General features: G+C 58.9%; 207 protein-coding genes, 2 tRNA genes and 7 pseudogenes (1 of these 216 running past the window's edge). 81 read left to right on the top strand and 135 right to left on the bottom strand.

Features of this window, described 5'->3' with window-relative positions; translation table 11 throughout:
* From V7787_RS03040 to csrA, 6 genes are all read left to right on the top strand, one after another.
* Positions 1-720 (top strand): NAD(P)H-dependent flavin oxidoreductase (locus V7787_RS03040; protein ID WP_336085494.1); only part of this gene is annotated, 720 nt, incomplete at its 5' end.
* Positions 721-802: 82 nt separating this feature from the next.
* Entirely contained in the window at positions 803-1,561 is a 759-nt protein-coding gene (modA, locus tag V7787_RS03035; RefSeq protein WP_064492598.1) for a molybdate ABC transporter substrate-binding protein, read from the top strand.
* Positions 1,561-2,241, top strand: a complete 681-nt coding sequence (gene modB, locus V7787_RS03030) for a molybdate ABC transporter permease subunit (RefSeq protein ID WP_010954656.1) — start codon at positions 1,561-1,563, stop codon at positions 2,239-2,241. The genes modA and modB overlap by 1 nt, the downstream gene beginning before the upstream one ends.
* Position 2,242: 1 nt before the next feature.
* The gene (gene modC / locus V7787_RS03025; RefSeq protein WP_064492599.1) at positions 2,243-3,334 is read left to right on the top strand and encodes a molybdenum ABC transporter ATP-binding protein; all 1,092 of its coding nucleotides are present in this window, start codon (positions 2,243-2,245) and stop codon (positions 3,332-3,334) included.
* 57 nt (positions 3,335-3,391) lie between these two features.
* Positions 3,392-4,414 (top strand): DNA topoisomerase IB, encoded by a 1,023-nt coding sequence (locus V7787_RS03020; RefSeq protein WP_064492600.1) that lies wholly within the window; start codon positions 3,392-3,394, stop codon positions 4,412-4,414.
* Between the two features lie 253 nt (positions 4,415-4,667).
* Positions 4,668-4,865, top strand: a complete 198-nt coding sequence (csrA, locus tag V7787_RS03015; protein WP_012051904.1) for a carbon storage regulator CsrA — start codon at positions 4,668-4,670, stop codon at positions 4,863-4,865.
* Between the two features lie 39 nt (positions 4,866-4,904).
* Here the strand turns inward: csrA and V7787_RS03010 are convergent, their stop codons facing one another.
* The 4 genes from V7787_RS03010 to V7787_RS02995 form a co-directional block, all read right to left on the bottom strand.
* Positions 4,905-5,258: a response regulator gene (locus V7787_RS03010; RefSeq protein WP_010954660.1), complete on the bottom strand. Its 354-nt coding sequence runs from the start codon at positions 5,256-5,258 to the stop codon at positions 4,905-4,907.
* Between the two features lie 11 nt (positions 5,259-5,269).
* Positions 5,270-6,715, bottom strand: a complete 1,446-nt coding sequence (locus V7787_RS03005) for an ATPase domain-containing protein (RefSeq protein WP_064492601.1) — start codon at positions 6,713-6,715, stop codon at positions 5,270-5,272.
* A gap of 5 nt (positions 6,716-6,720) precedes the next feature.
* Positions 6,721-7,881 (bottom strand): two-component system sensor histidine kinase NtrB, encoded by a 1,161-nt coding sequence (locus V7787_RS03000; protein WP_064492602.1) that lies wholly within the window; start codon positions 7,879-7,881, stop codon positions 6,721-6,723.
* Positions 7,882-7,965: 84 nt separating this feature from the next.
* Positions 7,966-8,241, bottom strand: coding sequence for a hypothetical protein (locus V7787_RS02995; protein ID WP_064492603.1), 276 nt, complete (start codon positions 8,239-8,241; stop codon positions 7,966-7,968).
* Positions 8,242-8,440: 199 nt separating this feature from the next.
* On the opposite strand from V7787_RS02995, the gene V7787_RS02990 reads away from it, so the two are divergent.
* Together V7787_RS02990 and V7787_RS02985 are read left to right on the top strand one after the other, a co-directional pair.
* Positions 8,441-8,525, top strand: a tRNA-Leu gene (locus V7787_RS02990).
* Between the two features lie 104 nt (positions 8,526-8,629).
* Positions 8,630-9,043 (top strand): DoxX family protein, encoded by a 414-nt coding sequence (locus V7787_RS02985; RefSeq protein ID WP_010954664.1) that lies wholly within the window; start codon positions 8,630-8,632, stop codon positions 9,041-9,043.
* 1 nt (position 9,044) lies between these two features.
* On the opposite strand, the gene V7787_RS02980 is transcribed toward V7787_RS02985, so the two are convergent.
* On the bottom strand, positions 9,045-9,239 hold the full coding sequence (locus V7787_RS02980) for a hypothetical protein (RefSeq protein WP_020191346.1): 195 nt from the start codon (positions 9,237-9,239) through the stop codon (positions 9,045-9,047).
* Between the two features lie 435 nt (positions 9,240-9,674).
* On the opposite strand from V7787_RS02980, the gene adhP reads away from it, so the two are divergent.
* From adhP to V7787_RS02965, 3 genes are all read left to right on the top strand, one after another.
* On the top strand, positions 9,675-10,685 hold the full coding sequence (gene adhP / locus V7787_RS02975; RefSeq protein WP_064492604.1) for an alcohol dehydrogenase AdhP: 1,011 nt from the start codon (positions 9,675-9,677) through the stop codon (positions 10,683-10,685).
* A 91-nt stretch (positions 10,686-10,776) separates the two neighbouring features.
* Complete coding sequence (locus V7787_RS02970; protein ID WP_019438758.1) at positions 10,777-10,983, top strand: DUF6434 domain-containing protein; 207 nt, start codon at positions 10,777-10,779, stop codon at positions 10,981-10,983.
* A 276-nt stretch (positions 10,984-11,259) separates the two neighbouring features.
* A complete protein-coding gene (locus tag V7787_RS02965) occupies positions 11,260-11,496 on the top strand; it encodes a hypothetical protein (RefSeq protein ID WP_003250935.1) in 237 nt (78 codons plus the stop codon).
* A gap of 31 nt (positions 11,497-11,527) precedes the next feature.
* Here V7787_RS02965 and V7787_RS02960 read toward each other — a convergent pair whose 3' ends face one another.
* The gene (locus V7787_RS02960) at positions 11,528-11,899 is read right to left on the bottom strand and encodes a MerR family transcriptional regulator (RefSeq protein WP_064492605.1); all 372 of its coding nucleotides are present in this window, start codon (positions 11,897-11,899) and stop codon (positions 11,528-11,530) included.
* A gap of 72 nt (positions 11,900-11,971) precedes the next feature.
* Between V7787_RS02960 and V7787_RS02955 the strand changes: the two genes are divergently transcribed.
* Positions 11,972-13,069, top strand: coding sequence for an SDR family oxidoreductase (locus V7787_RS02955; protein ID WP_064492606.1), 1,098 nt, complete (start codon positions 11,972-11,974; stop codon positions 13,067-13,069).
* Between the two features lie 110 nt (positions 13,070-13,179).
* Here V7787_RS02955 and V7787_RS02950 read toward each other — a convergent pair whose 3' ends face one another.
* From V7787_RS02950 to V7787_RS02935, 4 genes are all read right to left on the bottom strand, one after another.
* Positions 13,180-13,479 carry a hypothetical protein gene (locus V7787_RS02950; RefSeq protein WP_064492607.1) on the bottom strand — a complete coding sequence of 100 codons (300 nt, stop codon included), beginning with the start codon at positions 13,477-13,479 and terminating at the stop codon, positions 13,180-13,182.
* Between the two features lie 179 nt (positions 13,480-13,658).
* On the bottom strand, positions 13,659-14,780 hold the full coding sequence (locus tag V7787_RS02945) for a DmpA family aminopeptidase (RefSeq protein ID WP_049587969.1): 1,122 nt from the start codon (positions 14,778-14,780) through the stop codon (positions 13,659-13,661).
* A gap of 85 nt (positions 14,781-14,865) precedes the next feature.
* The gene (locus tag V7787_RS02940; RefSeq protein ID WP_064492608.1) at positions 14,866-15,975 is read right to left on the bottom strand and encodes a polyamine ABC transporter substrate-binding protein; all 1,110 of its coding nucleotides are present in this window, start codon (positions 15,973-15,975) and stop codon (positions 14,866-14,868) included.
* Positions 15,976-16,115: 140 nt separating this feature from the next.
* Positions 16,116-16,931 (bottom strand): carbon-nitrogen hydrolase family protein, encoded by an 816-nt coding sequence (locus V7787_RS02935; protein WP_064492609.1) that lies wholly within the window; start codon positions 16,929-16,931, stop codon positions 16,116-16,118.
* Between the two features lie 120 nt (positions 16,932-17,051).
* Here V7787_RS02935 and V7787_RS02930 point away from each other — a divergent pair, with 120 nt between their 5' ends.
* Complete coding sequence (locus V7787_RS02930) at positions 17,052-17,849, top strand: helix-turn-helix transcriptional regulator (protein WP_064492610.1); 798 nt, start codon at positions 17,052-17,054, stop codon at positions 17,847-17,849.
* Between the two features lie 306 nt (positions 17,850-18,155).
* Positions 18,156-18,299, top strand: a pseudogene (locus V7787_RS53015) (integrase); the annotation flags it as partial.
* Between the two features lie 1,198 nt (positions 18,300-19,497).
* Here V7787_RS53015 and V7787_RS02925 read toward each other — a convergent pair.
* From V7787_RS02925 to V7787_RS02905, 5 genes are all read right to left on the bottom strand, one after another.
* Positions 19,498-19,998: a DUF4468 domain-containing protein gene (locus tag V7787_RS02925; protein WP_336085472.1), complete on the bottom strand. Its 501-nt coding sequence runs from the start codon at positions 19,996-19,998 to the stop codon at positions 19,498-19,500.
* 301 nt (positions 19,999-20,299) lie between these two features.
* Positions 20,300-20,602: a hypothetical protein gene (locus V7787_RS02920; protein ID WP_336085503.1), complete on the bottom strand. Its 303-nt coding sequence runs from the start codon at positions 20,600-20,602 to the stop codon at positions 20,300-20,302.
* Positions 20,599-20,892: a hypothetical protein gene (locus tag V7787_RS02915; protein WP_336085471.1), complete on the bottom strand. Its 294-nt coding sequence runs from the start codon at positions 20,890-20,892 to the stop codon at positions 20,599-20,601. The genes V7787_RS02920 and V7787_RS02915 overlap by 4 nt, the downstream gene beginning before the upstream one ends.
* Before the next feature lie 73 nt (positions 20,893-20,965).
* Positions 20,966-21,190 (bottom strand): hypothetical protein, encoded by a 225-nt coding sequence (locus tag V7787_RS02910; RefSeq protein WP_336085469.1) that lies wholly within the window; start codon positions 21,188-21,190, stop codon positions 20,966-20,968.
* Between the two features lie 13 nt (positions 21,191-21,203).
* Positions 21,204-21,455 (bottom strand): DUF2514 family protein, encoded by a 252-nt coding sequence (locus V7787_RS02905; RefSeq protein ID WP_336085467.1) that lies wholly within the window; start codon positions 21,453-21,455, stop codon positions 21,204-21,206.
* 301 nt (positions 21,456-21,756) lie between these two features.
* On the opposite strand from V7787_RS02905, the gene V7787_RS02900 reads away from it, so the two are divergent.
* The 5 genes from V7787_RS02900 (at position 21,757) to V7787_RS02880 (ending at position 26,511) form a co-directional block, all read left to right on the top strand.
* Positions 21,757-23,454: a hypothetical protein gene (locus V7787_RS02900; protein WP_336085464.1), complete on the top strand. Its 1,698-nt coding sequence runs from the start codon at positions 21,757-21,759 to the stop codon at positions 23,452-23,454.
* Positions 23,451-23,828 carry an HAD-IIIC family phosphatase gene (locus tag V7787_RS02895; RefSeq protein ID WP_336085462.1) on the top strand — a complete coding sequence of 126 codons (378 nt, stop codon included), beginning with the start codon at positions 23,451-23,453 and terminating at the stop codon, positions 23,826-23,828. The genes V7787_RS02900 and V7787_RS02895 overlap by 4 nt, the downstream gene beginning before the upstream one ends.
* Entirely contained in the window at positions 23,825-25,384 is a 1,560-nt protein-coding gene (locus V7787_RS02890) for a hypothetical protein (RefSeq protein ID WP_336085461.1), read from the top strand. The genes V7787_RS02895 and V7787_RS02890 overlap by 4 nt, the downstream gene beginning before the upstream one ends.
* Positions 25,385-26,107, top strand: coding sequence for a glycosyltransferase family 2 protein (locus V7787_RS02885; protein WP_336085459.1), 723 nt, complete (start codon positions 25,385-25,387; stop codon positions 26,105-26,107).
* 77 nt (positions 26,108-26,184) lie between these two features.
* Positions 26,185-26,511 carry a hypothetical protein gene (locus V7787_RS02880; RefSeq protein ID WP_336085457.1) on the top strand — a complete coding sequence of 109 codons (327 nt, stop codon included), beginning with the start codon at positions 26,185-26,187 and terminating at the stop codon, positions 26,509-26,511.
* Between the two features lie 238 nt (positions 26,512-26,749).
* Here the strand turns inward: V7787_RS02880 and V7787_RS02875 are convergent, their stop codons facing one another.
* The 41 genes from V7787_RS02875 to V7787_RS02675 all read right to left on the bottom strand — a co-directional run bounded on the left by V7787_RS02875 (position 26,750) and on the right by V7787_RS02675 (position 58,203).
* Positions 26,750-27,322, bottom strand: a complete 573-nt coding sequence (locus tag V7787_RS02875; RefSeq protein WP_336085455.1) for a lysis system i-spanin subunit Rz — start codon at positions 27,320-27,322, stop codon at positions 26,750-26,752.
* On the bottom strand, positions 27,319-27,771 hold the full coding sequence (locus V7787_RS02870) for a structural protein P5 (RefSeq protein WP_336085501.1): 453 nt from the start codon (positions 27,769-27,771) through the stop codon (positions 27,319-27,321). The genes V7787_RS02875 and V7787_RS02870 overlap by 4 nt, the downstream gene beginning before the upstream one ends.
* A gap of 67 nt (positions 27,772-27,838) precedes the next feature.
* Positions 27,839-28,606, bottom strand: a complete 768-nt coding sequence (locus V7787_RS02865; protein ID WP_336085453.1) for a hypothetical protein — start codon at positions 28,604-28,606, stop codon at positions 27,839-27,841.
* Positions 28,603-29,643, bottom strand: a complete 1,041-nt coding sequence (locus V7787_RS02860; RefSeq protein WP_336085451.1) for a glycerophosphodiester phosphodiesterase — start codon at positions 29,641-29,643, stop codon at positions 28,603-28,605. The genes V7787_RS02865 and V7787_RS02860 overlap by 4 nt, the downstream gene beginning before the upstream one ends.
* Positions 29,644-29,698: 55 nt before the next feature.
* Positions 29,699-30,607: a phage tail protein gene (locus V7787_RS02855; protein WP_336085449.1), complete on the bottom strand. Its 909-nt coding sequence runs from the start codon at positions 30,605-30,607 to the stop codon at positions 29,699-29,701.
* 1 nt (position 30,608) lies between these two features.
* Positions 30,609-31,256: a putative phage tail protein gene (locus V7787_RS02850; protein ID WP_336085447.1), complete on the bottom strand. Its 648-nt coding sequence runs from the start codon at positions 31,254-31,256 to the stop codon at positions 30,609-30,611.
* 5 nt (positions 31,257-31,261) lie between these two features.
* Positions 31,262-31,672 (bottom strand): hypothetical protein, encoded by a 411-nt coding sequence (locus tag V7787_RS02845; protein ID WP_336085445.1) that lies wholly within the window; start codon positions 31,670-31,672, stop codon positions 31,262-31,264.
* Positions 31,673-31,674: 2 nt separating this feature from the next.
* Positions 31,675-34,572, bottom strand: a complete 2,898-nt coding sequence (locus V7787_RS02840) for a hypothetical protein (protein WP_336085443.1) — start codon at positions 34,570-34,572, stop codon at positions 31,675-31,677.
* A gap of 2 nt (positions 34,573-34,574) precedes the next feature.
* Positions 34,575-35,684, bottom strand: coding sequence for a baseplate J/gp47 family protein (locus V7787_RS02835; protein WP_336085441.1), 1,110 nt, complete (start codon positions 35,682-35,684; stop codon positions 34,575-34,577).
* Positions 35,674-36,060: a phage GP46 family protein gene (locus tag V7787_RS02830; protein ID WP_336085439.1), complete on the bottom strand. Its 387-nt coding sequence runs from the start codon at positions 36,058-36,060 to the stop codon at positions 35,674-35,676. Before V7787_RS02830 ends, V7787_RS02835 begins: the two co-directional genes overlap by 11 nt.
* A complete protein-coding gene (locus tag V7787_RS02825; RefSeq protein ID WP_336085437.1) occupies positions 36,057-36,569 on the bottom strand; it encodes a phage baseplate assembly protein V in 513 nt (170 codons plus the stop codon). The genes V7787_RS02830 and V7787_RS02825 overlap by 4 nt, the downstream gene beginning before the upstream one ends.
* The gene (locus tag V7787_RS02820; protein WP_336085435.1) at positions 36,566-37,675 is read right to left on the bottom strand and encodes a phage baseplate assembly protein; all 1,110 of its coding nucleotides are present in this window, start codon (positions 37,673-37,675) and stop codon (positions 36,566-36,568) included. The genes V7787_RS02825 and V7787_RS02820 overlap by 4 nt, the downstream gene beginning before the upstream one ends.
* A gap of 3 nt (positions 37,676-37,678) precedes the next feature.
* Positions 37,679-38,938: a DNA circularization protein gene (locus V7787_RS02815; protein ID WP_336085433.1), complete on the bottom strand. Its 1,260-nt coding sequence runs from the start codon at positions 38,936-38,938 to the stop codon at positions 37,679-37,681.
* On the bottom strand, positions 38,931-40,856 hold the full coding sequence (locus V7787_RS02810; protein WP_336085431.1) for a phage tail tape measure protein: 1,926 nt from the start codon (positions 40,854-40,856) through the stop codon (positions 38,931-38,933). The genes V7787_RS02815 and V7787_RS02810 overlap by 8 nt, the downstream gene beginning before the upstream one ends.
* Positions 40,857-40,931: 75 nt before the next feature.
* Complete coding sequence (locus V7787_RS02805) at positions 40,932-41,282, bottom strand: phage tail assembly protein (protein WP_336085429.1); 351 nt, start codon at positions 41,280-41,282, stop codon at positions 40,932-40,934.
* The gene (locus V7787_RS02800) at positions 41,279-41,626 is read right to left on the bottom strand and encodes a phage tail tube protein (protein WP_336085427.1); all 348 of its coding nucleotides are present in this window, start codon (positions 41,624-41,626) and stop codon (positions 41,279-41,281) included. Before V7787_RS02800 ends, V7787_RS02805 begins: the two co-directional genes overlap by 4 nt.
* A 56-nt stretch (positions 41,627-41,682) precedes the next feature.
* Entirely contained in the window at positions 41,683-43,167 is a 1,485-nt protein-coding gene (locus V7787_RS02795; protein ID WP_336085424.1) for a phage tail sheath subtilisin-like domain-containing protein, read from the bottom strand.
* Positions 43,167-43,358 (bottom strand): DUF2635 domain-containing protein, encoded by a 192-nt coding sequence (locus V7787_RS02790; protein ID WP_336085422.1) that lies wholly within the window; start codon positions 43,356-43,358, stop codon positions 43,167-43,169. Before V7787_RS02790 ends, V7787_RS02795 begins: the two co-directional genes overlap by 1 nt.
* A gap of 4 nt (positions 43,359-43,362) precedes the next feature.
* Positions 43,363-43,956 carry a phage tail terminator protein gene (locus V7787_RS02785; RefSeq protein ID WP_186680411.1) on the bottom strand — a complete coding sequence of 198 codons (594 nt, stop codon included), beginning with the start codon at positions 43,954-43,956 and terminating at the stop codon, positions 43,363-43,365.
* Positions 43,957-43,986: 30 nt separating this feature from the next.
* Positions 43,987-44,490 (bottom strand): hypothetical protein, encoded by a 504-nt coding sequence (locus V7787_RS02780; protein ID WP_336085420.1) that lies wholly within the window; start codon positions 44,488-44,490, stop codon positions 43,987-43,989.
* Positions 44,483-44,857, bottom strand: a complete 375-nt coding sequence (locus V7787_RS02775) for a head-tail adaptor protein (RefSeq protein WP_336085419.1) — start codon at positions 44,855-44,857, stop codon at positions 44,483-44,485. The genes V7787_RS02780 and V7787_RS02775 overlap by 8 nt, the downstream gene beginning before the upstream one ends.
* 2 nt (positions 44,858-44,859) lie before the next feature.
* Positions 44,860-45,411, bottom strand: coding sequence for a hypothetical protein (locus V7787_RS02770; protein WP_336085418.1), 552 nt, complete (start codon positions 45,409-45,411; stop codon positions 44,860-44,862).
* A 2-nt stretch (positions 45,412-45,413) separates the two neighbouring features.
* Entirely contained in the window at positions 45,414-45,662 is a 249-nt protein-coding gene (locus tag V7787_RS02765; protein ID WP_336085417.1) for a hypothetical protein, read from the bottom strand.
* A gap of 52 nt (positions 45,663-45,714) precedes the next feature.
* Positions 45,715-47,028 (bottom strand): phage major capsid protein, encoded by a 1,314-nt coding sequence (locus V7787_RS02760; protein WP_336085416.1) that lies wholly within the window; start codon positions 47,026-47,028, stop codon positions 45,715-45,717.
* A 61-nt stretch (positions 47,029-47,089) separates the two neighbouring features.
* Positions 47,090-48,049: a S49 family peptidase gene (locus V7787_RS02755; protein WP_336085415.1), complete on the bottom strand. Its 960-nt coding sequence runs from the start codon at positions 48,047-48,049 to the stop codon at positions 47,090-47,092.
* Between the two features lie 8 nt (positions 48,050-48,057).
* The gene (locus V7787_RS02750) at positions 48,058-49,329 is read right to left on the bottom strand and encodes a phage portal protein (RefSeq protein WP_336085413.1); all 1,272 of its coding nucleotides are present in this window, start codon (positions 49,327-49,329) and stop codon (positions 48,058-48,060) included.
* Positions 49,330-49,331: 2 nt separating this feature from the next.
* Positions 49,332-49,520, bottom strand: coding sequence for a hypothetical protein (locus tag V7787_RS02745; protein ID WP_186680393.1), 189 nt, complete (start codon positions 49,518-49,520; stop codon positions 49,332-49,334).
* Positions 49,517-51,325: a terminase large subunit gene (locus V7787_RS02740; protein WP_336085409.1), complete on the bottom strand. Its 1,809-nt coding sequence runs from the start codon at positions 51,323-51,325 to the stop codon at positions 49,517-49,519. The genes V7787_RS02745 and V7787_RS02740 overlap by 4 nt, the downstream gene beginning before the upstream one ends.
* The gene (locus V7787_RS02735; protein ID WP_336085407.1) at positions 51,285-51,593 is read right to left on the bottom strand and encodes a phage terminase small subunit P27 family; all 309 of its coding nucleotides are present in this window, start codon (positions 51,591-51,593) and stop codon (positions 51,285-51,287) included. The genes V7787_RS02740 and V7787_RS02735 overlap by 41 nt, the downstream gene beginning before the upstream one ends.
* Positions 51,594-51,889: 296 nt before the next feature.
* On the bottom strand, positions 51,890-52,210 hold the full coding sequence (locus V7787_RS02730) for an HNH endonuclease (protein ID WP_336085405.1): 321 nt from the start codon (positions 52,208-52,210) through the stop codon (positions 51,890-51,892).
* A gap of 3 nt (positions 52,211-52,213) precedes the next feature.
* Positions 52,214-52,528, bottom strand: coding sequence for a phage holin, lambda family (locus V7787_RS02725; RefSeq protein ID WP_442965306.1), 315 nt, complete (start codon positions 52,526-52,528; stop codon positions 52,214-52,216).
* 165 nt (positions 52,529-52,693) lie between these two features.
* Positions 52,694-53,041: a hypothetical protein gene (locus V7787_RS02720; RefSeq protein WP_336085403.1), complete on the bottom strand. Its 348-nt coding sequence runs from the start codon at positions 53,039-53,041 to the stop codon at positions 52,694-52,696.
* Positions 53,042-53,258: 217 nt separating this feature from the next.
* Positions 53,259-53,648 carry an antiterminator Q family protein gene (locus tag V7787_RS02715; protein ID WP_336085401.1) on the bottom strand — a complete coding sequence of 130 codons (390 nt, stop codon included), beginning with the start codon at positions 53,646-53,648 and terminating at the stop codon, positions 53,259-53,261.
* An 11-nt stretch (positions 53,649-53,659) separates the two neighbouring features.
* Positions 53,660-53,977: a hypothetical protein gene (locus tag V7787_RS02710; RefSeq protein WP_336085499.1), complete on the bottom strand. Its 318-nt coding sequence runs from the start codon at positions 53,975-53,977 to the stop codon at positions 53,660-53,662.
* Complete coding sequence (locus V7787_RS02705) at positions 53,974-54,258, bottom strand: hypothetical protein (protein ID WP_336085399.1); 285 nt, start codon at positions 54,256-54,258, stop codon at positions 53,974-53,976. Before V7787_RS02705 ends, V7787_RS02710 begins: the two co-directional genes overlap by 4 nt.
* Positions 54,255-55,553 carry a tyrosine-type recombinase/integrase gene (locus V7787_RS02700; RefSeq protein ID WP_336085398.1) on the bottom strand — a complete coding sequence of 433 codons (1,299 nt, stop codon included), beginning with the start codon at positions 55,551-55,553 and terminating at the stop codon, positions 54,255-54,257. The genes V7787_RS02705 and V7787_RS02700 overlap by 4 nt, the downstream gene beginning before the upstream one ends.
* The gene (locus tag V7787_RS02695) at positions 55,550-55,978 is read right to left on the bottom strand and encodes a VRR-NUC domain-containing protein (RefSeq protein ID WP_336085397.1); all 429 of its coding nucleotides are present in this window, start codon (positions 55,976-55,978) and stop codon (positions 55,550-55,552) included. The genes V7787_RS02700 and V7787_RS02695 overlap by 4 nt, the downstream gene beginning before the upstream one ends.
* Positions 55,975-56,271 carry a DUF1364 domain-containing protein gene (locus V7787_RS02690; RefSeq protein WP_013971297.1) on the bottom strand — a complete coding sequence of 99 codons (297 nt, stop codon included), beginning with the start codon at positions 56,269-56,271 and terminating at the stop codon, positions 55,975-55,977. Before V7787_RS02690 ends, V7787_RS02695 begins: the two co-directional genes overlap by 4 nt.
* A 26-nt stretch (positions 56,272-56,297) precedes the next feature.
* A complete protein-coding gene (locus tag V7787_RS02685; protein WP_336085392.1) occupies positions 56,298-56,981 on the bottom strand; it encodes a replication protein P in 684 nt (227 codons plus the stop codon).
* Positions 56,978-57,706 carry a DnaT-like ssDNA-binding domain-containing protein gene (locus V7787_RS02680; RefSeq protein WP_336085390.1) on the bottom strand — a complete coding sequence of 243 codons (729 nt, stop codon included), beginning with the start codon at positions 57,704-57,706 and terminating at the stop codon, positions 56,978-56,980. The genes V7787_RS02685 and V7787_RS02680 overlap by 4 nt, the downstream gene beginning before the upstream one ends.
* A 275-nt stretch (positions 57,707-57,981) precedes the next feature.
* A complete protein-coding gene (locus tag V7787_RS02675; RefSeq protein WP_336085388.1) occupies positions 57,982-58,203 on the bottom strand; it encodes a hypothetical protein in 222 nt (73 codons plus the stop codon).
* 102 nt (positions 58,204-58,305) lie between these two features.
* Here V7787_RS02675 and V7787_RS02670 point away from each other — a divergent pair, with 102 nt between their 5' ends.
* From V7787_RS02670 to V7787_RS02655, 4 genes are all read left to right on the top strand, one after another.
* On the top strand, positions 58,306-59,148 hold the full coding sequence (locus V7787_RS02670; RefSeq protein ID WP_336085498.1) for a LexA family transcriptional regulator: 843 nt from the start codon (positions 58,306-58,308) through the stop codon (positions 59,146-59,148).
* A gap of 2 nt (positions 59,149-59,150) precedes the next feature.
* Positions 59,151-59,375, top strand: a complete 225-nt coding sequence (locus tag V7787_RS02665; RefSeq protein ID WP_336085386.1) for a hypothetical protein — start codon at positions 59,151-59,153, stop codon at positions 59,373-59,375.
* Between the two features lie 81 nt (positions 59,376-59,456).
* Positions 59,457-60,404: a hypothetical protein gene (locus V7787_RS02660; RefSeq protein WP_336085384.1), complete on the top strand. Its 948-nt coding sequence runs from the start codon at positions 59,457-59,459 to the stop codon at positions 60,402-60,404.
* Between the two features lie 181 nt (positions 60,405-60,585).
* Positions 60,586-61,086: a hypothetical protein gene (locus V7787_RS02655; RefSeq protein WP_336085382.1), complete on the top strand. Its 501-nt coding sequence runs from the start codon at positions 60,586-60,588 to the stop codon at positions 61,084-61,086.
* Between the two features lie 47 nt (positions 61,087-61,133).
* Here V7787_RS02655 and V7787_RS02650 read toward each other — a convergent pair whose 3' ends face one another.
* Positions 61,134-61,454, bottom strand: coding sequence for a DUF1654 domain-containing protein (locus tag V7787_RS02650; protein ID WP_336085379.1), 321 nt, complete (start codon positions 61,452-61,454; stop codon positions 61,134-61,136).
* 678 nt (positions 61,455-62,132) lie between these two features.
* Complete coding sequence (locus V7787_RS02645; protein WP_336085377.1) at positions 62,133-62,285, bottom strand: hypothetical protein; 153 nt, start codon at positions 62,283-62,285, stop codon at positions 62,133-62,135.
* On the opposite strand from V7787_RS02645, the gene V7787_RS02640 reads away from it, so the two are divergent.
* From V7787_RS02640 to ssb, 3 genes and pseudogenes are all read left to right on the top strand, one after another.
* Positions 62,284-62,667 carry a response regulator transcription factor gene (locus V7787_RS02640; RefSeq protein ID WP_336085375.1) on the top strand — a complete coding sequence of 128 codons (384 nt, stop codon included), beginning with the start codon at positions 62,284-62,286 and terminating at the stop codon, positions 62,665-62,667. The two genes, V7787_RS02645 and V7787_RS02640, sit on opposite strands and share 2 nt — an antisense overlap.
* A gap of 18 nt (positions 62,668-62,685) precedes the next feature.
* On the top strand, positions 62,686-63,024 hold the full coding sequence (locus V7787_RS02635; protein WP_336085373.1) for a hypothetical protein: 339 nt from the start codon (positions 62,686-62,688) through the stop codon (positions 63,022-63,024).
* Positions 63,021-63,294, top strand: a pseudogene (gene ssb / locus V7787_RS02630) (single-stranded DNA-binding protein); the annotation flags it as partial. The gene V7787_RS02635 and the pseudogene ssb, both read left to right, overlap by 4 nt.
* 78 nt (positions 63,295-63,372) lie before the next feature.
* Here ssb and V7787_RS02625 read toward each other — a convergent pair.
* From V7787_RS02625 to V7787_RS02615, 3 genes are all read right to left on the bottom strand, one after another.
* Positions 63,373-64,494, bottom strand: a complete 1,122-nt coding sequence (locus V7787_RS02625; RefSeq protein WP_336085371.1) for a GTPase family protein — start codon at positions 64,492-64,494, stop codon at positions 63,373-63,375.
* Between the two features lie 328 nt (positions 64,495-64,822).
* On the bottom strand, positions 64,823-65,044 hold the full coding sequence (locus V7787_RS02620; RefSeq protein ID WP_336085369.1) for a hypothetical protein: 222 nt from the start codon (positions 65,042-65,044) through the stop codon (positions 64,823-64,825).
* A 162-nt stretch (positions 65,045-65,206) separates the two neighbouring features.
* Positions 65,207-65,506 carry a hypothetical protein gene (locus V7787_RS02615; RefSeq protein WP_336085367.1) on the bottom strand — a complete coding sequence of 100 codons (300 nt, stop codon included), beginning with the start codon at positions 65,504-65,506 and terminating at the stop codon, positions 65,207-65,209.
* 14 nt (positions 65,507-65,520) lie between these two features.
* On the opposite strand from V7787_RS02615, the pseudogene V7787_RS02610 reads away from it, so the two are divergent.
* Positions 65,521-65,904: pseudogene (locus V7787_RS02610) on the top strand (hypothetical protein).
* Between the two features lie 55 nt (positions 65,905-65,959).
* Here V7787_RS02610 and V7787_RS02605 read toward each other — a convergent pair.
* Together V7787_RS02605 and V7787_RS02600 are read right to left on the bottom strand one after the other, a co-directional pair.
* Positions 65,960-66,367, bottom strand: a complete 408-nt coding sequence (locus V7787_RS02605; RefSeq protein WP_336085366.1) for a hypothetical protein — start codon at positions 66,365-66,367, stop codon at positions 65,960-65,962.
* Between the two features lie 113 nt (positions 66,368-66,480).
* Positions 66,481-66,660 carry a hypothetical protein gene (locus tag V7787_RS02600; protein WP_336085364.1) on the bottom strand — a complete coding sequence of 60 codons (180 nt, stop codon included), beginning with the start codon at positions 66,658-66,660 and terminating at the stop codon, positions 66,481-66,483.
* Positions 66,661-66,792: 132 nt separating this feature from the next.
* Between V7787_RS02600 and V7787_RS02595 the strand changes: the two genes are divergently transcribed.
* On the top strand, positions 66,793-67,743 hold the full coding sequence (locus V7787_RS02595; RefSeq protein WP_336085362.1) for a phosphoadenosine phosphosulfate reductase family protein: 951 nt from the start codon (positions 66,793-66,795) through the stop codon (positions 67,741-67,743).
* Between the two features lie 37 nt (positions 67,744-67,780).
* Here V7787_RS02595 and V7787_RS02590 read toward each other — a convergent pair whose 3' ends face one another.
* Positions 67,781-68,077 carry a hypothetical protein gene (locus V7787_RS02590; RefSeq protein WP_336085360.1) on the bottom strand — a complete coding sequence of 99 codons (297 nt, stop codon included), beginning with the start codon at positions 68,075-68,077 and terminating at the stop codon, positions 67,781-67,783.
* A 31-nt stretch (positions 68,078-68,108) separates the two neighbouring features.
* On the opposite strand from V7787_RS02590, the pseudogene V7787_RS02585 reads away from it, so the two are divergent.
* From V7787_RS02585 to V7787_RS02540, 10 genes and pseudogenes are all read left to right on the top strand, one after another.
* Positions 68,109-69,451 (top strand): annotated as a pseudogene (locus V7787_RS02585) (DNA cytosine methyltransferase).
* An 8-nt stretch (positions 69,452-69,459) separates the two neighbouring features.
* Entirely contained in the window at positions 69,460-70,284 is an 825-nt protein-coding gene (locus V7787_RS02580) for a hypothetical protein (RefSeq protein WP_336085358.1), read from the top strand.
* A gap of 78 nt (positions 70,285-70,362) precedes the next feature.
* Positions 70,363-70,737, top strand: a complete 375-nt coding sequence (locus tag V7787_RS02575; RefSeq protein ID WP_336085356.1) for a hypothetical protein — start codon at positions 70,363-70,365, stop codon at positions 70,735-70,737.
* A complete protein-coding gene (locus tag V7787_RS02570; RefSeq protein ID WP_336085355.1) occupies positions 70,734-71,003 on the top strand; it encodes a hypothetical protein in 270 nt (89 codons plus the stop codon). Before V7787_RS02575 ends, V7787_RS02570 begins: the two co-directional genes overlap by 4 nt.
* The gene (locus tag V7787_RS02565; protein ID WP_336085353.1) at positions 71,000-71,281 is read left to right on the top strand and encodes a hypothetical protein; all 282 of its coding nucleotides are present in this window, start codon (positions 71,000-71,002) and stop codon (positions 71,279-71,281) included. Before V7787_RS02570 ends, V7787_RS02565 begins: the two co-directional genes overlap by 4 nt.
* Positions 71,278-71,670 (top strand): phage protein NinX family protein, encoded by a 393-nt coding sequence (locus V7787_RS02560; RefSeq protein WP_336085351.1) that lies wholly within the window; start codon positions 71,278-71,280, stop codon positions 71,668-71,670. Before V7787_RS02565 ends, V7787_RS02560 begins: the two co-directional genes overlap by 4 nt.
* Before the next feature lie 162 nt (positions 71,671-71,832).
* Entirely contained in the window at positions 71,833-72,192 is a 360-nt protein-coding gene (locus V7787_RS02555) for a hypothetical protein (RefSeq protein ID WP_336085350.1), read from the top strand.
* Between the two features lie 56 nt (positions 72,193-72,248).
* Positions 72,249-72,893, top strand: coding sequence for a hypothetical protein (locus V7787_RS02550; RefSeq protein ID WP_336085348.1), 645 nt, complete (start codon positions 72,249-72,251; stop codon positions 72,891-72,893).
* A 36-nt stretch (positions 72,894-72,929) separates the two neighbouring features.
* Positions 72,930-73,175 (top strand): DUF4224 domain-containing protein, encoded by a 246-nt coding sequence (locus V7787_RS02545; RefSeq protein ID WP_070096468.1) that lies wholly within the window; start codon positions 72,930-72,932, stop codon positions 73,173-73,175.
* A 1-nt stretch (position 73,176) separates the two neighbouring features.
* Complete coding sequence (locus tag V7787_RS02540) at positions 73,177-74,226, top strand: site-specific integrase (RefSeq protein ID WP_070096467.1); 1,050 nt, start codon at positions 73,177-73,179, stop codon at positions 74,224-74,226.
* Positions 74,227-74,326: 100 nt separating this feature from the next.
* On the opposite strand, the gene V7787_RS02535 is transcribed toward V7787_RS02540, so the two are convergent.
* A tRNA-Cys gene (locus V7787_RS02535) sits at positions 74,327-74,400 on the bottom strand.
* Positions 74,401-74,554: 154 nt separating this feature from the next.
* Positions 74,555-75,574, bottom strand: a complete 1,020-nt coding sequence (sohB, locus tag V7787_RS02530) for a protease SohB (RefSeq protein WP_064492611.1) — start codon at positions 75,572-75,574, stop codon at positions 74,555-74,557.
* Between the two features lie 197 nt (positions 75,575-75,771).
* Here sohB and V7787_RS02525 point away from each other — a divergent pair, with 197 nt between their 5' ends.
* From V7787_RS02525 to V7787_RS02510, 4 genes are all read left to right on the top strand, one after another.
* A complete protein-coding gene (locus tag V7787_RS02525) occupies positions 75,772-76,482 on the top strand; it encodes a histidine phosphatase family protein (RefSeq protein ID WP_064492612.1) in 711 nt (236 codons plus the stop codon).
* Between the two features lie 56 nt (positions 76,483-76,538).
* Positions 76,539-76,856 carry an SCP2 sterol-binding domain-containing protein gene (locus V7787_RS02520; RefSeq protein WP_003251077.1) on the top strand — a complete coding sequence of 106 codons (318 nt, stop codon included), beginning with the start codon at positions 76,539-76,541 and terminating at the stop codon, positions 76,854-76,856.
* A gap of 183 nt (positions 76,857-77,039) precedes the next feature.
* A complete protein-coding gene (locus V7787_RS02515) occupies positions 77,040-78,107 on the top strand; it encodes a phosphotransferase family protein (RefSeq protein ID WP_064492613.1) in 1,068 nt (355 codons plus the stop codon).
* Positions 78,108-78,143: 36 nt separating this feature from the next.
* Positions 78,144-78,911: an SDR family oxidoreductase gene (locus V7787_RS02510; protein ID WP_003251082.1), complete on the top strand. Its 768-nt coding sequence runs from the start codon at positions 78,144-78,146 to the stop codon at positions 78,909-78,911.
* On the opposite strand, the gene V7787_RS02505 is transcribed toward V7787_RS02510, so the two are convergent.
* Positions 78,912-79,733 carry a class I SAM-dependent methyltransferase gene (locus V7787_RS02505; RefSeq protein ID WP_064492614.1) on the bottom strand — a complete coding sequence of 274 codons (822 nt, stop codon included), beginning with the start codon at positions 79,731-79,733 and terminating at the stop codon, positions 78,912-78,914. It lies immediately after the preceding gene.
* Between the two features lie 169 nt (positions 79,734-79,902).
* A complete protein-coding gene (locus tag V7787_RS02500) occupies positions 79,903-80,253 on the bottom strand; it encodes a hypothetical protein (protein WP_003251087.1) in 351 nt (116 codons plus the stop codon).
* A gap of 117 nt (positions 80,254-80,370) precedes the next feature.
* Between V7787_RS02500 and V7787_RS02495 the strand changes: the two genes are divergently transcribed.
* The 5 genes from V7787_RS02495 (at position 80,371) to V7787_RS02475 (ending at position 85,074) form a co-directional block, all read left to right on the top strand.
* On the top strand, positions 80,371-80,661 hold the full coding sequence (locus V7787_RS02495; protein WP_010954750.1) for an RcnB family protein: 291 nt from the start codon (positions 80,371-80,373) through the stop codon (positions 80,659-80,661).
* Positions 80,662-80,904: 243 nt separating this feature from the next.
* Positions 80,905-81,090 carry a hypothetical protein gene (locus V7787_RS02490; protein WP_004577263.1) on the top strand — a complete coding sequence of 62 codons (186 nt, stop codon included), beginning with the start codon at positions 80,905-80,907 and terminating at the stop codon, positions 81,088-81,090.
* 73 nt (positions 81,091-81,163) lie between these two features.
* On the top strand, positions 81,164-81,556 hold the full coding sequence (locus V7787_RS02485; protein ID WP_010954752.1) for a glycine zipper domain-containing protein: 393 nt from the start codon (positions 81,164-81,166) through the stop codon (positions 81,554-81,556).
* 126 nt (positions 81,557-81,682) lie between these two features.
* A complete protein-coding gene (locus tag V7787_RS02480) occupies positions 81,683-83,512 on the top strand; it encodes an SLC13 family permease (protein WP_104961333.1) in 1,830 nt (609 codons plus the stop codon).
* A 137-nt stretch (positions 83,513-83,649) separates the two neighbouring features.
* Positions 83,650-85,074, top strand: coding sequence for a GGDEF domain-containing protein (locus V7787_RS02475; RefSeq protein ID WP_104886331.1), 1,425 nt, complete (start codon positions 83,650-83,652; stop codon positions 85,072-85,074).
* A gap of 1 nt (position 85,075) precedes the next feature.
* Here the strand turns inward: V7787_RS02475 and V7787_RS02470 are convergent, their stop codons facing one another.
* Positions 85,076-85,837, bottom strand: a complete 762-nt coding sequence (locus V7787_RS02470; protein WP_010954755.1) for a sulfite exporter TauE/SafE family protein — start codon at positions 85,835-85,837, stop codon at positions 85,076-85,078.
* A 98-nt stretch (positions 85,838-85,935) separates the two neighbouring features.
* Here V7787_RS02470 and V7787_RS02465 point away from each other — a divergent pair, with 98 nt between their 5' ends.
* Both V7787_RS02465 and V7787_RS02460 read left to right on the top strand, forming a co-directional pair.
* Positions 85,936-86,841, top strand: coding sequence for a LysR substrate-binding domain-containing protein (locus V7787_RS02465; protein WP_198748030.1), 906 nt, complete (start codon positions 85,936-85,938; stop codon positions 86,839-86,841).
* Positions 86,842-87,689: 848 nt separating this feature from the next.
* On the top strand, positions 87,690-87,875 hold the full coding sequence (locus tag V7787_RS02460) for a hypothetical protein (RefSeq protein WP_104886334.1): 186 nt from the start codon (positions 87,690-87,692) through the stop codon (positions 87,873-87,875).
* Between the two features lie 171 nt (positions 87,876-88,046).
* Here V7787_RS02460 and V7787_RS02455 read toward each other — a convergent pair whose 3' ends face one another.
* From V7787_RS02455 to nicC, 6 genes are all read right to left on the bottom strand, one after another.
* Entirely contained in the window at positions 88,047-89,339 is a 1,293-nt protein-coding gene (locus V7787_RS02455; RefSeq protein WP_104886335.1) for an OprD family porin, read from the bottom strand.
* Between the two features lie 137 nt (positions 89,340-89,476).
* Complete coding sequence (locus V7787_RS02450; protein WP_003251108.1) at positions 89,477-90,790, bottom strand: MFS transporter; 1,314 nt, start codon at positions 90,788-90,790, stop codon at positions 89,477-89,479.
* A 208-nt stretch (positions 90,791-90,998) separates the two neighbouring features.
* Positions 90,999-91,640 carry an N-carbamoylsarcosine amidohydrolase gene (locus V7787_RS02445; RefSeq protein ID WP_104886336.1) on the bottom strand — a complete coding sequence of 214 codons (642 nt, stop codon included), beginning with the start codon at positions 91,638-91,640 and terminating at the stop codon, positions 90,999-91,001.
* 15 nt (positions 91,641-91,655) lie between these two features.
* Entirely contained in the window at positions 91,656-92,408 is a 753-nt protein-coding gene (locus tag V7787_RS02440; RefSeq protein WP_003251112.1) for a maleate isomerase, read from the bottom strand.
* A 13-nt stretch (positions 92,409-92,421) separates the two neighbouring features.
* Entirely contained in the window at positions 92,422-93,228 is an 807-nt protein-coding gene (gene nicD, locus V7787_RS02435) for an N-formylmaleamate deformylase (protein ID WP_198747821.1), read from the bottom strand.
* Complete coding sequence (gene nicC / locus V7787_RS02430) at positions 93,225-94,373, bottom strand: 6-hydroxynicotinate 3-monooxygenase (RefSeq protein WP_064492619.1); 1,149 nt, start codon at positions 94,371-94,373, stop codon at positions 93,225-93,227. The genes nicD and nicC overlap by 4 nt, the downstream gene beginning before the upstream one ends.
* 321 nt (positions 94,374-94,694) lie before the next feature.
* Here nicC and V7787_RS02425 point away from each other — a divergent pair, with 321 nt between their 5' ends.
* The 4 genes from V7787_RS02425 (at position 94,695) to V7787_RS02410 (ending at position 101,083) form a co-directional block, all read left to right on the top strand.
* The gene (locus tag V7787_RS02425) at positions 94,695-95,747 is read left to right on the top strand and encodes a 2,5-dihydroxypyridine 5,6-dioxygenase (protein WP_064492620.1); all 1,053 of its coding nucleotides are present in this window, start codon (positions 94,695-94,697) and stop codon (positions 95,745-95,747) included.
* A gap of 70 nt (positions 95,748-95,817) precedes the next feature.
* Complete coding sequence (locus tag V7787_RS02420; protein ID WP_003251120.1) at positions 95,818-96,294, top strand: MarR family winged helix-turn-helix transcriptional regulator; 477 nt, start codon at positions 95,818-95,820, stop codon at positions 96,292-96,294.
* 755 nt (positions 96,295-97,049) lie between these two features.
* A complete protein-coding gene (locus V7787_RS02415; RefSeq protein ID WP_064491887.1) occupies positions 97,050-97,523 on the top strand; it encodes a (2Fe-2S)-binding protein in 474 nt (157 codons plus the stop codon).
* Positions 97,520-101,083, top strand: coding sequence for a molybdopterin cofactor-binding domain-containing protein (locus tag V7787_RS02410; RefSeq protein ID WP_336085326.1), 3,564 nt, complete (start codon positions 97,520-97,522; stop codon positions 101,081-101,083). The genes V7787_RS02415 and V7787_RS02410 overlap by 4 nt, the downstream gene beginning before the upstream one ends.
* A 3-nt stretch (positions 101,084-101,086) precedes the next feature.
* On the opposite strand, the gene V7787_RS02405 is transcribed toward V7787_RS02410, so the two are convergent.
* On the bottom strand, positions 101,087-101,725 hold the full coding sequence (locus tag V7787_RS02405) for a TetR family transcriptional regulator (RefSeq protein ID WP_064491889.1): 639 nt from the start codon (positions 101,723-101,725) through the stop codon (positions 101,087-101,089).
* A gap of 277 nt (positions 101,726-102,002) precedes the next feature.
* Positions 102,003-102,653: a methyl-accepting chemotaxis protein gene (locus V7787_RS53010; protein ID WP_370626975.1), complete on the bottom strand. Its 651-nt coding sequence runs from the start codon at positions 102,651-102,653 to the stop codon at positions 102,003-102,005.
* Between the two features lie 1,905 nt (positions 102,654-104,558).
* Here V7787_RS53010 and V7787_RS02395 point away from each other — a divergent pair.
* The 5 genes from V7787_RS02395 (at position 104,559) to V7787_RS02370 (ending at position 111,130) form a co-directional block, all read left to right on the top strand.
* Positions 104,559-105,254, top strand: coding sequence for a 3-oxoacid CoA-transferase subunit A (locus V7787_RS02395; protein ID WP_064491891.1), 696 nt, complete (start codon positions 104,559-104,561; stop codon positions 105,252-105,254).
* Between the two features lie 8 nt (positions 105,255-105,262).
* Entirely contained in the window at positions 105,263-105,904 is a 642-nt protein-coding gene (locus V7787_RS02390) for a 3-oxoacid CoA-transferase subunit B (RefSeq protein WP_003251131.1), read from the top strand.
* Between the two features lie 367 nt (positions 105,905-106,271).
* Entirely contained in the window at positions 106,272-107,726 is a 1,455-nt protein-coding gene (locus V7787_RS02385) for a TrkH family potassium uptake protein (protein WP_003251133.1), read from the top strand.
* 542 nt (positions 107,727-108,268) lie between these two features.
* The gene (nhaA, locus tag V7787_RS02375; RefSeq protein ID WP_010954774.1) at positions 108,269-109,630 is read left to right on the top strand and encodes a Na+/H+ antiporter NhaA; all 1,362 of its coding nucleotides are present in this window, start codon (positions 108,269-108,271) and stop codon (positions 109,628-109,630) included.
* A gap of 138 nt (positions 109,631-109,768) precedes the next feature.
* On the top strand, positions 109,769-111,130 hold the full coding sequence (locus V7787_RS02370) for a chloride channel protein (protein WP_064491892.1): 1,362 nt from the start codon (positions 109,769-109,771) through the stop codon (positions 111,128-111,130).
* Between the two features lie 101 nt (positions 111,131-111,231).
* Here V7787_RS02370 and V7787_RS02365 read toward each other — a convergent pair whose 3' ends face one another.
* Both V7787_RS02365 and V7787_RS02360 read right to left on the bottom strand, forming a co-directional pair.
* The gene (locus V7787_RS02365) at positions 111,232-111,837 is read right to left on the bottom strand and encodes a TetR/AcrR family transcriptional regulator (RefSeq protein WP_010954776.1); all 606 of its coding nucleotides are present in this window, start codon (positions 111,835-111,837) and stop codon (positions 111,232-111,234) included.
* 156 nt (positions 111,838-111,993) lie between these two features.
* Complete coding sequence (locus V7787_RS02360) at positions 111,994-113,202, bottom strand: MFS transporter (RefSeq protein WP_064491893.1); 1,209 nt, start codon at positions 113,200-113,202, stop codon at positions 111,994-111,996.
* Positions 113,203-113,472: 270 nt separating this feature from the next.
* Here V7787_RS02360 and V7787_RS02355 point away from each other — a divergent pair.
* From V7787_RS02355 to V7787_RS02345, 3 genes and pseudogenes are all read left to right on the top strand, one after another.
* Positions 113,473-113,583, top strand: a pseudogene (locus V7787_RS02355) (transposase domain-containing protein); the annotation flags it as partial.
* Between the two features lie 431 nt (positions 113,584-114,014).
* Positions 114,015-114,809: an OBAP family protein gene (locus V7787_RS02350; RefSeq protein ID WP_336085312.1), complete on the top strand. Its 795-nt coding sequence runs from the start codon at positions 114,015-114,017 to the stop codon at positions 114,807-114,809.
* A gap of 730 nt (positions 114,810-115,539) precedes the next feature.
* On the top strand, positions 115,540-115,866 hold the full coding sequence (locus V7787_RS02345; protein WP_081273210.1) for a KGG domain-containing protein: 327 nt from the start codon (positions 115,540-115,542) through the stop codon (positions 115,864-115,866).
* A gap of 170 nt (positions 115,867-116,036) precedes the next feature.
* Here V7787_RS02345 and V7787_RS02340 read toward each other — a convergent pair whose 3' ends face one another.
* A complete protein-coding gene (locus tag V7787_RS02340; RefSeq protein WP_064491896.1) occupies positions 116,037-116,309 on the bottom strand; it encodes a PepSY domain-containing protein in 273 nt (90 codons plus the stop codon).
* Between the two features lie 290 nt (positions 116,310-116,599).
* On the opposite strand from V7787_RS02340, the gene V7787_RS02335 reads away from it, so the two are divergent.
* The gene (locus V7787_RS02335) at positions 116,600-117,586 is read left to right on the top strand and encodes a LysR family transcriptional regulator (protein WP_012051848.1); all 987 of its coding nucleotides are present in this window, start codon (positions 116,600-116,602) and stop codon (positions 117,584-117,586) included.
* 18 nt (positions 117,587-117,604) lie between these two features.
* Here V7787_RS02335 and V7787_RS02330 read toward each other — a convergent pair whose 3' ends face one another.
* Entirely contained in the window at positions 117,605-118,066 is a 462-nt protein-coding gene (locus V7787_RS02330; RefSeq protein ID WP_003256717.1) for a RidA family protein, read from the bottom strand.
* A gap of 207 nt (positions 118,067-118,273) precedes the next feature.
* Here V7787_RS02330 and V7787_RS02325 point away from each other — a divergent pair, with 207 nt between their 5' ends.
* From V7787_RS02325 to V7787_RS02315, 3 genes and pseudogenes are all read left to right on the top strand, one after another.
* Positions 118,274-118,960: a hydrolase gene (locus tag V7787_RS02325; protein ID WP_064491897.1), complete on the top strand. Its 687-nt coding sequence runs from the start codon at positions 118,274-118,276 to the stop codon at positions 118,958-118,960.
* A gap of 164 nt (positions 118,961-119,124) precedes the next feature.
* Entirely contained in the window at positions 119,125-119,505 is a 381-nt protein-coding gene (locus V7787_RS02320) for a helix-turn-helix domain-containing protein (protein WP_064491898.1), read from the top strand.
* Positions 119,506-119,589: 84 nt separating this feature from the next.
* Positions 119,590-119,760, top strand: a pseudogene (locus tag V7787_RS02315) (IS5/IS1182 family transposase); the annotation flags it as partial.
* A 220-nt stretch (positions 119,761-119,980) separates the two neighbouring features.
* Here the strand turns inward: V7787_RS02315 and V7787_RS02310 are convergent.
* From V7787_RS02310 to V7787_RS02300, 3 genes and pseudogenes are all read right to left on the bottom strand, one after another.
* A pseudogene (locus tag V7787_RS02310) lies at positions 119,981-120,730 on the bottom strand (YkgJ family cysteine cluster protein).
* A 76-nt stretch (positions 120,731-120,806) separates the two neighbouring features.
* Positions 120,807-121,490, bottom strand: a complete 684-nt coding sequence (locus V7787_RS02305) for a glutathione S-transferase family protein (RefSeq protein WP_012051843.1) — start codon at positions 121,488-121,490, stop codon at positions 120,807-120,809.
* 103 nt (positions 121,491-121,593) lie between these two features.
* Positions 121,594-122,340, bottom strand: a complete 747-nt coding sequence (locus V7787_RS02300; RefSeq protein ID WP_064491899.1) for an SDR family oxidoreductase — start codon at positions 122,338-122,340, stop codon at positions 121,594-121,596.
* Positions 122,341-122,470: 130 nt separating this feature from the next.
* Here V7787_RS02300 and V7787_RS02295 point away from each other — a divergent pair, with 130 nt between their 5' ends.
* Positions 122,471-123,373, top strand: a complete 903-nt coding sequence (locus tag V7787_RS02295; protein ID WP_081273212.1) for a LysR family transcriptional regulator — start codon at positions 122,471-122,473, stop codon at positions 123,371-123,373.
* A 126-nt stretch (positions 123,374-123,499) separates the two neighbouring features.
* Here V7787_RS02295 and gpmI read toward each other — a convergent pair whose 3' ends face one another.
* From gpmI to V7787_RS02260, 7 genes are all read right to left on the bottom strand, one after another.
* Positions 123,500-125,035, bottom strand: a complete 1,536-nt coding sequence (gene gpmI / locus V7787_RS02290) for a 2,3-bisphosphoglycerate-independent phosphoglycerate mutase (protein ID WP_064491900.1) — start codon at positions 125,033-125,035, stop codon at positions 123,500-123,502.
* Between the two features lie 108 nt (positions 125,036-125,143).
* On the bottom strand, positions 125,144-126,412 hold the full coding sequence (gene eno, locus V7787_RS02285) for a phosphopyruvate hydratase (RefSeq protein ID WP_064491960.1): 1,269 nt from the start codon (positions 126,410-126,412) through the stop codon (positions 125,144-125,146).
* Positions 126,405-126,578 (bottom strand): hypothetical protein, encoded by a 174-nt coding sequence (locus tag V7787_RS02280; RefSeq protein ID WP_196766205.1) that lies wholly within the window; start codon positions 126,576-126,578, stop codon positions 126,405-126,407. The genes eno and V7787_RS02280 overlap by 8 nt, the downstream gene beginning before the upstream one ends.
* A gap of 161 nt (positions 126,579-126,739) precedes the next feature.
* Complete coding sequence (pyk, locus tag V7787_RS02275) at positions 126,740-128,176, bottom strand: pyruvate kinase (protein WP_064491901.1); 1,437 nt, start codon at positions 128,174-128,176, stop codon at positions 126,740-126,742.
* Positions 128,177-128,316: 140 nt separating this feature from the next.
* The gene (locus tag V7787_RS02270) at positions 128,317-129,660 is read right to left on the bottom strand and encodes an MFS transporter (RefSeq protein ID WP_064491902.1); all 1,344 of its coding nucleotides are present in this window, start codon (positions 129,658-129,660) and stop codon (positions 128,317-128,319) included.
* 60 nt (positions 129,661-129,720) lie between these two features.
* Positions 129,721-131,112: a four-carbon acid sugar kinase family protein gene (locus tag V7787_RS02265; RefSeq protein ID WP_064491903.1), complete on the bottom strand. Its 1,392-nt coding sequence runs from the start codon at positions 131,110-131,112 to the stop codon at positions 129,721-129,723.
* 3 nt (positions 131,113-131,115) lie between these two features.
* Positions 131,116-132,393: a ribulose-bisphosphate carboxylase large subunit family protein gene (locus V7787_RS02260; protein WP_064491904.1), complete on the bottom strand. Its 1,278-nt coding sequence runs from the start codon at positions 132,391-132,393 to the stop codon at positions 131,116-131,118.
* A gap of 178 nt (positions 132,394-132,571) precedes the next feature.
* Between V7787_RS02260 and V7787_RS02255 the strand changes: the two genes are divergently transcribed.
* Positions 132,572-133,450, top strand: coding sequence for a LysR substrate-binding domain-containing protein (locus V7787_RS02255; RefSeq protein WP_064491905.1), 879 nt, complete (start codon positions 132,572-132,574; stop codon positions 133,448-133,450).
* 35 nt (positions 133,451-133,485) lie between these two features.
* Here the strand turns inward: V7787_RS02255 and V7787_RS02250 are convergent, their stop codons facing one another.
* On the bottom strand, positions 133,486-134,253 hold the full coding sequence (locus V7787_RS02250) for an SDR family NAD(P)-dependent oxidoreductase (RefSeq protein ID WP_012051834.1): 768 nt from the start codon (positions 134,251-134,253) through the stop codon (positions 133,486-133,488).
* A gap of 483 nt (positions 134,254-134,736) precedes the next feature.
* Between V7787_RS02250 and V7787_RS02245 the strand changes: the two genes are divergently transcribed.
* Positions 134,737-134,847, top strand: coding sequence for a 2-hydroxycarboxylate transporter family protein (locus V7787_RS02245; protein ID WP_155741792.1), 111 nt, complete (start codon positions 134,737-134,739; stop codon positions 134,845-134,847).
* 502 nt (positions 134,848-135,349) lie between these two features.
* A complete protein-coding gene (locus V7787_RS02240) occupies positions 135,350-135,952 on the top strand; it encodes a hypothetical protein (RefSeq protein WP_064491906.1) in 603 nt (200 codons plus the stop codon).
* Between the two features lie 240 nt (positions 135,953-136,192).
* Here V7787_RS02240 and V7787_RS02235 read toward each other — a convergent pair whose 3' ends face one another.
* Positions 136,193-136,429 (bottom strand): hypothetical protein, encoded by a 237-nt coding sequence (locus tag V7787_RS02235; RefSeq protein ID WP_064491907.1) that lies wholly within the window; start codon positions 136,427-136,429, stop codon positions 136,193-136,195.
* A gap of 279 nt (positions 136,430-136,708) precedes the next feature.
* Between V7787_RS02235 and V7787_RS02230 the strand changes: the two genes are divergently transcribed.
* Positions 136,709-138,247 (top strand): nucleoside deaminase, encoded by a 1,539-nt coding sequence (locus tag V7787_RS02230; protein ID WP_081273213.1) that lies wholly within the window; start codon positions 136,709-136,711, stop codon positions 138,245-138,247.
* 395 nt (positions 138,248-138,642) lie between these two features.
* Here the strand turns inward: V7787_RS02230 and V7787_RS02225 are convergent, their stop codons facing one another.
* The 4 genes from V7787_RS02225 to V7787_RS02210 form a co-directional block, all read right to left on the bottom strand.
* Positions 138,643-139,203 carry a hypothetical protein gene (locus tag V7787_RS02225; RefSeq protein WP_064491909.1) on the bottom strand — a complete coding sequence of 187 codons (561 nt, stop codon included), beginning with the start codon at positions 139,201-139,203 and terminating at the stop codon, positions 138,643-138,645.
* Positions 139,204-139,843: 640 nt separating this feature from the next.
* Positions 139,844-140,233, bottom strand: coding sequence for a hypothetical protein (locus V7787_RS02220; protein ID WP_081273214.1), 390 nt, complete (start codon positions 140,231-140,233; stop codon positions 139,844-139,846).
* A 5-nt stretch (positions 140,234-140,238) separates the two neighbouring features.
* Positions 140,239-140,703, bottom strand: coding sequence for a hypothetical protein (locus V7787_RS02215; protein WP_064491910.1), 465 nt, complete (start codon positions 140,701-140,703; stop codon positions 140,239-140,241).
* 48 nt (positions 140,704-140,751) lie between these two features.
* Positions 140,752-141,147, bottom strand: a complete 396-nt coding sequence (locus V7787_RS02210) for a DUF6957 family protein (RefSeq protein WP_063422634.1) — start codon at positions 141,145-141,147, stop codon at positions 140,752-140,754.
* Positions 141,148-141,275: 128 nt separating this feature from the next.
* Here V7787_RS02210 and V7787_RS02205 point away from each other — a divergent pair, with 128 nt between their 5' ends.
* The 4 genes from V7787_RS02205 (at position 141,276) to V7787_RS02190 (ending at position 145,263) form a co-directional block, all read left to right on the top strand.
* Complete coding sequence (locus V7787_RS02205) at positions 141,276-141,737, top strand: helix-turn-helix domain-containing protein (protein ID WP_063422633.1); 462 nt, start codon at positions 141,276-141,278, stop codon at positions 141,735-141,737.
* Between the two features lie 736 nt (positions 141,738-142,473).
* A complete protein-coding gene (locus V7787_RS02200; RefSeq protein WP_336085285.1) occupies positions 142,474-142,680 on the top strand; it encodes a hypothetical protein in 207 nt (68 codons plus the stop codon).
* Positions 142,681-142,956: 276 nt separating this feature from the next.
* Positions 142,957-144,477 carry a DUF262 domain-containing protein gene (locus V7787_RS02195; RefSeq protein WP_336085283.1) on the top strand — a complete coding sequence of 507 codons (1,521 nt, stop codon included), beginning with the start codon at positions 142,957-142,959 and terminating at the stop codon, positions 144,475-144,477.
* Positions 144,478-144,480: 3 nt separating this feature from the next.
* Positions 144,481-145,263, top strand: coding sequence for a hypothetical protein (locus V7787_RS02190; protein ID WP_336085281.1), 783 nt, complete (start codon positions 144,481-144,483; stop codon positions 145,261-145,263).
* A gap of 632 nt (positions 145,264-145,895) precedes the next feature.
* On the opposite strand, the gene V7787_RS02185 is transcribed toward V7787_RS02190, so the two are convergent.
* The 37 genes from V7787_RS02185 to V7787_RS02005 all read right to left on the bottom strand — a co-directional run bounded on the left by V7787_RS02185 (position 145,896) and on the right by V7787_RS02005 (position 177,624).
* Positions 145,896-146,141 (bottom strand): hypothetical protein, encoded by a 246-nt coding sequence (locus V7787_RS02185; protein WP_336085279.1) that lies wholly within the window; start codon positions 146,139-146,141, stop codon positions 145,896-145,898.
* 206 nt (positions 146,142-146,347) lie between these two features.
* Complete coding sequence (locus V7787_RS02180; protein WP_336085277.1) at positions 146,348-147,142, bottom strand: DNA adenine methylase; 795 nt, start codon at positions 147,140-147,142, stop codon at positions 146,348-146,350.
* A gap of 151 nt (positions 147,143-147,293) precedes the next feature.
* Positions 147,294-147,848: a lysis system i-spanin subunit Rz gene (locus V7787_RS02175; protein WP_336085275.1), complete on the bottom strand. Its 555-nt coding sequence runs from the start codon at positions 147,846-147,848 to the stop codon at positions 147,294-147,296.
* Positions 147,848-148,417 (bottom strand): glycoside hydrolase family 19 protein, encoded by a 570-nt coding sequence (locus tag V7787_RS02170; protein WP_274094489.1) that lies wholly within the window; start codon positions 148,415-148,417, stop codon positions 147,848-147,850. The genes V7787_RS02175 and V7787_RS02170 overlap by 1 nt, the downstream gene beginning before the upstream one ends.
* Positions 148,418-148,452: 35 nt before the next feature.
* Positions 148,453-149,496, bottom strand: coding sequence for a phage late control D family protein (locus tag V7787_RS02165; RefSeq protein ID WP_336085271.1), 1,044 nt, complete (start codon positions 149,494-149,496; stop codon positions 148,453-148,455).
* Between the two features lie 24 nt (positions 149,497-149,520).
* Positions 149,521-149,727, bottom strand: a complete 207-nt coding sequence (locus V7787_RS02160; protein WP_029615568.1) for a tail protein X — start codon at positions 149,725-149,727, stop codon at positions 149,521-149,523.
* Positions 149,702-150,580 carry a phage tail protein gene (locus V7787_RS02155; RefSeq protein WP_020192589.1) on the bottom strand — a complete coding sequence of 293 codons (879 nt, stop codon included), beginning with the start codon at positions 150,578-150,580 and terminating at the stop codon, positions 149,702-149,704. The genes V7787_RS02160 and V7787_RS02155 overlap by 26 nt, the downstream gene beginning before the upstream one ends.
* Before the next feature lie 12 nt (positions 150,581-150,592).
* Positions 150,593-153,172, bottom strand: a complete 2,580-nt coding sequence (locus V7787_RS02150; protein WP_336085267.1) for a phage tail tape measure protein — start codon at positions 153,170-153,172, stop codon at positions 150,593-150,595.
* Positions 153,173-153,535: 363 nt separating this feature from the next.
* The gene (locus V7787_RS02145; protein ID WP_336085265.1) at positions 153,536-154,123 is read right to left on the bottom strand and encodes a phage tail assembly protein; all 588 of its coding nucleotides are present in this window, start codon (positions 154,121-154,123) and stop codon (positions 153,536-153,538) included.
* A gap of 11 nt (positions 154,124-154,134) precedes the next feature.
* On the bottom strand, positions 154,135-154,644 hold the full coding sequence (locus V7787_RS02140; protein ID WP_039613455.1) for a phage major tail tube protein: 510 nt from the start codon (positions 154,642-154,644) through the stop codon (positions 154,135-154,137).
* An 11-nt stretch (positions 154,645-154,655) separates the two neighbouring features.
* On the bottom strand, positions 154,656-155,816 hold the full coding sequence (locus V7787_RS02135) for a phage tail sheath subtilisin-like domain-containing protein (RefSeq protein ID WP_239607352.1): 1,161 nt from the start codon (positions 155,814-155,816) through the stop codon (positions 154,656-154,658).
* 71 nt (positions 155,817-155,887) lie between these two features.
* Positions 155,888-157,462, bottom strand: a complete 1,575-nt coding sequence (locus tag V7787_RS02130; RefSeq protein WP_336085260.1) for a phage tail protein — start codon at positions 157,460-157,462, stop codon at positions 155,888-155,890.
* A gap of 50 nt (positions 157,463-157,512) precedes the next feature.
* Positions 157,513-160,353 (bottom strand): phage tail protein, encoded by a 2,841-nt coding sequence (locus V7787_RS02125; protein WP_336085258.1) that lies wholly within the window; start codon positions 160,351-160,353, stop codon positions 157,513-157,515.
* Complete coding sequence (locus V7787_RS02120) at positions 160,343-160,861, bottom strand: hypothetical protein (RefSeq protein ID WP_336085256.1); 519 nt, start codon at positions 160,859-160,861, stop codon at positions 160,343-160,345. Before V7787_RS02120 ends, V7787_RS02125 begins: the two co-directional genes overlap by 11 nt.
* Entirely contained in the window at positions 160,858-161,496 is a 639-nt protein-coding gene (locus tag V7787_RS02115) for a phage tail protein I (protein ID WP_336085254.1), read from the bottom strand. The genes V7787_RS02120 and V7787_RS02115 overlap by 4 nt, the downstream gene beginning before the upstream one ends.
* Positions 161,489-162,379 (bottom strand): baseplate assembly protein, encoded by an 891-nt coding sequence (locus V7787_RS02110; protein ID WP_336085252.1) that lies wholly within the window; start codon positions 162,377-162,379, stop codon positions 161,489-161,491. Before V7787_RS02110 ends, V7787_RS02115 begins: the two co-directional genes overlap by 8 nt.
* Positions 162,376-162,702 (bottom strand): GPW/gp25 family protein, encoded by a 327-nt coding sequence (locus tag V7787_RS02105; protein ID WP_020192057.1) that lies wholly within the window; start codon positions 162,700-162,702, stop codon positions 162,376-162,378. Before V7787_RS02105 ends, V7787_RS02110 begins: the two co-directional genes overlap by 4 nt.
* 5 nt (positions 162,703-162,707) lie before the next feature.
* Positions 162,708-162,929: a hypothetical protein gene (locus V7787_RS02100; RefSeq protein WP_336085249.1), complete on the bottom strand. Its 222-nt coding sequence runs from the start codon at positions 162,927-162,929 to the stop codon at positions 162,708-162,710.
* 85 nt (positions 162,930-163,014) lie between these two features.
* Positions 163,015-163,581 carry a phage baseplate assembly protein V gene (locus V7787_RS02095; RefSeq protein ID WP_336085247.1) on the bottom strand — a complete coding sequence of 189 codons (567 nt, stop codon included), beginning with the start codon at positions 163,579-163,581 and terminating at the stop codon, positions 163,015-163,017.
* Positions 163,562-164,107 carry a hypothetical protein gene (locus tag V7787_RS02090; RefSeq protein WP_336085244.1) on the bottom strand — a complete coding sequence of 182 codons (546 nt, stop codon included), beginning with the start codon at positions 164,105-164,107 and terminating at the stop codon, positions 163,562-163,564. Before V7787_RS02090 ends, V7787_RS02095 begins: the two co-directional genes overlap by 20 nt.
* The gene (locus tag V7787_RS02085) at positions 164,100-164,762 is read right to left on the bottom strand and encodes a hypothetical protein (RefSeq protein WP_336085242.1); all 663 of its coding nucleotides are present in this window, start codon (positions 164,760-164,762) and stop codon (positions 164,100-164,102) included. Before V7787_RS02085 ends, V7787_RS02090 begins: the two co-directional genes overlap by 8 nt.
* The gene (locus V7787_RS02080; protein WP_336085240.1) at positions 164,762-165,055 is read right to left on the bottom strand and encodes a head-tail joining protein; all 294 of its coding nucleotides are present in this window, start codon (positions 165,053-165,055) and stop codon (positions 164,762-164,764) included. The genes V7787_RS02085 and V7787_RS02080 overlap by 1 nt, the downstream gene beginning before the upstream one ends.
* 29 nt (positions 165,056-165,084) lie before the next feature.
* Entirely contained in the window at positions 165,085-165,267 is a 183-nt protein-coding gene (locus V7787_RS02075; RefSeq protein ID WP_336085238.1) for a hypothetical protein, read from the bottom strand.
* A gap of 1 nt (position 165,268) precedes the next feature.
* Positions 165,269-166,297 (bottom strand): major capsid protein, encoded by a 1,029-nt coding sequence (locus V7787_RS02070; protein ID WP_336085236.1) that lies wholly within the window; start codon positions 166,295-166,297, stop codon positions 165,269-165,271.
* Between the two features lie 11 nt (positions 166,298-166,308).
* Entirely contained in the window at positions 166,309-166,659 is a 351-nt protein-coding gene (locus V7787_RS02065; protein ID WP_336085234.1) for a head decoration protein, read from the bottom strand.
* Positions 166,660-166,672: 13 nt separating this feature from the next.
* Positions 166,673-167,893: a S49 family peptidase gene (locus V7787_RS02060; protein ID WP_336085233.1), complete on the bottom strand. Its 1,221-nt coding sequence runs from the start codon at positions 167,891-167,893 to the stop codon at positions 166,673-166,675.
* 2 nt (positions 167,894-167,895) lie between these two features.
* Positions 167,896-169,503 (bottom strand): phage portal protein, encoded by a 1,608-nt coding sequence (locus V7787_RS02055; RefSeq protein ID WP_336085231.1) that lies wholly within the window; start codon positions 169,501-169,503, stop codon positions 167,896-167,898.
* A gap of 2 nt (positions 169,504-169,505) precedes the next feature.
* Positions 169,506-169,721 carry a hypothetical protein gene (locus V7787_RS02050; protein WP_336085230.1) on the bottom strand — a complete coding sequence of 72 codons (216 nt, stop codon included), beginning with the start codon at positions 169,719-169,721 and terminating at the stop codon, positions 169,506-169,508.
* 12 nt (positions 169,722-169,733) lie between these two features.
* On the bottom strand, positions 169,734-171,620 hold the full coding sequence (locus tag V7787_RS02045; protein ID WP_336085229.1) for a phage terminase large subunit family protein: 1,887 nt from the start codon (positions 171,618-171,620) through the stop codon (positions 169,734-169,736).
* A gap of 43 nt (positions 171,621-171,663) precedes the next feature.
* On the bottom strand, positions 171,664-172,185 hold the full coding sequence (locus V7787_RS02040) for a terminase small subunit (RefSeq protein ID WP_061203473.1): 522 nt from the start codon (positions 172,183-172,185) through the stop codon (positions 171,664-171,666).
* 142 nt (positions 172,186-172,327) lie between these two features.
* Positions 172,328-172,675 carry a phage holin family protein gene (locus V7787_RS02035; RefSeq protein WP_070384275.1) on the bottom strand — a complete coding sequence of 116 codons (348 nt, stop codon included), beginning with the start codon at positions 172,673-172,675 and terminating at the stop codon, positions 172,328-172,330.
* A gap of 204 nt (positions 172,676-172,879) precedes the next feature.
* Positions 172,880-173,431 carry a hypothetical protein gene (locus V7787_RS02030; protein WP_081343636.1) on the bottom strand — a complete coding sequence of 184 codons (552 nt, stop codon included), beginning with the start codon at positions 173,429-173,431 and terminating at the stop codon, positions 172,880-172,882.
* Entirely contained in the window at positions 173,421-173,759 is a 339-nt protein-coding gene (locus V7787_RS02025; RefSeq protein WP_336085223.1) for a hypothetical protein, read from the bottom strand. Before V7787_RS02025 ends, V7787_RS02030 begins: the two co-directional genes overlap by 11 nt.
* Positions 173,756-176,521, bottom strand: coding sequence for a bifunctional DNA primase/polymerase (locus V7787_RS02020; protein WP_336085222.1), 2,766 nt, complete (start codon positions 176,519-176,521; stop codon positions 173,756-173,758). The genes V7787_RS02025 and V7787_RS02020 overlap by 4 nt, the downstream gene beginning before the upstream one ends.
* Positions 176,518-176,721, bottom strand: a complete 204-nt coding sequence (locus tag V7787_RS02015) for a TraR/DksA C4-type zinc finger protein (RefSeq protein WP_336085219.1) — start codon at positions 176,719-176,721, stop codon at positions 176,518-176,520. The genes V7787_RS02020 and V7787_RS02015 overlap by 4 nt, the downstream gene beginning before the upstream one ends.
* Positions 176,714-177,202, bottom strand: coding sequence for a phage regulatory CII family protein (locus V7787_RS02010; protein ID WP_125854744.1), 489 nt, complete (start codon positions 177,200-177,202; stop codon positions 176,714-176,716). Before V7787_RS02010 ends, V7787_RS02015 begins: the two co-directional genes overlap by 8 nt.
* A 218-nt stretch (positions 177,203-177,420) precedes the next feature.
* A complete protein-coding gene (locus V7787_RS02005) occupies positions 177,421-177,624 on the bottom strand; it encodes a helix-turn-helix domain-containing protein (RefSeq protein ID WP_336085215.1) in 204 nt (67 codons plus the stop codon).
* An 11-nt stretch (positions 177,625-177,635) separates the two neighbouring features.
* Between V7787_RS02005 and V7787_RS02000 the strand changes: the two genes are divergently transcribed.
* From V7787_RS02000 to V7787_RS01970, 7 genes are all read left to right on the top strand, one after another.
* Positions 177,636-178,382, top strand: coding sequence for a LexA family protein (locus tag V7787_RS02000; protein WP_336085213.1), 747 nt, complete (start codon positions 177,636-177,638; stop codon positions 178,380-178,382).
* A 255-nt stretch (positions 178,383-178,637) separates the two neighbouring features.
* Positions 178,638-179,147 carry a hypothetical protein gene (locus V7787_RS01995; protein ID WP_336085211.1) on the top strand — a complete coding sequence of 170 codons (510 nt, stop codon included), beginning with the start codon at positions 178,638-178,640 and terminating at the stop codon, positions 179,145-179,147.
* Positions 179,144-179,383 (top strand): pyocin activator PrtN family protein, encoded by a 240-nt coding sequence (locus V7787_RS01990; RefSeq protein ID WP_174369913.1) that lies wholly within the window; start codon positions 179,144-179,146, stop codon positions 179,381-179,383. Before V7787_RS01995 ends, V7787_RS01990 begins: the two co-directional genes overlap by 4 nt.
* Positions 179,384-179,474: 91 nt before the next feature.
* Positions 179,475-179,972, top strand: a complete 498-nt coding sequence (locus V7787_RS01985; RefSeq protein ID WP_336085208.1) for a hypothetical protein — start codon at positions 179,475-179,477, stop codon at positions 179,970-179,972.
* A 304-nt stretch (positions 179,973-180,276) separates the two neighbouring features.
* Positions 180,277-181,041 (top strand): DNA cytosine methyltransferase, encoded by a 765-nt coding sequence (locus V7787_RS01980; protein WP_336085206.1) that lies wholly within the window; start codon positions 180,277-180,279, stop codon positions 181,039-181,041.
* 33 nt (positions 181,042-181,074) lie between these two features.
* Positions 181,075-181,341, top strand: coding sequence for a DUF4224 domain-containing protein (locus V7787_RS01975; protein ID WP_336085497.1), 267 nt, complete (start codon positions 181,075-181,077; stop codon positions 181,339-181,341).
* A 3-nt stretch (positions 181,342-181,344) separates the two neighbouring features.
* The gene (locus V7787_RS01970; RefSeq protein ID WP_336085204.1) at positions 181,345-182,412 is read left to right on the top strand and encodes a tyrosine-type recombinase/integrase; all 1,068 of its coding nucleotides are present in this window, start codon (positions 181,345-181,347) and stop codon (positions 182,410-182,412) included.
* 57 nt (positions 182,413-182,469) lie between these two features.
* Here V7787_RS01970 and V7787_RS01965 read toward each other — a convergent pair whose 3' ends face one another.
* Positions 182,470-182,872 carry the final stretch of a DNA cytosine methyltransferase gene (locus V7787_RS01965; protein ID WP_336085202.1) on the bottom strand. The gene runs 656 nt beyond the window's last position, so the window shows 403 of its 1,059 coding nt (coding positions 657-1,059); its start codon lies off the right edge, out of view; it ends in the stop codon at positions 182,470-182,472.

Genomic DNA, 182,872 nt, shown 5'->3' with positions numbered 1-182,872 from the left:
TGCCTGCTGGTCGAAGCGTTGCGCCCGGAGGTGGTGAGCTTCCACTTCGGCCTGCCGCAGGCCGAACTGTTGCAGCGGGTAAAGGCCAGCGGTGCCAAGGTACTGTCCAGCGCCACGACCGTGGAAGAAGCGGTCTGGCTGGAGCGACATGGCTGCTATGCGATCATCGCCATGGGTTACGAAGCCGGTGGCCATCGCGGCATGTTCCTCAGCGATGACATCACCAGCCAGATAGGCACCTTCGCGCTCGTACCGCAGGTGGCCGATGCCGTCGGCGTGCCGGTGATTGCCGCCGGTGGTATCGGCGACCACCGCGGGCTGTTGGCGGCACTGGCCCTGGGTGCCTCGGCAGTGCAGATCGGCACGGCTTACCTGTTCTGCCCCGAGGCCAAGGTGTCGCCAGCGCATCGCCAGGCGCTGGACAGCGCGCCTGCCAGCGACACTGCCCTGACCAACCTGTTCACCGGCCGCCCGGCGCGCGGCATCAACAATCGCCTCATGCGCGAGCTGGGGCCGATGAGCGAGCTTGCACCGCGCTTCCCGCTGGCGGGCGGGGCACTGATGCCTTTACGGGCAATCACCGATCCGCAGGGTAATAGTGATTTCAGCAATCTGTGGTCGGGGCAGGCGTTACGGCTGGGCCGGCACATGCCGGCGGGTGAACTGACCCGGGAGATTGCCGGTAAGGCATTGGCAGTGATCGGTCACCAGGCATTCTGACAGGCAGGCATGGCCTCTTCACGGCCAATGGTTTATCGCTATATAGTTAAGGCTATAACGATAATCTCAAGGAGCTGTCTTCATGCGTATCCGCTCGCCCCAGCTGGTCATCACTGCCCTGGCCAGCCTGCTCGGCTTCAACACTGCCTGGGCCGACGAAGTCCAGGTCGCGGTCGCAGCCAACTTCACAGCCCCTGTCCAGGCCATCGCCAAGGACTTCGAAAAAGACACCGGCCACAAACTGATCGCGGCCTACGGCGCCACCGGGCAGTTCTACGCGCAGATCAAGAACGGTGCACCGTTCGAAGTGTTCCTCGCCGCTGACGACACCACCCCCAAGAAGCTGGAAGCAGAAAAGGAAACCGTACCTGGCTCACGCTTTACCTACGCCATCGGCACTCTGGCCTTGTGGTCTGCGAAGGAAGGCTACGTAGATGCCAAGGGTGAAGTGCTGAAAAAGAACGAATACAAACACCTGTCCATCGCCAACCCGAAAGCGGCACCTTACGGCCTGGCCGCCACCCAGGTACTGGACGGGCTGAAGCTCACCGAGGCCACCAAAGGCAAGATCGTCGAAGGCCAGAACATCACCCAGGCCTTCCAGTTCGTCTCCACCGGCAACGCCGAGCTGGGCTTCGTCGCTCTTTCGCAGATCTACAAGGACGGCAAGGTAACCCATGGCTCGGCCTGGATCGTGCCGTCCAACCTGCACGACCCGATCCGCCAGGACGCCGTCATCCTCAACAAAGGCAAGGACAATGCGGCCGCCAAGGCACTGGTCGAATACCTCAAGGGCCCAAAAGCCGCAGCGGTGATCAAATCCTATGGTTATGAACGCTGATGCCACTCGATGCCAGTGACCTGGGCGCCATCTGGCTGACCGTAAAACTGGCCAGCCTGACCACCCTGATCCTGCTGATCATCGGCACACCGGTCGCCTGGTGGCTCGCGCGCACGCGCTCTTGGCTGCGCGGGCCGGTGGGTGCGGTGGTGGCACTGCCGCTGGTACTGCCACCGACGGTGATCGGCTTTTACCTGTTGATCGCCCTTGGCCCGCACGGCTGGCTTGGTCAGGCCACCCAGGCGCTAGGCCTGGGCAGTGTGGTGTTCAGCTTCACAGGCCTGGTGATTGGCTCGACGGTGTACTCCATGCCGTTCGTGGTGCAACCCCTGCAGAATGCCTTTGGCGCGATCGGCCAGCGCCCCCTGGAAGTCGCCGCTACCCTGCGCGCCAGCCCATGGGATACCTTCGTTCATGTGGTGCTGCCGCTGGCCCGCCCTGGCTTCGTCACTGCCAGCATCCTCGGCTTTGCCCACACGGTGGGCGAGTTTGGCGTCGTACTGATGATCGGCGGCAACATCCCCGACAAGACTCGCGTGGTTTCGGTGCAGATTTTCGATCACGTCGAAGCCATGGAGTATTCGCAAGCCCACTGGCTGGCCGGGGCCATGCTGGTGTTCTCTTTCCTGGTGCTGCTCCTGCTGTACGCTGGACGCCGCGGCAAAGCTGGCTGGAGCTGAGATGACCGCATCGATTGTGGCGCACCTGAAACTGGCACGCGACGACTTTACCCTGGACGTCAACCTGCACCTGCCCGGGCGCGGCATCAGCGCGCTGTTCGGCCACTCTGGCTCCGGCAAGACCAGTTGCCTGCGCTGCCTGGCCGGGCTGGAACGGGCCGCCAGCGCCTATATCGAAGTCAACGGCGAAGTCTGGGAAGACAGCACCCGTGGCTACTTCCAGGCACCGCACCTGCGCCCGGTGGGCTACGTGTTCCAGGAAGCCAGCCTGTTCCCGCACCTGTCGGTGCGCGGCAATCTGACGTTCGGCTGGCGCCGGGTAGCGCCCGCTGAACGCAAGGTCAGCCTCGACCAGGCGTGCCAACTGCTGGGTATCGGCCACTTGCTGGACCGCCGCCCGGCAACCCTGTCGGGTGGCGAGGCGCAGCGGGTGGGTATTGCCCGCGCCCTGCTCAGCAGCCCGCGGCTGTTGTTGATGGACGAGCCGCTGGCAGCCCTCGACGGCCCGCGCAAGCGCGAGATACTGCCCTTCCTGGAGCGCCTGCACGACGAACTGGACATCCCTCTGATATATGTCAGCCACGCCCAGGATGAAGTCGCGCGGCTGGCCGACCACCTGGTGTTGCTGGAACAAGGCCGGGCGATCGCCAGCGGCCCGATCGGCGAAACCCTGGCTCGCCTTGACCTGTCGCTGGCCCAGGGCGACGACGCCGGCGTCGTGTTCGAAGGTAGGGTGGTTGGGCACGACCCGCATTACGGCCTGCTGGACCTGCGCCTGCCCGGCAGCAGCGGGCCGCTGCTGCGCATCACCCACGCGGCGCAGGTGATGGGCAGTACCCTGCGCGTCAAGGTGCAGGCCCGGGATGTCAGCCTGGCACTGGCGGCGGACAGCGCATCGAGCATCCTCAACCGCCTGCCAGTGCGTGTGCGCGAGAGCTGCCCGGCAGCCAACCCTGCGCATGTGCTGGTCAGCCTGGATGCTGGCGGCAATGCCCTGCTTGCACGCATCACCCGCTTCTCGGCAGACCAGCTCGGTTTGCACACGGGGCAGATACTGTTCGCCCAGATCAAGTCGGTGGCCCTTTTGGGTTGAGCATCCTTAGCGCGCGTATTGTCCATTGATCAGTGACCTGATCGAGGCCCGCCGCCCATGCTTGACTGCCCCCTGCCGCGCACCCTGCACTACGTTGACGACAGTCAGCCGGGCCTGACCCGTCGGCGCTGGCGCGACCGTTTCATCTACCTGGATGCCGATGGCCAACGGGTACGCGACAGCGAAACCCTTGCGCGCATCGCCGCATTGGTGATCCCCCCGGCCTACACGGATGTGTGGATCTGCGCCGATCCGCAAGGCCACCTGCAAGCCACCGGCCGCGATGCCCGTGGCCGCAAGCAGTACCGCTACCACGCACAGTGGCGCGAACTGCGCGACCAGCACAAATACGGGCGCATGCTTGCGTTCGCCCAAGCCCTGCCAAAGCTGCGCACACAGCTGGAAGCCCACCTGGCGCGGCCAGGGCTGGACCGGGAAAAAGTCATGGCGCTGGTGGTGAGCCTGCTGGACCACACCCTGATCCGCATCGGCAACGAGCGCTACCTGCGCGATAACCGGTCGTACGGATTGACCACCCTGCGCAATCGCCATGTGCAGGTCAAAGGCAGCACTATTCGCTTCCAGTTCCGCGGCAAGCGCGGCGTCGAACACAACGTCACCCTCAACGACCGGCGCTTGGCCAACCTGCTCAAGCGCTGCATGGAACTGCCTGGGCAGGCACTGTTTCAGTACCTGGATGAAGATGGCCAGCGCCATAGTGTCGGCTCCAGCGAGGTCAATCAGTTTCTGCGGCAGTTGACCGGTGCCGACTTTACTGCCAAGGACTATCGCACCTGGGCCGGCAGCAGCCTGGCATTGAACCTGCTGAAGCCCTTGGCCTGGGAGCCGGAGAGTGAAGCCAAACGTCAGGTCGCCGCAATAGTCCGCCAGGTAGCCACGCGCCTGGGCAATACGCCGGCAGTGTGCCGGCGCTGCTACATCCACCCGGCAGTTCTGGAGCACTATGCCTTGGGGCGCCTGGCCAATTTGCCGAAAAACCGTGTGCGCAAAGGCCTGGACCCGGAGGAAGTGGCCTTGCTGTTGTTTCTTCAGGCACTCGAGGAACAGGAGGACCATTGAGCTTGTCTATTCAGCCCATGATGCGAAGAAATTTCCCATTAGCCGCCAACCCCCCTATTCTTGCCAGCGAGCACCTTGGCCGACAAACCGTTGACGGTTTGATTTGGCACCTGCAACTGAAGACACGCAACAGAATTTGTCTGTCGGGGAATTACTATCCGCCGAAAGCGTCTTTAATGAGAAGGAAGAGGGACAAGCTCCCGCCGCCGCGGCAACTAGCCCAGCGGACTTATACATCACCAAGGAGAACTACATGCTGATACTCACCCGTAAGGTTGGCGAAAGCATCGTCATCAACGATGACATCAAAGTCACCATTCTGGGCGTCAAAGGGATGCAGGTGAGGATCGGTATCGATGCACCGAAAGATGTACAGGTCCATCGAGAAGAGATCTTCAAACGCATCCAGGCCGGCAGCCCGGCTCCGGAGAAACACGAAGACTCACACTGAGCGTCACCCGAGGGGCATGGATGCGCTCGACCGCCAGCCTCAGGTGCCTATTAACTGATGCACCGTGGCGATCATCTCATCCATGTCGAACGGTTTGTCGAATATTGCGGCAAACAGGGCCGGGCATCCTTGGCTGGCCTGTGCGCCGCTCATGAGGATGACCGGCAACTCGCTTAACGCCGGGTCCTCGCGGATGGCACGCGCCAACTCCTCACCGTTGAGTAGCGGCATCATGTAGTCGGTAATCACCAGCTGCACGCGTTTTTCCTTCAAAGCCTCCAGTGCTTTACAGCCATTGCTCGCCTTTTCCACCAGGAAACCTTCGTCCTCCAGGGCAAACCCGAGGATATCGGCGATCAGGTATTCGTCATCGACAATCAGGATGGTGTTCATCGGCTCGTCCGTCACCCGCTCTCCTGCGGCGTCGGCGTTCCCGAAAGCACACCGCAGGCACCTTCGAACGCCTTGCGCAAGGTAATGCCTTGCGGCCCGATCAGCAGCTCGTGCAAGGCCGGGTCATGGTGACTGTCACGCACCTTTAGGACCGACAGCATGCGCCGTAGTTGCGAGTCCAGTTCGACAAAGCGCATCAGCATAAGGTTGTCGACGATACTCGACAGGTCCGGCGCGGGGGCGCTGATTTCCGCGCCGAAGATGTCGCGCATCTCCCAGGTCAGCATCACGCTGACATCGCGCGCGCGCAACTCACCCGCCAGCGCGCGGAAAAACGCATTTAGCCGCGTCGGGTCAATAGCCAGGCGGCTGAATGCGCCAAGGCTGTCGATCACCACGCGCTTGCTGCCCTGCGCCGCTACACGCTCCAGTAGTCGCGCGCCAACCTGGTCCAGCAAGCCCTCTGTGGTCGGCTGCCAGCACAGCTGCAAGCTACCGCCCTGCTCCATCGCGGCAAAATCGTAACCGAGCGAAGCGGCCTTGCTGCGCAGGCGTTCGGGGGTTTCGTAAAAACCGAAATGCAACCCCGGCGCCTGCGGGGTGCTGGCACCCAGAAAGGCCAGGGCCAATGATGTCTTGCCAATCCCCGAAGGCCCCATCAACAGGCTGACTGACCCGGTGGCCAAGCCACCGCCAAGCATTTCATCGAAGGTTGGTACGCCGCTGCTGATACGCGCCAAAGTGCCACTGCCCAATTGGCTGGGGTGGCTGAACAACGCTTCCAGGCGAGGATAGACCTGCATGCCGGACTCATCGATAAGGCATTCGTGACGCCCCGACAACGCACCACTGCCGCGGGTCTTGCGCAATTGGACATGGCGCACGGCGCGGCTGCCGACCAGTTGCTCACCCAGTTCGATCACGCCATCGACCATGGTGTGTTCCGGGCTGCCCTCGTCGAGCCGGGCACTGGTCAGCAACAGTACGGTGCACCCGGCGAAGGCCGCATGCCCCTGCAGCTCAGAGACGAACTTCTTGGTGTCCAGTGCGGTTTCCGCACGTACCCGGGCATTGAGCACACCGTCGACGATCAGCAGGCTGGCCTGTTGCCGGGCAATTTCCTGGCGCAGCAACCGCACCACCGCATCCAGCCCGTCCTGCTCAAGGGTATCAAAGGCGCTGACGAACTGGATTTTGTCACCGACCAGCGCCGGGTCGAAGAAGTCCAGCGTGGACAGGTACTGGAACAAGCGTTCGTGCGACTCGCTCAGCAAAGTGGCCACCAGCACGCGACCACCGCCACGCACGTGGCCGCAGGCCAGCTGATTGGCGAGGATGGTCTTACCGGCCCCCGGCGGCCCCTGGATAATGTAGGAGGCGCCAGCTATCAGGCCACCCTTGAGCAACGCGTCGAGCCCGTCGATCCCCGTTACCAGCCGCTTCAGTGCCTGTGCCATGTTGTCTACCTGTCGAGTGGGCTATCCGTCTGGTCCTGATACATTGGCAAGTACAGTCGCATGCAAGTTCCCCGGCCAGGCTTGCTGTCGACACAAATGGCACCGCCACTTTGCCGGGCGAAACCATAGACCTGGCTGAGCCCCAGGCCTGTACCCTTGCCGAAAGGCTTGGTGGTGAAAAACGGCTCGAAGATACGCGGCAGTATCTCTGTGGGTATGCCTTCGCCGCTGTCTTCCACCTCGAAGCGCACGAAGCTGCCCTTCAGCCCTTCAACTTCGCCGAACAGCTCGACCACATCGACAGTCAGGCTGATGCGGCCATGCCCGTCGATGGCATCACGGGCATTGAACAACAGGTTGAGCAACACCATCTGCAGTTGCCCGGCATCCACCTCGATCAACGGCAGGTCCGGTTGCAGCAACACCTTCAAGTCAATCGAGCCTGGCAATGCATGTTCAAGCAGGCCACGCGTAGCGTTAACCAGGTCTGCCGGGGCAACGCTGGCCACATCGAACTTGCGGTGACGGGCAAAACTGAGCAGTTGCTGGGTCAGTTCGGTGCCGCGCTGGCTGGCATCGAGGATGTGCTGCAACATGCGCTGGGTGCGTGCCGGGTCCTGGGTGGCCAGCGCCAGACGCGCCGAGCTGATGATGATGGTCAACATGTTGTTGAAGTCGTGCGCCAGACCACCGGTCAACTGGCCGAGGGCTTCAAGCTTCTGCGCCTGGAACAGCTGGGCGCGCATTGCGTCGAGCTGCAGCGCCGTCTCGCGACGGTCAGTGATATCGCGTGTCACCTTGGCCAGGCCAATGATCTGGCCATTTTCATCACGGATCACATCCAGTGCCGCCAAGGCCCAGAACTGCGTGCCGTCCTTGCGCACCCGCCAGCCTTCGTCCTGCGCCACACCCTGCTCCAGCGCCTGGCACAGCAGGCGCTCAGGTCGGCCATCCGCACAATCCTGCGGTGTGAAAAACAACGAAAAGTGCTTACCGATCACTTCATCTCTACGGTAACCCTTGATCCGTTGCGCGCCTGCGTTCCACGACACCACATGGCCAGAAGGGTCGAGCATGTAGATGGCATAATCCACCACCGACTGAACCAGCTGTTCGTAACGATGGGCGGGCATGACGGAAGCGTCGAGGCAGTCAGCTGAAACCATGCAAACTCCACTGGCACAGCAGGAGGGAGGAAATGAGCGTAGCCCGGAGTGTCTGCCAGTAGACAGCTGAACGACTACAGGCAGTCAGCGTTCCGGCTCGGCCAGTGTCGGGCTGATGCATCGCGGCATGGCCACTTTCAGCAACCACAGGCTGAGCAGCATGATCATACCACCGCCGGCCAGGGCCAACATACGCTGCTGCTGTGAGTGCTCCGCATCGAAGCCCAGCAACAACAGATAACTGCCCAGGCTGATCAGGCTGATGTAAAGAAATGCAGCCAGCACGAGCACCTGCGCGAACAACAGCCGCCAGAATAACCGTGGACGCACCACACCTTCGCCAACTCGGCCCTGAGTCATTACGCTACACTCTTGGATCCAATGATGGGCAACAGTGGCGTAACGACAGCACGGTGTCAATTGCCGGTTCGATCACCCTTCTACCTGTTGATCATAGGCGCTGCAGTTGACTCAACTATAACAATGGGTTATAAAGCGCGCTTGATTGCGAAGCCCTTCTGCTTAGAAGCGAGCTGGTCGTTGCGACCCCTTCAAGCGTGCGAGTGTGGTGGAATTGGTATACACAGCAGACTTAAAATCTGTCGGCGTGAGCCTTGCGGGTTCGAGTCCCGCCACTCGCACCAAACTTCGTTGAAAAGGCGCCCTCGCGGCGCCTTTTTGCTGCCTGACAGCAATGTCTGGCGCAGCTGCTAAAGTGGAGCTTGTCCCCGTCCACTGGAACGCCGCCATGCGCTACTCCCTGTTCGATGGTCAACGCGACATCATTATCCTGATCGCCCGCGTACTGCTGATGGTCCTCTTCGTCTTGTCTGGGTGGGCCAAGCTGACCGGCTTCGATGGCACGGTAGGCTACATGACCTCGCTCGGCGCCCCCGCCCCGATGCTGGCAGCTGGGATTGCCGTCATCATGGAGTTCCTCGTCGCAATCCTGTTGATCCTCGGTTTCTACACACGGCCGTTAGCCTTTCTGTTCGCGCTGTTCGTGCTGGGCACGGCGCTGCTGGGCCACCCATTCTGGAACATGGTCGACCCCGAGCGCAGCGCCAACATGACCCAGTTTCTGAAAAACCTCAGCATCATGGGCGGCCTGCTGTTGCTCGCGGTAAGCGGGCCCGGGCGGTTCTCGGTGGATGGCCGCTGAGTCAGTCGTCGCAGTCGTCGAACCAGGCTGGGTGATCGCGCTCTTCGTCATCGAGGTCATCCAGCGTTTCCTCGTCTTCCTCCACTTCATCCTCGGCGCCTTGGGCATCTGCCTCGGGCTCCATGTCGTCATAGAGAAATTCGTGGTCAAGCAGGTGATCGTGCTCGGGTTCGTGCAGGTCGTCTTCGTCGCGCATGCTGGCTCCTGGGATAATGGCAGGCCTGTATAGGCTGATCAGGGTGTCGGGTCAATGCGTGGTCGCTTAATCCTGGGTTAACCGGACCGGCGCAACCTGCAGGCTCTCCCTTCAAACGTCTTTTGCCCGCCTTCCATGGCGGGCTTTTTTATGACCCTGCGCACTTCGTTGCAGATGATGACAGCCTCATGACCTGACCTTCACGAAATGTCGACATCCGGATGGGCACACTGGCCCTGCTCCGTATGTTCTTGCAGCCCGCCGCATCCTTGCCGCGGGCTTTTCTTTTTTCCGCAAAGGCCAGCCAGGCATACGCAGGTATTTTGTGGAAGCGCCCACCTTGACCATGACCTGAAGCAGTTTTGCCTGGCCCGGCAAGGTCTATGCTGTCCCGACGATCACCCAAGCTCACATCGGATAGACACGGAGGCTCTCATGAAAGCTGCTGTCGTTGCACCAGGCCGTCGCGTGGACGTGATAGAGAAAACCCTGCGCCCTCTCGAACACGGCGAAGCGCTGCTGAAGATGCAGTGCTGCGGTGTGTGCCACACCGACCTGCACGTCAAAAATGGCGACTTTGGTGACAAGACCGGGGTAGTACTGGGCCACGAAGGTATTGGCGTGGTCCAGGAAGTTGGCCCGGGCGTCACCTCGCTCAAGCCAGGCGACCGAGCCAGCGTTGCCTGGTTCTACCAGGGTTGCGGACATTGCGAATACTGCAACAGCGGCAACGAGACCCTGTGCCGCGACGTGAAGAATTCCGGTTACACCGTGGACGGCGGCATGGCGGAGGCCTGCATCGTCAAGGCCGACTACTCGGTTAAAGTGCCCGACGGCCTCGACTCCGCTGCCGCCAGCAGCATTACCTGCGCCGGCGTCACGACCTACAAGGCAGTGAAAATCTCCAACGTCCGCCCCGGCCAATGGATCGCCATCTACGGGCTCGGCGGCCTGGGCAACCTGGCCCTGCAATATGCCAAGAATGTGTTCAACGCCAAAGTCATCGCCATCGACGTCAACGAAGAGCAACTGCGCTTCGCCAGCGAGATGGGCGCGGATCTGGTCGTCAACCCGCTCAACGAAGACGCCGCGAAGGTCATCCAGGCCAAGACCGGTGGCGCACATGCTGCCGTCGTTACTGCCGTGGCCAAAGGCGCGTTCAACTCAGCTGTCGATGCCTTGCGCGCTGGCGGGCGACTGGTGGCCGTCGGGCTTCCGTCGGAGTCCATGGACCTGAATATTCCCCGCCTGGTGCTTGATGGGATCGAAGTGGTGGGCTCGCTGGTAGGTACACGCCAGGACCTGCAGGAAGCCTTCCAGTTTGCCGCTGAAGGCAAAGTGGTGCCCAAGGTGACGCTGCGACCGATCGAGGATATCAACCAGATCTTTGACGAGATGCTGGAGGGCAAGATCAAAGGCCGGATGGTGATACAGTTCGAAGGCTGACAGGCCGAGCCAGGCCATTTGGAACTACAGCAGAGCCCGTAGATGAACATCTTCGGGCTTTCTGCTTTCTCAATTGTCAAAGGAACAGACCATGACCGTAGACTGGCACGCCGGGCCGATCACCCGTACAACTCCACTGGACAAGCATTACCGCAACACGCAGAAGGTTCGTCAGTTTCTACTCAGCGAGTGCGGGGCAGCATTCAAGTTCGACCGAGGATTCATGCTTTGGATCAAGAGTGGCACCCCATCAACAATGGGTGACGTCGCGGACGAATGGCTACGGAGGTATGGTTGACGCTCTGTCTCTGACGGCTGCAGGCAGGCCTTGGCTGCAGCCGTTGCTTTCAGCATCTTGTCCAACGATTCAACCATGCTGGAATAATCCATTTCCTGACTCCCTCGATGGTGGAATTGGCTTGAGTTCAAGCCTAGGCTGCGAACATTTAAATATTTGATGAGGAAACCTGGAAATATCACTCATCCTTCATGCTGAAGACCGATGCCCGCGAGGTGTGGTTCAAGAAAAGTGCTCAACCTGCAAGGGCGAGCCTGTGCATATGAGGAGATCGGCATGTCCATTCGAAGCTTGGCGAAGAACCTGCCGCCAGACCCTTCGCGGGAAGGCTGGGTCATCGGATGGGGGGTCCTGAGAGACCGACACCCATGGCATTTCGTCGACGTTTATGCTGACCAGAAAACGGCCATGGCAGAGGCGCAGCGCAGAGGCGACGGCTACGTGGTGGAATTCGGCTCGCACCGCTTGGGGACGCATGAATTTATCTGCGGTGTAACCTTACCTGAAGGCTGACGCTCGATCGAAAAGGGTCATGGACCGGACTTCAGGGAATTATCTGCCCATTGGCAATAGCACTGGCTTCGAGCTTGGCACGCTCGGCGTCCAGAAAAACATAAGCGGCTTGTAGCGTGTTGATCTTCGTTTGAATCTCGGCCATCTTGGCGGCGACCAAGACGGCGCCTTGCGCGCAATCGATCGTGTTCCCCCGCCTGGCCACAAGAATGTCCCCAATCTCAGCAAGTGAAAAGCCTCCGCCCTGGGCACTCTGTATGAAAGCCAAGTCAGCAACGGTCTGTTCACTGTAACTGCGATAGTTGTTGGCTTGTCGGTGTGGCTCGATAAGCCCGAGCTGTTCGTAATAGCGCAATGTATGGCGGCTGAGCCCACTCCGGCGCTCCAACTCTCCAATATTCACGTTAAAAATCCTTGACTGTAGAGCAGGCTCTACACCTTAGCCTGCGCCCATCATTCAAACAAGGGTTCAAACATGAGTGTGGAGTGCTTTGTCACCGGCGGCAGCGGCTTTGTGGGGCAACATTTGCTGGCCGGTCTTACTGCGCAAGGGCACAAGACCTGGGTGCTGATGCGCAGCCCCGGTAACATCGAACGCCTCAAGGAGCAGGTAGGCCAACTAGGGGGTAACCCTGAGTATATCCATGCCGTTGAAGGCGATATCAGCCAGGAGGGGCTTGGCCTCAGCGAAGCAGACAAAGAACGCGTCACTTCGGCCGCTGTATTTTTCCATCTCGCGGCGCAATTTTCCTGGGGGCTGACACCGGAGCGCGCCCGCACAGTCAATGTCCAAGGTGCTCTGAGAGTGGCCAGGCTTGCGGCCAGCCAGCGCATCCGATTGCTCATGGTAGGCGGCTTCATGCTGCAAAACCTCAACCACCTTGCCAGTATCGGGGTGGATATTCAGTGCCCTGAAAACACAAACTGGCCCGCAGTCTACGCCCGCGTAGGTGGCTACGAAGGCAGCAAACTCGAGTCCCATTTTGCAGTCATCCGCTATATGCAAGACGCGGATGCGGATTACACGATTGTTCACCCTGCTACGGTGTGCGGCCACAGCGAGAACGGGCATATCCTGGACGGACAACCGCTTGCCGAACTCATTCGCAATCTGGCACAAGGCCGATTTAAAGCTATTCCCGGTTCCGCCAGTCACTGGTTGCCATTGGTCAGCGTCGATTATCTGGTGAACATGATAACTTGCGTGGCGTTCGACCCCTCCATGGCCAACCGGCAAGTTCTGGCGCTGTATGAGCGAACACCGAACTTGCAGGGAATGCTTGGGCAGATCGCAGACACGCTAAAGGTCAAGGCACCCCGCCTCCATATACCCATAGGGTTGCTCAGGTCGATATTGACGATTCCGGGACTGGCGACCCGCTTGGCGATCAGCGCCGAGTCATTGAACTTTATTCAGACGCAGCGCTTCGACATGGGAAACAGCAGGCAATTGGAGCGCAAGTACCAGTTTACGCATCCCGACATGACACAAGCCCTGGAAAACACGGTGCGCTATGTCAACGGCTCCTTGATGAAAAAATCCAAAAGTGAGGGCGCTGGCCAGCGAGGATGACGGGCCAGGCTGATGATGGCCACTCTGTCGGATAGCTGGAAGTGTGGCGACGCAGGCATTTCACGCGCTGCCTCTTCGCTGATGACAGTAAGTCGCTGCGCGCCTGGCCGCTATTTCGAGGCAGCCAGAAAGCCTGCGGCAGCCGCACCTTCAGCGGCGACACGCCGGGCCCGGCCAACGCCCCACGCCAGCGCCCTGGTCATCGACTCGCCAGGGCGAGAATCGAAGGCCTCTTCAAGGATAGCCATGCCACCAGGGGCATACACCCCGATGAACATCTGCGTTTTGCCTGTCCGCGACAGCCGCGTCTGAACGTCAATGTATGTCCCATCGTCGAGTGTCTCGTCGTGAGTTCGGTGATGAAGCGTCGGGTCAGCCCAGGCCCAGAAAACATCACCGCGTATTCTCATGAGACGCTCCTACGACTTTAGTTGTAGTCAGGTGGTTTATTGCCACCATAGCGAACGTGCAGTTTTACGCAAATTCGTCTGACTCATCTGTGAGCTGAATCGGACAATCGGCTATTCAGCAGCCCCGCCAAAGACTCAACGCTTGTCGTGAAGCTCCGGGGGCCATGCGAAGAGATCAGTTAACCATTCGCCGCTCCCGGCCAGCCGGCTTGATGCAAGGCTTTGAGCAGCGTCTCACAATCCAGTCCCGGTACTGCATGGCCGTTGCCTTCGGCGGTGTCAGCGGCTAGTAAGGCGTTGATGATGGCTTCTTCCACCGCTTCGGTGGCGGCAAGAAACAACTCGCTGATATGGTCGTTGTTGACCATGCTAAGGTTGTCGGTGGTCGGCGCGCGCTTACTTTCGTAAGCTGCCGGCGGCACATGATTACCGGTGGAGAAGGCGATGAAAATGTCACCGCTGTGGTCTTCGTTACCACCACCGGTGCGGGCGAGACCGATGCTGGCGCGTTGTGCCAGGCGCGTACATTGGTGTGGCAGCAACGGCGCATCGGTGGCCAGGCAAACGACTATCGAACCCATGCCCGGGTGCGGCAGCGAAGCCTTAAGGAACGGGGAGTCAGCCTGTTCCATGTAGCGTCCCACCGGATAGCCGTCGACGCGCAGTTCGTTACGGATGCCGTGGTTCGCCTGGACAATGGCGCCAACAGTCCAACTGCCCTGAGTGCTACTCAGGCGCCGCGATGCAGTGCCGATACCGCCCTTGAATTCGTGGCAGATCATGCCGCTGCCACCACCGACCGCGCCCTCGATAACGGGCCCAATTACAGCATTACTCAGGGCTTCGGCCACATGCTCGTGCTTCACATGAAAACCGTTGATGTCGTTGAGCAGCCCGTCATAGGTCTCCAGCACCACCGGCATGTTCCAGTAGATACGGCCGTCATCCGGTTGTTGTTCACGGTCCAGCACAATCAGTGCATCGCGCACCACACCCAGGCTGTGGGTGTTGGTGAAGGCGATGGGACTGGTCAAAAGACCCGCTTCGCGAATCCACTCCAGACCGGTTGCGTCGCCGTTGCCGTTCAACACATGGACGCCGGCAAAGCACGGTTGCTGGCTGGTGGAACCGACACGCGGCTCGATGATTGTTACCCCAGTCAGGATGTCGCGGCCGTTGGCGGTGCGTCCTCGCACATTGCTGTGACCGACCCGAACGCCCGGCACATCGGTGATGGCGTTGAGGGGACCGGGTTGCAGTTGGCCGAACTGAATATTCAGGTCACGGGCACGTGGCTTCATCGTGTCTTTCATGATCTCTCGCTCTTGTTTTGGTTTGTTTCATGACTGGGGTTTGGTCAATCATCAGCAGAACCGGGTCTGCCAATTAATTGCCGGTCTTGACTGTGTTCCACGCACGGGTCCGAATGCGCTCCAGCTTCAGCGGCAGTGGCTCCAGGGGGAAAAGCGTGGACAGCACATCCTTGGACGGATATACCCCAGGATTGTCGCGGATCTTCTTCTCTACAAGCGCAGTGGCATCCTTGTTCGCGTTCGGATAGCTCAGGTAGTTGGATGACTCAGCAATGACATCGGGGCGCAACATGTAGTTGATGAAGGCCAACCCTTGCTCCGGGTTCGGCGCATCGTTGAGCTGCACCATACTTTCCACCCACACCGGGGCACCTTCGCGTGGAATGCTGTAGACAAGGTTTCGATGGTTGCCAGCCAACTCGGAGGCTTTCTGCGCGTCGGAGACACCGCCCGCCCAGCCCAGCACGACGCAGACGTTGCCATTGGCGAGATCAGAGATGAACTTGGAAGAATCGAAGTAGGCAATATGGGGGCGCAGCTTCAGCAGCAGTTCCTGAGCTTTTTTGTAATCGTCCGGGTTATGGCTGTTGTATGGCAGTCCAAGGTAGTGCAGTGCGATGGGAATAACCTCGCCAGGCGCGTCCAGCATGGCCACACCGCATTGACGGAGTTTGGCTAGATTTTCTTCCTTGAAAATCAAGTCCCAGGAATTGACTGGCGCATCGGGGCCGAGTAGTGACTTAACCTTGTCCGCGTCATAGCCGATGCCAGTGGTCCCCCACAAATAAGGGGCCGCGTAGCTGTTTCCGGGATCATTGCTCTGCAACTTGGCGAGGACGTCGGGATCGAGATGGGACCAGTTGGGTAACTTGGAGCGATCCAGTCTTTTCAGCACGCCGGCTTTGATCAGGTTCGGTAGCAGGTCGGCACTGGCAACCACAACGTCATAACCACTGCGGCCAGCCATCAGTTTGCTTTGCATGACCTCACTGTTGTCGAACACGTCGTACACCGCGCTGACGCCTGCTTCTTTCTGGAAGTCTTTCACCGTGTTCGGGGCAATGTAGTCATACCAGTTGTAGATATGGACACTTGGCTTTTGAGCGTCACCGGCCTCGGCGCAAACCACGCCAAAACTGAACAGAGAGACCAGCGCGAATTGCATGTAACGAATCCGTTTCATGGGGATGCTCCGGAGCGTTAGCGCTGAGTCCAGAGACACGAGCACTGCTCCTGCTAGTTTGTGAATTACTGTTGTGGCAGGGTCGAAACAGGCGTTAAGACGGAACAATCGTTGTGTTGCAGTTGCGCCCCACAACTGATTCAGGGGATCAGGAGTTCACGTCGACTATCATCATGCTCACTCTGCTCGCCGGTCAGGAACAAGCGGCGGTCACTGAGGTAGTCATATTCGTGGCGGGCGGTGCGCAGCAGGCCGAGATCTAATTCCACCACCTGCCGACACTCTGCGCGGCCCGCTTCGAACAGCGTGCGCCCGAAGGGATCGATAGCGGCGCTGCCGCCGGCAAAAACGAGCCCTTCGTCGCCGTCGCCCACCCGATTGACCATCACCGCGAATGCCTGGTTTTCCTGAGCGCGAGCCATGATTGCAGTGCGGTGGACAGGGCCGTAAGGATCCATGTTACCGTTAGTGACCAATATGAGCTCGGCGCCGAGTTGGCCGAGCGCCCGAGCACTTTCCGGAAACTCAATGTCGTAGCAAATCAGGATACCGACACGGATGCCCTTCCACAGTGCGGTGACATAGCGGTCTCCTTGTTGGAACAATCCGCGCTCCGACGGCCAAAGGTGAGTTTTGCGATAACTCAATGCGATCCCTTGCGGGGTGACCAGCAAGGAGGTGTTGTAAACGGTGCCGGAGTCGTTCTCAGCCAGACCAATCACCGCTGAGACGTTTCGTTCGTGTACGGCGCGTTGCACGGCCTGCACACTCGGCCCGTTAACGGGCTCGGCGATTTCGGCGAGCTGTTGGGCGCTGGCAAATCCCATCAGCTGGGTCTCTGGGAAAATCAGCAGATCGGTATCCACGGCGCAGGTAGCGATGGCCTGCAATGTACGTTCCAGGTTATAAGCGGTATCGCCATCGCGACCGGAGAGTTGTACAAGTTCAATCTTCATCGGTGATCCTTTCACGTGTATGTTGGCTCAATCGCCAAACTGAACAGCACCCGCCAGGGCTGAAACGAAGTATGGAGAGCCATAAAACGGAAAGTAATTACTTCGATGGGGTAACCCCGTATGGGTAGAAACGGGAGCATTACACTGCAGGACATGGCCTGGCACCAGGCCATCGGCAGACTAATCGAGGCACTTGACCGCCCTAATTTCTGGCTGGCTCTGGTGCGTCAACTGGATAGATACATTCCGGTAGACAGTTGGGTCGTACTGATATTCAGCAATGGTCGCCCGCAGGTGCTCGCAGAATGCCCAGGCAAGGATGGCGGGCCAGATCCGCTTTTTCAGGACTACCTCAAAGGCCTGTATCTGCTCGACCCCTTTTATCTCGCCAACCGGGAAGCACCGCAGAGCGGTTTGTTTTGGCTAGCCGACGTGGCGCCGGAGTGCTTCGAGCAAACCGACTATTACCAACGCTACTTCCGCCTCAATGTCGTTGCCGACGAAGCACATATCAACGTCCAGCTCGACACGGAGCGCACCCTCAGCCTCTCGCTGGGAAGTGAGTGTCTCTTCAGTGCAGAGCAGACCGCCCTACTCACTCTCATCCAGTCCTGGGTTGCCGCCCTGATGCGTCAGCGCATGGCATTCGAGCGGGAAGCGCTGGAGCAGAACACGTCGTCGGCACCCAGCTGGCAGAGCTGGCTGGACTCTACTGACCAGCAGTTGGATACGCCGCTTTCCGCCCGTGAACTGGAAGTTGGCCGGCTTATGCTTAGCGGCTGCTCGAACAAGGAGATCGCGCGCAAGCTGGCGATTTCCGCAGAGACTGTGAAGGTCCATCGCAAGCACATGTACAGCAAACTCGGCATTAAATCTCAGTCCGAGCTGTTCTCATTATTTTTGAACGCACAGAACTGAACTCGTTTTCTCATGATGGCTTCAAGTTCTAAGACAATCGGCCTCGTTGCGCTCCACAGGCCCGGCGGCGCAACTCAATGTTGGCCAGGCGCCGGGCCTGGTAAGGGCCGCTGACGTAGGAGAACGACAGGGTTTCTGCCGCCTCACCACGCTCAGCAATCACCCAATCACTGATCGAAACCTCGGGGTAAGACCGGTAAGCGACTGAGGATCGTCCTGGAAATGAAAGGAGTGAGGAACAACCTAAGCCTGCTGCTCGATAAGGTCACGCGACACACCAGCCAGCACCTTTCGCCGTTCTTCATCCAGTTCCGCGATATCCGACCGAAGGCCGCATCAGAGATCAACGACCTTAGCGAGGCAAGCGTACTGCCGGGCCACTCGAAAGAGGGAATTACTGAGCATGATTACCGGCGCGTCGGACCTATCGCAAAGCCCTCGAAAGGCTGAAGTTTCAGAACTCCACCCCGAAAGTTTCGGAACTCGTGGCTTTTTTCGACCCTCAAAGAAAAACCCCGCAGACGTTAATCTGCGGGGCTTTCGAATGGTGGAGGCCGAGGTCGGAATCGAACCGGCGTAGACGGATTTGCAATCCGATACAAGAATCGCCGATTCATGCGGGCTGGGCGTAAAAAGCAGTTCCAAAACGAAGCAGGATTTGCCCAGCTGTAACCCGCACCCTACAAGGGTCGCCCTTTTAGTTTTGGAACTGATCTTGAGGCCCCTTTCACCCTCCTTCCAGTGCCGCATCAACAGCGCTGAATCGAACCTCGGAACTCCCTCTCCACGACTTGGGTTCACCCGTTCCAAACACTGGGACTGATCTACACCGCTAACATCACCATGCGGTTTTTTAGTGGTGTTTGGCGGTGGCAGAGGGCTGATTTTACTGGGCGAAACGCCCCTCCTCCACCCCTTATTCCCGTATCAGTGGTATCAGAATTGGTATCACCAAGTACCTGCCGCTGACTGTCTGCTATCACCCCATTGCAACAATTCGAGGACCATCGAGCCCCCCCTGCAAGAACCGAAGCTACTAGGTTGACCGATTGATCTCGCGACGTACCTCTCGTACAGATCGCTGACCTTTCTTGTACAAGCCACGAACGCTTCCATCCAGCGAGGCGCAGCGGACAGCAAAGTCAAGGTTCATAACCATATGGACCATTGTTACTTCATCGACTTCCTCGCTTGCGTCCAACGTGTTTCCACCTGCTCCTCCAGGGGAGATCCTATAGGCTACCAGGCCGGTACTCCTATTTTTCATCCGCACAGGGAAGACTTCAATGCCGTTGTTAAGAACGAAACGAAACGCTCGGGAAAAACGATCCTGATCATTGGCCATGGATGACTATTACTCGGAGAAGTGGTAAGAAAAGGTAGCGAATCCACGTGCTTTCAGGGAGGGCAAACTCCATAGGTTTCGGGCTGAAAGTACTCTGCCGCAACGAACCTGCGTCAAGGCGGCCTATTCTTCGTAGTGCACTGCCGCCTAGTGCAAGGTCTTCAAAGCGGTTTCAAGACCGGGGCCCGAGTGACCTATCCATGCAGGGTCGGCGGCAAACTCGATTCAGACACTGCCCCCTCATTCCCCAATCCGCTAGTAAAGACACGGTATCGCTTCAGGTGATTTACGTTTCGAGCTCGACTAAAAATCCTTCAGCTTATCGATCGTGGAGCGACCTTCAAGAGCTTCCCCAAGCTGTTTAGCTGTGGCATTCAAATTACTAACCACCTCAGGATAACCCTGCTTCGACGGCTCTTTCCAACCACATTCAGGCGTTGACTGCAGCGCCTTATTTATAGTCAATTGAAGCCTAGCCCTCTCATCTTTCGCAATAAAACTGATGTCATAACCGGACACACACGAGACAGCTACCATTCCAGTATTCATCTGCCACACGGTTACCGCTTTCGCAATTATCAGTCCTTCGCTCTTGTCCTCTACACGCCCAATCGCCTTAGAGTCCCCGTAGGCAGTTGCCAAATAATTTCTAGCATTTTTAAAAAGTTCACCCTTTGTCTTACCCGGAACTTTATAGTCATAAATGAACTCACGTTGCTCATTTGTCAATGGCTGAAACGCCGTATCATTTATACAGCCAACGAGACTACAAGCAGTTAAAGCACCTAGAATAACGTTTCTCAACTCACTTCCCTCGTAATGGCACAGTGCCCCAGATCGATTATTCAAGCTCGGTCACAATATTGCAACCCACCAGTCCATCGCCGAAGACGAGCGCGCAGACCGAGCGTAGAGCCAAATTGCGCGAAGGATGAGATCCTCCATGCCGTCTTCCGCTCTTCTAGTACGGAACAGTAGCGTTAGATTCGACCCTCAGTCCGCGCCACAAGCGGCCTGTGCATCTGACCTGCCTAATAAGGTTCGCCCAGTTTCAGCGACTTACACCCAGTAAAATCGAGAAGCTTTCGAGCAGTTTTAGACAGCATCAACACCCCCCAGGCGTTCTGCCTACGATGATCCGTCCTGGCTCGTCCCCACCCCATTTACTCGAAATCTCATAACTGAACAGGCCGATGTGATAGGCCTCTTCGAACTCCATCAGCGCCCAATAACGGGCGGCCTCTGACAGCTCCAGCATATCGACCAGGTTCTCCGAACTCACTTCACGCCGGCGGTGAGCGGCATAGGCCATTTCATCCAGCACAGCGGCGCGCCCATCTGGATCGGTTACCAAGGAAAATTGGTCATTCAGCTCATCCAACCAAGCTTTCGGTATCCCCCCCATCATTCTGCCCTGCACCACCAGGACTGCGCGTAGAGCACGCCGTCGACCTCCTCCACCCCGTTGATGTTCATGCCGAGCTGGGCCATGCCGTTAACCTTGGCATCGTGCAGCCGCGGGATGATGTCCGGCCCAGGCGACGGGTTGAACACCCAGGCCTGTGTCGATACCCGGCCCAGCGGCTCACTGCGGTGATCGCCAATGTGGATGTCGGCCCGAATTGGCGTGATCTTGCCGAGCTGATTCGTAGGGATGGCCACGCCATTCACGCGGCGGCGAACGAGGAGGAAGTACATAGAGCACCAATACTGTATGGATAAACAGTATCGTATAGGCGGACGCGGTCGCGGGCAATTGCCGATCAGCGGATCAGTGAAGAGGTGGCAAATCCTTGCCGCGAATCGCGGCAATCACCCGATGCTGGTAATCGGACACCACCTGGAACAGCGACTCGGCCAATAGGCGCAACCGCTCGATCTCTTCCGCCGGCGCGCCGCGATCCTGGGCCTTGTGATACTCCCGCATGGCGTCGATGGCCTGCTGAATCAGTGGCTCTCCCGCCTCAACCATCCCTATGAAGGTGCGCTTGTCCACTTCCCTGCCCCGATCACTTGATCAGGGCATTATAGGATGCCTCCCATAGATCACCTGCTATTCGGGCTTGGTCATAAGCTTTCGCCAGCCCTCCCGCTCGAGCATCAGCCCGTGTGAGCAGGTCGGAGAGCACCATGGCGGCGCGGGTGGCTGCCTCGCCTCTGGCGACAGCGGCGGTATCCGGGCCGGGACAACCGAAGGTGACAACGAGCTGGTCGGCGTCACTGCGCAACCGCTGTCCAGCAGCATCAGCAATGGCTCTCATGCCCTTTTAACCTAGCTTCTCGCTGAGCATCTGTCCTTAGATTTGCTCTTGGCGAGCAGACGCTAGCCAATCACTTTTGTCAGGTGATCGCCGCAGTCCAGCTGCCCTGATACCTTGGCTGCCTATGCAACCACAACCGACTGCCCCTGCGCGTTATGGCCACGATCTCTCTAGATGTGGTATGATCGAGGAATTTTAAGATTAAACTCAAACAACAAAAAACTAACCAACTACTTTAGTAAAACCAACTGGACACCACTTCGGCCATATGGCTGTTGAATTGGAATAACGGAATACCCCAATGGACGCGGCAAGATTCGATTCGACTGTACAAAGCTTTACTAACAACTGGGAATTCGAGCTACTACTAAGCCTTTATGAGCAGCATGCAGAGAATACAGAAAAACATTTGGAATTCTGTGTGCTTCTTGCTGACTTAGGTCTCCTTGAAAATCTTCACCTTTTCATTTGCAAGGCCGGCCTTTACAACTTGAAGAAGTTAGCCAGCGACCAGAACTCCAAATATGCAAAAAGTGGTAACGCTAAGATCCTTCTAGATATCTACGAGTCGGAAATCTTGCCTACCTTCGAACATCAGCCTGGAAAGGCAACTGGCATTGACCACGATTTATTAAGCCTTTCCCGCTACAAAGACACAACCGTTCTCGAAAACTATATACTATCCAAAAAGGATGACATTTTTCAGAGCGATCAAAACCCCAAAACACTGATGTATTTGACCTACGCCTTAAACCAATTATGGTCAAAATCCAAAGAAACCCACGCCAGCAAAATCACGCTTAGCAACTTCTCAAACTTCAAAAACCTGTCAGCGATTCGCAGGGCCTACATTACTAGAAATGTTTGCTTACGCATACTCACATGTGATGACAGCATTATTTTCCCACAACTTGGGCATAACGACCTTCAGAAACTCTTAGGCATCATCGCTGCTCAGAAGTCCAGGTACCGTGGCGCAGAGCGAGCATATGATTTAGTTTCTGACGTCGTCCGCAAACAGCTAGAAAAGCCAACCACTTCAAAAAAACTCGGCTGGGATATAAAACCGAGAGTCGCGGTTTGCATGTCCGGCATATATCGATGCGGCAGCTTAGCTATCGAAAGCATTTTCGAAAACATCATTAAGCCTTTAGATGCAGATGTATTTTTTCACTCTTGGACAGACATGCAAGACTGGCCAGGACTTGGTGGCGCAGGCGATGAGTGGGTGGTAAGAACTTTCAACAAAGAAATCCTCTCAAAATGCCCGCCAGCCATCCGTTCTAAAAAACAATTCAAGGCTAAGTTCCCAAAAACATTCGAAAAACTCGACACCCCTTCACTCTCAAAGTTCGAACCAGAAAAGCTACCATCTGAAATAGAATTTACGAAAGTTCTTTTAGATAACGAAGCAACTGTTTTCTCAGAGGCCGGAATAGACATAAGCAGTTTCCTTTCCTTAGGCTCCCCTAACCAAGCAAAGATGATATACGGCATCTATAAAGCACATGAACTGGCCGTAGAGCATGAAAAGGAAAATGGCTTCCGCTATGATTACATTATCAGATGCCGCCCAGATGTTTTTCTGCAGAATAAACTTACATTTGCCATCTTAGAGAATCTCAAATCTCACGATGTAGCAATGGAGTTTTCTAAAGAATGGGGACCTCAAGATCAATTCTGGTATGCCCAGCGAGCACCCGCACTTACTATGGCATCGCTTTGGTCTGCGTCCTTAGATAGTAAGAGCCTATCTCCTTTCCCTCTAATACCGTCTATGCGTGCCCACAATCTTATATTGGGCTGGATGACAGATAATCATCTGCAACCCGTCAACACTCCTATAAAGAGAGACATGAACCTAGTAAACAGCCAGGCTTTACCACCTGACTTTTCAGCGGCTTTGACTCATGACTTTACGAACGAAGCCAAAGAGCTTAGCCAGAGCCAAACAACACTCGAATTTTTCGCAGCCCTAAAGGAATTCAATAATAAATGAAACGCCTAATTATGGATTTGGATGATACAATTTGCTCAACCATAAATGGCGACTACAAGAACAGCACGCCGGATCTACATGTAATTCAAAAACTTCATGAATATCGCGAAATGGGCTTTACAATTGCCATTAGCACCAGCCGCAACATGCGCACCTATAATGGTGACATCGGGAAGATAAATGCAAACACTTTGCCCATCATCGTAGAATGGCTCAACAAACATCATGTCCCATATGATGAAATTATCATGGCTAAACCATGGTGCGGGATGGAAGGCTTTTACGTAGACGATAAGGCAATTCGCCCTTCCGAATTCAAGAGCAGAAGCTACGAAGAAATTCGAGAGCTTTTGAGCTTGGAGAAATCTGCATGATTTTGATTACTTCAGCAGCATATGTTGACGCCGAGTTTCAGGCGGAGTTTGGCAAGTTACCTCCCGCGTTTCTTCCAGTGGGAAACAAACGCCTATTTACACTCCAAGCCACAGCAATAAAAAAGGCTTACCCTGGTGAGAGAATCTGGCTTTCCATACCAGAAAGCCACGCTATATCTGTGCAAGACTCTCGCACTCTAGACAGCCTTGAAGTCAGCGTTCTGAAGGTTCCCGATGGGCTAAGTCTTGCCGACTCTATTCTTTTCTCTTTGAATGTTATCGGGGCAAATAATACCACCGTTCGAATTTTGCACGGCGACACCTACCTCCCCCAGATACCTGTCGGAGATAATCTGCTGGCGCTTGCCTCTACGCAAGATTACTACAACTGGGAAGTTGAAAAGTCTAACCCTAGCGACGAACTGGTTTGGTGCGGTTATTTTGCATTCTCTAACCCACAAAACCTAGTCAAGAATTTAACCATTTGTCGCGGAGACTTTGTAGGTGCTGTTCGCGGATACTCAGAGAGCTATCCTACAGAAAAAATTTTGTTAGACAACTGGTTTGACCTTGGGCACATCAACACTTTTTATAAGACAAGAGCAAAAATCACGACTCAACGTTCATTTAATGAACTAAAGATCACAGATACGCATGTATATAAAAGTGGAACTCCCCATCACAAGATCGTAGCGGAAGGCACTTGGTTCAAATCGCTACCAGTGAGTCTCAAAGGCTTTGTACCTCAGCTTATGGACCAAGGACTTAAGGATGGGAAGCCTTTCTACGTAATTGAATTTTTGTATCTTGCGCCACTAAACGAACTTTTCGTAAATGGTAACAACCCTAAGTTCTTCTGGAAAAAAATATTCCGCCACATCAAATCTTGGCTCCAGGCGTGCACCGAAAACTTCCCCCTAGAGCAACTGAACCATGTACAATCAGGCCGTCAAGACTTAATAGCAAGAAAGTCGGCAAAGCGTCTGATGTCTTTCTGCGACACCAAGAATTATAACATGCATCAAAACGTCATCCTGAATGGTAAGAAAATGCCATCTATAAGCGACGTAATGGAGCATTGCATCAGCTTGGCACTAGCTAAGCCAACGCTACCTGGCATACTTCACGGCGATCTTTGCTTTAGCAATATGCTTTATGACTCACGCGCAGACATGCTGAAGCTTATCGACCCCAGAGCCATCGACTTCAATGAGCAGTTTACGCTCTACGGGGACGTCGCCTATGACATCGCGAAAGCTAATCACTCGATTATTGGGCTATATGACTTCATAATAGCTGGCGCCTTTAGCGCCCAACAGATCGGGGATCTTAACTTCACATTTGAAATATTCAAAGATGACAGGATTGATAAGATCCAAAGCGATTATCTCGACGAGCAGCTTCTTCCAAATACTTTCGCGGCAGACTATATGCCGCTAACCATTCTCTTGTTCCTGTCTATGCTGCCACTGCATGCAGATAATGAGCATAGACAACTTGCACTGTTCGCCAATGCTTTCCGACTGTATGATCAATTCCTGCTTGAGGCTAACTAAATGTTTATTATTCCGATGGTTGGCAAGAGCAGCCGCTTCTTTAACGAAGGCTACGACCAGCCAAAATACAAGCTAACTATCAAAGATAAGTCCGTATTTGAGAGGTCGGTCCATTCCTTTGAGCGATACTTTGAAACTGACAAGTTTCTATTCCTCGTCAGATCAGACTTCAATGCTGCTGATTATGTGGAAAACAGCATTAAAAAGATGGGGATTCGTGATTACTTTATCGTAGAATTCACTGAAGAAACCCAAGGGCAAGCCGACACAGTATATCAAGGACTCTCGAAAGCGCGGAGCTTCTTCCGCCCCGAGGAGCCACTGTACATTTTCAACATTGACACCTTCAGACCAGGATTTAAAAAATCCGAAAAAAGCATTGATGCGGGCTACCTTGAAGTTTTTAAAGGTGAGGGCTCTCACTGGTCATTCGCACTTCCAGGACCTAACAACACCGTCGTCAAGACCACTGAAAAAGAACGAATCTCCGATCTTTGCAGCAACGGTCTTTACTACTTCAACTCCGCTGCCATCTACAACTCTGCATTCGAGCACAGCGTTAAAAACGACCTAAAAGCCAAAGGCGAATTTTATATTGCTCCGCTTTACAACTACCTGATCAGCAATAACTTAAAAGTCAGCTACGAACTAATTCCGTCTTCCGAGATAGTTTTTTGCGGAACACCTGACGAATACAGGGCTATCATTAACTCAACAATGTAAGCATGCAAGCATACGGCCATCTTACCGACTAGGTTAGCTGGCCTCCCCCCAAAAATCTTACCGAGCAAACCTTACACATGAACAGCCAGCCTTCAGTATCTGACATCACGCTAGAAGATCTTTACTACGACGACTACCGATCCACTAGTACAAATCCCCAAACAAATACGCGTACTTTTGATCGTATGAACGGCGTCGATGTCATTGATATGATAAGAGAAATCATCGCGACTCATGACTCTCTTACCCGTGATGATCGCTATCTGATTGAATGGATGATTAGAGAGAAGCTTCCCTCGAATATTACTGGGTACAACACAGTCCGTGCATGGGTCGGCGATGAGCATACAGGCCTAGCAGAATTGCTCCCGCTCCACTTCAGAAATCATCTTGCTCGAAAATAAGCCTCAGATTCCAGTCATTTTAATGGACTTTACATCTGATGAGGCGGTGGGCTAGTTGGCGTGTGCCAACCTCCAAGGAATGATTGGGAACGTGGTATACAAGCATTTTCTGTGCGGATAAAGAGACTTTAACCTCGCTGCGTTTTGTACACAACACAGAGACTACAGCTGGACTTGCAGGACATGGGGGGTTGAGCGGGCCGGGTTGAATGTTGATGCAGTTACCCGGCGCGCCTTTTCATCTGGTGACTTCGCGCACGTAGGCCTGGCAGGTCTTCAGTGCGATCAGTCCTCGGTCACCATCGTCGGTGATACCGATAATTCGTTGAGCATGCGCCGGGTCAAGTTGGAATCGAATGGCTCCATGATCCATGCCTCCGGTGCGGGCGGCTTCTCGCATCCCACTGTCACAACCCGGAGCGGCAAAGGCTCCGGCGTCGACAAGGACTGACAACCGCAAGTCAGCAGTAGCCAGCCTGTCACGCAGGCGATCTTGAGTCTGTTGTGCATCTTTCATTTCCTTCCAATGTATTTTGCCCTGCTCCTGCAGGCGATCCTCCAGGGCTCGTCGCTGGCTTTTCTGTTCTGTGAGCTGCTCAAGGGCTGCAGCTGCAGCCTCCTCACGTTCACGACCATGAGCCCGATCCTTATCCGCCAACTGCTTGACATAGCTGGCAGCCTGATCGGATAGTCGCTTGCCGTAGTCATTCGACTGCCATACCCAGGCACCTCGACCTCCTATCCAAAGGCCAACTGCCAGTGCCAGCAGGCCGAGCCGGGCGTTACGCGACGCAGCAGTTAGCACCGTCATGCCAAGGCCCGCCGGATGCCCTCATTGAACACCGCATCGGGATAGCGGTAGTTTGCGCACTCATGGGCAATGATTGCGCCGACAAACACCCGCAGGGTGCGCACGTCCTTGATGTTGATGACATCGTTAGCCTTGACGCCCAGCTTGGCGGTCACAGCCGCGATGTAAGCCTCGGTGTTGTTCTCGTTACCAGGCGCCCAGCGACTGATGGTTTCGCGCACCGTGTCGATACCAGGGCCGCCGACGCCCGGCTGACCGTCCTTGCCCCGGTAGTTGATCAGCAACTTACCCAAGGCGCGGATGCCGTTTTCATCCGAGTCGAACCGGGCAAAGCGCGGGTTGGCTACGCCCAGCTCCAGACCAAGCTGGCCGTTCCAGGCATTACGCGGGTTGAAGTCAATGTTTCCGGGGTTCCGGTTGCGAACGCCGCGAGGGAGTATTGCCGCCATATGCTTTTCTCCAGGCAAAAAAATGCCCGCACTGGGCGGGCTGGGTGGTGAGGGGTGTGCTGTACGCTTAGATTTCAGCTCTGAACGTGAGGTAGAGGTTTCCGAGGCCGCTAACGTCCTGCAGCTGGCCGGTGCCGCCGTCCACGAAGGTCACCTTGGCGGTGCCATCGTCGCGGTTGTAGCGCCCGCAAAGCGCGTGCAAGCGGCGCCCGGTAAGCGTGGCGTTATCGTCCGTCAGTTGCGCGATCATCAGCGGGTGCAAGCGCATGCCGGCGCCGTCGTTGCCGCGCATGGTCACGGTCAGTTGGGCCGTAGCGGCGTCATAGCTCAGCGCCTTGATGCCGTCGGCCTGATAGTTGGTATTCAGCGAAGGCACCCCCGAGTCCAGTAGGATCAGGCCACGGGCCAGGATGCGAGGCGCGCCCAGGTCGGTGTCTCCGATGCTGATACGCGGGGTGTGGAACTCAAACGTGCCCTCACCCATAGCGGCGAAGTTACCGATGGCGAACGTGACCCGCAGGTTTTCCGGCGAACTCAGCGGCGTGGTGAAGCTCACCACGTATTCGCGATACTCCGGCGAGGTGATTTCGACGCTGCCGCCACCGCGCCCCAGCGGCAGGTAGTCGATGGCCACCGCGCCGCCTACGCCGCTGATCGCCCGGGCAAAGATCTTCATTTCGACCTTCACGCCAGGCCCCACCAACACGCTCTTTTCGTACTTGGTCGACACGCTCGCCGGCGAGTAGATCCGCCCGACACCGTTCGTAATCGAGTAGCTGCCACCTTCACCGACCATCGACGGGATGTAGGTATTGAGATCGCTGGGGATATTCATCGGCTGACCTTGAGCGAGACATTGGAAATGATGCGGCGAATGCCGAGTTTGCGGATGGCGGGCAGCTGGCTCTGCCGGTCGACGGTGTAAACGCCCCAGTCCACGCCCTTGGAAAAGGCGTAAGCGACAGCCTCGGGGATGGCCAGCGTGGCGTCGTAGTCCCAGATCAACACCAGCTTGCCTAGGTCGACCATCTGGTCGATGTAGCCTTTGACCTCTTCGACGTTGGTGGACACGCCGAGCAGGCCCAGCTCCATGTTGGGGTTGAGCGCGCGGGCCTGCCGCAAAATGTTCATGTTGAACGAAGACATGCAGCAGGCACTGTCCATCTGCGCGGCGACGATCATGGCCACCATGCCCACCAGGTCGGCGGTGTTACGGTAACGCTTGAACTCCGGGTAGATGAACGCGCCGGCCGTGCGGGCAATCTCCAGGTACTCGGAGAACCGCGACAGCCGAACGGGAGCAAAGCGGGTGCCCTGCCCGTCCTTCATTTCCAGGCTGTCGAGGTAGGCCGACGTCAGCGTGGTAAAGGTGCCGGTACCCGTGGTCAGGTTGTCCACGGTGGTGTCATGGAACATGTAGTACTCACCATCGGCGCTGACGGCCACGTCGCACTCCAGCGCATCGGCGCCGCTGCTCAGCGCCGACGAGAAGGCCAATGCGGTGTTTTGCGGGGCTTGCGACATGAAGCCCCGGTGCGCCACCAGCTCAATCGGCCGACTGTTCTTCTGCTGCATGGACTGCACGTTAAGGGTCTGCAGCAGCTTGATATCACCCTGGACGCCCAAGCCCGATTCGCTACCGACCTCACCGGCGCCGGTGGGTGCCTTCAAGTCGCCGCGCAGGGCGGCAGTGCCTTCGGCCGACAGCCGCGCCTGCTTGGCCAGGCTCGGTACCGGACCGCTCTCGGTCGCCACGTCGGTCTGGTCATTGCCATGCACGTAGGTGTGCTGCTTGAGCGACGCCGCATTGGAGCGGGACGCCGCCTCGGCCATCTGGCCGGCATAGGCTTCCAGCGCTGAAACATCGGTCATAGTTTTCTCCAGGCAATAGAAAACCCGCCTCAGCGGGTTGTCTGCCGAACCGGCTCTAGGCGGTTCGCTTCCACATGTACACGGTCAGGTAAGGCGGCAGGTTGTTGTGCGCCTGGCCGCCGCCGGCATCGCCGGTATTGGGGATATCGGTTGGCTTGGTCGCCCGCGTGCCGTCGTCACCCGAGGCATACACCGGACCGGTGGTGCCGGCCGGCACGTCCGAGCCCTGCGGCATGGCATGGGCATGGACTGGCATTTCGGCCGTGCTCAGTACATGACTGTACTCGCCACCCAAAGCACCGACCGAGAAGGACCGCGCATCGCCACGGGCATCGGTGCCGGTGCCGGCGCCAATCAGCATGCGGCCGGGCGCCAAGGCCAACCAGGTGCCGAAGCCGAACAGCTTGGCGGGACTGGTGGCCACGCTCGCGTTCATGTAGACCGAGCCCACCGGATACACCACGTCCAGCATCGTTGGCTTGTTGCCGGTGTGGTAAGGCTCGTTGCCACCGTCAAAGGTCATGCGGCCATTGCCGGTAAAACGGGCCACCTCGCGCCGGTCGACCAGTAGCACCACGTCCGAGCCGTTCTCTGCCGTACCGCCCGTGGCAAACAGGCCAGTATCCCCGTCATCGTCAAAGGCATAGCCAACCTCGCTGGCATTGCTGGACGGCAGCCCCTTGGCCGTGCGCACCCCCTTGGTGGCCTTGAGCAGCCCCGTCAGGGCGCCACCCGACAGCGGCAGGTAGTCGGCCACCATCTTCTGGATCGCCAGCTTGAGCTGGTCGGTCTTGGTCTTGTCCAGGGCGATGCCGGCGCCGATCACCACACCGGCGATTTCCTCCTGCACCATGTTCAGCCACTCCGCCTTGAGCGGCGTGGGCGGCACCCCGGCGGCCAAGCTGCCGTAACGGAACGCGCCGGACGCCGTCGTCAGCTCGGTCCAGCTTGAAATCCTTTGCATGCTAAGCCCCCTCAAACCCGGCCACAGCGGCCGGCAACGCGTAATGGATGGCGTTAAATAGCTCATCGACCTTGGCGGTAATGGCCTTGACCTCGGCGTGCCCGTAGCCGATCACCACGTCGGTGTACTCGGGCGCCTCCAGCTGCAACCGGCAATCCAGAGACGCCGCCTCAGCGGTGCCATAGGCGGCCAGCGGCGCCGACGCGATCCACGACCACGGCCAGCCATCGCCGTAGAGGAAATCGCCCGTAACCGCGACTCCGACCCGCGCCGGGCGGAACTCTTCGATTTCGATGGTCAGGCCGAGCCGGGTGGCCAAGCGCCGGTAATAGCTCAGCTGCGGCGCACCACTGGCGGTCAGTTTGTCGATCACCGCTTGCCGGCGTTCCTCCAGGGTCTGCGACCCCGGCACCGTGCAGGCATCGGGAAGGCCCAAGTAGTCTTCCCAGTCCGGCAGCAGCAGCGTGGCCGTGGCCGGGTTGAACTCCAGCAGCAGGGTTTCGGCATCGCCGTCCACCCGGGCCAGCTCGGGAGCCAGCGCGGCCAGCAGCTGCGCCCAGTCCGGTTGCTGCTCGAGGTCGAACGCCGGGCCGGGTGGCAGCAGTTGCTGGAGGGTCTGCAGGTAATCCGCTTCGCGCGCGACCGTCATGGCGGTCACACCGTGCCGTCTGGCACTTCCGCTGGCTCAGTCGCCGGCGGCGGCGTCTCGGCCGGCGCCTGTTCCAGCTCGGCCACACGGGCTTGCAGCGCCTGGTTGGCTTCCAACGCCTGCTGCAGCTCGGCGCCGGTGGCCTGTTTCTGCTGCTCCAGTTCGATCACGCGGGCCTGCAGCACCTGATTGACCGCCAAGGTATCCAAAGCGGCCGATTCGACGTATTGGCCGAGCAGTGCAAACGCCTCGGCGTTGCCGGCCACCAAAGGCGTTGGCAGCCCCTCCTTGGCGCCAAAGACCTCACCGTCGCGACGAAAGCGGGTAATGGTCATGTAATGGGCACCGTAGCTACCGTCTTCTTGGACGCGCACGACGATTTCGTACAGGGAAGTTTGTTCGCTGAATTCAGGCATAGTTAGCTCACTACTGTGTCGGTGTTGAGAATTTTCCAAGCCGTCGTGTGCGACTTGCAGGTCTTGGTGCCGCCCGGGGCATCGGTCACTTCGATCAGATAGCCGGGGTACAGCGCGGGGTCAGGCATCGTTGCGATGGTGTACTGACCGATGCGCAAAGCCCCGCTCAGGCGCACAGGCCCCGAAACGGTCAGCTTGTCCGAGCCGCTTTGTGTGGTGGTGCCGATCCGCAGGTCACCGTTCATGTAGTTCGGGGCATTGCCGGCGGCGTACACGTTCCAGCGCTCGTAGCCGGACTGCAGGGTTTGGTTCAGGCGCAGCGAGCAGGCCATGGTGATGGCGGTGCTGGTCACCGAGTCGATGCGAAACCCGTCATGCTCCGTTACGGTCACGTTGGCCCCCAGCCCCGGCGTGATCGACGTGTAGTTGGCCGTCAGCGCGATGACCGTAGGGGACGCCTGCGCGGGCAGGTTCACCGCCCCACCAAAGGCGCTGCTGAACGCCGCCAGGCCGTAGGTGCCCGCCGAGAACACACCGTATTGGCTACCCGCAGCAGGCAGCGCCGTGGGCGTACCCCGCACGTTGAGCAGGAATCGGTCCACGGGGGCGGCGCCGATCCCCACGCTGCCACCCAGCGTCAGGTTGTCCAGCGGCACCTGCGCTACCGGCACCTTGCCGGTGGCATCCAGCGCCGCAACGCCGTTGGCCGCACCACGCTGGGTGCTGGCCAGCTTGCCATCCAAAGCCGCCTGCAGGCCGGTTACCGTGCCAATCGCTTGCGACCCGGTGTGCGTTGCGCGGTCGCGCAACTGCGCATCAGGCGCGTTGATCAGCTCCCAGGCCGCGCCGGTGGACCGGTAGGAGCGAATGCCGGTATACCCGTCATCTGCGTCGAGGATGTAGTTCGGGGTCAGGCTGGGGTCCGGCAGCGTGGCCACCGTGTACTGGCCCAAGCGCATCGGGCCGAACAGCGTCAGCTTGGTGATGAAGGCTTCTCGCCAACGCTTGAGCAAGGAACCGAGGTCAAAACCGTTGTCCTCACCGGGGTTAAACCCGTTGGTGAAAATCTCGGCCACCTTCAAGCCCACCTTGGACGTGGTATTGAGTGCGGCGTAGAACCAGGTGCGGGTCGACGCGGTGAACGCTGTGCTGCCACCGCCGATGATCACCAGGTTGGCGTCCTGAGTGCTGGTCTGCTGCAGCACCAGAATGTCGGCCTGACTGCTGTCGCGGTGCGGCGTCAGGATGCGCCCGAACACATCGCCATTCGCCACAAAGCCATTGCGCAGATACGCGCTGCGGGTGCCCAGCAGCTCGGTGGAGTTGACTTTAAGGTTCACCCAGTACGGCGCGAATTCTTTGGCCGACGTCCACACCACCACCAGAAAGCCATCGTTGTTCTGGTTGAACACCTCGACCCGGCTTGAAACTGGAAACTCAATAACCCCCATCGGCGCGATGGTGACCGCCGTCGAATACCAGGTAAACCGTGGCACCTGCAAGTCGGCCATGTAACGCAGGATTTGCTGCAGGGTGGCGAACACCACCCCGGTGAACGGGTCGTACATCCGCCCGTCAGGGCCACGCGGGAAGATGCCCGTCAGGGCTCGGTCCATGCTGAACGGCGTGTAAGGCTCGCTGATATCGGCATAGCTGGCACCCTGCGGGTCGTACTCGGTGACCAGCAAAATGCCGCCGGTGTCGGCGCCGGGGCTGCTCGGGCGAGCCGTCAGCAAGAGGTGGCTAATGGTGCCGTCCGGCCGCAGGCTCAGGCCTTCCGACTCCATGCGCACACAGTAATGGCCCTCGGCGGCCAGCCGGTCTACCAGCTGATCAGCGCGTACCGTGCCGTACTCCAACAGTGAGCCGTCCAGCCCACAGTTGGCCACCCCCACGGCAGCCACCGGCATCGACACCGGCCCGTCCGTCTCGGGAATGTAGGAGCCACCCAGCCCGAATACCACCCGGCCGCCCTGCAGCACCACGCCCTGAGATTTCGGCACGTAGTTGTAATGGTCGTTGGTCGGCAGCTGCCAGCCGACAATGTTTTTGGCAACGTAGAATTCACTGCAACGGACAAAGTTCTTGTCGTACACCAGCCAGCGTGTGCGGGAGGCCTCCGTGCCCATGTCCACTTGCAACTGCTCGATGATCCAGCGGCCACGGTCATAGGCATACTGCAGGCCAACCCCGGTCAGGCCGGTGCTGACCCCCGCCACCGTGGCGCCATTGGTGGGCAGCACGCTGATATCGTAGGCATGCAGGCCGTCCGTACCGGCCTTGTTGTACAGCTTGCGCACCCCGTTTTCGGCAATGATCACCAGGCTCTCGCCGCCTGGCGCGATCAGGAACCAACCGCCGTATGTGCCAGAGGCCTCATACCAGACAATGACCGCCCGGGTGCCGTTGGCGTACTTGATGTAAACCCGACCCTCTTCGTCGTAACAGTGGCCTTGTGGATAGATATTGCCCTGACTGGGGCTGCCGACCGACTGGAAGGCCGACACGTAGTCGGGGAACAGCAGTGGCAACTCCAAGAACACTGACTTGCGAAACACCGCGTCACGGGTTCGGCCGAGCACGTCCACCGCCTGCTGGGCCGTGGCCATGTCTTCTACGCTGGCCTTGGCGTCCAGAGCTTGCCGCTGCGGGGTGCTGACTGGCTTTTCCGCGTCCGAGGTGTTGTCGATCTTACTGAGGCCCAGCGAGCCCTTGATTTCGTTCTCCGACTGCGCGCCGAGCATCGACCGGATGGGCGCGCTCCAGGCCGAGATAATCGCTTGGCGCATGCCCCGCAGGGTCTGCTTCTTGGTGCCGGCGCCCTGTACCGTCGGGATCAGGTCGTCGTCCGAACCTTCATTGGCAGGGTCCAATTTGGAGATCGGCGTGTAGTTTTCCATGGTTACTCCGTGAGCAGAGCGAAGCCGTTTTCGGTCGCCAATTGGGTGCCGTCTTCAAGCAGCAGGGTGTTTAGCCAGCTCATCGTCCCCAACACACCGACTTCATTGGCCGCCAACAGCACATCGCTGGCCGGCTGGCTCATTACGTAGTCTTCTTCGGCGGGGGTGTTGCTGATGGCCGCGCGGATGTGGGAAATCCGCAGCACCTGCCCAGGTCCGCCCTCTTCCAGAATCAGGTCAGCCAGTGCAGCGCTGACCGCTTCGCGCAGGGCGGTGCTGTCAGGCACCAGACGCATGTTGAAGTTGATCGGGCGACGGGCCGGTGCCAGTGCGTACACCTCGGCCGTGACGGGGCGCTTCTTCTCCAGATGCGCCTGCATTTCGTCCACCTGAGCTTGCGTGGGGATGAAGTCGGGATCACCGTCACGCACGAACGCCAGGCCGAAGGTGCCCGGCCCCATCCAGCGGGGCAGCGCCCACGCGCGGGTGACGCCCGGCACCTCCAGCGCCCATTCCACAAAGTCGTCACCGTTGCCGACCTTGCTGGGGTTCTTGAAGGCCGCCTGGACCCGTGCCCGCAGCGGCTCGGTTTCCTCCTGATCGGTGCCGCCGACGATCCCGCCGTTACTGATAACGGCCGTCGCGTTGACGCCCAGCACCGGCCTGACGGCCGTGAGGCTGCCGGCCTCGATGTTGCCCGAGGCCCCAACGGCCTCTGCCGCCAGCTTGAGGGTGGCGGTACCGCCGACGATCACGGCGGTTTCGGTCACCACATACCGGCGCCCATCGCTGGACTGGTACACCACGCCAACGTCGACCAGGGCGCCATTGGAGCCGGTCACCACCGCACTGCCCTTGGCGGCCGTGGCATCGTTGGGGCCGCCTTCCAGTCGCCACTGCGCCCAGCGCCGCAGCATTTCGTCACCACAGGTGGCCGGGCTGGACTGCAGGGCAATCCATTTCAGGTAGCCATACAGCTCAAAGGCGGTACCACTGAGCGCCCGTGCCGCCACCTTGGCGTCTGACCGGCGCAGGGCATCCGGGGCATTACGCTCAAAATCGGCTTCGGTGCGGGCGATCAGGGCAGGCAACGTGGGGATTTCATACGCCATTGATCAAGCTCCAAATGTCCTCAAACACCAGTTTCAAGGTTTCGCCGTTGGCCTCGGTCAGCACCACCTGCAGGTTGACCCGCTCGATGCCTTGCCGCTCGACCGTGACCGTAACGGCGGTCACGATTTCATCGTCTGTCAGCCAGCGCAGCGCCTCTTCGGCGTAGTCGCGGGCGTCCTTGAGGGTGTCCGGGGTGATGGTGCGGCGCCGCAACAACCACAGCCGGGAACCGATCTGATCGCCTGTCACCGTCGGCGCACAGTCGGCCCACCAGCCCTGCCGGTCGGCGTCGTCCACCGGGTCGTCAGCTGCAGCCCGCCGCCAGGTGAACAGGCTGATGGTCACCGCGCGGCGCAGCAGGTCTTCACGCGTCATGGCGCACCCCCTACCGGCTTGTTGGTGCTGCCCTCGCCGCTCAGCACGCCGTCGTGGACGTGCTCGATCTGGCTGATACCGCCGGCCACCTGATCGCCGGCCGACTCGATGCGCCCGGTGGTACGGATTAACGGCGTGTCAAAGTCGACCAATTCGCCGGCCTTGACCTTGAGCGTCAGGGTGTCGACCTCGATCACCCGGCCGCGCCTGAACACCAGGCTGTCGCCCTCGTCGGTGTACAACGCCACCTCGCCGGGCTGCAGGCCCTGCAGGCGAAAGCGCCGGTCGGCCACCATGATCACCACGCCATGGCTGCGGTCACCGAAGAAGCCGGCCAGCGCCTCGGCGCCGGGCAGGGGGCAAGCGGTGAAGCCGTAGGGCTCCAGATGCTCGATGTCGTCTTTCACCTCGCCGGCCGTGATGCGCAGCTGCAGGGCCTGCAGCTTGCGCGCCGAGTTGGCCAGCACGACCACGCCGCGAGCCAGCACGCTCGCTAAGGGGTTTCTCATGGCTTGTAGTCCGCTGGAATGAGGTATTCGAAGTTGTCGGTTTTCTTGCCCTTCTTGAGCTTGCGGCTCTCGTAGGCATCGTTCGGCTCAGGCAGGAAGCCATCCGGCGGGGCCACGGTCATTTTCGTGAAGGTGCCCGGCTCGCCCAGCTCGTAACTGATTTCGCTGATCAGCATGTCGCGCTCCAGGCCAATCAGCGGGTCGATCACCCGCACGATCATGTTGTGCCGCCACAGCTCGCCGCTGCTCTGCCGCCAACCCTGCACGGTGTAATTGAGCGTCAAGGCCTTGCTCAGGGCATTGGCCCGCTCCCACTGCACCCGGTCGCGGGCCATCTTCTCGGTCAGCTGGCCCGACTGGCTGATCACCTTCACCCGCCGGCGGGTCACCCGGTCATCGCCTAACCGCGCCTCGACCTCAGAGACCGCCGCCCCGAACGTGTCGTCAGTACCGCTGCGCTGCCCCCGGCTGATGTACTCGGAAAACACGTTGGAAAAGTCCAGGGCGGTGTCACCAGTGAGGATGTTCTTACCCAGCTCCAGCGCGTCTACGGCTCGCCCGGCCGCCCCGGGATTGGCAATCACCAGCCGACCCCGGCCATCGTCCGTACTGAACAGCCGGGAAAGCGTCAGCAGGCGGTCGATGCTCTCGAACGCGGTTTCGCCGGGCTCGATGGTGTGGTCATCCAGGCCAAGCGTGGCCGTGGCCTCGTTGACCACCTTGATGCCGTATTCGCCGGCCAGGGCTTCCACGATTTTCTGCACGCTCTGACCGCGCCACTGGCCCGGCGAGTTGATTGCCGCGCAGTCCACCAGGTCGGCGGTTTTCGAGCGCCCGACAATGCTTAGGGTGATGGTCCGGGCGTCATAGCTGATCGGCGTGCTGAACACGTAGCCGGTCAGCAACAGGTCCTGGCCAATGCGCACTTCGACTTCTTCACCCTGGCGTATCCGCACCGGCGTATCGACGCCACCCGGCCATTCCCAGGTGATCGACACGGTGAAGTCACGCGCTTGGCGCTCCAGCCCGGCACTGATGCTGACGTCTTTCCAGCCGGCGTAGTCGTGCCCGCCAACGCTCAGGGTGACGGTATTATCTGGCTCCATGGCTTAACTCTTGGCGACTTGCAGTTCTACGGCGGGCACAAAGCCCGGGTGACGAATCGCATTGCGCGAAACGATTTCGGTGCCACGTAAGGCATCGCCGTACAAACGGTGGGCCAGTACCAGCGATGACACCGTGAGCCGTGGCTGATACGGCCGCAGCCATACCCCGCTGCGCGCCACTTGGGTCAGGTGGCGATCCAAGGCCAAACGGGCGTCGCTGAACGCGCCGAAGTGCTCCGGGGTACTTTCCCCGGCTACCACCCACATCGCCTCACTGATGGCGTCTCTGGCCGCGATAATGTCATCCGCGACCGGCACCCCCGTGTCAGTCATGCCACCGGCCTCGACCGTTGCCCCTTGCTGCTCCAGCTGTACGCTCAAGGCGGCCGGTTGCGCGACGCTCTGCACGCTGGCCACCGGCACTTCGGCCATGTCCAACAACAGGTCGACCACGGCCGCGTCCTGCACCAGGCCAATGACTGCGGACTGGATCAGGGCAATGTCAGGGTCACTCGTCGCCGGACGTTCGGTGGACAACGCCACGATGGCCTCAGCCTTGCTCTTGGACGCATGCAGCGAGCCACTGGCCCCGTAACCACTGAACCAGCGTTCAACGCTCGCCACGTCGCTCAGCAGGCTGGCCGACAAGGCGTCAGGGGCATTGATCACCGACTGCACGAACGCCCCCACATCGCCCACCAGTGTCGTCAGCGGCTTGAGGAAGTTGATCGCGAAGGCATAGGCACTGGAAATAGCCCGGCGCACCTTGTTGACCTGCTGCCGCGCCCAGTTGACCTTGGCCATCACCGCGTCAAAGCGGGCCTTGATCTTTTCCAGCAAGCCCGGCACATGGGCCACCAGCTGCCGGCGGGTATTCACCGTCTGCACCGGGAAGGTCAGCATGCCGTCGATGAACGTCAGGTTGAACCGCACCATGCCCAGCTCATTGCGGGAATGGGAGATTTCACACTTGCCGGCCGTGACGGTCAGCCGACCGAACCAGGGGTGTACCAGCTCGCCCGGCCCCGGCTTGTCCAGCGCGTCCAGCAGGCGGTCACGCTGGCCAATGAAGTCGCTGCCGGCCACAAAGCCTTCAAACTTGTACTCCCGCGTCTGCCGCCCCATGTCCTCGACCATGGGTTGATCACGCTTCGGGTACTCATGCAGCTGGGTGCGCCGGCCGACCGGCACACTGTCGCTGTCGACCCAGAAGGGCACGCCGCGAAACGACGCCTCGCGGCGCAAGTCACGCCATTCACTCATTGGTGCCTCCCATGGTACGGCGGCCGACGTTCTGCGGCGTTACGGTAACGCCCGGCTGGCTGCTCTTGACCCCTACCAGCCGGGTGCCCGGCGGTGCGCCTTCAAACAACACACGCAACTCGCCGTTCAGCTGGGTCTTGCCAGCCGCAGCCGAAGACTGCCGCAGCAACGATCCGGGCTCAGGCATAGCGCCGGGCGCCTGCAGCAGTGCCCCGGGCGTGACGCCGAACTGCTGGGCGCGAAGCTCCCGGGCGGCCCTTACCTTTACGCCGGCATTGGCCACCAGAAACTCACCCGTGCCGCCACCTTCACCCGCATTGCGGCGCTTCTGCGCTTCGGCCATTTGCGTCACCTTGGCAGTGATGCCCGGCCCGCCGTCCTCAATACCCATGAACTTCAACAACGGCTCAACGTAGGGCCTGATGTCCTCCCACAGCCCCTTGAACCAGGCGCTGATGGGTGACCAGTTCTTGATGATTTGACCCAATGGCGTCCATTCAAAAAAGGTCTTCATCATGTCCATGACCGGCACCGCAGCCGCCTTGATCAGCTCCCACAGCGCCGAGAAGAATGGCCCGACCTTCTCCCAGTTGGCGACGATCAGCCCAGCCGCCGCCGCGATGCCCACGGCGATGAGGCCGATTGGCGTTGCCGCAAAGGCCACGCCCAGCAAGCGGGTGGCCACCGTGGCGGCGAATACGGCCGCGCGCAGCGCGGTGAACGCCGCACCGGCGATGACGATGCCGCGCACCAGGTTAGGGTTGTCGCGCACCAGTTCTGCCACCTGCAAGATCCAGGGGCGCAGCTGGTCAACCACAGCGTTAATGCCCGGCAGCAAGGCGCTACCCACTTCCCGAGCCACGCTCATCACGTTGTTACGCAGCCGCTGCAGGTTGAACGCCGTGGTTGCGGCCCGCGACGCATACTCCTTCTCCATGGAACCGGCGTATTTCTGCGCGTCACTGACCTTTTCCAAGTTATCGCGCAGCAACTCCAGGTTGGTCAGCAGCGGGGTGATGGCCCCAATGGACTCGGTGCCGAACATCTCGGCCAGCAGCGCCGGCCGCTTGGCCGCGTCAATCTGGCCAATGCGCTTGAGCAGGTCCAGGGTGGTGCCCTGCGCATCCTTCTGCATGTTCTCGGCCACCGTCTTGGAGTCCAGCCGCAGCGACTTGAATGCCTGCGCCTGGCCCTTGGTGGCCGCCGTGCCCTTGGTCATGGCCAACATGAAGTTCTTGATGCCGGTAGCCGCCACGTCCTGCTTGACGCCAACACCGGCCATGGTCGCGCCGATGGCGGCGATCTGCGCCGACGACATGCCGGCCACCTCACCCAGCGCGCCCACCTCGGTGACGATGGCGGAGATTTGCTTGGTGTTGGCCGGGCCGGTGTTGCCGAGGTAGTTGATGCGGTCAGCCAGGCCGATCACCTCAGCCTGATTCATGCGAAACGCAGTGCGCCACTTGGCCATCATGTCGCCGGATTCATCGGCGGTCTGATCGAAGGCAATGCCCATCTTGACCGCCGCGTCGGCAAAGCCCAGCAGCTCGTCCCGGGCGATGCCCGACTGCCCACCGGCCGCGACAATCTTGGCAATGTCCGTCGCAGCCATGGGCAAACGATCAGACATCCGGCCAATGTCGTCGCCCATCTTCTTGAACTGGTCAGGCGTATCGAAGTCGACCACCTTGCGCACATCGGCCATCTGCGACTCAAAGTCGATGGCCGCGCGCGCGCCGGCAATGAACGGGGCCGCCATGGCCCCGCCAGTGGCAATATCACTCCAGCCGATCTTGCCGAGGCCTGTGCTTTCCAGATTCTTGCGGAACGCGGCAATGTTCTTTCGCACCCCAGCCAAGGTCGGTGACAGCTTGTCGACACCGGTGATCAGCGCCTTGAGCTGAAACTTGTCAGCCATCTTCCCCCCTCAGCGTTTCCGCTATGCGCTGACTGTGCATGACGGACTCCAAGATCAAGTCCAACGGTCGTGCCATTACGTGTTCGGGGTCGGACTTCCAGAACCAGGCGAGGTCGTAGATGACGGTAATGACGCTTTCGATTTCGCTGATGCCGGCGTCAAGAAAAAACCGGCCACCGCCCAAGCAGCGTTGTTCAGGTCGTACGGGGCCAGCAGGTTTACCGACGACGGTGGAATTTGACCGCATACAGCGATGTATTTGGCCGCCACGTCCATGTCCAAGGTGATCGATTCGTCCTTGTCCATCTTGTAGGGCAGCCCCTTGATCTGGCGAATTTCAACGCCAGTGGGCCGGCGCAGTTCCAACTGAATCACTTCCTCGCCATGTGCCTGAATCGGTTCAGACAGCGGAATTATTTCCTTCATTGCCACACCCCCTTGGTGCCTTCCCAACGGAAATCAATGGTGCCGTCATCGCCCTTGGCGGCCGGTTCTTCCACGATGTACGCGCCGGACAGCACGTAGACCCAGCCATTACCAAGCTCGGCGGTGACGGTGGCGTCGGTCGCTGCCATCAGTTGCGCGATTGGCAGATCCGGGTCAGCGACCACAGTGGCCACCACATAGCCCGGCAGGTCTTCTTCCTTGAAGTAGCCCGGTGCGACGGTTTCACGCTTTCTGTCACTCAGCGGGACTTCAACCCCGCCCGTCACGGTGACCTGGGTGCCGTCTACCTTGATGTAAACGGTGCCCGCGACTTTCTTGCCCATGGGCGTCTCCTACAAAAAAGCCCGCAACGATGCGGGCTTTGGTGGATCGGTTTGACTTACACCTGATACTGCAGGCGGAACTGGTACTGCAGGGCGAACACCCGCAGCTGGTTCACCAGGTCCGGCGGGTACAGCACGTTGACGCGGGTCGGGTCGGTGGTCGAACGCTCAACTACCAGGTACTTGGCGAAGGCGTCGGCGTTTTCCACGATGCCCATCTGCTCAAGGATGAAGTACCCGGCGATCATTTCGGCACGGATCACCGCCGGGGTGACGATGGCCTGACCGGCGCCAAAGCGTGTGCCGTCGTTGGCCAGCTTGTGCCGCCCGTACTTGCTGGTAATCCGGCCCTTGAGGAAACGGATGATGTAGGCCGACTGGTGCAGCGTCTCGCTGTCCAGATACGAGTTGTCGGTCTGCCCGTACTCGTTCTTCTGGTAGGTGGTCACGGCGCGCTCTATGCGCTGGGTGCCACTTTGCGCGAAGGCCGTGGCAATGCCATGGCTCAGCAGCGATTGGCGCTCGGTCAGCATGAAGCGCTCACCGGCCGGCGCCGGGGTAATGCCATTCAGCTCACCGGTTTGCGTCGGTCGCGCCGGGTCGGCCGAGATAAACACCGCCTGCCGTGCCGTGTAGGCCGCCACCTGCCGCCATACCGGGTCCGGGCACGACTTCTCGAAGCCGTACACGGTGACATGGGCATCGTTGCGGGTGTCGCCCAAGGCCACCAGTTCGCCCAGCGTGCCGCGCAGACCGGTGTAGACGTGGCCATACAGCTGCCGCGACCAGCTCCAACGGCCGCTGCTGTCGTTCATCAGCGACTTCCAGGCATCCAGCGAGGTGGCATCGGCCCACGGCCCGCACAGGAACTCAAACGGCTCATCACCCAGCACCGCAATCGCGCCGGCCAGGTCAGGCGTACCCACGCCGCCGGCCATCGCCGTTACGGTCACGGTCAGGCCGGCCGGGGTAACTTCGCCGTTGGCGCGTCCTTGGCGATTGAGCTGCAGCTGAATGTCGTTGCCACTCAGGCCCGCCCAACGGCAGGTCAGGGTGACTTCGCCCGTCGCTGCCACGGCCGACACCGACAGGCCGGCCGCGTTGACCGCTGCCGCAATGGCCGTGGCGGTCGCCGCTGCCGTGGCGCCGTTGCTGATGGTGGCCCGCACGCGCTGCCCGGCGACGTACAGGTTGATCTGGCCCCCGGCAGTGGCAGTGCCCGTGACGGTCACCTTGCCGGCGGCCTTGGTGCCGGTGGCCTTCACGGGCAGACACCACACCTCGCCGGCCGGGTCGATGGCCCGCCAGGTGTCGTACATCTCGGCCAGCATTGAGCCGACGCCGCCGATGCTCTTGGCCAGGCTCAGGCTGGGAACCAGCGTCAGCTTGCCGATTTCCGTGGCCACGGCGTCATCGTTGACCTGGCCGACGATCAGCCGCGGCATTGCGCTGGTGGCCGTGTTGGCCTGGCTGTTGTCGACCTCGGCATAGAACAGCGGCACCTTGAGGTCGCTGGGAATGCTGTTGAAACTGACGGACATTATTCAGCGCTCCCGGTGGCGGCCTTGGCCTTCGCCTTGGCGGGTTTCTCGTCGGTCACGTCGCCATCGTTCAGGCGGCGCTGCCAGTAGATATCGAGTTCCACGGTGCGCCCTTCGGCCGGCACCGTATCGCCCATGGCCGGATCGGGCGTGACGCGCCCGTCTACCGGATACACGGTGATTTGAGTCATGGGGTTACCCTTGTGGTAGTTCGGTGGAAAAGCGCACGTCGACCCGACCATCTGGCCCAGGCGAGGTGTGGTTGGGGTCTTTCGGGTCCAGGCTGTCCAGGCTGAAGTCGATGCCCTTCAGCGGCGGGAGGCCATCAAGCTCGAACTCGTGCCAGGTTTCAGCGGGCTCACTGCCGCGGTTGCGACCCAGCTGGAAGCCAGCCGAGAAACTGAAGCGGTAGACCACCCGTGCACGGTTGATCAGCACCAATCCGCCGCCGTCGTAGACGATGGGGTCGTACTCGTCACCAGGTCGCCAGCCGACCAAGGCCCGCCACAGCTCTTTGCGAAAGTCGTGCAGCAAGTCGGCGGCCTGCTGGCCGCGCTCGTCCTTGGTGTCCATGGCGAACACCACCTCAAAGCGATCCTCGATATCCTGAGTAACCGCGTTCTGCGCCTTGTTCTCGCCGGCTTTGTCATCAGCGGCTATCACATAGGCCGAGGGGTTCTTCAGCAGCGTGGACGAGCTAACGGCGTCGAGGTCGATGCCGCCCGAAATCCTGTCAGCCAGGCTCGGGCAGTACTCGCGCAAGTGCGCGATCACGGGGGAGATTTTCATACTGGCTTACCGGCCCGGAGGGCCTGCTGGTCAGCGCAACGCGGCGGCGAAGGCTGCTTTGAGGATCGACTGGACCTGGTCTTTTTCGTCCTGCAGGGCGTCTTCCATGTAGTTCGCCCGTGGCGCGATGCGCCATCCGCTTGCGGCCCGCTCTGCGAGAGCTGCGGCACGTTCGCCCTTACCGCGACGCTTGCCGGATGTGAGCCCACGAACGCGAGACCCTTGCTTCACGCCGTAATGCAGGTAGGTCGGGTAGTAGTCCTTCATGGACGAGGTCTTTCGCGGCGCAATCTTCACCAGAAAACCAGCCCGGGAGACCTTGAACGTGATCGACTCGACGGTCCTGCCGGTTCGGCTGACCGGGTAGTTGTCTTGTCCACGGGCCAAGGCCAGGTTCAGCTGGGCACGGCGGCTGACCAGTCGGCCAGCCTTGCGCATCCCTTTCCTGATCTGTTTCTTGTCAAAGATCTCACGCCCGAACTGGTCGAAGCCCTCGATGTGCAAGTAGCCGTCGACGGAAGCCGAGTTAGCCATAGAGCCCTCCTCCTGCCTGCTGCTGACCGAGTTCTTCAACTTCGATCAGGGTGAAGCGCTTCCCTGCCCCCCAGGGGGCGCAGCGCTTGACGCGGTAGATCACGCCGCCCGCCACCACCTCATGCGAGGTCGTGACGCCGCCCAGCAGTCGAACCCACATCCGATGTGTGATGGTGTCGTCCGTTTGGACACTGTCGGTGTAGACCGCTGTGCCGACGGCGCGGATCTTGGCCCAGCGGTGGCGAGGCTGAGTGAATACCGCATCCAGATCTGCGTCCTCAACAGGCAGATCTTCGCGCAGCCGAATAGTGATGCGCCGGTCCAGCTCGCCGGATTCCGGCTCGCGTGTGCCTATCGAGCTAGCCATGTTCAGAATCTCGGCGGAACAGTGATATCCGCCAGTAAGTGGTCGACAAAGCCGGAAGGAACTTCGGCCAGCGTTTGGCCAACAATCAACAGCCCGCGTTGGGCGAATGCCGTTTCGGCAGCCATCAGCAGCCAGCTCACAACTCCAGGGTGCGCCTGGAGGTCAACGCCTGCACGGTAGCGAATGCGCAGGCGCCCTTCTGGTCGGCCACCGGGAAACTCCAGGTAGCTTTCCTTGCTACCCTGAATGAGCTCAACCACGCCGGTGAACTCCACCGGTGAGCTGGCAGCGCCGAGCAGCATGACGGATTCGATAGCGACCGCCTGACCGACATCCAGAGGACGACCTGAGGGATAGTGCGCCGGCCAATCTTCTTCGTAGAGCGCCTCTCGTATTGCCGCGCCCGTCCTCGACTCCCCCTGTGCTGTAACGCCTGGGATGATGATCTGATTGATCAGCTCGGGCTGCAGATCTTCTGGCTCAGCGCGGCACTGAAAGGCCACCTGCTCCAATGTCAGCACGGGCGCCCCCGTGTAAGCGATGCGGCGTGCCATGATCAAGGCTTGCCGTCAGAGTCCGCTGAGTCATCAGACTTACCCGCAGCGCCGGTAGCGTCGCCACCATTATCTTTGCCTGGCGCGGCAGCGGAGCCATTGTTGGGTTTGCCTTTCTTCGCCTGCTTGCCCGCTTCGCTGGCATAGCCAGCCTCAATGAGCCCTTCGGCTACATTCGATTCGAAGCCAGCCGTTTCGCCAGCGGCATAGCCGCGCCAGTTTTTGTCAAAAGTAACAATTACTTTGGTCATGAGGTGCTCCTGGAATTTGGAAAGGAGTGCCCGGCGGACCGGGCGTACTGCGTTACAGGGTGCTACCCCATTTGACACCGGTCATCACTGCTACCGATTCAACGTGGCGCGGCCCGAAGTCGTGCTTGGCGATTACGCGGACGAGGGTCTGATCGCGTTGGAATGCACTGATCACGTTGCCGCTGCCGTCTTTGTAGGTGGCTTCCTTGCTGAAATCGATGACCATGGCATCGTCTTCACCGATGAAGCAGTCGGCAAAGTCCGCGAAGTGGATCTCCGAAGCATCGCCCTCGGCCCCCAGGTTGATGGGGATCTGAGTAGTCGAGCCGACCGGGAAGCCCTTCAGCATGTTCTGATCCAGCTCCGGGTAAGCCTTGTTCCCGTTGCCATCACGCAGCGCAGCCAGCCAGCGCTTGGTACGGGGCGCCATGACAAACCCCGGTGAGGTCATGTTGGAGTTGGCGTTCTCCAAGCGCAGAATCAGGGCGGACAGCGCCAACTCAACTGCTTCCAGGGTTACAGCTGCCGGCGCTGCGAACACGTTGAAGGCCGGCGCCCAAAAACGCAGGCCCTTGGGCAGGTTGCCGGTACCAGCACCGCGCAGGAAGGACAGGTCTTCTGCCAGGGCTACCGAGGCGGTGAGATCATTCACTACCAGGCGATCCACGTTCGGGTTGGAACCCGAGTACCCCAGCAGGTCATTGCTGATCGGAACCAGAGCCGCCAGCTTCTTCGACGACAATTTGAGGTCATCGAACTGCATATCGGTGGCAGGCATATCCTCCTCAGTACCGATGTACCCCACCACCGCACCGCCCTTGATGCGCGGAACAGTGAGGTTGCCATTTTCTAGTGGCAGCGAAACCGCCCCGAGCTTGCGAACCACCGACTTTGGCCGGAGCAGCTCGATGACTTCGCTGGAGAAACTCTGCGGCACCAGCACCCCGCCGGCGCCTGGCGTCACGGTGCTAAGCGCCATGGCGATTTCAGGGTTGTAGCCCGAGTCGGCGGCCAACTTCGCGGCTGCCTGTTGATCGCCGCGGGAAGCGGCCAGCACGCGGACCATCTGCGCCATGTTGGCACCCGGCACCGGCTTCGCTGCAAATGGACCGCTGATACTGCCGGGCGGGCCGTTCAGGCCTTGAGCGCCTTCGTTCACGGGAACCGCACTCGCGGTCGCCATACGCTCGGCCGCCTCGGCGCGCGCAAGCTTCTCCGTCAGCTGATTGAACTGGGTGCTGAGCTGCTCGAACTGGGAGAGCTGTTCTGCGCTGAGTGCGGTACCGGCGGCCTCCAGCTGGGCCAGGGCCTGGATCTGACCATTAATGGTGGCGCGTTCGCTACGCAGTTGAGTTACGAGGGACATACTGCCTCCTGGGCATAAAAAAACCGCCGTTAGGCGGTCGTGGTCACTGCCGCGAACGCGGTCAGAGTTGAGACTGAATGGCGAAGGCCGAAGCCCTCACGCCGATGCGCTGTTGTGGCTGTGTGCCTTGGCGCTGCGCGCGACTAAGGGCGAGCGCACGCGAGAGGTTGTCTACCGCAAGCTGCGGCGATTCGAGCCGGTCAGCCAGACCAATGGCGATGGCTGCCGAGCCTCGATAGCAAGCGGCCTCGGTGGAGATGATCTCGGCAACGTCGCGGCCTCGGTAATCGGCCACGTGGGTCGTGAACAGCTGATAGCTCTCCTGCACAACTTCGTTCAGCACCTGCAGAGATTGCTCGGTAATGGGTTCGTTCGGACTCAGGTCATTCTTGTGCGCGCCGGCAAATACTGTCGTGACCTTTACCCCCATGCCTTCGATCATCTTCGAGCGGTCCATGTGGCTGGCCACTACCCCGATGGAGCCCACGCCGGAGGTCAGGCTTACCACGACCTCGGTGCAAGCAGACGCAATCAGGTAGCCCCCGGAGTACGCCATGAAGTTGACCAGGCCGGTGATTGGCTTGATCTTGGTTGCCGCGCGAATGTCGGCCGCCAGTTCGAAGGCGCCGACCGCGCTGCCGCCTGGGCTGTCAATGTCGAGCACAATGTGCTCGACCATGGGGTCAGCAATCGCCTTATTCAGGGCTGCTCGCAGACCTTCGTAGCTGGTCATGGTCTCGCAGGCGTTCAAGTGGCTACCGCGGCTAACAAGCACGCCATGAACGGGGATCACTTCGATACCGGTCTGGGCAATGGCGGCGCGCCGTTGCTCTTCACGGCGGTCCTGCTCGGCCTGGTAGTCATCGTCGTCATAGAACATCGATGGGTTGGCTGCAGCCCCGCCCATGTTCAGGTTGACGATGTTCAGGCTCATCGTCTGATTGGCCCAGCGCACTGCCAGGTCCAGCATGTCGGGTGTCGTCAGTAGCGGCTGATTGAACAGCAAGCTGGCAGCGCGCAAATGTCGTTTCATGCGGCAAGCATCCTCAGGATGTCGTCACGCTGCTGTTCCAGCTGGGCGCGGACGTTTGGGTTATTCATATCGGGCAGGCCGTTGGCCACGTCGGTCATGTTGAGCGGCTGCAGATAGCTGTCGCCGTTGGCAACGGGCGGCATGTTTTCCAGGCGCCGGATGTCGTTGATCGACAGCCACCCCCACTGCCTGCCAATTGCATAGGCGTCGTAGCGACTTTTCTGGTCACCACGCAGCAGGCCAGACAGGTTGAACTCGATGAAGTAATCCCGCCGTTCCGACGGCAGCAGGAAGTCGCGCATCATGGCCTGCTCGTGGCGCTTCACCCAGGGCATCAAGGCGAATATCACGTACTGGATCAGCAGCTGTTCAAGGCTGTTGTAACTGGCCTTCTCCAGTTCGTTAATCATGTGCGGCGGAATCTTGTAGATCCGAGCGATGTCGAGCCCGGTGGCCTTGAGGATGCCCAGCAGCTCGGCGTCGACGTTGTTCATCGACACCGCCTTGAAGGTCATGCCTTCCTGTAACATCGCGACCTTTTTCGCGTTGTCGATACCTGAGAACTTGTTGCCCCACTGATCGAGGATGCGGTCAATACTGGACTGCTCCTTGATCGGCGGTGCCTCTTTCGGGCGCTCAATGACACCACTCACCGCAGTGCCGTTGGCAAATGACTTGCCCGCGTACTGCCTCACCGCCTGCGCCAGGCCGACGGCATCGGCATGCAACTCGACGGGAGACAGGCCGGTGTAGTGATTCTTCGTGTGCCAGCGCACATGATGTATCAGCCGCATGGGCAACGGATCGTGCCCACCAACACGGTAGACAGGACGTAAGTCGCCCCCCTTGAGCACCACCACCTTGTCGTTCCGCAGCGGATATAGGGCCTTCACCGAGCCGTCGTCGTTGCGCTCGATGAAGCTGTAGCAGTTCCCCCGCAGCCCCAGGGCGAGCTGGCCGGATTCTCGGTACTCATAAGGAGTTTGCCAAGGGTTTGGCTGATAACGCAGAACATCATAGAGCGGATGGGCAGTAGCCGACTCGCGCTTGCCATTACCAAGTCGGCGATACAACTCAAGCGGCAACTGACCCACGCTCTCCGCCAGCAAGGTGACGCAAGTTTGCAAGACGGTGATGGCCAGCGCCGTATCCGGCGTAACCGTCACCCCTGCTGCCGAACGACCAGAACCGATCAAGCCCCGCCAGAAGCCCCCGCCGCCATCCGAAACCAGCCCTTCATTGCCACCGAGAAGATTGCTGAAGAACATAATCAGCCTCCATCTGAGCTGGGTTTGAGGGGTAGTCGAGCTGCAGCTTTATCGGCCAGCCAGGCCCAGCCGATCAGGCCCAGTCCAGCAGAAATGAGCGCAGCGGGCACATGGATCAGGGCGATGCCGGCGACCAGCAGGCCGAAGCCAAGCAGTCCGGCGACCCACGCAGCAATTGCAATGGTGTTCAAACCCCAACTCCTTCGTCGTAAATGGAACTGCCGCTGCTGCCGGAAGACACTGCCCCGCTAATACCTGTCGCCATGATCGCGGCAATGATTCCGTCAATTCGGCCCGTTGCTTTAGCCTTGTCGGCCTTTCGGTTGTTTGCCGGATCGGAAACAATCACGGCGTTACCGGCGCACCAGGTCATTACTGGATTACCATCGTGCCGCAGAGACTCCACCGCCTCGGCCGGCAGCGCATCATCGAAGAACTCTGCCGCACCACCCTCTTCCTCTGGTTGCGGCTCGATCATGCCGAGCAGACGCCGCTCAAACTCGTCCACTGCCGGCCCCATATCCTTGAAGCCCTGCCCGAACTCCACGAGTTCAGGCAATGTGATGTCGTACTCGCTCATCAGTTGCCGCATGTCCTCGATCCGCCAGCGGTCAAACGCGATCTTGTCCACCTGAAAGAAGTCGCAGATGGTCTGCAGCCGACGCAACACATGCAGCTTGCTGATGGCACGCCCTGGCGTCGTTTCTAGATCTCGCGATTTAATCCACGCCGCGTAAGGCACTTTGTCGCGGGCTTCGCGCTTGTCGAGTTCGTGGTCGGGAATCCAGAAATACGGCAACAGCCGCCAGTGCGGATCCTCGTAGGTCGGATAGAACAGCAGTACAAATGATGTCAGGTCCGTGGTACTGGATAGGTCCAGTCCGCCAACGCTGGGACGATTGCGCAGCAGCGACATCGGTACGCGTTCTTCAGCCTGGCTCCACACATCCCAAGAGATCCATGGCGACTCAGCACCGGTCCATTCGCAGAAGTTGAGGCGCCGCACCATGGCTTCCTTGCTCGGCATCCCCCGAGCTTCGGTCACCTGTTCGCGCAAGTACTTCATGCCCGGAAGATCAGCATCCTGCAGCGAAGGGTTCGACTTGAACCAGCAGCTTTCGTCCTGAATCGGATCATCGCCCTCGTCCAGCGAACATATATAGGCGAAGAATCCGTCATCTTTGAGTGCCCCAGATGCAACCCGGGAACCGTACTCGTGGTATTCCCAGCAAGGGCCGCGCTTGTTCGAGCCGCTGTTGGTGATCATGAAAATGAGCGCCTGCTTACGGCTCTTGGTACCGGCGCGCATCATCTCCACGACCATGTTGGTCTTGTGCTCGTGCACTTCGTCGATCAGCGCCATGTGTGGACGCGGACCAGACTGCCCATCATCCGAGCTGATCGGTCTGAAAAACGATCCTGACTTGAGGTAGGCCAAGTTCCAGATGTTCTGGCCTGTGCCGCTGCAGACCAGGCGCTTGGTCAACTCCGGCGATTGCTGCACCATCGCCACAGCATCACGGAACAGGATCATGGCCTGGTCTTTTTTGGTCGCGGCAGCGTAGATCTCGGCGCGTGCTTCGTTGTCCGCGATCAGTCCGGTCAGCCCCACCCCGGCGGCCAGGGGCGATTTGCCCGAACCCTTACCGCTCTCGACGTAAACGACCCGGAAGCGGCGATACCCGTCACTGGACTTCCATCCGAAGATGCTGCCCACAATGAATTTTTGCCAGGGCAACAACTCGAACGGCAGCCCTTCAAACTCCCCACCGTTCAACTTGAGGACGGTGCGATAGAAGCGAATAGCTTTGTTAGCCGCAGCCAAATCCCAGGTCAGCCCGCGCTTCGGTCCCTCCTCCAGATCCCGCAGATGGCGCGCGCACGCATTGCGAATGTCTGGCCCCGCGACACGCTCACCGGAATGCACCTCCCTGGCGTACTGCGTCGCAGGGTCGTCAACCGAAGAACTCCGCGAACTGGTCTTCTTTTGGCTCATCGTCTTTTACTTGCACCTTGGATCGCGCAGCCGGTGTCAGGCCGAATTCGACCAGGTAGCTTTTGAAGCGGCGGTCTACGTCGGCCAACATGGCCACCGCCGGGTTCGCCTTGAGCACCAGTTCGCCCTGGGTGCTGGTGGTTTCGTAAGTCCGCCCCTGCGCATCAATCACCTCACGCAGGGCAAGGATTTCGGAGTAGCAGTCGCAGAGGCGCTCAAGCGCAAAGCCATCGGCTTCGGTAAGCACCCCCATGCGGTCCAGCAGCACAGTGAGCCGCCCCCACGCCACCTGGCCATCCGAGCTCAAGTGATCTGGGGCACTGGGAATGCGCTTAGCTGGCTGAGGCTCGTTCTTGTTGATCGGGCGCTTACCGGGATTCCCTCTGACAAGCTTCAGCTCCGTCGGTGTGGGTCGTCTCCCGGCCATTTTCTGCTCTCAAAAAAAATCATTTCATTTCGCGGCTTTGCACACGGAGGGGGGCGATCGGTCAGGGATCATTTCCGGAGAAACATTTTCACCCCCCCTACCCCGCTGGATGGGGCCCCGTAGCGCCCAGAGCCCCCTCAGGAGCGCCGATTCCAGTGATGACGTGGGTCCAGCGGCCTTCCACTGACGTCGCACCCTGCCTCGCGCCCAGACTTCTCCAGGCGCTGCTTGTAGGAGCTGTGGCAGTTGGTACACAGCGACTGCCAGTTGGATTGATCCCAGAACAAAGTCATGTCGCCGCGGTGTGGCTGGATGTGGTCGACAACGTTGGCCGGCTTGTTGACGCCTGCCTGCCTGCAGCGAACGCACAGTGGGTTCTTGCGTAGCCAACCTTCCCGGGCCCGCTGCCAGCGGTAGCCATAGGGCCGGGGATTCTTGCAGGTCTCGGAGGTAGACATATTTCAACCTTCAGCTTTTTTGCTCATGAAACGGTCGGAGTATTCGCGCAGCTTCTCGACCCCCATGAAACCGACCATGCAGCCGGCGAAGACCGAGAGGTTGGGTGGCAACGCGAAGTATTCCAGGACGGGCAGCAAGCTAATTGCGATTAGCCCGCAGATAGCGCCCTCGAGTACGACCTTTCGGCCTCGGCCACCGCCGTAGATCACGCGACACATGGCAACCGCTGCTGCAATGCCACCGGTATAAAGCTGGGGCTGGTGCGCCACTAGCCAAGCCAGCACAGCGGCCCACAGGCCAGGATCCTTCTCGGGCATGTTTGGCATCTCGATTCCTCCCGTCGCGGGGAGCAGAAAAAAAGGCTCACCGTTATGGCGAGCCTTTGAGGTTGATTACGGAGGACGTGGCCTCTGAATTTGCGGGCTGCTTACATCTGCACTAATCCCTGAGAGCAAGCCAACATAGAGGTCGGATGCCGTGGGCTATCCGCGATCATGCTTGCGGGACTTGCGGCGCTTTGCCGGCTTGCCGGGCTTACCGGACTTAATGTCGCCGGCGTCCCCAGTCATAAACTGCGCAAGCCCTGTCAAACCCGACCTGTTTTCTGCTCCAAAGCCATCAAGCGGGGCCTGAGAAGCAAAGCCTTTTGAGAGTAACGAAATATTCTCAGCGGCTTGCTTGTCGCTAAGGATCTTGTAAGCAGCGTATCCCGCGATACCAACTGCACCCAAGCCAACTGCGATCTCAACAAACTTGTTATCAATTTTTACTGGGCCAGCTTCTATTAGGCCGTTCGTGACGCTAAGCAAACCCTCTAGTAATCCGCTCATGCCGCCTCCGATCAGGTTGATGGCATAAAGGTATCACCAACAAGTAGTGAGCGCTACGCCACGCCTTGGAGAAACAGAAGTCTCGGACTTAGAGGAAGATTGAGCCCGATCAAAATCATAAAACCCCGACGCAATGGCCGGGGTTCATCTGTCTCGCGTTTCTTGCAAGCTGGACACGCTGCAATGAAAACAGGTGTTTATCCGCGCGGAAAGCTTTTTATGCAGCCTCGCGCAGCTGCTCCATAGCGCAATCGATCCAAGCCACTCCAGTGTTGATCAGCTCGCGCGCCTTCGCTTCACCCATCTTGTGCTCCCGGGCGATCCGCAGCGCCGGCCACTTAGCACCGAAGTACAGCCAGACAAAGCCGCCCATCTGCGGATTGCGCTTGTTCAGCCTGGCTACGGCACCGTCCACCGCAAGTGCTAGGTCGTCCGTGATCACGTATTGCTTGAGGCCGCCTTCCGCTGGGACGTGCTCCTTCATGAGCGCATACAGCGGGCATACATACTGAGGCACGCCCATGCCATCCATGCGCCACCAGCCCCATTGCTCGAGCATGTACGCGGTGTCACCAAGGGCCTTGTCTACGTAGGTTCGTTTTTTCATGTCCTTCCCCCTTAATCCCCGGTGTAGTTGGTGCCGCCGGCGCCGCGCCGGTTGCTTCCCTGATATGTCGCCTCAGGCCCGGATGCCTGAGGGTTCTTCAATTGCTCGATCTGCCGTGTCGCGGCCTGCAGCATCAGGCTGAGCTGGGTCACCAGTTCATCCAGGGCAAGGGCCTCGCCTGTTGCAGCCGCCACAAAGCCCGAGGCGTTGCAGTGGTCGCATGGCAGTTCGTGAAACAGGCCCTGAGTAACCGCTCTCCCACGACACAAAGGGCATTTGTCCAGCTCGATCACGGCCTTCTTGAAAGATGGCCCGTGCTTCTTCATCAGCCGACCACCTTAAGCCCTTGGCCGCGCAGCGACTTATCAGCAACCTCGCGCGCCCATGCTGCATCCGGGTCACCCATCTGGACGGGGAACGGATTGGTGACGCGAAGGCTTTCACGGGAGGCCTGCCAAGCCCACCAAGCGACTGCCGTTTCGCGATGCACAAACCCGCCTTCACACCACTCGAATCGACACTCTCGGATGTTCATTCCTTCGGCTAGAAGCAGGCTGCGGTAAGCCTTGATGAACTGATCCCGTAGGGCCTCGGGCTCGGAAATATTCATTTCGAATCCTCGCTAATTACAAATGCGGTAAGGTCGTTCGGCCCCACGGCTGCTGCGGCCTCTGGCGAATTCTGCGAAATTTCAAATAAGGCCTTGGTAAGGCCGTGAATGGCTGCAAAGCCGATCCGATCAAGACAGGCGTGCCACTTCTCCAGCGCGACGCGGCGCTGCTGCATGGCCTGGGTGTGGATGTAGGTGCTGGCGATCTTGCCCAGCTTGTGGTTCAGCAGCATCTCGCCGATGTGGCCGTCGATGCCGAGGTCGGTCCAGGTGCTGCGGGACACCTTGCGCAGGTCGTGACTGGTCCACTCACCCTGCCCCAGACGCTTGAACACGTTGCTGGCCTGCGTCTCGCTCAGGCACAGGCCCCGGCGATTCGGGAACAGGTAGACCCCCTCATAGTCCTCGGCCTGCTGGATGGCCCGGTACCGAGTCAGCAGCGCCTGCACCTGGGCGGTCAGTGGCAAGCGGTGTTCGGTGCGTGTCTTGGCGTTGGCAGCGGGGATGAACCACTCGGCAGCCGCCAGCGAGATCTCGTTCCAGCGGGCCATACGGGTCTCACCGATCCGTGTGCCGTGAGCCAGCATCATCAGGGCCAGCATGGCAGCGCCTGGATCCTGCTCGAATGCCTGGGCCAGCTGCTGCATCAGCTCCGGCAACTGCACGTCACGCAGGCGGGCTGCCTTGGGCAGGATCTTGGCCTTGGTGAAGTCGTTGAAGCGCATCCCGGCCATGGGGTTTCGGTCGATCAACCCCAGCTGCAGGGCCTGGCGGAAGGCGGTCAGCAGCAGCGCGAACATCTGCCGGAGGTAGGACAGCGACACCTCGGCCTGGCACGGCCACATCAGGTGCTTGTCCAACGCATCGGCAGACACGTCAGCCAGGGCCAGGTCATCCAGGCGCGGCTTCAGATGCTGGGCAATGGCGGACCGGGCGCCGGCCTTGCGCTTGGCCGACAGCGAGCGGTCACGCGCCATCCGATCGCCGTACCAGTCCAGCAGCTGGCCCACGGTGGCCATGCCAGAAACCACCGGCGCCGTGGCGGGGTCGCGCAGCAGACGCTGACGCAGCGCAGGCAGCTCGGCAATCACCGCAGCCACGGTCAGGTCAGGCCAGCGGGCGACCGGCACCCACTTCTTGCCGCGCACCAGGTGCCAGGTGCCACGCTCGCGGTTGCTCCAGAACCGCAGATACAGGCCGGGGTGACGCGGGTCGCGCAGGTCGCGTACTGACTTGTCGGCAGCCTGCCGGCGCACTTCGGCCTCGCTCAACTTCACTTCGCGGGTCGCGCTCATGCGGCCACCGTGGCAGGCAGCAACAGGTAGGCGCGAATGGCCTCTACGGCGTCGATGTTGCCCCGGCACACGATGGCCAGGTAACCCTGGTCGGCGAGCGCCTGCAGGTAGGCGTCCTGGCTGGGTGAAACCGGCGCATCGAAAGGCGGCATGGCCTTGAACTCGATGTACAGCCCAAAGTAGCCGCCGCGCGCCATAGGCAGCACCAGGTCAGGCACACCGGCCTTCACGCCCTGCCCCTTCAGCTTGGCGGCCACAGCCTTGACCCGGTGCCCGCCGTTCGGGACGTGGTAGATCAGCTTGTAGGCCTGCGGGTAGCGCAGTTGGAGCTCCTGCATCAGCGCGGCCTGCTCCTGCCCCTCCCGGTCAACGGGCTTGGCGCGAGTCGGCCTGGCCTTGAACGGGCGAATGGCGGACGAGTTCATGCGATCAGAACCCCCTCATTGAGCAGCAGCGCCTGGGTGCGCATCACGCCCTCGGCGTGGTACTGGCGTGCGGTGTCGCGGTCCACTGCCCGGCTGCGCCCGTCGCACGCGTCGTGACAAGCGCTGCAGCACCAGGCGCCTTGCAGGTCGTGCGGCTTCTTGCCGACGCCGCAGGTACCCGCCAGGCGATAGTGCGCAAGGACAGTGGTCTCGGGGTTGCCGTTGCATACGCCAGGGATACGCACCTGGCACTCGCGGCCGCGCGCGGCTTTGGTCAGTTTGGTTTGGCGCATATGACGCCTCCTTGCAGGTTGATTGATCAGCGCCCCGCCAAGCGGGCGCGCATGACTTCCAGGGCAGAATTTCCCACTTTCGGAGTGCGGCGCGCGGCAACCTCTGCAGGAAGTGCCAGTGGCATCTTCTGCAGCGGTTCACCGGCCATAAGCCGACGAACTGCGATGGTGTAGTTGCGCTCGAACAGCTTCGAGCTGGCGTCGGATGGCAGCTTGTTGAGGTTCTCGAAGCCGCACTCCCTGGCCGCGTGCCACACCGCGTCGTGACTCCACTTGCCCCGGCCAGCCATCGCAGGATGGGCATTGCGGGTTGCTTCGCGGAAAGCGGCCACCAAGGCTGGAAGACCGAGCATCTCTGGTGACGGCTGGCACCACTGGATAAACTCACCGGGCGGCGGGATGAAAGGCGCCCCCGATTGGCGGCAGCGCATCAGCCCAAACTGCAACTGCTCGGACTTGCAGATTCCAGCCTCCAGAAACGCGGTCAGCCATTGCTGCTTGGACGCGTTGTAGGTGGCCCGGTCTGGCCAAGCCTGCTTCCAGGCGGTGCAGATCGAGCGCAGGTCACGGAACAGATCGTTGATAACCTCTGCCGTCTTCCGATTGAGTTCGGCCTTCACGTCATCGGGCAGCTCGTATCCAGCAGGGACGTGCTGACCGGACTGTATCTTGGCCCACAGGCCGTGCGTGACAACTGCGACTGGGTTCATTGGGCACTTCCTTGCTCGATCCACGACGTATCACTGTCATCGAACTGCTGGCCACCAGGCCCTGCCCGCAGAGGAACGACCTTCGCTGCATTCGCAAGGTCGCGCTTTCTCCAGCCGACTAGGTCGGCGATCCACTGGCTCTCGGTCTTGGCCAGTCCCTTTGCATCGTGATGGACGACAAAGCCCGAAATGGCCTTTTCCGAGAATTCCTCGATGGCCACCCCAGAACGCTTGGCATAGGCCTCAAGCTGAGCCTGGTCAGGAATCCAATCGAGGAACATCGCGAACGGCTCGCGCGGAGAGTGTGTATTACTTCCCTTCCCTTCCATTCCGGGGGTGAGGCCTCGATCACCGCTAGACGAGCCTTCGTCGACTTCTCGGCGAGCAGTCGGCGAAGGCTCAACGAACTCAGGGTGTTTTACTGTTGGTCTGTCGATTTTCTGGTGGTGCCATCCGTTGACGTGCAGGTACTGCTTCGATGACGCCTCGTAGAGGGTAATCAGTCGGTTCGTTACCAGCTCAGTGAGCAGCCCTTCCACTGCAAGCGCAGTGATGTCGTCGCCAGGGAAAACGAGAGCTTTTATGGTCTTGGGGGACATCGGGTGATTGCCTGCGTCATCGCAGAAGTTCCAGATCCCGATGAAGAGGAGTCGAGCCATTGCCGAGCACTCCATGACCTGTTCACTGGTCCAGAACTCAGGCTTGATGCTGCGGATACGAGCCATTACGAGCGCCCTCCATGACTAACTGCCTTACGCGTCAGATTTGGCGAGATGCCGAAACCTGACGTGGAATGCGTGGTATTGCCTGCATCGTCCGTGCGGTGCATAATCGACCTCGATGTAGTTTCAAGAAGACCGCCCTGCCAGGCGGTTTTTTTTCGCCTGCGATTCCGGTACTGGATGGATTCGCAGGTGTTTCGGTCATCTACTGGCGGTTCGCCACCCCGTGGATAATTCGGTACGTGAACGGCCATCGAAGACTTTTAGGTTGGCATGGCCTACGCGTCTGTTCTTTTTGAGTTTTTCTTGCTCGGCTTCACCAGTTCTGCATGCATCTGATCGATCGCAGTTCCGGCTACATAGCTCGGATTGCTGATCTGTCCGTTGCGAATGCGGAAAATCGTCGAGATGTCGCATTTGGCACGCCCGGCAATGGCCTTGTAGGTCAGGCCTGAGCCAAGCAATGCATCCAATTTGCTTGGAAGATCGGTAGCACTCATGGCTGCCCCCTTTGTAGATATGCACATGATCATGCACTGGTGCATATCTGTCAACGATGTGCCTTATTGCCCTATGCACTGCTGGGAGGCAGCATTGCACCTATGCATAAATCGATAGATAAAATTCTTGCTCAGCTGATGGCCGAAAAGGGCATCAATCAGGTCGAGCTGTCTGAGCGAACTGGGGTTGGTCAATCGACCATTTCCAGGATTCTCAAGCCCCACGGGACTAAAGGGATCAAAGAGCCGGCAGACAAGCAGGTCAGGCCCTTGGCCGATTACTTTGGTGTTAGCACTGACCAATTGCGGGGCTATGAGCCGCTCAGCAACAACGAAGCTGAACCTCAGCCCCCTGAATCGCTATCAACTTCAGATATTGTCCGCCAAATGCTGGCCAAGCATGGGAAGGGGCTGTCTGCCGATGCTCGAAAGAAAATCGCTGACGCCATTGAGGAAAAATCTGCGGAGCAATCAGCCAATAATCTGCTGAGCGCTGATTTCTCTCGCCCGGGCCTGGTCGGAGATGAGGTGTGGATTGCCCACTATGACGTGCGCGGAGCAATGGGCGATGGTGAGGTGGCTCACGACTTCCCTGAAATGCTGCAGGACATCCGCGTCAGCCCTACTCATCTGCGAGAGATGGGAGTCGAGTTCAAAGAGCATTTCCATCTGAAGCTCATAACGGGTGTCGGTCAGTCCATGGCGCCGACCATCAAAAGCCGCGACCCGTTGGTCGTTGACATCAGCATCCGTGAGTTCGTGGGCGACGGGATCTATTACTTTTCCCATCAGGGTCACCAGTACATCAAGCGCCTACAGAAGAAAGGTCGCGACCACTTCAAGATGATTTCGGACAACACCAATCATCCACCTGAAGACATCCGCGTTGATGAGACCTTCATCCAGGCCCGGGTTCTGCTGGTCTGGAACGCCCACCTGGTATAGCCATGTCTCTATCCAAGCCCAACCAGCAGCTGCGCCGAGACCTGAAGGATGCGGCCTTCGCCTTGGAAAGCGCGGCACTGGAGATTTTCCACAAAGCCCAAGGCGGTGAGGAAGCCCAGTTCCTTGAGGCGATGAAGCACGTGGGCGGGCTGCATGAGCTGGCCGATCGGTTGGCGGGGTATGGGGATGAGGTGAGGGCCGGGAGGATTGCCAGGATACGCGAGTAAAGGATACAGGGTGGTGCCCGACAAGACCGTCACGCACCGCTACATTCAGCGGGAAACTTAGGATTGAGGCCCATCTAAAAAATGAGTGATATCAAGGACTTGGTACAATTCCCAGGGGTTTTAGGCCCAGGCCCTTCTCAAGGCGAGCTCTTCCATGTCGAGCGACAAATTGAGATCGACGGCGTTGAGATGGGCGTCCTCGAGAATGGGGTTCCCTACCTCACAGAAAGCGGCTTGGCGCGGATGTGCGGTATTGACCGAAAAGTTCTCAACCGCCTAGCTATTAATTGGCCGGATGAGAAGCTAAAGGAGCGCGGCAAAGCCATCAACGAAATGCTGGAGTCCGCTCAGTATTTCGAGTCGGGGCTCTACCTGAAGTCTGAGCTCAATGGCTCAGAGGTGAATGCTTATACTGAGCCAGTTTGCATGGCCTTGCTTGAGTATTACGCCTTCGTAGCTAAAGAGCCGAGAGCTGAGGCCATTAAGGCATTCCGGCGCCTGGCGCGGGAGACATTCAGAGCCCTGGTGTATACCGCCGTAGGCTATTCTCCTGAGCAAAAAGTTCTTGAGAGCTGGCGCCATTTCCATGATCGAGTAGACATGACTGCGACGTCTGTCCCGTTCGGCTACTTCAGTGTTTTCCGCGAAATAGCATCGATGATCGTTCCAATGATTCGTGCTGGCGTGATGATCAGCGATAAGGTCGTCCCAGATATTTCAGTCGGCAAAGCATGGAGCGAGCACTGGACGACAAATAATCTTTCTAGCACTCATGGGGAGCGCAGGAAGTACGACCATGAGTATCCACTGTATTACCCTCAGGCCAAGAGCAACCCTCAGCCATCCTTCGCGTACCCAGACTCAGCGCTGGGTGACTTCAGGGCTTGGCTCGTAAAGACATACATCATCAACAAATTTCCAACCTACCTCCTTGGTCAAACCAAAAAGGGAACTGTTCAGTTGGCAATCGCGAACAAGGCTCTTGAAGCTTTTGCAGCAAAAACGCTGCCGGCACCAAAGCGCAAGTGAAAACAGTCCGCCTCGGCGGGCTTTTCATGCCTTCACGCATTTTTCACGCCCTACCCTGCACCGTCAAAGCGCTCTTTGTGACACCCACTTAGCCCGCCCTCCCCAGCGGGCTTTTCTTTGCTTGTGTGATGGCTGATGGCCATATTGGTAGGATGGCGCCCAAATTCACAGGGAGTTATCTATGCTGTCGTCCACTCAAAAAATTTCCGCTGTGCTCTTCGCGTCACTGATGATAGGCGGGTGCGTTTCGCAGCCTACTCCGCAGCCTCGGCCATCGTTTCCGGTCGAGGAGTACAAGGCTTTACCCGCTACCGGGACCGGCACGGTTGAGGGACAAGTCTTCATGAAAACAGTTGGCGGCGATGTCAAATATGGGGCTGGTTCGCAGGTATACCTTAACCCTGTCACCTCTTACTCGGAGCACTGGTATCGCACGATCTATGAGGTTCGTGCTCCAATCCAGCCAGCTGATCCGCAGCAGTCGAACTATGTAAAAATTACTCAGGCCGACGGCAGTGGCGCCTTCCAGTTCAACGACGTTCCACCTGGGCGGTATTTCTTGACCTCGGATGTCCGCTGGCAAGCCCCTAGCCAATGGGGCCTGACCAACCAGGGCGGGCAAATCACGGATCGGATTACCGTAACAAACGGTAAGACTACCAAGATCATGCTCACCCGCTAATGCCGTCATCGCACGATGGGCCCGCCTTGAGCGGGCTTTTTTGACTGTCAGAAAGGCGCCTCCTCCAGCCTCTCCTCCCACTCCCTCTCCACTACCAGGTCGTCACGATCCTCGGCGCTCTGCGCCTCCCACCTCACCGTCACGCTCTCGTCGTCGTTGAACGTCAGGTCCAGCTCCGGGGCTTCGGCCAGCAGGCCCATCACCTCCTCCCACTCCATGTCTCCATCCGTGTCGAGGCGATGGATCGTCACCCAGCGCTGAGCCTGCGCGATCGGGTGATTGATCATTGATGAGACTCTCAGGCCCAGGCGTTCCAGGGCGGTCATCCCGTGGCCTGCTTGTGGTGTCGACTTCTTCTGCTTGGTCATGCCGCTGCTCCTTTTACTGTATGTATATCCAGTTTTTTCAGATCATAGCCAAGCATGTAGGAAAAGTTAATCCCTAGCGCCAGACATCGGCGGAGCCCCATCGGTCGAAATAAATTATGCACCAGTGCATTGACACGACAATTGCACTGGTACATATTTTGCCCATCGAGGCACTGCTAAGTCCTCTGGAGACCCTAGGGTCGACCGCTCTTTACACAACCAGACGTGACCAACTCGACGCACCCAGGCCATCACCTGGGTCGGGACAAGCTAAGTCGTCGACCACGCAGCCTCTGGATAGCTGCCGGACTCCCTCCATGGGAGGACGCCAAACCATGCAGCCAGCCGGGAAGAACACCGAACACGAAATGTGTGACCCGGTCAGGTGGGGATAGCCGCGGCAACAAGCATGGAGCGGAAACCAGGTTTCACTGGCTGGCCTTGGCGACAGGGCCAGACGGGAAATCGAAGGTGGCCACTGCCTTCCCAGTGAGCGAACAAGAGAGGATCAAGCCATGAAGTAAGTGATCGCTACACCACGCGCGGCGCAGTAAGCCTGAAGGCTGCGCCCAAAACCTAACAGGTAGCGGAAAGCAGGGCCGCCGATGTGACCGCGCATCAGCCTCCGGGCAGGCTCAACTGAAACGACGACGTGTACCGCAGGCGAGTCCGAGGGCATCAGCTGGCCAGACTCGACGCATCCCGGGCAGCGCCGGGCGCCTGCATCATTCCCTTCACATCGACCGCATTGGCAGGCGCCAGGCCACCTTCACGGCGGGTCTGGTCACCCGCGCTTGGCGCCTGACCAATTCGGTTGCTGAGGACAATCATGGAAACGATCACTTGCGGCTCATGGATTGGCCAGCTCGGCAAGGCGCTGGCTCCCCGTGAGCTCGAAGCACTGTTGTGGGTGGCTCAAGGCCTCACCACCAAAGAAATCGCCCGCCAGATGGCGGTCAGCCCGGGCACCGTGGCCAACCGCATCGAGAATGCCCTTTTCAAGCTGGAAGCGGGCCGCCGCATCGAGGCGGTTACCAAGGCCATGCGTCAGCAGATCATCAGCCCGCTCTGCATCGCCTTGGCCACCCTCATCACCATGCACGCGGTGATCGATGACAGCGACCCAATACGCCGCGATCGGCGCACGCCGGAGCGCCGCACCGCCCAAGTTCGAATCGTTCGCAAGGCAGAGGCCTTCGAGCTCCACGCCTGACCCACTGAGGACCAACCCATGCAAGCAGCCATCCAACAAAGCCAGGACAAGCTCGAAGCCCTGCGCCAGGAAGTGATCACGGCCACAGAGACCTTCCGCAGCAAGTCACGCTTCTTTGTCACGCAAAGCGGTAACGGCTGGATTGTTGTCTCTTCCAGCAACAACCGTGTGTACGGTCGCAACACCAGCTACGCACAGGCTGTTCGCTATGCACAGAGCCTGGAGCGCGCAATCGACGCGAAGACCCTGCCGGTGGTTGCCGTGGTCAAGGTTCGGCAGATCGGTGAAAGTGCAACTCGCTGGGCTGCACTCTTTGTCTTCGCCATGATCTTGTTGGCCGGGGCGGCGTCTTCATGAGTCGCGGGGTAAATAAGGTCAACCTGGTCGGCACGCTCGGCCAGCCCCCGGAGGTGCGCTAAATGCCCAACGGCAACGCAGTGACTAACCTCAGCTTGGCCGCCAGCGAGTATTGGACGGACAAGCAATCGGGCGAGAAGGTTGAGCACACTGAGTGGCATCATGTGGCGTTGTCCAGAAAGCTTGAGGAGACTGCCGGCAAGTACACTCGCAAAGCACGCAGATTTACATCGAAGGCAAGCGCAGATACGCGAGTGCGAGAAGAGCGGCTACCAATACGAGCGAGAACATATTCTCGCTATCTGAAACCGCGCATTACCGCGGTTTCTTCAATGTGGGCAGAAAGGCTCAAGAAAACTTCATTCGCCGCTTAAGTTCGCTGGTGATCAGTTCAATGTCTAGCTCGGCACCAGGCTTCTGCTCGCAGAAGTCATGCAGTACGGCAATGTACGCGGCTCCAAGAGCTTTGGTAAGGGCAACCGCAGTCGTCGCTGCTAACGCACCACCTGCGGCCGACCCCACACCCGGTATCAATTTCAAGGCATTGGTGACAAACGCGCGACCAATCAACGTAGCAGCCGAACTACCAATAATCGAGCCCACCATCGTTGTTATAGCAGCTGTGCTGACTTCCATCCCATAGGTAATTCCAATTTTAGTCAGCATGCCGACTTGGATGGGTACCAGCGCGAAGGCATCGGAAAACGGGATAGGTACGGCGGCGGCAGTGCCGGCCAAGCCTGCTGCCATGTTCACTTCACGCTCAGCCTGCTTTTTTTTCTGTTTCAGGCCCTCCAGGTTCTTAGAGGAGAGGGCATTAGCGTAGGCTCGTTGTTGTGCTTCGGGAATATACTTCGCAGTCGCGGCGATCAGATCATCAATACCTTTGACTGGCAACAAGATACGCTCTTCGTCGACCTCGATTTCTTCAGTAACTGCTCGGACGCGCACAACTTCGCAGGCTTGTTTTATGACATCCCGGACTTCCTTACTGAAGTTTTGGTCATTGCGGGCCTTGGTGATTACAACGATCACTGGAACCTTGTAACTGCCCAAGAGGTTACACAGGTTTATTTCCGCCTCCTCAACACGGCGGCCGTCTTCATGAATGCATACCCATGCAGCATGGATATGGCGTTCACCATCGAAGTCGGCAGCCCGATCACGCAGTTCCTTTTCGAGCGTTTCGTTGATTTCGGCAAAGTCCTTCAGTTCTAGCCCTTTGGTGTCAAGGATGGTCAGGGGATGCCCTGGCTTCGTGATCTCTTGGGTATTCTGCGTCACCGGGCGGCCAGAGCCCGTTTCTGCTAAATCGCCACGAAACACGGTATTGATCAACGTACTTTTACCCACACCTGTTTTTCCCGCGACCAGAATGTTGACCTTGCCAGCACCTTTGATGGCGTTGCGAATGGCCTCTTCGATCGCATCGCGTTCGTGGGAAAGCTGCTCCTGCTGTGTTGTGTACATAGTCCATCCTGTCTGGATTTGAGGGGGGGCACCACATGTTGGAATGTGTCTATTGCATCGGCACAGCAGGCGTGAACTTGAGGGTAGTGTCCGACGAACCCACAATGCCTCCAGCACCTGACAGACGCTTAACCATGAGGCAGCACCAGCCGGTCCACCCCACCACGTATTACCTCTGTAGCTCATGCCGCGACAACAGCCAGTCACGCAATGTCCAGACCGTCAACTGCGACTGGTGGCTTGCCGGCTGGCATGACCGGGAGATGGAGCTTTCCGCTTGAAACACATCACCGCGCGCGTCCGGCACTGCCGGCGCCAGCAGCCAGCCTCAGTCGACTGAGCGAGCGTCAACAGAAGATGCCACGCCTTCGACGATCGCCGTGAAGCTCCCGGTGAAGCTGTGCCGCAGCTCTCGCGGCATGTCGTAGGAAAAGTGGATCAGCCAGGAACCGTCGCCCAATAGCACAGCCTCCTGACGGTACTTATCAACCTGATCCTCATCAATTCCGAGAACTGCTGCGACTTCCTGGTTTGTTGGCTCGCGGTCCATCTGGGGATTCGACTCGCTTGGATGGGATTACAATCCTATAACCCAAATGACATCAAATTGCCACCACCAAGCATCCCCCGGCGAACCGGCGCCTACGCGCAGGGCTCCGCGCAGATGGATGTGTTTCACGACACCAAGCTAGCAGCGTGAGATAACTGGGGCTCATCCTTTTTTGGTTTTCTTCCAGGTCAGGCTTCCACTGCCTTCATGATCATGGGTTTCAACGATCAGGTAGTGAGCGATTGTCTTTCCATTCTCGTCGATCTCGTAGAAATTCCAGGTATCTACGCCGGCGGTGATTTCCATGACGCCGTCCCCAGACCTGAATTCATGCTGGTCTGGTATCCGCAAAAACTTTTTCAGTTCCTTTGTATTCACATCTGCTCCGATGCGGCCCCATGCCGCTTGTCGACTAAATACCCCACATAAACGAAATACGCCACCCTGGCGAGGGCGGCGCATGCATGGAGAAAGCCATGAGCAACTACAACTGCGACTACGTCCGACGCCATTACGGCGTACCAGCTGAGATAGGCCGGCGCGTCATCGCCAACGGCGAGCCTGGCGTGATCATGGCCGACCGCGGTCAGTACATCGGCGTAATCCTCGACAGCGACCCGAAGAAACGCATCCGGAACTATCACCCCACCTGAGAGATGCAGTACGGCGAGATAGCCGAAAAGCTGCCGCTGAAGCGCTACCAGGTGCTTGTCAGAGGCTGGGACTGGTGGGACATCACTAATCGCACCATCGTCGATGTGTTCGCCAGCACGCCATCGCAGGCCAAGTACAAGGCCTACGAGCGATGCGAGTACCACGACATCGAGTGCATGTTCGGCTTCAAGATGCGCCGAGCCTGACCATCCGGCGCTGCCCGCCAGCGACTAATCTGCTCCGGCATTGGCCTATCTGATCTCAGTTCCGTTTATCGTCATCCGCTGGAGGGCTGTACATCCCTCTATCCTCGCTGAGTCGGTGAAAAGGCGACCGCTTCAGCCGAGGGATTGCGAAATGGTAAACAATCAACAGCGTTGCCCATCCAGCAAGGCAGAAAATCGAACGCTCGCTTGTGCTCAATGACAGGGCGAAAGAGATTGCCACTATCGCAAACATGATGCTGACGAAGAAGAATCCAGTCGCCAGGGCATTGACGAGGAAATTAAGCCTGTGCCAACGATCTGGGATCAGTTCGAGGGGGCCTGTGGCGATCAGAGCAATTCCAAACGGCACAGAATAGCTGATCAACGACGCAGATGGCTTTCCCAGCCAAAGAAACGCTATCCAAATCGCGAGCCCTATGAATGATGCCGTTCGGGTCTTCATCGCGGCAGCTCCTGATCTTGGCGATCTTCCTCGATCTCGCAACCCCATTACCACCATCCTTGTTTGGTGAGCGGCGAAGCATATCACTCGGCGCTGCCCGCCAGCGCCTTCCCCTATTCAACGACAGGGTCGGCGCCCAGGCCTTTTCGGTAGCGCGCAATCGCGATGATCTGGCGCAGGCAGATGACCACCTCCTTCTTCACCGGCTCATCCGGCAGACCGATCTTTTTCAGCATTGCCCGGGCTTCTTCCTCGATCGAGGCTAGGGCCTCGGTGTCGCTTTTCAGTGTCATGGTGACCTCCACCAGGTCGAGCAACCCATGAAGTGATAGTCCACCAGAATCACGAGCGCCACGCGGCGCCTTCCCCTATTCAACGATAACGCCTCCCCGGCGAGGGCGGCGCCTGCACGCAAGGACCACACGATGGCCGAATACAACATCGTCAGCATGAGCGGCGGTAAAGACAGCACGGCCACGCTCCTGGTCGCTCGCGAACTGGAGGTGCCGAACCTCAGCGCCGTCTTCGCAGACACCGGGCACGAACACCCCGCCACCTACGACTACGTGCACTACTTGGCCGAAGCCGTGGGGGTGCCGATCCGCTGGGTGAAAGCCGACTTTGCCAGGCAGATCGCCGGCAAGCGCAAGTTCATTGATACGAAGTGGCGCGAGAAGGGTGTGCCCGAGGCGGTGGTGCTGGCCGCACTGGAAGTGCTGCACCCCACGGGCAACCCGTTCCTCGATATGTGCCTCTGGAAAGGCCGATTTCCCAGCACCAAGGCCCGATTCTGCACGGACGAGCTGAAGCGGAACCCGATCATCGAGGACGTTTTCATACCGCTTATGACTGGGGAGAACCTGGTTCTCTCTTGGCAAGGCGTCCGGGCCGATGAGTCACTGAATCGCCGCTACCTGCCAGAGTGCGACGAGGTCGGCGGCGGCCTGTTCAATTACCGCCCAATACTCAAGTGGCCGGTCGAGGCAGTCTTCGAAGCGCACCGGGCCGCAGGCATCAAGCCCAACCCACTCTACCTACAGGGCTGCAACCGGGTCGGCTGCATGCCCTGCATCATGTGCGCGAAGGACGAGTTGCGCGAGATCGCCACTAGGTGGCCGGAGGAAGTGGCAAGGGTGCGCGAGTGGGAGCGCCTGGTGAGCATCGCCAGCAAGCGCGGCGCGGCCACGTTCTTCGCCACTGTCACAGACCCCACCGTCAGATCCGACGACAAGGTCAGTGCCGAAACTCACGGCATTGACCGAATGGTCGACTGGGCCAACACGTCACGGGGTGGGCGCCAGTTCGACATGGTCGACTTAATTGCCCGCACCGACAACGGAAAAAAGTGCTCGTCTGCCTACGGGCTTTGCGAATGAAAAGCTAACCCTCCCATTTGACGAACCACTGCACTACCTAGCCAAGGGTCTGGGCTTGGAAAAATGTCTGGACGGCCAACGAAACTGCGGCGATGGCTGATAACACTGCGGCCCACTTGTTGAACTCAGCCTGTCTCTGCACCGTTTCTGGAATATCTATTTTTCTTCCTTTCCTATCCATCAGATACCTCTGCTCCTGCTTGTACTCTCCGTCCTTATGCCTGGCGTTGAACGGTACAGCCACCATCGCGGAGAGCGACCAGGCGATAGCAGAACCCATGGCAAAAAAGCAGGTAACAAAACTGGACCACTTGGAAGCCTGAACCCAATCCATCTCAAGAACACCTGATAAAGAAGAGGCTTCAATGATCTCATATGGCAGCGTTTGTAGCGGCATTGAAGCTGCGACCGAAGCCTGGCATCCGCTGGGCTGGATTGCCGACTGGTACGCCGAGATTGAGCCATTTCCGTCTGCCGTGCTGGCCTACCACTATCCGGCCACCCCGAACCACGGCGACATGACCCGCCTGGCGGCCATGGTGCTGTCCAGCAAGATCAAGGCGCCCGAGGTACTGGTCGGCGGCACACCCTGCCAGGCCTTCAGCGTAGCCGGCATGCGCGAGGGCCTGACAGATCCCCGCGGCGCCCTCACCATCAAATACGTGGAGCTTCTCGATGCAATTGACCATGTTCGAGCCATGCGCGGCGAGCCCGAAGCCATCTGCACTTGGGAAAACGTCCCCGGCGTCCTCTCCGACAAAGGCAACGCGTTTGGCTGCTTCCTCGGCGCCCTGGTGGGCGAATCCGAAGAACTCCAACCGCCAGGGGGCAAATGGAAGGACGCTGGTTGTGTGTATGGACCCACGCGAACAGCCGCATGGCGGATTCTGGATGCCCAATATTTCGGCCTGGCCCAACGACGCCGCCGTGTGTTCGTTGTCGCAAGTGCTAGAGCTGGGTTCGATCCCCTCGAAGTACTTTTTGAGCGCGAAGGCCTGCGTCGGGATACTCCGCCGCGCCGAGGCGAGGGGCAAGATATTGCCGGAACCCTTGCTTCTCGCACTGAAGGCGGAGGCTTTCCCGGCACAGACGAGGCCCTAGCCGGATACCTTCAAACATCTGCATTTGGCGGGGGGAGGACCGGAGGCTCGATTGATGTCGCAGCGACTCTGGTTGCCAAAGGTCAGAAGTGTGATTTCGAGGTCGAAAGCTTCGTTGTCCATGGCACGCAGGATCCTTGCGTCCTTGATGATCAGGCCTTCGCCCTAGGCCGGAACAGCGGCCAAGAAAACGCCCTGCTCGCCTTCAGCTGCAAGGACCACGGCGCCGACGCTGGAAGCCTGGCTCCGACCCTTCGCGCCATGGGGCACGGCGCCAGCCACCCAAACGCCGGCGGCCAGGTTGCAGTGTGCATCACTGGAGAGATCACGCACACATTGAAGGCTGAGTTTTTTGACGCCAGCGAAGACGGCACGGGCCGTGGCCAGCCAATGGTTCAGGGGGGGCCGGTGTTCGCCGCCTCACCCCGCGCGAGTGCGAATGGTTACAGGGCTTCCCCGGCGACCACACCCGCATCCCCTACCGCGGTAAGCCCGCTGACGAATGCCCAGACGGCCCTCGCTACAAGGCGATCGGCAATAGCAAAGCTGTCTTCGTGGTCCGCTGGATCGGCCGGCGAATCCAACAACAACTTGAACGTCTAGCTTGAGGTATCCCATGCCCACAGAAAACCGATCCAACGACGCCGACGGCTGGATAGCCTGCGACGACGGCCTGCACCTGATCCAGATGGACAAGAACCTCAGCCATTACGGCTGGGTGTTCAGGAAAGTTGATGGAGGCCTGCCCTACTCGGTTCGCGAAGCAACGCCCCACGAAATGGCACATGCCCAAGCTCGCCAGCACCTGCGGATTGGAGTCGCGCAGATCGCTGGGCAGGCGCCAGCCCCGCAGCCCCACCCCGAGCCTATAGCCTGGATGGTTGGTACTGCCATCTGGTGGACCAAAGAAGAGGCAGAGAGGGATACGGCGGCTGCTGGGCTGCCGATTGTTGGCCTGGGGCCGATGACCGATCCTGGCGAGGTTGAGCGGCTGAGGTCCATTGAGAGGTCATATGGCCTACGCGAAGCGCTATTGGAGCAGGTGAAGGGCGAGCGTGACCGGATGATCGCTCGCACCATGGAGCTGTCCGGCCAACTTGCCGATCAGGATGCGCTGCTGCACAAGCTGAAGGAAACACTTCAGCGCGAATACTGGGATGAGTACGCCGGCCTGGACGAGACGCGAGAACTTATCGACGTAGCTCTGTCAGCCAGCTCAGAGCCGAGCGCGCCCGACAAACAAGGTTCGTCTCTTGGAGCAGTGCGGGCGCCTGACATTCAAGACTTGCTGGATCGAGCAGCCACCGCCATCGGCCAGTACGGCGACTCATTGCTTGGCCGCGGCCAACGAGAAGATAGCGTCGACCTCCTTGACCTAGAGCGCGAGGTCCGAGACCTGGAGCAAGAGTTTAAAGGCGCCTTCGCTCTCCCCAGCAGGTAAGAGCACATTTGTACTCCACCCAACTGTAACCCCTCTCCCCTCTATTCACTGCCGCGATATGGCGGCCAAGGAATGCCTGTGTCCGAAGTAGACGAACGCGACCTTGAACTGCTCAAGCTGGCCGCTAAGGCCGCACACCTCGAAATCGAGCCATGCACCTGCCGCGACCCGAAGTGGCCCTTCCGCTTGAAAGGTCAGTCGGGTGTGCGAGCTCACTGGAACCCGCTGATCAACGATGGCGACGCACTGCGCCTGGCCGTACTCATGGGCCGAGGCGACCGCCTGGGCATCCAGATCCACATCGTCGAGCCATTTGATGGCGATACCGACCCGTACACAGTCGTGGATGCCGAGCGCTTCGGCGAGTTCGACATCTACCACGGTGACGATCCTTTCCGTGCGACCCGCCGGGCGATCGTCGAAGCTGCTGGGTCAATCGGGAGCAGATCATGACCCGCCTCGCCCTCTGCCTCCTGCTGCTGGCCACCGGCGCCAGCGCAACCGAACTGCCGTCGGGTATCTGGTCCTTCGAGGACAAGCCCCGCGGCGTCATCTGCTACGTCATGAACTCGCTGGGCAACAACGCCATCAGCTGCGTGAAGGTCTGGCTGCCGCAAATGGCCGGCAACGAGCGCCAGCTCTCCCCGCACGAAACACAACCCGAACCTACACCCGCACTGGCGCCTGGGCGCTGGATTGATGAGAGGTATCAGCTGTGAAGATTGGAAAACTATTCCTCGGGCTGAAATGGTGCTACGGCGGCAAGGATGAGGCTGTAGTCGCCAGCTGGGCACTCAAGTGTGGCTACTGGCGCTGGGCGGTCTGGTGGCGCAAGCCAAAGAAGGCGCTGTGCCTTCCGGCATTCGGACCATCCATGGCTGCAGGCACCCGGTACTTCGTTGGCCATGGCCACTTTGGTGCTTGGGCACGACTTCCGCTGATCGGCTCGCTGTCCATCTCAACCCAGCCGCCCTATCCGATGCAGGTGAAGCCATGACCGACCTGATCGAAGTGAAGACGGCCGACCTGGTCGGAGAGCAGCTGGCCTGGGCCGTCGGCAAGGCAGAAGGCCTGGACGTTCGACTTGCACCACCCATCTACGGAAACCCGTGGCGGGTGTTCGTCCGCTACACCGGCGAGGTCACCATCCGCGATGTGCGGTATGACCCGCACGAGAACTGGTCCTTGGCCGGCGCCTTGATACGCAAGCACAACATCAGCCTCCACGCCCCTCAGCACGGCTCGGACTGTTGGGCAGCATGGAGAACGATCGATGATAAGGACGTGCTCATGGGCGGGACCACTGAAACCATAGCGGCCTGCGGAGTGGTGGTTGCGTTGAAGCTCGGCGATACCGTCCAGGTGCCGAAGGAGCTTTGCCCGTGAAGACTGAAGACCTGGTGAAACTCTACATCCTTGGCCAGATCGCTGGAGGAGCTACGGCCTTTCTGGCCCTAATCGGACTGATTGCCTGGGCATACTTCGGAGGAAGCAATCGATGATCCTGCCCCTGATGTACATGGCCTACCTGATATGGAGGGCGCCGCGATGAGCAACATCTTCGGAATCACCGATGAGGAGTGCTTCGAGATCATGCGGGCGGCCGACGAGGCGCAGACCCAGTACCATCTGGATCAGCAGGCGCGCAACGCACCTGTGCTGGAAATGGTAAAGGCGCTGGTTGGTGATGAGGTGTTCGCCCAGGTAGAGGAAGAGATTGAAGCGGCCGAGAACACCTACGATTACGAGATCGTCGACGAGCCGGCCGGCGCACCTCAGGACAACGGATTTGCCCTCGGTGACGTGTACGTCGATCAGGAGTGCGGTATGTCCGGCGATGACTTCTCCGGCACCGTAGCCCTCCCCCTGCCTGACGGCCGCTATTTCCAGTTCGCCTTCAACTGCTAACTCCTCCCCCTACAACTCAAGCCCGCCGACATGCGCGGGCATGGAGAGCTATTGCCATGCCAAACCACGTTACCAACAAAGTCAGCGCGCCAGCCCACGTCCTCGCGTCGCTAATCAACGGAGATGGCCGGATCGATTTCGGAAAGATCATCAAGTTTGAAGGTGAGTTCACCTGGGACTTCATCTGCGGTAAAGCTGAAACCGCTGCTGAGGCCGCAATCAATCTGCCGCTGAGCAACAACCCGATGATCGCCGGCATGCAGCGGCACAGTCGCGAAACATCCACTGTGACGAAGTTGAGCGACGACAGCTTCGAGCAGTTCGTCCAGATGCTGCGCAATCACCGCAAAACCGGATTCATGCACTGCATGGACTTCGCTCGCCAAGCGTGGGGCACCAAGTGGAACGCCTACAGCCAGAAGATCGACGTTGAAGGTTGCTCCCTTCACTTTGAAACAGCCTGGAATGCCCCGCTCCCGGTCTTCAAGGCGCTTTCTGCCCTTCATCCAACCGAAGAAATCACTGTCGTGTTCGCTGACGAGGACATCGGCAGCAACTGCGGGACGCTGAAGCTGAAGGCGGGCGAGCTGGTAGAGCAGAACTGCGCAGGGCCATGGAGCGAAATGAGCCAGGCCGATCAACAGAAGTGGCGAGCTTTCGCCATCGAAGTAACAGGCCGCTCCGACGACGAAGACGAATAACCAACCTGCCGCCACCGGCGGCGTGGAGACCATCCCATGGAAACCGAGATCCTTTCGGACGAAGAGCTGGTGGCGATCACCGGCTACAAACCCCGGGCGTGGCAGCGCCGCTGGCTCACTGAAAAAGGTTGGCACTTTGTCGAGAGCCGCGGCGGCCGGCCACTAGTAGGCCGCCAATACGCCCGCCAGAAGCTCAGCGGCGTAGTGATCGACACCGTTCCAGTTACTGCAGCCCCGCCACCGGCGCCAGCCTGGACCCCTGATTTTTCCCGAGTGAAGTGAAATGCGCCCAAGGAAGACCGAGAATCGCGACCTGCCGCCAGGTATGTATCGCCGCAAGAGACCAAAAGCCAACGGCAAGGTGTGGGAGGCGCTGTACTACAGAGACAAGTCAGGCAAGGACATTTTCCTCGGCAATGACTTGGTAAAGGCCAAGCTGAAGTGGGCGGAACTGGAGGCCAAGTCGGTACCGAAAGAGCTGACCACAATGAAGGGAATCTTCGACGAGTACTTGCTAAAGATCATCCCGGGCAAGGCCGCCAGAACCCAAAAGGACAACATCTACGAGCTCAAGCAGCTGCGAACCGTGTTCGACTCGGCGCCAATCGATGCCATCACGCCGGCGATGATCGCGCAGTACCGCGACTCGCGGTCGGCAAAGACCAGGGCAAACAGGGAGATCGCCCTGCTCTCCCATGTGTTTAACACAGCAAGGGAATGGGGCCTCACTACCAGGGACAACCCGTGCCTGGGCGTGAGGAAGAACAAGGAAAAGCCGCGCGACTTCTATGCCAACGAGACGGTGTGGCAGGCGGTATATGAGGAAGCTCCACCGGAGCTCAAGGATGCGATGGACCTGGCGTACCTGACTGGCCAGCGACCGTCAGACGTGCTGTCCATGCGAAAGGACGATGTGGAGGGGATCTACCTGATGGTCAGCCAAGGCAAGACTGGCAAGAGATTGAGGATCGTCTTGGAAGTGGACGGGGTGAAGAACAGTCTGGGCCAGCTGCTCGAGCGAATCATGCGCAGGACCAGCGAGCACCTGTCGCCGTTCTTCATCCTCAACGAGCACGGCAAGCGAATGAGCTGGCCGATGCTGCGCAACCGGTGGGCAGACGCCCGAGAAGCGGCCAGGGTGAAAGCTGAAGTCGAGAAAAAGCCAGACCTGGCCAACCGAATCGCCCAGTTCCAGTTTCGCGACATCCGACCGAAGGCGGCCTCGGAGATCAACGATCTGAGCGATGCAAGCGTGCTGTTGGGCCACTCGAAAGAGGGAATTACCGAGCGCGTTTATCGGCGCGTCGGGGCCATCGCCAAGCCTTCCAAATGACGAAGTTTTGGGACTGGTCTCAATTAGTTTTGGGACTTCGGTATTTTCTGGCGCACAAAGAAAAACCCCGCAGACGTTAATCTGCGGGGCTTTCGAATGGTGGAGGCCGAGGTCGGAATCGAACCGGCGTAGACGGATTTGCAATCCGGAGCATAACCACTTTGCTACTCGGCCTCAAAGGTCGGATCTAGCTGCTTGCGCTTTGCTATCTCCTTGAAACGCTGAACCTTTTTCAAAGTTTGCTGCGTTTCGATGGGCGCCATTATGTCTTCATTCTTTTAACCTTGCAACCCCCTGAACGAAAAAAAATTTCAACGGGTTCAAGGTGTTAGCGCAGGCGGCTGAGTTTACTCCACAAGCCCACCACCGTGTTCTCCACGGTACCACTGGCGGCCATGCCAATACGCTCCTGCAGGCTCTTGCGTTCGGCATAGTGCAGGTGGAACAGGTTGGCGTTGCGTGCGCGCTCGCTCAGGTACTCGTCACTGGTCTGCAACTCGTCAACCAGCTTGCGATTCAAGGCGGCCACGCCCAGCCAGACTTCGCCAGTGGCCACTTCATCGATGTGCAACTGCGGACGATAGCGGGAGACGAAATCCTTGAACAACTGGTGAGTGATGTCCAGGTCTTCCTGGAACTTCTCCCGGCCCTTCTCGGTGTTTTCGCCAAAGATGGTCAGGGTGCGCTTGTACTCGCCAGCAGTCAGCACTTCGAAGTCGATGTCGTGCTTTTTCAACAGGCGGTTGACGTTGGGTAACTGCGCCACCACGCCAATAGACCCCAGTACGGCGAATGGGGCGCTGACGATCTTCTCGCCGATGCAGGCCATCATGTACCCACCGCTGGCAGCCACCTTGTCGATGCACACGGTCAACGGGATGCCTGCCTGACGAATACGCGCCAGTTGCGACGCAGCCAAGCCGTAACTGTGCACCAGGCCACCGCCGCTTTCCAGGCGCAGTACCACTTCGTCACGCGCGGTTGCGAGCGTCAGCAGCGCGGTGATTTCGTTGCGCAGGCTTTCGGTGGCCGAGGCTTTGATGTCGCCATCGAAGTCCAGTACGAATACCCGGCTCTTGTCTTCGGCCTTGCCCTTCTTCTGCTGTTTTTCCGCCTTGGCCTGCTGCTTGCGCAGGGCCTTGAGCTGGGCCTTGTCGAGCAGGCCGGACTCCAGGCGCTCACGCAGGTCCTTGTAAAAATCGTTCAGTCGGGTGACCTGTAATTGCCCGCCCGATTTGCGCCGACCTTTGCCACGCAGACCGGCGATGGCCGACAGCACCACCAGGATGGCGATGACCAGGGTGGCGGTTTTGGCGAGAAAGCTTGCGTATTCGGCAAGAAACTCCACGTTGACTCCTTAAATGCCTGCGCCACTACGGCGCGTCACTGTTGCAAGCATACCGTTGCGTCTATGGTGCTGCCAGCCGGTGTAAACGCTGGCAACATCTTTCAAACAACCTTTTCAAACGCTTGTATGTTTTTTCGTTGACAGCCCGTGAGCCGCATCCTAACCTCGCAGCAACCTCCAACAGGCCGGAACCTTTCGTGGGCAATCTCTACCTGATTCGACATGGCCAAGCCTCCTTCGGTGCCGATGACTACGACGTCCTCTCGCCCGTGGGCGTGCGCCAGAGCCAGGCCCTGGGTGAACACCTGGCCCAGTTGGGCGTGCGGCTGGACCGCTGCGTGGCTGGCGACCTGCGCCGCCAGCAGGATACCGCACGGCTGGCGCTGCAGGCGCTGCACGCCAACGGCTGCCCGGTGCCGGCGATTGAGACCGACGCCGCATTCAATGAGTTCGATGCCGACGGGGTGATCCGCGCCCTGTTGCCCGACCTGCTGCCGGAAGAGCCCGATGCCCTGCATGTGCTGCGCAATGCTGCGCAGCATCGCAGCGAGTTTCAGCGCCTGTTCGCGTTGATGGTGCAGCGCTGGCACGATGGCGAGCATGCCGATAATGGCCTGGAAACCTGGCATTCGTTTACATCACGCGTACAAGGGGGCCTGCAACGCGTGCTGGACAGCGCCGGCAGCGGCGATCATGTTGCTATCTTCACCTCGGGTGGCACCATTGCCGCCCTGCTCCACCTGGTTACCGGTATTACCCCCAGCCAGGCGTTCGCGCTGAACTGGCAGATCATCAACACGTCGCTCAGCCAGCTGAAGTTTCGCGGCCGCAACGTGGCACTAGCCTCCTTCAACAGCCAGGCCCATGTGCAGCTGTTGAGGGCGCCGGAGCTTGTCACCTACCGATAAGCCCGGCTTGTTGTGTCCCTGCGGGGACGTGTAAATCACTCTATAAGGAATGCGCCATGACCTCCGTAGCTGATGCCGTCAAAAAGATGCAAGAGAAATTCAACCCATCCGCTGCCGCCGGCCTGGACCTGGTGTTCGGCTTCAACATCACCGACGAAGACAAGCACTACGCGCTGATCGTCAAGGACGGCACCTGCGACCTGCAGGAAGGCGAAAACCCGGATGCCAACTGCACCCTGGTGATGGACGCCGAAACCCTGAAGGGTATCGTAAGCGGCGAAACCGACGGCATGCAGGCCTTCATGGGTGGCAAGCTGCGGGTTGAAGGCGACATGATGCTGTCGATGAAACTCAGCGAGCTGTTCCCGTCCTGAGGGCTGGGAATACCGGATGATCGAAAAACCGAAGCCTGACGGCTTCGGTTTTTTTTGCCCTGCATTCGGTGCAGTGATCCACCAGCAACACCCTCACCTATTTGGCACATGGGACGATTGTTCCAACCCCGGCGGACCATTAGATTACCCAATAGTACTTGCTATCGAGAATAAGGAAGACGCATGACGCTCACCGACCAGTCCACCCAGGTACGCCCCGGCGAAGAACTCGACGCGGCCGTCATCGACCCTTACTTCAAAGCCAATATCCCCGGCCTGCACGGCCTGCCGAGCATCAGCCAGTTTCCTGGCGGCGCCTCCAACCTCACCTACCTGGTCAGCTACCCGGGCCGCGACTTCGTGCTGCGTCGACCACCCTTCGGTCAAAAGGCCAAGTCGGCCCACGACATGGGTCGCGAGTACCGCATCCTCAACCAGCTGAACAGCGGCTTCCCCTACTGCCCCAAGGCCTATGCACACTGCACCGACACCGGCCTGATCGGCGGCGAGTTCTATGTGATGGAACGGGTCGAGGGCATCATCCTGCGCTCGGACATCCCGGCCGAACTGAACCTGGACGCCAGCCGGACCGAAGCCCTGTGCAAAAGCTTCATCGACCGCCTGGTCGAGCTGCACCAGGTGGACTACACCGCCTGCGGCCTGGCCGACCTGGGCAAGCCGGAGGGCTACGTGCAGCGTCAGATCGAGGGCTGGACCAGCCGTTATGAAAAAGCCCTGACACCGGATGCGCCACGCTGGGAAACGGTAACCGCCTGGCTGCACGAAAAAATGCCCGCCGACCACCCGCGCCCAGGCATCGTGCACAACGACTACCGGTTCGACAACGTCATCCTGGACGCGGACAACCCCATGCGCATCATCGGTGTGCTGGACTGGGAAATGGCCACCCTGGGCGACCCACTCATGGACCTGGGCAACTCCCTGGCCTACTGGATCGAAGCCGGCGACCCGGCGCCAGTGCAGTTGATGCGCCGCCAGCCGAGCAACGCGCCGGGCATGCTCAGCCGTCGCCAGTTCGTCGATTACTACGCCGAGCGCGCCGGCATCCGCCTGGACAACTTCGATTACTACTATTGCTATGGCCTGTTCCGCCTGGCAGGCATCGTTCAGCAGATCTACTACCGCTACTACCATGGCCAGACCCAGGACAAGCGTTTCGCCCAGTTCATTCACATGAACCGCTTGCTGGAACAAATGACCTTGCAGGTCATTTCCAAGTCCAGCCTCTGAGCACAGCCCACGACGACGGATAACAAGGAAAACAGCATGTCCAAGACCCACCTGTTCGACCTCGACGGCAAGATTGCCTTTGTTTCCGGCGCCAGCCGAGGCATCGGCGAGGCCATCGCCCACTTGCTCGCGCAGCAAGGGGCCCATGTGATCGTTTCCAGCCGCAAGCTTGACGGGTGCCAGCAGGTGGCCGACGCCATCATTGCCGCCGGCGGCAAGGCCACGGCTGTGGCCTGCCACATTGGTGAGCTGGAACAGATTCAGCAGGTGTTCGCCGGCATTCGCGAACAGTTCGGGCGACTGGACGTGCTGGTCAACAATGCTGCCACCAACCCGCAATTCTGCAATGTGCTGGACACCGACCCAGGGGCGTTCCAGAAGACCGTGGACGTGAACATCCGTGGTTACTTCTTCATGTCGGTGGAGGCTGGCAAGCTGATGCGCGAGAACGGCGGCGGCAGCATCATCAACGTGGCGTCGATCAACGGTGTTTCACCCGGGCTGTTCCAAGGCATCTACTCGGTGACCAAGGCAGCGGTCATCAACATGACCAAGGTGTTCGCCAAAGAGTGTGCACCCTTCGGTATTCGCTGCAACGCGCTACTGCCGGGGCTGACCGACACCAAGTTCGCTTCGGCATTGGTGAAGAACGAAGCCATCCTTAACGCCGCCTTGCAGCAGATCCCCCTCAAACGCGTGGCCGACCCCAAGGAAATGGCGGGCGCGGTGCTGTACCTGGCCAGCGATGCCTCCAGCTACACCACCGGCACCACGCTCAATGTCGACGGTGGCTTCCTGTCCTGATCAGGCTTTGACGGCGACCAAGGTGTAACTCAGGGGCAGGCGTGCAGGCTGCTCGCGCAGGCGATATTCGCCGTCTTCGCCCTTGACCATCTGCCCCGGCAGCGCCTCCCAGGGGATGCTCTGGTGCTCGACCAGTGCTGTCAGCTGCAGGCCGTGGGCCAGCAAGGCAGTGATCACTTCTCCCAGGCCGTGGTTCCATTCGTGGGTTTCGGTGTGGGCCAGGCGTTGATCGGTTTCGACGTAGGTCTGGTCGGTGTGCCACACCGTCGGCGCTTCGTGTTCGAAATACGGATATTCGAGCTGCAGGCGGTCCTGATGATCTTCGTTGACAGCCATCAGCATCGGGTGCCCGTCGCGCAGGAACAGCCGCCCGCCCGGTTTCAGTAGTGCCGCGACGGTGCGCGCCCACGGCTCGATGCGGGGCAACCAGCAGAGCGCGCCAATACCGGTGTAGACCAGGTCGAACGTACCCGCCGGCAGTACCTTGTCGGCGGCATAGACGTCAGACTCGACATACTGGATGGGCAGCGCGCATCGCTCGGCCAATGCCCGTGCCTCGGCCAGCGAAGCCTTGGAATAATCCAGGCCACAAACCTTGGCGCCAAGGCGCGCCAGCGACAGGGTGTCGGTGCCGATGTGGCACTGCAAGTGGACCGTATCGAGCCCGTCAATGTCACCGAGCAATGGCAGGTCGAAGCGTACGGTTTCGGACAAGTGCCCGTGTTGCTGGACCAGGCGTTCGACCTCGTAGTCCTTCGAAGCGGCGTGCAACGGGGCACGCTCATCCCAGCTGATGCGGTTGAGTTGCAGTGAACGGTCCATGGTGTCGTCCTTGAGTGGAAGCACCTTATGCTAGCCGTCACCGCGCGCACTGCGACACAACTGCCTTGAAAAAAATTGTAAAGCCCGCGCGCCTCTGCTGTGGCAACAACTGCCTTGCTCAGTACCCTGAATGCACGGCCCCTTACAGGCGCGGCTATAGCGCCAGCCGTTACAGGCAGGTTGCAGCAGCCGCTCGGCGTTGCAGGGCCACGCCGTCGTTCTGCTTCGCGTAGTAATCCACACGCGTGCCGCCCGGCTGCGGGTAAACGTCCACGAACGCTTCGGCCTCACGGGTAAACACGGTGAAACCGCCCTGCTTGCGAGGCTCCAGGTAGCCGCTGGCGTCATCACCGAACACCTTCTCTTCCTGCCAGCTGAACTGGATGCACTGGGCCACCAGCTCTGGCGCCTTGTGCGAATCGAGCTGCGCAGTCGGCTTGCCGCCACGCGCCGTTTCCATGGTCGCAGAAGCACAACCGGCCAGCATCAGCACCGCAGCCAACGGCAGAATCGCACGCATGTTCCATCCTCGGGGTCGCAAAAAAGAAGGCGACTCTAGCACTGGCAGGCATCCCGAGTGAATTGCCGCGCACTTGCCGCTGTCGCAGATAAAACATGCCATCACGAGGAACGCATCATGAAACTGCACTATCTGCTACTCGCCGCCCTGCCTTGCCTGCCTCTGAGCGTCAGCGCCGCCCCCTCGAGCGAAGAAAGCATCACCGCCCCCGAAACCCACAACCGTGAACTGAACGTCGGCGACAAGGCCCCGGACCAGTACAAACGCGATGACCAGGCCATCCAGGACTGGAAAGCCAAAGGCCTGCCCGAACCGGAAAAGGAAAGCCACTGGGTGCGCATGGGCAAGCATTATGTGCTGGTGCAGATCACCAATGGCGTGGTGCTGGCGATTCAACCGGCATCCTGATTCGACACGCCCCGGCCAAGGCGACCCATTGCACAGCACTTCGCCGCCGGCCAAGCATGGCCAGAACGTGTTGATACGCTTGGAACGATCAATGCCGGTCAGCGCCACAGCCCGTTCTTTCAGGCGAACGCCTTGGCGCTGATCACTTGAAGCACAATTTTTTTGCCCGCCCGGGAAACCAAATCGATCGGTCCCAGTCTTAAAAGGTGACCCGTAAACCTATGCGGATCAAGGACCTATATCGTGCTCACGCGTCTTGCAAGCCTTTCTCTGGTTGCTGTTGTCCTGCTGACCGCAGGTTGCCATAGCCATCGCTACCATGATGACGACGGCTGGCGTGACCGCGACCGTGACCATCGCCACCACCATCGCCATGACCGCGACGACGATGACGATCGGCAATACCGCGGTGACCGCTACTACCGCTGAAGCGTCCTTTCAGCCCTGACCTGCCGCCCGTTGCGCGGCGACTTATCCTGATGATTCCTTTGAGGTTCGTATCATGCGTCTGACTCTGCCTTCCCTTGCCCTTGGCCTGCTGCTATGCCAGGGCGCTTTCGCCGGTGACGGTACTGCCGCCATTGGCGGTGGCCTGGGGGGTGTCCTGGGCAACGTTGTTGGTCAACAGCTCGGCGGCAAGACCGGCGCAGCCATCGGTGCCGGCGTTGGCGGCGCAGCCGGCAGCGCTGTCGGTGCGCGCAAAGGCAACCGTACCGAAGCCGCCATCGGCGGTGGCCTGGGCTCGGCCGGCGGCTCGCTGCTGGGCGGCGCAGTAGGCGGCAAGACCGGTTCGACCGTGGGTGCCGGCCTGGGCGGCGCGGCCGGTGGTGCCCTCGGCAACCATCTGGGCGACAACAACCGCGGCAGCAAGAAGCACCACCGCCACCGTCACTGACCCCGTGACCGGAGGGCCGCATAGCGGCCCTTTTTGTTGCAGCACATCAACACCCCCTTCACTACAAGCTGGCACACTGACTGCTACTGTCTATCGTGCCCCCGTGTGAAGGAACACCCCCTCCCCATGAACCATGAGTTGCTCTGGGTCCTCGGCCTGCTGGCCATCGTGATTACCCTGTTCGTCATCAACCGCCCACGCATGGACGTGGTCGCGCTGCTGGTGATTCTCGCCCTGCCACTACTCGGCATCCTTACCGTGGAACAGGCCCTGGCCGGGTTCAGCGACCCCAACGTGGTGCTGATCGCCGCCCTGTTCGTGATTGGCGAAGGCCTGGTGCGCACCGGCATTGCCTATCGCATCGGCGAATGGATGAGCGAGCGGGCCGGCAATAGCGAAGCACGCCTGCTGGTACTGCTGATGGTGGCGGTGGCCGGGCTGGGATCGATAATGAGCTCCACCGGCGTGGTGGCCATTTTCATCCCGGTGGTACTGAGCATCGCTGCGCGCCTGCAGCTATCACCCAGCCGCCTGATGATGCCACTGGCTTTTGCCGGCCTCATCAGTGGCATGCTCAGCCTGGTCGCCACACCGCCCAACGTGGTGGTGCACAGCGAGCTGGTCCGCCATGGCGAAGCGGGGTTCAGCTTCTTCAGCTTTACCCCGTTCGGCCTGGTGGTACTGGTGCTGGGCATTGGCTACATGCTGCTGACCCGGCACTGGCTCAACGGTGAAGTGCGCAAGGACGGCCGGGTGGAAAGCCGCCGCACCTTGCTGGACCTGGTACTGGACTACAAGCTCAACGGCCGTGAGCGACGCCTGCGCATCCGCCCTCAGTCACCGCTGATCGGCCACAACCTTGGCGAGCTGCAACTACGCACCAGACACGGCGCCAACGTGATCGGTATCGAGCGCCAACACAAGTTCACCACGCGCGTGATCGCGGCCGACTCGGGCACCGTGTTGCATCAGGGCGACGTGCTGCTGCTCGATCTGTTCGCCAAGCATGACGATCTGCGCAGCCTGTGCCAAACCATGCACCTGGAGCCCCTGCACTTCAAGGCCGCCTACTTCATCGACCAGTCACAGGATTTGGGAATGGCTGAGGTCTCGCTGCCGCCCGGCTCGCAGTTGATCGGCAAGAGTATCCTCGAACTGGCGTTTCGCACCCGCTATGGCCTCAACGTGGTCGGCCTGCGCCGCGATCAGGCCGCTATCGAAGAGCAACTGGTGGAAGAAAAGCTGCGCCTGGGCGACACACTGCTGGTGGTCGGCCCGTGGAAGGCAGTACGCCAGTTGCAAAGCAAGCCCAAAGACTTCCTGGTCCTGAGCTTGCCCGCCGAGATCGACCTGGTCGCACCAGCCCGCACTCGCGCGCCGCAGGCGTTGCTTAGCCTGGCGGTAATGGTCGGGCTAATGGTCAGCGGCGCCGTACCCAATGTCATGGCAGCGTTGATCGGCTGCTTGCTGATGGGCGCAGGCCGTTGCATCGACATGAACAGTGCCTACCGCGCCATCCACTGGCAAAGCCTGGTGCTGATCGTGGGCATGCTGCCCTTCGCCCAGGCGCTGCAGAAAACCGGCGGCATCGACCTGGCGGTGGGTGGGCTGGTGAACGTGCTGGGTGGTGCCGGCCCCAGCGCCATTCTTGCCTGCCTGTTCGCCGTCACCGCAGTGATCGGGCTGTTCATTTCCAACACCGCCACCGCGGTTCTGATGGCGCCGGTGGCTGTCAGCACTGCGGCGCAGCTGGGCATGTCGCCCTACCCGTTCGCCATGACCGTCGCACTGGCCGCGTCGGCGGCATTCATGACGCCGGTGTCATCACCGGTCAACACGCTGGTGCTTGGGCCCGGGCAATACCGCTTCGCTGACTTCGTCAAGATTGGCGTGCCGTTCACCGTGCTGGTGATGCTGGTTACCGTCGTGATGGTGCCGTGGTTCTTCGGGCTGTGAGGAAAGTGGCCAGAAATAGAGGCAATTTGACATTATCGCAACCAATCGCGGCAGATTGACATCAACCACCCTGAGCCAACACACTGCGGGTAATTGCCCCAGGTGCTCTATCGCGTTGTCCTGGATTTCGTTTCCGCTTGCCGGTCGAGTTCATGGTTTTTCCAGCCCAATCGCGCGTGTTGCCTTATGTCATTGTAGTTGGCGTAACCTTCGCCCTTACCCTGGGCGGTATCCTGGCACGCCCGATCGAATCGCTGTCGCTGTTCTGGCCAGTCAATGCCGTACTGGCCGGCGTACTGCTGCGCTACCCCCGTCAAGCCACGTTTACGGGCTTTAGCCTGGTGTGGCTGGCCATGGTCGGGGCCGACCTGCTGTGTGGCAGCGCCTGGGTACCGGCTCTGTGGTTAAACCTGTGCAATCTTGGCGTGGTGGTCACCCTCTGGCAGCTGCTGTCGCGCTTGCCACGCATGCACCGGCGCATGCGCAGCCCGCACGGCGTACTCAGCGTGTTCGCCGCCTGCGCCGCCGCTGCCATGGTGGCGGCCAGCATGGCAGCGGTAATGGCCGCACCCTGGTTCGAACAGTCGTTGCGCGCCACCTGGCTAGCCTGGTTCAGCGAACAGTTCTCGACCGGCGTGCTGGTGCTGCCGGTGCTGCTTACAGCGCCCTCGGTGCGGGCCTTGGTGCGCGGCGGCGCGCAGCCCATTCGCCTGGCGCCGTTGCTGGTACTGCTGGCCTCGCTGGCATTCAGCATCGCATTCGGTGGCCCTGGGGCCATTGCCTTCCCGATTGCCGCGTTACTGTGGTGTGCCTGGACCTACTCACCGTTCCTGGTTTCATTGCTGACGCTCACGGCCGGCAGTACGCTCATCGTGGCCGTGGCGCAAAACCTCATGCACTTCAGCGTGCCGCAGAGCGAGCCTGGGGTTACCACGCTGATGTCGGCGCGCCTGGGCATCGCCATGCTGGTGCTCGGGCCGCTGGTGGTGGCCTGCGTCAGCCAGGCCAACCGTAGCCTCATGGCCCGCCTGGCGCACCAGGCCACCGTCGATCACCTCACCGGCGTGCTCACCCGCAGCGCCTTCACACGCCGTGCCAACTCGCTGCTGGAGAGCCGCCAGCAGCACGCCCAGGCGCTGCCGCTGACCCTGATGATGCTGGACATCGACCACTTCAAGTCGATCAACGATGCCCACGGCCATGCCGTCGGTGACCAGGTGCTGCGCCAATTCGCCAGCACCCTGCAGGACCAACTGCACAACGATGAACTGATCGCACGGCTGGGTGGCGAAGAATTCGTTGTCATCCTGCCCGGACTTGCGCCAGAGCGGGCCAACTTCACCGCCGAACGCCTGCGCCGCGCCATACAGGACCTGCACGTGACACAGGCCGACCAGCGCCTGCAGATTACCGTGAGTATCGGTGTGGCAGGCTGCGACGCAGACATGCCGGCCCCCAGCCTCGACGAACTGCTGGCCAGTGCCGACCAGGCGCTGTACCGGGCCAAGGCCCGGGGCCGCAATCGCGTCGAACAGGCCGAAGCACAGCGCCTGGTGATCTGAACTAGCCGGCCAGCAGGTCCCACGACAGCTTGGCGATCAGCACACACAACAGCACCAGGAACAGCCCGCGGACAAACCCGGCACCCTTGCGTACCGCCAGCCAGGTACCGGTCAGCGCGCCGAGAATGTTACACACCGCCATGGGCAAGGCTATGGCGTACAGCACGTTGCCCGTCGGCACGAAGAACACCAGCGCCGCCAGGTTGGTGGCAATGTTCACCACCTTGGCCGAAGCCGAGGCGTGCAGGAAGTCCAGGGCAAAGAAGCGGATGAACAGGAAGATCAGGAAGCTACCGGTGCCCGGGCCGAACAGGCCATCGTAGAAGCCGATAGCACCGCCGATCAGCACTGCCAGGCACTGCTCCTTGCGGCCGACCTGCGCAGGTGTGTGCAAGGTGCCGAAGTCCTTCTTGCAGAAGGTGTAGACAGCCATCAGCACGATCAGCACCAGCACTGCCGGGCGCATCACGCTGGGGGGTACCAGCGACACCGTGGCGGCCCCCGCGAACGACATGACAAAGGCACTGAGTGCCGCCGGTACGATCAACCCCCAATCCAGCGTCACTTTACGGATGAACGAGCGGGCCGCGAAGGCCGTGCCGCACACGGACGCCAGTTTGTTGCTGCCGAGCAAGGCGGCCGGTTGCGCGGAGGGCAACACGTTGAACAAGGCCGGGATCTGGATCAGCCCGCCGCCACCCACCGCGGCGTCGATCAACCCAGCGGCGAAGGCGAACACAGAAAGCACAGCAATATCCATCATGACGCGGTTCCAGGCAGTGAAGACGCCTGCAAGGCTAATCAAAGTGGCACACTTGTGTTGAAATGCCATATTGCGATAACTGCAACGAGGAGCACGCCATGGCACTGGACATGCTGCGGGAAATTCAGGCGTTCGTCAGTGTGGCGCACAAGCGCAGCTTCGTTGCTGCCGCCCGCGCCCTGGGGCGTTCGCCCAGCGCAGTTACGCGCGCGGTACAAACCCTGGAAGACAATGCGGGAAGCAAACTGCTCAACCGCAACGCCAACGCCGTCACACTGACCGAGGCCGGCGAGCGCTTGCTGCCGCATGCCGAACGCTTGCTGGATGTGCAACGCGATGCTGCCGACGAACTGGCCGCGCTCAGCGGCAGCGCCCAAGGTTGGATTCGCTTTGCCGCGCCGCAACTGCTGGGAGAGCATGTGCTACCGCAAGTGCTTGCCGAGTTTTCCCGCCGCCACCCTCAGGTGACCCTGGACGTGCAGTACAGCGACGAAGCCCTTGACCCGCTGCAAGGTAAATTCGACTTCGTGGTGCGCGGCGCCTTTCCGCAATCGAGCGAGCTGATCGGCTACCCGCTTTGGCCCTACCAGCGCCACCTGTATGCCAGCCCGGCATATCTGGCCCTGGCTGGCACACCGCAACATCCGGAAGACCTGGATGGACACACCTTGATCCTGCATACCGCGCCACGCATCCTCAAGGCCTGGCACTTCTGCCACGATGACCAGATCACCAGCCTGCGCCCCAGGCCCAGGCTTCGCCTGGGCTCGGGAGAAGCGGTGTACCACAGCACCCTGGCCGGTGCCGGCATCGCCCGCCTTGCCGCCTGGGTCGGCGAAGCACAGGTCAAGGCAGGCCGCCTGGTGCGGGTGTGCCCGCAGTACCGCTTGACGTCCAGTAGCGGCCAGGACCCACAGATGCATGCTGTATACCCTGCCGGCGAGTTGCCGACACGGGTGCGCGACTTGCTGGCCGCCCTGCGCCGAGCCGGCCCGCTGTACTGAAACAAGCCATGAAACGACTGTTCAAATTCTGCTCAATTTAACAGAGCCCGCCGCGGGTCTGGCTTGCAGCACTTTATCCACAGACCTACCCACGTTTTTTGTGGACAGATTTCCCAGCGTAAAGAACGACTTATCGCACAAGGAGAAAGGCGAACTGGCCAACCTGACCCGCTCGATCCACGCCTGCCCTGAGAATGACTTGCACCTGATGCTGACCCAGCAGTGCGATGAAAAAGATGACCGGCCATTGGCCAATAGATTGGGCCCGTCGCTTGGAGTGGACGGGCCGCGCAGGGGAAAACGCAGTTGAACTCAGCTTGGCGGAATGGTGCCAAGAATACCAATCAGAATGGTCAGCAGCAGAAAACCACCCAGGAACAGCGCCAGCTTGCCCATTGGAACCTCTACAGTTGTGATGCGGGAATGGGCATATTGTCGAGCTTGGGCTGATACGGTTACAGATTCAGGTTTATGGAAAAAAAGCGGATCAGATGTGACGCGCAGATGCCGCCGAGCTGGATTCAGCCACAGTGGTTGACGCTGAGCACGTGTCGCTCGCGGGCCGGCAATTGATACATGAAGTTTCCAAACACGCCTCCAGGTTTACCCAGCACCTGCGTTGGGTGCGCTGCCCCTCGAAAGCGCCCGAACCCAGCCAATACGGTAGATTGAGCTTGCTTGGGAGGACACGATCTGAAACACGACTTGCAGGATTATTTACCGCACCCTGTAGGAAAGAAGGCGGCAATGAGTCTTGCCTGTATGAAACATCAGTTTCTCCGGCAAATTCGAGCTGCTACGGTCCATTTTTCCTACAACGGTACGGAAGCCTACAGCGTGAGAAAAGCATGGACTCGTTCAAAACCTCTGCACTGAAATTGCAGAAAAATCTGCTTAACCTGCGCGTTGAGTGTGAGCGCCTGAGAGGTGAAGGCAAGGACAAGGAAGCGGATCAACTCACTGGGCCGATCGCGCGGCTTGAGGAGGCCCTTCGGCAACTGCCGGATAGCCTGAAGCCCGACACCTTGCAGTGACCTGCAAGAGCCATTGTCATGCTCCACAGCTCAAACCTACCCATCACCTTGCAGGAGCAGCCTTGCGCTGCGAAGAGCGCGGTAAGGCAAACGACTGCCTTAGGCAGTTATTGCTTCTTCGCAGCACAAGGTTGCTTCGGGAACCGAGCTGGCGCCGGGTCACCTACCCCCTCAGAACAACTTGATCGTGTAACTCAGAATCAAGCGGTTCTCATCTATATCTGTCCGGTAGTTGGAGCGCGCCATCACGTTGCGCACCCGTATCCCAAGCCCGGCCAACGGCCCGCTTTGCACCACGTAGGCCAGGTCCAGGTCACGCTCGCGGTCACGCCCTTCAAAGCCCAGCCCTGTCTCCACGTCCCGGCCCTTCACATAACGCAGGGTCGACGTCAGCCCTGGAAGCCCCAAGGCGACAAAATTGTAATCATGTCGCACCTGCCACGAGCGTTCACCCGGCGCCGAGAACTCATAGGTCGGCAGCGTATTACCCATCGGGTTGGTGTTGGCGCCTACCTGGATAAAGCCGTCATCCCCGCCGATCTGCTGATAGCCCACATAGAAGGTATGCCCGCCGGTCTTGGCCGAGAACAGGCTGAACAGCGCATGGTTATCGTAGTCGCCAGCCACCTTGCTCCCGTCCTCGCTGGCATCGAAGTAGCCGGCATTGACCCCCAGCGTCCAGCCCCCGATCGGCTCGGCATGCTTGAAGCTGTAGAAGCGCTGCTGGTAGATATCCTCCAGCTGCGCCTGCCAGACACCGACGCTGGTTCGGTTGTCGTTGAAGGCATAGTCGGCCCCCACGTAGTTGAACCGGTCGCTGGTAAAACGCGCCAGCCGCGCCGGGTTGATCGGGTCGTTGACCAGCGCGTACATCTTCTGGCTGTTGGACGAGTCGCGCAGGCTGGTGGAGCGGAACTGGCCGGCGCTCAGGGTCAACCCGGCGAACTCGCGCGACTCCAGCATCGCGCCCTGGTATGTCGGCGGCAGCAGGCGCAAATCGCTGAACAGCAGCACCGGCAGGTTGGGCATCAACTCGCCCACCTTCAGCTCGGTTTGCGACACCTTGAACTTGATCGCCGCACCCACGCGGCTGTATTCGTCCGCCGACTTGCCGCTGTCCAGGCTGGGCAGCAACCCGGACCGGGCATGTTCCGGGCTGCTGTCGAGCTTGAAACCCAGCAGGCCAGTAACATCCACACCCACGCCAACGGTGCCCTGGGTATAACCGGAGCTGGCATTGAGGATAAACCCTTGCGCCCATTCCTGGGTGCGCGACTGGGTGCTGGCGCCCTTGATATCGGCATAGTCGCGGCTGAAGAAGTAATTGCGCGCCTGCAGCGTGGCGCGGGCGCCTTCGATGAAACCAGCCTCTTCTGCCGTGGCCTCTGCACACAAGGCGGCGGCAATACAACCGCCGGCCAGGCGTGCAGACGAAGAAAAACGCGGCGCAGTGAAACCTTGCATAGGGCTACTCCTGGATTTGGGCAACAGCAACCCGGCGCGGCGGCACTGCATGGCCACCGGCGTGCGGGTTGCATCGAGAGAGGTCGGCAGGCGGGCCTCGGCCCGCCTGCCCTGCCGTTGCGCGAAGCGCTGGGCCGCTAGCGGTTGACCAGCTTGGCCGGCAAGGCAATGACCAGGAAGCAGCTGAGGATCAGGCAGCCGGCAAACACCCACAGCGCAGCGTGCGAGGTGCCGGTGAGGTCGGTGACCACGCCCATCAGTGAGTTGCTCACCAGGCCGGCGATGTTGGCTACCGAACAGGCCAGGGCAAAGCCGGTGGCGGCTGCGGTACCTTTGAGGAAGGTCGCCGGCAGGCTGAAGAACACCGGCACCGCGCCGATGATCGCCGCCGAGGCAATGGCGAACAGCACCACGGTCATCACCAGGTTCTGGCTGAACAAGGTGCTGCTGGCCATGGCGATTGCACCAATGATGAACGGCACGATGATGTGCCAGCGGCGCTCGCGGTGGCGGTCGGAGCTGGCCCCGATCATGAGCATGCCAGCCAGCGCGGCCAGGCTTGGAATGGCCGTGAGCAGGCCGATATGGAAGGTGTCGCTGACGCCCGCATCGCGGATGAAGGTCGGCATCCAGAAGCCCATTGCATAGGCGCTGAGCAGGATCGAAAAGTCGATACCACCAAGCATCCACACCTTAAGGTTGAAGAAGCCATCGCGGAAGCTGTGTTTGCTGTCCTTGCCCTCGGCATCGTCGGCGGCCAGGTCTGCCGCCAGTTGTGCCTTGTCGTCAGCCGACAGCCACTTGGCCTGCTGAAAATGGTTAGGCAATGCCCAGAACGTGAGGATGCCGAGTAAAACGCTGGGGATCGCCTCCAGCAGGAACAGCCACTGCCACCCATGCAAACCTTGAACCTGGTCGAAATGCCCCATGATCCAGCCAGAAATCGGCCCGCCAATCACGCTCGACAACGGCAGCCCGATCATGAACAGGGCAATGATGCGCCCGCGGCGATAGGTGGGGTACCACATGGTCAGGTAGTACAGCACGCCTGGCAGGAAGCCGGCTTCGGCCGCCCCCAGCAGGAAACGCAGGATATAGAACTGGGTGGTGCTGGTGACGAACATGGTGCAGGCCGACAGCAGGCCCCAGGTGATCATGATGCGGGCGATCCACAGCTTGGCGCCAACGCGCTGCAGGATCAGGTTGCTCGGCACTTCGAAGATGATGTAGCCGACGAAGAACAGCCCGGCACCCAGGCCATAGGCCGCTGTGCTGAACTGCAGGTCTTCGAGCATCTGCAGCTTGGCGAAGCCGACATTGATGCGGTCCAGATAAGCTGCAAGGTAGCAGAAGCACAAGAAGGGGATGAGCCTCCAGGTGATCTTGCTGTACAGCGCTTTCGTGCCATGGTCGATGTCACTGTGGACCGTGGTTGCATTCGCAATTGGCATTTCCTGTCTCCTGGCGGGCGACTTTGTGGTTGTTTTAAGGCCAGCAGTTTTCGACGCGCCGGGCACGCCGCGCATTCTACGCGGCGGGCCAGGATAGCGCCTGAAGACCCCGAGTGCTCCTGCGGGGCGACCACCCGGACAGCAGGCGGTCATGGACGGGCTTCCCGCACCAGTCCTTGATTGTTATTGGATAGGCGCTGCCCGGCGTTCAGCCGGCCAGGTGCCTGAGTTGCTGCATGGCATCCTGCCGGGTGACGACATCGCCGTACTTGCTGTCGATGTCGAACAGGTTGGCTTCGTGCGGGTCGCTGTGGCGGTCACCGACACACTCGCGCACCACGATGGTTCGAAACCCGTGCTGCATGGCATCCACCGCACTGGCGCGGATGCAGCCGCTGGTCGAGCAGCCAGCCAGCACCACGGTATCCACCCCCTGTGCATGCAGCAGCGGGGCCAGGCTGGTGGCGAAGAAAGCGCTGGCGTACTGCTTGCTCAGCACCACCTCCCCTGCCTGTGGCGCAACGGCCTCGCAAAAGGCTGCCAGCGGGTTGCCTTCGACCATGTCCTTCATCACCGGCGCCTTGCGCACCCACACGCCGCCGTCAGCAAAATGCGGAGGCTGGTAGCGGATGTTGGTATGCACCACCAAGGTACCGCAGTCGCGGGCCAGCGCCAGCAGGCCGGCGGCCTGCTCGACCGCTGCGACCACGCCCGAGGCGTACAGCGGTGCGCCCGGGGTGGTGTAGCCCTGCATGAAGTCGATCATCAGCAGGGCCGGCTTGCGGCCAAAGCCGATGCGCTGGCCCCACACACCCTGGTAGTTGTCACGGGCGCTTTGTGCGTCGCTCATGTCCGTCTCCCGATTTCAGTAGGCGCCCGACAGCAAGGCACCGGCGCCCGGCACGATCGGCTCCAGGTCCAGCGCCTTGAGCATGGCGTAGGTGGTAGCGATGGCAGCGGTGACCACCGGCTTGCCGGTTTGCGCCTCGACCTTGGCCACTGCCGGCAGCGATTGCATCTGCACGCACGCCGACAGCACCACCACATCGACGCCTTCAAGGTCCATGCCGGCGACGATGCCCGGCAGGTTGGCCGGGTCGTGACGGGCCACGGCGAGGTTGTCGGGGATTTCCAGCGCGCGCCAGTCCTGCACCTCGAAGCCTTCCTCGCGGATGTAGTTCACCACCAGCTCGGTCAGCGGCTTCATGTACGGCGCGACGATGGCAATGCGCTTGGCCTTCATCACATGCAAGGCTTCCACCAGCGCCCCGGCGCTGGTGATCACCGGCGCCAGTGCATCATTGTCGGCGGTGGCCTGCTGCAGGCGCTTTTCAGATTGGCGGTGATAGCCCAGCCCCATGGCCATGATCGCCACAAGGCAGGCATAGCCCAGCACATCGACCTTGGCGTCGGACAGCTCGACTGCGCAGCGGTCGGACTCGGCGTCCATCGCGGCCAGTTCTTCCTTCTTCACCTGCTTCATGCGCATGCGGCTGGAATGGAAGGTGAACCGCTCGGGGCGGATCGCCTGGCGTGCGTTGAGCATCGCCGGAATTTCGGTTTCCATGGTGGTGTTCGAACTCGGCACGATCTGGCCGATGCGGTATAGCTGGGTCATGTCTCGTGCTCCGTCAGACGAGGGGCTGGTCGAGGAAGTCGCCAAAGGCGGCGAAGAAACCGTCCAGGTCATCCCAGGGGATCATGTGGCCGGCGTTATCCACGTACGCGACCTGGATATCCGGCTTGAGCTCGCGCATTTCAGCAATGTCACGGGGCTCGATCACTCCACCCCGCCCGGCCACCATCAGCAATGCCGGCTGGCGCACCGCGGGCAGGTACTGGTGGATATCGACCTCGTGGAAATCATCGAAGGCCCGCACGATCGCCGGCTCGTAGCAGGTGTGCAGCCACTCGGCACGCAGGGCCAGCTGCTCGTCGCTCCAGGTGGCACAGAAGGCGCGCATGTCATCGCCGCTCATGCCAACCGTGGCTTGGCGGATCGAATCGACGTACCACGGCAACTTGCTCGGGTAGGCACGGCGGCCCGGCCCGGACACCGGTGGGTCGACCAGCACCAGCCGCTGCAGCCCCGGTGCCCCTTGGGCGGCTGCGCGGATGGCAAAACGCGCACCCATCGAGTGACCGAGCAGATGGTAGCCATCCAGGCCCAGCGCGGCGGCAAAGGCGGGAATATCCGCAGCACAAGCGTCGGTGCCGTAGTCCAGGTCGGGGCCGCTTGAAGACAAGCCACGCCCGCGCACATCCAGCACATAGGTGTCGAAATACTGCCCAAGGCGCTCGGCGACAAAGCTCCAGGTGATCGCTGGGCTTGTGATGCCCGGCACCAGGATCAGCGCATGGCCCTTGCCACCATAGCGCAGGTAATGCTGGCGGATGCCATTGGCGCTGACGTTACCACCAGCGACGAAGGTGCTCATGCCGCCTCCCCGCTTTCAAGCTGCTGCCCATAGAGGTCGTAGCCGTAAACCCAGGCTGGATCTTCCTGGCTGTAGAGCCAGGTGTTGGCGTTGGATACCGATTGCACCTGCGATGCCCGCTCTTTACGGTTGGCCTCGTAGAGGGCGAACGCCGTGCGGTGGTCGGACAGCCCGGTCTCCTGCAGGCAGCGGGTCAGCATGGCCGCGTCCTCGATGGCCATGCACGCGCCCTGGGCCATGTGTGGCTTCATCGGGTGGCAGGCGTCGCCCAGCAGCACCAGGCGGCCACGGCTCCACAACGGCAACGGGTTGCGGTTGCGCAACGGCCACTTGGTGATCGATTCGGTAGCGTCGATCAGCTTCTGCACCGTGGGGTGGTAGCCTTCGAAGGCTGCGCGCATTTCTTCCTGGCTGCTGTCGACGAACGCACCCTGGAAGTCCCAGGCTTCATGTGGCACGCCGGTGACGAAGTAATACTCGTCGCGCTTGCCGGTGGTGTAGTAGACCATCATGTGGCGGTCTTCGGACCACCATTTGACGCAGGGCTCAAACACATCGGCATGCTGTGCCAGGTTCACCCCGCGAATCAGTGCACGGTGCGCGACCCAGCCGCTGTAGATCGGCGCTTCAGCCCCCAGCAACTCTTCACGGATCTTCGAGTGGATGCCGTCGGCCCCGATGACGATGTCGGCCACGGTGTGGGTGCCGTCGGCGAAGTCCAGGCGCACCTGGTCACCTTCGTCGACGATCTTTTCCAGGCGCTTGCCGAAGTGCACGGTGCCCGGCTTGATGGCCTCGATCTGCAGGGCGTGCAGGTCGCCACGGTGGATGGTGATGTAGGCGGCGCCGTATTCGCGGCGGGCAAACTCGCCCAGCGGAATGCGCGACAGGTAATCACCGGTATTGCCGTCGCGGCTGAACCAGAAGTCCGGGTGCGAGCCCATCAGCTCCAGCTTCTGCTCCAGCCCCATGCGGCGGAAGATTTTCATCACGTTAGGGCCGATATGAATGCCCGCGCCCAGGCGGGTGAACGCCGGAGCCTGTTCGAATACCTCGACATCGAACCCGGCCTGTTGCAGCAACGTGGCGGCGGCCGCCCCACCCAGACCTGCACCGACGATTGCGATTTTCTGCCTACCCCGCATGGGTATGTCTCCTCTTGTTCTGATAGGTGGCCAGCGGTTCAACCGCCTGACGATTTAGAGCGTATACGCTATAAATGACCTTTGAAAAGAGCCAGCTGAAAATATTTTTCAAACAGCTGATCGAAACGACACCCGGCTGATTGTTACCGTAAATACTGGTCAATGTGTGGATAGGTAACGTTTGAACAGATCACTTGCGCTCGCTGGCAGGATGCGTTTTCATCTGCACACATATGGTGTACACACTATTATTTTGCACCGAGATGAAGCACCAGGCACTGCCATGGTGCGCCCCTGTCAACGCCACCCAGGAGAACCCCGATGCCGGTGAGCAATGCACAACTGACCCAGATGTTCGAGCACGTACTGAAGCTGTCTCGCGTGGACGAAACGCAGAGCGTGGCCGTGCTCAAGAGCCACTACTCCGACTCGCGCACGGTCAACGCCGCCATGGAGGCCGCCCAGCGTTTGAAGGCCAAGGTGTATGCGGTAGAGCTGCCGGCGTTCAACCACCCGACCGCCATGGGCAACGACATGACGGCCTACTGCGGCGACACCGCGCTGACTGGCAACCTGGCGGCGCAGCGGGCGCTGGAAGCCGCCGACCTGGTCGTCGACACCATGATGCTGCTGCACTCGCCCGAGCAGGAGCAGATTCTCAAGACCGGCACGCGCATCCTGCTGGCCGTGGAGCCACCCGAGGTGCTGGCGCGCATGCTGCCGACCGAAGACGACAAACGCCGGGTGCTGGCTGCCGAAACCCTGCTGAAACAGGCGCGCAGCCTGCATGTGCGGTCCAAGGCCGGGAGCGACTTCCATGCCCCGCTCGGCCAGTACCCCGCCGTGACTGAGTACGGCTATGCCGACGAACCGGGGCGCTGGGACCACTGGCCCAGCGGCTTTCTGTTCACCTGGCCGAACGAGGACAGCGCCGAAGGCACGCTGGTGCTGGACGTGGGTGACATCATCCTGCCGTTCAAGAACTATTGCCGCGAGCGCATCACCCTGGAAATCGAAAAAGGCTTCATCACCGGCATACATGGCGGCTTCGAGGCCGAGTACCTGCGTGACTACATGAAATACTTCAACGACCCCGAGGTATACGGCATCTCGCACATAGGCTGGGGCCTGCAGCCGCGCGCGCAATGGACGGCCATGGGCCTGCACGACCGCAACGACGGCATGTGCATGGATGCCCGTGCGTTCTACGGCAACTTCCTGTTCTCCACCGGCCCCAACACCGAGGTCGGCGGCAAGCGCAAGACCCCGTGCCACCTGGACATCCCGCTGCGCAATTGCGATATCTACCTGGATGACAAGGCGGTAGTGCTGGCCGGCGACGTGGTTGCTCCAGAGGAGTCGCGAGCGCGATAGGGGTTATACTGGCCGGGCGCTCCGCTATTGGCGGCCGGCCAGCCTCTTTCCACCCAGCCCAAGCCATCCTATGTCGAAAAAAACCACCCCCAGCAGCGCCCCGCTCGACAACACCCCCTACGACGTTACCGAACAGGTCGGGCACTTGCTGCGCAAGGCCTACCAACGGCACACGGCGATCTTCCAGCAGCAGGCCTGCGACCCGCAGCTTACCTCGATCCAGTTCGTCACCCTGTGCGCCCTGCGCGATCACGGCCCCAGCTCCCAGGCTGAACTGATCAAGGCCACCGCGGTGGACCAGGCAACCATCCGCGGCATCGTCGAGCGCCTGAAGGCGCGCGAGCTGGTGCAGCTTTCGCCAGACCCGGGGGACCGGCGCAAGGTCATCGTCGAACTCACCGAAAGCGGCGCGGCCTTGCTCGATGCAATGATCCCCTGCGCCCGGCAGATCAGCGAATTGAGCATGGGCAGCCTGAATGCCGGGGAGCGCGTAGCCATTTTGTACCTGCTGCGCAAGATGATCGACAGCGACGAGAACGCGGGCTGAAAATTGTTGTGACTGCCGCGATTGCCGTCACAGATACGCAGCCTGAGAGATCAAGCGCATCGCGAGCAAGCTCGCTCACATTGGACACGCATCGGTGGTTGGACACAGGCCGCCGTAGGAGCGGGTTCACCCGCGAATGGGCCGGCCCTGCTGGCCAATCTCCACCCGCCGATCACCGTCACCGCCACCACCGTATTCGCGGGTAACCCCGCTCCTACACACACAACATCGGGGGTTCGGCACAACATCGGGGGTTCGGCACAGGCCGTCGTAGGAGCGGGTTCACCCGCGAATGGGCCGGTCCTGCTAACCAATCTCCACCCGCCGATCACCGCTACCGCCGCCACCGTATTCGCGGGTAAACCCGCTCCTACACACACAACATCGGGGGTTCGGCACAACATCGCGGGTTCGGCACAGGCCGTCGTAGGAGCGGGTTCACCCGCGAATGGGCCGGCCCTGCTGGCCAATCTCCACCTGCCGATCACCGGTGCCGCCACCACCGTATTCGCGGGTAAACCCGCTCCTACACACACACAACATCGGGGGTTCGGCACAGCGAGATGCGCCGCGCGGGCGGCGCTCGGTTTCCCGGGCGCCGACAATCTTTAACCCTGCCCCACCATCACAGTTCTCTGCAGATTCATCTCTGGCCTGCTTCTTGCTCTCTCATTTCATGTAGTGAGTACTTACCGAAACGCTCGCGTCATTTGAGTCCTTTGGTAGCGCAAGCAACCTCCAGAGATGAGCCAATAATGCAAACAACCATCTCCCTGCAGGTCAACGGCCAGCCCGTCGAAGTCAGCGCCATGCCTGACACCCCGCTGCTGCTGATCCTGCGCAACGACCTGTGCCTGAACGGCCCCAAGTACGGCTGCGGCCTGGGCGAATGCGGGGCGTGTACGGTGATCATCGACGGCGTGGCCGCCCGCTCCTGCGTCATCCCCTTGGCCGGCGCCGCTGGCCGCAATATCACCACCCTCGAAGGGCTGGGCAGCAAGGCCGCGCCGCACCCCGTGCAACAGGCGTTCATCGACGAGCAGGCGGCCCAGTGTGGTTACTGCATGAACGGCATGATCATGACTGCCAAGGCCCTGCTCGATCGCATTCCCGAGCCCAGCGACGAACAGATTCGCAATGAGCTGTCCGGCAACCTGTGCCGCTGCGGCACCCACGTCGAAATCCTGCGCGCCGTGCGCCGCGCTGCCGAGACCCGGAGAAAGCCATGAACCACTCACAACAGGTGCCCAGCCGCGATCAACTGCTGGCCAAGACCGGCGTGTTGCTGATCGTCGACCAGATCACCCCACCCTCAGGCCCTGTGGCCAAGGGCGTGACACCTGCAGTCAAGGAACGTGAGCTGGCGCTGTTCATCGCGGTCAGCGACGACGGCATGGTCTACGCCTTCAATGGCCATGTCGACCTGGGCACTGGTATCCGCACCTCGCTGGCGCAGATCGTCGCCGAAGAGCTGGACGTGCGCATGGACCAGGTGCACATGGTGCTGGGCGACACCGAGCGGGCACCCAACCAGGGCGCGACCATTGCCAGCGCCACCCTGCAGATTTCCGCGGTACCGCTGCGCAAGGCCGCAGCCACAGCGCGACGCTATCTGTTGCAACAGGCCGCCCTACGCCTTGGCTGCCCGCCCGAAATGCTGCGCATTGAAGACGGCACGGTTATCGCCAGTAACGGCAGCACGCTGAGCTTTGCCGAACTGGTGCAAGGCGAGAACCACCAGCTGCACATTGCCGACGATGCCCCGCTCAAGGCCATCGAGGACTACCGCCTGGTCGGGCGCAGCGCCCCTCGAGTAGACATCCCTGGCAAGGCCACCGGCGAGCTGACCTATGTGCACGACATGCGCCTGCCCAACATGCTTCACGGTCGGGTCATCCGCCCGCCCTATGCCGGCCATGACAGCGGCGACTTTGTCGGCAACAGCCTGCTGGCGGTGGATGAATCCTCCATCGCCCATCTACCCGGCGTGGTCGCCGTGGTGGTCATCCGCGACTTCGTCGGTGTGGTGGCAGAGCGCGAAGAGCAAGCCATCCGTGCAGCCCATGAGCTGAAAGTCAGCTGGAAGCCCTTTACAGGCAAGCTGCCCGACCTTAGCGATGTCGCCCAGGCCATCCGCGACAACCCGCGCGTGCAGCGCACTGTGCTGGACCAGGGCGATGTCGACAGCGGCATCGCCAATTCCAGCCAGCGCCTGAGCCGCAGCTACCTGTGGCCTTACCAGCTGCACGCATCGATCGGCCCATCATGTGCACTGGCCGACTTCACCGCAGGGCAGATCCGCGTGTGGTCAGGTACGCAGAACCCGCACCTGCTGCGCGCAGACCTGGCCTGGCTGCTGGCGTGCGACGAAGCACGCATCGAGATCATTCGCATGGAGGCAGCCGGCTGTTATGGCCGCAACTGCGCCGATGACGTGTGCGCCGACGCGGTGCTGCTGTCGCGTGCGGTGCAGCGCCCGGTGCGGGTGCAGCTGACCCGCGAACAGGAACACGTGTGGGAGCCCAAGGGCACCGCGCAGCTGATGGAAATCGATGGCGGCCTGAACGCCGATGGCAGCGTGGCTGCCTATGACTTCCAGACCAGCTACCCGTCCAATGGCGCGCCCACCCTGGCCCTGCTACTGACCGGTGCCGTGGAGCCGGTGCCGGCGCTGTTCGAGATGGGCGATCGCACGTCGATCCCACCTTATGATTACCAACACATGCGCGTCACCATCAATGACATGACGCCACTGGTGCGCGCCTCGTGGATGCGGGGGGTGTCGGCCATGCCCAACAGCTTCGCCCACGAGTCGTACATTGATGAGCTGGCCTTCGCCGCTGGCGTCGACCCGGTCGAATATCGCCTCAAGCACCTGTCCGACCCGCGCGCCATCGACCTGGTCAAAGCCACCGCTGAACGCGCGCAATGGCAGCCGCATACCCGGCCCATGCAGACACAGGCCGAAGGTGATGTGCTGCGCGGCCGGGGTTTTGCCTATGCGCGCTATATCCACAGTAAATTCCCCGGCTTCGGCGCGGCCTGGGCAGCCTGGGTGGCTGATGTCGCAGTGGACCGGCGCACAGGCGAAGTCGCCGTCACCCGCGTGGTGATTGGCCACGATGCCGGGATGATGGTCAACCCCGAAGGTGTGCGTCACCAGATCCACGGCAACGTCATCCAGTCCACCAGCCGGGCACTCAAGGAGCAGGTCAGCTTCGAAGAGTCGACGGTGGCGAGCAAGGAATGGGGCGGCTACCCGATCCTGACCTTCCCCGAGGTGCCAGCTATCGACGTAATGATGCTGCCGCGCCAGCACGAGCCGCCAATGGGGAGCGGCGAATCAGCCTCGGTACCCAGCGCAGCGGCCATCGCCAATGCCATTTTCGACGCCACCGGCATTCGTTTTCGCGAGCTCCCGATCACTGCCGAACGCGTGCGCGCTGCGCTCGGTGGCGAAGGCCAAGGGCCAGATGCACCCGTGCCAGCGCAGCCGTCAACCAAGCGTTCGAAGTGGTGGTTCGGCTCGCTGGCCGGGGTGTTCGGCGCCGCATTGGGCATGCTTGCCACCGCCTTGCCCTGGCGCGCCGAAATCGCCCCGGTAACGCCACCTGGTGTCGGCAGCTGGAGCGCCGCCATGCTCGAGCGCGGGCGCCAGGTGGCGGCGGCCGGCGACTGCGCCGTGTGCCATACGGTCAGTGGCGGCAAGGCCAATGCCGGGGGGCTGGCAATGGATACGCCTTTCGGCACGCTGTACAGCACCAATATCACCCCCGACCCGGAAACCGGCATCGGCCGCTGGTCCTTCGCCGCCTTCGAGCGGGCCATGCGCGAAGGTATCAGCCGCGATGGCCGGCACCTGTACCCGGCGTTTCCCTACACCTCGTTTCGCAACATCAACGACGCCGACATGCAAGCGCTGTATGCCTACCTGATGTCGCAAACACCGGTACGCCAGGAAGCGCCCGCCAACCAGATGCGCTTCCCGTTCAACCAGCGGCCGCTGATGGCCGGCTGGAATGCGCTGTTTCTGCAACGCGGCGAATACCAGCCCGACCCGCAGCGCAGCGCGCAGTGGAACCGCGGTGCCTACCTGGTCGACGGCCTGGGCCACTGCACGGCCTGCCACTCGCCGCGTAACCTGATGGGTGCAGAAAAAGGCGGTAGCAGCTACCTTGCCGGCGGCATGGTCGATGGCTGGGAGGCCCCGGCCTTGAATGCCCTGGCCAAGTCATCGACGCCGTGGAGCGAAGACGAGTTGTTCAACTACCTGAGCACTGGCTTCTCCGAAAAACATGGCGTGGCGGCCGGCCCCATGGGCCCGGTGGTCAGTGAGCTTGCCACCCTGCCAAAAAGCGACGTGCGCGCCATCGCCCACTACCTCAGTTCCCTGGAGGGCGAGCCGCAGGCACTGGCCGCCAATGCCGCGCCCCAGGTGGACACGCACGTGTCGCTGAGCAACGGCGAGCGGGTATTCAAAGGTGCGTGCCTGGCCTGCCACAGTGATGGGCTGGGGCCGAAGCTGTTTGGCGTCAGCCCGTCGATGGCGGTCAACAGCAACGTCCACAGCGACCTGCCGGACAACCTGCTGCGCGTGGTGCTGCACGGCATTCCGACCCCGGCAACCCGCGACCTGGGCTACATGCCTGGTTTCAAGGACAGCCTGTCGGACCGCCAGGTAGCCGACCTCGCGGCCTACCTGCGCCATCGTTTTGCCGCCGACAAACCGGCCTGGCAAGGGCTGGCGTCCAAGGCTGCGCAGGTACGCGCCAACCCTGGCAGCCACTGAGGCTCAGCGGCGCAAGCCGCGCAGCGCAAGGTCACTGATGAAGGCCAGCCAATCGGCCTTGGCCTGCTTGTCGGCAAGGTCCACGGCCAGGAACGAGCTGAGCGTATGGCGGTTGGAGTTATAGAAGTAGCAGAGCGAGGCAATCATCAGGTAGGCGTGGGTAATGCAGATATCGTCGCGGAACAGGCCCTTTGCCTGCCCTGCCTCGATGATCGGCCGCAGCACGCCGACCGCTTCGCCGGACAGCGCCCTGAGGTTTTGCGACTTGCGCGCGTGCAAGCCCTGGTGAAGGTTTTCGGTGGCGAGGATGGTGACGAATTCGGGGTGGCGCACATAATAGTCCCAGATAAACGCCACCAGCTCGCGCAGGGCCTGCTCAGGGTCGGCGAGGTCGAGGCGCAGCTTAGCTTCGGCCTGGTTGAAGCTGGCATAGATGTGTTCCAGCACACTGATGAACAGCTTTTCCTTGCTACCGAAGTAGTAATAGATCATCCGGTCGTTGGACTTGGCCAGCGTGGAGATCTGCTCGATGCGCCCGCCAGTGAAGCCTTCCTTGCTGAAAACCTTCACTGCGGCCTTGAGAATATTTTCCCGGGTGCGGTCGGCCTGCTGGGCGCGAACACCGGTTTTGCGAGTTTGCATGTCGGTCCCTGTGGGGCTGGCCAGATACCCAACACTGCCACAGACATTGAGCCATTGCGCGGCTTTTTCGGCTGGGCTGATGGCGGAGATGGCGGACCGGCTAACACCGGCAGAGCCGCTGCCATTGATCGCGTTGCTTTCTTCCCGGGCAAACCCGCTCTCCGTCTGCTACCGGCCTGGAAGTCAGCAGTCATCGGGGCTGGCTTGCACCTGATCATTGGCAGGTACAGCCAGCCGGATCATGACGGGCTCCCGGGTTACCGGACAGGTGCGTAACTCAAGCAGCGACGCCTCGTTCGCCATCATCGCTGACTTCGAACTGCCCCACCAGCTTCTGCAACTTGCCAGCATCCACCTTCACCTTCTGCGCACTGCTTTGCAGCACCAGGGCGGTCTGGCGCATCTCGCTGGAGGACTGGTTGACCTGCTCGATCGTCTTGCCGTATTCCACGCTACGACGGTTGAGCTGCTGGATGATGGCGAACATGCCCTCCACCGCCTGGTGCAGTTGCACATTTTCGGAAGACGCGTCCTCCGCCAGGCGCAGGCTGTTGTCGACATCCTGCACGCCCTGCTCCATGAAGCTTACCGCCTGCCGGGTTTCGCCCTGCAGGCTCTCGACCATATGGCGAATGTCGTCGGCGGCACGCGAGGTGCGTGCGGCCAGGCTGCGCACCTCGTCGGCCACCACCGCGAAGCCACGGCCATGCTCCCCGGCACGCGCCGCCTCGATAGCGGCATTGAGCGCCAGCAGGTTGGTCTGGTTGGTGATTTCGCTGATCAACCCGGTGATGTTGTCGATCTCGACCATGCGGCTGTCGAGCCGCTGCACGCTGGATGATGAGCGCGCCACCACATCGCGGATCGACTGCGTGCCCGCCTGCACCGCCTGGTACTGCGCGCGTGCGCGGCTGACCACTTCGTCCATGGCCTGCTTCATCTGCTCGGCACTGACCGAGGCCTGCTGCAGTTCGCCGAGTTGCTCTTCCATGATGATCATCATCTGGTGCACGGCGTCGGCCACGTCGGCGGAGCTTACGCTGGCCTCCTGGCTGCGCCCGAGCATCATCTGGTTGGTGCTGCCGACCGTGCGACTGGCCTTGACCACCTGCCCAACCACCGCGTCCAGGCGGTCGATGAAGCTGTTGATCCAGCGTGCCATGTCGCCGCTCTCATCATTGGCCAAGGTGCTGGTATCCAGGCGCTGGCGCAGGTTGCCTTCACCCTCGGCGATGGTGCATAGCACACTGCTCATGCCATTCAACCTGGCGGCCAGGCGCTTGGGCCCGAGCACGCCAAACAACAAGGTGGCGCCCAGCATGCTCACGGCCTCGATCACGTCAGTCAGTCCTTGCGGCAGGCCTGCATAGTGCTGTACCAGAAAATTGCAGCCGAACAGCCCCGCCATGATCGCCACATAGGGTTTCATCAACCCGTAGCTCAGCGAACGCCGGCGGTAGACCTCCTCCAGATCCGCCTCGCACATCATGCCCCAGCGGTCGGGTGAGCCCGGCAACTGGAAGGTCACGCCCTTGCCCACCACTGGCACATGACGGTAGTCGGAATAGCCGGGGTAGGTCACGAACAGGTTGGCACCGCGCCTGATCGTTTCCCTCACGCCAGGGTGCAGTTCCCGCGTGGAAGGGTCGGTGAAACGAAGCTCCAGCTCGGTATGACGCTGGACCTTTACAGTGGCCCAGGGCGTGTGCACACCGTTCTTGAGGTTTTCGCCATGGGTGAAGGTGGCGTCCTCGAAGCGCGAGCGGGACAACGCGGTACCGGGCTGTATGCCAGGGTCGAAGCGCGATTGCGCCATGAACAGGTAGTTGTCGCCCGACTCGGGGTAAATGTGCCCTGCCTCGCGCTGGATCAGATCGCCCAGCACATCGTTGGGCACCCGCTCACACAGACAACCCAGCACTTTGCCCTCGTGCATGAGAGGCTGGTAGAACATCAACGTGACTTCATCGTGGAAGCGCGAGGAAGACGGGCCGATCTGCAAGGTCAGCGGGTCGCTATAGGGACCGTGCAGGAAGGGTGCTTTCAGCCCCTGCGCCAGGGCTGCCAAGTACTCGATACGTGGCGTGCCACGCTGGGGCCAGGTCGAAGCGATGACGCTGCCGTGCACATCGACGACAAACAGTTCGGAAAAGTCCTCCGCCTGGGCCAGCGTGTTGCGCAACATTGCGCTATCGACTTGAGCGAGCCCGGGCGCCACCTGCTCGGCCAGGTCGGCCAGGTGCTCCCACTGCTCGCGCACCCACTCATGCAGCAACTGCACGCGGGTCTGGGCAATGGCTTCGAAGGTTTGCTCGACCTGCGGGTAACTGGCCCGGTTAAGGCGGCACGCCCAGCCCATGCTGAATTTGCCGGTTTTGCCGAACCACGGCAGCCAGCCCTTTTCACTCGACGATAACTGCATCGAACCACTGGAAAGCGACATTATCTTCACCATACGCGACATCGAATGGCAATCTGATAGCAAGTCGCACGCCAACGGCGGGAGGCGTGATTAATCGGCGATGCCGCGGAGTGAATGCACTTCATCAGTGCAAGATGCCGGCAGGCAACCCCGGAACGCACCAGCCACGGGCAAAAATGAGCGATTTAAGCATTCAACTGAAATGAGGCAAATAGCCTCCAGAACTGCTCGCAGATCGCACAACAGTTCGATAATCGCACAAATTCAGCCAAACCCTCTCTACTGTTTCCCTATCTTGCGGCACGCTATAGCGAAAGTCAGCAAGCCATTTCAAGTGCTGACAGGCCCCATCGCTTCACGCGCTCCGGCCAGCCCGACAACCACAACTCCAGGAACAACCAGGAGCTCGCCTTGATCAATAAAACGTACGAGTCCATCGCCAGCGCGGTGGAAGGGATTACCGACGGTTCGACCATCATGGTCGGTGGCTTCGGCACGGCTGGCATGCCGTCCGAGCTGATCGATGGCCTCATTGCCACCGGTGCCCGCGACCTGACCATCATCAGCAACAACGCCGGCAACGGCGAGATCGGCCTGGCCGCCCTGCTCATGGCAGGCAGCGTGCGCAAGGTGGTCTGCTCGTTCCCGCGCCAGTCCGACTCCTACGTGTTCGACGAACTGTACCGCGCCGGCAAGATAGAGCTGGAAGTGGTCCCGCAGGGCAACCTGGCCGAGCGTATCCGCGCCGCAGGCTCCGGCATTGGTGCGTTCTTCTCGCCAACCGGCTACGGCACCCTGCTGGCCGAGGGCAAGGAAACCCGTGAGATCGACGGCCGCATGTACGTGCTGGAAATGCCGCTGCACGCCGACTTCGCACTGATCAAGGCGCACAAGGGTGACCGTTGGGGCAACCTGACCTACCGCAAGGCCGCCCGCAACTTCGGCCCGATCATGGCCATGGCTGCCAAGACCGCCATCGCCCAGGTCGACCAGGTCGTCGAACTTGGTGAACTGGACCCGGAACACATCATCACCCCGGGTATCTTCGTCCAGCGCGTGGTCGCCGTCACCGGTGCTACCGCTTCTTCGATCGCCAAAGCTGTCTGAGGCCTGCCATGACCATCACCAAAAAGCTCTCCCGCACCGAGATGGCCCAACGCGTGGCCGCAGACATCCAGGAAGGCGCGTATGTAAACCTGGGTATCGGCGCACCAACCCTGGTGGCCAACTACCTGGGCGACAAGGAAGTGTTCCTGCACAGCGAGAACGGCCTGCTGGGCATGGGCCCAAGCCCTGCGCCGGGCGAGGAAGACGATGACCTGATCAACGCCGGCAAGCAGCACGTCACCCTGCTGACCGGTGGTGCCTTCTTCCACCATGCCGATTCGTTCTCGATGATGCGTGGTGGCCACCTGGACATCGCTGTACTGGGCGCCTTCCAGGTATCGGTCAAGGGCGACCTGGCCAACTGGCACACGGGCGCCGAAGGTTCGATCCCGGCCGTAGGCGGTGCAATGGACCTGGCCACCGGCGCCCGCCAGGTGTTCGTGATGATGGACCACCTGACCAAGACCGGCGAAAGCAAGCTGGTGCCCGAGTGCACCTACCCGCTGACCGGTATCGCTTGCGTCAGCCGCATCTACACCGACCTGGCCGTACTGGAAGTGACACCTGAAGGGCTGAAAGTGGTCGAAATCTGCGCGGACATCGACTTTGACGAACTGCAGAAACTCAGTGGCGTGCCGCTGATCAAGTAATCCAGAAAGCCCGCGGGCTTTCCATGCCCGCTGCGGCACTCTCAACAGTGCCGCACAAGCGCTGCACGGCAGCCCCGGCAATTCGTGTATCCACGCTGAAATCCGGGGGCTGCTCCGCAGCCCTTTCGCGACACAAGGCTTGCGCTGTTTTCGCCAACCCGCGAAGGGGGTGCGCGGCGTTGAGGCCTCTCTTCCAACCGTTTGGGAGCTGACAGACGGGAACACGCGTAGAGATCAGCCCAATGAGCCATCGAGCGAGAGCCAGACAGCGGCGTGCAAAATCCCCGGCCGCGACTTTACGCCTTTTTTACTCGACATTACCGTAAAGCAAGCAATACTGCCGGCACTGTCCCAACGAGCTCCCTCAATGCCGCTGCCTGCATTGCGTTTCATTGCCTTCATTATTGGCGTATTCCTGATCACATTGGCCGTCAGCATGGTGATTCCGATGCTGACGTTGCTGTGGTACGACCGCAGCGACGACCTCGGCGCATTCGTCTGGTCGAGCCTGATCGTTCTGTGCGTCGGCCTGCTTCCGGTAGCCCGGGGCGTCCCCGACATACCGCAACTGCGGACCAGGGACATGTATTTCCTCACGACGGCAAGCTGGGTCATCGTGTGTGCATTTGCGGCGCTGCCGATGGTGTTAATTCGCGACATCAGTTACACGGACGCGTTCTTCGAAACCATGTCGGGAATTACCACCACCGGCTCGACCGTGCTGACAGGCCTGGACAGTGCATCACCGGGGCTACTGATATGGCGTTCCCTGCTGCACTGGCTGGGAGGCATTGGATTTATCGGCATGGCCGTGGCGATCCTGCCACTGCTGCGCGTGGGCGGCATGCGCCTGTTCCAGACCGAGTCTTCGGATTGGTCTGACAAAGTGACGCCACGTTCGCATGTGGCTGCCAAGATGATACTGCTGGTCTACCTGGCCCTGACAGCATTGGGAACAGGGGCGTTGTGGGCTGCCGGCATGACCCCGTTCGAAGCCATCAATCATTCGATGTCGCTGATTTCAACCGGTGGTTACTCGACCTCGGATGCCTCGCTGGCTCATTGGCCACAGCCTGCGGTGCATTGGGTAGCTGTGGTCATCATGATACTCGGCAGCCTGCCCTTCACACTCTATGTCGCCACGCTGCGTGGCCATCGACGCATCCTGCTCACGGACCATCAAGTTCGCGGTTTCATTGGTTTTCTCGTCTTCGTCTGGCTCACCGTCGGAACCTGGCTCTGCCTGCACAGCGACCTGGCTTGGTGGGATGCGTTTCGTATCGTTGCGGTCAATGTGACCTCGGTGGTGACCACCACAGGCGTTGCCTTGGGTGATTACACGCTCTGGGGCAGCTTCGCCATCATGCTGTTCTTTTACCTGACGTTCGTCGGCGGGTGCTCGGGCTCCACCGCCGGCGGTTTGAAAATATTCCGTTTCCAGGTGGCCGCTGCCTTGCTTGTCAGCAGCCTGAAGCAGTTGATCCATCCACGGGCAACGATCTCGAAGAAATACAATGGGCACCCCATCGATGAAGAGATCGTACGGTCACTGCTGACGTTCTCCTTCTTCTTCTCCGTCACCATCGCAGTCATCGCCCTTGGCCTCTCTCTGATAGGGCTCGACTGGATGACGGCATTGAGCGGGGCGGCCACCGCGGTGTGCAACGTCGGCCCAGGCCTGGGGACGATTATCGGGCCTGTAGGTAATTTCGCCTCGTTGCCGGACGCAGCGAAATGGTTGCTGACGGTTGGCATGCTGCTTGGACGGCTCGAGATCCTCACCGTACTGGTACTTGTCTCGCCGGCCTTCTGGCGATTCTAGGCCTGAGGTCATACAACCAATCAGCCAGAAGACCTCTGGACTCCCCGCATGCCCCGCCTTTGCGGTGGGCTAGGCGGTGTAGCCTGGGCCAGCCTGCCACTGCCACTGCTCGATTTTACCCTCGCGTGGCAGCACGGTGTCGAACGCTGGGCGAAGGCATTACCGAACCCCAATGTCGCAGCGTGCACAGCACCTTGAGACAGAACACGACCACCCTAAGTACCGCGCCCAACGACAATGATGCTGAAGCTCCAGGAAAGCAAACAAGGCGAGCGCACTGTCTTCACAATGTGCAGGTGGCGGTGATCAGTTGGATAAATTGCCGTTCGCCAAGCCCCGCGTGCTCGGAAATCACCATAAACCGTAACGTCCGCAGGGAAAAATCCCAGACCGACGCCCCATGGGAGTGAATGGTTTGGCGCTTTTTGTTCATCTGCGAGTGGTTATTCGGTAGACTACCGCACGGGTGCCAGCTGCACGGTGCAGTGAGGCAGGTTAAAGAACAGCGCAGGTCGGGCCGCCATGCGGGAGCACCTGTGCCTATGCATAAACAAGAATTACCTCGCGCCCAGAAACTGGCCGAGCGCGCCTTCGCCAACCTTGAACGCTTTTTGCACATTGAAGCGGTCAGCGGCATCGTTCTCTTGATTGCCGCAGTCGCTGCCCTGATCTGGGCGAATTCCCCGGCTGCCGACAGTTATGAAGCCCTTTGGCATACCCCGTTGACGTTCGGCGTGGGCTCGCATGTCTATTCGCAGTCCCTGCATTTCTGGATCAATGATGGCCTGATGACCATCTTTTTCCTGGTCGTGGGCATGGAGATCCGCCGCGAGATCCACGAAGGTGCACTGTCCAGCCTGCGTCAAGCCACGCTTCCCATGGCAGCCGCTGTCGGCGGCGTAGCGGTACCCGCACTCCTCTACCTGAGTTTTGGTCACGCGCCAGCAGACCAACAAGGTTGGGCCGTGCCAACGGCGACGGATATCGCCTTTGCGGTGGGCGTATTGGCCCTGCTCGGCAAGTCGATCCCGTCCAACGTACGTGTATTCCTCCTCGCCCTGGCAATCATCGATGACATCATCGCAGTCCTGATCATCGCGTTCTTCTACTCAGGCGGCCTTGATTACACCGGCTTCGGCGTTGCAGTGATCGGCCTGCTAATGGTGATCGGGCTTCAGAAGATTGGAGTGGGTTCAGCCTACGCCTATGTCATTCCCGGTGCGATCGTCTGGCTGGGCATCTTGTTGACCGGCGCCCACCCGACCCTCGCAGGTGTCGTGCTGGGCCTGATGACACCTGTCACCGCAATGCCGATGCGTGAGCGCCCACTGGACGCCATTACCCGCTTCACCGGCGAATTGCTGGGGCGCGCCAAGGCGCCTGAGCAAGATGCCAGCGACCTCATGGACCCGTTGAAACGACTGCGCCTGGCCCAGCGCGAACTGCTGCCGCCGGTAGTGCGCATGCAAGGCACCCTGCACCCCTGGGTAGCCTTCGGCATCATGCCGGTGTTTGCCTTGGCCAACGCCGGGGTCAGCCTTTCGGGTGTCGACCTGTCCGCAGAAGGCCCCCAGTGGGTCATGATCGCCGTCGCTGTCGCCCTGGTCGCAGGAAAGCCCTTGGGCATCGTCAGCGTCAGTTGGCTGATGGTCCGCCTGGGCTGGTGCGTGCTTCCCGCCGAGGTCAACTGGCGTAGCATCATGCTGGTCGGGCTGCTGGCCGGCATCGGGTTCACCATGTCGATCTTCATCGCCAACCTCGCGTTCGTCGACCCTGGCTCACTCGGGGCAGCGAAACTCGGTGTGCTATCCGCGTCGTTGATCGCGGCCGTGCTGGGGTTGACCTGGGGGGTGTGGAGCATGCGTAGCGCAGCGTCTGCTACCAAAGCCGGTTCGCCCACCTAGCCACATTCCGGGACTGGCGATCCCTTGCAGTTGGGCAAGCGGATCGCCACTCCCGGTGCGGCTACAACCTGTGTCGGGTAGGCCTGTGCGGGAAAACACGCCATACTCACGGCTTTCCAAGTCAGCCATGTGTGGACAATGTCCGACCCTACCCGACCTGCACCTTCACTCCCCCGCCGTTCACGCTGGCGAGAATGGCGCCAGCGACTGGCGTTCTGGATCGGGGCATTGCTGGTGGGGCTCGTTGCGCTGGCATTCGCCTGGCTAGCCGACGCGGCGTTCGCTTCTTTCAAGCGCTTGCTGGAATGGGCACCCTGGTCACCTCTTCTCATCACTCCGCTGGGTTTCGCGCTCCTGGCTTATCTGACGCAACGATGGTTTGAGAATGCCAAGGGTAGCGGCATCCCCCAAGTCATCGCCGCCCTGGAAATGCCCTCTCGCCGGCTGCGCGCCCGATTACTCTCGCTCCCTGTGGCTGCAGCACGCATGAGCCTGACGCTGGGCGCCCTGCTGGTCGGCGGTTCGGTTGGCCGGGAAGGCCCGACCGTCCACATCGGCGCCGCAGTGCTCTATTCCTTTGGCCGACGCTTAGGCCTGCACGGCCGGCGCACCATCGCTGGCCTGGTGCTCGCCGGAGGCGCCGCGGGTATTGCCGCAGCCTTCAATACACCGTTAGCGGGGGTAGTCTTTGCCATTGAGGAGTTGAGCCGCACGTTCGAGCAACGTTTCAGTGGCTTGGTGCTCACTGCGGTGCTGATCGGCGGGGTCGTGACGCTGGGGCTGATGGGGCATTACGCCTACTTTGGCGAGATCAGCGGTCGGATGCCGGTGGGCTGGGGCTGGAGCGTCGTTCCTGCCTGTGCAGTGCTGGGCGGGCTGCTGGGTGGTTTTTACGCCAAGCTTGTGCTGCCCACCGACAAGGGCATACTCGGCCAGGTCTGTACGTTACGCGGACGCTATCCAGTGCGCTTTGCTGCCACCTGTGGGTTGCTGCTGGCCACCTTGGGGCTCGTCTCTGGCAATCATGTATTCGGCACCGGGTATGAAGAAACGCGTGCGTTGCTGGAGGGGCAGCCGATCACGGACACAAGCTTTCTCCTGTGGAAGTTTCTGGCCAACGTCGCGTCCTATCTTTCCGGGATTCCAGGCGGGCTCTTTTCGCCTTCGCTGAGCATCGGCGCCGCCTTTGCGCCGCTGTTGAGCTTGCTGCCCGATGTTGACCCTCAGGCAGGCGCACTACTCGGCATGGGCGCATACCTGGCCGGTGTGACACGCTCGCCACTGACCGCCTCGGTCATCGTGCTTGAACTGACACACAGCCCGGACCTGGCCATTCCCATGTTGGCAGCCACACTGATGGCGGCGGCGATCTCTGGATGGGTGTCTCCGGTCTCGCTTTACCATGCCTTGGCCAAGCAGATTACTGACAAGCTTCATGCTGCCGCGTCTTCCTCCACAGAACCCGCCGCTCGCCAAACGAGCGCTACCGAAAAACCTTGAGCAGCACCAAGCCTGCCCTGCCAGACGTTAACGGGTAGTCAGGTAGCGGAACTGCCCTGAGGGGGACGGGGCTCCCAACAGGGTGGAACTGTCGCGCGCATTCACGCGTCCGTAGAGTCTGTTGGCCGCTTTAGCACCCCGAGCAACAGCAGGTCGAACGCCTTGCCAGCCTGCGCCAAGCGTGCATTGCCGTCTTCGGCCTCCGCGATCCACACAGCCGCTTCAGCCAAGCTGCCGTAGATCAAAGCAGCCAGCGCTTGAGCGTGCGCGTTGACGAAAACGCCCTCTAGTACCAGGTTGTCGATCAACTGGCGCAGCGACTCTATGCAATACCGCTGGGCCTCAGGCGAGCCGCCCCCCAACACCGCTCTGGCGTCGCGCAGCACGATGCGCTGGATCTCGGGCTCCAGCGCCATCTCCAGGTAGGCGTGGCAGCGTTGGCGGAAGCCGTCCAAAGCGTTATCGGCGGTCTCGGTAATAGCACGCAGGCGCTCGTCCATTTCAGCGTCGAGCTGCTCAACGACGGCTGCCAGCAACCCCTTCTTGTCGCCAAAGTGGTGGTACAACGCCCCCCGTGTCAATCCCGCCCGAGCGGTCAGATCATCCATCGAGGCGTGCGCAAACCCCTGCTCGCTGAACATCTGGCGGGCGGTGGCCAGTAACAGGGCTCGGGTTTCTTGCATTGCGGCGCGGGTGCGGCGAACCATCCAGCTATTCCTTGTGTTCTGGCGGCATGGGGTAGGCGTATACGAGTATTCATACCGCTTGCACGCATTGTCTTGGGCGCGAGGCGCACTGACAAGCCTGTCGTATCGTCGCGCGGTGACCGAGCCACCAAGCCTGCCGGCCAGCCCTGAAGCCGATCAAAGCGAATACGACGCCTGTCGGGCTCCGGCGCGCATGCGCTGGTAGCCCCAAAGCGCGACCAACAACACTGCGGCCCCACCGGCCAAGGCAACGTTGAATCCGGCCTGGGCACCCCACATATCGACCACCTGCCCAGACGCTGCGGCACCGCCGGCAACTCCAACGTTGAGACCGGCGAGCAACCAGGTCATCCCTTCAGTCAGCTTGCTTTCGGGAACGATGCGCTCTACCAGCGACATCGCCACGATCATGGTCGGGGCGAAGAACAGGCCCGCAACCAGCACGGCAATGGTCAGCCCGATGATGTTTCCCACCACCAGCAGCGGCAAGGTTGTCGCCGCCGTCGCCAACCCACCCAGCAGTAGCAGCTTGTGTAGCGGGGTATCGAGTTTCAGGACACCGAACACCAGCCCCGCGACACAGGAGCCGATGGCATAACAAGACAGCACCACGCTGGCCGCAGCCGGCATGTCCATCTGCTCGGCGAATGCCACGCTGACGATGTCGACCGTACCGACGATCAAGCCCATAGCGACCATCAGCAAGGTCAGCAGGCGTACGTCGGCCAGCCTGAACGCCGACATGCTGTCTTGCCCGGCGGCGGCATCGGCCTCTACTGGCGGCTCGGTGCCGACCTGCACCGCCAAGGCGAACACGCCGACGGCCAGGAACACGGCAGCAGCCAATGTACCGGCCTGCGGAAGTACCGCCACGCTCAGCCCCACCGAAATCGGCGGGCCAGCAATGAAGGTGACTTCGTCAAGAACGGTTTCCAGCGAGTAGGCTGTCTTCAGTTGCGCCTTGCCGCGGTAAATCGCGGTCCAGCGCGCGCGCACCATCGCCGACATGCTGGGCATGAAGCCGGCGAGCGCGGCCCCGACGAATAGGGTCCAGTCCGCCAGCCGCCAATAGCTGCAAGCCAACAGCAGAAGGATGCCCAGCACACTGAGCCCGGCGGCGGCCGGCAATAAGCGGCCCTGGCCATGGCGGTCGACCAGGCGCGAGATCTGCGGCGACATCAGTGCATAAGTCAGCACGAAGGTGGCCGCCACCGCACCGGCCAGGCCGTAACTGCCGGTGATTTGAGACAACATGGTGATGATCCCGATACCGGTCATCGGCAACGGCAGCCGGGCCAGCAGGCCGGCCAAGGCGAAGCCCTTGGCGCCTCTGGCCTGGAACAACTCGCGGTAGGTACTGAACACGCTCGACTCTCCTTATCGAAAGGCCCTTGGGCAGTCACGCTCAAGGTAAAATACATACAGCTCGTATGATTAAAACCTTATTATCATACGAATTGAATGTAAATACTCGACGGGGAACGTCCTTATTCAGCCGCCCTGCCCCGTGACGCCTTGCGTGTGGCGAACACTCGTTCGCCGTTGAGCGAGAGTTGAAGGTGTGAGCGATGAGGCCCGCAGGCTAGTCGCCACGAACGTCGCTGCAGTCAGCGCACAATTGTAGAGCTTGCTTGAACCACCAAAGCCAACGGCCAAGAACCCTATGCATGGCTTCGCCACGTACTGGAGGACTTGCCGCATGCCGCGAAGATTGAGGATTACGAATCGCTATTGCCGTGGAAGTGAAAGTCGGGGAAGCCACGGTAAACCAAGCCCTGACCTTGCGGCAGGAGGGGAACGTGCATCGGTTAAGAATCGCAAAAAGCCCTGAATAATCAGGGCTTTCCTCACGCCTTTGTCCCATTGGGCCGGCGCGCTCCGCTTGCCATTTGACCACAAGATTCAATGACGTGAACCGTCGCATATCTCCGTCGCAGATCACGCGCATAGGCTGGCCCAGCGTTGGAGAACCCTGCATGACATTGGAGGGACTTTTCTTTCACCCCATTTTCACGACACCTAGGCAACACTCGTCCTATCCCCCCGTGTGATAGAAGCTCCCATTAGCCCGCCTAGCAGCGGGCTTTCTTTTGCCTAGAATTCGGCCGTTTGTCTTCTGAGTTGTCCGTTCAACAGGCCCAGGCTGTCCCTTGAGGACACTAGCTAGAGCCACTCTCATGCCACAACTCATCAAATTCGTAGCCCTTCCCCTGGCCTGTAGTCTTCTTTGGGCTTGCTCTGCTCCTGAGACGAAGTCGCCTGTGGAGACGCCTGGCAGGCCCGAATCCGCAAAGACTCAGTTGCTGGAAGCCGGCGCCGCGACCTTGCAGGCGAAGCCGCCCATTGAGGCCATCAACGCCTATCTGGATGGCTTCCACTTTTACAACGGACATCCTGATGTGCAGATGGAAGCGCATCACTACTGCTCCATCCTGAATGAGGATGTCATCCAGTGCGTCATCTTCGACGGTAATACCAGGGAAGCGAAGATCATGGGTGTCGAGTACATCATCGACGAAAAGCTGTTTGCTGGTCTGCCGGCCAACGAGAAGGCGATGTGGCACAGCCACGGCTATGAAGTCTCGTCCGGTCAGTTGGTTGCACCAGGCATCCCCGCGACTGCTGAACATGCGCTGATGGAGCGGCTTGCCCATACCTACGGGAAGATATGGCACACGTGGCACACCGACCAGGATAAAGCTCTTCCTGTGGGCGTTCCGCAGTTGATGATGGGGTTCACAATGGATGGCCAGGCTGACCCGGCGATGGTCGAGCAGCGCAATCGCCGTCTGAGGGTAGATGCGGCAAAAATCAAAGCTCAGCGGGCTGACATTCAAATCCCTGCGGCTGATCCCAAGGCGGATGCTTGGCAACACGGCAACGTTATTCAGATCACCGATCCAACAGGTGCTCATCTGCATCGGCCCGCCACGTCGACATCTGAGAAAGCGAACAGCCGTTCCAGCCAATAGCACGTGGGACAGTTGCATGTAGTTATGCCCCTGACGTACCCCTCTTGGGACGGCTATCGTAAACCGCACCCTGGCAAAGCCAGGCTACAGTCCTTTCGGGCTTACATCCTCACGCGCTGGCCCATCCTTGGGCCGGCGCGCTCCGCTTGCCTTATCCAAATTATCCCGGCGCATCCCACAACTTGGATTCCCGACTGCCCTTGTCAGTAGTTGCCATCATCCAGCAGCGGGCTGGGCAAGCTAGCCTCATGTCAAAGTGAACGCTCAGCACACCGCGCCACTCCATTTACCGCACCGTGTTTCACGAACAGCACGGCAACGGAAGGGTACTCATCAACATCCATGGAGAGGAAAGCTGTGAGCGGCACGCTGAGATGTCTCAAATGCGGTGGGCAAGACCTTGTGACACCAATAAAGTTGAACAAAAAGGCCATCCTCACGTGCCGAAGGTGTGGCGCAATTGCCAATTATGGCGATCTGATGCAGGCAGAAGGCAGACGGCTCATCGCCGACATCCGGCAGCGTCTGCCCCTGTTGGAAGTAAATTAGCCGCGCTCAGATCGCCACACCTACCTATACCATCGCAACGATCTTTATCACACGATACGTTGCGTTTTACGATCTTTCGCGCCCCCGGTCAGCTAGCACGAAAGTAAGGGGAGCATCCCACACTCTCCCGGCATCCGAAGAAAACACAGGCTCTCTGTGTGAACACACGAGGTGCGAGATCATGGCTAACGATCAAGACAAGGCTGGTCAGCAAGGCGGCACCGCTCAAAACAACCCTGGCAGTTTTGCCAATGATGCACAACGGGCGTCTGAAGCCGGCCAGAAAGGTGATCAAATGTCCGGAGGGAGACCTGAGAATCAGCAAACTGGGCATGGCAGCGGCAGTAACCTTCAGGAAGATGATCCTCAGCGTGCCGGTGGTGCAACCCAACGGGGTGGCCAAGGAGGCCATTCCACCGGCATTAAATCTGACCGGGAGGAAAGTATGGAAGATGAGTCGCAAGCGATTCAGGACGAAGACAGCGGAATGACGGAAGACAACCGCTGAGCAAATGGCCAGGGAGAGGGATAACCCTGGCTTCCCCAATATCTTCGAAGCCACCATTCAAGGAATGACGGAATGACCGGCTAAGGGAACAGTACAGTTTTCCCAATTGATAGGCGAAAAAAAGCCCGCGCACAAAGCGCGGGCCGATCAGAGAGCAACACCCGCCCTGATTAGTTATCCAGCTCGTCCTTGGTGATCTTGCCGTCGTGCGGATCGACCTGGAACTCGTACTGCTTGCCGTCAGCTTTCATACCTTCGCCCTCCCAATGACCATCATCGGCCTCGATCTTGGTAATCTGCGTGTAGCCGGCGCCCTTTAAGGTAGCTTCGGCCTGATCCTTGGTTACTTTCCAATCTGCTCCAGGCTGATCCGCCCATGCTGCAGTGCTTGCCATTGCGGCGACCATGGCGAAGCCTGTGAACAGTCGAGTCATCGCTTTCATCGTTAACATCCTTTTTCGTGACAGTTATCGTTCCGACCCTTACGCTGATCTCGCCGTTCAGTTTGAGTGCAGGTCGACACCGAAACTGAGGTCTCTTCATGGAGCTCCGGCAGACAAGCAGTCGGGTGAGGCTTCATAAATCGTTGGATCGAGTGACTCGAGCTATCCCCGCGTGAAAGTGCTTGCCCGCCTAGCAGCCGGCATTCTTCTGCCCATTAACCAGGCACGCCTTCTAACCCCACCTTGGTTGGCCAAGCTCCTTCTCGTATCATCAGCCCTCCCCACCTGGAATGATTGTCGTGAAGCCGTCACCTGGAAGTGCCCAGTCCATCCCTGCGAATGCCAACGGCCCGAAGTGGGATGTCGGCGAAGCTGTCAGCCAACTTTCCTGGGACGACTTGCGGATCATTAAAACGCTAAGTGACTGTAGCAACCGCTCCGCCACAGCCAAGAAGCTCGGCATCAATGTGTCCACCGTCTCGCGCCGGGTCGCGCAAGTTGAGAAGACGCTTGGGGTCGCGCTTTTCGATCATCGCAAGGCGGGGTATCTGCTGACCGCCGAAGGCGTCGAGCTGCGTGCACTGGCCGAGCGCGTTGAGCTGGACATCGTCAGTGTCACCCGCAGGGTGTCCCGCGCCGGCCAAGGCCCCCTGGGAAAGCTGCGAATCACTACCAGCGACTCGCTGCTGCTGTACTTTCTCACGCCGATCATCGCGGACTTCAAAGCCCTCAATGAGGGGATTTCCATCGAGGTGTTGGTCGGCAACCAGACGTTGAGTTTGGCAAGGGACGAGTCGGATATTGCGGTACGCGCGACCAAAAAACCAACGGACACCCTCGTGGGCCGCAAGCTCGCCAACATCGCGTGGGCGGCATATGGCAGCGTCAAGCAGGCGGCGATTACCGATCCCTTCGCTGAGGGTCAGGCATGGGTATCCTACTCGGGAGGCCTGTGCGGTTTGAAGGCAACGAGCTACGTCGAATGTCGAGTGCCCTCGGAGCATATTGCTTACCGCACTGATTCCGTGGCGGCAGCAAGTGCCGCTATTGCGGCGGGCCTCGGTTTTGGTTTCCTCCCCTGCATGCTGGGCGACATCACCCCAGGTTTGGTTCGAGCAGGCCCAGTGGTGCAGGAGCTTCAGGATGAGTTATGGCTGCTCACCCACCAGGACATAAGAAAGTCCTGGCGGGTAAAAGCATTCATGACGTTCTGCGCGGCTGCCGTGGCCGACCTCAAACCTCTGGTCGAAGGTCAGCAGGCCATCCCTGCTTCCTAGTTGAAATCGGAGGCCCGTTCATTTGGCTTGGGCGCCGATCACAGCACGACACACGATCTCGATCAGCTGGGGGCGCTGTGCAAGCCGCGATACACCGATGATATTACTGGCCGCCTGCGGTCGCTCGGTGCCATAGGCCGCCTTGCGCACCTTGCCGACTACGGCAAAGGCTGCGTCCATGTCCAACACATACAGCGTCTCCTCAACGACATCCTGCATCGTAGCGCCATACAAGGCCAACAGCTTGGCAATGTTGTCGTAAGAAACCCGCATCTGTTCGCCCATTGACGAGAAATCGCTCGGACGACCGTCAGCATCCAGTGGCGCCGGCGCTACCAGGTTGCCCTCTTCGTCATGGTTGAACTGCCCCGAGATGAAGATCTCGTTCCCAACTCGCCGCGCTTGCGGATAGCCGTAGCCCTCTTCCCATGAAACGCCCCAGTAGGCGGTGTCGTCGTTAAAAGGTCGTGAAGCAGCCATTGGATTCTCCTTGGCGAAAAATGGATCGACGTGATCCGACTGGCCGAGATCCTAGCACCGGATTGGACGTCATCCATGGTGCATTAATGCGCCTGCAAGAGCGCAAATGTGCGTCACCATTTCGCTGTGTGTTTCGCTATCTTGTGCTGGCACTCGGCGACAACCCGCCGAAAAACTCTCGCCACCGTTCAGCAAAAGGGAAGAACAATGAGCAAGCCATACACTGAAGTACTGACCCCGCTCAACAGCCAACTGATCTTCATCGATCAGCAACCGCAAATGGCTTTTGGCGTGCAGAGCATTGACCGGCAGACGCTGAAGAACAACACCGTGGGCCTGGCCAAAGCAGCCAGGATCTTTAATGTTCCCACCATCTTCACCACAGTCGAAACCGAGAGCTTCTCCGGGCATACCTACCCCGAGCTGCTCGCGGTCTTCCCTGACGCTCCGCTGCTCGAACGCACGTCCATGAACTCCTGGGACGACCAGAAGGTACGTGACGCGCTGAAGAAGAATGGTCGAAACAAGATCATCGTTTCGGGCCTGTGGACTGAAGTCTGCAACACCACCTTCGCGCTATCCGCCATGCACGATGCAGGCTATGAGATCTATATGGTTGCCGACGCTTCCGGGGGCACGACCAAGGAGGCTCACGACTACGCCATGCAGCGCATGATCCAGGCGGGCGTGGTACCAGTTACCTGGCAGCAGGTGCTACTGGAGTGGCAGCGCGACTGGAAAAACCGCGACACCTACGATGCGGTCATGGAACTGGTCAAAGAGCATTCGGGTGCCTACGGCATGGGCGTCGACTACGCCTACACCATGGTGCACAAAGCGCCAGAGCGCGTTCAGCACGGCCCAACCCTGGCCCCCGTGCCCGCATCGGTCTGATGCCTGATCAGCCCCAAAGTTGGTTCCTGATCAACAAGCGGGGCTGGATGAGCTGATCCGGGCTACCAATCGTTACGGAGTGTTCTGAAGCGCCAGACGAGGCTTCAGCGAATCGTGCTGCCCGGATCAAGCCATCTACAGATTTTTCAGGATGAATTGATCCCATGCACAGTACTAAAGGCATCGTTATAGCCACCGTCGGGATTCAGTCGACTGGGCGGCTCAAACCCTGGCAGGTCACAACGGCCAAGCAGATGATGTTGGATCATCTGGATACCGGCATATCGGTCACCGCGCTTGCTGCAGCATGCGGGCAGTCGCGCAGCCATTTTTCGCGAATGTTCAAGGAATCCACACAGATCTCTGCGCAGCAGTGGTTGCGGGAGCAGCGGCTCAGGAAGAGTAAGGACTTGCTGCAGGCGTCGACGATGATGCTCGCCGAGATCGCTCTGGAATGCGGCTTCTACGACCAGCCGCACTTCTGTCGGACGTTTATGAGATCCGTTGGGATGACGCCGCAGGCTTGGCAGCAACAGCCCATTTAGCAGAGTCAGGTGTGCTATCCCAGAAGCACCCGTTGGCGGCGGGTATTCTGGAAACCATCAACGCGTACCTGCGAGACAAAGGGTGCGAAAGTGGAGCACCCGTCCCGGGTGATCAAACGCCAGCTCGGTTATGTGAAGACTCGCTTTCGTGGCTTGGCCAAGAACATGGCGCAACTGACCACGCTATTTGCGCTGTCTAATCTGTGGATGGTGCGCCGGCAATTATTGCCTGCTGCGGGAGAGGTGCGTCCGTGAGGGCAAAAAATTAAGTTTGCGCCTTGGTTTTCCAATAATCAGCGGCTGAAAATCGGGCTTCTCGGCATCCCCAAGCCGTCCATTTCCGGCTGATGGGCAACTTGTTCTGAGTTCCCTCAAATTAGCATTCGAATGGCCAACGAATCCAAAATCATTAGCCCCTAGTTCTAGAACATGGAAATCATTCTGATATTACAATGACGTTGACGCCCCCAAAGCACTAAAGCGGATGAAATATATAGTCACCTCCCTCTTGGCCATCCAATGCCACACCAGCCTGTTTAAGTCTCTGCCGCAGAACTGGAATGTCGACCCGGACTTTCCAATCCGTTCGAATTTGGCTAGCTCTCATGAGTGCGTCGTAAAAAACAAAAGCATCGAGTAGCTGTTCTCGATCAAGCAGGTACACAGTAAATGCATTGCCTTTCCACGCAGCAACATTTAGCCCTAAGATTTCACAGACAGCGATTTTAGCCCGAGCATCGTCTCTATCTGCTTTTCGAGATCACTCAATCTGTTTCGCCAGAACGGGGTCAATGATACGGTCAGTAAATAATACTTCACCTTCATCCCATACCTCAGGCGGACAGATTTTGCTCGCAGGATTCAGTGGGATGAACGGATTTATTTCCGCAGGATAGATTCGACATACCAACGGACGCTCGTCATAGATGCCGCAAAGGTTGTTATCACCCAGGTTCTGACAGCCATTTAGGGCATTGCCCGCGAATACTGCAATGACATAGATTGAGGCATGACCACTGGTGACCTCCACGGCTCGGCCTTTGGCATGAGCAAACTCCTCCGGACTTGAACTCCAATGAAGCTCGTCAAATGCCTCAAGCAGAATTGCTACCTCATGCCCTCTGTTTAGCCACTGCCTCGTTTCATACAGCGTAAGTGGAATCAGCCGTCCTTTACAGCAGACCCCACATCCGTTGCAGGCAAATCGGAAAGAGTTGTTTTCCATAGAAGAACTCGAAAATGCTCTCGGCGCACCATTTGCAAAATTGACCTGACAAGGCAACGCCTTTCAAGAAAATGACCTAAACGGGGCAATCACTGACCACGTAAGTACTTTTATCAATCAAGAATTTTCTTAAATTTTCGGAATAGTCCGCTGATACAGCCTGACGCACGCTTGGTCGAGTCATTAGCGATTGCTTCCAGGCTTCAACTCGAGGGAGCCCATCCAGCACGACATTCTGGGCTGGGGAGTTAAGCACTTCAAAAAACCTGAAAATCGGTGCCATAACAACATCGACCATACTGAATTCAGCCCCTTCAAAGTACGGCCCAGCGACCAAGGCAGAATCAAGCTTCATTAGTTTTCCACGAAGTTCGAATGCCTTATGAACGAAACCCTCTTTATCGGGAGAGTTGATCATTCCCCAAGCATCCCCCATTGCGGCTGTGGAAAACTCCATCCATGCTCGATGTTTAGCTCGCTTCAAAGGCACAGTCGGGTGTAATGGTACCTGGCGATACTCGTCTTCAATAAATTCACATATCGGAAAGCTTTCAAATAAAACAGTTTGACTTTCCTCCTCCTCACCTACGATCAATAGCGGTACCTTGCCGGACGGCGAGATTGCGAGGAACCATTCTGGCTTGTTAGCCAAATCGATGGTTTCACGCTCGAAGGCAATATTTTTCTCGAGCAACGCAATGGCGACACGCTGGACAAACGGACACAATCCATGGCTCACGAGCTTGAGGTTATTGGGCATTTCTTAGGCCTATATTGAAAGGAGGGCGAGACAGCGAGTACATCTAGGCCTACTAAGCCCTACACCGCCCCGCCCACGCGCTGAAGTGATAAGTAAGGGACTTTTACAGTCGACGTCCGCCGTCCACGATGATTTCAGACCCAATCGTCCATTTGGACTCATCAGATGCTAGGTACACTACCGCTTTGGCGATCTCTTCTGGTGTGCCGAAACGACCTGCGGGAATGGAAGAAACGATTTCAGCGTTTACCTGCTCCCTGTACTCAACTGGAATACCGAGCTTGTCATAAAGTGGTGTATCCACAGGGCCAGGACTCACAGCATTCAGACGAACACCGCGATCAAGCAGCTCTGTTGAAAGTGTTTTCGACATATTCAGCAGCGCTGCTTTGGTCGCCGCGTAAACCGAAGAGTTGGCATCACCCACATGAACACTCACAGAAGTATTCAATACTACGGAAGCCGGATTTGCGAACACCGGCAGGAGTGCCTGGATCAGGAAGTAAGGCCCTTTGACATTGATGTCAAAAGACCGATCAAACATCTCTTCAGTCCACGCTTCCATAGGCATCCATACAGAAACACCAGCATTGAGGAAAGCGATATCAAGCTGTCCAAAATGATCACGGATGTCGAGAGCGAGTATTTTCTGGGCTTCCACGTCAGCGGAGTCCGCCTGGAGCACAAGTACCTCGCTCCCTAGCTGATTCTTAGCTTTAGCGATTGAATCTGGGTTCACGCCTGTAACGACAACTCTGGCCCCCTCATTCAGAAAATGTTTAGCGGCTTCGAGACCAATTCCGCTGGTGCCACCGGTGATCAGTGCGCGTTTGCCTTGCAATCTTGCCATTGGAAATTCTCCTGGTGTGCGGGGCCTTCATGCCCCGGTTAGGTGTACTATGTACCTATGCCGAATAATTGATAAGATGGCGAAATTGAATAGCATTCATGCCCTCCAGGCATAAATCGGAGAATGGAACGTGGATCGTCTGCTACTGATGACATGCTTTGTACGCACTGTGGAAACGGGTAGCTTCTCGTCGGCAGGTCGAGATTTAGGCCTTGGCCAACCGAACGTAAGCCGCTATGTAGCCGCCTTGGAAGATCATCTGAAAACTCGATTGCTTCACAGGTCTACCAGGAAGCTGTCACTCACGTCTGAAGGAGAGCGGTACTACGCGGATGCACGCCGAATTCTCGATGCAGTAGCTGAATCGGAATCAGCACTGAAGAACGACGTTACGCCTTCTGGGTTGCTGAGGGTGGCCTGCCCTACTGCTCTGGCACATACCTTTATCGTTCCTGAAATACCCAGATTTCTAAGCCTTTATCCGGAAATGACCCTAGACCTGCAGATTAATGATCGCTTCGTAAACCTTGTAGATGAGGGTGCTGACCTAGCACTGCGGATCGGTCACTTCGATGACAAGACACTTAGAACTAAACAATTAGGTTCATTCAAGCGCGTATGCGTCGCTAGTTCAGATTATTTGGCCAAGCGTGGCACCCCTTCGACGCCAGAAGATCTCGAAAATCATGACTGTATAATTTATACATTGTTAAGCACCGGGGCCACATGGCGTTTTCGTAATGTGGACATACCTGTCACCGGAAAGCTCAGAGTAAACTCTCCAGAAGCTACCCGAGAGTTGGTCAATGCGGGTGTGGGGATAGCACAAGGGCCCGAATGGCTATACGAGGCGGGCTTGAGCAATGGAAATCTTAAACTGATACTTCAGGAGTTTTATCCGCCTCCCGTACCTATCCAGTTTGTTTACATTGCGGATCGGCTAATGCCTAAAAGAGCGCTGGTATTCATGGAGTTTATAGCGGAAGCATTCGCCAACAGCTCCGTGATTGACGAACGCCATGCCTCACCCTAGCTAATGTGTCTCCGAGCCTGCTACCTCTGACCGAACTCGCTACCGGCTGTTAGTCCTAAGTGGTGACTTGAGCTATAGGCTTGGGAGCTTTATACACCAAGCCTTAACAACTCGAACACAGACAACCTAAATATTATTGAACCTGGACTTCAATAACGAAACACCGGTCATCTCTTTGGGCTGCGGAAGATCTAGGATATCTAGAATGGTTGGAGCGATATCACACAGCCGCCCATTACTTAGGCCGAATTTCTTCCCACCGGAAATGTAGATGAGAGGTACGGCATTAAGAGTATGGGCAGTATGAACTTGTCCAGACTCCGGATCCCACATCTGCTCAACGTTGCCGTGATCTGCAGTTATCAGGCAATTGCCACCCGACACAAGCACTGCGTCTACAACACGCCGCAGGCATTGATCGACGGCCTCCACAGCTTTTACAGCAGCTTCAAAAACACCACTATGACCAACCATGTCCCCATTTGCATAATTACATACAATCAAGTCATGATTGGCGCTTAAGATTTCTGCGACTAAATTATCCGTCAATTCAAAGGCACTCATCTCGGGCTGAAGATCGTAGGACTCCACCAGCGGAGATTTAACAAGAATCCTTTTTTCCAATGAGAATGGCTCTTCCTGCCCCCCATTAAAGAAAAACGTAACGTGGGCATACTTTTCTGTTTCGGCAATTCTAAGTTGAGACCTTCCCAGCCGGGCCATGTACTCACCCAGACTATTCCTAATAGGCTCTGGCGGAAAAGCACACAATACATCAAATTCTTCTGCGTAGCGCGTCATAGTGAGCATCTGCTCTTTGCCTATGACAAAAGGTCTCTTGAACTCAGAAAAATTATAGTCAGTGAGCGCTTTACACATTTGACGAGATCGGTCAGGCCTAAAATTTAATAGTATGACTGCATCGTTTCCACTAATTATAACAGGGCTGCCAATCGATGTTGCCTGGACAAACTCATCGCTTTCGCCACGTGCATAGGCTTCTTGAAGAGCCTCCAGCGCAGTTTCATAGTGAAACTTGCTTTGCCCTTGAACAATTAACCTGTAGGCCGCCTCTACCCGACTCCAGCGGTTATCGCGATCCATCGCATAGTAACGCCCTACTAACGACGCGATCCTACCTCCGCCATTGTTGGCCAATTCAAGCTCAAGGGCAGAAATAGATTCTGAAGCGCTTTTGGGTGGGGTATCTCGCCCATCAAGGAACGCATGAACATAGCACTGTTCGATACCATTCGCCGCAACCAAACTGGCTGCTGCAACAAAATGATCCAAGTGACTATGAACACCGCCAGGTGACAATAAGCCAAGCAGATGAATTGAACCACCTCGTTGCCTTGTACGTTTCAAAACCTCTAGAAAAGCATCGTTCTCATAGAATGAGCCATCTTCGATACTTTTGTTGATCCGCGAAAAATTTTGATAAACGATCCGGCCCGCTCCGAGGTTCATATGACCGACCTCGGAATTTCCCATTTGACCATCAGGAAGCCCTACAGCCATACCGGACGTCGCAATCTCACTGTAAGGGTAATTTTCGAAAAGGTAGTCCAGGGTCGGAGTGTTGGCAGCAGCTACTGCATTGGCTTCCTGCTGAGACCTCAGTCCAATTCCATCCAAAACAATTAGAGTGCAGGTTGTCATATGAGAACCTCTGAATGATATTCCTGGCGCGCACGACTCATACATCTACTTAGAGCTAGACCGTGCGCGCAATGGTCAGTCGGCATCTACGAGGATCGTCTCAGCACCTTAGGTCGCTTGGCCTTCAAGAGCCTCTTCAATACGAAGCAAACGGTTGTACTTCCCAACACGATCTGAACGACACAGCGAGCCGGTTTTGATCTGCCCGGCGTTAGTCGCTACGGCCAAATCAGCAATCGTGGTATCCTCTGTTTCCCCGGATCGATGGGAAATCACTGCAGCATAACCAGCCTCTTGCGCCATACGTATGGCATCAAACGTCTCACTTAAAGTTCCGATCTGATTAAGTTTAATCAAAATCGAATTAGCAACTCCTTGTTCAATACCCTTGCGCAGAATTGCTGGATTAGTGACGAAAAGATCATCCCCCACCAGTTGAACTTTCTGACCCAATTGAGCGGTTAAGTATGCCCACCCACCCCAATCACTCTCATCCAGACCATCTTCGATAGAAGCAATCGGATATTTGCTACAGAGATCAGCCAGATAGTCAACAAACTGCTCGGAAGTCAGAGACCTCCCCTCACCTGCCAACTTGTATTTACCGTCCTTGTAAAACTCGGAGGCCGCGCAATCTAATGCTAACGTTACGTCTCGCCCTAACTCGTAGCCGGCGCGACTAACAGCTTCGGCAATAACAACTAGCGCTTCTTCATTCGAGGCCAAGGAGGGTGCGAAGCCACCCTCATCACCAACAGAGGTACTTAGACCACGCTCTGAAAGCACGGCCTTCAAGGTATGAAATATTTCAGCGCCAATTCGCAAACCCTCCCTAAAATTCGGAGCTGAAATTGGCTGAATCATGAACTCTTGGATATCGATATTATTATCCGCATGCTCACCGCCGTTGAGGATATTCATCATCGGCACAGGCATAGAGTAAGTTGGGTTCGCACTAAAAAGTTTCGCAAGGTGTTCGTACAATGGAATACCCTGGGATGCTGCGGCAGCTTTAGCAGTGGCCAAAGAAACAGCGAGAATTGCGTTAGCACCAAGAATAGATTTCGAGTCCGTACCATCAAGAGAGATCATTGCTTGATCAACTACTCGCTGATCCAGTGCGTCCAGGCCTAGAATGCGCTCGTGGATCGCGACATTCACATTTTCGACGGCACGCATTACTCCTTTTCCCTTGTAACGCCATGAGCCATCACGCAATTCAAGGGCTTCACGGGAGCCGGTGGAAGCGCCTGACGGTACGCTTGCCTCACCTGTTACTCCACAACCTAAAGTAACCACAGCCTCTACGGTAGGGTTGCCTCGAGAGTCCAAGATCTCGCGAGCGAAGACCTTCTTGATGCGAGTGAACTCACTCATCACTACTTTCCTCCAATTGCGATGCACATCCAGCATATTGATAATTAGCGCCCAGCAACTCTTGTTGTTCGGCAAACTCAGCTCGAATATCAAAATCGCGCGGCCAGTCATCAGGCTTCAAATCTTGATCCAAACCAGACTCAAAAATTTTCTGTTGAACAACCATTTGGAAACTCCCTGACAATAGCGACCATACCCCGGAGCTACACCTAGGTGAGTACCGATTGCGTGGCGCCGCCGTATATATCCAACAAGGATTAGAGGCAGATCCTTATATGCATCAAAGCTGATGCATCCGCCTCTAGAATTATTTCAATTAACTGAGAGTTAGACTTGGAGGATTTTCATGCCGTTCGTACCACCCACCACATTGTAACTGTCACCCTTAGTGAGAATGATCCAGTCTCCAGGCTGTACCAAATCACGCTTCAACAATTCGCCGATGGCGGCCTCGCTTACTGTCTCAGAGGGCAGTGAGGCAGGATCAAACGCTATTGGATAAACACCACGGAATAGCGAGGAGCGAGCCCGGGTAGCGCGATGAGGCGAAAGCGCATAGATCGGCACATGAGAACGAAGCCGAGACATAATCAAAGGTGTGAAGCCACTCTCTGTGAGCGAGATGATTGCCTTAACACCAGGGAAGTGGTTCGCTGTGTAGAGCGCGGCCAGCGCAATGCTTTCGTCACAACGCCCAAAGGTCGTATGCAATCGATGACTAGACTTTAGATTGGTCGGATGTTTTTCAGCACCGCTGCAAATACGAGCCATGGCACGTACAGCCTCGATGGGGTATGCCCCGGCAGCGCTTTCAGCGGACAGCATTACGGCGTCAGTGTTGTCGAGTACCGCATTGGCCACATCTGACACTTCAGCGCGGGTAGGCATCGGACTGGAGATCATCGATTCCATCATCTGGGTCGCAACGATCACCGCTTTATTGTTACGCCGGGCATGCAGAATGATCTTCTTTTGGATAGCGATTAGCTCCGCATCTCCAATCTCCACACCAAGATCTCCCCGAGCGACCATTACCGCATCGCTAGCTGCGATCAGCTCATCGAGCGTCTGATCATCGGCAACAGCCTCGGCTCGTTCGATCTTCGACACCAGCCAGGCTGTCCCTCCTGACTCATCACGCAGCTTGCGGGCGTACTCCATGTCCTTGGCATCCCGAGGGAATGAAACGGCCAAGTAGTCGAGATCCATTTCCGCAGCGAGTTTGATATCAGCTTTGTCTTTTTCGGTAAGGGCAGGAGCAGTGAGCCCGCCCCCCTTGCGGTTGATCCCCTTGTGATCTGACAGAGGCCCGCCCACAGTGACGATGCAATGTAAGGCTTCGGGCGTAGTCGATTCAACACGCATAACCACTCGCCCATCATCAAGCAGGAGCTCGTCGCCGACACCACAATCCTTGACCAGGTCGGGGTAATCAATTCCCACAACCTGCTCATTGCCTGATGTGAGAGGATGACTCGTGGAGAAGGAGAAGGTATCGCCAACCTTCAACTCGATCCGTTTGTTAGTGAATTTCGCAATACGAATTTTAGGGCCCTGCAAATCGCCCAACAAAGCCACATGCCTACCGTGTTTGGCAGCGATCTCACGAATCAAGCGAGCGCGAGCAATGTGCTCACTTGGAGTGCCATGAGAAAAATTCAAACGTGCCACATCTAACCCGGCCAAGATTAGTTCTTCAATAACTTGTGGTGAATTACTAGCAGGGCCTAGAGTTGCAACAATTTTTGTTCTACGAATAGTCATACCGATACCTTCCAGGGACGAGGATTCCCTCTTCTCACTGAGTAAGTTCGAAAAGTTATTGCTGGCTGAGCACTTAGCAATACAAGGTGGGGTTTACAGCCGAGACTGCGTGCCCCCGGGGAGGCACGCAAATGCCAGGGTCACTCGTCGACGATGTCCACGTCTTTTGTCTCAGCAGACAGGTATACACAGAGTCCAGAGAACGCCGCGAGAGCTATCGTGAGCATCGAGATCGCGTAAGGCGTACCGTAATGGCTGAGGAGGAATGCCCCTACAATTGGAGCAGTACCACCACCTACTATTCCACCAACGTTAGTAGACATTGCGAAACCTGTGAAGCGAGCGCTAGGCCCGAAAGCTTCGCCAGTGAACGATGGCACTGCACCGTATACCAAGCCATATCCAGTCATGAACATGCAGGATCCAGCGACCATCGGCCAGAACTCACCGGTTGAAAAGAGGTGCCAGAAAGGAAAGGCTGCAAGTGCAGTCACGACAAAACCAATCAGCATCATGGTACGGCGGCCAATACGATCTGCCAGCGCCCCTGCAAAGGGTACGACTACCAGGTGAGTAGAGATTGCAACCATTGCGACTGACAACACGAAGGCATTGGACAGGCCTAGCTCTCGCTGGCCATAGCTCAAGGCAAATACAGTGAAGAGGTAGAAGGTCGAGAAGTGGCAGATGTTAGCGCCTGCAACCAACATTAGTTGCTTAGGATAGCGAGTGAACAAGCGGAGCGCTGGAGATTGCGAGTCGCCTGGGGTTGCAGCCCTCTTCTCAGCAGTTTTTTCAAACACTGGAGACTCAGGGACTTTGGAGCGGACAAACACCCCTACTATCAGCAGCGCAAGGCTGGCGATGAAAGGAATTCGCCATCCCCAAGCAGTGAAATCCTCTTTAGAAAGCAAGGCACTGACGATCAAAAGCATGCCAGCGGATGCGATGAAACCAAAGACAGGGCCAATGTTATTTATCGCCGCATAGAATCCCCTCCTTCTTCTTGGGGCATGCTCTAAGAGCATCAGCACAGCGCCACTGTACTCACCCGCAAAAGCGAAGCCCTGGATGAAGCGGAGCACGCAGAGCATGATAGGTGCCCAAATGCCAATGCTGGCATAGGTAGGCAAAAGACCAATACCTACCGTGCTCAAGCCCATAATGATGAGAGTGAGATACAGCAGCTTTTTACGGCCAATCCTGTCCCCGAAATGACCAAGTACAAGCGACCCTAGTGGACGCGCCACGAAAGAAATTGCGAATGACGCGAGAGAGGCCAGCCGGGATACTGTCTCGTCAGTCCCTGGGAAAAACAGAGGCCCAAAAATAAGGGCAGCAGCAGTGCCATAGAGGTAGAGATCGTAGGTTTCTAATGCTGTTCCGAACAGGCTTCCGGCCACAACATTCTTCATGGATTTTTTCTCGTCATGATCCATGTGATCGAGGTCACTTTCGACAGGGCTCGATATAGAGGTATGCATGGTTTCACCTTTTGTTATTGTAGATATGCAAGTATTTTCTTGCTGAAAAACCCTCAGAGATTATTCAAGGCCTCTGAGTGCTTTGACGAAATAATCACGATCTCCCATCTGCCCACCTTTTAGAGCAATCTCCACATCCTTCAGGTACGGCTCGCGAGAGTGCATTTGGCACAGAGGAGCGCCAGGAGAAATATCAGACTTGATAACCAGAGCGTCGGGAGCAAGCACTTTGGTCACTTGGCTCGATGTGTCGCCACCGGACACCACTAATCGTTTCAACGGGAATGCCTTGAGAATTTCAAGTGCAACCTGGCCTACCTCCATCGCTAGCTGCTTCCCTCCCTGAACCCTCGCCTCATCCCTAGGCAGGCCTTTTTGCAGCATTGCCTCGATCATCTGCTCGATCCGAGAGTCGCCAGGGCCTTTGGCAGTGTGAATCAACACCGACCGCCCCTCTTCGAGGTGGGATACAGCGGCCATCACCACATCTCGTATTGCGGCGCTTTTTCGGGACTCAGTAATCAAAGCGGCAGCATCGACTTCAAGCTCCACAAACCCGTAATCGATTGCCGTTTCAATCTGGGCCTGACTCAACGGCGAAGCACTGCCTGAGATAACCAGTACCTGGTCTGCAGGTTTCAGAGGTACGGCCAGCGACGCTCGTGGCGGAAACACCCCAGCGGTACGCCAATATTGTGTTAGGCCGTACTCCACGCCGGAAGAACCGACGACGAAAACTGGAGCTGCGCCTGATGAAAGCTCGGTCAATACTTGGCCAGCGGTGGTCATATGAGAGTCGTCGGTACCATCAAACAGCACTGCATCGTGCTGCTGTGACATCGCGTCGACTAATCGGCTGAGCTCTGCACTCTTTTCGAGCTGGCGAATATCCACTTTGCCAATCGACAAGTTCTTTTGCTTGCCGATATGGATACTCAAGTCCGCTTCATGCATCGGGGTAATCGGGTGGGCACTCATAATAGGGTGCCGGTCAATCCTGTGAACCTTGTGATCTGTCTTGGACAAGGCATAGAGGTTGCCGAAAACGCAGTAACGGCCCAATGCGGGATTGCCTGCAATGATCGGAATCCCTTTGACATCATAGATGCGAGATGCCAGCTCAATGACGTGCCCAATGCTGCCCACGGAGTCGGCACTGTCAAAAGTCGAGCAAACCTTGTAGTGAATCAACGCTGGCGATAGACGTTTGATGCCCTCAAAAATCCCGGGCAACACCGCATCCATCTCGCCATTGGACAAAGCACGGCTATCACCAGCGATGCCGATGGCGTCAAATTCACCGAGCTCCGCCAGGCGTTCTGGGGTCGGAGGAGCGAGGAACAGGGCACATTTAAGTCCAGCAGCCGTCAGAACCTCTAGAGCATCGGTCGAGCCAGTGAAGTCATCACCATAAAAGACCAACGGCAGCTTGGTAACGTGATGGGAGGTCATGACTTATTTGCCTCCAAACTTCTGGAGGGCCGCTGACAGGGCTGGCCTACCCTCTGCGTAACGCTCAAGAGGCATATGCTGTACAGCAGCTTCCCAGCCCTCACGCATGCTTTGCACGCCTGCTTCGATACCCATCGGATGACCGATGATGCCGCCGCCAGCGAGGTGCATCAGGTCAACAGATTGAAGCCTGTTGAAAAGCTCAGGCGCCTGGCCCGCCCATTGTCCGGAGGAGAAGACAGGCATCAAGGGGCGCATGCCGGCAAATGGAGCAAGGCAGCTCTTGGCAGAGGAGATTACGGAGTCGTCCGCCTCGTAGAACTTGCCCTGAATACCATTCACATGCAGATGGTCGATCCCGGCCAGCCGCCAGATCTTCTGATACACCTCGAATGAGAAACCTAACTGGGGATAACGAGTCAGAGCTCCCCAGCCATTACGATGACCATGAATAGGCAACTGGGCATGCTTTCGAATGTGCTCTACCGCCGAATGCCCAACCCAATTCAGGCAAAGCATCACGCAGGTACCACCCGCCTCAAGCACTGCATCTTGGCGGCGCATCATCTCGTCGATGCTGCCCGAGATGTTGATAGCGTACATGGGCATGCGTCCGAGGCGATCTGCATGCTTGTGAAGCACAGGCATCACAGCACCGAGACGGGCATCGAACGAAGCGTAGGTAGGATCGATGAGCAACTCATCATCCTTGATGAAATCGATACCTCCGGCGCAGAGCTCATCGACCACAGAAGCTGTCTGCTCGGGAGTAAGGCCGATACTCGGCTTGACGATGGTTCCAATGATCGGTCGGTCATGAACACCGGCTAGCGCCCTGGTGCCCTCAATTCCGAATTGAGGGCCAATGAATCCCGATGCAAACCGCTCGGGAAGCTCCAGATCTAGCACCCTCAGCCCGCTCACCTCGCCGATCTCAAAGAGATTGCCGGCAATGGTGGTGAGCAACGCAGGGATATTCGTTCCGATATTGGCTGTAGGGAACGCGATAGTGACCTCACCTCGATGGTAGGTCTCAGAGGGATTGTGGCGAGCCAGGTAGTCGCTGTGCAGAGAAGGGCTGGAAACGGACGGCAGCGGCTCAATAGCTACGACACGAGCACGAGAGCGTTCTTTAAGCTCCGCCGATTCGCCAGGAAGTGAGAGGAAGGTACCGCTGGATTGCTCTCCTGCGATTACCTCGCTAACCCGTTCAATTGGGTAGCTGCTCTCTACAAAAAATCGGGCAGTAAATTCCTCTCGCCCGGCCTTGTGATCGACCATGATGGGTGCCTCAAATCTATTTGTTATTGTGAATCTGCCCGAAATGCCCAAGACAGTTTCAAATCAATATACATTGACCCTGTATCAATCCAACCGATATGATTTCCTTCGAGAGTGAGAAAAACTCACACTAGAATCCTAGCTATGGCCGAGGCTTCGGTCTTAAGGAGGTGCGTATATGACGTCGCCAGTCAGGCCTTCGCTCAATGCCCTACGAGCGTTTGAAATGATCGCGCGCAAAGGATCGTTCAGCGATGCAGCGGATGCTCTGTGCGTGACTCACGGAGCTATCAGCCGTCATGTCCGAAGCCTGGAAGACGCCCTAGGTGTAATTCTGCTCACCCGAAATGCACATGGCACCAAGCTCACCCCAGAGGGATCACGCCTCGCCTCGGGCTTGGCCAGGGCTTTTGCCTTGATACAAGAGAGCATTGATGAGGTTCGCCCTCGCCCGCTCGAACTCTCCTGCTCCGCCTCGATCATGATGCATTGGCTGCTACCTCGACTCGCCAAGCTCCACAGCAGCTTCCCCACCATGGAATTAGGCTTGAAGACGGGTCACGGCCCCATTGATTTCGCCCACGAAGGCGTCAGCGTGGCGATACGCTTGGACAGCATCGAACCACCTCTTGGCATCGATCCGATACCCCTAACCAGTGAATGGGTAGGTGCGATCTGTTCGCCTGCCTATCTAACTGCGTCCGGCGTCACGGAGGTGAGCGACTTAACCAAAGAACGCTTGCTGACCACGAAAACGCGGCCCCACGCATGGAAGGATTGGTACGCGTCTATTGAGCACGAACCTGGTGAGCTGCTTGAGATGGAGTATTTCGAGCACTTCTACTTACTCATTCAGGCAGCCAAGCTCGGCTTGGGATTCGCCTGTGTGCCGCGCATGTTAGTGGAAGCAGAGCTTGAGAGTGGTGCCTTGGTGGCTCCATTTGGCTTTGTGCAAGGGGCATCAAAATTGGTTCTGTGGGTTTCACCCAATGCAAGGCTACGCCCCGATACAACAGATTTGGAAAAGTGGATAAAAAAAGAGATGGCGCAAAGCTAGACAAGCGCCCGCTTGGGCGCTTGCAATAGTGCCGATTACAGGTCGCCTGCGCCCCAGGCCAGGAACCCGCCATCCACAGGCAGAACAACACCATTCACGTAAGCAGCTACGTCAGATGCCAGATAGCTAACTGCGCCGGCAATTTCTTGAGTCGTTCCGTAGCGCTTAGCCGGAATAGCATTGCTATAAGCCTGGCGGAAGGTGTCGCTGTGCAACTCCTTGGTCATCGGGGTATCGACCGGGCCCGGCGCTATAGCGTTAGCAGTGATCCCATATTCGCTGAGTTCCACAGCCATCTGCCGGGTCAACGCAATGACTGCACCTTTAGAGGTACCGTAAGCGGTTCGACCCTTGCCCACGGCACGCATACCAGCGACCGACGCGATGTTGATGATTCTGCCGAACCCGTTTTTCCGCATGATTTGAGCGGCGAGCTGGCAGCACATGAACGTGCCAGTGACGTTGATGTGCATGGTCTTATTGAAAACGTCTAGATCAAACTCTAGGAACGGCATAGTCTTGGCGATGCCTGCGGAATTCACCAGCACATCGCATCTGCCGAACTCGCTATCGATCCAAGAAAATGCATCCCTTACAGACTCCACCGAGGCTACATCTACCTGGCACGCGTCAGCTGTGAAACCCTCCGCACGGAGCTGTCGCGAAAATTGCTCAGCCGCGTCGACGTTGATGTCACAAATGACGACATGGTGCCCGTCCTTCGCCAGTGAAACGGCAGCTTCAGCACCGATACCCATCGCACCGCCTGTAACCACGGCGATTTTCTTGTCTGCGTACTTCATCGAAACCCTCTCTTGTTATGATCGCCAAAGGCTTATTGGATCGATGAAGGCTAGAGCTGCCAGGGTCTTTACGCAATGGATAAAAACTCGCAGCCAGGATAGGAAAGCTCACACAAGCCACACGGGCAACTGAACCAGCTCAAGCCTCATCCAACGGTGGCGTTCGGAGTCTGGACGTCACCAGAATAATTAGCGGCCATGTCAAGCACATACAAACCCATTGGCTCTGCACATACACTAATTCGATGCAATGATCGCGATAAAAAGCATAATAATAAAAAACTTATAAGCATTTTATAGTAGCTGAAAAACAACGGATTCCGCTATTTTTTAATATAAAAAACCTAGCAACCGCCAACTTTCCAATAAATTAATTACAGGGGCGTATTTTGCCTTTAATTATATGAACCACCTCCTGAGCCATGCAGATGATGCGCCCCGGTGATGTCTCAGTGGGTTGGGCGGTACGGAAACGTAGCTATCATGTCGACCTGCAACCGTATGCAACTGATGCCCTTGGCTCAGATCTCGACTCGCATTGGCGGCGCTGCCACTGTGATCGGTGTTACCTTGCTGCCAGGCATCTTCAGCTAACAAGTCCTAGCCAACAAATTTGAGCATTACGTACATGCCATCGCCACCTGGCCACGCACCAGATGGTGGTGGCATGTGCGTATCCTACATTTGAGATCTCCTCTCGCTAGACCAGCTGCGTTGGCTTTCTTCGTCTGATCCGGGTTGAACATGCCCAAAGTCACTGCAGGCTAGCTATGCAACTGACGCCTGAATGACTTGGCGGACAGATGGAGGGGGCAAGTGAGCGAGGAATGTCGATAAGGATAGGACTGTACAGAAGCTCATGGCTGTACCTGGTTTTCACAACCGTAGGGGGGGCGAGCTCTCATACCCTCCCAGCTGCATCCCCCACCAGACGTGAGTAGCCAGAGTCAACATGAGCTGATACCCATGGATCTCGTCAATCACATCCAGGTCGAGCGAATCTGGCCTCGCTTAGCACCATTTGAGCTAAGTTTTAGATTCGTAAGCTCAGGCGCGGTGCTCGACTGCATCAACGCCTTTTCATGGGAGAGGAATTATGCCAAGGCTGACATTGGGAGATGTGGTAGAGGTCGTTTCGAGAGCAGGAGCGCCAAAAGCCAACAAGGTTTCTGAGATCAAGAACAGACCGCCATACAGCCCGGTTACTGATTTCTACAAGGCTCTTCGAGAGGGCATTGTTGCTGTCCATGAGAAGGGAGGAGATAAAAGCGAGCTCAAGTCGATCCTCACTCGGATCAGCGACCAGAAAAAGCTAAGCAATTATCCTCGAGCGATCAAAGGCTACGAGAAATGGTGGGGGCGAAAGCAGATCGAATGGCACGCACCTTATGCCGTGACCTATCAGATAGGTGACATCGACATTTCGGTTAAACCAGAGCTTGGCCTGATGGTCGACGGGGTGCCTCACTTCGTCAAGCTGTACCTCAAAGACGAAAAATTGCAGAAGTTGAGGATTGATGTCGTGCTCGCCCTGATGGAACACTCTCTAAGGCCAGACGCTCCTGATGGCTGCTGCATGGCCATACTGGACGTGAAAAATAGCAAGCTGTTCGCCGGCCCAGGCCACGCAGATCCAAAACTTCTTTCGATGGTTAATGCCGAGATGGCATACGTGTCAGCGTACTGGGGCCAGCTGTAAGGAGCGTTGGTTAAACTCAGTAATTACAGGTTCGTGCCGTCTACCTAATGCGTCCCGGAGGGGCTCGCCCCTCTCCGGATCGCATGGGTAATAAAAATCAACTCACGCTTTTAGCTTATTTTGCTGCCAAAAACGCCGCAGTCCATAGCTGATCGCCAAACCATTTCGCTTCAGAAGGACTGAGTATCCACGATACCCAGCCGAATTGAAGCATGATCGAGTTCTCATAAGGTCTGATCGTCAGGTCGTAAATTGCCTGAGCCTCGTCGGCGAATTCAACGGCTGGATCTGGATCCCTAAGCGTAGCAGTTGCGACAAAATCTGCGCCATCCCCTTGAACCCACCATCCCGACCTCCTTCATTGCCCTCAAGGAACGTCTCGACTGTTTGGCCCAATTCGGTTGAGGCAACCGCCACACACAGCTGCTGGAAGCTGTGCCAACCCAAGAGATGAAGGTCGTATTTTTGGGGAGTCATGAGGCATTCAACCTTTGTAGCAAAATCTTTTGGCCAGACGTAACCCGCCGCAGGAGAGCCAGCTTCTACAAGGGTTAGAGAGCCCCCGTCTTACAAAACATAGCTAATCTGCCCCTCGACGGCATTCGTATACTGGCAAACGGCCACTTAAAAGCTATTCTGCATAAAACAAAGGTCTTAATTAGTTACCCCCAGGAGAAAAATGACATAAGCCATACATTACAAATAACGGAGTTACGGAAATCATCAGGGTCAGCCTATAAACTTGAAGAGAAAACGATGAAAAGAATATTCGGACTAATATTTATTTCTGTCTCATTGTTTCTGAGCCAGGCCGTTTCTGCAAATTGTAAATTATCCTTTTTCATCCAGGGAGAGCCGACAAGATATACTTACCCCGAGATCTCAGACTTTATTCGCGAAAAAATAAGAGAAAATACTACACCCACAGTTGATGAAAAAGATAGATACAACGTGACCATAAGCAGTGACTGCGGGGTGCAGACAGAAAATAATCATTCCGCCACATTGACTTTCCAAAGAAATACAATCTACATAAAAGATCTGAATGGAGTGCCACTTTGCAAGGAAGGCCCTATTCCCAAAGGGCTCAGATGCGAAAGAAACTCATACAACTTTGTCGACTACAAAGGAGGGTCTAAAATCTCCATTAATGAGTCCTCAGCCGTGGACGCATTGAATGCAATCAGTTCAATTTCGACAACTCAAGATTTGGAGGAGGCGTTCAAAACACCGGAAAAGAGCAACGACATCCATAACGCTATCCGGCTATTTGCTATGCTCTTAGCTGAATCGGCTAGGTTTGATTACGTATTGAACGACATAGAATGCGCATCTAAGTCAGACTCAGCCATTCAGTTCATGGACTATTGGATTTTGGTTCATAACTGGGGAACTATTACTTCTAGAGTAACCACCTACGCTCCAGACCTTAAACCTCATGAGGCACGAAATGGCGCAGGCAAGTTGTTTGTACCTGTCACGCCTGAAATGGTCACATTCTTCAATAATGATTTGCACAAAAGACCGCCCAACCCTGATGAAATTACAACTGATGGAAAAAATACTGAGGTACCTACGCGACATCCAACTTGCGATTTAAAAACTACCGCGACAACTTCTACCCAGGGTGAGCGGGACGAGATATTTTCCCTTTTAGCTATGGCAATGGTAGAGAAGGACTGGCAAACCGGCCCCGAAGGGCGTGGTCACAATATTGGATCAATACTTGTAGACAAGTCAGATAACCCCGTATTTTGGGCAAGAAACTCCATCAGAAGCCGAGACGATTCAACCCAGCATGGGGAAGTCCGACTAATGCAAAGCTTTCTAAATTGCCCAAAAGTTGGTAAGTATCTGGATGAGTATAGCGTTTACACAACGCTTGAACCTTGTGCAATGTGCTCAGGCATGCTTGCAATGACAAAAGTCAAAAGAGTCATTTACATTCAAAAAGACCCGGGGTACGGACACACAAGGGAAATGCTAAGAAAAGCCGAATACCCTAGAGTCTACGAGGAATACACCCCCACAAAGCTCGCGCAAAAAATCAAGCTGGAGAGCGAGTATAATACCTTTCAAGAAACCAACAAAAGCATCACTGATTTTTTATTAACAAAAAATGCCTACAGCATATTCAGCTCAGCCGCCACTGCGCTAGCCGCCTACAAGGTTCAGCATAGTGAAAACGAAAAAACACTTGATGCTGCGCGAGCTTTCTTAATCACCGTAACAGCAGAAAAATACGACAGAGAAAAGTTAAAAGCATGTCCGACTAAAACAGCTTCAAGATTATAATTTCTCCACAGGCCACCACCCTACCAATAATTAAAGACAATCCAAGGTCGGCGTATACCTGGCCTTGGATTCTTTAAACAATTTGCCTTACAACTTCCAGTCGACCTCACGACTACGGGAAAACGCTGGAAAATTTCTTCTACCTCGCCACTCAGCAACCGAACAGAGCGCCCAATGCATGTCATCGAGCCTACTTGGTCGCTAAAGCGAAGCCGCTCCAGCCATTGGTTTCGATGACAAGCTCGGAGACCGCATCCTAAGCCTATGCTGAGAGTTCGTTCGACCGTGCGGCCTTGGCGCGACATGGCCAACACAACTCCTAGCTATCCACCTCGACAGTGCATGAAGATGCCATAAGCTCAAACGCATGAGCAATGAAGGAATTAATACAAGACCTAAGCCTGCTTTGCTGCCAAAAACGCTGCAGTCCATAGCTGATCGGACAGCCATTCAGCTTCATTTGGGGTAAAGATCCAGGCGACCCATCCGAATTTCAGCATGATAGCATCCTTGTAGGGCCTGATTGAAAGGTCGTAAATGGCCTGAGTCTTGTCTTCAAAATGGACGACTGGGTCTGGATCTCTCAGCGATCCTGTTGCCAAAAAATCTGCGCAATCTCCCTGGCAGTGAATTTTATCAACACCAACTTGAGGCGTTGTCAAATGCGGCATGATCAATTGAGTCCAAAAACCAATGGTATCGTAGACTTTCACGGAGTTCCGGTCGTAGGCATTTGTTAGTGATAGACGGAGATTCATGACCGCCCTGAGTAAGCCGGCAGCTATTTGATGGGCCTGGTAGGGCGTATAGGTTGTTCGAAAGCCATCAAACCACGTATCAATTAGGCCGGTGCTGGTAAGGCTCACGGAGGTCTTGTAGCTCTCCTCAGCGTCTGGAAAATTAAAGGCCGACGTAGCCTCGAATCGAGCGGTGGTTTTGCATTTGCTATGATTCATGATGCACTCAATTAAAAACGCTTACCTATCAAAACGGTTCGTTTTGGCAAACCTTGAGCACAAAATTGAAATTTCATAAATAAAATTTCAAAGCGACTATCATATAGTGAGTGGCAGATAGCAGGGATGGCTCTTCCCACAAATTGCAGGCAAAAAAAAGCCCCAATTAAGGGGCTTTTCACACGCTTCTGGATATTCCATATCATCGATAGCGCTTCTCAGTGGAGATCGGAGGTCTTACACATAAGCCGCAGTGTCCGTGAGCGCTCCACTTCGAGATGGCGCCAGTATAATCACCTGGACATTGGCAGGTCAATATATTTCGCACGGAACAATATTCCACCCTACCAAGGGCCAAGCACCAAACACAATGATGCGCGGAGTTAAGAGTATGCTCTAGATATCCTTTTATATCTCGCATGCAGTCAATTATGCATCAGGCCGCAGCCAACTGCTCATGCCTTTGTGAATGGGTCAGATACCTTGCGGCGGCTGGATTTCGCCCCAAGCAAGCGGAGCGCGCAGGCCAGGATGGCCGAAGGCGCGAAGGATGTCAGCCCGACAGGGCCGAGACTGGGCGGAACGCCTAGGCTCGGTTTACGACAGCCAGGCCGCAAGGCGGCGCGCCCAGTGTTTAAAATCAGTGAAGGCGATTCGGTGATGGGACATATCCGCCACCAATAAGGCGCTTGAACTCACGCAGACTTCCGCGACCACCGTCCCGCTTGAAGGTAGCCACCACGTACCGCGAATTGACGGTAGTAATAACCCAAAACCGCCCTTCCCTCTCTACCTTCTGGATGTCCGAAGTCCGGATCAAATGCCCATCCGAAAACCGCCCATATGGCCCTTTTCGCGCATGTCCAAAAACCACGCCCACAGCGCTGCATGCTTGAATCTGGACATTCACCAGGAATGCAGTGATCTCATCCTCATATCCCTGTCCGACAGCTCGAGCAATTCTGAGCAAATCAAAGTCAGAGTAACGCTTAACATGGAAGTCTACTGAAACCGTGCTGATGTCTGTCATGATTATTAGGCCCCCGCCATCTCCGCTGAAGCAGCTTTTACAGGGCTGCGCCGGTACAGCTCTTTCAATCCCTTCAGAGATCCCACATCGAGCGACTCATGAGTGTCGACGTATACTTCTCCGCTCTCGACCTCCAGAACACAGATGGGCACCTCTACTCGATTGAACCCTATCGAAAGAGACGTCAGATTTTCCATCTTCCAGCCATCACCTTTGTTCATCCAGCCGGGTGTGACCACTTGGACTTCCAGGACAACCAGGCTCTGATCTTGGGCTAACAACAGCTCAACGAGTTGGGCCTCATCGTTGGGCATTTCCGTATGATTCCTGAATTGACCATCATGGAAACGCTGAACGCTAACGTGGTACCAGTGGGTAGCGAGAGCTCGGGATACGCTATGCCAATGCATCAGCCCATCTCCGAACATACCGGGCATTCCGGCCATGTCAGATTGGTGTGAACGGAACATATTTTGATCTCTTTAACAGTCGAGTCGTCACGATTGAGGCCGTGGCACTTAGAAGATTGAGAAGATGCCTTGCAGGGTGGAGGACTTACGATACCCAGAGCCCTTAAGCACGTAGACCGTATTCCGCGTCCCGAAGAGATATCCATCCTTGAAGGTCTGAGCGATTGTTGACCTAACCCAGTCTCCCGGCTCGAAACGCCGCTGTTCATCGTGAACAACCTTGTGGGCAAATAGGAACATGGGCTGGCACCCAGCCGCAGCTACCTTGGCCAGCTCATCTTCCGTGAGGATCGCATCCAAGATCACCCACTCCTCGACAACGCAAAGAGGCATCCACTTGTAGTGTTCTCGAGCAGCGAGGAGCGCGCCCTCCAGAGTCAGCTCGGAACCGATTAGATCGATTCCACCCTCCCCCAGCAGCCCATCGTTGAGTGGGCTTTCCATCAAGCACAACCTCGCATTTCATTTCCCATAAATTGCAGGCCAGAGGCCTTACCGCCAAAATGATGAATATATTCCTTTGTTTGGCGGCAAGCAAACGCGGCATACCTCTTGGCTTTTGGGGATTTGTAATGTCGCTCCGCCAATCCTTTGCGGCAGTGCTCCAAATGCTGCGTCAGCTTAAGGGCCTCACGCAGCACTCCATGGCTACCCAACTGGATCAAACGACCGTCAGCAAGGTAGAGAGTGGGAAGCACTCAGTGACCTTGGATGTAAGCCACAAATTGGCTGCAGCGCTTGACCTTGAACTTACCACCCTGGTTGTTCTGACGGTTTCTCGCGACAGTAATCGCACGCCTCGGGAAGTCCTTCTCGCCTCACTGGCCGAGATCGAAACCCTCGAATTGGCTGATGCTCACCAGCCCACAGAGCCTGACTGCAAGGTTCCGCTCAACGTTTTGTCAGCGCGAGAGAAATGGCAGGCCGTGCAGGAGTTGAAAGGGAAAGGGCTTACTCAAGGTGAGGCTGCGAGGCAGCTTGAAATGCCTGAGTCGACATTGCGTCGGTTGTGGCACCAACGGCTGGAGCGGTAAGCCTTCTGCCATTGCTCCTATGTTTTACGGGGCCAGCGGTCGATCAAGCTACTGAGGAGGCTGCTTGGTAGACTCGGGTACAATTAACGGAAAATGCTCCCGCCAGCGCATAACAGTTATGCCTCACGGCTGAGCACTGATAGAGGACTGGGGGGAGATCCGAATTCAAGTGTGCATCTGGCTTCAGAGCAGAATGCTGGCCACACAAGCATGCATTAGTATGCAGCTGGTCACCCTCAACTATAAACGCTGCCCCGATGTTCGCTACCATCGCGAAAAAAACACGCATAAAAAAAGGGCTAGATTTTCTCTAGCCCTTTTTTTATGCGTGTTTGGCGGGGAACCAGGGATTCGAACCCTGGGAACGCTCTCACGTTCGCCGGTTTTCAAGTCTACAAATTTTCCGTTATAAATCAGTAACTTATACCAATACAATTTCCGCAAACCTTCACCATAGCACTCGCTGGAAACCGCATTTTTCGTCGGCCCACTGCTCCATTGCGGAATTGATTTTCCGCCTGTTGCCCCCCACTCATTGGCCCCTGAACAACTCCACCTAGGTGGATGGTCTGCCCCTGCCAAGGATAGGGGTTTGAACCCGCCCGAGAATCTCAATAGGCCTCCGGAGGCCAGCATAAATGGCTATTCTGTCTTTAGCGGATGGCCTGCATAGGCCTAACATGACCTCGGAATTGTCCTAAATTTGCCCTAAGATTCTCCAACCTGGAGCACGCACATGGATGACCAAGCCTCAACTACAGCTGACACCCTTGAGCTGTTGCATCTGAACCAGGTCGCCATCAGAGCAGCTCTGGAGGAGCTCTCGCTATGGGTGAGCCATCGCGGATCAGTCCACATACATGAAAACGTCATGGCCGTGTTAACGACACTTGATACCCATGCTGAGGCGATATCAACTGCGGTAGAACGCCTTCGGACGTGATCGAACCCGCAACTAACGGCGACAGCACCCATGATGGATTGAACCCTCAATCATCGGATAAGCCCATTTGACAGAGGTCCCAGCCGCCCAGCCGCTCGGCGACACCATACACTGGGTTGATTGGGCTTCTTCATGGACACGCTAGAAAAGATCAGGGCATTCACTGATACCCGTTGAAGGCTCCCCTTCCGAGGAGAGATAGCACGTTGATGGCGAGCTCAAGGCCTCGTATGCTACCTACCGCATAACGCTCAACCACCAGCTCTCGGGAAAAAAATGGATTTCCAATCGGTCGATTACACAATAGATACGTTATTGCAACGAATCCGAACAAGTCGGCTTGCACTTCCCGACTTTCAGCGCGAGTTTGTCTGGAAGCCAAACGAAGTTGTCGAGTTACTGGACAGCGTTGCTAAACAGTGGCCTATCGGATCGATTCTGCTATTAAGCGGTCCTCAACCCTTTGCCACTAAAGAAATAGAGAGCGGCCCAAGTGTATCACCTACAGATCTGGAGTCCTATATTCTCGATGGGCAGCAAAGAATCACATCGCTTTATCATGCCATCATGGACGTCTCGGATTTTTGCTACTACATTAATTTTGAAGAACTTGAACAAGGTGGCGACGACTACATCCATTGGGAGCGGCGCGATAGATTCAATAAGCAATACCCCACCACCGAGTCAAGAGCAGCTAATAAGATTGCACTTGTGCGAGAGGTGTGGGACTCCCATAGCTTCTTCAAATGGGCAGGCTGCTTGGATGACGAAAATGCAAGGCTTGATTACGTGGCGCTACGGGACTCGCATATCGGCGGCCTCCAAACCAAAGTTTATAAAATTATGGCGATTGAGCTCCAGCAAGAAATTAGCCTTGAGGCACTTGCACGAATCTTCGAGACACTCAATCGCACTGGCGTTCGCCTAAATGCCTTCGACCTTATGGTCGCGGCGCTTTACCCAAGCGGATTCAAGCTCAAAGAAGAGTGGGAATCGGCCTTAAACAACAACCCTATTTTTAGCTTTATCAAGCCAGATGCAATCGAAATTTTGAAGCTATGCTCGCTTCGAATCAGGATTCACGAAGGTAAATCTGCAGCAGCAGGTGTTCGCCAAGGGGATCTGTTAAAAATCGATCGCAAGCTGATTACTAAATATTGGCAACCATCCCTAGAACTTTACGTCAAAGCGCTGGAATATTGCAAAGCCAACTTCGGAATTTTGACAACCGAACTCGTCCCATCTTGGTCCTTGATTCTAGGAGTGGCAGGATGGCTTGAAAGACCCCTCTACAACGACCATCAAGTAAGACTATGGTGGCGAGACAGGATATTCGGGCAGTTCTACGCTCAAGCAGCTAACACACGTATCGTTACAGATTTCGAATCTCTCCACGCTGACACCGCTAGAGACGATATGGCTGAGTTCTTCTTCTTCGGGGTACTTGGCGAGACAACCAAGAAAAATGGCCTTTTAGCAAAGGCATTAGCGGGAATGATGATACATTCGGGAGCCTTAGACCCAGTTACCGGCGTTAAATTTACAGATGCCGACAAAATTGTAATGAGGGCTATAGATTATACCGGATGGACACACCGACTTCTTCCGAGCGACACCCTTGATGCCACCATTATAGTTACTGAAAAGTCCGATCGACTCTTGGGAAAAGCCGCAGACTTGCAATCTTCCGAGACAGCAATTCAGGCACTAGCTAGCCAAGGCATAACTAATTCCGACATGAGCAGGAGCCACTCATACTTCTGGGAATTATTTACGCATGGAAAAGCCGAGCAATAGTCGATGAAAAAACTACCAACAATTTCCGTTTTACTCACCGCAATTATTCTCTGGTGCGCTGCACTGATCATCGTACCCAGCATGACTCAACTGCTCACAAAGCTTAACTGCGAATCACTAAAAGAAGACCAATGCCAGCAATTTATTTCCACTCTAGGATCAACTGGAGATATTTTTGGAGCTGTAACATCTCTTTTCTCGGGCCTAGCTCTTTTTGCTGTCGCAATTACACTCTGGGCCGACTCAAATAGCCGTCGCGAGAGCCGCCGTCCCTTCCTAATGGCCGAACTTAACAGCGACTCTCTGGAGCTTAGCTCACCTATTCCCACCGGAGAAAAATCAATAACATTGAAAGCAAATTTAAGCATATCCAATCAAGTTGACGAAGCAGCTTTTAACATCACCCTTAAGAGCATACTGAAGCACCAGGGACTGAAGTTACAGCTTCCGCACGCGCACCTCGCCTTCCCTCTTATGGGAAAAGCATCTGGAGAAATCAAGCTGGACTGCCCGATCACCGGAGGTCACTTTAATAATTTCTTGTCGCAACTCACGAGTGGAAACCCAATAGAATTAGACACTGAAATAATCTACGAGAACATAGAAGGGGTCAAATGGACCACTAGTGCAATTTATGAACTAACTTGCACACACACCATTCATCGCAACCGATTAAACGCAGCACGAGGAAATAACGAAGACTTTGCAAAGCAGTGGGAAAATGATCCAGCAGTGCCCCTTAGTCCAGCTCCGAAGAGCGGCACCTGGAAACACTCGAAGAGCTAGCCGACTGAAGCCATAAAAAAGAGATCTGGGCAAAAGCCAAGATGGTGGCCTATCTATCCAGATCGCCTCTCTTCATGGCAAAAAAATGAAATGGCACTCGGGCGCGCTTAGACCTCGACGCTAAGCCCCTCTAAACCGGCTTCCTCGGCGAACTTCACCAGGGTATCCAGCTTGGCCCAGATCTTCACTGTGTCGCGCTTGAAGCGAACCGGGATCAGTCGCGCCGTGGGGCCGCCCAGGAATGCTCAGCGTCCACTGGCCGCGCTCCAATTCCTGCAGCCGCGCCCTGGCTGCAGCCTCCAGCAGCAGAAACAGGGCTCGATCTGTGCGGCCTCCAGCGCTTTCAACACCTCCAACGCTTCCACCATGCCTTCGGCCCGCGCTTGGGCGATCAGGCAGTTGGCCGCGCTGTTGGCCATATCTATTTCTGACAGGCGCTAGCGCAGCACCACGTGGTATTCCGGCGGCAAGACCAGCCCGGGCATGAACTCACCGGCGTTACGAATCACGCTCCCCCTGTGTCGCATGCGACCCGGCGGCAATCTCGAACGAGTCGCCGCTGCCGGAAACCGACTGTACCGCACCTTACAGGGCCTCGATTTAAGGGAAAATCCGTTCCGGACAGCTGGCCGTTACCTCTGCACGGTCTCCTGCAGCACCAACGTGCACTGGGTCACCGGCTCGCCGGGCGGGTCATTACGGGTGATGGTTAGCCCTTCCAGCTTGCCGGCCACATCGCCGTTGTAGTGGAACGCATCACCTTCAATAAACCCGACCTCCCAAGTGCCTTCGAAATAGCGGCCCTTGCGCAGCTCGCCCACCTTGATGCCCTGTGGGTCGAGAAAATCGTAATGGGCTTGAGGATCGTATTGGCTCACGGGTCTTGCTCCTTGCGTGGATGATAGCCGAGTGTAATCGGTTTGATATCACTTGCGCTTATACCACGGGTTTAACAACAATTGCGTCGTGTGTCCCAGTGAAAGCTTCAGCGCCAAAGCGTTGTATCGGGACGTGTGGCCAGTCCTTATCACGTCAAAAAGCTAAAGCTGATGCTGGGACTTGCCAGACTGACGCCTCAAAATGGTCAGAACAACCCGCCCAGCGAAAACGGCTGCCAGTTCATGATCACTAGCTCGCCGGTCACCTCCGCCTTGCATTGCCGCTGATTTGTATTGCTGTAGCGGATATCAAGGCATTCAAAGTGGAAGCCGTCAAAGGCCCGCCGGATGTCCGGGTGATCGTTGATGCTGACCATCACCCTGCCCTTGCAGCGCCGCATGAAGTCGGCCATTCGCTCGTACTCCTCGAACGGGAAATCCAAGCCATAGCCGGCGGTCTTCCAGTACGGCGGATCCATGTAGAAGAACGTGTGCACTCGATCATAGCGCTCAGCGCAGTCCAGCCAGGACAAGTGCTCGACATAGGTACCGGCGAGGCGCTGCCACGCGACGGATAAGTTCTCCTCTATGCGCAATAGGTTGATGGTCGGTCCCGTGGTCGCGGTACCGAACGTCTGCCCAGTAACCTTGCCACCGAACGCGTGTTGCTGCAGATAGAAGAACCGTGCCGCACGCTGGATATCGGTCAGGGTTTCAGGGCGGGTCATCTTCTGCCACTCGAAGATCTGGCGAGAGCTGAGCGCCCATTTGAACTGGCGCACGAACTCCTCCAGGTGGTTCTGCACAACACGGTAAAGGGTGACCAGGTCACCATTGAGATCATTCAACACCTCCACCGGGGCAGGCTGGGGACGCATGAAGAACAACGCGGCACCGCCGGCGAAGACTTCGACATAGCATTCATGAGGGGGAAAAAGAGGGATCAAGCGGTCGGCCAGGCGACGTTTGCCGCCCATCCAGGGAATGATAGGAGAGGTCATAGGTATGCAAGTCTTTACTGTATGGATAAACAGGTGATAGGCTCGCCGCGCTTTGTGCACAAGGCAGAGGCCACGGCTGGACTTGCAGGAAGGGTCTGCGGGTTCGGCGGGCCGGGCTGGATGTTGGCGCATCTACCCGGCTCGCCTCTTTTCATTTGGTAACTTCGCGGACGTAGGCCTGGCAGGCCTTCAGTGCGATCAGTCCTCGGTCGCCTCGCTCGGTGATGCCGATAATTCGTTGAGCATGCGCTGGGTCAACTCGGGCGCGAACGGCTCCATGAACCACGCCTCCGGTGCCGGCGGCTTCTCGCACCCTACCGTCACCACCCGGAGCGGCAAAGGCTCCGGCGTCGACAAGGACTGACAGCCGCAAGTCAGCAGTAGCCAGCCTGTCACGCAGGCGAGCCTGAATCTGTTGTGCATCATTCATCTCCTTCCAATGTGTTTTGCCCTGCTCCTGCAGGCGATCCTCCAGGTCTTTGCGCTGACTTTTCTGTTCAGCCAACTGCTCCAGGGCTGCAGCTGCAGCTTCCTCACGCTCACGACCGCAAGCCCGATCCTTATCAGCCAGCTGCTGGACATAGCCTGCAGCCTGATCAGCCAGCTGCTTTCCGTACTCGCTGGCCTGCCACACCCAGGCCCCTCGCCCGCCGGCATAGAGCCCGACCGCAACTGCCAGAAGTGCGATACGCCAATTCAGCGGCATTACTGCAGCACCTCCAGCGCACGCTTGTAGAGCGCCTGGCGATCCTTCAACCCATTCAGGCCACCATTGATACGGCGGGTGATCAGCTCGAACACCGAGTCATCGGCCTGCAGCACCTTGTCAGCGAGGCTATTGAGCCCCGCCCGCTGCCAGTACCAGCCGGCCGACAGCGATGCGTAGACCGGCTGCTCGAGCAGGTCGGGGGTGTTGAGCAAGCGACTGTCACCGAACAGCGCTTCGCTGCAGGCTTCGTAGTTGTCGCGGCCGGTGATCTGGATAAGCCCACGGCCACGGTACCGCTGACCATCACCGTCAGCCTCCGGGGTATTGCCGAGACGCTGCGCCAGACGCCCGGTATCGTACTTGGCCAAGTAGGCATCGTTACCGAGCTCCCGCACATATAAAAGCTGGCCAGACTCATGGCCGACTTGCGCAAGGAACGCAGCCATACGCCGAGGGGTGATGATCGAGTACTTGCCCATTGTTGCGTTGAGGCCGGGAACAAAAACGCCGGCTTTTCGGCCGGCGTTGGGGAGGATCTGTTGCAGCTGTTGTACAGAGATAGCCATTTAAGTCTCCAGTGATGGTCTGTTTGTCTGTGCGGTTAAAGCTGCACGACTTCGAGAGGTGTTGAGGTTTTCTTGTTCTTGCCAGCGGCCTTGGCCTTGCCCTTCTTGCCGCCGTTGCATTCAACGGTGGTTGACCAGCCGGACTGGGTGAGCACCTGCTCCAGGGAATCCACCAGGTACTCGCCATCAAAGCCATCCTTGAAGCCCCGGGCGTTGATCTGGCGTTCTGCGAACAGGTCGACACGGCCCGGCATCTCCAGGCGCACCCCGGCGGTCGAGCGATTGAACGCCGCCAGGCGCGCCTTGGCAGCCTGCTCGGCAGCGGTCTTGTTGGGGTGGATATGGCGGTCGGTATGGACCGGGGGCAGGCCGTCCGGGGCGTCGTCGTTTTTCAGTTCGATAACGTCCAGGGTGCCGGTCTTTGCGTTGTGGTGGGTAGCCTTGACGCTCTTGTGGGTCGAGCGGTCCCCGAGGCGGAACGAGTAACGACTAACGTCCGAGCGGCGAATGGTGATCGCCGGCAGCGTTTTGCCGCTGGCCGTGACACCCGCCTGCCGCTGGAGGACCAGCAGCTTGCCGTTGGCCACCTTGGCGGTACAGTCATGCAACCGGGCAATACGGGTAATAAAGTTGTAGTCCGACTCGCCCAGCTGGTCCGCTCGTGGCACAACGGTCTGCACATCGCAGGCCGGTACCCAGCCATTGCGGCGGGCCACCGTGGCGACAATCTCGGCCAAGGTCTTGCCCTCGAAACTACCGTTGCGGGTGGTCTTGCCACTGCCGCGCATGTCGCTGGCCTTGCCTCGGATGACCAGCGTATCCGGCGGCCCGCTAAGCTCAACCTCATCGACCGTATAGCTGTTGATACGGGTCAGCTGCGCGCCGTCATAGCCTAAAAACACCTCGATCTTGGCGCCCCGCGACGGCAGCGACACGGCCTGGTCGCGGTCATCGATGCGCAGCTCGAACTCGTCCGACTCCATGCCGGGCTTGTCGAGCGTGCGCAGCATCAGCAGACGGTCATTGATAAGGCGCGTGATATCGGTACCGTCAGCGACGATACGAAATTGTGGTTTCATGGAAAGCTCCGGTTAGGAGGGATGCTAATCCCACAGCTGGACGGTCAGCTGGTCAGTTCTAGCCAGTTCGGGAAGGGTGATCAGCACCCCGGCGCGGTAGGGCTGCGGCTCGACGGCAAGGCCCGGATTGGCACCCAGCACTGCCTCCACCGTGCCGCTCAGGTGCCCGTAATAGTGGAAACAGATAGCGTCGAGCACATCGCCGTCAGACGTTCGACAAATCATCGCCATAGCGCGTGAACTCCAAGGTGAATGCCTGCTTGCGCGGGATTCCGCCCTGCAGCAGCGTGGGTTGTTCTTCCTCGATATCGGTCAGGCACCAATTGCCCAGCACCTGGCCATAGCCGGTGGTCAGTCCCAGCGGCTGCAGCTGGCCACCGATGCTGCGCAAGGTGTCGAGCTGGCCGAGGCCACCCCGGAATGAGGGGAAAATTGCGCCCTTGAGTGTCAGGCGCTCATCACCAATGCCTACCGCCTGCTGCGCAGAGCGCCGGGTAAGGCGCTCCTGAGCCGCCCAGCGGAACGAGGTTTTGCGCCGCAGCTCGTCAAAGGCCGCCGTGTCCAGGTTAAAGTAGAACGGCTCCGCCTTGACGCTCAGAGGCTGCAGGATCAGCAAGTGCGGAAACGCCTTGATAGCTTCCTTGGGCGGGTCTTCCTTGGGGCGGATCGAAGCGCTGGAGAACATTTCCGACAGCGAGAAATTGGACACCATGCCGCTGATGCCGCCGGCCTGGTTGTACTTGTCCGCGATGTTAGAAATGGCCTTCTTTGCCCGGTCTGCCTGCTCGCCAAACTCGGCCACCCGTTCCTGCACTTGCGTGACCGCGTTGCTGGCCTGGTTGTAAACGGCCAACACCTTGCCGACCTTGGCCTGGGCCTGGGCAATGCCGCCCATGACCCGGTTCAGCTGGCCACCGATCAGCTCCCCCACCACCGGCAGGGTTTCCAGCTCGGAAACCGCCCCTTTCATTTGAGTAACAGCCCCATTCATGGGGCCAAGCATGCCGTCCACCGTGCGACGGCCAGCCTCTCCTGCAGCAGCAAGCGACTTTAGGCTGCCCTGCAGCAGCTCCATGTACGCCATCGTTTATCCTCCCTACAGGTGCGGCGCGTCGTACAGCTGACGCGCGTTAAGGTCGCGGGTCGCGTCCTCGATCATTTGCATGAAATAAGGCCGCAGCTCATAGGCCAGCGCTTGGCGGTCCGACACATCGCCTTTCACCGTCACCGGCATGCTCAGCTCAAACCGCTGGTCGAGCTTGAGGGATGCCGGCTCAGCCTTGACCGGCGCCGGCTTATCCGCTGCACGCTGGTAGTCACCCAGCATCTTGCCCGCCTGAGCCAGGCCAGGCCCGACTGCGCCGGCCGGCTGCAGGTTGCCCAGCAAGACCGCCGAATCTCCGGCCGGTGGCCGCGTGAGCGGCGCGCCAGGGAAACGCACCTTGCCAGCGGTCAGCGCCGGCACCAAAAACGGATCCTTGGAATCGGGATCTTTCGGGTCGTAGGAAACCGCCGGCTCGGCAGGCGCCGGCACGACCCGCAGCGGCTCAGGATCGTTACGCGTAACGACCGGATCGGTCGGCAGCTGCATGAGCGGTGCACCAGGGAACCGTACCTGGTCGACAGTCAGCGCCGGCACCCGGAACGGGTCCTTGGCATTGGGGTCCTTCGGATCGTAGGAAACCACCGGCTCGGCAGGCACCGGTACCACCCGCAGCGACTCAGGGTCGTTACGCGTAACAGGTGACTCAGAGAGAGCAGGCGCAGCCTGTGCCGCCGCACCTTCGCGACCTGCCGCAGGTGCTCTATGCTTCCCCTGCGCTACCGCTGGGTCAGGCTGCGGCTCGCTGGCAAACAGACTGCCGACCTTGGCGCCCAGTTCTTCACCGCCAAGGCTCCCAAGGATGCCGCCCACCAGGCCACCAATGGCCGTGCCGACCACCGGAATGATCGAGCCCAGGGCAGCGCCCGTGGCCGCGCCGGCGATACCTCCGGCCAATCCGCCTACCGCTCCGCCGACACTTTCGGCCTTTTGCTCAGGCGGCTGATCGCTGGCCACAGCGTTGCTGATCTGCAGCGCTGCCACCGCAGCACCCAGCACCGGAACCCCCTTCCCAAGGCTAGCCAGGCGTCCAGCGCGGCCAACCAGGCCGCCGACACGGCCCCACCGACTGCGCCTTGGGTTGCGCCGTGCGGTGTCGCCCACGCCACTCTCAATCGGACCGCTGCCCTTACCGCCGCCTGCCTGGGGATTGGTGACGAACACGCGCTGCACCCCGGCAGCACCTGCAGCCCCTTTGGCGACGTTGTACAAGCCTCGGGCCACCCGGATAGCTGCCACGGCCTTGGTGATGGCGAAACCACCTGCAGCCAGCGCTGTAGCCCCAAGAGCCAAGGAAGGCACTTTTTCAGCAATCCAGCCGATGCGGTTGGCCGTCGTCCGTAGTGCGTCGGCGGCACCGTCCGTCAGCGGCCGCAGACCGTCACCGATAGCACGGAACGCGTCGTCAATCGCGTTGGCGGTTTCTTTCCACTTCTGCGAGGACGTTTCGCGGCGCTCGGCCAGGTTCTGGTCGAGAATGCCCGCCGCGTCTGCAGACTGGGTTTTCAGGTCCTCATACAGCGCCTTGTTTTGCATGTAAGCCATGAGCGCGGATTTGACCTGCATGTCCGCGAACAGGTCGCCGGTACGCATGGACTCCTCCAGCGCCTGCATCATGCGCTTGGCTTTCTCGGGGTCCGTCTCCTGATTGATTTTGGCCGCCGCCTCGGCCATGGCGGCGGCCTTTTTGGGGTCGGTCTTCTGGATGTACTGCTGGGCAAGCGCAAAGCTTGATTCCAGCGTCGACATGCCATTCTGCAGCCCAGTGTTGAGCGACTTCTGGTAGTCGATACCGGCGTCCTTGTACGCCTTGACCGTCTCGCTAGAGCCGATCTTTTCCATCCAGTTCTTGAGGTTGTTGGCCGCCTCGTCGGCGCTGCCGGCGGATTTGATCTGCACCTGCAGCATCGAGCCCAGCTGGGTGACGGCGTCCATGCCGTAGATACCCTGCTTCGCCATACCGGCCAGCAGCTCAGGGAACCACTTGGCCATGTCGCTGGCCTCGAAACTACCGGCCTGCCCCTGGTAGGCAATGGCCTCCAGTGCCCGCTGCATCTCCTGAGGATCGGTGATCTTGGCGTTCTGCCCCAGGGCATTGATCATTCGGGCAGTGTCGGTACCGTCCGCGCCCTGCCCCACCACAAACTTGGCGGCCACGCTGGAATAGCGCGCGGCCTCCTGCAGGTCCATACCGGCACCCACCAGGTTGTTGAGGACACCGGCAACCTCGTTGCGCGCCAGGCCCGTCTCCTTGGCCGTGGTGATGATGCCCCGGTTTAGTTCGACTTCCTCGCCCTTGTTGGCCACCCCTGCCTTGATCGCGATATCACGCACGATCGCCTGATAATCGGCACTGACCTTGGTGGGCACAGCCAAGGCCGCGGTGCCCACCGTGGCCTGCACAACGGTGGACCGCAGGCCGGCTTTGCCCGCCTCGATCTGCTGCAGCCCCTTGGCCTGACGGGCAGCGGTTTGAGCCGTGCGACCCAGCGTGCGGTAGTGATCCTCCAGCCGGCCGACCTCAACGCCTTGTTTTCGCAATGCATCAAGGTTGCGGTCCAGCTGGTTGCGCAAGCCGCGAGCGCTGGCTTCTCCCGCCTCGCTGGCTTTCTTCCACTCATCGCGCAGGCGCATGGTTTCGCCAATGACGCCCTGCAGCACCTTGGCCTCTTCGCCGCGCTTCTTGAGTTTGCCTATGCGGCCCTCAACGTCTTTGAACGCGGCGCCGACCGTTGCGCTGACCACCCCGCCGATCACAAGGCCAATGGAAAACTTGTTGTTGGCCATGGTTTCTCACTCCCACGCAGGCACAGCCTGGCGGCTCACTCAGAGAGCCACCAGACCATGCGCGCGAATGGCATTTGCTCCAGCTCGCTGGCCGAGAACCCCAGTTCTCGCGCCAGGCGCTTGGCAAGCGACTTTTGGAATCCGGGGGTGTTAAACCCCGTCTTGGTGGACCAGGCGAAAGTAGGCCGCGCGCACACGGTTGTAATCGCGGATGGTCAGCGAATGCAGCTCGGCCGGGGTGGTATCGGTCAGGCGCTGGAACAGCAGCATTTCCAGCTTGCTGTTGTCGTCGCCGGCCTCGGCCTCCACCTCGCGGCTCAGACGGATCGAGGGCGATTGCAGGGTCAGGCGGTCGACCTTCACGCCTTCGCGCTCGATAGGCTCCACCAGGCGCACCACCGCATGCTCCAGGGTCAGCTTGAGCCAGGCCGGATTCTCGCCGCTGTCATCGCCCAGCAGTTCCTTGTAGGCCCGCTGCAGGCGGCGGTAGTCGCGCACCTGCAGGGCCGTCAACTGATCCTCGGTCAGCTCGCACAGCGACCCCAGCATGAGCAATTCGCGCTGCTCGTCGTTGTCCCCGGCCTGATGCCCCACCATGAGGTCTTCGCGCACGGTCGGGCAGCGCATGGTCAGCGCCGGGCGCACCTCGCCGTAAACGTCCAAGGGCACGCTCAGGGATACCACGGCGTGACCGCCCTCGATGTTGAGCCAGGTAGGGGTAGTGTTGGTAATGGACATGCTCAGGCTCCTTAAATGGCGAGGTCAGCGCGAACGCTGGCCAGTTGGTCGACACCGTCGATAACGCGGATGCAGTTCACAGGGTCGATTTCGTAGATGACGCGGCCGCCGACCTCCAGCTTGTAGTAGCTCACCGCAATGCTGTGCTTCATTTCGGCCTTCTCGCCAACCTTCCAATCCCCCGGATCGACTTCCTTGAGCGCGCCGCGCAGGGTGGCGACCACCGCCTTGGTGGCCCCGCCACGGCCTTTGAAACTGCCCCGGAACACGCAGTTGAAGCCGGACAGGTCAAAGTCACCGAAGTACTTGAGGGTTTCCCGGCGCATGCCGTTGGAGGTAAAGCTGGCCTCCAGCTTCTCCAGGCCCATGTCCATCTCAATCGGCGCGTCCATGCCGCCGCCGCGATATTCGTCGGTCTTCATCGTGAGCTTTGGCAGGGTCAGCGATGGCACATCGCCCTGCAGGCTGACACCGCCCACCGAGGCACTCATGTTGAAAAGAACTTCTGGAATAACAGCCATTGCGTGCCTCCTTAGGCTACGTCGAGAACTTGGGTCAGGTATTCATCGGTCACCTCGATTTCAAAAATCGGGTTCTCGGCAGGCGGCACATCGGTGAAGCGGATCACCCAGATGATTTTGCCTTGGGCCAGCTGGCTGGCCGTGTTGCGCTCGGCGTCGGCGTAGACTTCGAAGTCGATCACCGCCCCGGCGGCCTTGAGGTCGCGCATGAAGGCCTGCACCGTTTCGGTCACATCCTTGACATAGCTTTTGGTGATCCCGAGGTCGACGGCCCATTTCATGCCTGCACGCACGGCCGCCATCACCATGTCCACGGTGCGCACCCGCGTGACAAACGCCCACTTGCTATCGCTGGACAGCGTGCGGTTGCCCCACAGGCGATAGCCGCCGTCGCGAATGATGGTGGTGATATTGGCGTTGTTGAGCAGGTTGGCCCGGCAGGTCGGGTCGTTGTCCAGGTACTCGACCGCCCGCACGGTGCCGGTAATGTTCTTGATTTCCTTGTTGGACGGCGAAGCCCAGAAACCGATGTTGGCATCGGTCTGCGCGAACAGGCCGGCCGCCACTGGCGACGCCGCCAGGTCCTCGTCGCCGTTACTGGTAACGCTCCACTTTTTGACGCCGGGGTCGACCATGTACAGCCGCTTGCTGCCAAACCCGGTGGCATAGGCAATGGCCGCCTCGTCAGTGGTACCCGGCCCGTCGATCAGGCCTAAGGCTTCCAGCTTGTCTGCCAAGGTATCCATGGCGGTGGCCACCGCCTTGGTGGCCGAGTGCTTGGGAGCCAACAGCAGGCGTGGGTGCTGGTTGAACAGGCTTTTGGCATCGAGCAAGGCCTGCAGGCCGCTGCGCTTGCCATCGGCCGCCACACCGCCGATCACCGCGCTGGTGATGCTGGCCGGGGTGCCGGCAGACGTAACACCCACGGCGATGATCACGGCCTTGGCCTGGTCGAGAATCTGCAGGCAGGCTTTGGTCAGCGGCGAGTTAGGCCCGAACGCCGCCACGGCCTCGCGGTCGCTAACGACCATCACCGGCGTATTGGGCTCAGCCAAACCCACCCCAGGGGTGTAAATGTCGACAATGCCGATCACCGACGACGAGGGCACGCTGATGGTGCGCCCACCCAAATTGACCAGCGAGGTGGTCACGCCATGAAAAAAGTTAGCCATAAATGGTCCCCATAGAAACGAAAAAACCGCCAATGGGCGGTCGAGTTGAACAGCTGTAAATGTGGTGAGCGTTAGCCCGCTCGGAAGCCAATGGCGAACCAGTACAGCGTGAAATCCTGCTGAGAGTTCGCCCATTCACCGATCATGATGTTGAAACTTTGCCCCGTGGTTTTGCCCTCCATGATTGCCGGGGTCAGGGTGGCCGCCGGCACCCCTGGATTGCTGTTGTGGTAAATCACTGGAATGACAATGAACGGCGCCCACGAAAAACCACCCGAGTGGAACCAGACTTGGTACTCGTAAAACTGGGAGGGCAAATCACCTATCCCCACACGCCCCCACTGGGCCATAAAGCCGTTGTCGGTGTCCCAGTAGAACCCGTTCTGCGCCCCTGAGAACTGCGAGCGAACCGCCGCGTTGAGCGCGTTTCGCGCACTGTCAGCCGTGTTTCCGCCGGTACCGCCCCGGATGATGGGCAGGATGCCGCTATTGACCTTGCTCGCGTCCAGGCCCGCCAGGCTCAGGCCAATCGACAGGTTCTGCGAGCCGTCAAACACCCCCTGCCCGGTTACATCGCCGGTGAAGCTCAGCGCGCGCCCCGTCTGCAGTCTGCTCGCGCTGCCGGCATTGCCCGTGGTCGGCCGGCTAAGGGTGCCGGTGGTGATCTTGGCCGCGTCCAGACTGGGTATATCAGCAGCCGTCAGCGCCGCCCCCTCCAGCACCAGGCCCTTGGCACTGACCCGCACCTTGGAATAGGTGCCGGCCTGCACCCCAGTGCTGCCCAGGGTGAGGGAAATGGCCACATCCTTGGCGCCATCGAACTGGGCCTGTCCGCCCACATCTCCCTCAAAGGTGAACAAGCGTGGCGTCTGCAGCTTGGTCGCGCTGCCGGCGTTGCCTGTGGTCGGCCGGCTCAAGGTGCCGGTGATGATCTTGGCCGCGTCCAGGCCGGGGATATCGGCGGCTGTCAGCTCCGCCCCCTCCAGTACCAGACCCTTGGCGCTGACCCGCACCTTGGAATAGATCCCAGCCTGCACTCCCGAATTGGCCAAGGTGACATTGATCGCCGCGTCACCGGCACCGTTGAACTTGGCCGCACCGGTGGCATCACCCTTGAGCGAAATGGTGCGTTCGGTGGCCAGTGCACGGGCCGTGGCAGCCTCGCCTTGGCTGATGGCCTCCTGCACCACGGCCAGGGTGGCCGTAACCGTGTTGGGGTCCTGCAGGATCTGCACGTTGGCGGTGCTGCTGACCTGAATCAGCAGGCGGATCACCTGAGTGCGGCCGCTGCCTTGCTCCTGCAGCGGCTTGAAGGTCGCCGGGTAGCTGGCCACCGCAACCAGCACGCCGGTGTCGTCGTACAGGCCGACCTCTCGCACCCACCAGCCGCCAACCTCCGGCAGCAGGATGCCCTCGGCCACAATCACCGGCCTCCCGCTCTCCACTGAAAGGCGGTTGAGATTGACCCGGAACACCTCGTGAATCAGCTTCTTCTGCAGCTTGGATGGCAGCGGCGTACTGCCGTTGCCATCCCCTACCGCCATGCGGGTGATCTTGAGGGTGGTCTTGGTGGCGATGGCTTTCGCCAGCGCAGCCGCGCCCGCGTCAGTCAGCATGGCGACGTAAATCGCGTCTGTATCTGCCATTGGTTCGCTCTTGAAGTAAGGGGCCTGCCCTCGCGGCAGGCCGTGAAGCGCTATGCGGGCACTGGCCCGCCGTAGATGTTGGCCCCGACGCCCAAGGTCCGGTACTGGATGTACAGGCCCAGCCCGCGCAGGATTTCCCCGGCCCAGAAGCCAAAGAACATGCCGTTATCGGTACCCAGGCGCGGATCGGGGGTCCAACTGCCGTTCATGGCATGACCAGGAATGGGCGTTACCGTGTAGTTCGCCTGCAGCTCGTCCATGCACGCCTCGATCAGCACATCCAGGTCAGCCACCTGACTGCCGGCCATCGCCGCCAGGCAGGCGCCGGCCAGCCACAGCCCGGTCATGTGCCCGGTAAAGTCATCCTCCACCGGCTTGGGCACGCTGTTGGTCGGGAAGTCGGTCGGCAAGATCCCCTTGGAATCCTTGACGAATTGCACCAGCCAGCGCAGCCAGTTCTCGGCGTAGGTGACCAGCTTGGGCGGCACGGGCTTGCCCCGGTGCACCAGCTCGTACCACGCCCTGCAGGCGCCCATCATCGCCCTGGGCTGGTAGCCGGCCCAGGCGTTGCCATCGCCCCAGTGATACTGGGTCCAGGTGTCGGCCGGGCCATAGCGGTAGTTATCCCAACGGTTCCAGATGTACGCCGCTGCGCCAGGCCCGAGGACGCCGAATTTCTGCTGGTACCACTGCTGCGAGTCGTACAGGAAATCGATCATGTTCCCCAGCTCGACGCTGTACGTCTCAGGGTCCAGGCAGAAGATCAGCGGGTACTGATACCCGGGGTATGGCATCCCGTGCCACGCGCCAATCTGCTCGGTGCCATCCGAGTAGATATTGGAAAACGGAATCACCCCAGGGCTGTAGGCCAAAGAGTCGTTGCGATAGCCAACCACCGTGCAATCGCCCACCAGGCCGCGAAACGCCTGCCGACCGTTGAGGGTCAGCCGGTACAGCATCGTGTAGCCGTCGACCCCGTCGTACAGGTCGGGCAGCTCGTTGATGCAGTAATACTCAAACGTCAGGTTCGTGTCGGCGTCGTTGTCCAGCAGAATGTCCATTTCCGCCAGCTCGTCGTAGTTCGGCGCTGACGGGTTCGGCCGGCCGGCCGCGTTGGGCTGGTAGCCTGACAGCGTGCCGTCTTGGGGGCGGATGTGCACAGTGGAAAACGCGCCATCCGTGGCCGGCAGCATCCACCACCACCGCCAGCCGTCCTTGTCCTGAATACGGACGTTGAAATTGCCGTCCGCCCGGTAGGTAATGCTTTTGAGCGGCGCCTTTTTGCTCGGCTGCAGGTAATTGCCGATCACATACCAGCCGCCATTGCCGCCGCCCGGGAAGAACGAGCGCACCACGTTGCCCGCTCGACCGGGAAAGATCACCGGCACATGCCGCTCTTGCGACGTAATGTCGGCCGAGTGCACTACCGCGCGCAGGTCCGCCATGATGAACTCGGACCCATCATCCTTGGCCACCCGGTAGAACTGCGACAGCGGGATATCGTGCTGCAGCACCTGCCAGCTTGAGGTCGATTCCGGCAGCATGTAGCAGTAACGGGTGCCGGTGTTCTCGACCTTCTCCGGGGCAATCGTGACCTCGACCTTGGCAGTCAGCGCGCCGTTTGCCTGGTCGACACCGCCGAAGCTGGTCCGCACCTTGGAATCCTTGCCGACACGGAACCACACCGATTGTTGCTCAATCGACACCTGGGCGCCCATGTCGGTCTGCAGCGTGATGTAGCCCTGCGAGTCGCGGCCGTACTCCCGTTTTGCCTCGCTGGGGTAGGCAAATTCGTAGGAAATGCCATCTGTAAACGGCGTGGCCGCCACCGTGCTCTGCCGGAAAAACCGGTCCGTAGAGTCAATCAGGGTGTACTCATGCGCCGTATACAGGCAGGCATCCATGGCTTTCTTGTAGCGTTCCTCGCCAGTGATACGCCACAGCAGATAACAGGCGTCCATGTACCACAGTTCGCCGTCTGCAGCGTTGCCCATCTGGTTGACGCCGCCCAGCAGCGGTACATGCAGCGGGCGATTGTGCTGCACCGCGTTGCGCGGGATCAGGTAGCCGCCATGCTCGACCGGTTGCCGGGTGGCGTAGTTGAACAGGTGGGTCTCGTTGAGGGTGGTGTCCTTGAGTTGCACCCGGCCAATATCGGCGCCGGTGTGCCCTTCTGACAACACCCTGCCGTCGAGGGTGATTTTCTGGCCGGTGTGGGCAATGATCCAATCCACCTCATACACCGTGCCGTCCTTGTCCCAGTCGGTCGAGCCGTCTTCACGCAGCGCGCGCACGCCGGCATTGATCGCCCCCCAGGCCAGCGCCCCGTCAAAGGCAAACGTAGCTTTGTCCAGGTACTCGCCCCAGTGCGGCGCACCGTGCGGAATCGACAGGGCGCCATTGGTGAAGGCGAACGGCACGCCCTTGAAGCCGCTGTGCGTCGGCTCGACGGGGTCCACCGGCCAGTTGGCCAGCACCGGTTCCTTGGAATTGATGATCCAGTTACAGATACGCCGCTGCGGCGTGTCAGGGATCGGCTGGCCCGCATAGAAATACTGCTCGTAGGCCTCCCAGTGCCATATGGCGGCCTCCAGATAGCGCGGGTCCTGGGTAGCCAGGTAGGCATGGGCATAGCCAAGAATATGCAGCGCCTGGCCCTCGGTGGTGCCGTCGCCATTGGGCTGGTACTCCATCTGCGAATGGGCGATGAAATGCCGGTTGTTCGAGAGGACGCCCTGGTTGTTCTGCACATAGTGCTGCACCGTCGCGTCGACTGTGTCGCCGGTGTTGTTGCGCAGAAAGCGGTGATGGCCCTCGATCAGGCTGATGGCATTGGCCAGCGCCGTGCGCTGGCTGACCGGCCGCCGGCTGTTGAGCGGATTAAGAAACATCGAGCCACCCCCCGTCATAGAACCCGGACCAGCGCACCCCATCCCACAGGAACGTCAGCAGGTCAGCCGAGCCCTTTTCAAACGACAGCACCGGCAGGCGGTTGGCCGGCCAGCGGACGTTGTTCGGGAACGTCACTCGGTTGGCTCCGGTGCCCTGCTGCAGACGCACCGAGAACGACCAGGTGTAGCCCGGTGGCACTGCCGAATTGGTGAAGGTCAGCGCGCACTGCGGCTGGTCTAGCGTCACATCGAAAAAGGACACCCCGGCGGTATACGCCACATCCAGCGCCAAAGCGCTGCCAGCAGCGGCAATGGTCTTGCGGCGCGGGAGCAGCAACCCGCCGGTCAGGTCGGTGATCATCTTGGCCAGCGCCAGGTAGGTAGGCGACGGCCCCGAAGCCGTCTGCACCGTGGCGTCAGCCGCGCCATGCACAATGTCATGGGCCGTCTGTGCGGCGCCTTCCATCAGGGCGATGGCGGCCGCTTGGCGGTCGGATAGTTCGCTCATGGCTTTTCCAGTAATTCAGGCATTCGGTGGTTGGCGAAGTAATGCAGGTCATTGGCCAGCATCATCAGCTCCAGGTCAGCAAAGGCCTCAGCCTGCAGATCGGCCGAAAGAATCTCGGTTTCGTCACCCGAGGACACGGCCGCGCCCATGTAGAACTGGCCGTTGGGGCTGTAGGTGATGCTTAACCCGACCAGGTGCCGGCTAACCGGCTTGGTCGACAGAATCATGCGCTCCAGCTCGGCAATCCCACGGTCACTGAGGCCGGTATTCAGCAGCGCCAGGCTCAGGCTGAAAGTGCCGGGCGGCCCCATGGGGGTCAGGTCGAACCACTCGACAATGTCGATAATGTCGGCAAACGGCGAAATGACCTGGCGCAGCGAGGCGATGGTGCCTTTGCGCTGGTGTACCTCGAACGAGTCACGCACCGTCTTGCGTTTGATTTCCTCGGACCATGCGGGGTCCCAGCGGTCCACGCTGCGCTCAATCGCCAGCCACGGCAGCATCTCGGCCGGGCAGGTTTCTGGCCGTTTCATCGAGCGCAGTACGTTGGCCAGGTCGGCGGGCTCCAGCCCCACCTGCGCCAGGGCATCCTCCAGTCCGGTGCGATTGATCGGCAGCAGACTGGTGTCACTCATCGGTACCACCCATCACGACGCTGGAGCCGATGCAGTTGGATGCCTGGTGGTCCTCAATCACATAGTCTGCCGCAGGCTTGACCAGCTCCACCCGCTGCACGCGCGACACATGCAGCGCGGCATGGATGGCCGAGCGGCGAATGTCTCGACCCAGCCGGCGCTGCGCGTTGATATAGGTATCCAAGGAAGTCTTGGCCTGCGCCAGGGCCAGTTCGTTCTCGGCACCCGGAAACATGTACAGCACCGCCTCGATCTCGTAGTCGACCAGCTCGGCCGACTTCACCAGTACCCGGTCGCCCACCGGCCGGATATTCTCAGGCGTCAGCGCCCGGGCAACCTTGTTGAGCAAGTCCTGGGTAGCCACCCCGCCATTCACCCGGCTAAGGACGCTGACCAGCACGGTGGCCGGCGACGGGCTGCTGGCCTTCACATCGGCCACCCGCCCATCAGCGGATCGGGCGTGAAACTCATACGCGCCGGCCGGCCCAGCCACCGCCATGCCCTCGAAGGCCAGCAAGGTGCGCTCGGCCAGTGATTCGTCGCTTTCCAGCTGCTCGGCCACCGGCGGTACCGCGCTCAGGTCCTCCGCGACGATCACCAGGCGCTTGACGTTGTAGTTGGCAGCCAGCTGGTCGAGGTCGGCGCCCTGGGCAAAGGCAATGAACTGCGACTTGGCCGCGTCGTTGATACGGGCGCGGGTCATGACCTTTTCATAGGCCGCACGCTCCAGCAGCTTGACCACCGGATCAGATAGCAACTCGGCGTTCCAGTTGTTGCCCATCAGGGCGCGAAAGCCTGTCAGGCCTTCCTGATAGAAGGTTTCAAAGTCCAGCTCCTCGATCACCGTAGGCGCCGGCAGGCTGGCCAGGTCAATGGTGCTCATATGCTTACCTCAAGGTTCACGCTGTCTTCGGAATAGGTGCCGGTAATGCGAAAGCCGATCTGGCCGCCCACTGCGGAAACCACCTGCACGCTCTGCAGGACCAGACGCGGCTCCCAGCGCTGCAGCGCCCGCGCGGCCTCAGCCTGTACCGCGCTTTTCCAGCCCGCGTTAACTGGCTGGTCGACAAACCGGCGCAGCTTGCTGCCGTATTCCGGGCGCATAAGCCGCGACCCCACCGGGGTGGTCAGAATGTCCACGATGGACTGCCGCAAGTGATCGACCCCGGACAGCACGGCGCCGGTGTGGCGGTCCATTCCGATCATGGGGGTTACTCCTGCACGCGCTGGAAATCCGGGTGCTCATCGAAGGTGGCCAGCGCCTCGTCGTCCGAGGCCCGCACTCGCACCTCGAAATTGACCACATCGAACTGGGCGCCGCTGAGGGTGAAAATGGAGCGGGAGCGAAACGCCGCGTCTCGGTACAGCACTTGAGGGGTTTCGTCGGCCACAGGGGCCTCCTGGGCCGCGACAGCGGCCTTTTTAGTCGCCATGGTTTCCTCCAGGCATGAAAAAGCCCGCGCGCGGCGGGCTGGTAGTTATCAGGGCGGCGGCGCATGAGCGCCCGCCCGCTGTGAGTCAGTGCTTGTGGTTGGCGGTGTTGCCGGCCGTGTCGATGATTCGGGCGTCACCGTAGATATCGCCCGTTACGCGCAACGCGCCCTGTATCAGCATCGGACCAATGAAGCGCAGCATGGGCGCCATCGCTTCAATGGCCGACTCCGTTACGGCAACGACCGACCCGCCCACCTTGATATCCACTTGGCCGGCCGGCAGCTCGATGCTGTAGCGCTTGGCCTGCCAGTCATAGGTCAGCGACCCGCCGTCCTCGAACAGCCAGCGCTGGACATGGTCGCGGTCATCCGGCGCAGGCGCAGGGCCGCTGTACAGCCCCGGCAGGAATGTGCCCTGACTTACATCGCCGCTGGTACTGATCAACACCCCCTGCTCATGCATACCAGGGGCAAGCCAGTGCCGCGCACCAGGTGCGGCACCCAGGCTGTGCCAGCGCACCCAGGCGCTTGTCCACTCACCATCCGAAACCCGGCACACCGGCGGATCGGCGGCCAGGTCGAGCGCGACGACCCGGCATTTGCGAATCATGCCGGCGATCATTCGGTCATGCTCAGCCAGCGGGTAGCTCATCCGAAACCCTCTCGATCTCTATATAACCTTCGGAAAGCGGTCCTCCATCTCCAGTATTGCCTGCAGCGGCCGGGCCGAGCTCAGTGGGCCACGGCCACTCCTCTTCCCCGAGATAGATGACCTGAGTCCACTCGACGACCCAGACCGCGAAGACGTCCAGCTCGGGACGGCTCCAGTCGCGCTCTGCACGGACAAATTCAGCAAACCCGATAGGGAGTCCCCACGATTGCCCGCGAAGTAGAACCGCAAGCTGCGCGGCAACGAAGGCAGCAACGCGAAGGCAGTTTTTCTCCTCTACCGGGACAATTGCACGGGCCTCAAAGCGCGCCTCCACGGCGGTCTCGCCAGTTCCCGGATCCGTATCCACACGGTCGAATCCGGCCAGTTCCAGTACAACGGCTGGAGGTGGAACGACCTCAATCCCGTCAGGCATGGTACCGACGTAGGCCAGCCCTGGAATGGCGTCTTTGATATGTTGCTCGATAGCGGCATATAACTGCTCAAGAGGTATTGGATCATCATCCATTGCCCAATCTCCGTAGATACTTCAACAGCTCGAAGTTCAGCTCCTGCTCCATCACCACAAGCAACCGCTGATGCGCCTTTCTCGTCCATGACTCGAAATGCGGCTTCACCTCTTCCAGCGAGATCTTCGCCTTAGCTAATGGAAATCGGCTGCCGTTCTCACCGACCCACCCTGAACTCACACCGCCTCCAGCAGAGACTTCGCTGGTGGGATAATCATCAACGTTGAAGTGCTTACTGGCAGCACGGATCCAGATATCCGGCTTGCTGCCATACACCGTCCGGAAGAAGGCACCCTGATAAGAACGCCCGGCAACGGACACACCCGTGCGAGATTGTCGAGGGCGGCCCGCTCGACTGGCTTCGATGGGATTCAAACCGAACCAGAGCTTTCCTTGGCCATTGCTGGCCACTGGGTAAGCTCTCAAGCGCTGACGGACCGCCGTAACGGCGATTCGCTCTTGTTGGCTCACCGATCTGGCAATATGCGTGCGCAACCAACGAATGGTCTTATTGATTGCCCGTCGTTCAGCCGCCTTGATGGCTTTCGGCATCAAAGCTGCAAACTTTGCGAAGTTTGAAGCCTGCTGCGCGTTCGCCTGGAGTGTAATGAGACCTGAACTAGACGACTGTTTCTGGTAACTGCCTACGCTCATCAACGCACCTCACGTAATGTCAGGTTGATCCAGCCGGTACCATCAGGCTTCCTGCCAGCGATAACGTAACGCCCGCCGCCGTCCTCAGGTGCAAGCTGAACCACCAGTTGCATCCCCTCCTTTACGCCATTGGCATGAGCGATGCGAACCGCAAAAACAGGTTCGCGCAGCCCAGTGTTGATTTGACCTAGCTTGGGCTGGATCCACGGGGCGGAGAAGAACCCAGGCAACGGATCGCTTATCCCTTCGATAGTTGCCTCGTCACCTAGAACCTCCAACAGCGCCGCGTCCATGAACGCCACTTGGTCACGGAAGGCCACAATCAGTCACCGTCGTCTTGTTCGTCCTTGCTTGGCAGCTTGCCGCGGGGAGCAATCTTCCCCTCCTCGATAAGCAGCTCCAGCAGTTCCTTGCTAGACGTCAGGAAGACTTCGCCTTTCTTGACGATCTTGGCTCCATCTTGGATGCAGCCATCCACCACCACGTATTCGATCTTGGCACCCATGTCACACCACCTTGGCGTAAAGGAAAGCGTTCGGCTCCAACATGCCAGGCAACGGGGCAGCCTGGACCTTCAGCCAGCGCTGGCTTGGCTCTTGGGTAACCCAACTCTTAGGGAACCGCGCTGCCTCGACCAGACCGCTTTCGATGGCTTCAAGATCCTGAATCGCCGCGTACAGCATGGCGTTGCGAGTTGCGGTAGAGCCCAAGATCAGGCCGCCCGCTGGGATCATCGGCTTTTCACCTTCCTCGTCGTCGAGATACCACTCGTCGTACGCATACAGGTCCACACCTGGATCATTCAAGTAACCCAGATAGGTCACGCCGTCAGGGAGTTCTTCTGGCTTGATCAGGCCCAGGTCGACACGGCGTGTATTCAACTGCTTCATCACCATGTCGTTGCCCTGAAACGCATCTTGCGCTTCGGCGCTCAGCACTGCGACATTCGCTGACCGACCCGAATTCTTCGCAATCAGACGACGCCACTGCCGCAAGTTGCCGATTGGATCGGACCCTGCAGTGTTCCAACGGCCAGTGGCCAAGGAGATTTTGTGGGTGTCTTCCATGAGGAAATCGATGGTGTCATCCACCCCATCACCCTGGACCCGAATGCGGCCAGTAGTGAGCGCCTGAGCGCACATCCACTCTTCACGGCGAATGATTTCGTGCTCGAGCTCAACCAAATCTCGGCCGAGGCGCTCGCCCGCACGTTCAAGCGCAGTGCGCGTCGAGAACGGGCTTTCACCAGCCCCGCGTTTCAGGATCTGCTCAGCGCGGGTGACACGCTTGGGCTGGATATAAGGCGGCTGATAGGTCGACGAAGCGAACCCGGTACGCTGCGACACGCTGCCAGGCAAGGTCGGGTGAACGAACGGCGCCATTTTGCGTTGCCCTTTCACAATGTCGATGGTCACCGTCTCGGTGGGGAAGGTTTCAGGGGCACCGGCATTGAAGAAGGTGTTCATGAGGAAGCGTCGTGGCGTCGCCAGTTGCTCGACTGCTTCCAGCATGGTCAGGGTGTCGAAGATATCCATAGTTGCTCCAATTAGCGAACGAAGAGGCAGAGAGGACGCAGAGCTGCTTTAGCAGCCGCCAGGGTCAGGCCCTCACCAAGGTTGAGCTGGTTGCCCAGCACCTGGCCCGTCAGGCGAATCGGCGCGCTTTGGGCGCCATCGGTGGTGTCAACATCACGGTCAAGGATCGCCTTGGGTGTCTGTGATCCGTCCTCGGCAGCGGCTTTGCACAGCAGGTATTCGCCAGAAGCGGTGACCTGGCCTAGCACTGCACCGCGCAGCAACTGCTGGCCAGCAGCGATGACGCCGGAATCCATCACAATGGGGAAGTCGCCCGCCTCGAGCTGGGAAGGCGTAAAGGTGTGGGTAACAGGGTTTGGCATGAGGAGTTCCTAGTTAACGGCGCGAGGCGCCAGAGACGATTGCGCTAACGGCGGCCTTGCGCTCGCCAGCCTTGCCGCCTTCCAGCGGGGTGGTACCGGTGACGCCTTGCGCATCACCCTTGATGCCCGCGAGAGAAATGCCGCGATCCTGCGAGGCCTTGAACAACACCAGGGCGGTGGCCTCAACCGAGCTGCCATCATCGATCGCCGCGCCGATTTCCTTTTCAAAGCCTTTTACGGCCAAGGCATTGATGCCCTTGATACGCTCACGCTCGGCGGTGGCTGCCTCGGTGCGAATTGCTGTGGTGTCAGGCTGATCGGCCTGGGCGATCTCGATGGTGTTGGGGTCGGTGCCAGCTGCAATGGCGGAGCGCAGTTCTGCCGTGGTTTTGACGGTTGTCATGGTGCTAGTCCTTGGAAAAGTAGTGGCCGGCTTGGCCAGTTCAGTGATCAGGGGTTCGAGCGAGCCCACGCGATGGGCCAGGCCGTGCTTGACGGCGTCGGCGCCGACGCGAATGCCGCCGTGGTCGCCCATATCGGGCACCTTCTCAGCCGCTACGCCGAGGTTGCGGGCAACCTTGCCCACGAATACTTCAGCCATCGCGTCGATGGTCTCGCCCATCTTTGCGCGGCCTTCCTCAGTGCCGAGATCCGGTCGTTTGTTGGGCGCATTGCGACTGACAATCTGGTAGCGAGTGCGACCGGTCTTCTTTTCGTCTTCGACGACGGCCTCGACAACGACGCCGATGCTGCCGGCCAAGCTGGCCTCATCAATGACGATCTCGCCTGCCGCTGATGCGATCCAGTAAGCCGCGCTGGCTCCGATACCGCCGATGTAGGCAACGATCCGCTTGCGATCCCTGGCGGCGTAGATCATCTCGGCCAGTTCGTTGATGCCCGAGGCCACGCCACCTGGACTGTCGATGTTGAGCACGATGGACTTGACCTTGGGGTCGTCCAACGCGCGCTGGATGTCAGTCGCCAGGATCTGGGTACTGGTTGCACCGCTAATCTCGGTGAACAGGTTGGCGTACCGGAAGATCGGGCCTGTGATTGGTACCACCGCCACACTGCCACGCATGGTGACTCGTCGGGTTTCGTCCAGCCGCTCGCCGCGCTTGGTCGCCAGCGCCACCGGATCGCCCATGCGGTCGGAGATGGTCAGCAGGTTATCCAAGGCGTCGGGCATCATCAGCCAGGGCTGCGAGGCAGCCAGCTCAAGTGCTCGAGGCATGCTTATTCCTCTTTGGGGTTAGGTTCAGACGGAGACTCGAGCCCGCTCTTGGGCAGGGCCTGCATGTTGTGCTCGCGCCGGTAGGCAACCTCACGAGTGCGCTGGCGGATAACCTGCTGCCAGGGCTCGCCGGTCATGGCCGCCGTTTCCAGCGTCTCGTTGCTCACGCCGATCTCGATGCGCTTACCCGCCGCATTGGCTTCCTTAAGCTCATCAATCGCGCCACGGGCCGGGCCAATCCAGATTGCCTGGCAATAGGCCTTGCGCTTGGCTGGGTCGTTGTAACCCGGCAAATCGACCAAACCCCGAGCAACGGCCTCGTCAATGACCAACTCGCGGCTTGGCTGGCAGAAGTCACAGGCCAGCCACCAGCGGCGCAGGCTGTAGAAGCGCCAGGCTTGGAGCATCGCTGCACGGGCGGCGCTATAACTGCTGCTGTAATGCAACAGCAGCTCTTCCAGAGGCAGCTCCAGCGCAGCGCCAATTTCCTTCACCACTGCGGTAAAGAACGGATCAAACTGGGCGTTGGGTCGGCTGGGGTTGGCCACCACCGGCTCCTCACCCACGCCTAGGTCAACGATGGCCCCTTCGCCCAGTGCAATTGCACCGTCGGAGGTGTCATCCCCGCCCGGTTGCTCTTCCGTCAATGCAGACATGGGCAGGTGGTTATTGTTGAAGTTGTCGCCCTTTTTGATGAATACGGTGAACATTGCTGAGATCACCGCTGCCATCAGCTCTGCGCTGCTGTATCGCTCTAGCTTCTGCAGCGGCTCAAGCACCGGCGACAGGTACGGTGCACCGCGCTTTTGCCCTGGCCGCTCTTTGTCAGCCATGACATGCAGCACCCGACGACGCCCGGTTTCAGCACCGAACACCGTCAGCCTCTCCCACTGTAGGGACTTGCCCAGTACATGCTCACCCGGGTAGCCAGTGCATACGTGGTAAGCCACTGGCGCCCCCAGGCCGTCGAACTCCACGCCCTCTACCAGGTCCGCCCGGTCCATTCCGCCGTTCGGGTTGCCTACGCGGTCCGACTCGATCAACTGCAATCTTGTGCTGAAGATGCAACCAGGCCGTTCCTGATCGGGGCTAGCAACAAATACGTCACCTGCAACCATCGACGACACAAGCACCAGGGCCTGCAGTTGGTAGTGGTTGAGCGATGCTTCGGCATCGCACTCACGTGGATCATCGGCGTACAGCGACCACAGACGGTCCAACTGGCTGTTGAGTTGCTCTGCCTCTTCCTCGGTCAAGCCCAACGCCTCATGATCGATCTGGGCACGGCAGACCAGCCCGGTACCCACGACGTTGGTGCGCAACCGGGTAATCGCCGCGCGAGCGATCAAGTGATTGCGCATCGCATCGCGGGAGCGGGCCACCAGCATGCGGCGCTCGCTTTGGTTAAAGTCACGCCGAGGGCTACCCAGGCCAGGGATCCAGCTAGCAACGCTGCGCAGCACCCGAGAGGCGCCCCGCCAGCGGGTTTCGACGCCGCCGCCGCCGCCTTGGGCAACGATCTGCTGCCCCTCGACTGACGCTCGGGCCACACGAATAGCTTCGGTCATCAGCTGCTCGGCAGCCGAATCCCGTTTTCGGAACGGCCACATGGTCAGATCCCCACGTAGCAAACGCGGTTACGGCCACGGCCCTGCCGGGCAGCCGTCTCTGCAGCAACCTCAGTGGCGTATTGTTTCTCCAGCAAGCGCAAGCTATTCAGCTCAGCCAGCTGGACCTCTCGATCCTGTCGGCGCAAGCGTTGCCCGTTTTTCAGGACGTTCGAGATCGCCGCCCGGACCTCATCGAGACGTTGTTGTGCATCTGTCATGGTGAACCTCGATTAGCTGACGCGGCTCCGTGTACCTCTGCCGCGCGCAACCGCACGGCGGGGAACCGGCGCCACCGCCTGCTCAGTTGTGAAGAGGGTGGGCTGAAGCAGCTGCTGCTCCAGCTGGTCCCATTCGTGATCACGCAGCAGGTGCGTCTTCAGGCTACGAGCCGCGTGCAAGGCGTACACCTCGCAGTCCAGCGCCTCGTTGCGCCGGCCTGCTTTTTTCTGCCAGACCATCTTGCTGGGGTTACGCGGGTGCGGCGCCAGCACCTCGTTGGTCACCTGCTCGTAGTAGTCCGAGCGGATCTCGCTGTACCAGTGCATCCGCCCCGGCCCAGCGCCCTTGAGTTTCATCCGGCCATCGATAAGCGTTTTGGCCTTGTGGGTGCCGACGATGAACACGCGCAAGCCGTACTTCGAGGCCTTGGTGTTGTCCTGGCTGGTGTCTGCCGACTGGGCCGGCTTGGTGAAAATCTCCCTATCCCGGCTGTCGATGGACGCACCCTTGATTGCCATGATGTTGAAACGCTGGCGATCTCGAACGTAGGTGTAAACCGCATCGCTGGTATTACCGTCAGAGCTGTCGATGCTGACTGCCGACACGGCAAGCTGCGCACCGCTTTCGGTAGGTATTGGCGTCGCGATAATCTTGTCCAGTTCAGTCCACACCGGGTCGTGCGGATCGATGGGATTGCCTGGTAACTCGCACCAGTACAATCGCCAGGACTCCTCGCCCCTCCCCCAACCAACCATGACCAGGGCGAGACGATCACCCTGAACGTCGACGCCGACCGTTACCAGCAGCGTGCCCTTCGGGGCAGTCAGCTCAGCATAGGGCTCGGCGCGCTTCTCCAGTTCGTCAGTCTTGGGCGCGTCGCTCTTGTACTCGTAGCTTTCACCCATTGAGCTGTTGGTGAAGGCAATCATCGGACCGATGTTGCCCAACCGCGTGGCGTATTCCGCCTGCAGCTTCTTTTCCATCAGCACCTCGAAGCGGGAACCGTGGAACTTGGCATACAGCTCATTGAGGATGTAGCCGGCGATACCACGGAATTCAGCCGTCGCTTCCCAGTATCCATGTGTGAGGTTGGCGTTCTTCTGATGGTCATCCCAGATCTCGCCGCAGTGCGGGCACGCGTAGTAAGCCGTTTCCGGGCGACGCTTACCGTACACCTCGTGGAAGTAGTGCTCGTCCTCGTCACAGTGCAAATGGTCGAAGCTCAGCGCGTGCGACTGACCGCAACCGTGGCACGGGACCAGACCCACGCGCTTATCGGACAGCTCAAGCTCTGCGTCGATGGCCGACAGGCCCTTGATGGTAGGTGTGCCCCCGATGATGATTTTCGACCGCCGGAACGTCTTGAGACGCTCTTTTGCCAACTTGATGCTGTCCCCCTGCCCCCGCAGGTTCAGGTTGCAGTCATCAGGCTCTTCGATGGCGACCCGTGGCACTGGCGTGGACTTCACGCTGGCCGGGCTGTTGGAACCCACCATTTTCAGGAAGCCGCCGGGGAACCGCTTGAAGTCCTGGCGCTGTTGCAGCTTGCGACTGCGCAGGTCGACCTTCTTCCGCAGCCGCTTGGTCGCCTCAATCATCGGCTCCAGCTTTTCCGCAACATACTGTTTGGCCGCTTCTGCTTTGGGGAACAGGATCAGAATCGGCGACGGGTCGAGATCGATCCACTTGCCTATGGCATTACCCAGCACGCCCGAAGTCCAAGCCACCTGGGCCGACTTGCGGCCAACAATCTCGAACACGTTCGGATCGTCAAGCGCCTCAAGCGGCCCGCCCGGCCAGATCAAATGGGGGGTCATGTCGAAGCGATACTTACCTGGTGCTGCCGACTCCTCGGGAGCGAGCCATCGGAATCTGTCGGCCCATTCGGCGATGGTCATTCTCGGCGGGGGCGCCCACTTGCGGCAGACGCGGCCCATGGCTTTACTCGCCGTCTTCTTCAGAGCCCTCCTCGTCGTCCGACTCGTCAGAATCCCCAGCGAGATCGTCGTCCTCGTCATACGCGGACAACCTCCTCAGTATTGATTCAATGGGCTCGCGGATCAGCTGGTCATCAACCTGCACGCCGTACTTGGCCGACAAGGTCGCCGCCAGCTCATCAGGGAAGGTATTGAGCAGCTCGATCTTCGCGGCAGTAATCACCGCTTCAAAGCGCTCAACCATTTCGGCCTCGATCACCACCTCTCCCAGTTCACGGGCCAATGCGATTTCTTCGCGATCACCACGTAGGCGGTCGAGGCGGTCGCGCGTCGATTCCTTCTTGCCGTTCAAGGCGGCCTGACGCATCAGCCACTCGATGACCACCTGGGTGTCGTACTGGTTTTCGTTGCCACGGCCCACGCCGAACTCGATTACCGGCATGCCGTCCTTCTGCCAACGGCTCAAGGTCCGCTCATCACGGCCGATGATCTCGCCCAGTTCGACCTTGCTGACTGTCTTGCCCATCACTAAGTCCTTGAAAAGACGGACATCCCTGCAGGAATTTCAGCTGCAGGGAAACCGCGAGTCTGCGCACCCGTGTAGGGGGCGGCCCGGGGGGAGGACCCAAAAATCGGCGGACGCCGCCCGGGCCAGCATCGGGCGGTGGTCACTGCCCCGCCTCACCGTTGACCGGTGGCACCCGCTCCAGCCCCAGGCGCTTCGCGGCCCACCGCATGTAAAGGTTGATAGCCACATCGGCGCCGGCCATCGCGGCCAAGCAACCAACCGCTGCCGCTGCCCATACCGAAACGCCCAGGGCGTACAGCAACATATTGGTAGATAGACCGCATGTCACACAGGCACCAGACCGCAACGCCAACCGGCGAATCAGCCCCCAGCCGCGAGCGCCCGCCATGTCGGCCCGCCACATCTCTCCCGAAACACCGCCGACCAGGGACAGCACGATCACCATCCAGATCGGTAGCTCGGCTAACGTTTGTTGCTCGCTATTCATGTAAGCCTCATTGGCAAAGCACAGCGCCGGAAATAGAAAACCCCGCCGGGTGGCAGGGTTCTCGATGCTCCGACAGTTCGGGGCGGGTTGCACAGCACAGTGCTTGTGGGGGAAGCGCCTAAGCGCACTTTTGATATCGTGACGCCTTTGTACATGCCACCGGAAAAACCGAAAAGGGCCTATTTACGGTTCTCCGCTTCGGCGCTACTTCGACGCAACTTCGGCGCACGCTCGGCGCATAGTGACCCGACGAACGGTCTGTTGCCTGACTCGGCCAGCGCGGGCAGCCAGGATGGCAAACACCTGCAGGTGCAGGGCCTTGACCCAGTTCCGGTAGGTGCGGTCGGCATCTTCAGCCAGCCCAACTTCGCGCATCTGTGTCCGCACCGTTGTGCCGAAGAGGTATCGATGGTGAGCCAGCTTGGCCAATGTCGCCCCCCGCTCGTCGCGCCGCTCCAGCTGGGCTACTGCAGCATCGACCTCAGCCGCTGCATGGTCCAGACCTGCACCTGAGACAAGAATCCGCGAACCGGAAGTGCCACCGCGTGGCGCCGAGCCCTTCCACTCCATGATGGTGCCCATCTGGCTACCCAAGCTGGCCTCCAAACCAAGCCGAGATCGCTGTTCGCCCCAGTGCTTCATCAGCTCACCAACCAGACGCAGGCGTTCGGCCTGGTCGATGAGCGCCGCCATATCAATGCGGTGCAGTGCAAGATCCACCTGCTGCTGTAGGCGCAAACCTTGGTCATTCGTCATCACCAACCTCCCGATCACTACCCAACACGCATTTGGGCAAACCCAACACAAACCCAACACACTCAAAACCCAATGAATTCAATGGATTGGGAGCATCTGTGTTAAGTGTGTTGGGTGTGTTGGGTTTTTCAGGGTTCGCATAGAGATTTATTTCCCCATCATTTTCAACGATTAAAAAAAATGGCGCGCGCGCGCGTGCGCACAAACCCAACACACCCAACACACATGCCCGCAAGGCCACGAATTCCGTGCATTCAATGTGTGTTGGCTTTTCAAAACCAACCCAACACATACCCAACACACCCAACACACTTGCCGGCGAACTCATGCTGCAAGCCTCTTGATATGGTCCCAACCGTCCACGCTCCAGCCTGCCAGCTTGGCTCGGGCACGCCACTCGACAACCGTCTTGCCTAGCTCGGCCGACTTCATGGATGGGGGCAGGGAAGGATCGCCCTCACTGGGCACAAAGAACGCCGCAAATCTTCGAGAACTGCCATCTGTCCAAGGGATGGGGCGCGTCTTCTCAACCTTCGCGCTGAGCATCAGCGAAAACTTGGTATGGCTCATGGAGTTTTCTTTGTTGTGGGAACACCACTCAAGAAACATGGCGTAGACGTCCGAAGTCAGGCAGCAACCCCATAGGCCGTGCCCCAGCTCGCCGTTTCGCCAGAGGTAGAAAAAGGTCTGCCAGGCGGTGCGACTCAGCTCGACAAGCCGCTGGCGAGCCTCGGTTTTCGGCGGGCGCGTGCGCTGGTTGAAATCCTCAAGGTCGATATCTAATAGCCAGCCGTATAAAGCGGCCACGCCACCGTTGGCTAACTCTCGGGCGATAGCCTTCTGCCTTTCGGCTGGCAGGGTCTCCATTGGCCACATCACCAGCATCCGGCGGTCGTCTTCACTGATCGGCCACGGCATGATCTCGTTGCTCAGGAACGCCGAGTTCATGTGGTTGGCTTCTTCCCAGCCGTTGATGAACTTCGACTCCATCCGCACCGTTTTGCCGGTGATCATGTGTTTGATCTTGCCAACCTGGTTGTAGCGCTGGTCACGGCTCACAACCTCTTCAAACACGGCCCAAAGCTTGCCGCTTTGCCATGCGTTGAAGTTGCCCTCCAACTGCGCCTGGCCAACCGTGGCGCTGTACCGACCGTATAGTTCGCCCATGATGTCGGCGAACAACAGGCTCTTACCCGAGCCCTCCATGGTCGAGTGAAACAAGATGGCGGTGTCCATCTTCGCACCCATGTGCTGTAGCGGATAAGCCAGCCACTTGACCAGCCAATCCCGCGCTTCAGCGTCATCGTTGCAAAGGAATGAGATCAGCCACCTCAGGTTCTCGCACGCAGCATCGTCACGGACCGGCGCAAGCGGCAAGCCCTCGAACGTGTTGATATAGATTGCCGGGTCCTTGGTCATCGTCGGGTCAAACACGATGTGGTCGACGTCCACTACCCGCCGCTCAGGGCTGTTCAGCCAGAGTTGATAAGCATCACCCAGGGCCATCTTGACGCTACCCTCGGGCAGGCGCCGTTTCTTCTCGCGATCCCAAGCCTCTTTCGTACCGTCGATATAGATGTACCGGTCGAGCGGTTCCAGCTTCAGTGCTCCGCCCTTCTTGCTGGACATCTTTCGGGCCTGCTCAAGCTCTGCCACCTGCTCGGAGGCTATGAGCTTCTTGTCAGTCCGCTCCATCCACGCCTTCGCGAGCGGCTTTCCGATCAAGGCCTCAAAGCCTGTCCGCTTCATCGACCGCCCTTTATCCAAGTCCCACACGTTCGTGGAGCCTTCGACCAGGGCGAATCGACGCATCGCGCCATCAATGTCCAAGGTATCGCCCCCCGCCCCCCCGGCGGCCGAGGAGCCGGCCGGGCTGGTCTCCTCTGCGTCCGATGGCGTGCGGGGGAGATACTCGACGTTGCCGGCATCAGCCGGCCGCTGTTCGGCCTGCTCAACCACTGATGGGGCATGGGGAAGTTCGCCCAATGGCGGCGGAGTCGGTGGGCGTGACTGGGCGTCAATGCCAAGGATCTGCGCAGCAGCTCGGGTGGCTGCCCGCTGGTCACCGTTGTGCATCAAGATGCGGAACACATCGAACGCATCGTTCTTGTGTCCGTTCGCCAGCGGGTCAGAGGTGTGGTGCGAGTACAGTTTTTTGTCGTCAGTAATCGTCACGCCTGGAAGGCCGGAACTGCTTTGCGGGCACAACCACTTGCCGCCCACCCGCTTGTAGCCATGCGCCTCGATCATCATGGCGATGTCGTGGATGCGGTTGAACTCAGGAATGACCTCGGGCAGCGGCTCACCAGAACGGGCAGCTGCGGGGCGGGGAGCGACTGCAGGTCTACTCACTGGAACAGCAGGCTGAGGCCTCCAAGGGCACAACGCCTCGCCATTCGGTTTGAACTCTTCCCAACCCTGCCAGATTGCCAGCAGCTCTCCAGGCAGATCAGGTAAACCGCTTGCGTCCGGCGCATTTCGCCAAGTGTACGGCTTGCCAGTACCCGGATGGATCGACGGAGGCAATACGTCCTGCACTAGACCAGCGCGAAGCTCGAACACGGTGAGCTTTTTGAATGGCTCAGCGGCCATGCGGAGTGCCGCTTCCCTGGCTTCATCTCTTGCATCGACTGCAGCCCTTACCTGAGCCATCAGCCCCTTGTGAATAATGCCGTCCGGGTCATTCTTGTTCGGCCAAACAAGCGCATGCTTCTTCAGCTCTACACCATCAGGAACGCGAAACATGATGCGGAATCGTGCGGGATTGCCCACAGAGGTAGGGTATGACTCCGCGAGCGCATCAACGTCGATGCCATGGGTCTGCTGAAGCACCAATCGAGTGAACTCAACGTCGTCAACATCAAGGGAGCAGACACGGCTCGGGCCGAGTACAACGCCTAGGTTGTGACTCGGATTTGCGGCCCAAAACTGCTCGGCGCTTGCGACATCAGTAAAATAGCCACCGGGCTTATTCCAGCCTTCTTGCGTCGGCCCCTTCGTGCCTGGCTCCATAGGAACCAGGGCGAGATTGAAGGTTTGAATGTAACGCCGCGCCCAATCAGCTGTGGTAGGAACTGGGCGCTCGTTCATCTGCGCCGCTCCCGTAGCTCCTGACAACTGGTGCAGGTTTCGCAACCCGCCACCAGCTGCTGCCGCTTCATCGGAATTGGCTCGCCGCAGTCATTGCAGAACTCCGAACTGGGCTTTGTCACGGGACGAGGACGACGCTGAAGAGCCACTTGTAGGTGGTAATCGGCTTGATCATTGGCCACATCGATCACATCAACCATGGGTGCTTTCCTCCATGGCCTGGCGAGCGCCCGCCATGATAGCCAGCACCTGGCGAATAACATCCATGCCCCGTTGCTCCAGGTCGACCACCTCTACCGGCGTCCAGACGTTGTCTGCGGCCCCATCATGCAGGCTCCCGACAAACTCGCTGGACTCCTCAAGGAGCTTGGCAACCGCCTGCAGTGCCTCGTTGGTTGCTGGCACTGGTTCAGGGCGGTACCAAACTGCACCGGCTGGACGTACCAGGGCATCCAGCAGACGCGGACTTGCAGTCAACTGAACGATCTCTTCCAGCTCGTCGGGAGTGGGCCAGCGGCGCTCTTCGTTGTGGTTGAGCTTCTTTTGAAGCGTGTCCACATCCAGCCCCATGTCGAAGGCCAGCCTGGTCATTCCGCCGTGATAGTCACGACCTGCGCGATAGAGCGCCTGCCGCAAGGTGAGCACCGGGCCTGCACCCGGCAATAGATCAATGCGACTCATAACCGTAAATCCTCGGTTTACGGTGTAGTCACAGGGCTTTCAACGTCCTATCCTGTGAATACGACCGGTGTGTTGTGCTTTGCGTGCTGTGCGGGCATTTCACGCGGTTCTAGTCATCCGTCGGATCTTGTGGTGAGAGGCGACCGGATGGCGGGGTACATCGGCGCTATGCGCCGTTCACGCTGAGCTAGGGAATTCTTGTGGTGAGAGGCCCTAGCTCAGTCGTCCTTACTTCTGCTGTTTTTCAGCAATCTTTGTTGCTCTTCATAGAACAGCTCAATAGCCTTACCCACCTCATAGCGGACAGCTGCGCCCTTTGTGGCGCGGTAGATCGTTGGCTGTGTCACACCGACACGATCTGCAATCGCGCGCTGCGAAAAGCCCAACTCAATCAGTTTTTTAAGCATCTCTTGAATGGTCATTGCACCCACCGATGCGTTATCGAATTGGAAGGATAATACCCAAACGAATTACGCGTGACAATACAATTCCGATACGAAAACGAATCAGAGCAAAGGCCGTGATAGGAAAGCGCGTAGCACAGCGAATGCATGAACTTGAGTGGTCCGAGGGGGAATTGGGCAGACGTTCAGGCGTCCCCCAACCGACGATCCATCGGATCCTTACGGGTACCTCTGCCAGCCCTCGCCAAGCCAACGTTGAAAAGCTGGCAAAAGCCTTGGGCGTTACAAGTGAGTGGCTTTGGAAAGGCGGCGAAGCGCCTGAGATGGTCACTGGACCTAACTCGAATATCGAACCAGGCCCCCGTATACGCGGATTCGTCCCGCTGATTTCTTGGGTACAAGCGGGATCGTGGTGTGAAATGCAGGATGTGCTCGAGCTACAGGATGTAGAAAACTGGTTGCCATGCGCTGTATCCCATAGCAGCGCCACGTTCGCACTGCGGGTGCGAGGCTTGTCGATGTTCAACCCCCACGAACGACGGTCGTTCATGGAGGGGGACATCATTTATGTCGACCCCAATAAAGACTACGAGAATGGATCGCTTGTGATTGCCAAGCTGGCCGACAGCAAGGAAGCGACCTTTAAGCAAGTTGTCTTTGAGGGAGCACGACGGTTCCTCAAGCCGCTTAACCCGTCCTGGCCTGACCCTATTATCGAGCTACCCGAAGACGCATTAATCTGCGGCGTGGTCATCTCCAAGCTGGAAATTTTCTGACCTACCGCCCACATGAATCAATACGAATAGGTATTGACCGTCCAAATTCGTTTAAGTATTGTCTGGACCGCAACCCTCTCACCACTGAGGTCCAGAAATGCCAACTGCACAGCTCCGAAACGGGTGCAAGGTTTACTTGCACCCCACCACCTGCACCCGCCCAGCCACGATTGAGGCGTTTCAACGCTTCACCGGCCTGCAACTGATCGTCACTCCATCCGGGCACGTTCGCGCCGTACCTAACGGGGGTGCGGCATGAGTGATTTCACAATCAAGCTGCGCCGCGTGATGCTGCTGGAGCGCACGCTGGAGAATGGCGGCAACACCACCTGCCCCCTGAGCCGCCCTGAAACCTCTCTCGACGCCCACATCCAGGTTGAGAACGACGACCGCGACCACCACCTGCAGGTGCGCTTTGGCCCCTATACGGGCTCAATCACCCTGCGGCGCGGCGACTCGACCAAGTACATGGCCCTTCGCAACTTCCTGCAGGACGTGGCCAATGGCCGAACTGAGTCGGGCCAACAGACCCAGCGCGCCATCGCCTTGATGGAAGCGCTCGACTGCGTGAGCGATGTGTTACCTGAAGGCCTGCGCGCTTACATCACTCCCACCACGGACGAAAACCAGCCCTTCGGCATCGTTGTAACTAATGAGCAGGGCGATATCTGCATGACTGCGTACGGCAGTTGCAAGCTCACGCTTGCGAATGCAGTACGAACCAGGCTCGGCCACCCCCCTGAGGGGTACGGGGACCGCCAATGACGGGCACGTTTGGGCAACTGTTCAAGCAATGGGGCACTCCCTGCCCAACCTTGACTGCCGTGCGAGAACACTACTTTCCACATATCAAAACAGACCGCCGATTCAGGGAACTGATCAACGCCGGAAAGATTGGGTTGAACCCTAAAAAGCTACACCACTCGGTCCGAGCGCAGTACGTGATTTACCTGCACGACCTTGCCGACTACCTCGACACCCAAGCGCAGAAGACGAGCTAACACAGGCAGCCCCGGCCATCAGGGGCAACGCATCCAGCACCAGGCCACCACCACACTTCCGGCCGGTGCTGGGCACTTTGGAGCACAGCATATGCAACCGCATCAGCAAGTTCTCGCCATCGGCATCATCTGGCTGACGACCTTGGCCATCCTACCTTTCCTTTTTGCGAAGGCGCGCCAACGCGCCTTCAAAAGAGGCTTGGACACCGGCAAACAGACCCTGAAAGCTGAGCTAAAACTGCGGATAAAAAGCCTTCAGGACGATCTGGACGAGGCACGTATTCAAGCCGAGACAGGCCAGCGCAAGCATCAATCAGCTATTGCAAATCTAAAAGACAACATCCGAGAGCTGGAAGCCCGAATCATGTCGTACACAGGGTTAGCAGTTACTAGGGCCGATTTCGAGCTGGTCATCAGCGCCATCGAAACCCTGAATTTAACTGAGCGGACGCTAATTGCAATGAAGGCAACTCAGCAGGCATCTCGCGCCGGCCTGCAAGCCACCGGGCTGGGTAACTTGGCTAAGCGCATACACGTTCAGCTCCGCGAAACACCGGCGAGCGCCGCTAGTGCGGGGACTGCAGCGTGAGCACGAATAAGCACTCCTGGGAGACCTTAGCCCCTTACGACGGCGGCTATCACACCTGCAAGAAATGCAAGCTCGGCTCGCAAGGCGAAAGGTCAGGGGCGCCATACCCCGACTCCGATGCGGAGTATCACGCCGTCGCTTGGCTCGGCCAGGCCGGGCTGTACCGCACTCGGTTTGACGCCGTGTGCAATTGCGAGCAAGCGCTCACGCCAGTTTCCATGGGGGAGCTATTCGAGCTTGCCAGTAAGCAGGTAGGTAGACAGCTCAATGAGGCCAGCCAAACTGCCCAACCTGCGGGAACAATATGAATGAGCTGGCTCTTTTCGCAGGTGCTGGTGGAGGAGTTCTTGCCGGGCACATTTTGGGATGGCGCACGATCTGCGCAGTTGAACGTGATGCCTACGCCGCACAAGTTCTGGCGCAACGACAGAACGATGGAGCTCTTCCGCCTTTCCCAATTTGGTCTGACGTGCGCAGCTTTGACGGCCGACGCTGGCGAGGCCTTGTTAATGTCATTTCTGGCGGCTTTCCGTGCCAAGACATTTCCAGTGCCGGCCCTGGCACCGGAATCGAAGGGGCTCGCTCTGGGCTTTGGAAGGACATGGCGCGAATCATCAGCGAAGTACTGCCCGAAGAGGTGTTCCTGGAGAACTCACCAATGCTTGTGGACCGAGGACTTGCCATGGTCGTTGGTGACCTTACCCAAATGGGGTACGACTCGGAATGGTGTCTTATATCAGCGGCAGATCTCGGAGCGCCCCATAGACGCGAGCGCATCTGGCTACTTGGATGGAGAAACGACACCCGCTCTCCAATCCTGGCCAACCCCAGTCGCGAGCATGTCCAAAGGCTCATCACCCAACGCACTCCAACGCAGGTCGGGCGCCAGCCGCTCGAAGGATCGGTTAGACCACGCGGTGATGGCCCTTCACGGTGGCCAATTGAACCCGACATGGGTCGAGTGGCTGATGGGGTGGCCTTTAGGGTGGACCGACTTAAAGCCCTTGGAAATGGACAGGTTCCGCGAGTGGCAGCGACAGCATTCTACCGGTTGGCTTCAGGGCAGTAGTGAGGTGATGTCATGAAGGAAACGAACCCAGCAATGACCTCGAGCGACATCTCAGCCGCCCTCGTTTCATTTCCCGGGGAGCTGCTAACGGAAGATGAGATAGCCACCATTACCGGCTATCTGACTCCTTCCAGACAAATTCAGTGGCTCGCTTCGAACGGTTGGAAGCATGTATTAAGTGGTGCCCGACGCCCGGTAGTGGGCCGTCTATATGCCCGCCTCAAGCTGGCCGGATTGAACGCATCTGAAGCGAACGCAGTGACCGATACCTGGACGTTCGACCTGACACGAGTGAGTTGATAAATGCGCTTTAAGAAAGCGAGCAACCGAGACCTGCCTCCGCGGATGTTACGGCGGGTCCGCACCTTGAAAAGCGGGAAACAATGGGTTGGCTATTACTACGACGGTCGTGATGAGAGTGGTAAGCGCATTGAGGTCCCGCTCGGTACGGACTTGGATGTGGCGAAAATTGAATGGGCCAAGCTCGACCGCAAGGCAGTGCCGAAAATCACTCGCCTGCTCGGCGACGTCTTCAATCGGTATGAGCGTGATGTCATCCCTGGCAAAATGCCACGTACACAAAAAGATAACTTACTCTCTTTGAGGCAACTTCGCGCAGCGTTCAGTGATGCACCGATCGACGCAATCACTCCTCAAATAATCGCTCAGTACCGAGACAAGCGATCAGGCAAAGTCCGCGCTAACCGAGAGATCTCCCTTCTATCGCACATTTATAATATGGCGCGGGAATGGGGCGTTACCGAAAGGGAAAACCCTGCTGCTGGCGTTCGCAAGAACAAAGAGCGCCCCCGTGACTTCTATGCCGGACCGGAGATCTGGAACGCCGTTTACTATCGTGCTGCAAGCGAGCTACGCGACGCTATGGATCTGGCATACTTGACCGGCCAGCGGCCGGCCGACGTTCTCTCTATGAGGGCCACAGATTGCAATGACGTATACCTTCAGGTCGCACAGAGCAAGACGTCCAAGAAGCTGCGAATTGAGCTCCGCGCCGAGGACCAGGTAAACCAACTCGGCCAACTCGTAGAGCGTCTGTTGACTCAGCGGAAAGAGCGCGGAGTTCGAAACCCCTACCTGATCACAACACAAGACGGTAGAGCTGTCACCGCCTCCATGCTTCGACTTCGCTTCGACGATGCTAGGAAGACCGCGATTGGATATGCCCTTATAGATGAGGATAAGATACTGGCCGAGCAAATTCGTCAGTTTCAATTCAGGGACATTCGCCCAAAGGCAGCAAGCGAAATCAATGATTTGGTACACGCAAGCAGACTGTTAGGGCATTCGGATAAAAGAATAACGGAAACAGTTTACAGGCGCATTGGTGAAGTTGTGAAACCCACTCGATAGAAAATTTCATAATACAATTTGTGGCGAAGTTCAAATTATTGATTTTCGCCACAAAACCTAGCCTAATTGTTGAGAGACGTGAGTTATCAATAAATCGCCAATTACAGCCCCCAATGTTACGGGGACAGCATTACCGATCAGCCTCCCTACCTTTGCAAAGCTTACAGGCTCCCCTTCAGGGATAAATGAGTAGTCACGCGGGAAACCCTGAAGCATAGCCGCTTCACGCAGACTGATAGCACGGTCCTGTACCGGATGACCAAAACGGCCATTACCATAACCAAAGCACTGAGTAGTGATGGTTGGCGCAGCTGCATCCCACTCCATCCGCCCATAAACAGAAGGGAATGTCGCCCCGCTTTCTTTTACATGGCACGAAGACCTAAGATGATCTGGCCAATCTCTCCAAGTCCCTCCTGGGACCGAAGACTTAATCCTCTCCAGATTTTTATCGCTTAAT

This window comes from Pseudomonas sp. CGJS7, assembly GCF_036961695.1.
Note: the sequence above shows the minus strand (reverse complement) of the source record. Positions and strands in the feature narration are given on the sequence as shown.

Excerpts from the sequence above, each read along its gene's own strand:
- V7787_RS02900 (WP_336085464.1), top strand. The coding sequence starts at position 21,757 with ATGGACGCGGCAAGATTCGATTCGACTGTACAAAGCTTTACTAACAAC.
- V7787_RS02325 (WP_064491897.1), top strand. The coding sequence starts at position 118,274 with ATGAGCAAGCCATACACTGAAGTACTGACCCCGCTCAACAGCCAACTG.
- V7787_RS02270 (WP_064491902.1), bottom strand. The coding sequence starts at position 129,660 with ATGCATACCTCTATATCGAGCCCTGTCGAAAGTGACCTCGATCACATG.
- V7787_RS02695 (WP_336085397.1), bottom strand. The coding sequence starts at position 55,978 with ATGAACTCGTCCGCCATTCGCCCGTTCAAGGCCAGGCCGACTCGCGCC.
- V7787_RS02225 (WP_064491909.1), bottom strand. The coding sequence starts at position 139,203 with ATGAATCATAGCAAATGCAAAACCACCGCTCGATTCGAGGCTACGTCG.
- V7787_RS02830 (WP_336085439.1), bottom strand. The coding sequence starts at position 36,060 with ATGACGCGTGAAGACCTGCTGCGCCGCGCGGTGACCATCAGCCTGTTC.
- V7787_RS02140 (WP_039613455.1), bottom strand. The coding sequence starts at position 154,644 with ATGGCTGTTATTCCAGAAGTTCTTTTCAACATGAGTGCCTCGGTGGGC.
- V7787_RS02485 (WP_010954752.1), top strand. The coding sequence starts at position 81,164 with ATGCGTCTGACTCTGCCTTCCCTTGCCCTTGGCCTGCTGCTATGCCAG.
- V7787_RS02550 (WP_336085348.1), top strand. The coding sequence starts at position 72,249 with ATGCCAAACCACGTTACCAACAAAGTCAGCGCGCCAGCCCACGTCCTC.
- V7787_RS02460 (WP_104886334.1), top strand. The coding sequence starts at position 87,690 with ATGGACTCGTTCAAAACCTCTGCACTGAAATTGCAGAAAAATCTGCTT.
- V7787_RS02590 (WP_336085360.1), bottom strand. The coding sequence starts at position 68,077 with ATGGATTGGGTTCAGGCTTCCAAGTGGTCCAGTTTTGTTACCTGCTTT.
- modC (WP_064492599.1), top strand. The coding sequence starts at position 2,243 with ATGACCGCATCGATTGTGGCGCACCTGAAACTGGCACGCGACGACTTT.
- V7787_RS02480 (WP_104961333.1), top strand. The coding sequence starts at position 81,683 with ATGAACCATGAGTTGCTCTGGGTCCTCGGCCTGCTGGCCATCGTGATT.
- V7787_RS02945 (WP_049587969.1), bottom strand. The coding sequence starts at position 14,780 with ATGAAGCCACGTGCCCGTGACCTGAATATTCAGTTCGGCCAACTGCAA.
- V7787_RS02495 (WP_010954750.1), top strand. The coding sequence starts at position 80,371 with ATGAAACTGCACTATCTGCTACTCGCCGCCCTGCCTTGCCTGCCTCTG.
- V7787_RS02115 (WP_336085254.1), bottom strand. The coding sequence starts at position 161,496 with ATGAGTGACACCAGTCTGCTGCCGATCAATCGCACCGGACTGGAGGAT.
- V7787_RS02125 (WP_336085258.1), bottom strand. The coding sequence starts at position 160,353 with ATGTTTCTTAATCCGCTCAACAGCCGGCGGCCGGTCAGCCAGCGCACG.
- V7787_RS02760 (WP_336085416.1), bottom strand. The coding sequence starts at position 47,028 with ATGTCCCTCGTAACTCAACTGCGTAGCGAACGCGCCACCATTAATGGT.
- eno (WP_064491960.1), bottom strand. The coding sequence starts at position 126,412 with ATGAGTGAGTTCACTCGCATCAAGAAGGTCTTCGCTCGCGAGATCTTG.
- V7787_RS02455 (WP_104886335.1), bottom strand. The coding sequence starts at position 89,339 with ATGCAAGGTTTCACTGCGCCGCGTTTTTCTTCGTCTGCACGCCTGGCC.
- V7787_RS02800 (WP_336085427.1), bottom strand. The coding sequence starts at position 41,626 with ATGGGCAAGAAAGTCGCGGGCACCGTTTACATCAAGGTAGACGGCACC.
- V7787_RS02105 (WP_020192057.1), bottom strand. The coding sequence starts at position 162,702 with ATGATCGGAATGGACCGCCACACCGGCGCCGTGCTGTCCGGGGTCGAT.
- V7787_RS02935 (WP_064492609.1), bottom strand. The coding sequence starts at position 16,931 with ATGAAGATTGAACTTGTACAACTCTCCGGTCGCGATGGCGATACCGCT.
- V7787_RS02920 (WP_336085503.1), bottom strand. The coding sequence starts at position 20,602 with ATGATGGGGGGGATACCGAAAGCTTGGTTGGATGAGCTGAATGACCAA.
- V7787_RS02060 (WP_336085233.1), bottom strand. The coding sequence starts at position 167,893 with ATGCCTCGAGCACTTGAGCTGGCTGCCTCGCAGCCCTGGCTGATGATG.
- V7787_RS02905 (WP_336085467.1), bottom strand. The coding sequence starts at position 21,455 with ATGAGAGCCATTGCTGATGCTGCTGGACAGCGGTTGCGCAGTGACGCC.
- V7787_RS02070 (WP_336085236.1), bottom strand. The coding sequence starts at position 166,297 with ATGGATATCTTCGACACCCTGACCATGCTGGAAGCAGTCGAGCAACTG.
- V7787_RS02660 (WP_336085384.1), top strand. The coding sequence starts at position 59,457 with ATGAGTGATATCAAGGACTTGGTACAATTCCCAGGGGTTTTAGGCCCA.
- V7787_RS02930 (WP_064492610.1), top strand. The coding sequence starts at position 17,052 with ATGGGTAGAAACGGGAGCATTACACTGCAGGACATGGCCTGGCACCAG.
- V7787_RS02190 (WP_336085281.1), top strand. The coding sequence starts at position 144,481 with ATGAAAAAACTACCAACAATTTCCGTTTTACTCACCGCAATTATTCTC.
- V7787_RS02000 (WP_336085213.1), top strand. The coding sequence starts at position 177,636 with ATGCGTTATCGAATTGGAAGGATAATACCCAAACGAATTACGCGTGAC.
- V7787_RS02030 (WP_081343636.1), bottom strand. The coding sequence starts at position 173,431 with ATGACGAATGACCAAGGTTTGCGCCTACAGCAGCAGGTGGATCTTGCA.
- V7787_RS02625 (WP_336085371.1), bottom strand. The coding sequence starts at position 64,494 with ATGTACACAACACAGCAGGAGCAGCTTTCCCACGAACGCGATGCGATC.
- V7787_RS01975 (WP_336085497.1), top strand. The coding sequence starts at position 181,075 with ATGACCTCGAGCGACATCTCAGCCGCCCTCGTTTCATTTCCCGGGGAG.
- V7787_RS02320 (WP_064491898.1), top strand. The coding sequence starts at position 119,125 with ATGCACAGTACTAAAGGCATCGTTATAGCCACCGTCGGGATTCAGTCG.
- V7787_RS02145 (WP_336085265.1), bottom strand. The coding sequence starts at position 154,123 with ATGTCCATTACCAACACTACCCCTACCTGGCTCAACATCGAGGGCGGT.
- V7787_RS02825 (WP_336085437.1), bottom strand. The coding sequence starts at position 36,569 with ATGAGAAACCCCTTAGCGAGCGTGCTGGCTCGCGGCGTGGTCGTGCTG.
- V7787_RS02555 (WP_336085350.1), top strand. The coding sequence starts at position 71,833 with ATGAGCAACATCTTCGGAATCACCGATGAGGAGTGCTTCGAGATCATG.
- V7787_RS02955 (WP_064492606.1), top strand. The coding sequence starts at position 11,972 with ATGAGTGTGGAGTGCTTTGTCACCGGCGGCAGCGGCTTTGTGGGGCAA.
- V7787_RS02010 (WP_125854744.1), bottom strand. The coding sequence starts at position 177,202 with ATGAGTCGCATTGATCTATTGCCGGGTGCAGGCCCGGTGCTCACCTTG.
- V7787_RS02200 (WP_336085285.1), top strand. The coding sequence starts at position 142,474 with ATGGATGACCAAGCCTCAACTACAGCTGACACCCTTGAGCTGTTGCAT.
- V7787_RS02615 (WP_336085367.1), bottom strand. The coding sequence starts at position 65,506 with ATGCGCCGCCCTCGCCAGGGTGGCGTATTTCGTTTATGTGGGGTATTT.
- V7787_RS02650 (WP_336085379.1), bottom strand. The coding sequence starts at position 61,454 with ATGACCAAGCAGAAGAAGTCGACACCACAAGCAGGCCACGGGATGACC.
- gpmI (WP_064491900.1), bottom strand. The coding sequence starts at position 125,035 with ATGACAACCTGCACTCTAATTGTTTTGGATGGAATTGGACTGAGGTCT.
- V7787_RS02765 (WP_336085417.1), bottom strand. The coding sequence starts at position 45,662 with ATGACCAAAGTAATTGTTACTTTTGACAAAAACTGGCGCGGCTATGCC.
- V7787_RS03010 (WP_010954660.1), bottom strand. The coding sequence starts at position 5,258 with ATGAACACCATCCTGATTGTCGATGACGAATACCTGATCGCCGATATC.
- V7787_RS02790 (WP_336085422.1), bottom strand. The coding sequence starts at position 43,358 with ATGACTCAAATCACCGTGTATCCGGTAGACGGGCGCGTCACGCCCGAT.
- V7787_RS02120 (WP_336085256.1), bottom strand. The coding sequence starts at position 160,861 with ATGAGCGAACTATCCGACCGCCAAGCGGCCGCCATCGCCCTGATGGAA.
- V7787_RS02085 (WP_336085242.1), bottom strand. The coding sequence starts at position 164,762 with ATGAGCGTAGGCAGTTACCAGAAACAGTCGTCTAGTTCAGGTCTCATT.
- V7787_RS02665 (WP_336085386.1), top strand. The coding sequence starts at position 59,151 with ATGTCTCTATCCAAGCCCAACCAGCAGCTGCGCCGAGACCTGAAGGAT.
- V7787_RS02080 (WP_336085240.1), bottom strand. The coding sequence starts at position 165,055 with ATGGACGCGGCGCTGTTGGAGGTTCTAGGTGACGAGGCAACTATCGAA.
- V7787_RS02570 (WP_336085355.1), top strand. The coding sequence starts at position 70,734 with ATGACCCGCCTCGCCCTCTGCCTCCTGCTGCTGGCCACCGGCGCCAGC.
- V7787_RS02805 (WP_336085429.1), bottom strand. The coding sequence starts at position 41,282 with ATGAAGGAAATAATTCCGCTGTCTGAACCGATTCAGGCACATGGCGAG.
- V7787_RS02235 (WP_064491907.1), bottom strand. The coding sequence starts at position 136,429 with ATGACTCCCCAAAAATACGACCTTCATCTCTTGGGTTGGCACAGCTTC.
- V7787_RS02880 (WP_336085457.1), top strand. The coding sequence starts at position 26,185 with ATGAACAGCCAGCCTTCAGTATCTGACATCACGCTAGAAGATCTTTAC.
- V7787_RS02210 (WP_063422634.1), bottom strand. The coding sequence starts at position 141,147 with ATGGAAAGCCCACTCAACGATGGGCTGCTGGGGGAGGGTGGAATCGAT.
- V7787_RS02020 (WP_336085222.1), bottom strand. The coding sequence starts at position 176,521 with ATGAACGAGCGCCCAGTTCCTACCACAGCTGATTGGGCGCGGCGTTAC.
- V7787_RS02445 (WP_104886336.1), bottom strand. The coding sequence starts at position 91,640 with ATGAGCGACGCACAAAGCGCCCGTGACAACTACCAGGGTGTGTGGGGC.
- V7787_RS02230 (WP_081273213.1), top strand. The coding sequence starts at position 136,709 with ATGAAAAGAATATTCGGACTAATATTTATTTCTGTCTCATTGTTTCTG.
- V7787_RS02770 (WP_336085418.1), bottom strand. The coding sequence starts at position 45,411 with ATGGCACGCCGCATCGCTTACACGGGGGCGCCCGTGCTGACATTGGAG.
- V7787_RS02240 (WP_064491906.1), top strand. The coding sequence starts at position 135,350 with ATGCCAAGGCTGACATTGGGAGATGTGGTAGAGGTCGTTTCGAGAGCA.
- V7787_RS02135 (WP_239607352.1), bottom strand. The coding sequence starts at position 155,816 with ATGGCTAACTTTTTTCATGGCGTGACCACCTCGCTGGTCAATTTGGGT.
- V7787_RS02045 (WP_336085229.1), bottom strand. The coding sequence starts at position 171,620 with ATGACCATCGCCGAATGGGCCGACAGATTCCGATGGCTCGCTCCCGAG.
- V7787_RS02670 (WP_336085498.1), top strand. The coding sequence starts at position 58,306 with ATGCATAAATCGATAGATAAAATTCTTGCTCAGCTGATGGCCGAAAAG.
- V7787_RS02580 (WP_336085358.1), top strand. The coding sequence starts at position 69,460 with ATGCCCACAGAAAACCGATCCAACGACGCCGACGGCTGGATAGCCTGC.
- V7787_RS02965 (WP_003250935.1), top strand. The coding sequence starts at position 11,260 with ATGTCCATTCGAAGCTTGGCGAAGAACCTGCCGCCAGACCCTTCGCGG.
- V7787_RS02370 (WP_064491892.1), top strand. The coding sequence starts at position 109,769 with ATGTCCGACCCTACCCGACCTGCACCTTCACTCCCCCGCCGTTCACGC.
- V7787_RS53010 (WP_370626975.1), bottom strand. The coding sequence starts at position 102,653 with ATGGACGAAGTGGTCAGCCGCGCACGCGCGCAGTACCAGGCGGTGCAG.
- V7787_RS02690 (WP_013971297.1), bottom strand. The coding sequence starts at position 56,271 with ATGCGCCAAACCAAACTGACCAAAGCCGCGCGCGGCCGCGAGTGCCAG.
- V7787_RS02015 (WP_336085219.1), bottom strand. The coding sequence starts at position 176,721 with ATGGTTGATGTGATCGATGTGGCCAATGATCAAGCCGATTACCACCTA.
- V7787_RS02110 (WP_336085252.1), bottom strand. The coding sequence starts at position 162,379 with ATGAGCACCATTGACCTGGCCAGCCTGCCGGCGCCTACGGTGATCGAG.
- nicC (WP_064492619.1), bottom strand. The coding sequence starts at position 94,373 with ATGCGGGGTAGGCAGAAAATCGCAATCGTCGGTGCAGGTCTGGGTGGG.
- V7787_RS02845 (WP_336085445.1), bottom strand. The coding sequence starts at position 31,672 with ATGCCTGAATTCAGCGAACAAACTTCCCTGTACGAAATCGTCGTGCGC.
- V7787_RS02130 (WP_336085260.1), bottom strand. The coding sequence starts at position 157,462 with ATGGCAGATACAGACGCGATTTACGTCGCCATGCTGACTGACGCGGGC.
- V7787_RS03005 (WP_064492601.1), bottom strand. The coding sequence starts at position 6,715 with ATGGCACAGGCACTGAAGCGGCTGGTAACGGGGATCGACGGGCTCGAC.
- V7787_RS02175 (WP_336085275.1), bottom strand. The coding sequence starts at position 147,848 with ATGCCGCTGAATTGGCGTATCGCACTTCTGGCAGTTGCGGTCGGGCTC.
- V7787_RS01990 (WP_174369913.1), top strand. The coding sequence starts at position 179,144 with ATGACGGGCACGTTTGGGCAACTGTTCAAGCAATGGGGCACTCCCTGC.
- V7787_RS02855 (WP_336085449.1), bottom strand. The coding sequence starts at position 30,607 with ATGCAAAGGATTTCAAGCTGGACCGAGCTGACGACGGCGTCCGGCGCG.
- V7787_RS02640 (WP_336085375.1), top strand. The coding sequence starts at position 62,284 with ATGGAAACGATCACTTGCGGCTCATGGATTGGCCAGCTCGGCAAGGCG.
- V7787_RS02040 (WP_061203473.1), bottom strand. The coding sequence starts at position 172,185 with ATGGGCAAGACAGTCAGCAAGGTCGAACTGGGCGAGATCATCGGCCGT.
- V7787_RS01970 (WP_336085204.1), top strand. The coding sequence starts at position 181,345 with ATGCGCTTTAAGAAAGCGAGCAACCGAGACCTGCCTCCGCGGATGTTA.
- V7787_RS02995 (WP_064492603.1), bottom strand. The coding sequence starts at position 8,241 with ATGACTCAGGGCCGAGTTGGCGAAGGTGTGGTGCGTCCACGGTTATTC.
- nicD (WP_198747821.1), bottom strand. The coding sequence starts at position 93,228 with ATGAGCACCTTCGTCGCTGGTGGTAACGTCAGCGCCAATGGCATCCGC.
- V7787_RS01980 (WP_336085206.1), top strand. The coding sequence starts at position 180,277 with ATGAATGAGCTGGCTCTTTTCGCAGGTGCTGGTGGAGGAGTTCTTGCC.
- V7787_RS02095 (WP_336085247.1), bottom strand. The coding sequence starts at position 163,581 with ATGAGCTACCCGCTGGCTGAGCATGACCGAATGATCGCCGGCATGATT.
- V7787_RS02985 (WP_010954664.1), top strand. The coding sequence starts at position 8,630 with ATGCGCTACTCCCTGTTCGATGGTCAACGCGACATCATTATCCTGATC.
- V7787_RS02600 (WP_336085364.1), bottom strand. The coding sequence starts at position 66,660 with ATGACACTGAAAAGCGACACCGAGGCCCTAGCCTCGATCGAGGAAGAA.
- V7787_RS02775 (WP_336085419.1), bottom strand. The coding sequence starts at position 44,857 with ATGGCTAGCTCGATAGGCACACGCGAGCCGGAATCCGGCGAGCTGGAC.
- V7787_RS02160 (WP_029615568.1), bottom strand. The coding sequence starts at position 149,727 with ATGGCGATGATTTGTCGAACGTCTGACGGCGATGTGCTCGACGCTATC.
- V7787_RS02280 (WP_196766205.1), bottom strand. The coding sequence starts at position 126,578 with ATGGTTGTTCAACAGAAAATTTTTGAGTCTGGTTTGGATCAAGATTTG.
- V7787_RS02950 (WP_064492607.1), bottom strand. The coding sequence starts at position 13,479 with ATGAGAATACGCGGTGATGTTTTCTGGGCCTGGGCTGACCCGACGCTT.
- V7787_RS02700 (WP_336085398.1), bottom strand. The coding sequence starts at position 55,553 with ATGAGCGCGACCCGCGAAGTGAAGTTGAGCGAGGCCGAAGTGCGCCGG.
- V7787_RS01985 (WP_336085208.1), top strand. The coding sequence starts at position 179,475 with ATGCAACCGCATCAGCAAGTTCTCGCCATCGGCATCATCTGGCTGACG.
- V7787_RS02440 (WP_003251112.1), bottom strand. The coding sequence starts at position 92,408 with ATGACCCAGCTATACCGCATCGGCCAGATCGTGCCGAGTTCGAACACC.
- V7787_RS02470 (WP_010954755.1), bottom strand. The coding sequence starts at position 85,837 with ATGATGGATATTGCTGTGCTTTCTGTGTTCGCCTTCGCCGCTGGGTTG.
- V7787_RS02205 (WP_063422633.1), top strand. The coding sequence starts at position 141,276 with ATGTCGCTCCGCCAATCCTTTGCGGCAGTGCTCCAAATGCTGCGTCAG.
- V7787_RS02050 (WP_336085230.1), bottom strand. The coding sequence starts at position 169,721 with ATGACAGATGCACAACAACGTCTCGATGAGGTCCGGGCGGCGATCTCG.
- V7787_RS02725 (WP_442965306.1), bottom strand. The coding sequence starts at position 52,528 with ATGCCCGAGAAGGATCCTGGCCTGTGGGCCGCTGTGCTGGCTTGGCTA.
- V7787_RS02390 (WP_003251131.1), top strand. The coding sequence starts at position 105,263 with ATGACCATCACCAAAAAGCTCTCCCGCACCGAGATGGCCCAACGCGTG.
- V7787_RS02465 (WP_198748030.1), top strand. The coding sequence starts at position 85,936 with ATGGCACTGGACATGCTGCGGGAAATTCAGGCGTTCGTCAGTGTGGCG.
- V7787_RS02090 (WP_336085244.1), bottom strand. The coding sequence starts at position 164,107 with ATGGATGATGATCCAATACCTCTTGAGCAGTTATATGCCGCTATCGAG.
- V7787_RS02450 (WP_003251108.1), bottom strand. The coding sequence starts at position 90,790 with ATGCCAATTGCGAATGCAACCACGGTCCACAGTGACATCGACCATGGC.
- V7787_RS03020 (WP_064492600.1), top strand. The coding sequence starts at position 3,392 with ATGCTTGACTGCCCCCTGCCGCGCACCCTGCACTACGTTGACGACAGT.
- V7787_RS02510 (WP_003251082.1), top strand. The coding sequence starts at position 78,144 with ATGTCCAAGACCCACCTGTTCGACCTCGACGGCAAGATTGCCTTTGTT.
- V7787_RS02330 (WP_003256717.1), bottom strand. The coding sequence starts at position 118,066 with ATGGCTGCTTCACGACCTTTTAACGACGACACCGCCTACTGGGGCGTT.
- V7787_RS02635 (WP_336085373.1), top strand. The coding sequence starts at position 62,686 with ATGCAAGCAGCCATCCAACAAAGCCAGGACAAGCTCGAAGCCCTGCGC.
- V7787_RS02305 (WP_012051843.1), bottom strand. The coding sequence starts at position 121,490 with ATGCCCAATAACCTCAAGCTCGTGAGCCATGGATTGTGTCCGTTTGTC.
- V7787_RS02595 (WP_336085362.1), top strand. The coding sequence starts at position 66,793 with ATGGCCGAATACAACATCGTCAGCATGAGCGGCGGTAAAGACAGCACG.
- V7787_RS02215 (WP_064491910.1), bottom strand. The coding sequence starts at position 140,703 with ATGTTCCGTTCACACCAATCTGACATGGCCGGAATGCCCGGTATGTTC.
- V7787_RS02885 (WP_336085459.1), top strand. The coding sequence starts at position 25,385 with ATGTTTATTATTCCGATGGTTGGCAAGAGCAGCCGCTTCTTTAACGAA.
- nhaA (WP_010954774.1), top strand. The coding sequence starts at position 108,269 with ATGCATAAACAAGAATTACCTCGCGCCCAGAAACTGGCCGAGCGCGCC.
- V7787_RS02245 (WP_155741792.1), top strand. The coding sequence starts at position 134,737 with ATGTCGACCTGCAACCGTATGCAACTGATGCCCTTGGCTCAGATCTCG.
- V7787_RS02220 (WP_081273214.1), bottom strand. The coding sequence starts at position 140,233 with ATGACAGACATCAGCACGGTTTCAGTAGACTTCCATGTTAAGCGTTAC.
- V7787_RS02890 (WP_336085461.1), top strand. The coding sequence starts at position 23,825 with ATGATTTTGATTACTTCAGCAGCATATGTTGACGCCGAGTTTCAGGCG.
- V7787_RS02675 (WP_336085388.1), bottom strand. The coding sequence starts at position 58,203 with ATGAGTGCTACCGATCTTCCAAGCAAATTGGATGCATTGCTTGGCTCA.
- V7787_RS02870 (WP_336085501.1), bottom strand. The coding sequence starts at position 27,771 with ATGGCGGCAATACTCCCTCGCGGCGTTCGCAACCGGAACCCCGGAAAC.
- V7787_RS02560 (WP_336085351.1), top strand. The coding sequence starts at position 71,278 with ATGACCGACCTGATCGAAGTGAAGACGGCCGACCTGGTCGGAGAGCAG.
- adhP (WP_064492604.1), top strand. The coding sequence starts at position 9,675 with ATGAAAGCTGCTGTCGTTGCACCAGGCCGTCGCGTGGACGTGATAGAG.
- V7787_RS02915 (WP_336085471.1), bottom strand. The coding sequence starts at position 20,892 with ATGTACTTCCTCCTCGTTCGCCGCCGCGTGAATGGCGTGGCCATCCCT.
- V7787_RS02195 (WP_336085283.1), top strand. The coding sequence starts at position 142,957 with ATGGATTTCCAATCGGTCGATTACACAATAGATACGTTATTGCAACGA.
- V7787_RS02740 (WP_336085409.1), bottom strand. The coding sequence starts at position 51,325 with ATGAGCCAAAAGAAGACCAGTTCGCGGAGTTCTTCGGTTGACGACCCT.
- V7787_RS02340 (WP_064491896.1), bottom strand. The coding sequence starts at position 116,309 with ATGAAAGCGATGACTCGACTGTTCACAGGCTTCGCCATGGTCGCCGCA.
- V7787_RS02350 (WP_336085312.1), top strand. The coding sequence starts at position 114,015 with ATGCCACAACTCATCAAATTCGTAGCCCTTCCCCTGGCCTGTAGTCTT.
- V7787_RS02720 (WP_336085403.1), bottom strand. The coding sequence starts at position 53,041 with ATGAGCGGATTACTAGAGGGTTTGCTTAGCGTCACGAACGGCCTAATA.
- V7787_RS02820 (WP_336085435.1), bottom strand. The coding sequence starts at position 37,675 with ATGGAGCCAGATAATACCGTCACCCTGAGCGTTGGCGGGCACGACTAC.
- V7787_RS02815 (WP_336085433.1), bottom strand. The coding sequence starts at position 38,938 with ATGAGTGAATGGCGTGACTTGCGCCGCGAGGCGTCGTTTCGCGGCGTG.
- V7787_RS02365 (WP_010954776.1), bottom strand. The coding sequence starts at position 111,837 with ATGGTTCGCCGCACCCGCGCCGCAATGCAAGAAACCCGAGCCCTGTTA.
- V7787_RS02425 (WP_064492620.1), top strand. The coding sequence starts at position 94,695 with ATGCCGGTGAGCAATGCACAACTGACCCAGATGTTCGAGCACGTACTG.
- V7787_RS02025 (WP_336085223.1), bottom strand. The coding sequence starts at position 173,759 with ATGAGTTCGCCGGCAAGTGTGTTGGGTGTGTTGGGTATGTGTTGGGTT.
- V7787_RS02065 (WP_336085234.1), bottom strand. The coding sequence starts at position 166,659 with ATGCCAAACCCTGTTACCCACACCTTTACGCCTTCCCAGCTCGAGGCG.
- V7787_RS02505 (WP_064492614.1), bottom strand. The coding sequence starts at position 79,733 with ATGGACCGTTCACTGCAACTCAACCGCATCAGCTGGGATGAGCGTGCC.
- V7787_RS02605 (WP_336085366.1), bottom strand. The coding sequence starts at position 66,367 with ATGAAGACCCGAACGGCATCATTCATAGGGCTCGCGATTTGGATAGCG.
- V7787_RS02300 (WP_064491899.1), bottom strand. The coding sequence starts at position 122,340 with ATGGCAAGATTGCAAGGCAAACGCGCACTGATCACCGGTGGCACCAGC.
- V7787_RS01995 (WP_336085211.1), top strand. The coding sequence starts at position 178,638 with ATGAGTGATTTCACAATCAAGCTGCGCCGCGTGATGCTGCTGGAGCGC.
- V7787_RS02055 (WP_336085231.1), bottom strand. The coding sequence starts at position 169,503 with ATGTGGCCGTTCCGAAAACGGGATTCGGCTGCCGAGCAGCTGATGACC.
- V7787_RS02255 (WP_064491905.1), top strand. The coding sequence starts at position 132,572 with ATGACGTCGCCAGTCAGGCCTTCGCTCAATGCCCTACGAGCGTTTGAA.
- V7787_RS02705 (WP_336085399.1), bottom strand. The coding sequence starts at position 54,258 with ATGAATATTTCCGAGCCCGAGGCCCTACGGGATCAGTTCATCAAGGCT.
- V7787_RS02860 (WP_336085451.1), bottom strand. The coding sequence starts at position 29,643 with ATGACCGATGTTTCAGCGCTGGAAGCCTATGCCGGCCAGATGGCCGAG.
- V7787_RS02540 (WP_070096467.1), top strand. The coding sequence starts at position 73,177 with ATGCGCCCAAGGAAGACCGAGAATCGCGACCTGCCGCCAGGTATGTAT.
- V7787_RS02260 (WP_064491904.1), bottom strand. The coding sequence starts at position 132,393 with ATGGTCGATCACAAGGCCGGGCGAGAGGAATTTACTGCCCGATTTTTT.
- V7787_RS02335 (WP_012051848.1), top strand. The coding sequence starts at position 116,600 with ATGATTGTCGTGAAGCCGTCACCTGGAAGTGCCCAGTCCATCCCTGCG.
- V7787_RS02100 (WP_336085249.1), bottom strand. The coding sequence starts at position 162,929 with ATGGCGACTAAAAAGGCCGCTGTCGCGGCCCAGGAGGCCCCTGTGGCC.
- V7787_RS02730 (WP_336085405.1), bottom strand. The coding sequence starts at position 52,210 with ATGTCTACCTCCGAGACCTGCAAGAATCCCCGGCCCTATGGCTACCGC.
- V7787_RS03000 (WP_064492602.1), bottom strand. The coding sequence starts at position 7,881 with ATGGTTTCAGCTGACTGCCTCGACGCTTCCGTCATGCCCGCCCATCGT.
- V7787_RS02500 (WP_003251087.1), bottom strand. The coding sequence starts at position 80,253 with ATGCGTGCGATTCTGCCGTTGGCTGCGGTGCTGATGCTGGCCGGTTGT.
- V7787_RS02840 (WP_336085443.1), bottom strand. The coding sequence starts at position 34,572 with ATGGAAAACTACACGCCGATCTCCAAATTGGACCCTGCCAATGAAGGT.
- V7787_RS02865 (WP_336085453.1), bottom strand. The coding sequence starts at position 28,606 with ATGAATATCCCCAGCGATCTCAATACCTACATCCCGTCGATGGTCGGT.
- V7787_RS02835 (WP_336085441.1), bottom strand. The coding sequence starts at position 35,684 with ATGGCGTATGAAATCCCCACGTTGCCTGCCCTGATCGCCCGCACCGAA.
- V7787_RS02685 (WP_336085392.1), bottom strand. The coding sequence starts at position 56,981 with ATGAACCCAGTCGCAGTTGTCACGCACGGCCTGTGGGCCAAGATACAG.
- V7787_RS02620 (WP_336085369.1), bottom strand. The coding sequence starts at position 65,044 with ATGGACCGCGAGCCAACAAACCAGGAAGTCGCAGCAGTTCTCGGAATT.
- V7787_RS02715 (WP_336085401.1), bottom strand. The coding sequence starts at position 53,648 with ATGAAAAAACGAACCTACGTAGACAAGGCCCTTGGTGACACCGCGTAC.
- csrA (WP_012051904.1), top strand. The coding sequence starts at position 4,668 with ATGCTGATACTCACCCGTAAGGTTGGCGAAAGCATCGTCATCAACGAT.
- V7787_RS02415 (WP_064491887.1), top strand. The coding sequence starts at position 97,050 with ATGCAAACAACCATCTCCCTGCAGGTCAACGGCCAGCCCGTCGAAGTC.
- V7787_RS02680 (WP_336085390.1), bottom strand. The coding sequence starts at position 57,706 with ATGGCTCGTATCCGCAGCATCAAGCCTGAGTTCTGGACCAGTGAACAG.
- V7787_RS02980 (WP_020191346.1), bottom strand. The coding sequence starts at position 9,239 with ATGCGCGACGAAGACGACCTGCACGAACCCGAGCACGATCACCTGCTT.
- V7787_RS02420 (WP_003251120.1), top strand. The coding sequence starts at position 95,818 with ATGTCGAAAAAAACCACCCCCAGCAGCGCCCCGCTCGACAACACCCCC.
- V7787_RS02345 (WP_081273210.1), top strand. The coding sequence starts at position 115,540 with ATGGCTAACGATCAAGACAAGGCTGGTCAGCAAGGCGGCACCGCTCAA.
- V7787_RS02265 (WP_064491903.1), bottom strand. The coding sequence starts at position 131,112 with ATGACCTCCCATCACGTTACCAAGCTGCCGTTGGTCTTTTATGGTGAT.
- modA (WP_064492598.1), top strand. The coding sequence starts at position 803 with ATGCGTATCCGCTCGCCCCAGCTGGTCATCACTGCCCTGGCCAGCCTG.
- V7787_RS02655 (WP_336085382.1), top strand. The coding sequence starts at position 60,586 with ATGCTGTCGTCCACTCAAAAAATTTCCGCTGTGCTCTTCGCGTCACTG.
- V7787_RS02005 (WP_336085215.1), bottom strand. The coding sequence starts at position 177,624 with ATGACCATTCAAGAGATGCTTAAAAAACTGATTGAGTTGGGCTTTTCG.
- pyk (WP_064491901.1), bottom strand. The coding sequence starts at position 128,176 with ATGACTATTCGTAGAACAAAAATTGTTGCAACTCTAGGCCCTGCTAGT.
- V7787_RS02520 (WP_003251077.1), top strand. The coding sequence starts at position 76,539 with ATGACCTCCGTAGCTGATGCCGTCAAAAAGATGCAAGAGAAATTCAAC.
- modB (WP_010954656.1), top strand. The coding sequence starts at position 1,561 with ATGCCACTCGATGCCAGTGACCTGGGCGCCATCTGGCTGACCGTAAAA.
- V7787_RS02075 (WP_336085238.1), bottom strand. The coding sequence starts at position 165,267 with ATGGGTGCCAAGATCGAATACGTGGTGGTGGATGGCTGCATCCAAGAT.
- V7787_RS02750 (WP_336085413.1), bottom strand. The coding sequence starts at position 49,329 with ATGTTCTTCAGCAATCTTCTCGGTGGCAATGAAGGGCTGGTTTCGGAT.
- V7787_RS02170 (WP_274094489.1), bottom strand. The coding sequence starts at position 148,417 with ATGGCTATCTCTGTACAACAGCTGCAACAGATCCTCCCCAACGCCGGC.
- V7787_RS02780 (WP_336085420.1), bottom strand. The coding sequence starts at position 44,490 with ATGGCTAACTCGGCTTCCGTCGACGGCTACTTGCACATCGAGGGCTTC.
- V7787_RS02645 (WP_336085377.1), bottom strand. The coding sequence starts at position 62,285 with ATGATTGTCCTCAGCAACCGAATTGGTCAGGCGCCAAGCGCGGGTGAC.
- V7787_RS02385 (WP_003251133.1), top strand. The coding sequence starts at position 106,272 with ATGCCGCTGCCTGCATTGCGTTTCATTGCCTTCATTATTGGCGTATTC.
- V7787_RS02035 (WP_070384275.1), bottom strand. The coding sequence starts at position 172,675 with ATGAATAGCGAGCAACAAACGTTAGCCGAGCTACCGATCTGGATGGTG.
- V7787_RS02850 (WP_336085447.1), bottom strand. The coding sequence starts at position 31,256 with ATGACGGTCGCGCGCGAAGCGGATTACCTGCAGACCCTCCAGCAACTG.
- V7787_RS02810 (WP_336085431.1), bottom strand. The coding sequence starts at position 40,856 with ATGGCTGACAAGTTTCAGCTCAAGGCGCTGATCACCGGTGTCGACAAG.
- V7787_RS02515 (WP_064492613.1), top strand. The coding sequence starts at position 77,040 with ATGACGCTCACCGACCAGTCCACCCAGGTACGCCCCGGCGAAGAACTC.
- V7787_RS02155 (WP_020192589.1), bottom strand. The coding sequence starts at position 150,580 with ATGGCGTACATGGAGCTGCTGCAGGGCAGCCTAAAGTCGCTTGCTGCT.
- V7787_RS02165 (WP_336085271.1), bottom strand. The coding sequence starts at position 149,496 with ATGAAACCACAATTTCGTATCGTCGCTGACGGTACCGATATCACGCGC.
- V7787_RS02545 (WP_070096468.1), top strand. The coding sequence starts at position 72,930 with ATGGAAACCGAGATCCTTTCGGACGAAGAGCTGGTGGCGATCACCGGC.
- V7787_RS02410 (WP_336085326.1), top strand. The coding sequence starts at position 97,520 with ATGAACCACTCACAACAGGTGCCCAGCCGCGATCAACTGCTGGCCAAG.
- V7787_RS02875 (WP_336085455.1), bottom strand. The coding sequence starts at position 27,322 with ATGACGGTGCTAACTGCTGCGTCGCGTAACGCCCGGCTCGGCCTGCTG.
- V7787_RS02405 (WP_064491889.1), bottom strand. The coding sequence starts at position 101,725 with ATGCAAACTCGCAAAACCGGTGTTCGCGCCCAGCAGGCCGACCGCACC.
- V7787_RS02940 (WP_064492608.1), bottom strand. The coding sequence starts at position 15,975 with ATGAAACGGATTCGTTACATGCAATTCGCGCTGGTCTCTCTGTTCAGT.
- V7787_RS02895 (WP_336085462.1), top strand. The coding sequence starts at position 23,451 with ATGAAACGCCTAATTATGGATTTGGATGATACAATTTGCTCAACCATA.
- V7787_RS02250 (WP_012051834.1), bottom strand. The coding sequence starts at position 134,253 with ATGAAGTACGCAGACAAGAAAATCGCCGTGGTTACAGGCGGTGCGATG.
- V7787_RS02795 (WP_336085424.1), bottom strand. The coding sequence starts at position 43,167 with ATGTCCGTCAGTTTCAACAGCATTCCCAGCGACCTCAAGGTGCCGCTG.
- V7787_RS02970 (WP_019438758.1), top strand. The coding sequence starts at position 10,777 with ATGACCGTAGACTGGCACGCCGGGCCGATCACCCGTACAACTCCACTG.
- V7787_RS02785 (WP_186680411.1), bottom strand. The coding sequence starts at position 43,956 with ATGAAAATCTCCCCCGTGATCGCGCACTTGCGCGAGTACTGCCCGAGC.
- V7787_RS02180 (WP_336085277.1), bottom strand. The coding sequence starts at position 147,142 with ATGACCTCTCCTATCATTCCCTGGATGGGCGGCAAACGTCGCCTGGCC.